This window comes from Thiofaba sp. EF100 (assembly GCF_039822285.1).
Taxonomy (GTDB): Bacteria; Pseudomonadota; Gammaproteobacteria; order Halothiobacillales; family Halothiobacillaceae; genus Thiofaba.
Map to the genome: position 1 here is coordinate 53,760 of NZ_JBAJEY010000004.1, position 170,511 is coordinate 224,270.

Consider the following 170,511-nt stretch of genomic DNA (forward strand, 5'->3'; position numbering starts at 1 on the left):
CCCAAGGTTTGGACTTCGTAGAATCGCTCGTTGAGGCGGGCGAGCCCCTTTTCTTGCTCGTCCAAGAAAAGGGGCGAAAAGAAGGACGCCCCGCGACCGCGCCCCTTCGGGGTGCCCGTGCCGAACCCGGCTCCGGGATGCCGGTCCGACGCCACTTCCTGTGGCGACGGACCTCAAATGGCCATCCATGGCCATTTGACCTCCCTCTGCTCGGGCTCGTCACGGCGCGGCCGAGGGGGAGACCGCCCTCACCCCCACCCCCTCTCCCAGAGGGAGAGGGGCGCACCGCTCCTTTCTGTCCAGAAAACCTTCCTTTTCACGACACTTGAGTTTGTACCCACCACTGAGGGGGCTGGCGGTGCGTCAGTACACCTCCGCCATGCCCTCCGGCCGCTGGCGGAAGCGCTTGTAGCTCCACTGGTACTGCGCCGGGGCGAGTCGGATGCACGCCTCTACGCCACGATTGAGCGCGGCCGCGGAGGTCTCGATGTCTGCGTTGTAGAAGCCTTCCTCGGCCGGGATGAAGTGCAGGCGGAAGCCCGCACCGCGCGGCAGGCGTTCGGCGAAGGTGAAAAAGGCCTTGGCCTGGCCGCGTCCGATCAGGCGTGAGGCGAGCACCATGGTGTAGGCCGACTGGCCGAGGAAGGGCGCGAACACCCCCTGGCCCTCGGTCGGCTCCTGGTCGGGCAGGATGCCGATCACCTCGCCACGCTTGAGCGCCTGCAACAGGGCCTTCACCCCGCTCGCGTCGGTGGGCACCAGGGTGGCCCCGAGGCGCTCGCGCGCCGCGCGCATCGGGGCGTCCATGGCCGCCTGCTTGGGCGGCTTGTAGAGGCTGGTCATCGGCCAGCGGATCGAGGCGTACAGCCCCACCAGTTCCCAGGCCCCGATGTGCGGGCCGAGCAGGATCACCCCCTGGCCTGCGGCCCGCGCCTGCTCCACCGCCTCCAGCCCCGGGGTTTCGCGCACAAGCCGAAGCAGGCGCTCGCGCGGCCAGCGCCACAGCGGGCCGACCTCGGTCAGGGTCTTGCCGGTCTCGATCAGACTTTGCCGCTCGAGTCGTCTGCGCTCCGGCTCGCTCAGGGCGGGGAAGCAGAGGGCCAGGTTGCGGCGGGTGACATGACGCATGCGGCTGGGCACGTAGGCAGCCATGCGGCCGATGAGGCTGCCGAGGGCATGATTGAGCGGCAGGGGGAGGGCCGCGAAAGCATCGAGCAGCAGGTTGGCCAGGCGCGTCTGGCGCGCTTCCGCCTCCCGGCTCATGTAAGACGCCCCTCGCACTCGCCCGACGTCTGGCCGGACGGGGTGCCCATCCGTTCGAGGGCGCGCGCAAGCCCTTCTTCCATCAGTGGCCGCAGGGCCTGCGCGAGGCTCTTGAACAGCATGGGATGCTCGCCCTCCTCCCCGGCCAGCAGCAGCTTCATGCGCTGGCGCTCGGTGGGCTTGCTGAAACAGGCCGGACAGTTCTCATGGATCACCGGCAAACCGGCCTCCGCGGCGAAGTCGCGCAGTTGCCGCTCACGCACCAGGGCCAGGGGGCGGATGATGCGCACATCGCCCGCATCGTTCAGGTAGTGCAGCTTCATGGTGTTGAGCTTGCCGCCATGAAAGGCGGACATCAGGAAGCTCTCGGCGATGTCGTCCAGGTGCTGGCCGAGGGCGAGCACGTTGTAGCCGTGCTCGCGCGCGGTCTTGTACATCAGCCCGCGCTTCATGCGCGCGCAGAAGGCGCAGTAGGAGTCGCCGCGCATGTGCTCCCCGGCAAGCTCCACGATCGGGGCCTCGACGTAGTGATAGGTCACGCCCAGCTGTGCCAGGTAGTCCTTCAGCGCGGCGGGCGAGAACTCCGGGGTCTGTGGGTCGATGGTGACCGCAGCAAGCTCGAAGGAGAACGGCGCATGCCGCTGCACATGGCGCAAGAGGTGCAGCAGGGTGAGCGAATCCTTGCCGCCGGAGAGCCCGAGCAGGACCCGGTCGCCTGCGTTGACCATGCGGTAGCGGGCCATGGTGCGGATGGCGGTCTTGAGCAGCTTCTTCGGCAGGCGGGGGATGGGTGCGGTCATGATGCGGATATGGAGGGTCAAGGCGGTATTCTAAACAATCTCGCCACCAGGAATCCGCCATGCGCACCCTCTACCCGCCGATCCAGCCTTTCCAAAGCTTCGCCCTGCCGGTGTCCAACCTGCACACCCTGTACGTCGAGGAGTGCGGCAATCCGGACGGTCTGCCGGTGGTGTTCCTGCATGGCGGGCCGGGGGCGGGCTGCACGGAAAACCATCGCCGCTATTTCGACCCCGAGCGTTACCGCATCGTGCTCTTCGACCAGCGCGGCTGCGGACGCTCCACCCCGCACGCGGAGCTTGCTGAGAACACCACCTGGGATCTGGTGGCGGACATCGAGCGCATCCGCGCACAGCTTGGCATCGAGCGCTGGTTGGTGTTCGGTGGCTCCTGGGGCAGCACGCTGGGTCTCGCCTATGCCGAGGCCCACCCGGAACGGGTGACGGGGCTGATCCTGCGCGGCATCTTCCTCTGCCGCCCGCGCGACATCCACTGGTTCTACCAGGAGGGGGCGAGCGCGCTCTTCCCGGACCACTGGCGCGATTACCTTGCACCGGTCCCGGAGCCCGATCGCGGCGACCTGCTTTCCGCCTACCACCGCCTGCTGACGGGGCCGGATGAGCTGCGCCGCATGGCTGCGGCCAAGGCCTGGTCGCTGTGGGAGGGGCGGACCGCCACCCTGCTGCCGGATACCGCCACCACCGACTATTTTGGCAACCCGCACGTCGCCCTGAGCCTTGCGCGCATCGAGAACCACTACTTCGTCAACCACGCCTTTCTCGAACCGGACCAGCTCTGCCGCGATGCCGGGCGGCTTGCCCACATCCCCGGCATCATCGTCCACGGCCGCTACGACGTGGTCTGCCCGATCGAGCAGGCCTTCGCCCTGGCGGAGGCCTGGCCCGAGGCACGGCTTCAGATCATCCCCGATGCCGGTCATGCCGCAAGCGAGCCGGGCATCGTCGACGCGCTGGTGCGGGCGACCGACCAGTTCGCGGACTTCCTGGAGGAGCAGGCATGATCGGGCTCTTGCAGCGGGTGACTCAGGCGCGGGTGGAGATCGAAGGCAAGAGCGTCGGCGCCATCGGGCGCGGCCTTTTGGTGCTGGTCGGGGTGGAGCGCGGGGATGGGGTGGCCGAGGCCGACCGGTTGCTCGAGCGCCTGCTGAGCTACCGGGTCTTTCCTGATGAAGCCGGCAGGATGAACCGCTCGCTGCGCGACATCCAGGGCGGGCTGCTGCTAGTGCCGCAGTTCACCCTGGCGGCGGACACCCGCACCGGTACGCGGCCGAGTTTCACCCCCGCCGCGCCGCCGGAGGAGGGGCGGCGGCTGTTCGACTACCTCCTGGCACGGGCCAACCACACCCATCCCGAGGTGGCCGCGGGGGTGTTCGGCGCCGACATGCAGGTGAGCCTGACCAATGACGGGCCCGTCACCTTCTGGCTGAGGGTGGGGGCGGGCCTGGCGGGGTGAGGCGTCAGGAGCGCTCAGCCTCCTCGGCCTCGTCCAGCTTCTTGTGCAGCTTGACCGGCTCCTGCTTCATGCCGCGGCGCATGCGAATATTGAGCATCTCCACCATCACCGAGAAGGCCATGGCGAAGTAGATGTAGCCCTTCGGCACGTGCACGTCGAAGCCTTCCGCGATCAGCACCACGCCAATCACCACCAGGAAGCTCAGGGCCAGCATCTTGATCGACGGGTGGCGGTCGACGAAGTCGCTGATGGGGCCGGCGGCGAACATCATGACGCCCACGGCGGCGACGATGGCGGCGACCATGACCGGGATCTGGTTGACCAGGCCGACGGCGGTGATGACTGAGTCGAACGAGAATACGATGTCGATCAGCGCGATCTGGATCAGGGTGGCGAAGAAGGTCGGTGCCCCCTTGACCTCCCGCTCCTCCTCGCCATCGGCGCCTTCGAGGCTCGCGTGGATCTCCATGGTGCTCTTCCAGAGCAGGAACAGCCCGCCGCCGATGAGGATGATGTCCCGCCCGGAGATGCCTTGCTCGAACACGGTGAAGAACGGCTCGGTCAAGCGCATGATCCAGGCCAGCGACAGCAGCAGCAGGATGCGCGTGACCATGGCCAGGGACAGGCCGAAATAGCGCGCCTTGGCGCGCAGGTGTTCCGGCAGGCGGTTGACCAGGATGGCGATGAAGATGATGTTGTCGATGCCGAGGACGATTTCCAGGGCGGTCAGGGTGAGGAAGGCCATCCACACCGCAGGGTCGAGCAGCAGTTCCACAAGGGACTCCGGAAGTTTGCGAATGCCGGGATTATACGTAGTCCCGCCTTTGAGCGCCGCCCTTCGCCTTGCCGGGCCAGCGCCGGACGGTGTAGGGTTGTAAGACTCACTCCCATGGGAATGCTGCCCCATTGGAATGGGGCATTTTCATCCACGCTTCACTGACAGGAGCACGACATGACCGTCGATCATCACGATCTCGTCCACGAGTTCCCCGAGTACAAGGAACGCATCCATCAATTGAAGATGGACAACGCCCACTTTGCCAAACTGTTCGAGGAGTACAACGATCTGACCAACAAGATCGAGGTGCTGGAGAACAACGAGGTGCCGGTCGCCGACGAGAGCCTCGAGGACCTGAAGAAGCAGCGCCTTACGCTGAAGGACGAACTCTACGCCATGCTGACCGCCTGATCCCCGATCGGGCTGCGCACACCGGAGGCCGCGACGAGCGGCCTTTTTGCTGGTGCGCCCGGCAGGGCGCACTCACTTGGAGGTGGAAGTCCTCTACTCGCCCGGCAAGGGGAAGAGTTAGCCGAACGGCAAGGGTGTCGTGGGTAACTGCGAATCTGGAGGAAGCCGAAGGCAAAGCGCTGGCCCCGAAGACCTTCTTTGATCGTCTAGGTCTGGTGTCGCTGCTCGATACGACGCGACGACTCCAGTGTCTTTCATGAACCGCCGTATGCGGAACCGCACGTACGGTGGTGTGAGAGGGCGACGGGGGTGACCCCGTCCTCTACTCGATTCCCAAGCCTAGCCGGTGCGCAATATCTGGCCGAGGCGGGCGCCATAAGCACGCACTCGCGCCAGGAAGTGCGTGTCCCCAAAAGCGAAAACGGTCGTTTGCTCGGCGAGGGGCAGGGCGGCGAGCAGCGCCTCCGCTCCACCCTCGAAAGCCCCCGGCAGGCCGTCGACACTAGCCAGACGCGAGGGGATGCCCCAGTCCTCCAGCAGGGGGATGGCGGCGATCACCCCGGCTGGCATGCCTTCGATGAGAAACCGCGAGGGGCGGGGACGGAAGGGGACCGGGCCAGGCGGCTCATACAGCGCCAGCAGCCGCCCGGGAAGTACACCGCGCAGCCGCTCGCAGAGATGGATCAGGGGGGCAAGGCCAAGCCCCTGGGCGATGAGGATGGCCTCCCCTTGCGGGCACACCAAGGGCGCCCCGTCGAGGGTCGCGGCATCGTCAGGGCGTGGGGCTGTGGAGCGGTGGGCCAGGACCTCGAGTCGGCCGCCTTGGGGCTCACGCATCGGCCAGAGGGTGTCGCCTCCAGCCAGGCGGAGATGCTGCCCTGGGGCGGGTGGGGGACAGTCCCCCGGCCAAGCGAGGGTGAGGTGGAGGTAGGGGCCGAGCTCGGCTCGCCCCAGGATGGTCAAGGGATCAAGCCTCACAGGGCAGGCGCTCGGAGCGTGCCTCGAGGAAGTCGCGCAGGGCGCGCAGGAACTCGTTGGGTGTCTCGACATGCGGCCAGTGATGGGCCAGTGGCAGGCTGACCACGCAGGCCCGCGGGAAGCTTTGGTGGATCAGGCCGAGGTCGGCGTCGCGCACGTAGTCCGAATGCCCGCCGCGGATGAATAGGGCCGGTCCCTCATACAACCGATCGAGGAAGGGCATGGCGTTGAGCTCCTCGTACGCCTCCTCCAGCCCGGCCAGGTTCAGCCGCCAGTGGAACCGTCCGTTGCCATCCCGCGCGAGATTGGTCAAAAGGAAGTCGCGAACCGCCGGGTTGGGGATGTGCGCGGCCATCGCCTCGCTGGCCTCGCGGCGTGAGGTGATGCGGGCGAGCGGCACGGCGTGCAGGGCGCGGAACAGCTCAAGGTGCAGGGGCGGGTAGGCGCGAGGGGCGATGTCGACCACGGTCAGGCTATCGATGCGCTCGGGCGCGCGGCTGGCGAGCAGCATTGCCGCCTTGCCGCCGAGCGAGTGGCCCAGGAGGTGGGCGCGCGCAAGGCCCAGACGATCCATCAGCGCCAGGGTGTCGCCCGCGATGTCCTGGTAACGGTTGGTGGGCGCATGCGGGGAGTCGCCGTGATTGCGCAGGTCGGGCAGGATGACCTGCCAGGTATCGGCCAGGCGCTGGGCGATGCTTCGCCAGTTCGCGCCCGAGCCGAACAGGCCGTGCAGGATGATCAGCGGCTCGCCCCGGCCCAAGGTTTCGTAATGCAGCTTCACGTGGGTGTCCGAGCGGAAGGTGCGGGCAAGGATACCATCACGGTGATTCATGCCCGTAGAGCTTGTGGTACAGGCCGCGCTGCTCCAGCAGCTCCGCGTGCGCGCCCTGCTCGACGATGCGGCCGTTCTCGAACACCAGCACCCGGTCGGCCTGGCGCACGGCGGACAGGCGGTGGGCAATGATGAGCACGGTGCGATCCGCGAGGGCCTGGCGCAGGTTGGCGTGTACCTTGGCCTCGGTGACGTTGTCGAGCATGGAGGTCGCCTCGTCGAGGATCACCACGCAAGGCTCGGTCAGCACCATGCGGGCAATGGCCAGCCGCTGGCGCTGCCCGCCGGAGAGGCGCACGCCCTGGTTGCCCAGTGGGGTGTCGAGCCCCTGCGGGAGGGCCTCGACGGTCTCGCGCAGCTCGGCCACCCCGAGGGCGTGCCAGAGGGACTCATCGGGCATGTCGCGCCCGAGGGTGAGGTTGGCGCGCACCGTGTCGTTGAACAGCGCGGGCTGCTGCAGCACCACCGCCACGTGCTCGCGCACCTTGGCAAGGCCAATCTGTTCGATGGGGAAGCCGCCGTACAGCACCCGGCCGGACTGCGGGGTGTAGAGGCCGAGCAGCACCTGGGCGAGGGTCGACTTGCCGCCGCCACTGGCACCGACCAGGGCGACCTTTTCCCCTGGGGCGATGTCGAGGCTCACCCCATCCAGCACCGGCTGGTCCTCGCGGTAGGCGAAGCGCACGTCTTCGAGGGTCAGGCTCACCGTCTTCCGCCCGGCGAACGGGTCGTGCAGGGCCGGGTAGCTGGGCTCCTCACGCAGGGCGGCCAGCCCGTTCAGGCGCGCAAGCGCGGCCTTCGCCCCGTACCAGGAGAATTGCACGCTCAGGAGCTCCTGCACCGGTCCCATCATGAACCACAGGTAGCCGAACACGCCGATCATCACGCCAATGGACAGATCGGAGAACACCACGGTGAGCATCGCCACCGCGCGGAAGACGTCGAAGCCGAACAGGAACACCATGAACGACAGGCGGTTCATCGCATCGCTCTGCCAGGCCTGGGCGACGGCGGTGTCCCGCACGCCGCGCGCCCGCTCGACCACCCGCGCAAGGTAATGCCGCTCCCGGTTGGCGGCGCGGATCTGCTGGATCACCTCCAACGTCTCGGTCAGCGACTGCTGGAACAGCTCGAAGGCGGAGTTCTCGCGTCGCTTGAGCTCCTTCACCCGCTTGCCGAGCTTCATCGTCAGCAGGATCACCAAGGGGTTGAACAGCAGGATGATCAGGGCGAGCTGCCAGTGCAGCCACAGCAGGACGGCCGAGGTGCCGATCAGCATCAGCACGTTGACCAGAAAGCGCGCCACCGTCTGGCCGATGAAGGTGTCGATCGTCTCGACGTCGGTCACCAGACGCGAGGTGGTGCTGCCGCTGCCGAGGGTCTCGTACTCGGCCATCGCCACCCGGCCGAGCCTATCGAGCAGGGTGCGGCGCAGGCGATAGCTGACATCCTTGCTGATCCGGGTGAAGGCGCGCGTCTGCCAGACGTTCAGGCCCAGGGCGGCGATGCGCAGCACCAGGGTCAGCAGCATCACTGCCGTCACGTACAGCACCGGGCCGTGCCAGGCCTGCGGGAAGAGGGCCTGGGTGGCGTGCACCAGCGTGCCGGGCTGGTGGAGCAGTACCTCGTCGACCAGCAGTGGAAGCAGCAGGGGCAGTGGGATGCTGACCGCCGCGGCGAGGACGGCGACGATATGCGCCTGCACCAGGGCGCGACGGTGTTCGAGCGCCCAGCTGAGGATCTTGCGCCAGGTGAAGGCGGCGGGAGCGGGCATGGGATGCGGTGACGTATTCAAACCATAGCCTCGAAGTATGCCTATACTCGAACCGTGATCTCACGGGGGCAGGCCCCCTTCACAGCCTGTTCAGGGGCCCTTGGGGTCTCTACAAAAATCCAAGGGATTGGGAGCAGAGTTTTCCCAATGCCTTGGCGGTAAGGAAAACGGAGATGCATGTTCTCATTACGGGCGGCGCAGGCTTCATTGGCAGCCATCTCGCCGAATATCACCTCGCCCTGGGCGACAAGGTGCATGTGGTCGATGACCTCAGCACCGGACAGCTCAGCAATATTGCCCCATTCCTGGATGATCCGCATTTCCGCTTCACCGAGCAGGACATCCTCACCTGGTGCGAGCTGGATCATGCCGTGGGCTGGGCCGATCGCATCTACCACATGGCTGCCGTCGTCGGCGTTTTCAGGGTGCTGGCCGAGCCGATCAAGGTCCTTGCGACTAATATCGCGGCCTGTGAACGGCTGCTGCGTGCGGTTGTGCACGGTGGCTGGCGGCCGCAGGTCGTGATTGCCTCCAGCTCGGAGGTCTATGGCCCGCAAGGCCGTGTGGCCCTGCATGAGGGAATGCCGTTGTTGATCACCCCGGGGGCCCCGCCGCGCTGGAATTACGCCATCAGCAAGCTGGCCGACGAAGCACTGGGGATCTCTTACGCGCGTCAACACGGTATCCCCGTGGTGATCGCGCGGCTGTTCAACACCGTCGGTCCGCGCCAAACCGGTCGTTATGGCATGGTGGTGCCGCGCTTCGTGCGGCAGGCTGTGCGCGGTGAGCCCTTGACCGTGTTCGGTGATGGCCTGCAGAGCCGCGCCTTCATCGATGTGCGGGACACGGTGCGTTATCTCGATCAGTTGGCCCAGCATGCCTCGACGGAGGGCGTCATCTGCAATGTCGGGCGGGATGATGAGATCACCATCGAGAACCTGGCGCGCAAAGTCATCGAACGCGTGGGTTCGACTTCAACTATCCTCACCATGGACTACGAGGCAGCCTATGGTCAGGCCTATGAGGATATCCCCCATCGCCGACCATCCGTCCGGAAATTGCATGAGCTGGTGGAGCACCGTCCGACATGGACGCTGGATGCCACCCTTGATGATTTGATTGCGCGCGTGCGCGCCGAGGAGACATGACTCATGGCTACGGTGCCTTATTTCGTCATCAGCCCCAACACCGTGCTTAGCCTGGTGGGTCTTGTGCACGGTCCGGACAAGACAGAGCCCACCCCCGCCGAAGATTGGCGACAAGCCGTGGTGGACGTGGTCATCCCTGCCCGCAATGAGCAGGCGAACATCGTCCTGGCCCTCGAATGCCTGCTCCAGCAGACCCTGAAGCCGCGCAAGGTGGTGCTGGTGGACGATGGCAGCGAGGATCACACGGTCGAGTACGCGCAGCGCTTCGCTGCAGAGAACGGTTTGGCCCTCGAGGTGATCCGGCGTGCCCACTCGATCGGCAAGACCCCCACCATCAAGCGCCAGTCGCGCGAGTCGGATGCCGACGTCGAACTGGTGCTGGACGCCGACACGGTCTTGGTCGAGGGCAACTACATCGAGCGTCTGGTCCAGGAGCTTTATCAGGGGGTGGGCATTGCCAGTGCGTGCGGGGTGGTGCAGCCCATGCGCGAAAAGGATCGCCGTGCGCGCATCCAGGGGGAGCGGATCGCCTCCTTCCTGCAGCACAACCCCGATGTTTCGCTCTACCAGCCTGCCGGTACCTGGTGGCACCGGTTCAACCGCAACATCACCAACCTCTACCGGGGGGAGCTGTACGCCTTCCTCCAGCGTTTCGTTTACCGCGGGCAGATGATGACCTTCGGCAGCATCACCAACCCGGTGGGCTGTGCCGTGGCCTACCGGCGCAAATACATCAAGGACCTGTTCGATACCTACGAGCCCATCCTCGGGGATGACCTCACCAACTCCGAAGACATCTTCATCGGCTTCGCTCTCATCAATCGCGGTTATCGCAATATCCAGGTACAGGACGTCACCGCCCTCTCCCTGGAGCCGGAGGCGACCAACCTGCCCAAACAGATCTACCTCTGGTCTTCCTCCTTCCTGCAAAGCTGCTACTACTTCGATGACCTGATGCGCAGCCCCTTCAAGAGCTGGCGGCGCTGGCGGCATCGGCAGGCCGAAAAGCACAACCCTGAGCTTCAGGAAAAACGCAAGATCAAGGAGGCCTACCGGCAACCCTTCGGTGAGGAGTTTACGCGCCAATACGGCCGCCCCATGGGGTGGGTCCTGTTCATGTCGGCCTTCGAGAAGGTCTCTTTCCCCACAGTGATCCTGATCATGATCCTCCTGCAATGGTGGATGCCTCTGCTCATCACGCTGGCGGCCGAAACGACGCTCTCGGTGGGCCTGATGGCAGCGCTCACGCCCAAGGAGCGCGTACGCACTGCGATCAAGGGTATCCTCATGACGCCCATCCGCTACATGAGTCTGCTCTATGACATGGTCACCATAGGCCGCTTCGCGACCGATCTGTGGCTCACTGGCAATAGGAAGTGGCGCAAATGAAGACCAAGCACACGACACTCAGACTGGCCATCCTCCTGTGTCTGGCCAGCCCGGCCTGGGCGCAAGCCTCGCTGGATGAGGCGATGCGCGCCGAAGCGGCGCAACAATGGGATGAAGCCGCCCGCCTCTATCGAAACACGCTCAAACAAACGCCGGATGCAGGGACATGGCAACGCCTTTCGGATGTCGAAGCCCGGCGGGGGCAGGCGGTGGCCGCGGCGGAGGCGCTTGAACAAGCGGCAAGACTCAAGCCCCATGATGCCGATTTGGCCTTGAAAGTCGCGCAGGCCTGGGCGCAGGCCGGGCGTGCCAAGGAGGCCTTGGCCGCCTGTGAACGCGCGGACAGCCTGCGGCCAGGCGATGAGGCTATCCTGCGCAGCTGCGCCGTCCATGCCAATTGGGCGGGGGATGCCGCGCTCGCTGCCCGTTATTGGCGTGAGCTCTTGGCCAAATATTCCACCCGGCCCGAGGAGCGGTTGCATTACGCCCAAGCCCTGAGTTGGTCGGGGCAGTTGGATGAGGCTGCCCGGGTCTTTCGTGCTTATCTGGCCGAAAGTCCGCAGAATGAGGCGGCCTGGCTGGACTATGTGCGCACACTCACCTGGATGGGAGACTATGCGGGGGCGGATGCCGCCCTCGAGGACTACCGCCAGCGCTTCGGTGAAACCACCGCATGGCATGCCACCCGTGGGCGCATGCTGGCCTGGGCCGACTGGCCGGATGCAGCCTCAAGGCACATCGATCCGCTGCTCGCCAGCCAGCCGGATGACTACGAAACGCTCTACACCCAGACGGTGATCCTGCGGCAGGGCAACCGGCCCAAGGAGGCCTTGGCCACCCTCGCCAAAGTGCAGGCCCTGCGGCCCGATTCGCGGGATACCTATGACCTCACCCGCGTGACCCGTCTGCCACACCGGCCTGCCGTCACGCTCGGGGGCTTCGCCTACCAGGACTCCGACGACATCGACGTCGTGCGCGCGGATATTCGCGGTGTCCTGCCACTGAACGAGAGGACCGCTCTGCTGTTGGGCGGGGGGACGGAGCGGCTGAGCACACGTGCCGGCAGCGTCTTCCAAACCCTGACGGGGGAGCGCTCCGTCACCCTCCAAGATGCTTGGCTCGGGGTGCGGCACCGCGTCACGCCCTGGCTTGGTATGGAGGCGCAGGTGGGCGGCGTGCGTGTGGATGACTTTGGTGAACACATGACCGGCGCCCTGTTGGCCGAGTTCCGACCGAGCGATCCGCTGCGGCTGTCCCTCAGTGCGAGTCGCACCCCTCACATGCCCTCGCCGCTCGCGGCCTCTTACGAAGTGATGGCGGATCAGCTCATGGCCCGCTTCAACTGGCGTCCAACGCTGGGCACCACGGTCGAAGGGTACGTCGCACAGGCCAACCTGAGTGACGACAACGCGCGCAAGGAGTTGTACCTTGCCCCGCGCGTTGCCGTCCTGCGCAGCCAGTCCTTCAATCTCGACACCGGGGTTTCCGCCCGCTGGCTGGATTACCGCCATCATTTCGATCACGGTTATTACAGCCCGGATGATTATCGGCGCTATGCCTTCGACCTGTATGGTTACTGGAAGATCGATGATGACAACGCCGTGGGTATGACCGCGAGCCTCGGGTGGTACAAGGATGCCGCGATGAGCGGGTATGAGTTCGGTTCCAACCTGATGCTGGAGGGGTTCTTCGGCATTTACAAGGATACCTATCTCCACCTCTGGGGAGGGTATGGCTCGCAAAGCCTGGCGACGGGCCGGTATGATGCCTGGTCTGTCCGGGTCGAAGTCACCCAGCGTTTTTAAGGGATCAAGATGACCTTCGATGAACAAGGTGCCCACATCGCCGTGATCGGCATGGGATATGTGGGCCTGCCGCTTGCCGTTGCCTTCGCCCGGCATTGGCCCACCCTCGGTTTCGACGCCAACAAGACGCGCATCGAGGAGTTGCAACACGGCTATGACCGCACCGGCGAGACCACGGAGGCCACCCTCAAAACCTCCCCGGGATTGCGATTCTCAGCTGATACGAGCGAACTTGCTTCGGCCACGGTTTATGTGATCGCCGTGCCGACCCCCGTGAACCTCGCCCGCCAGCCTGATTTCGAACCCCTGCTCTCGGCCAGTGAAACGGTCGGCCGGGTTTTGAAGCCTGGTGACGTGGTGATTTACGAATCCACCGTCTATCCAGGCGCGACGGAGGAAATCTGCGTCCCGGTGTTGGAGCAGGTTTCGGGTCTTGCCTTCAATGTTGATTTTTACGTGGGCTACAGTCCCGAGCGCATCAATCCGGGGGATGGCAGTCATAGCCTGGAAAACACGGTGAAGGTGACTTCGGGATCGACGCCCGAGACCGCGGATTTCATCGACCGACTTTATCGACGCATCGTCAAGGCTGGCACCTTCCGCGCGGAGAGTTTGCGCGTGGCCGAGGCGGCCAAGGTCATCGAGAATACCCAGCGGGATGTCAACATCGCCCTGATCAACGAACTGGCCATGCTCTTCCACCGTTTGGGCATGGATACGCGCGCGGTGTTGGAGGCGGCGGCGAGCAAGTGGAATTTCCTGCCCTTCCAGCCGGGTTTGGTGGGTGGGCATTGCATCGGCGTCGATCCGTATTACCTCACCTACAAGGCCCAGATGGTCGGCCATCATCCCGATGTCATCCTCGCCGGGCGCCGGATCAATGACGACATGGGGCGCTACGTGGGCGAGCGGGTCATCAAGCTGATGGCGCAGCATCGCGTGCCCTTGGCCGATGCGCGTGTGCTGATCCTGGGGCTGACGTTCAAGGAAAACTGCCCGGATATCCGCAATACCCGGGTGGTCGACATCATCCAAGACCTGCAAGAGTATGGCATCAGCGTGGATGTGCACGATCCGCTCGCCCTGCCTGACGAGGCACGTCAGATGTATGGCCTGGCCTTGACCAACGAGCCCGCGGAAGGGTGCTACGCTGCGGTCGTTCTGGCCGTGGCGCATGAGTATTACCGGGAGTGTGGTGCGGCGTGGGTGCGTGCGCGGCTGCAGGAGGGCGGCGTGGTCTTCGACGTCAAGGGCCTGTTGCCACGCGATGCGGTCGATGGGCGCTTGTGAGGTCAAGATGCACACTCCTCATCGTCTCTGGGCGGGGTTGATCGTGCTGGTCTTGGGGCTGTCCGCCTGCGGTCAGAAGGGCGATCTCTACCGCTCGGACACCCTGGCGGGGCAGGGCGGCGCCAAAGAGGGCATGGTCGAAAAAACGGTGCGGTAGCATAATCGGCTCCCCACGTTGCATTGATCCCATTTCATGTCTTCCACACCCTTTGCTCGCCGTGACGGCCTCCTGTACGCCGAGGGCGTCGCGCTTTCCGAGGTCGCTGCCGTGCATGGCACGCCGACCTACGTCTACTCGCGCGCCGCCATCGAGGCGAATTTCCGGGCCTTTGATACCGCCTTCGGTGCCCATCCGCATCTGGTCTGCTTCGCGGTCAAGGCGAACAGCAATCTTGCGGTGCTCAACCTCTTGGCGCGTCTGGGGGCGGGGTTCGACATTGTCTCGGGCGGGGAGCTCGAGCGCGTGCTGGCGGCAGGCGGTGAGGCGGGCAAGGTGGTGTTCTCCGGCGTCGGCAAGAGCCGCGCGGAGATGGCGCGGGCGCTGGAGGTCGGCATCCGTTGCTTCAATGTCGAATCCCTGCCGGAGCTCGAGCGCCTCAACGAGGTGGCGCTGGCCCAGGGCAAGCGCGCCCCGGTGTCCTTGCGCGTCAACCCGGACGTGGATGCCAAGACCCATCCCTACATCTCCACCGGCCTGAAGGAGAACAAGTTCGGCATTGCCATCGAGGACGCCGAAGCGGCCTACCTGCGCGCCGCCGCGCTGCCGGGGCTGGAGGTGATCGGGGTGGATTGCCACATCGGCTCGCAGCTGACCGAGCTGCGTCCCTTCCTCGATGCGCTCGAGCGCGTGCTGGCGCTGGTCGAACGACTCGCGGCGCAGGGCGTGCAGCTGCATCACTTGGACCTCGGCGGCGGCCTCGGCATCCGCTACCGCGACGAGACCCCGCCAGCCCCGGCCGAGCTGATCGGTGCGCTGATGGAGCGCCTCGGATCGAGCGGCTACGAGATCATCGTCGAGCCGGGCCGCTCCATCGTCGGCAATGCCGGCGTGCTGCTGGCCCGCGTGGAGCTGCTCAAGCACAGCCCGCACAAGGACTTCGCCATCGTCGACGCGGCCATGAACGACCTGATGCGCCCGGCGCTGTACGGTAGCTGGATGGACATCCAGCCGGTCGGGTCCCGTGCGGGTGAGGCACGCGAGTACGACGTGGTCGGCCCGGTGTGCGAGACCGGCGACTTTCTTGGCAAGGGCCGCCGCCTGGTCCTGGCCGAGGGCGACCTGCTGGCGGTCATGGGCGCCGGGGCGTACGGCTTCACCATGAGCTCCAACTACAACACCCGTCCGCGGGCCGCCGAGGTGATGGTCGATGGTTCGGCCATGCACGTGGTGCGCGAGCGCGAGCACCTGCCCGACCTGTGGCGCGGCGAGCACCTGCTGCCGTGACGACATTGGACTGGTCCACGACCTTCGCTGCGCTCTGGCGGGCCCGGCGCCAGGCGCTCAAGCCGGTGGCCGAGGCGGACCTCGACACCCCGCCGCTCGAGAGCCTGCTTGGCATCGAGCGGCAGAAGACCGCCCTGCTCGACAACCTGCGCCGTTTCACCCTCGGCCAGCCGGCCAACCACGCCCTGCTGTGGGGGGCGCGCGGCTGCGGCAAGTCCTCGCTGGTCAAGGCGGTGTTTGGGGTGTTGCGCTTGGAGGGCCTGCGCCTGGTGCAGATCGACAAGGAGGACCTGCTTGATTTGCCGGACCTTGCCGACGCGCTGCGCCATCAGCCGCACCGCTTTCTTGTGTTCTGCGATGACCTGAGCTTCCAGCCGGGGGAGCCGGCTTTCCGCGCGCTGAAGACGGTGCTGGATGGCTCCATCGAGCGCCCGCCCGCGAACATCCTCCTCGTCGCCACCTCCAATCGCCGCCATCTCGTGCCCGAGCGCATGGCGGACAACCTCGCGGCCACCCATGTCGAGGGGGAACTGCATCTGGGCGATGCCACCGAGGAGCAGCTCGCGCTGGCCGACCGCTTCGGCCTGTGGTTGTCGTTCTACCCGCCCGATCAGGACACGTTCCTTGCCATGGTTGCAGGAAACGGCGTGGCGCTGGACGAGGCGGCGCGGCTGGAGGCGATCCGTTTCGCCACCACGCGCGGAGGCCGCAGCGGCCGTGCGGCTAGGCAGTTCGGCCAGTCCCTCCCGCGCAAGGGGTGAGCGTCATGCAGGCGCCTACCCCGGTCAGCGGTGTGGTGAGGGGACTCAAGCGGGTTCTGGCCTCCCGCTGGCTGATGCCGCTGATCACCCTGGTGCTGTTCGTGCTCGCGGTGGTGGCCATCTACCACATGCTGCGCGAGATTCGCCCCGAGCAGCTGTGGGCCGAGCTGGGCCATGTCTCTCCCTTCAAACTGCTGCTTGCCCTGGTGTTCATGGTGGGGAGCTTTGCCTTCATGGTGGGCTATGACGCCTCGGCCTTGCGTTACATCGGCAAGAAGCTCCCCTGGCGGACGGTGACTCTGGCGTCGTTTACCGGCTATGCCTTTTCCAACACCATCGGCATGGCGCTGGTGTCCGGCGCCTCGGTGCGCTACCGCATCTACGTCGAGGCTGGGCTGGACGGCATGGATGTCGCCCGGGTGGCGGCCTTCTGCGCGCTGGCCTTTGGCATCGGTGCGCACGTGGTAGCGGCGATGGGGCTGGCCTGGCAGCCGGAGTTGGTGGCCGAACGGTTCGGCTGGCCGGCGGAGTCCCTGCGGGCCGCCGGCATCGCCGGCCTGCTGCTCGCGGCAGGCGTGCTGCTGTGGCTGATGGTCAGACCGCGCACCCTGACCCTGTGGCGCTGGCGTATCGAACTGCCGGGTTGGCGTCTGAGCATGGCGCAGCTCGGCATTTCGCTGGTCGACATCCTGTTCGCCGGGGCTTGCCTGTACGTGCTGTTGCCGGAGGGCAGCGTGCCGTTCGGGGCCTTCATGCTGGTGTTCGTGGTGGCGATGGTGGCCGGTGTGGCCAGTCATGTGCCGGGGGGGCTCGGGGTGTTCGAGGCGGTCATGCTCTCCGCCCTGCACCAGCATGTCCCTGCCGAGCAGCTGACCGCCGCGCTGGTGCTGTTCCGCGCCATCTACTATCTGTTGCCGCTGGTGTTGGCCTCCGCCCTTTTGGCCTGGCGTGAGCTGTCCGGCCCTGTCCTGCCCGCCTTGGCCGTGGCCCGTCAGCTCGGCAACTGGAGCACGCGCTATGCCCCGCTGGCCATGGCCGCGCTGGTGTTCCTGGCGGGCCTGATCATGCTGGCCTCGGCGGCCACCCCTGCCATGCCCGGGCGGCGCGAGTTCCTGGAGGCCACGGTGCCCTTGATGCTGGTGGAGGTGTCCCACGTCTTGGCCGGGGTGGTGGGGCTGGCCCTGTTGATCCTGGCGCGCGGCCTGCAACGGCGCCTGAACGGGGCCTATGTGATGACGCTGGCGTTTTCGGCGGTCGGCATCGTGCTCAATCTGCTCAAGGGCGTCGACTATGAGGAGTCGATCATCCTCGGCCTGGTGGCCCTGGCCCTCATCGCCAGCCGCAAGGAGTTCTATCGCCGCACGCGCCTGCTCGATTCGCCCTTCTCGGCCGGCTGGCTGGCGGCGGTGATTGCTGCGGCCGTCGGCATGGTGGCGGTCACCTTCTTCTCCTTCAAGCACGTCGAGTACGACCCCCTGCTGTGGTGGCAGTTCGGCTTCGACCAGGACCTCGCCCGCTCGCTGCGCGCGACGCTGGGGGTGGGACTCGGGGTCGTCTTGCTCAGCCTGACCCTGCTGTTGCGCCCGCCAGCCCGTGTGCCGCATGAGCCGAATGCCGCCACGCTCGCGCATGTCGAGGCCATCGTCCGTGCGCAGGATCGGGCCATGCCCAATCTGGCGCTGCTGGGCGACAAGTCGATCATGCTGAGCGAGGAGGGCGATGCCTTCCTCATGTTCGGCAAGCGCGGCAGCAGCTTCATCGCCTTGGGCGACCCGGTCGGTCCGCCCGCGGCGGCGGAGGATCTGGCCTGGCGGTTCCGCGAGCTGGTCAGCCGGGAGGGGGGGCGGATCGCCTTCTACCAGGTGCGGCCGGAGAACCTGCCGCTCTATCTGGACATGGGCCTGATGCCGCTGAAGATCGGCGAGGAGGCCGTGGTCATGCTTCCGCGCTTCAGCCTCGACGGCAAGCAGGGCGAGGACAACCGTCTCATCCTCAACCGCGGCCACCGGAAGGGGTTCGAGTTTGAGTTCATCCCCGCCGAGCGGCAGGTGGAGGTGCTGGAGGATCTGCGCCATGTGTCCGACGACTGGCTGGAGAGCCGCAAGGCGCGCGAGAAGCGTTTCTCGCTCGGGGCCTTCGATCCGGCCTACCTGCGCCACTTCGATGTCGGCGTGCTGCGTCTTGCGGGGCGGGTCATCGCCTTCGTCAGCATCCTGCGCACCGACACCCACGGCGAGGTGGCGCTCGACCTGATGCGCCATGTCCACGATGCGCCGAAGGAGACCATGCGCTTCCTCCTGCTCAAGCTGGTGCTGCACTTCAAGGAGGCCGGTTACCAGCGCTTTTCGCTGGCCATGGCTCCGCTCTCGGGGCTGGAGGATCACCCCTATGCCCCGATCTGGCAGCGCATCGGTGCCATGGTCTACAACCTGCCGCCGAGCCGGGTGGGTCACTACAACTTCCAGGGGTTGCGCCAGTTCAAGGACAAGTTCAACCCGGTGTGGGAGCCGCGCTACCTGGTCACCGAAGGCGGCCTGCAGCCCGCGGTGATCCTGACCGACGTGGCGGCCCTGATCGCCGGGGGGATGCGCGGGGTGCTGGGCAAGTGAGGCGGAGGTTCAGGATTGCCCTGCTGGCGGGAATCCTCGGGGTGGGCGTCGCCCTCGCGGCCGAGCCCCTGCCCACCCGCGAATGGGGCGCCCTGTCGATCAGCCTGCCCGCGGCGGGCGAGGGGCAGGGGGTGGCAATCTTGTTCACCCCCGCCGCGGGCCCGGCAGGGCCGGATATCGAGGCGGCCGAGGCGCTGCGGGCCAAGGGGCTGGCCGTGGCGCTGGTCGATACCGGGGCGCTGCTCGACTGGGCGCGGCAGGGCGAGGGGTGTCTCGACCTCGCCGGGGTGGGGCAGTGGCTCAGCCAGACCTTGCAGCAGCGCCTGGGACTGCCCGAGTACCGCCCGGCATGGTTGGCTGGGCGCGCGGAAGGCGGCTGGGTGGTGCATGCCCTCCTGGCCCAGGCCCCCGAGGGCGTGTTCGCCGCAGGTCTGAGCATGGACTTCACCCCGGGCAACCCGTCGGGACGCCCGCTGTGCGAAGTGGGGGGTGTGGGGCCGGATCGCCGCCTCGCGCCCGATACCCCGCTGCATGGGACGTGGCGGGTCGGCGATATGGAGGCGGTGAGCTTCGATGCTGCACGCTATGCCCGCCAGGCGGCCCTGGCCAGCGACCGTCCCATGCCCGAGCCCTTGCGGGGGGCTTATGCAACGCAAGTGCTCGAGCTGCTGACGCCGCAGGCTTCGAGCCTGGAGGGGGTGCCGGACCTCCCCTTGGTCGAGGTGGCGCGCCACTCGGCCTCCGGGGTGCTGGTGGTCCTCTATTCCGGCGATGGTGGCTGGCGTGACATCGACCGGCGCCTGGGCGAGGCCCTCGGGCGGCAGGGCTATGCGGTGGTCGGCATCGACACCCTGCGCTATTTCTGGGGGAAGCGCGAGCCGATGGGCGTGGCCCGTGACCTGGACCGGCTGGTCCGCTACTACCTCGAGGCCTGGGGGCTGAACGAGGTCGTCCTGATCGGTTATTCCTTCGGCGCCAACATCCTCCCGTTCGCCTACAACCGTCTGCCCGATGCAACCCGGGGGCGGGTGCGGATGGTCACCCTGCTCTCGCCCGAGCTGACCACGGACTTCGAGGTGCACCTGGCCGGCTGGCTGGGGCAGCAGGCCACGGGCGCGGCGGCCATGCCGATTCTGCCCGAGGCGAGCCGTATCGATCCGAGGCGGCTGCTGTGTGTGTACGGCGAGCAGGAGGCGGTCACGACCCTCTGCGCCCAGCCCGGGCTGGGAGGGGCACGGCTGATGCGCCTGCCGGGCGGCCATCACTACGATGGCGATTACGAGGCGCTGGCGCGCAAGCTCATCGAGGCCATCCAGCACGTGCCCGTGCCGGAGTGAGCGGCCGCGGCCCCGATGGGGCCCATCGGGGTGGAACAGATTGTTTCAAAAGGGCTGTCTTGCCCTTTTGAAACTCGCCTCGTCGCGGTGCACGCCCGCGACGGGCTCCGAGAATCAATCACTTGACGTGATTGACTCTCGGGCAAGCCATCCTTGGCTCGGATTCTCAGGCTGTTTCAAAGAGTTTTGAAACAGCCTGAGAATCCGGCGTGTGGCCTGCCCCGCAACTAATGCCCTCATCGGGCCTTTCCATGTGCTCTCCGCCCGCAGCGCGACTATGATCCGCGCCATCCCTTTCCCGATTCCGTACGAGGTCGTCCATGGATGCCCCCCTGTCGTTGCTGCTGGTGGTCCTGCTCATCGCCCTGGTGTTCGGCGCGGGCGCCCAGTTTTCCCGCGTCTGCCTGCCGGGCAGCCTGCGCGATTGGGTGATCGGCCACGACCGTTCGCGCCTTGCGGCCTACCTGGTGGCCGTGGGCGCGGCCGTCATCGCCACGGGGCTCGTGCAGGCCCTCGCCGGCGTCGATCTGAACGACACCAAGCCGCCCTACCGCAGCCCGCAGTTCGCCTGGGGGCGCTACCTGATCGGTGGCTTCATCTTTGGCGTGGGGATGGTGATGACCCGCGGTTGCCCGGCGCGCAACCTGGTCAAGCTGGGGCAGGGCAATCTGCAATCCCTGCCGGTATTGATCGTCATGGCGCTGACCGCCTACGCCATGACCCGCACCTCCCTGTACGCCGACGTCTTTCTGCCTTGGGTCGGCCCGCTGACGATCGATCTGACGGCGTTCGGTATCGCTCATCAGGATCTCGCCAGCCTGCTCGGCGGCGGAGTGGGCCTGGCCTTGGTTTTGGCGCTGGTGATCGGGGCCGCATTCCTGCTTTTCGCTGCGCGTCTGCTCGCGCCGTTGCAGGGTGGGGTGGTGTGGCTCGGGGCCGCCTTGGTGGGGGCGATGGTCGCGGCGGCCTACTGGGTCACCGGTGGCCCGCTCGGCCAGAAGGCTATGGAGGCCGCCGAGCTGATGGACACCCCGCCCGAGGGGCTGGGGACCCAGTCCTTCACCTTCAGCGCCCCGTTGGGCGATGTGGTGCATTACCTGGGGCACCCGGCAGCGACCTCCGCCATCACCTTCGGCGTGGTGGCGGTCGCGGGCGTGCTGCTGGGGGCCTTCCTCAGCGCGCTGGCGCGGCGCGAATTCAGGCTCGCACCCCTAGGCCATGCGCGTGAATGGCTCATCACCCTCTCGGGGGCCGTGCTGGTGGGCATCGGCAGTGTGCTGGCCATGGGCTGCACCGTGGGTCATGGCATGAGCGGGGTGGCCACCTTGGCGCTGGGCTCGTTTGTGGCCCTGGCCGCCATCGTCGCGGGCGGGGTGACGGCGCTCAAGGTCGGGGCCATGCTTCAGCGGCACGATAAGCTATAGTCATTGGCTATTCATTGAATCCTAAAATTCAATTTCTATCTATAGCATCGGGGGTCTAGTCTTGCCTCTGTGCCCGATGGCGGGCACCCATCCCCAACCCGTGCGAGGCAAGACCATGTTCGAAAACCGTGAAGGGCAGCGTGTCCCCAGCGTCATCTTCAAGACCCGTCAGGACCACCAGTGGGTGGATCTGAGCAGCGACGAGCTGTTCAAGGGCAAGACCGTCGTCGTGTTCTCCCTGCCGGGGGCCTTCACCCCCACCTGCTCGTCCAGCCACGTCCCGCGCTTCAACGAACTGGCGCCGGTGTTCTTCGCCCACGGCGTGGATCGCATCGTCTGCCTGTCGGTCAACGATGCCTTTGTGATGAACGAATGGGCGCGCGAGCAGCATGCGCCCAACGTGACCTTCATCCCGGATGGCAACGGCGACTTCACTGCCGGTATGGGCATGCTGGTGGACAAGGACGACTTGGGCTTCGGCAAGCGCTCCTGGCGCTACTCCATGCTGGTGCGCGACGGTGTGGTGGAGAAGATGTTCATCGAGCCGAACAAGCCGGGCGATCCGTACGAGGTGTCCGACGCCGACACCATGCTCGACTACCTCGCCCCCAATGCGGTCAAGCCGCGCTCGGTGGTGGTGTTCAGCCGCGAGGGATGCCCGTTCTGCGCCCGTGCCAAGGGCATGCTGGCGGACGCGGGGATGGCCTATGACGAGATCATCGTCGGCCGCGACGTGACCCTGCGCGGCCTGCGCGCCGCCAGCGGCCGCGAGACCGTGCCGCAGGTGTTCATCGATGGTGTGCACATCGGCGGTTCGGATGACCTGGCCGGATGGTTCAAGCAACAATAAGCTATAAGGGAAATGCTGAAAATTCAGCGTTTCCCGTCCGGGGCAAGGATGCCCCGGCGCGAACAAGGGCGTAAGCCATTGATTCGCGGAGGCCGCCGCGAATTGACTTCGCGGCGATCCGAGCTGAAAAAATCCAGGAATGGATTTTTTTCAGCATCTCCTTAGCAGGCCGTTGAAAAAAAGGGTTTCAACGGCCTGCTAAGGCAAGCCAGGGAAGGCTTGCACGAAGATCAATCACGCTAAGTGATTGATCTTCGGAGCCCGTCGCGGACATGCGCCGCGACGAGGCGAGTTGAAAAAGGGCAGGAAGCCCTTTTTCAACACCCTGTTAGGGTCGAAACCGATCCTCCAGGCTGCCCGGCGTGGCAGCCTCATTATTCCCGACGCATGCAAGAGGATGCAGAGATGAGCAAGCCGATATCCTTCGACGTGATCGCCCTGGGCGGGGGCAGCGGCGGCCTGGCCGCGGCCGAGCGCGCCGCCATGCTTGGCAAGCGCGCCCTGGTGATCGAGCCGAACGGCCTGGGTGGCACCTGCGTCAATCTTGGGTGCGTCCCCAAGAAGGTGATGTGGTATGGCGCCCAGACCGCGCACGCCATCCACAACGCCGCCGGATTCGGCTTCGATGTGGAGCTGAAGGGTTTCCACTGGCGCAGGCTGGTCGAGGGCAGGCGTGGCTATATCAAGGCCATCGGCGATTGGTGGGCGGGCTATGCCAAGGACCTCGGCATCGAGGTGGTGAAGGGCTTTGGCCGCTTCGTGGATAGCCACACCGTCGAGGTGGATGGCACGCGCTACACCGCGCCGCACATCGTGGTCAGCACCGGTGGCCGACCGTTCGTTCCGCCAGTGCCGGGCGCGGAGCTTGGCATCACCTCAGACGGCTTCTTCGCCTTGGACGAGCAGCCCAGGCGCGTCGCCATCCTCGGCGGCGGCTACATTGGCGTCGAGATCGCCGGTCTGATGCGCGCCCTTGGCAGCGAGGTGTTGCTGGCGGACATCGCACCATGCATCCTGATGCCCTTCGACCGCATGTTGAGCGAGACGCTCGCCCGCCACATGCGCGAGGAAGGGATCGATCTGCGCCTGCCGTTCCGCGCCGCCGGCCTGCGCAAGACCGAGGCGGGGATCGTCATCGACGGTGCGGACGGCGAGAGCCACCCTGACGTGCTCGGCCCGTTCGACGCGGTGATCTGGGCTGCCGGGCGCAAGCCGAATACCGACGGCATCGGCCTGGAGAGGGCCGGGGTGGAGGTGCTGCCGAACGGCTTCGTGCCAACCGACGCTTTCCAGAACACCAACGTGCCGGGCATCTATGCCATTGGCGACATCACCGGCCGCGCCGCGCTGACCCCGGTGGCCATCGCCGCGGGCCGCCGCCTGATGATGCGCCTGTTCGCCGGCCAGGAGCAGGCGAAGCTGGACTACGACAACATCCCGAGTGTGGTCTTCTCCCACCCGCCGATCGGCACCGTGGGCCTGACCGAGGCGCAGGCGCGTGAGCAGTTCGGCAAGGCGGTGACCGTGTACCAGACCGACTTCACGCCGATGAAGTACGCGCTGGCGGCGCACAAGGCCCCGACCGCGATGAAGCTGGTCTGTGCCGGGGCGGAGGAGAAGGTGGTGGGGGTGCACATCATCGGTGATGGTGCCGACGAGATGCTGCAGGGCTTTGCCGTGGCGGTGAAGGGTGGCCTCACCAAGGCCGACTTCGACAACACGGTCGCCATCCATCCGACCAGCAGCGAGGAACTGGTGACGCTGAAGGTGCCGAACCCCGAGCCGGAGGCATGAGCTGCGCCTATATCGCCTATAGTTAAGGGGAGCCTGTCAGCGAAGGAAGCCCGCTCATGCCAAGCCACCGTTCCCGTACGCCTCTCGCTGTCCTTGCCTTCGGCGTGGGATGGCTCGCGGCGGGGGCAGCCCTGGCAGCAGAGGCGGAAGACGACCGCCCCTGGTACGACCGCGCCCAGGCGGGCATGTCCAGCTGGCTGGTCGGTACAGCTGCGGGACTGGATAGCTTCTTCGGCGACCCGCGCGCGATCGAGGAGGACTACACCGAAACCTACGCTCGCCTGCAGATGGGCATCACCGAGTCGCGCCTGAACGACACCGAGTGGACCAGCCGGGTCTATGCCAAGGTCGCCCTGCCCCGGCTCAGCCGCCGGCTCAACATCTTCGTGGTCGGCGGTGAGGAGGACCAGAGCGTGGCGGCCAAGCCGGAGGAATCACTGAGGCAGACGGAGAAATCCTCTACCGTCGGGGTGCAGTACGTGCTCGATGAAACGGACCGCGGGCGCTGGAGCCTCTCCGGCAGCCTCTCGCCCAATGTGAAGCTGCGCTACCGCTACCTTCACCCTCTGGGCGCTGGCTGGTATACCCGCTACACCCAGAACCTCTACTGGGACAAGGACAAGGAAACCGGCATCGAATTGCGCGGTGACCTGGAACGGGTGATCGCCGACAACACCTTGTTTCGCCTGACGCTGGACGCGGACTATTGGGGCGCCGCGACCGGAGTGAACTGGGTGGCCGGGGGTGCCCTGTTGCACAGGCTCGACGGCCGCTCCGCACTCGCCCTGGATGCCTCCGCGAGCGGGGTTTCGGAGCCCACCTGGGAGGTCGCCCAGTACCGCACTGGCCTGCGCTATCGGCGCAATTTCTTTCGCAGCTGGCTGTTCTACGAGATCGAACCGGCCCTGCGCTGGACGCAGGAGCCACTCAATCCCGCCGACCGCATGACCTTCGACCCGGCCATCACCTTCCGCCTGGAGATCCAGTTCGGAAAGGTGACTGGGCTGTAGCCAGGCGGTTCGTGAAACGAAGGTTTTCTGGACATTCCAGCGTGGAACGAAGGGGGTGACTCCCCCCTCGGGGCCGCCCTGGACGGGTCTGTGGAAGCCGGGTGAATGGGCCAAGGAAGGCCCATTCAGCCCCGCCGCGACAGGAAGTCGCGTCGGGGCGGCCCGGCTGGAGCAGATCAGGCCAGGGTTTGCCCGAAGGGCCGGCCCCGCGGGGGCGTGTTCTTTGGGTTACTTTTCTTGCACGAGCAAGAAAAGTAACTCGCCCGCTTGCACGGGTGCATGTTCGAAGAAACAAGCTTCAAAGCGGGCGAAAAACCACTTCAACGGTTGTTCAAAGCCGCTTTGAGACAGGCTTGTAGCTTGGTTTCGCCCGCCTCAAGCCGCGCACTTCGAACGGCCTGAATCGCACTCGGGCGAGTGCCTTTCTTTGCTTGCCCAAAGAAAGCCACCAAAGAAAGGGCACCCCCGCGGGGTCGCCCTTCGGGCAAGCCATGGCCGGGACCGCTCCGATCGGGCCGTCCCGACGCGACTTCCTGTCGCGGCAGGGCTGAATGGGCCATCCATGGCCCTTTCACCCGGTCTCCACAGCCCCGTCCATGGCGACCCCAAGGGGGATTCGCCCCTCACCCCCAGCCCCTCTCCCTGAGGGAGAGGGGGAACCTGTCCAGAAAACCTTCCTTTTTCGGACTTCCGATGGCCTCCTTCTCGGTCCCTTCCGACATCCATGCCGGAAGCCCCTGCGGGGTTCAGCCTTCGAGAACGTCGCGGTACACGCCCGCGACGGGCTCCGAGAATCAATCAATTGCTGTGATTGACTCTCGGGCGAGCCATCCTTGGCTCGCATTCCCAGGCTGTTTCAAAGAGTTTTGAAACAGCCTGTCAGGGTGCCTTTTCCACTTTGGTGATGGTCAGCACCCCGTTGATCGACTCGGCGCGGAAGCGGATGCGGTCGCCCGCCTTGAGCTGGTCGAGCAGGGCGGGATCCTGCGGGCGGAACACCATGGTCATGGCGCCCATGCCGAGGTTGGGCAGGGGGCCGTGCTTGAGGGTGATCTTGCCGGCGGATTTGTCCACCTTGCGCACCTCGCCTTCGGCCAGGGCCTCGTTCTGCACCATCTCCATGTGCTGCGCCATGCCTTCCGGCGTGGCGTGGTCGTGGTCTGCATGGCTCGGTGTCGCGGCCTGGGCGTGGATGCCCAGGGCCAGGGGCAGGATGGCGGTCATCAGGATGATCTTGCCTTGCATGATGCGTGTCCTCGTGAGGGGGTCAGGAATGGTCGTTGTGCACGGGCTTTCGTACCGTCACGGTGGGGCCGTTGGCGGGCGCGGCTGCGCGCTCGGGCTCCGGCAGGGGCTCGCCCTGCCACTCCCAGGCGCGGGTGCCCTTGGGCTGGGGGTAGGGGCCAGGATCCCTGTAGTCGTCGCGGGCCAGGCCCTTGCGGATCTTCACCGTCGTGAACATGCCGCCCATACCGATCGGACCGAACGGGCCATGGCCGGTCATCATCGGCAGGGTGTTGTCGGGCAGCGGCATCTCCATCTCCGCCATGTCGTGCATGCCGCGCTCGCCCATCACCATGTAGTCGGGGATCAGCTTGCTGATCTTCTCGGCGATGCCGCGCTGGTCGACACCGATCATGGTTGGCACGCCGTGGCCCATGGCGTTCATGGTGTGGTGCGACTTGTGGCAGTGGAACGCCCAGTCGCCCTCCTCGGTGGCGTCGAATTCGATGGCGCGCATCTGGCCGACGGCGACATCCACCGTGACCTCGGGCCAGCGCGCCTCGGGCCGGGTCCAGCCGCCGTCGGTGCCGGTCACCTCGAACTCATGGCCATGCAGGTGGATGGGGTGGTTGGTCATGGTCAGGTTGCCGACCCGGATGCGCACCCGGTCCCCACGCCGGCAGACGAGGGGGTCGATGCCGGGAAAGACGCGGCTGTTGAAGGTCCACAGATTGAAGTCGAGCATGGTGTTGACCCGTGGCGTGTAGCTTCCGGGGTCGATGTCGTAGGCATTGAGCAGGAAGCAGAAGTCGCGGGCCACGCGCATGAAGTCCGGATTCTTCGGATGGACGATGAACATCCCCATCATGCCCATCGCCATCTGCACCATCTCGTCCGCATGGGGGTGGTACATGAAGGTGCCGCTCCGGCGCAGGGTGAATTCGTACACGTACGTCTTGCCCGGGGGGATGGGGGGCTGGGTCAGGCCGGAAACGCCATCCATCCCGTTCGGCAGGCGCTGGCCGTGCCAGTGGATGCTGGTGACCTCGGGCAGGCGGTTGGTGACGAACAGACGCACCCGGTCGCCTTCCACCGCCTCGATGGTTGGGCCGGGGCTCTGGCCGTTGTAGCCCCACAGGCGGGCATTCATGCCCGGTGCGAGCTCGCGTACCACCGGTTCGGCCACCAGGTGGAACTCCTTTACGCCGCGGTTCATGCGGAACGGCAGGGTCCAGCCGTTGAGGGTGACCACCGGGTTGTAGGGGCGGCCGCTGGCCGGCTGCAAGGGGGGCAGGGTGGCGGCGCTGTCCATGGCGGCGGCCTCGGGCAGGCCGGCCAGCGCGCTCGTATGGACCAGGCCGCTGCCGAGGGCGGCAAGCCCGGTCTTCATCAGGAAATCTCGACGGGAAACCATGGGGTTCTCCTCAGGGATCAGTGGCCGCCCGCCGCCGGGCTTGCGGCTTGACGAGGGGCGGAAAGACTGGCGGTCGCGGGGGAGCCGACGGTCAGGGTCATGCGCAGGTCGGTCTCGGCGCGCCAGTAGTCGCGGCTGGCCTCGATGGCGCCGATCACGGACTGGATCTGTTCGCGCGCATCCAGCAGCAGCTCGAATACGCCGATCAGCATGCCGTTGTAGCGGAGCACGTTTTCCTCCGCGATGCGCTGCCGCAGCGGGACGATCTCGTCGCGATAGTGGCGGGCGAGGTCGAAGGCCGTGCGGTAGCGCAGCCAGGCCTCGCGGGCCTCCGAGCGGGCACGGATGGCCATCGCGCGGACGTTTTCTACGGCCTGCAGGTAGACCGCCTCGGCCCGCGCCACCTTGGCATCCCCCCAGTCGAACACGGGCAGGAGCAGCTCGATCTGGTAGCCGCGCTGGGGCGGGGCATCGCTCGCGGTGTTGTTCATGACCCCGGCCTCCAGCACGTTGACGAAGCGCGTGGCGCGGGTGATGCCAAGCGACCGCGCCAGTCCTTCCGCCTGCTGCTTGGCGAGTTGCACATCCAGCCGCTCGCCGATGGCGCGCGCCTCGATGCCTGTGCCGTCCGCAGGCATGGCGGGCAGGTCCGGCAGGCGCTTGGGCAGGACGAAGTCGGTTTGCTCGCCCCACAGGCCGAGCAGGCGAATCAGCCGCTCGCGCGTCTGCGCCGTCTGCAGGCGGGCGAGGGCGAGGCGTGCCGTGGCATCGGCGTAGAAGCCCTGCTCGCGCGCTTGATCCAGGATGCCCCAGTGGCCGGTTGCGGCCATGCGCCGTCCGAGCAAGCTGCTGGCCTCGGCGGCCTCGCGCACCTGCTGCCAGTACGTCTCCGCCTGTGCGGCGGCGACGGCATCGATCCACGCCTTGCGGGTCTCCAGGGCGATTCGCATGACCTCGCCGGCCACGCGCAGCTTGGTCTCCGCTGCGCGGCGCTCCTCGATCGCCGTCCGTGCTGGCAGGGTGAGGAGGCCGAAGATGTCGAACAGGAAGGTGCGTTCGATCTCGACCTCGCCTCCCCGTTCCAGGCGGCCATAACTGAAACCGGGGTTGCGCAGGCGTCCAGCCTGCACCCGCTCGGCATCCGCAATGCCCAGCTCAAACAGGGTCATGCGCAGCCCCGGATTGTTGAGCAGGGCGATACGCACGGCATGCTCGGCCGTGAGCGGTCCTTCGGCCAACAGGGCGTCCACCTCGGCGGAGGCCTGCTGCTGGCGCTCTGGCGTGTCAGGAAGCAGGAGAGGGGAGCGTTCAGCGGCGGCAAGACGGGCATCCACCGCGGGCTGAAGCTCGCCAAGACCTGCATCCTCCCTCAGCGTGGCGCAGCCTGGCAGGATCAGGAGGGCGACGGTGGTCAGGCCCGCCGCGGCCCATGTGGAAAGATGGCCTCGCGTCATGGCGTACCTCCATGCCCATGATGATGGTCAGGCGATGGAGGCTGGGGGGAGGGGGCGCCCATATGCCCCAGGTGACCGCCCAGTTGACGGGCGGTGTCGTTCACCTCGCGCCAGCCTGTGAGTTCCGAGGGGCGGAAGGGGGTGTAATCGGTGAAGGCCGACCGGTAATCCACCGGCGGGACGGTCGCTTCGGGCTGTTCCGGCCCTGGGGCGGCGGCCATGGCGGAGGTGGAGAGGGTCAGCAGCAGGGTGCAAACATGCACCCGCCGAAGTTGAGCAGACATGACGAAAACTCCATGAAAACCGGTAAGGCCGTGGCGTTTGGGCCACGGGATCATGACGACGGTTACAGGGAGGCGGGCGGTCGCTCGGGCTGGTCGAGGGTCAGGGAGACGAAGCGAGCGTCGATGAAGGGGATGGGCGAGGAGAGCGGCCGCGCGTCTGCGATGTCGTACGCTGCGAGGGCGGTGAAGTGGGAGAGGGCGAAGCAGTGCGGGCAGTCGTCGCCGAGGGCGGTGGAGGTGTCGTCGCCTGCCTCATCCAAGGCCAGAGCGTCGTGATGGTGACAGCTCATGCCCTCGTGTCCCGCACCGGCCGCAGGGCCGGAGGCGTGGTGCATGCCGGACGCGCACACGCTCATGCTGACCCCGGCCATCCCCTGGATGGGCAGGATCAGCACAAGCAGAAGCAGCAGGGTGCGCTTGAGCATGTCCATGAGGCGGGAGGCTCGCCAGTGGGCCAATCGTGAAAACCAAGTTAGTGGATCAACCATGCGGACGCAAGTTCCCGCGCCGCCGATGGGGCGGCGGCCGGGATCACGCCTGTTCGCCGGCTGGGTCGACCTCCCCATGTTCTTCCAGCACCTCGCGCAGACGGGCGCGGGCCTCCTCGACGCCGGTGCCATGGAGCGAGGAGAACAATTGCACAGTCACCCCTTCCGGAAGGGTGCGGCGCAGTTTCTGCAGTACCCCGCTGGCCGCACCGCGCGAGAGCTTGTCGGCCTTGGTCAGCAGCACGTGCACGGGCAGGCCGCGGGCATGGCAGCTCTCGATCAGCATCACATCGAAGGGGCGCAGGGGATGGCGGATGTCCATCATCAGCACGGCAAGCCTGAGACTTTTGCGGGTGCTGAAGTATTCGTCCATGACCAGGCCCCAGTTCTGGCGCATCTCCATGGGCGCTTCGGCGTAGCCGTAGCCGGGCAGGTCGATCAGGCGCTTACTGTCGTCGAGCACGAACACGTTGAGCAGCTGGGTGCGGCCGGGGCGCTTGCTTGCCCGCGCCAGGGTCTTCTGTGCGCACAGGGCATTCAGGGCGCTGGACTTGCCGGCGTTGGAGCGGCCGGCAAAGCAGATCTCCGCACCACGATCGGCGGGCAGGTGGGCGGGATCGGGCGCGCTCTTGAGAAAGCTGGCACGGGCGAAATAGGCGCGCAGTTGAGGGTCTTCTTTGTGCATGTGCACATTCTATGTCAGTTCCATGGTGGACAAGCCTTTGTGGCTGACTAAAATCCGAAGACTTTTGTGTGCCGCAACCCCGGAGAGGGCCATGACCACCCGTCTGATGATTGCCACTGCCATGATGTTCGCCACCACCCTGTCCGCCCAAGCGGCGGGGGATGTCGCCGCGGGGCAGGCCAAGGCCGCAGCCTGTGCCGGTTGCCACGGCGCCAACGGCAACAGCGCCAATGCCGCCTTTCCTTCGCTGGCTGGCCAGCATGCCGACTACATCGCCAAGCAGCTGCGCGAATACAAGGCGGGGGTGCGCGTCAACGCCATGATGGCCGGCATGGTCGCCCCCCTCACCGAGGAGGACATGGTGAACCTTGGTGCCTACTACGCCTCCCAGGCCAAGACCGCCCTGCCGCTTGATGGTCAGGATGCCGAGCTCATCGCCCGTGGCAAGCGGCTGTATCAGGCTGGGGATGCGGCCAAGGGGCTGGCGGCCTGCGCGGCTTGTCATGGCCATCAAGGCTACGGCAATCCGGGCGCGGGCTATCCCGCCCTGCGCTCCCAGCATGCCGCCTACACCGAGCTCACCCTCAAGGCCTTCCGCGACAGCAGCCGGGCCAATGACGCCCAGGCGGTCATGCGCCAGATCGCAGCCAAGCTGAGCGACGAAGAGATCCGGGCCCTGGCCGCCTACACCGCCACTTTGCACTGAGCGCGGAACCTCCGCGCGCGCAGCCGTCTCCAACAAGGGCGCGTCCCGGTCTCCTCCCTCTGGCGGAGGCTCCGCCCCATCCTCGATAGCCCGGCATGACCCAGACACCTACGCACTCCCCCGGCCGCCAGTTGATGGCCTTCCTCGGTTCGATGAACCTGGCCATCATCCTGCTGGTGGCGGTTGCACTGGCCTCCATCATCGGTACGGTGTTGCAGCAGAACCAGGCCTACGGCGACTACCTGATGAAGTTCGGCCCGTTCTGGTTCGAGGTGTTCCGCACCCTCGGGCTGTACGATGTCTATTCCGCCCCCTGGTTCCTTGCCATCCTCGGCTTTTTGGTCCTCTCCACCAGTGCCTGCGTGATCCGCAACGCGCCGGGCATGGTGCGCGAGATGCGCGACCACCGCCTGCACGCGCAGGAGAAGTCGCTGCGCGGCATTCCGGGGGCGGCCGAGTGGCAGGTGCCCGTGAGCGTCGAGGCCGCCGCGATCGAAGGGCGTCGCACCCTGATCGAGTCCGGTTTCAATGTGCGCGAGACCCGCGTTGCCGAGGGTTACCTGATCGCCGGGCGCAAGGGGGCCTTGCAGCGGCTCGGTTACATCTTCACCCACGTGGCCATCGTCATCATCCTGGTGGGCGGCGTGCTGGATTCGCGCATCTGGCTGGCGTTGCGTGAGCTCAAAGGGGACCTGGTGGTGGAAACCCGCCCGGTGCCGGTGTCCCAGGTGCCGCCGGAGAGTCATGTCCCGGCCTCCAACCCCAGCTTCCGCGGCAATGTGAACATCCCGGAAGGGCAGCAGAGCTCGGTGCTGTTCCTCAACGTGCGTGATGGCTATGTGGTGCAGGAGCTGCCGTTCACCATCGAGGTGAAGGACTTCCGCATCGAGCACTACATCAACGGCCAGCCGAAGTCCTACGAGAGCGATATCGTCATCCACGACCCCGCCAGCCCGAACCAGCCCGTGGCACAGACCATCTCGGTCAACCATCCGCTGATCTACAAGGGGCATGCGATCTACCAGGCCAGCTTCGGCGATGGTGGCTCCAAGCTTGCCCTGCGGGCCTGGCAGCTGCTCGGTCAGAGCGGCGCGGCGCAGGATATTCAGGGAGCCATCTTCCAGGACATCCCCTTCTCCCTCGGTGGCCAGCGCTACACGCTGGAGCTGAACGACTTCCGCCTGTTCAACATCAACCCCATCGAGGGCGAGGACGGCAAGGTCGAGCAGAAGAACTTCGGTCCGAGCATGGTGTTCCGGATGCGCGATGCCGCCGGCCAGGCACGCGAGTACGAGAATTACATGAACCCGGTGGTCCTGGATGGGCGGCCGGTGTTCATCTCCGGCATGCGCGAGCAGGTCGGCGCACCGATGCGTTACCTCTACCTGCCGGCGGACCGCGACAACCGACTGGATACCTTCATGGCCTACTATGCCCGCCTGCACGACCCGGAGCGCGTTGCGCGGGCGGTGCAGGCGATGCTGGAGGAGATCAATCCCGAAGCCGCGAAGCTGCCGGCGGCCAGCGAGTCCATCCGCGCCATGGTCGGCCGCTTCGTCGAGGGTGGCTACGACGCCATCGGCACGGACCTTGAGAAGCGCGTGCCCGCCGAGCAGTTGCAGCAGGCCTTCGAGACCAGCGTGCGCGTGCTGCAGACCGTGCTCGGACGGATGTATGTCGAACTGCTCGCCGAGCGGGGCATCCAGGCGCCGGCGGAACAGGATGAACGCTTCCTCGCCGACGCGGTCACAGCCATCAATGCCCTCGCGCTGTACGGTTCGCCCATCTACCTGCAGATGACAGGCTTCGAGCACATCCAGGCCTCCGGCCTGCAGATTACCAAATCCCCCGGCAAGGCGGTGGTCTATTTCGGCAGCTTCTTGTTGACCCTGGGGGTGTTCATGCTCTTTTATCTGCATCCGCGCCGCGCCTGGGTATTGGTGCGCGAGAACGAGGGGGGGGCGCGCCTGCTGTTCGCCACCACCAGCCATCGCAAGACCATCGACATGCAGCAGGCTGGGGTCCAGTTGCGGGAGGGCCTGGAGGCCCGCCTGCGTGGGGCGGGCGGGCACCCGCTTAGGGTTGCCCCTGTCTAGCAGGATCAAGCCATCCATGGCCTGCTAGGGAAACGCTCGAAACCTTGAATGTGGCATGTTCCCTCCCCCCTTGGGGGGGGGAGGGGTAGGGAGAGGGGGCAAAAGGGCGTCACCCTCTCCCCCAGCCCCTCCCCCATCGAGGGGGAGGGGAGAAGTATTTGTTGATACCTTATCGAACCACGGGAGGTTCCCATGTCCGCCAACCTTGACGCCATGCGCCAATCCATCGGGCATTCGCCATCCGCGCGGCACGTCCGCCCGCTGGACGTCCTCTGGCTGGTCGCCGTGCTGGGTGCCGGTTTCGGCGTGCTGGCCGCCTTCAACCAGCGCATGGATGGCTACGAGGTCGGCATCCTGATCGGTACCACCCTGTCGCTTGCCGCGTTCGGCTGGTTCTGGCGCAGCATGCAGGGGCTGACCCTGGCGGTTGCGCTGATGAGCGGCATCGCCCTGTGGCGCTACGGCGCCTACTTCGGCGATCAGCTCTCGGTCGGTCTGGATGCGCTCAATGCGGTACAGGGCAAGGACTTCTTCCTCAAGTTCCTGGTGTCCAGCCAGAGCGCGATCATGTGGATGAGCGCGCTGTACGTCGGCGCCACCTTCACCTATTTCCTCGCCTTGTTCAGCCGCGCCGAGTACATCGGCCGCATCGCCTCGGGCCTTGTGTGGGCGGCCACCGCCTTCGGCCTCACCGGGCTGATGGCACGCTGGCGCGAGTCCTACCTGATCCATGTGGACTATGGCCACATCCCGGTGAGCAACCTGTACGAGGTGTTCATCCTGTTCGCCGTGATCACCGCGCTGATCTACCTGTTCTACGAGGCCCGCTTCCGCACGCGCAATCTCGGCGGCTTCGTCATGCTGGTGATTTCCGCCGCCGTGGGCTTCCTTCTGTGGTACACCTTCGACCGGGGCGCGAATCACATCCAGCCGCTGGTGCCCGCGCTCAACAGCTACTGGATGAAGATCCACGTGCCGGCCAACTTCGTCGGCTACGGCTCTTTTGCCCTCGCCGCGATGGTTGGCCTGGCCTACCTGATCAAGCTCAGGCTCGGCGGGGATGGGGAGAACGACCGCCTGCCCAAGCTCGCGGTGCTGGATGACCTGATGTACAAGGCCATTGCGCTCGGCTTCGGCTTCTTCACCGTGGCCACCATCCTCGGTGCCATGTGGGCGGCCGAGGCCTGGGGTGGCTACTGGTCGTGGGATCCGAAGGAGACCTGGGCGCTGATCGTGTGGCTCAACTACGCCGCCTGGCTGCACCTGCGCCTGACCAAGGGCTGGCGCGGCGCGCCGATGGCCTGGTGGGCGGTGGTCGGCCTGTTCGTCACCACCTTCGCCTTCCTCGGCGTGAACATGTTCCTCTCCGGCCTGCATTCCTACGGTACGCTGTAAGCGGCTCACAACCAGGAGGTTGAATGATGAAACAACTCGGCTGGCTGCTCGCGCTCATCCTCTCTGCGGGACTGGTGCATGCTGCACCGGAAGAAATGGTCCATTACGAGGCCATCGACCCGCCGGTGAAGGTGGATGCCGCACAGGGTGAGGTCGTAGTGCAGGAGTTGTTCTGGTACGGCTGTGGTCATTGCTACCATTTCGACCCCACCCTCAACGCCTGGCTGGCGAAAAAGCCGGCCAACGTGCGCTTCGAGCGCGTGGCCGTGGCGCTCAACCCAGGTTGGGTGCCGCTGAGCAAGGCTTATTACGCGCTCAGGCAGCTCGGCGTGGATGAAAAGCTCCATACCGCCCTGTTCGATGCCGTGCACAAGGAGCGCCGCCCCTTGAGCGCCCCCGAGCAGATCGCCGACTTCGTCGCATCCCACGGGGTGGATCGCGAGGCTTTCCTCAAGGCCTACAACGGCTTTGCGGTGGATGCCGAGGTGCGCAAGGCGCAGCAGCTCGCCCGTCAGTATGGCATCACCGGCGTCCCGGCCATGGTCGTGCAGGGCAAGTACCGCACGTCGGGGAGTCTTGCCGGCACCAACGGCAAGATGATCGAAGTCGTCGATGCCCTTGTCGTCCGGGAGGCCGGCCGGTAAGACTGGCAGCCTGCCGGGGGTTGGGATTCCCCGTTCCAACCCCTATGCTAGCCCGATCTTTTTCCTGTTGGCTGGCCCATGACCACCACCGCACATCTCGTCGTCCGCTGCCTTGAGGCTGAAGGCGTCGATACCATCTTCGGGGTTCCCGGTGAGGAGAACCTCGACCTGCTCGACGCCCTGCTCGAGAGCCGCATTCGCTTCATCCCCACCCGCCATGAGCAGGGGGCGGCCTTCATGGCCGATGTGCATGGCCGCCTGACCGGCAAGGCCGGGGTGTGCCTGGCGACGCTCGGGCCCGGCGCGACCAACCTCATCACCGGCGTGGCGGACGCCAACATGGACCATGCGCCGCTGGTCGCCATCGCCGGCCAGGCCTCGACCGACCGCCTGCACAAGGAATCCCATCAGGTGCTCGACCTGGTGGAGATGTTCCGGCCAGTGACCAAGTTTTCCACCCGCGTGCTCTCACCGGCCACGGTTCCGGAGACCATCCGCAAGGCCTTCAAGCTTGCGCAGTCGTCCAAGCCGGGCGCGGCCTTCATCGAACTGCCGGAGAACATTGCCGAGATGCCCGCCGAAGGGGCGCCGCTGCCGCACTCCGACGGTCACCGTCCGGGGCCGTCCGAGCAGACAGTATCAGCGGCCGCGCGGCTGATCTCAGAGGCCAAGAATCCCATCATCCTGGCCGGCAACGGTGTGATCCGCGCCGGCGCGCACGAGGCGCTGGCGGCCTTCGCCGGACAGTTGAACATCCCCGTGGCCAATACCTTCATGGCCAAGGGGGTGATCCCGTTCAAGCACCCGATGGCGCTGGGGAGCGTGGGGCTGCAGGCCAAGGATTACGTCGGTGTCGGCTTCGACCATGCGGACCTGATCATTGCCATCGGCTACGACGTGGTGGAGTACCACCCGCACCTCTGGCATCCGACCCGCGACCGCGCCATCCTCCACATCGACGATACCCCCGCCGAGATCGACGAGCACTACGGTGTGACCCTCGAGGTGCTGGGCGATATCGGCCTCTCGCTCGAACGCATCGCCCAGCGTGCTCGTCCCCACGAGGGGCAGGCGCTCCGCAGGTTGCGCCAGATGCTGATCACCGACATGGGCGAGCACGCCCGTGACAGCGTGTTCCCGCTCAAGCCGCAAAAGCTGATCTGGGATCTGCGCACGGTGCTCGACCTGCAGGACATCGTCATCTCCGATGTGGGGGCGCACAAGATGTGGCTGGCACGCATGTTCCGCTGCGAGCACCCCAACACCTGCCTCATCTCCAACGGCTTCGCCAGCATGGGCATCGCCCTGCCGGGGGCGATCGCCGCCAAGCTGGCGCGCCCGGAGCGCACGGTGGTGGCGGCCACCGGCGACGGCGGCTTCCTCATGAACGTGCAGGAACTGGAGACCGCCAAGCGCCTTGGCACGCCGATCATCGTGCTGGTCTGGAACGACGGCGGGTATGGCTTGATCGAGTGGAAGCAGATGGCGCAGTTTGGCCGGCCCGCCTTCGTCCGCTTCGGTAATCCGGACTTCGTCAAACTGGCGGAGTCCTTCGGCGCACGCGGCTACCGCGTCGAACCCGGTGTGTCGCTGCAGGACGTGCTACGCGAGGCCATCGCGAGCGAAGAGATCTGCGTGATCGATGTGCCGGTGGACTACAGCGAAAACCTCAAGCTGACCGCGCGGCTTGGCGAGATGGTGTCGCCGATGTGATTGCGCGTCGCGATATCCCCCTCGCCGCCCCACATCCGGCCGTCAACCCGGGGCAGCGCCTGCGTCTTTTGAGCTACAACATCCAGGTCGGCATTGCGAGCAGCGCCTTCCGCGAATACTTCACCGCCGGCTGGAAGCACGTGCTGCCTACCCCGGAGCGGATGAAGAATCTCGACCGCATCGCCGAGGTGCTGTGCGAGTATGACATCGTCGGCTTGCAGGAGCTGGATGCGGGCAGCCTGCGCAGCCACTTCCTCAATCAGGCCGAATACCTGGCGCTGCGCGCCGGGATGCCGTTCTGGAAGCACCAGACCAACCGCGACCTCGGCCACCTGGCCAAGCACAGCCTAGGGCTGGTCGCCCGGCTGATCCCCTACGCGGTCGAGCACCGCGCCCTGCCGGGTTTCCTGCCCGGCCGGGGGGTGATGCTCGCGCGTTTCGGCCAACCCGGGGCGCGGCTCACCGTGGCGGTCATGCACCTCGCCCTTGGTCGCGCCTCGCGCATGCGGCAGATGGACTTCGTCGCGGATCTTCTGGCCGACGAACCGAACGCCATCCTGATGGGGGATTTCAACTGCCTGCCGCAGGCCCCCGAGATGCGCCTCCTGCTCCGCCGCACGGGGCTGCTGTTGCCGGAGAAGGAGCTGCACACCTACCCGAGCTGGCGCCCCAGCCGGATGATCGACTACATCCTGATCAGTCCCTCCCTGCGCATGCGCGAGGCCGAGGTGCTGCACTTGCCGCACTCCGACCACCTGCCCTTGGCCGTGGAGGTGGAGCTGCCGCCGGGCCTAACCCTGTGAGACCGTCATGACCGCACAAGCCAGCGAAGGCGAAGACTGGAAGCGTCGTTACCTCGACACCCTGCAAACCCTCGAGGAGCGCGACGAACGCCTCGGCACGGCGGAAGAGCTGCTCCGTCTTGCCCTCGGGCGCCTCACGCTCGCGGCGGAGAAGGCCTACCCCCCGCTCGAGGCGCGTCTGTCCGCCCTGCGTCAGGAGGTCAAGGCCGCGCCCGAAGGGCGTCTGCCTCTGAGCCGCCTGCTCGCCCAGCTGAACGAGCTGGTCAGTGAACTGCGTACCCTGGAGACACGAAGCGAAGAGGTCGAGCGCGAGTCCCACGTTGCCCCGGCGGAGGCGCCCGAGCTGGACGACCGGGCTGCGCTGGCGCGGCGCTTCCTCGCGGTGCTGCTGGAAAAACTGGTCCTGACCCATGAGTTGGAACAGCGCAAGTCCGACCTGCTGGAGGCCCTGGGGCTGCCGGGCGAGGGGGCGACGACGGTGCTGATCGATCAGGCGGCGGGTCTGGTCAATGACATGCGCAAGCAGCTTGAGCATGAGAAGGATGACCTGGCGGGGTTCCTCAAGCAGCTCACCGACACCCTCAACGAGCTGGACCGGGATGTTCAGTCGGACATCGAACTCCTGCATGACGACACGGGGACGCGCCTGGCCCTGCATGACGCCATGGACAGCCAGATGCGCGGCCTGGAGCAGGACATCACGGCGGTCAATGACGTCAACCAGCTCAAGGCCATCATCAGCACACGCCTCGACCGCCTGCGGGCCCACATGACCAGCTTGCGCGAATCGGAGGATCGCCTGCTCCAGCGCATGGAGCAGACCACCGCCACCATGCGCGGGCGCATCCTGCTCCTGGAGAAGGAGACCGAGGGGCTGCGCGAGAACCTGCGCGCCAGCCGCGAGCGCATGCTGATCGACGCGCTGACCGGCATTCCCAACCGTCTGGCCTTGGATGAGCGCGTCAAGCTGGAACTGGCCCGTTTCAAGCGCCACAAGCAGCCGCTGACCTTGGCCGTGTGGGACATCGACCACTTCAAGGCCATCAACGATACCTTCGGTCACAAGGCGGGCGACAAGGCCCTGCGCATCGTGGCGCAGAAACTGGCACAGGAGGTGCGCGAAACCGACTTCGTCGCGCGCTACGGCGGCGAGGAGTTCATCATGCTGTTCATCAACACCAGCGTGATGGATGCCCTTGCCAAGGCGGACAGCCTGCGCGAGAGCATCGCGGCGGCGCCGTTCCGCTATGGCGACAAGCCGCTTCGGATTACGCTATCCTGCGGACTGAGCCAGCTGCGTGCCAATGACACGGCGGACCAACTGTTCGAGCGCGCCGACCAGGCCCTGTATGCCGCCAAGCAGGGCGGACGCAACCGCTGCGTGGTCGGTTGAGGTCTTGTGACGGCTTGCAATGCACCCAGGCTGGCCGCAGAATTCATCCCAACCCGGCCCCGGGGGCCGGCCCCTGAAAGCCACGAAGGAGACGACCGCGTGAGCGACAACATTGTTTACCTGTCTGACGCCAGCTTCGAGCAGGAAGTCATCAAGAGCGACATGCCGGTCCTGGTGGACTACTGGGCCGAGTGGTGCGGTCCATGCCGCATGATCGCCCCCATCCTCGACGAGATCGCCAGCGAATACGCCGGCCGCGTCAAGGTCGCCAAGCTCAATATCGACGAGAACCCGGGGACCCCGCCGAAGTACGGTATCCGCGGCATCCCGACCCTGATGCTGTTCAAGGACGGCAACGTGGCGGCGACCAAGGTCGGCGCCCTGTCCAAGTCCCAGCTCGCGGCCTTCCTCGACGGCCAGCTCTGAGGCGTTGCCCCCGGGCGTGTCCATCTTTCTCTGGACGCGTCCCGCGGGGCATGTTAGTTTTTCCCCGCGGTCGGCATTCGCCTGCCGTTCAAAGCACATTCTGCACCATCCCGATCCTTCCCTGCCGTGACCTTTGCGGGTCGTGTGCATCCCTGCATTCAATCCTTCCCTCGCATGAATCTGACCGAAATCAAGAAAAAACCGGCGGCCGAACTGCTGGCCCTCGCCGAGTCCATGGGCATCGAGAACGTGGCCCGCGCGCGCAAGCAGGACCTGATCTTCGCCATCCTCAAGGCCCACGCCAAGACGGGCGAGGCGATCTACAGCGAGGGGGTGCTGGAGATCCTCTCCGACGGCTTCGGCTTTTTGCGCTCGCCGGACGGCTCCTACCTCGCAGGGCCCGATGACATCTACGTCTCCCCGAGCCAGATCCGCCGATTCTCCCTGCAGACCGGGGACACGGTGGCCGGCACCATCCGCCCGCCGAAGGATGGTGAGCGCTACTTTGCCCTGCTCAAGGTCGACTCGATCAACTTCGAGCCGCCGGAGAACACCAAGAGCAAGGTCCTGTTCGAGAACCTCACCCCGCTGCACCCCGAGAAGCGCCTGCGCATGGAGCGTGGCAACGGCAGCACCGAGGATCTGACCGCGCGCGTGATCGACATCGTCGCGCCGATGGGCAAGGGCCAGCGCGGCCTGATCATCGCCCCCCCAAAGGCGGGCAAGACGATGATGCTGCAGAACATCGCCCAGAGCATCACCGCCAACTATCCCGAGTGCTACCTGATCGTGCTTCTGATCGACGAGCGCCCGGAAGAGGTGACCGAGATGCAGCGTACGGTGCGCGGCGAGGTGATCGCCTCCACCTTCGATGAGCCGGCGACCCGCCACGTCCAGGTGGCCGAGATGGTGATCGAGAAGGCCAAGCGCCTGGTCGAGCACAAGCGGGATGTGGTGATCCTGCTCGACTCCATCACCCGTCTGGCGCGCGCCTACAACATCGTCCAGCCGTCCTCCGGCAAGGTGCTGACCGGCGGTGTGGACGCCAACGCCCTGCAGAAGCCCAAGCGCTTCTTCGGCGCGGCGCGCAACATCGAGGAGGGCGGAAGCCTGACCATCCTCGCCACCGCCCTGATCGACACCGGCTCGAAGATGGACGAGGTGATCTACGAGGAATTCAAGGGCACCGGCAACAGCGAGGTGCACCTCAACCGTAAGATCGCCGAGAAGCGGGTCTATCCGGCCATCGACATCAACCGCTCCGGCACCCGTCGCGAGGAACTGCTCACCGACGTGGAAGAGCTGCAGAAGATGTGGATCCTGCGCAAGTTCCTGCACAACATGGGCGAGCTGGAGGCGATGGAATTCCTCCTCGACCGCCTGACCAAGACCAAGACCAACAACGAATTCTGGGATTCGATGAAGCGCTGATGGCGCTGCATCCTGGAAACGACAGCGCCGGCTTTTATGCCGGCGTTGTTATTCAGGCGGCACGTCGACCTTTTCTGCGCCTTGAATGCGCTGGCGAAGATCGTCCGGTGCGATGAAGACCAGGGCCCGCCCTCGCTTTCCCACCTCCAGCAAGCCCGCGGCGGCGAGGTCCAAGAGATCGGCCCGCGCCGTGGCGTAGGCGATGTCATGCGAGCGCTGATGGCCTTCGATGAGGTACGTCTCGCCCGGATGTTTCAGCGCATGCGTCAACAGGGCCAGCTGGCGATGGTTGAAGCGTCCGCGCAAGGCGCTTGAGGTGCGTAGCAGGCGTTCGGTTGCCCGCTGCTCCGCGCTCTTGTGCTTGAGATGCTCATGCAGGGCCCAAATGGCCTCGCGCACGACTTCCAGCTGGTGGAGCAGGAAATAGGTCGTGTCGTTGTCGTCGGTCTCGACGTGCAGGAAGGCGCGGGCGTAGCGCGCGGGTGCGCGCTTGATGATCTGGGAAATGGAGAGGTATTCCATGAGCCAGTACCCCTGCCGCGCCATACTCCAGTAGAACAGGGCACGTGCGGTGCGGCCATTGCCGTCCACGAAGGGGTGGTCGTAGCCGATCATGAAATGCAGGAGGATGGCGCGCAGCACGGGGGGGACAAACGGCTCATCGTCCTCGCTGCCATTGGCAAAGGCGCAGAGGCGCTCCAGGCGTTCGGGGAGCGTCGCTGCGGCGGGCGGCTCATGCAAAACGGTGCTGCTGCGCTGGTCCACCACGCGTACATCATCCCGCCGCCTCAGGCACCCCGCCTCATCGGCCTCCTCCAGCGTGTTTTCGGTCACGAGCCGATGCAGCTCGAGGACGAGCTCCGGGCTCAGGGGCTCGGTCTTGTGCGCGCGGATCCATTGCATGGCGCGGAAATTGTTGAAGATCATGCGCTCGCTGCGATCCTGCGGCTTGCGCCCCTCCCGGAGCATCGCTTCAGCGACGAGGCGGGTTGTGGACGCCCCTTCCAGCTGGCTGGAGGTGATGGCCTCCTCGATCAGGGAGTGGACGATGTACTGATCCCGGTCATGTCCGCTCACCACCTGATCCGGCAGGCTGATCTGTCCTGCCGCGTTTTTGTCGATGTAGCTGAGGAGCCTCAGGACGGGCTCGGGCATGGCAAAGCGCATGGGCCGGTCGTGTTTGTCCAGCAGCAGGGGCAGGGGCTTGAGTTGACTCTGCCGTGCCATGCGCACAGCGGCCCACAGCTGTTCGTGGCTTAGGCCCTCCGGGACGGGGCGATGGCGTAGCTCATCCCAGTGCAGGTAGCGTCCGTTGACCAGCGGCCCCGGCTGCAGGTTCATGACCTGCAGAAGCTCGTGCGCAGACATGCTGCTGAGCAGGTCACGGATGTTGGGTGGGGGGAGGGGGATTTTCATATCAATGAATTATCAATTCAATTTAAATTGATAGTTTTTTGATAGATTGGTGCCTGCGTCTTGCCCTGTCAACACGCCAAAAGACAACGCCGGCATGAAAGCCGGCGTTGTCTTGGGAGGCTGCGCCCCTGTTGATCAGCCGCGCTGGATGGCCCGCCAGCCGATGTCGCGGCGGCAGAAGCCGCCCTCGAAGCGGATCGTGTCCACCGCGGCGTAGGCGCGCTGCTGGGCCTCGTGCACGGTCTCGCCGAGGGCGGTGACGCACAGCACGCGGCCGCCGGCGGTGACGACGCGCCCGGCCTCGTCCAGGCGGGTGCCGGCGTGGAACACCTTCACGTATTCAGGCTGCGGGGTGTCGAGGCCGTCGATGGCATCGCCGGTGCGGATCTCGCCGGGGTAGCCGCCGGCGGCCATGACCACGCCGAGGGCGACGCGCGGATCCCAGGCCGCGCCCACCGCATCCAGCCGCCCGCCGATGCCGGCCTCGAGCAGCTCCACCAGGTCGGACTTCAGGCGCATCATGATCGGTTGGGTCTCCGGGTCGCCGAAGCGGCAGTTGAACTCCAGCACCTTGGAGTTGCCCTCGCGGTCGATCATGAGCCCGGCGTACAGAAAGCCGGTGTAGGGCAGACCGTCCAGGGCCATGCCGCGCACGGTCGGCTCCATGATCTCGCGCATGATGCGCGCCTCGATCTCCGGGGTGACCACCGGCGCGGGGGAGTAGGCGCCCATGCCACCGGTGTTGGGGCCGGTATCCCCCTCGCCGACGCGCTTGTGGTCCTGGCTGGTGGCCATGGGCAGGATGTTCTGGCCGTCCACCATGCAGATGAAGCTCGCCTCTTCGCCATCGAGGAACTCTTCGATCACCACCCGCGCGCCCGCCTGCCCGAACTGGCCACCGAGCATGTCGCGCACGGCGGCCTCGGCCTCGGCCTGGGTCATGGCCACCACCACGCCCTTGCCGGCGGCGAGGCCGTCGGCCTTGATCACGATCGGCGCACCGCGGTCGTGGATGTAATCCAGCGCCGGGGCCAGTTCGGTGAACACTCGGTACTCCGCGGTGGGGATGCGATGGCGGGCAAGGAAGTCCTTGGCGAAGGCCTTGGAGCTCTCCAGCTGGGCGGCCTCCCGGGTGGGGCCGAAGATGGCGAGGCCGCCGTCGCGGAAGGTGTCCACCACCCCGGCAGCCAGCGGCGCCTCCGGACCGACCACGGTCAGGTCGATGCCCTGGTCGCGGGCAAAGGCGAACAGGGCCGGGACGTCGGTGGCCCCGATGGCGATGTTCTCGCACTTGGCCTCGCGCGCGGTGCCGGCATTGCCTGGGGCAACAAAGACCTTCGCCACCCGCGGGGATTGGGCCAGTTTCCAGGCCAGGGCGTGCTCGCGGCCGCCGGAGCCGATGACCAGAATCTTCATCATGCGTTCCTCTCTGCTACTTTTGAATGCATTGTAAACGTGAAGCGGTGGGAGGTCTGCCGCATAAAGGGAGAGTCAGCATGAGTTTGCTTACCGAGTTCCGGGAGTTTGCCATCAAGGGCAATGCCTTTGATCTTGCGGTGGGGGTCATCATCGGCGCGGCCTTCGGCAAGATCGTCGATTCGCTGGTCAAGGACGTGATCATGCCGCCGCTTGGGCTGCTGCTTGGCGGAATCAATTTCAGCAACCTTTTCCTCCCCCTGGGCGAGGGGGATTTTCCCACGGTCGCGGCCGCCAGGGAGGCGGGCGTGGCGACGCTCAACTATGGCGCGTTCATCCAGACCATGGTGGACTTCACCATCATCGCCTTTGCCATCTTCATGGTGATCAAGCTGATGAACCGCCTGCGCCGCCACCACGAGGAGGCCAAGGCCGCCGAGCCGGCCCCGGAGCCGACGCCTTCGGAAGAGGTCCTGCTGCTGCGCGAGATCCGCGACAGCCTCAAGAAGTAAGCCCTGCTGCTAGAATGCGCCTTTTCCTCTGGTTTTTGGCAAGGCGCATTCCTTCATGTCCAGTCTGTCCCAGGATTTCCTGCGCTACGCGCTCGAGCGCGAAGTGCTCCGTTTCGGTGAATTCACCCTCAAGTCCGGGCGCGTGAGCCCCTATTTCTTCAATGCCGGCCTGTTCAACACCGGGGAGGCCCTCAGCCGCCTCGGGCGTTACTACGCCGAACTGATCGTGCGCTCGGGGGTGGAGTTCGACATGCTGTTCGGGCCGGCCTACAAGGGCATCCCGCTGGCGGCAGCCACCGCCATGGCCCTCGCCGAGCAGCATGGCCGCGACGTGCCCTGGGCCTTCAACCGCAAGGAGGCCAAGGATCACGGCGAGGGGGGGAGCATCGTCGGCGCGCCGCTCGCGGGCCGGGTGCTGATCATCGATGATGTGATCACCGCCGGTACGGCGATCCGCGAATCGCTCGGCATCATCCGCGCGGCCGGTGCGCAGGCGGTGGGCGTGGCGGTGCTGCTGGACCGTCAGGAGCGTGGCCAGGGGCAGCTTTCGGCCATCCAGGAGGTGGAGCGGGAGCATGGCCTCAAGGCGCTGGCGATCGCGGGCCTGGCGGACCTGGTCGAGCTGATGCGGGGGGATGCGAAGTTCGCGGGCCAGCTTCCGGCCGTGGAGGCCTACCGCGCGGCCTACGGGGTGTAATGCCGCCGGCCTAGGGCCGTGAGGTGCGTTGCAAAGGGTAGGGCAGCACTCAGGGGGCGGAAGGATGCTTCCACGCCGCCCATCCGGCGGCCAGCCAGCCGAGGATGAACAGCGTCCCGCCGATGGGGGTGATGAAGGCGAGCCAGTGCACGCCGCTTGCGACGTACAGGTAGAGGCTGCCGCTGAACAGGGCCACCCCGGCGAGCCAGGAGGCGCCGGCGAGGCGAAGCAGGCCCGCTGCGCCTCCCTGCCGCAGCCACAGACCGGCGATCAGCAGGGCGAAGGCATGCAGGAACTGGTACAGCACCGCGGTCTCGTAGACCTCGAACAGGCGTGCATCCAGTACCTTCTTCAGGCCATGCGCGCCAAAGGCGCCAAGCGCCACGCCGAGCCCGCCCAGCACGGTGCCAGCGAGCAGGAAGAGGCGCGCGCTCCCGCCGGCGGTCCTGCCCATCAGTCGAGGTAATCGTCCTCGATCGCCTTCTTCAGGCGACGTTCTTCCATCAGGTCGTCCAGACGGCGGCGCGCGTCCTTGTTCAGGGCGGCCTTGGCCTTGAGGGCCTCTTCGTTGATGTCGACGGTCTCAGGCACGGACCAGAGATCCTCGGCGATGTCTTCGATGGATTTGCGGTTGGTCATGTCAGCCTCGCAAGTTGATGCAAGCGAACCTTGGATAGGGATGGGGCGGAAAAAATTCAAGATCCGGTTTCGGCTTCCAGTCCATGCTCGCGCAGTTTCTTGCGCAGGGTCCCGCGGTTGATGCCAAGACAGGCGGCCGCCCTCGTCTGGTTGCTCTCGCAATGGCGCATGGCGCATTCCAAGAGCGGCCGCTCGACCTCCCGCAGCACCAGCGCGTAAAGATCGCGCGGCTCATCCCCTTCCAGCGTGCGCCAGTAGTGCTCCAGGGCAGCGCGTACGGCCTCATGCAGCGGGGTGGTGGGCGGGTTCATGCGGCCTCCTTCGGACGGGTCAAGCAGCCGGCGAAATGCTGGATGAGTACGGCGCGTTGCGCTTCGGCGTCATCGATGGTCATGAATCGGGCGCGAAGAGTATCGCCACCCGGCAAGTCTGTGCAATACCAGCCGATGTGCTTGCGTGCAACACGCGCCCCCTGCTGCACACCATATAGCTCATACAGGCCATCCAGGTGGCGCAGGATGATCGCGAGCCTGTCCTCAAGCCCCGGTGACTCGGGGATAGGCCGGCCCTCGAGGGCCGCCCTCAGCTGGGCAAACAGCCAGGGCCGGCCGAGGGCGGCGCGGCCGATCATCACCCCGTCCGCCCCGGTGTGGCCGAGCACCGCGAGGGCCTTGGCGGGTGAGTCGATATCGCCGTTGGCCCACAGCGGCAGGGAAACGGCCTCGCGTACCGCGCGGATGGTGTCATATTCCGCCTCGCCCCTGAACAGGTCGGCACGGGTGCGGCCGTGGATGGCAAGCGCCTGGATGCCTGCGGCCTCGGCGATGCGCGCCACCGCCACCGCGTTGCGCCGTTCGGCATCGAGGCCGGTGCGGATCTTGAGCGTGACCGGCGCGTCGACCGCGCGCACCACGGCATCGAGGATGCGGCCGATGAGCGGAAGATCGCCGAGCAGGGCGGAGCCCGCGGCCTTCTGGCAGACCTTCTTGGCCGGGCAGCCCATGTTGATGTCGACGATCTGTGCCCCCTGGTCCACACCCAGGCGGGCGGCATCAGCCATCAGGGCCGGATCGTTGCCGACGATCTGGATGGCGCGCGGCTCGGGCTCATCGACGTGCGGGCGGCGCAGCAGGCTCTTGCGCGTATGGGCAAGGCGCGGGTTGCTGGCCGACATCTCCCCCACCGTAAGTCCCGCGCCGAAGGCCTTGCACAGCTGGCGGAACGGACGGTCGGTGACGCCGGCCATGGGCGCGAGGGCGAGTGGGGCGTCGAGGGTGTACGGGCCGATGCGCATGGCCGGATCTTGGGGCGTGGAGGGGGCGGGGATCATAGCGGCAAGGGCGGTGGGCTTCAAGGTGCCCTCCCAAGGCGTTTTGCTCAGGCTGGCTGCGGGCGACCGAACAGATACCCTTGCCCCAGCGGGCATCCTAGGGCGAGCAGGTAATCGGCCTGCCCCTCGGTTTCCACGCCCTCGGCTACGACCTCCAGGTCGAGCGCCCGCCCGAGCTGGATAATGGCGCGCACGATCGCCTCGTCATGCTTGTCATGCAGCATGTCGCGCACGAAGCTCTGGTCGATCTTCAGCCGATCCAGCGGTAGACGGCGCAGGTAGGCCAGCGAGGAGTAGCCGGTACCGAAGTCGTCCAGGGCGATGCGTACCCCCATGGCGTGAAGCGTGTCGAGCTTCTTGAGCACCTCATCCGTATGCTTGAGAAAGCTGGCCTCGGTCACTTCAAGTTCCAGGCACTCGGGCGGGATGCCACTCTCCTGCAAGGCAGCGCGCACCGTGGCGGGCAGATCGTCATGCAGGATCTGCCGGGCGGCGACATTGACCGCGACGTAAGCCGGGGCCTGGCCCATCTTGCGCCAGCGGGCCATCTGCTGGCAGGCCTCTTTGATCACCCAGGCGCCGATGGTGATGATGAGATGGCTCTCCTCGGCAACCGGGATGAACTGGCCTGGCGGGATCAGGCCTTTGTCCGGGTGATTGAGCCGCAGCAGGGCCTCGACGCCGGCCCGTTGCCCATCCGCGAGCTTGATCTGCGGCTGATAGTGCAGGCTGAACCAGCCCAGGCGCAGCGCATCGCGGATCATCTGCTCGATGGCGAGCTGTTCTTCGGCGGCCTCGGTAAGCTTGGGCGCAAAGAAGCGGTAACTGTTGCGCTCCTCGGCCTTGCACTGATGCAGGGCTGCATCGGCCTGCTGCATCAGCTTCTCGAAGTCGACGCTGTCGCTCGGGTAGAGCGCAATGCCGATGCTGGTGGTCAGCTCGAAGCGCTCCCCGTCGACCAGGATGGGCTCCCTGAACACCTGCTGGATGCGCTTGAGAGCCTCGATCACCTGCTCATCCCGGGTGATGCGCTCCAGCAGGATCAGGAATTCGTCGCCGCCGATGCGGGCCAGGGTGTCGGTTTCCCGCAGGGTTTGGCTCAAGCGGGTGGCGATGGCGACCAGCAGCTGGTCGCCGAGGGTATGGCCGCGCCCTTCGTTGATGGTCTTGAAATGATCGAGATCCAGGATCAACAGCGCCATGCGCTCGCCGTGGCGTTTGGCCTCGGCACTGGCCTTGGCGAAGCTGTTGGCGATCATCAGCCGGTTGGGCAGGCCGGTGAGCGGGTCATGCTGGGCTTGGTAGACCAGCGTGGCCTGTTGAGAGGCAATGCGCTGGTTTTGAGCCTGGAGGGTCTCGGCCATGTGGTCGATGGCCCGCGTGAGGGTGTCAAGTTCATCACGCCCAACCGGGGCGGCGAGGCGGACGCTGAAATCACCATGCTCGATGCGATGCAAGGCGGTCAGCAAGGGTTCGATGCGTTTGCGGCGGAATCGGCGGGCGATGGCCCAGGCCCCTCCTAGGGCGAGTAGCAGGGCGATGAGGCTGGAGGCGGCAGCCAAGTACAGCGGGGTGTCGATCTGCGCGAGGATGGAGGCGATGGGTTGGGCGAGGACCAGCCGGTCACCCAAAGCGCTGTCACCGACCACCAGCTGGCTGACGAGCCAAGCCTCCCCCGCTGCGGTGTGGTGGCGAAGGACGGTCGGAGGCGGGAGGGGCCACAAGGCTTGGATGAGGCCCTCATCGTTTAGGGGCTTGCCCACGACGGCGCGGTTGGGATCGTTGCTGGCTATCACCGTGGCGTGCTCATCCAGCATCCACCAGCGTATGGAAGAGGGCAGCCTGGCATCCAGCTGGCGGGTGACCTCACTCAGCTCAATGGAGGTGGCGAGCAGGTAGTCCATTTCCCCGTGCGCGTTGCGGTGAGGGGTGGCAAGACCAATCACAGGGGTCCCTGTGGTGCGGCCTGTGATCAAACCGCCGATGCCGGTAGCGTTGCGTTGCAGGGTGCGCTGCACATAATCGCGATCGGCCAGGTTGTGCAACTTGTCTGGCGCCTTGGCATTGCACAGCACTTGCCCGTTGGGGGCGACGACCAGCAGGTTGGCAAACATACCCGGTAGGGTGGCCAGGTTTTTTTGCGCCTCGAGGGTGCAGGCGGCGTGATCCTCGATCGGCCAATCGTGCTGTGCCAGCAGTTCGATGGCTTGCTTGGCCTGCTCCTGCAGCATGCGCAGGTGCTCGGCGGCCCGCGCGTTGTGGGTGATCAGCTGCGCCTTGGCCTGCTCCACCTGCTCTTCGCGCCAGGCTTGGGCAAGCAGCACCTGGGCCAGGAGCATGGGTAGTGCGGTGAGGCTGACCAGTAGAAGCAGCTTGACAGTGAGCGAGCGTGGCATAGCGGGCCTACGCCGGGTTAGTGACCATAGACCCAGGCAGGCAGGGCCGTCGCAAGGCCTGGAAAGATGGCCAGGATGATGAGCATCACGACTTGCAAGGCGATAAACGGGACCACGCCGCGATAGATGTCCAGCGTGGTGATGGCATCGGGCGCCGCGCCGCGCAGGTAGAACAGGGCGAAGCCAAAGGGCGGGGTGAGGAAGGAGGTCTGCAGGTTGATGGCGATCATGATGCCCAGCCAGATCGGATCGAGGCCCATCATCAGCAGGATGGGCGCGACGATGGGCACGACCACGAAGATGATCTCGATGAAATCGAGCATGAAGCCGAGCAGGAACATCACCAGCATCACCACCAGCATGGCACCGATGACGCCACCGGGCAGGCTTCCGAGCCATTCATGCACGACGTCGTCGCCGCCGAACCCGCGGAACACCAGCGAGAAGAGGGATGCGCCGATCAGGATCAGGAACACCATGCTGGTCATGCGCGTGCTGGCGCGCGCCGCATCGGCCAGCATGGCGCGGTTCAACTGCCCGCGCAGGGCCGCCAGCAGCAGGGCGCCGGCCGCGCCGACGGCAGCGGCCTCGGAGGGGGTGGCGATGCCGCCGAGGATGGCGCCGAGCACGGCCAGGATCAGCAGCATGGGGGGCCACAGGGACTGGAGCAGTGGGCCGATCGATGCGCGGGGCTCGCTGGCCGGGGCGGCCGGCATGCGCGCCGGGCTTCTCCAGGCGAGCCAGGCAAGGTAGAGCGCGTAGAGCACGACCAGCAGCAGGCCGGGGATCAGTGCCCCGGCGAACAGGTCGCCCACGGAGACGGTCTTGGGCGCGTAGATGCCCTGCGCGAGCTGGGCCTGGCTGTAGGCCGAGGAGAGCTGGTCACCCAAGAGCACGAGGATGATGGAGGGGGGGATGATCTGGCCGAGCGTGCCCGCGGCGCAGATGGTGCCGCACGCAAGCCGCGCATCGTAGCCACGCTGCAGCATGGCGGGCAGGGCGAGAAGCCCCATGGTCACCACGGTGGCGCCGACGATCCCGGTGCTGGCGGCGAGCAGGGCGCCGACCAGCAGCACGGCGAAGGCGAGCGCGCCCGGGCGCTGGCCGGCGAGGCCCGCGAGGCTGCCGAGCAGGTCTTCGGCGATGCGTGCCTTCTCAAGGATCACGCCCATGAGGATGAACAGGGGCACGGCGACCAGGGTGTCGCTGCTCATGGCCCCGAAGATGCGGTTGGGCAGGGCTTCGAGCAGGCTCAGGTCGAAGGCGCCGAAGGCGCTGCCGAGCAGGGCCAGCGTCAGCGAGACACCCGCCAGGGTGAAGGCGACAGGGTAGCCGACCATCAGCCCGGCAAACACGGCGAGGAACAGGAGCAACGGCCAGAGGGCGTCCATGGGTCAGACTTCCGTGCGCAGGTGGTCGGCGGGAGCCGGTGTGGCACCGCGGAGGATGGCGATCGAGCGCAGTACATCCGCAAGGCCCTGCAGGATCATCAGCGCGGGCATCACCCAGAGCAGGCTCTTGAGCAGGTAGACGAAGGGCAGCCCTCCCGGCTCGCGGGAGCCCTCCAGCAGCGACCAGGAAGCCAGCACGTAATCGGTGGAGAGCCACAGGATCAGCCCCATCACCGGCCACAGGAAGAGCAGCGTGCCGAGGAGGTTGACCCAGGCCTGCCCGCGCGGGCTGAGCTTGCGGTAGAGCACATCCACCCGCACATGGTCGTCGTGCTTGAGGGTGTAGGCGGCACCGAGCATGAACACCATCGCGAACAGGTAGCTCACCCCTTCGCCCAGCGCGGTGAAGCTGAGCCTGAAGCCGTAGCGCAGGGCCACGGTCAGCACAGTGAGCAGCACCATGCCGTAGGTCAGCCAGGCCACCAGGCGGCCGCTGTGTTCGGCGAGGGCATCGAGCAGGGCGATGAGGCGGTTCATGCGAGCAGGGAGGGGGTGCCGCGCACGTGGGCGGCCAGCAGCCGGCCGAAGGCGTCCGGGTCCTTGGTGTGGGTCAGCTCCCCCTCGCGCGGGTAGTAGAGGTCGACCAGGCGCGAGAGCCAGAAGCGCAGCGCGGCGGCGCGCAGCATGGCCGGCCAGGAGGCGTGCTCGGCAGGGGTGAAGGGGCGCACGGCGGCATAGGCCGCAAGCAGGGCGCGGGTGCGCTCCGGATCCAGCTCGCGCTTTTCCGTGACGCACCAGTCGTTGACCGTGACCGCCACATCGAAGAGCAGGGCGTCGGTGCAGGCGTAGTACAGGTCGATGATGCCGGTCAGGCGCTCGCCCTCGAACAGGGCGTTGTCGCGGAACAGGTCGGCGTGGATCACCCCGCGCGGAAGCGGATCATGGCGATGGGCGAACTGGAAGGCGAGCTCCTCGTCCAGCCGCTTGGCCTCGTCCGGACCCAGGCGGTCGTGCACGCGGGCGGACGCCTCGCGCCACCAGTGCGGGCCGCGCGGGTTGGCGCGCTCATGCGGGAAGGACTGGCCGGCGAGGTGCAGGCGGGCCAAAGCCGCGCCGATCGCCGCGCACTGGGCCGCATCGGGGTGCTCGACCGAGCTGCCGGAGAGGCGTTGCACCAGGGCGGCGGGCTTGCCGCATAGCTCGCCCAGGTAGCGACCGTGGCGGTCTGCCAGCGGGTGGGCGGTGGGTACACCGTGCTCGGCGAGATGGGCCATCAGGCCGAGGAAGAAGGGCAGTTCGTCGCGCGAGAGCTGTTCGAACAGGGTCAGCACGAAGCGTCCCTGCGTCGTGGTGACGAAGTAATTGGTGTTTTCGATGCCCGCGCTGATGCCGCTGTATTCGACAAGCAGCCCGGCATCGAAGTCATGGAGGAAGGCTTCGAGCGCGGGGCGATCGACCCGGGTGTAGACCGACATGGGCGAGACTTACCAGCGGAACAGGATCCACTGTGGGATCAGGCGGGAATCCATCGGGCCGTTGTGACGGGTTTCCAGTTCGCCATCACCGTCGTTGTCGATCAGGTAGTAGGGCGGAGCGTCCTTCGGGCTGATCTTGACCATGTAGAGGCGGCCCTTGATGCGGTATTCCTCGATCATCCCGTCCGCGGAGGGGCGGATGGTGATTTCCGGCTCCGGCACGGCCTCGGTCTGAACGCTCGTGGCAGGCGGCGGCGGGGCGTCCTGAGCCGCCGCGGGAAGGGCCGCAGCGAGCAGCAGGGCGGCGGGAAGGAGGATCTTGTTCATGGTCATAGCTCCAGCAACATGCGCTGCTCCTCAGGCGAGGGGGTGACGCTGCGGTTCTGATAAAAGTCGAAGATGGCGTCCAGCACGGCCTGCGGCTCATCAATGATCTGGAACAGGCCCATGTCGGAGGCGTCGATGGTGCCCGCGGGAATGAGGGTGTCGCGCAGCCAGTCGATGAGCCCGGCCCAGAAACGGCTTCCGACCAGGATGATGGGGATGCGCCGGCTCTTGCCGGTCTGCACCAGGGTGAGGATCTCCGCCAGCTCGTCCAGGGTGCCGAAGCCGCCCGGCAGGACGACGTAAGCGGAGGCGTACTTCACGAACATCACCTTGCGCGCGAAGAAGTGCTGGAAGTGCAGCGAGATGTCCTGGTAGGGGTTGCTGCGCTGTTCGTGGGGCAGCTGGATGTTCAGGCCGATGCTCGGCGCGGCTCCGCCCTTCGCCCCCTTGTTGGCCGCCTCCATGATGCCCGGTCCGCCGCCGCTGATCACGGCGAAGCCGGCATCGGCCAGTTTCTTGGCAATCTCGACCGCCTGGGCGTAGTACGGGTTGTCGGGTGAGAAGCGGGCCGAGCCGAAGATACTGACCGAGGGCTCGATGCTGGAGAGCGTCTCGAAGCCGGTGACGAACTCGGACATGATCTGGAACACCTTCCACGACTCGCGGGCGAGGTGGGCGGAGTCCTTCGGCGGACGCGCGGGACGGTGGGGGGGCTGGGCGCTGTCGCTCATGCGCGTATCAAGGGCTCGGAAAAAGTCTGAAAAAGGTACCATGGAGCCCCGCGTTGCCGGAAGTTCGTCAGGATCCATCAAGCATGTCCAAGCCCCCCCTCGTTCTCGTCGACGGCTCCTCCTACCTGTTCCGCGCCTTCCACGCCCTGCCGCCCTTGACCACGCGCGACGGCGTGCCGACCGGCGCCCTGCACGGGGTGCTGGCAATGATCCAGAAGCTGGTGCTGGAGGAGCAGCCGGGGCTCGTGGGGGTGGTGTTCGATGCGCCGGGCAGGACCTTCCGCGACGACCTCTATCCCGAGTACAAGGCCCACCGCCCGCCCATGCCGGACGAGCTCCGGGTGCAGATCGAGCCTTTGCACCAGGCGATCCGTGCCCTGGGGCTGCCGCTGTTGATCGTCGAGGGGGTGGAGGCGGACGATGTGATCGCCACCCTGACCCGCCAGGCGCGCGCGCGGGGCTTGCCGGTGCTGATCTCGACCGGTGACAAGGACATGGCCCAGCTGTCTGCGCCTGGGGTCACCCTGATCGACACGATGAAGAACACCCGCCTCGACCCTGCCGGGGTGGAGGCGAAGTTCGGTGTGCCGCCCTCGATGATCGTCGACTACCTCGCGCTGGTCGGTGATACCAGCGACAACGTGCCCGGCGTGAAGGGGTGCGGGCCGAAGACGGCGGTGAAGTGGCTGCAGGAATACGGCTCGCTCGAGGGGGTGATGGCGGCGGCTGCATCGATGAAGGGCAAGGCAGGAGAAAACCTGCGCGCGGCGTTGAACCATCTGCCCCTGTCGCGCACGCTGGTCACCGTGCGCGATGACGTGCCGCTGCCCGTGACGCTGGATGACTTGCATCCCACCGAGCCCGACCTGCCGACGCTGATCGAGCTTGCGGAACGCTACGAGCTTGCGCGCCACCTCAAGGCTTGGCAGGAGAAGCTCAATGGTGGATCGGGCATGCCCCTCTCCCCTGGCGGGAGAGGGGCAGGGGAGAGGGGGGAGGCGCCCGCGCTTGGCGTTGCGGCGATTCCGGGTGCTGCATCCCCCTCTCCCCAGCCCTCCCCCCCCGGGGGGGAGGGGGTTTACCGCGCCATTCTTGATGAAGCGGCCCTTGACGAATGGCTTCAGCGTCTCGCCGCGGCCGAGCTGATCGCCCTGGATACCGAGACCACCAGCCTCGATCCCATGCAGGCTGAGCTCGTCGGCCTCTCCTTTGCCGTGCAGGCAGGTGAGGCGGTCTACATCCCGCTCGCCCACAGCTATCCCGGTGCGCCGGACCAGCTCGACCGCGGGAAGGTGCTCGAGCGCCTGCGCCCGCTGCTCGAGAGCGACCGGCACGCCAAGGTCGGCCAGAATCTGAAGTACGACGCCCACGTGCTGGCCAACCACGGCCTCCGGCTTGCGGGCATCGCGCACGATACCCTGCTCGAGTCTTACGTGCTGGATGCCGGGCAGCTGCGGCACGATCTCGATGCGTTGGCGCGCCGCCACCTTGACCACGAGACCCTCACCTACGAACAGGTGGCCGGCAAGGGGGCGAAGCAGATTCCCTTCGCGGCGGTCGATATCGAGATGGCCACCCGTTATGCCGCCGAGGATGCCGACATCGCCCTGCGCCTGCACCAGGTGCTGTGGCCGCGCCTGGCGGCTGAACCGGGTTTAAAGCGTGTTTACGAACAGATTGAGATTCCGCTGCTGCCGGTGCTGATGCGCATCGAGCGCAATGGGGTGCGGATCGACGCCGCCCTCTTGCACCGGGTCAGCCACGAGCTGGCCACCCGCATGCATGCCCTGGAACGCCAGGCGCACGAACTCGCAGGGGGCCCCTTCAACCTGGCCTCCCCCAAGCAGCTGCAGGAGGTCCTGTTCGCCCGCCTCGCCCTGCCGGTGGTCAACCGCACGCCCACCGGCCAGCCCTCCACCAACGAGGAGGTGCTGGAGCAGTTGGCCGAGCAGCACGCGTTGCCGCGCGTGATCCTAGAGCACCGCATGCTCGCCAAGCTCAAGAGCACCTATGCCGACAAGCTGCCGCAGGCCATCGACCCGCGCACCGGCCGGGTGCACACCATGTACCAGCAGGCGGTCGCCTCCACGGGCAGGTTGTCCTCCACGGAGCCCAACCTGCAAAACATCCCGGTGCGAAGTGAGGAGGGACAGCGCATCCGCCAGGCCTTCATCGCGCCCGAGGGCATGCTCATCCTCTCCGCGGACTATTCGCAGATCGAGCTGCGCATCATGGCCCACCTCTCGGGCGATGCCGGCCTGCTCAAGGCCTTCGCGGAGGGGCGGGACATCCACCGCGCCACGGCCGCCGAGGTGTTCGGTCTGCCGCTCGACGCGGTGAGTGACCTGCAGCGTCGTGCCGCCAAGGCGATCAACTTCGGCCTGATCTACGGCATGTCCGCCTTCGGGCTTGCGCGCCAGCTTTCCATCCCGCGCGCCGAGGCACAGGCCTATGTCGATCTCTACTTCGCCCGCTATCCCGGGGTGCGTCGCTACATGGAGGAGGCGCGTGAGAAGGCCCGCGACAAGGGCTATGCCGAAACCCTGTTCGGCCGTCGCCTGCAGCTACCCGACATCCGCTCGCGCGATGCCCGCCGCCGCCAGCAGGCGGAGCGGGTGGCCATCAACGCGCCCATGCAGGGCACGGCGGCGGACATCATCAAGCGGGCCATGATCGACATCGATGCCTGGCTGGAGGAGAGCGGCTTCCCAGCGCGCATGATCATGCAGGTGCATGACGAACTGGTATTCGAAGTCGAGGCGGGGCAAGTCGAGGCGCTGGCCCAAGAGGTGAAGATGCGTATGGCCCGGGCCGCCGAACTGGCCGTGCCGCTGGTGGTGGAGGTCGGCTGGGGCAGGAACTGGGGCGAGGCGCATTGAGGGGGATGTCCCATAGGAGCCCCCCAGACTGTTTCAAAAGGGCTGTCCTGCCCTTTTGAAACCCGCCTCGTCGCGGTACACGCCCGCGACGGGCTCCGAGAATCAATCACTTATTGTGATTGATTCTCGCGCGAGCCATCCATGGCTCGCATTTCCAGGCTGTGTCAAAGGCTTTTGACACAGCCTGCCCCGACGCGATCCGACCCATCGGCCCGGGGCAGATTGTTTCAAAAGGGCTGTCCTGCCCTTTTGAAACTCGCCTCGTCGCGGTACACGCCCGCGACGGGCTCCGAGAATCAATCACTTGCTGTGATTGATTCTCGGGCGAGCCATCCCTGGCTCGCATTTCCAGGCTGTTTCAAAAAGTTTTGAAACAGCCTGGGGGGCGGGCCTCCTACCATGCAGGGTGGGTTGCGGAACTTTTTGCCGCCGGGGAGGAACTAATCGTTAAGTCCGTCGCAAGGGCGGGCGAGATGCCACCTCGCAGGAACGCGGGGCCCATCATGCGCAATCTGCCATTTTCGGGGGCCTACGCCCCCTTTTCTTTGCCCCAGTCATAGCTTGGCAGCTTGCCTTCCAGCAGCAGGCCATCCCAGGCATGCAGCGGCTGTGGCGGGCCAAACAGGAAGCCCTGCAGCAGGGCGGTAGGCAGGTGCTGGCGGATGAACTGGGCCTGCTCGGGCGTCTCCACCCCTTCCACCACCACGGCAAGCTGCAGGCCCTTGGCCAGTGCGAGCATGGTCTCGACGATCTTGACCGCTTCGGCATCCTCGGGGATGCGGTCGCGGATGAAGCTCTGGTCGATCTTGAGCTTGTCGATCGGCAGCTCGTTGAGCAGGCTCAAGGTGGAGTGGCCGGTGCCGAAGTCATCCACGGCGATCAAAAAGCCGCGCATGGCGAGCTGGAGGATGCGCTCACGGACGAGGTCGATACTGCCGACCAGCCCCGACTCGGTGATCTCCAGCATCAGGGCGGTGGGGTCGAGGCGGTATTTCTGCAGGGTGCCGATCAGCATCTCGGGCAGTTTGGGATCGAGCAGTTGACGGGGGCTGATGTTCAGGGACAGAAACAGGGGTTTGCCGGAGCGGTTGCGCCAGCTGGTCAGGTGCTGGCATGCCTGATCGAGGAGCCACTGGGTCAGAGGGATGATCAGGCCAGTTTCTTCGGCCACGGGGATGAACTCTTCAGGCGGGACATAGGCCCCGTCCTGATGTCGCCAGCGCATGAGGCATTCGAAGCCTTCCAGCTGACCCGCCTGCGCGGCAATCAGGGGGTGCAGGAAGCACTCGATCTCCCGTCGCTCGAGGGCGTGGCGCAACCCCTGTTCGAGGTGGAAGCGGCGGGTGATCAGCTGGGACATGGCAACGTCGTGCAGCGCGGCCTGGTCCCCGCCGTTCGACTTGGCGTGGAGAAGGGCGAGATGTCCGGCCTGCACCAGCTCGTCGGCCCGTCGGCCATCGTGCGGGAAGACGGCTATCCCTAGGCTGCCGGTGAGCTTCAGGGTGTAGCGCGGCTCCTTGAGTTCGATCGGGCGACGCAGGGACTCCAGGAAGGTACCGGCCCGCTCGAGGGCGCGTGCGTGACTGGACTCCGGCGCGACCAGGGGCATGAGCAGGGCGAATTCGTCGCCGCCGAGGTGGGCGAGCCTCTCGCTGGGCTGGAGGGCGTGGCGCAGGCGGGCCGCGACTTGGACGAGGATGCGGTTGCCCAGATGCGGCCCGAGGGTGTCGTTGACGATCGTGAAACGGTCGATGCCGATGATCGCCAGCAGCCAGTGGCGTTTGGGGTCAGCCTGGAGGATGGCGTCCACCTCGTCGAGGAAGCTGGCCCGGTTCTGTAGTCCCGTGAGGGGATCGTGGTGGGTCAGCTGGTGGAGCTGGGCGCGGGTTTCCTCCACCGGGCTGAGATCCTGAAGCACGCCAAGCAGATACTGGGGGCGCCCCGTATCGTCCAGCAGGCTGAGGAGGCGCAGGAAGGCGGGAAAGGTCGAGCGATCGGCACGCCGCAGGACCAGGCGTCCTTCCCAGTGGCCGAGCTGGAGTATCTTGCCGCAAAGGTTCTGGAAGAACGGCGTGTCTTCGGGCGCCAGCACGTCTCCCAGCCGTCGCTCGCGCATCTGGTGGGCCGGGCGTTGGAGGAGATGCTCCAGCGCGGGGTTCACCTCGAACACCTTTCCGTCATGGCTGGCCATGAAGACCCCTTCGTCGAGGCGGGCGAACAATTGCTGGGCGGCCCACTGTTGCCGTCTGAGGTGTTCCGCACTGCGGGCGGCGTCACGGAGCTGATCGCGGGCCCGGGTGGTTTGGGCGAGCAGGTTGTGCTGGGCGGCGACGATGGCCTGCAGATGGGCCATCGCTTCCTGGATCGATCGCCGTGGGGGCGGGGAGCCGGCGCCACTGGCAAGGTCGAGCAGTTGGCGGCGCAAGGACCACAGTCGCCAGATGAGGCCAGCCAGGGCGAGGCTGGCGATCGCGACCCAGGCCAAGCCGATGACCAGCAGCAGGTCATGCGGGGAAGAGGTGGAAATCATGGTCGAGACTTCCAGTCCGGGGCGCCCAGGCGAGAGGGCGGTCGAGGCGCTGTTCCTTGGTCACCCGCCTCGTGGGCTTTCCTGTGGGCGCGTTCCGCGGGGGCGTCCGGATGGGGTGGTGACACGCTCTTGCCTTATCGATCCGGTGTCACGCCCAGATGCTCGAGGCTCTCGTAAGTGAGGGCACCGTGCGCCAGGCCGTTCTGCCGCTGGTAAGCCAGCAGTGCGTGGTGGGTTTGCCTGCCGAACTTGCCGTCGATGGGGCCTGGGTCGAAGCCGGCCTGCTTCAAGGCTCCCTGGAGCGTTTGCACGAGGGCGGGCGTGAGCTCGTGATCGCACACGGCGCGGCGGAATACGACGCTGGGCTCGCCTTCATAATGGGTGGCGATGAGGCGCTTGATCTCGGGGGGGAGCTGCTGTTCGTCGACGTGCTCGGGGCTGGTGATTTCCTGCACCCGGAGATTCGCGGTCCGCGGGGCAATGTCGATGGGGACTGCGCGGGCCGGGATCTCGATCACCCAGCGCGAGACCTCCTTGTAGACGGCCGGCTCGACCACCTCGCGGGTGGTTTCCGGCTGCACCAGGATCTTGCGCTTGATGGTCTGGGTCTTCGCCGGGATGAGTCGCGAGCAGAGGGTCTGCACGGGCATGTCGGGCGCGCGACGGGCGGTGGAGACCTTGCAGCGCTCAAGGACGGTGCGTTCCGCTTCGATCTCGATAGTCACCTCACGCTCTTCGAACACGGCCGGCACGACGACCGAACGGCGAATCTCCGGACGCACCATGACTTTCTCGCTGATGCGCTTGTATACCGGCGGCTCGATGCGGTAGGTGACGCCTCCTTCGCGCACGATGATCTCCTTCTGGGCCGCCTCCACCATCGCCGGGGTGATCTCGATGTCGTTGACGGCATCGCGTACGACGATCTCCAAGGGCTTCTGCACCGGCTTGGGATTGATCACTGCCTGCACCCAGCACTCGCCCGGGCGGATGGTGGGCTGGCTGGCAGGAAACAGGGGCTGGGGGGGGGCGGTCGACGCTGCGGTCGCGGATGCCGCGGCCTGGGGCACGGGTTGTGCGGATGGCTTGATGGCTTCGGCCTGAGGCGAAGGGGGGAGCGTTGCGGCCGGCGTGTTGCTGGCCGAGGGTGCTCCATCGGGGATGTTCGCGCATCCGGCCAGGCTCATGCCCAGCATCATCGACATCAGAAGAGGGGACGGTCTCATCACTTCAGGCCTAGGCATCAAGGTTTCAAGAGCTGCGCTGATCCGCGCTTCCCGAAGGCGCTGGACAGGGTCGCACCGTGCGTCGATCCGCGTCACGGAGACTTGGCTGGCCAAGGACGGTCAGGCGCTTGTGCATGTTACCCGGTTCGTTCGAGCTAGATAATGCCTGAATCAGGACGATCCAGGTGCTGCCAGACCTTGCCCCAAATGCGAAACGCCGACGTGATCGGCGTTTCGTGTGGACTCGGGCATGGGGCGCGAGACGTCGGGCGTGCCTCGGATTCCCGGTCAGGGAGCCTTCTTCGGTGGGTTGGCAAGGATGGCCTCGGTGATGCCCTGTGCCCAGGCCCGGTAGTACTTGCCGGTGTAATGCTGGCCGTCGACGGTCTTCCATTCGTCCGGCTTGGCGAACTTGGTGGAGTCGATATAGGTGCAGGGTGCCACGTTCTCGGCGAGGAACTCGTTCACCCGCGTGACCAGTTCGGGCGCCTTGTTGAAACGCTTGCCCCCCTGGCCCCAGCCCGGGCCGGCCCAGTAACACTGCGCCCCGGTCTCCTTGATCAGACTGGTGAGCGCGGTGACCTCCTGGTAGGCCCAGCTTTTTGGGAACTCGGCGTTGGCATAGGAGCCGATGGTGTCGCCGATGACGACCAGGATGACATCGGTCTTGTCCTTGGCCATGACATCCTTGACGGCGACACCTTCGGCCTGGCCCAGGATTTCGTTGGCTGCGCCCTGGCCGATGCGCTCCGCACGACCGCAGTCGGTCGTCGTCGGCTTGATCCACTTCATCGGCGACGCCCCGCACACCCCGATGGAGTGCACGTTGGCGCCCTGTTCCGTGAGGCTCTCATGCAGCGGATTCATCAGGTAGTGCGGGGTCGCCATGTGGCTCTCGCCAATGACCAGGAAGGTGAGTCCAGCAAGTGCTGCGGTTGCCGACATGAGAGGTCTCCATTCAGGGGGATTGATACGGTCCTTGCCCACTCCGCTCCCCGCTGGATTGGATCGGCGGCCGCGGGACGGGGCGACATGGCGATGGTGCTTGCCGCCCGGAGGTCGCAAGCCACGTCGCATGGGGGGAAACTACACGGCGCCTTAGCTCGGGGTCAATCATAGAAGCCCTTGGCGTACAGGCCCAGGCGCCAGTCAGAGTAGCTGGCGCTCTCCTGCGCACCGAGCGTGATGCCGATGCGCCATTGAGGCGTCAGCGGCCAGGCGCCGTCGGCAAGGGCGCTGTACACAATACCCTTGCCGCTCGAGGCCGGGTATTTGCCGGGCTCCTCGCCTGTCAGCGGGTTGCCGGGCGCGGCAGCCTGCCAGTTCCAGTTGTGGCCGATACCCGCCTGGAGATTCAGCTCCAGCTTGTCCAGATGAGTTTCATACTTGGCTACGGCACCGAGCTGGACGTAGCGATCCGGGCTGAAATAGCCGCCGTGGCCGAACTCGAAGGCGCTGAGGTTGCGCTGGTAATGGCTCAGGATCAGTTCCGGTCCGAGCGACAGGCCTGGGATGGAGGTGATTGGGCGAAGTGCCCGGCTATAGAGTTCGTATTTCTTGTTGTCGGCCACGTTCTCGCCGGCCAAGGAGGCGGCCGTGAGGGAGGCGATGGCGCTCCAATCCCCGAGGCGCCGGTTGCCGCTGAGGGTCAGGCCCGTTTGCAGTACCCGCCCCCAGCCTGCCGAATAGGCGTCGGTCCGTTTGCCGCTGAATGCCAGGAGGCTTTCATCGCTTGGGCGCCTGAACAGGAGGGCGCTGAGCCCCCAGTCTGAGGTGTAGTAGCTGATGCCGGCCTCGCCGATCCACGCGGGGTCGGCCGCGGCTCCCGTATAGATGGTGCGAGGGGCGAGATAGGGAAGCTCGCTTCTGAGCTCTCCCGTGGCGGAGCGGCCGATGCCGAGTCGATAGATCAGGCCATTCTCGCCCGTGTGTCGCCAGAGGGCGTAGAAGCCCTTGCCCGAGACCTCGTCGACATGATCATCGACGCGCTGCCCTTCCAGCTTGAGGCTGATGTTGTCGCTTTCCCCCTGCCAGCTGGCGGTGAGGGCAGAGGTGGTTTGGGTGAGCCGGCCCTCGCCAGGGGTGCCGGCCTTCTCGCGGATCATGCTCTCGAGTTTGACCGTCACGCCCGGGGGGGGCTCGTTGGAGGTGGCGCTGGCCACGGCGAGTTTTCCATCTGGACCGACAGAAAAGCGCTTCCCGCCCGCCTTGATGGCCTCCTTCACCTCAGGGGAGAGCAGTTCAGCCAACGGGCCTGGCTTGGCGTTGGCCTTCTCCAGCAGTTCTTCGTACCGCTTCAGACGATGCAGGCTGAAGGCCAGGCCCTGGGCATTCGAGTTGGCTGGCTTCTTGGCATAGGCGGCCGAGAACTGCTGCGCGGCATCCTCGAGTTTGCCGAGCCGATACTGCGTCCAGCCCAGGAGTTCCAACCCCCCTTCGTCGAGGGCAGCGTGCTGCTCAAGCAAGGCCTGCTCGGCCTCGGAATAGTTGCCCTGGTCAAAGGCGACCTTGGCCTTGTTGACGGCGAAGTTCGCCATTACCCGCTTCCGCTCGGGAGATTTGGGCCCCATTTTCTTGAGGACGTCCTGCATCTCTCCAAGGCGGTTGAAGTGAATCAGCACGTTGGCCAGGATCTCGTAGAACTCGTCGTCGTCCACCAGTTCGGCCGCCTTGCGCGCGGCCATGACGGCCGTCGCCTCGTCGTTGAGGGCCATGGCGGTGTAGGCCATGGCGCCCAGCGTGCCGAAGTCCTCGAGGCGCACGGCGTCGTCCCAGATCTCCTTCATCATGCGCAGGGCATCCTCCTTGCGCCCGGCGTTGGAGGCCTCCGCGATGGCGATCATGGCTTGATCGTATTTCTTCAGGCTTTCATCCCCGCGAGCCTGCTTCGCGGCAAGGCTTGCGTCATCGGCCAGGCCCGAGGGGGCGGCCCCCTCGGCCGGTGGACGGGCGGCCGGGGCGGGCCGCGCAGGAGGATGCCCGTGAGCTACGGCCTCTTGCTGGGGCTTCGATGGCGCCGGGCTTCCCCCACCTGCGGCGGGCTTGTCCTTGGCAGGGCTGGTTTGGGCGGCTTTCTTCACCGCCTCGGAGGCGGGTTGTTTGGCCGCCCCGCGCGGCTGGATTGACTCCATGGCGCCGGTGGGCAGGGCGCTTCTCGCCGGCGCGGGACGCTGCCGCTCCACGCCGACGGCGGGGGGCTTCTGCATCTCCTGAAGGGGCTGGATCGCCTCGATGCTTCCGGAGCGGCGAATCGGGGTCGTTTCCTCGATGTTGGAGGGCGCCGGAATAAGCTCGACTTCAGCCCCGGCGGGCAGGGCATGAAGGAGGATCAGCGGCGACAGATAGACCGGGTATCTCATGGCAACGCTTCGGAGCGAGTCAGGACGAGTTGGGCGAAGAGGGTCAGGGTGCTGCCATAATAGTCCTTCGCGTCGATCGGGGGCCGAGGTCCGGTTGCCTTGTCCAGGCAGCCGGACACGAGGTAGCGGACGGCGCGCTGGGCCAGGGTCAGGGGATAGGCGGCCCGGTCACCGTTCGCTAGATCCACCCAGGCGGGGGCATCGTCGTTCGGCCATGCCTGGAGGAAACCCTGCATCAGGATGGGGTCCTTCATTCCAGACCAGCAGAGATAGATGGGCAGCCTCACCGCCTCGAAGCCCACGCGGCGCTTGGCGGGATCCGACGGCAGCCCGAGATGGTCGTCGGCGTGCAGGATCACCCAGTCCGGCGGCAGCTGGTGAGGGCCGTAGCGGGTCAGGGCCAGCAGGGACAGGCCGGACTTGGGCAGCGCTTGCCAGACCGGGTCGGGGTCGATCCGTGCAAGTGCCTTGAAGGCCGGGAAGACCCAGTAGGAGGGGTTGAGCGTAAGGTTCTCTCCCTCCTTGAAGCCTTGCTGCGCGGGAAGCAGCACGGGGCCGAACGAGGTGGAGGCAATGAGGGTGGCGCGCACACGCTCGGCGATGACTCGCGCCTCGGTGACCCACTCGGGCCGTTTCCAGCGCTCGCCGGCACGCGCGAGGGCCCAGGCGATCAGCAGGTCCCCGTCCGTGGCATTGTTCCAGTCCTGCACCGGCGGATTGCTGTTCGGATTCCATTGCCAGCCGAAGAGCTTGTCCTCGCGCTGCAGGTTCTTCTGCGTCCAGCCCCAGAGGGACTCGAACGTGGCGCGGTCTTCCGCGGCCAGGGCCAGCAGCATGCCGTAGCCTTGGCCCTCGGAATGGCTGATCTGGCGGTTGCCGGTATCGATCACCCGCCCCTCAGGGCTGATGAAGTGGGTCTTGTAGGCCCGCCAGTCGGCGTCGGGCAGCAGCGATGACGCCTGGGCCCCCCCCAAAACCGCCCAGAGAAATCCGCTCATCAGCATCAGTGTCCAAGGTTTCATGGTTGACCTCGACGATGGGCGGCCGGATCAGGCCGCCTGATCCAGTCGGCGTGCACGCTGGCGCAGCAGCCACCAGCTCAGCGTCGCCGCCAGCAGGATGACGGCCAGCGTGATCAGGATCGCCAGCCAGGGGTGGTTGGAGAAGATCTGGCTGCCAGGGCTCATGGCGGACTTTTCACCGATGAACACCTTGTCCGCAGGGTGGGCCTTGGCTGTGGCCTCGCCATCCATGGTCCACAACATGGCGGAGCCATCCATAGCCCCCCAGGTGGAGTGCTCCACCAGACGTTGCGTGCCCTCTTGGAGGTACTGAGCCTGGGCAGCGGTCAGCACCGTGACCGGGATGCCCGTCGAGAGCGAGACGTACTGGACCAGCGCTGCGCTGGCGCCGAGACCATCGCTCAAGGCGAGTTCCGCGCTCGCGTGCTTCTCGACGGACGTCAATTGGACGAGGGGAGTCTGGGGCTGGTCGACCCAGCGCTTGATGCCTTGGCCAACGTCGGTGGCTTGGTGCGACCCCACGTTGAAGGCCTGCCAGCGCTGATTGGGCATGAATGCGGTCATTTCCTTGCGGATCGCTTCCGGAAGCGCACGCTCGGGGCCGACCACGATCAATCCGTCCAGCTCTCCGAGCTTGTCTTGGCTCGACAGGAAGCGGAGCGAAGTCAGTGGCGCCTTGTTGACCTGGCGCAGCTTGGCGATCAGGCTGAGCGCGCTGCTGAGGGTGGCGGGCTCCATGTCCGCGGCCATCACGCCGACGCCCAGGCCGTCGGCGGCACGGGTGTAGGGCAGGCCGGTCCGTGCGAGCAGCCCGAGGTCGGGCAGGCTCATGTAGTCGGCCACCGGCGGCAGTTCGAGGCGGGAATCCTCGAAGATGGAAACCAGCAGGTTTTCGGTGAAGATCGGCTCACAGGCTCCGCCCAGGTCCTCGCCGATTATGGTGGGTACGAATTTCAGCTCGTTGCTGCCAGGGCGGAGGCTGATGGTGGGAATCTTGACCTTGTACTTGAAGAATTGCTCTCCGTGCGGGTCCTGCATGGGCAGGGCCCTGATGAACTGGCCATTGAGCATGATGTTGAGACCGGACTTCTTGTCGAATCCGGCCCCGTAGGCAAAGTTGAGCTCAAGTTCGATGAATGGCTTGGCGGGATCCTGCATCTCGCGGCTGGCCCAGAACTCGAGCCGTGCCGGGGTGGGGTACATGCCCTTTAGCGTGGTCGTCTTGAAACCGAAGTTGGCGAAGCTCGTCCAGCCCTTTTCATCTTCCAGCGGCTTGATGCGCTGATATCCCTGATCCATTCGCAGCTTGGAGACGGAGACATCCGCACGGTCAGGCAGGGCGATGCCGGGCAGGTTCAGCATGGTGGCGGCCTGGCGCACCTGGGCAGGCGTGATGCCGCTGATCACAAGGATCGAGCGGGTGGGGTCCTGGTCGCTCTGGAACAGCCCGATGTAGCCCTCCTTGATGTTCGCGAGGATGTCGGCGCTGACAAAGGGGGCGAGCTGGTCGCGCGTCCCAAGCAGCACGCCGTCCCAGGCCTGGTCCGGCAACTGCACGCCAGGGAAGCGAAGCCGGGGCTCGCCGGCCTTCGCCGGCGCCGGGTTCATTTCGTTGATGCGGACGGCAACCGGCAGGTAATCGAAGGTCGCGGCGATCGACTGGCTGACTTGCGCGGCGGCCTGGCGCAGGTCCTCGTCCTGCCCGAGGCTGCCGCGCGGAATCATCAGTTCGAGGGTGTAGCGATCCAGCCAAAGCCGGCGGTCGAAGATGTCCGTCAGCCTGGCCAGGGATGGGGTGATCGGGCGGCGCGAGGCCTTCAGGCGCAGGGCGGAGTGGGCCGCATCCACTTGGGAGTAAAGCTCCGGTGCCGATGGATCCTCGCACTCGTCGGTGTAGTGCTGGGCGGCGCGGAAACCGATTTCACGAAACCCAGGCCTGAATCCGTCCAGCGGCAGCGCGATGCGGGCGGCGTTGTCGGGCTGATGGGCCTTGACCGGCAATTGGGCGATGACGCGGTTGTCCAGGGTGACGGCGAGCTGCGAGCGGGGGAGCATGGAGATCGAGTTGGTGTACACCATCTCCAGCTTCACGTCCTCGATCTTGAGGCGCTGGGGCACGGGGAGGCTGAGGGCCTTGCGTGCCTCGGCGCCGCGCAGTTCGAGCGGTGCGCGGTTGCCTCCATTGAGCCAGCCGAGCGGGATGCTGTACTCGCCCTCATTGTGACTGAACTGCAGTGCCTCCGAAGGGCTGGCCAGGGCCGCGGGCAGCCCAAGCATGCAGAGGGCGATGGCCCGCAAGGGCCGATGGATGGGCAGTCTCATGAGGGGCTCCTCAGGTCCTTTTGCTTGGATGTGAACAGGGCTTGCAGGCGCTCAAGCAGGCGACCGAAAAACAGTCGCGTAAGGAAGGCGAAATTCCCGAATCCATGCTCGAAGGCCGTCTTGATCAGGAACAGCAGGCCCTCCATCAGGCCGATACGGTGCTGCCGGCGGCGCTGATTGGCTTGGTGCAGGTCGCTGTCGCCGTAGACGAGGGCGATGATCGCGCGTTTTTCCTCGAGTGTCTGCGGTTCGAACAGGAGGCCGAGCTCCCAGCGCTGGGCGCCTACGTACTGGTGCCTGACCAGGCGGGCAGGGATCTCGACCGTCTTCATGTCCCAGGCCCGGATGTTCACCCTGAGCTTGACCTTCTGCTGCTTTGGAAGGCCCTGCCTCGAGAGGATGCCGGCTCCGGCATGGCTGAGGTCGATCATCCGGATGGGGAGTTCTTCTGTGTGGAGCATGAGTGTGGCCGGAATATCAATCAGCTGGGCCGGGATGCGGTAGGCCGAGCGCTTTTGCGCCTTTTCCAGCATGACGCCAATGGCGGCCAGCGAGTAGACCATGTTGACGATGGTGATGGTCATCGTCAGGGTGATGACGCCGAGGTCCTCGGGGACGACATAGAGCCGGATCACGCCGGCGATGATGCAGACGATGTCGATCACCAGCATCACGTAGAAGGGCAGGGCCAGCTGCGAGATGAAGTTCTCTTCCAGCCGCTCCCCTTTCGGGGTCACGGCAAAGGACGGGGAGCGCGGATTGCGCAGGACGTTGAGGATGGCCGGCAGCGCGTGCACGGACTGGATGGTCTCGTACAGTTCCGAGATCAGCGGCCAGCGGGTGCGCCCATAGAGGATGTTGGCCAGGATCATCGCGGCCAGGACGTGGGGAATCGCGTAGGCCACCAGGTCCAGGGGGATGAAGGCGTCGACGATCTGGAGCGAGAACAGCAGGTAGAGCGAGGGCGCGATGAAAAAGATGAGACGCGCGAAGGGGAAGAACCAGAAGAACACCGACGAGGTGTAGGCCAGGCGCTGGGCGATGCTCATCCTGGGCTGGCGCCAGGGGTTCTTGAGCAGGAAGATCTGCACCATGCCTTGCGCCCAGCGCGTGCGCTGCACGATGAAGCTGGAGAATGTCTCCGGCTGCAGGCCGGCGACCATGGGCTTGCCGAAATACACGCTGTTCAGGCCGTGCTGGCCGTGCAGGGCCATGGCGGTCTCGGCATCCTCGGTGATGGTCTCGCCGGCGATCCCGCCGATGCGGTCAAGGTGGCTGCGGCGCAGCACGGCCGCGGAGCCGCAGAAGAACGAGGCATTCCAGAAGTCCAGGCCGTGCTGGATCACGGTGTAGAACATCTCGTTTTCGCTGGGCATCTGCTCGTAGGTGCGCAGGTTGCGCTCCAGCGGGTCGGGGTTGATGAAATAGTGCGGCGTCTGGACCAGGAACAGGTCGGGGTCCTTGAGGAAGAAGCCGACGGTGTTTTCCAGAATGTCCACGGTGGGGATGTGGTCTGCGTCAAGGATCAGCACCAGTTCGCCGCGGCAGTGATCCCGGAGCGCGGTGTTGAGGTTTCCCGCCTTGGCATGCTCGTTTCGCTCCCGCGTCACGTAGATCGCGCCGACCTTCTCACACAGCGCTTGGAGGGTGTGGTGCCGCGCCCATGATTGCGCGGCGATGTCGGGACGGTTACGGCGCTGGACGGTGCCGCCGTCGTCGCAGAGGTAGACCTTGAAGCGGTGGCGCGGGTAGCGGACCTGGGTCGCGGCCAGCAGGGTCAGCTCCAGCAGCTCCGGATCCTCGTTGTAGGTCGGGATCAGGATGTCGACGGTCGGCAGCTGGTCGGGATCGTCGGGGAGCTTGGGCGGGGTGCGGCTGGTCGGGTAGGCGTTGACGAAGGCCCCGATCAGGTAGATGGCCAAGCCGTAGAGTTCCGCGCCGAGCAGCAGCAGGGCGCCGATCGTGCTCATGGGGTCGTGGTAGCTGATCGTGTAGTTGATGCGCCAGGAGATGTAGCGCAGGCTGATGTAGGCGGCCAGCAGGATGGCGATCAGGCGCAGCCATCTCATCTCACGGGCCTGGTGGGTCTCGAGCCGGTCCACGCTCCACATGATGAGGAAAAGGATGCCGACGAATACCCCCACCAGGAGTGCCTGGGTGTCGCGCGGGAGCGGCTGGTACGCTAGCCAGAGCAGGGCGAAGATGGCGGCCAGCCACAACACCATGCCCTGGCGGGCGAGCAGGGGCTCGAGGATGCCTCGGAAGCGCTCCGTGCCCATTTAGATGGCGGGGCGGTCGAGTTCGCGGCGCAGCTCGAGGGCGAGCTTGTCCAGCTCGGCGCGCAGCTGATCCATGGTGGGCCTCGGCGCAAGCGTGCTGCTGTTCTGGTTGGCCTCGGCTGTGGTCACGTGCGTCTCCTTGTCGCTCGAAGCGGGTTCGCCCTGCTGGGCGAGCATGATGGCCATTTTTTCCAGCAGCTCGCGTATGGCGGCAAGTTCCGCGGCGGGGTCAGCGGAGGGCGCCGTCGGGCTAGGAGCGGCGGCTTGCGGCACCTCGATGGTCCGGGTGGAGGTCGGGTCGTCCTGCGGCTCGCTGGGCGGGGATGTCTCGCCAGCCGTTTCCGGTGATGAGTCCGGCTGCTGCCCGGGAGGAGGCGAGGCCTGGGCTTCCCGTGAGATCAGCAGGTGCAGCAGGGTCTCGAACTTGCCGTCCAGTGCCGACAGACGTTGTTCGAGCTCGGGCAGGGGCTTGGTCTTCTCTTCGGATGCAGGCGTGGCGGGAGGCTCGGCCGCAGGCGGCGGGGCCTGTTCCAGCTCCAGGAGTCGTTGCCGCACCAGTTCGTTCACGAGGTCGGGAAGATCGTTGAAGCTCTTGTGCAACTGAGCCTTGAGCTTGTTCGTTTCCCGGGTGAGCAGCACGTTGTTGCCGGCGATGTAGACCAGGAACCCGAGCGCGATGCCCCATTGCGGCCCGAGGAGCAGCGTTGAAGCCAGCGCCGTGCCGAGGGCACCGAAGGTCAGAATGGTGCGCATAAGCTCTTGCCTTGGATGGATGGGGATATGTCAGTGGCGTGCATGGCTCACCTCCGGACCTTCCTTCTCGACACAAAGAGGCCCCTGCCCGCCCGCCGCCGTCTGGCATGCCTTGGCAGGTGGTGTCTGTGCGAGACTGGCGTGACGCGCGGATAAGGCCACCTGGCTGGCCAGCAGGGCGCGATCGATATCCTGAAGCGGCTCCTGCAACACTCGCTCGGTCATTTCCCAGACAATCCAGGGGGTGGGGGCCTCGTTTTGTGCTTCCTGCTCAAGAAACTCGGACATGGATTGCGCAAAGCCGCCCCCGTCGCGGGCGAGGTTGCCCACTTCGCTTGCCAGCGCCGCGGCGAGGAAATCGGCAAAGTGGGCGTTGCGAGAGAACGATGTGCCGATCAAGGCGACCCTCTGATGGGCGGCATCACCGAACAGGGCATCGGCGCTCACTTCCGTTGCTTTTTGGGCACTGGCGGAAAAATGCATGCCGGCGACCTGATCGGGGGCGGGGCGCCAGGCCTCGGGCAGCCCGTCCAGGCCAGCCAGGCGAACGAGATCGCCCCAGCGTGGCCGGATATCCGTCGGATGATGCTCGATCAGGGTGGGGGAGGCAGGCGCGAAGCCCATGGCCTTGAGCTGGGCGGCCACGGCGCTTGCCGCAGCCTCGGCGCCTGCAAGGCTCCAGTGGGTGTCGGTCCGGTCGAAGGCGGCGCCCTGGCTCTGCTTGACGGGGGCCAGGGCGGTCCTGAGGTCCACCACCGTCACGCCGGCGGACGCAAGGCCGCGGACCCACTGATCATAGCGGGTATCAAGTGCGGCGGGGCGTGGCAGGTCGCAGAGGTGGTCGCGCTCGATCCGGGTCTTGTCGGGTACCAGCGCGACCACAAGCCGGCTGCCCCGCGCCGCCAGTGCCGCGTGTAGTTTGAGCGCGATGTCCAGGCGCTCCTCGGCATTTTGCGCGGCATTCCGGTGCGGTTTCAGCTCGTCCATCAGGAACAGCCAGCCAGGACAGCCTTGCTGGACGCGCGGGCCGGTGTCGTTGAAGGCCAGCCAGCCGATCTCACGCTGGCGTTGGCCCAGCCACTCGGCCAGGGGGGTGCTGCGCAGGTCCTCCGCCAGGGCGCGCATGGGCTTGCCGGCGGTGAAGTCGTCCCAGCCGTTCGCCCTGGTCTTGACCAGGCCGCCGTCACTCAAGGTGACCAGGTTGCTGACCCCGAAGCCGAGCAGCAGCGCGCCGAAGGCGGCGATGAAGGTCCAGGCCTGCCAGCGCGTGCGAATCAGGGCGTTGTGGAGTTCCTGGGACATCGGCTCAGAACTGGAAGTACAGGAAGGGGGAGGCGCCACGGCTGGCCATCAGGGCGGTGGCGCTGAAGAGGGCCAATACCGGCCACAGCGCCAGCGTGTCACGGGCGAGGAGCGGCATCGGCAGGGCCATGTCCAAGCGTTCGCGCCAGAGCGGCCAGGTGGCTGCAATGGCGGCCAGCGCCAGGGTCAGGAGGTGCACGGGGCGCAGCACGGAGGCGACTTCGGCGCTCAGTGCGTAGCCATGCATACCGAGCTGGCCCTGGTACATGGCCCAGGCGGTGGCGAGATCGGGGGCGCGGAACAGGATCCAGGCCGAGAATACGAATGCCATGGTCAGCGACCAGGCCGCGAGTGCGGGGAGTTTCGGGCCGCCGTGCTGCTCCCAGAAACGCTGGATGACCATCGCCAGCCCGTGCAGCAGGCCCCAGAGCAGGAAATTCAGGCTGTCGGCGCCGTGCCACAGGCCGGAGATCGCCATCACCAGCATCAGGTTGAGGTACACGCGCCAGGCGGCCACGCGGCTGCCGCCGAGAGGGATGTAGAGGTAGTCGCGCAGCCAGCTGCCGAGAGTCATGTGCCAGCGACGCCAGAACTCCTGGATCGAGCGCGAGATGTAGGGTGCATTGAAGTTTTCTGGGAAGCGGAAGCCGAGCATCTGGCCGATGCCGATGGCCATGGCGCTGTAGCCGGCGAAGTCGAAGAACAGCTGCATGCCGTAGGTGAGGGCCCCGAGCCAGGCATCGGCCATGGTCGGCTGGGGTACGGCGAAGCAGGCGTCGGCCAGCGGGGCCAGGGTGTCTGCGATGATGACCTTCATCGACAGTCCGATCATGAAGTAGCGCAGGCCGGCCGCAACGTGCTGGACGTCGAAGGGCCGGCCATGCAGCTCCTTCTCGACGTGCGAATAGCGCACGATGGGGCCGGCGATCAGCTGGGAGAACATCGCCTTGTAGGCGGCAAAGGCGATGAAGTCGCGCTCGACGTGGACGGTCCGCCGATAGACATCGACGATGTAGGAGATGCCCTGTAGGACGATGAATGAGATGCCGATCGGCAGGATCAGCCGTTCCCAGACGAAGCCATGCCCCTGCGCCGCAAAGAGTGGCTGGATCAGCGATTCGACGATCAGGTTGGCGTACTTGTAGAACGCCAGCAGCCCGGCGAGGGCGGTGATCGACAGGGCCACCAGGGCTTTGCGCATGCGCGCCTGTTGCGTCCGCCCCAGCGCAAGCCCGGTCCCCCAGGCCACGATCGTCACGCTCACCAGGACCCACAGGAAGGCGGGGCTCCACCACGCATAGAAGATCCAGCTGAAGATCAGCAGGGTGAGGTTGCGCCACGCCCTTGGGCTGAGGGCGTAGGCGAGAAGGAACAGCGGGAAGAAGAGCGTCAGGAACTCAAGCGAGGCGAAGACCATTCATGGCGCCTTCTTGGGGGGCGATGCCGGTGCCATGCTCATGGCATCCGGTCGAGGATGGGCATGATGCGCGGCCCTTCGCTTGTCGGCCGCACGAGCAGCGTCCAGCGCTCTCCCGCGCGCAGGCTGCCCAGGTCGGTCGGGGAGCCGGTGCGCTTGCCCTGGCAGTAGAGGTCGACGTTCAGGGCGACCGGGTTGATCTGGCGGCGCTTGATGGCTCGTGGAGCCACATCCTCGACAATCGCCACGTCCTTGCCAGTGAGCTTGATCGTGGCCGAGGGGCAGTCCGCGGCGAGGTTCAGCAGGCCGAGGGATACCTTGAAAGCACTGAAGTCGGTGGGGCTTTCCCGGCCAAGCTCGACCTTCCAGCCCGAGGCGCCATCCGGAATGGCCGCGACCGTGACGAATTCGCTGGGCTGAACCGAGACCTCCACGGCCTCGCTCTTGCCGCCATGGCTGAGGGTTGCCCCGAGCGGGGCGCGGGCCTTCACCGCCTGCCAACTGGTGCTGTTGTTCTCGGCGCTCAATTCGAGGCGGGCGTCTTTGCCCGCGCGGACCTCCAGCGGGCCTCCGAGCGCATCGACGAAGCGGATGAACGCGGCGTCTTCCGCCGGTCCCGTCGGGTAGAGCTTGGGTTCAGCATGAACGGGAAACTGGGCCAGGAGGCCCAGTGCGAGTGATCCGGTCAGAAACTTTTTCATGGGGCTTTCTTGGGCGGTTGACTGATGATGGCGTCAGCGATGGCCGATGCCCACTTCTTGTAGCCGCCGCCCAGGTAGTGCTGGCCGTCCAGGGTCTTCCACTCGCCGGGCTGGGAGAACTTGGTCGAGTCGATATAGGTGCAGGGGGCGACGTTCTCGCTGAGGAACTGGTTGAGTTCCTCGACCCGCGGATAGGTCTTGCCGAAGCGACCGCCCTCGGTGCCCCAGCCCGGGCCGACCCAGTAGCAGGCCGTGCCGGTGTCGCTGATCGCCTTGGTCAGGGAGGAGACTTGCTGGTAGGCCCAGGATTTCGGGAATTCGGGGTTCTTGTAGGAGCCGATGGTGTCGCCGATCACCACGACGACCGCGTCCGGCTTGTCCTGGGCGATCAGCTCCTTGATGGGGGTGGTGGTCGCGCCGTCGTTGATCCGTACGGCCTCCGCTTCTCCCCTGCGCTCGGCGCGGCCGCAGTCACCCGGCGAGACCTTGAGCCAGTCCGAGGCATGCGCACCGCATACGCCAATCGAGTGAACCTGCGCGCCTTGCTCCATCAGGCGGTCGTGCAGTGGGCCGATCAGGTAGGTGGGGGTGGCGAGATGGCTGTCCCCGATCACTAGTAAGCTCAAACCCATCAGCGCAGCGGCCGGCATCATTCATCTCCTTGTGTTCGTGTCTGTCGGTCTGTACGGAGCGATCCAAGGCGGGCCCAGGAGCGCGTGGCGAAAGACCGTATCGCGGCGCGAAGCCTAGCGCAAAAACTTGATTTTACATTGGGTTTTTTGCATGACAAGCCGCACCGGCTCAGGCCGAGCCGCCTGGGGAGGCTCGGTGGCGAGGGCGCTTTTCATCCTTCTGTCGGCCAGCCGGGCGGAATCTTGAGCAGGGCTGTGGACAGGCGGGTCATGATTTCGGAGGCCAGGTCCGGCGCATAGGCTTGCGCCGGGCGCTGGCCCCATACGGGGGCAGGCCAGGCCGGGTCATGCTGGTAGCGCGCGATGTGATGGATGTGCAGCTGGGGAACCACGTTCCCCAGCGCGGCAATGTTCATCTTGTCGGGTCGGAACAGATCACTCATGACGCGGGCCACGAACGTGGATTCGCGCATGAGCTGTTGCTGGTCGGCATCAATCAGCTCGAAGATCTCGCGGATGCCTGGGCGCTGCGGCACCAGGATCAGCCAAGGGTAGTTCGCGTCGTTCATCAGCAGCACGCGGCAGAGCGGCAGGCGGGTGACTTCGACGGTGTCGGCGGCGAGGCGCGGGTGCAGTTCGAAGGTGCTCGGGCTCATCATGGCGAGGACTGGCTGCTTTCTTGCTGGGGATCGAGGTGCAGCACAAGGGTGACGCGGCGGTTCTGCGCGCGTGACGCAGGACTGTCGTTGGGGGCGACGGGGCGAGTGTCAGCATAGCCGATGGCGCGCATGCGCTCGGCCGGCACGCCGCGTGCGATGAAGTAGCGCAGTACGGCGGCGGCGCGTCCCGCGGACAGCTCCCAGTTGGAGGGATAGCGGATATTGCGGATCGGGGTGTTGTCGGTATGGCCTTCGATCGACACGCCGTAGCGGTTCCCCTTGAGCAGCTCGGCGATACGGTCGAGAACCGGCAGGCCCGCTTCGGCGAGGTTGGCGGTGCCGGCGGCGAACAGGATGCTGTCCGGGATCTGCAGGTTGATCTGCCCCTTTTGCACGCTGACCTGGACGTCATTGCCCAGCGCCTTGAAGGCCGGATCCAGCTCCACGGCCGGTGCCGGTACGGGGGGGGATGGCTCGATCGGCGGGCTTGGCGTTTCGGCGGACGATGGCTCGACCGGCGCAGCGGGCCGTCCCGTGCCCTCGGCGGGCTGCGTTTCACGGCTGACGGCGTAGCGCTCCGGCTCGAAGCTCGCGAAGGCGACGATGAACACGAACATCACCAGCAGCAGCGACATCAGGTCGCCGAAGGTCATCAGCCAGCTGTGCTCGTCCTCGGCTTCGTCGCGCGCGCTCGTGTCCCAGGCCTGCAGCCATGGGCGGTGACGGATCGAATGCGCGGCGTGCCGGGCGCTGGCGCCTTCCTGGTCCGGGGGCGCATGGGCTAGGCTTACGGCCTGGGTCCGCTCGGCGGCCGAGAGGGGCCCGGTTGAGGTGGGATCAGCCACGGCGAGTCCGGGTGGGAAGGCCTGTCGGGCGGCCCTCGTCGCGCAGCTCGTCCTCGTACTGGGCGAGGAAGGAGTGCACGGCCTCGCGCAGGAAGGCCGGGCTGCGCTTTTCGTGCATCATCATCACGCCCTCGACCACCATGTTCATCAGCATCACGCGCTGCTCGGTGCGGCGCTCGAGCTTGAGGGCCACGGGCTTGAACACGAGGTTGGCGAGGATGATGCCATACAGGGTGGTGATCATGGCGAGCGCCATGTTCTTGCCGATGTGCTCGAAGCCGGCGGCATCCATGCCGGAGAGCATGTTGATCAGGCCGAGCAGGGTGCCGAGCATGCCGAAGGCTGGGGCGAAGGTCGCCATGGTGCGGAAGATCTGCGCCTCCGCCCGTTCGCGCGCCCGCATGCGCGCGATGCGCCATTGCAAGAGGCTGGTGATGTCGTCGGTGCTGGAGCCATCCAGCACCAGCTGAATGCCGGTCCGCAGGAAGGGGTTCTTGATCATGTTCAGGCGCTCATCCGCCTTCTGCAGCTGGCCCTGGAACATCAGCTTGCTGACGTCGACCAGCTCGTCCAGGTCCTGGCGCGCGTAGAGCTTCTCGTTGCGCAGGACGATGCCGAACACCTTGAACACATTGCGCAGCTCGCTGATCGGATAGCTGATCAGCGTGGCGGCGATGGTCCCGCCCAGCACCATGATCAGGCTGGGCAGGTTGAGGAACATCCAGAAGTCCTCGGTGGTCAGGGCGATGGAGCCGCCGATCAGGGCGAGGCCGATGAGGATGCCGAGGATGGTGGAAACGTTCATGGGGGACCTGATGCCAATCCGTGCCACCATACTATAAAGCCTGTGGCGGAGAATCCTTCGCATGCCCCTGTTCGACAGCCACTGCCACCTTGCCGATGGACGGCTCGCGCCTATCCGGACGGTCGTGCTGCAACGGGCCCGGCGGGTTGGGGTGGGGGCGTTGATCGGGGTGGCTGCCGAGGCGCGCGACTGGCCGGTGTTGCTGCGCCTTGGCCGGCGCCATCCGGACATCGGGGTGGCCCTGGGCCTCCATCCCTGGTTTGCCCACCCTTCCTGTGCGTTGGCGCGCCTGCCCGTGTGGGTGGAGCACGCTCAGGCCGTAGCGGTGGGCGAGTGCGGGCTGGACTTCGGCCGCGGTCGGCCCAGTCGCGAGGAGCAGGAGCAGTGGCTGCTGCCACAGCTGCGCCTTGCGCGCGAGCGCGACCTGCCCGTCATCCTGCATGCGCACAAGAGCGAGGATGTGCTGGCCATGCATCTCGGTCGCCTGTCCGGCCTGCGCGGGGTGGTGCACGGTTTCCATGGCAGTCTGCAGCAGGCGGAACGCTTCCTGAAGCTCGGCTTCCATCTCGGTATCGGTGGGGCCATCACCCATCCCCGTGCGACCAGGCTTCGGGCCGTCGTGGCCGCCCTGCCGCCCGAGCGTCTGCTGCTCGAGAGCGATGCCCCTGACCAGCCACCGTATGGCCGGGAGGTTCCCAACGAGCCGGCCTATGTCACCGATACCCTGGCTGTGCTGGCTGGGCTGCATGACCAGCCCCCCGCGGCGATGGCGGCCATCACATGGCAGAATGCCGCCTCCCTGTTCCGCCTCCCGAGACCTTCCCAATGACACCCGACATGCACCAGCGCACCCGCATTCTGCTTGGCGACGAGGGACTGGCGCGGCTCACCGCCAAGCACGTACTCATCGCCGGGGTCGGCGGCGTGGGCGGCTCGGTGGCCGAGGCGGTGGCGCGGGCGGGCATCGGCCGCATCACCCTCCTCGACCACGACGAGGTCAACCTCACCAACCTCAACCGCCAGCTGGTCGCGCTGCACTCCACCCTCGGGCGCAGGAAGGCGGAGGCGATGGCCGAGCGGCTGCGCGACATCTGTCCCGATCTGGCCGTGGATGTGCGCCTCGAGTTCCTGCGCCAGGAACAGGCCGAGGGCTTGATCCGCACCGGGGGCTTTGATCTCGTGCTCGACTGCATCGACAGCATTGCCTGCAAGGCGGCGCTGATCCATGCCTGCCAGCGCCACCACGTCCCCGTATTTTCCAGTCTCGGCGCGGGCGGGCGGCTGGATGTGAGCAAGGTGGGCGTGAGCAGCCTCAACCAGACCCACACCTGCCCGCTCGCCCGCGAGCTGCGCAAGGCCCTGCGCGAGCGTGGCGCGGCCCTGAACACCCCGGTGGTCTATTCCTGGGAAACACCGATCAAGGCCCTGCCCCACGAGCCGGTCGGCGGCGACGTGCCCGGCCGCGCCCGGGCGGTGAACGGCACCATCAGCTACATGCCCAACCTGTTCGGCATGATGCTGGCAGGGGCGGCGATCCAGCGGCTGCTGGAGGAGTGAGCAAATCGTCACCCCACCCGGCAAATTCTTGAGGGCCTGCTACGCTTGAACTGTAAACCTTAGTAAAGGGAGGTTGATCATGCGTCGCATATTCAAGGGCATCCTCTCCTGGATGCTGATCCTCATCGGAGGGGCGGCCCTCTTCGCCTGTGGAGGCGGCGGTTCGACATACGATCCTTACATGGGGGCAACGCCGCCTGGAAGCCTGGGGGCACAAACAGGTGTCGCAGGCGAGGTAAACCGAATTGAGTGGGTGAAGTCAGAGCCCGCTCTCATAACCCTGAGAGGGGTGGGCGGGCTGCCGGATGTGACGGCCCCTGACCCCGAAGACAATACCGATACCGGATATCTCCAGCAGACGTCCAAAGTGACTTTCAGGGTAGTGGACAAGAATGGCCTCGGTGTGTCCAACCAGATGGTCAGTTTTGGTCTGGATACTTATGTCGGTGGCTTGGCGCTCAGTGATGCCGCCAAAAAGACTGATGGGAATGGTTTTGTCTACGTCGTGGTTTCCTCGGGGAGCGTATCCACGCCGATCTGGCTGACCGCGACCATCGCCGGGCGCAATGACATTCCTGCCCAATCTGTCAAGCTGGTGGTGACAACCGGTGTGCCGACCCAGGAATCCTTCACGGTTGGGCCCGATGTTCTCAATCCCGAGGCGTATGACATCGTCAATAATGCATCGCCCGTGAAGATCACGGTCAATCTGTCCGACCGCAATCGCAACCAGGTTGCCGACGGTACGGCGGTGGTGTTTATGGCTGAAGGTGGGCAAATAGGTGACAGCTGCCTGACGCATGATGGCAAGTGCACCGTACAGTGGGTGGGAGCTCGTCCTCTACCCACGGATGGGCGCGTGAACATCTTGGCCTTTGCAATCGGCGAAGAATCATTCCGGGACATTGACTCAGATGGTTACAAAGATCCGAATGAGTCTTGGACGGATATCGGCGAGGCGTTCCTGGATGAGAACGAGAATGGCCGTTGGGATGGTGAGCCGTATCGCGATTTCAATAGTAATGGCCAGTACGATGGGGAAGATGGCGTTTACACCGGCTGGCTGTGCGACCCGAATGGTTCGCAAGGACTCGATGGAGATGAGGGGCTTTGCCCTGGGCGGCATTCGTTGCATGTATTCGGTAACATGACATTGGTGGCTGCAGAATCCAATGCTGCGATCAGTCACAGCGTAACTGGCAGTGTGGTGACCTTGTCAGTATCGGGATATCGCACCCATCAGGTGATGCCATATGGCACCACCATTACGGTCACTCCGCCTCCGGGAGCCACGGCGACTCCCGCTTCGTTCACCGTGCCTAACACGCTATCCACAGGGCCTGGAAAAACAGTGTTCACCTTCACAGCCAGCGGCGCCGGGCTTTATCAGGTTGAAGTGAAGACGCCCTCGGGCGCAGTGACTGCGTACAGCTTCACGTTATAAACCACAGATATCTCCCTTAGCGGGGAGATGCCTTGCTCTGTTCTAGGCCTCGAAGAGTGGTGACGCACCCCATCGAAAATCGATGGGGTGTTGTTTTTGGGCGAGTTAAAAGCTTGCGCCAGCCAGAAGCTGCGGCTCTTCGCGAATAACGAGGGAGGATGTTTGCGTCATTCATGGGATGCCTGGCTGTGTGAGCACGCCCAGGCGCGTTTGATACGGGCTCAACCGCGGAGCAGCGGTGGGGGCAGGCTTGCTGACAATACGCACCACGCGCTGCGGAGATGTCCACCCCGGCTGTGTCAAAGGCGCGCTTCACAGGTGGCGGTGGATTCGCTCCTGACCTCGAGTTGGCGGTCTGGGCGGGGCTTCACGCGCAGCCTGAGCATCAGCTCGGAGTTGGCGAAGTTGTCCAGCCCCAAGATGTCCATCACCTGGTCCGCCAAGGTCATGAAGACGCCGATGATGACGTCCTGCGCGGGGTTCTGTGCGGATGAAGCCGACCGCGAGACCGACGATTCCGGCGGGGGCGAGGATGGGGGCGTCTCCAAAACCGACGGCATGCGTAGCTGGCGCATGCCTGCTCCCCCGGGCGGCTACTTTCACCCTATCTCTTTGAGCAGTTCCTGGAATTCGTCGCGAGGCCGGTTTCGCTTGCTCGTGACGGTTTTTCGCTGCGCCCCAAAGTCGGTTTTTTCCCTCAAGGTTGGCTGGCGCGTTGGAAAACCAACCGCCCCGCCACCCAGGTATGGGTGATCTGGCCATTGAAGTCCCATCCATGGAACGGGGTATTGCGGCCGCGGCTGAGCATGGTGTCGGCGTCCAAGGTCCAGGAGGCTTCGCGGTCGAACAGGCACAGGTCGGCGCGTAGCCCTGCGGCGATGCCGCCCGCCTTGAGGCTGAGCAGCCTGGCCGGGGCCGAGGTGACGCGCTGAAGGGCGTCGTGCAGGGGCAGGATGCCTTCTTCGGTCAGGCGCAGGGTCAGGGGCAGCAGGGTTTCCAGGCTGGAGATGCCGGGCTCGACCTCGGGGAAGGGGGCGGCCTTGGCATCGCCCTCGTGCGGCTGGTGGTCGGAATGGATGACCGAGATCACTCCGCGTGCCACGCCTTCGCGCAGCGCATCGCGGTCGCGCAGGGTGCGCAGCGGCGGGATGACGTGGGTGTTGGGGTCGAAGGCGTCGGTGTCCATCTCGGACAGGAACAGCTGGTGGGCGCTCACTCCGCCGGAGACCGGCAGACCGTCGTCGATGGCGCGCTCCAGAAGGCGCACGGCCAGGGCCGAGGAGAGGTTGGTGAAGTGCACGCGCGCGCCCGTCTCTTCGACCAGGGCCAGCACCTGGGTCATGGCGGCGGTCTCGGCTGCGACCGGGATGCCCGGCAGGCCGAGGCGGCTCGCCACGGCGCCCTCATGGGCGCAGCCTTTGGCGGCGAGCGACGGATCCTGCGGCTGGACGATGACCAGGATGCCGAAGGTGGCGGCATATTCGAGCGCCCGGCGCAGGATGGCGAGGCTTTCGACGGGCTGCAACGCGTTGGTCACGGCCACGCAGCCCGCCTCCTTCAGGTCCACCATCTCCGCCAGCCGCTTGCCCTGCAAGCCTTGGGTGAGGGCGCCGATGGACATGATGCGTGCCCCGCCGGCCAGCTGGGCACGGCGCTTGATCAGGCGCACCACGGCCGGGGTGTCGATGACCGGGTCGGTGTCCGGCGGCACGCACACGGTGGTGATGCCGGAGGCGGTGGCGGCGCGCGCCTCGCTCTCCACCGTGGCCTTGTGTTCCTGACCGGGTTCGCGCAGGCGCGCCCAGCTGTCGATCACGCCGGGGATCAGCCAGCGGCCGGTGGCATCCAGCACCTTGTCGGTGGTGAAGCCTGTCGGGGCTTGACCCACGCCAACGATGCCCGCCTTGTCGATGAATACGTCGGTGACGGTATCCAGGCCGCTTGCCGGGTCGATGACCCGCGCGCCGCGGATGATCCAGCGTTCGCAGTCCACGCCGGGCCGGCAGCCTTCAGGGGGGCGCAGATGGTCCATGTCCTGACCTTGGGCGAAGTAGGCGTTATTCATGCTCATTCTTCCCGTGCCCCCATGCAGAGGCTCATCACCGCCATGCGCACGGCGATGCCGTTCGAGACTTGTTGCAGGATGACCGATTGCGGTCCGTCAGCGACCTCGGAGTCGATCTCCACCCCGCGGTTGGCCGGGCCCGGGTGCATGACGATGGCGTCCGGCTTGGCCCAGGCGAGCTTTTCCGGGGTGAGGCCGTAGAGGCGGAAGAATTCGTCCTCAGAGGGCAGGAGGGCGCCTTCCATGCGCTCGCGCTGCAGGCGCAGCATGATGATCACGTCCACGTCCTTGAGACCCTCGCGCATGTCGTGGAACACGCGCACGCCGAGCTTCTCCACTTGCGCGGGCAGCAGCGTGCGCGGGGCGATCACGCGTACCTCGCCGGTGTTGAGGGTATTGAGCGCGTGGATCTGCGAACGCGCCACGCGCGAGTGCAGGATGTCGCCGACGATGGCCACCCGAAGCTTGGTGAAGTCACCCTTGAGCTTGCGGATGGTGAACACGTCCAAGAGGGCCTGGGTGGGGTGGGCGTGGCGGCCGTCGCCTGCATTGAGCACCGACACGTGCGGGGCGACGTGGCGGGCGATGAAGTGCGCCGCGCCGGATTTGTCATGCCGCACCACGAACATGTCGGCCTGCATGGCCTCGATGTTGCGCAGGGTGTCGAGCAGGGACTCACCCTTGGTCGCGGCGGAGGTGCTGATGTTCAGGTTCAGCACGTCGGCGGAGAGGCGCTTGGCCGCGAGCTCGAAGGTGGTGCGGGTGCGGGTGGAGGATTCGAAGAACAGGTTGACCACCGTGCGGCCGCGCAGCAGCGGTACCTTCTTCACCTCGCGCCCGGTGACCGAGAGGAAGGACTCGGCGGTGTCGAGGATGCGGGTGATCCAATCCGGGCCAAGGCCCTCGATGGTCAAAAGATGCTTGAGCCGGCCCTCACCATCGAACTGGATGGCCCAAGGGTCGGGAGCGAGCTTCGGGATCTTGGGGCGGACGAAGACGACGGCCACGACGTGTTACTCCTCGCTGGCTTTCTGTTCGATGGTGAGGCGCAGGGGCTCGGGGCCGTGCAGGACGATCTGCTCATGCGCCTCCAGCGCAAAGTGCTCGCCGATCACGTCGGCCTGGATCGGCAGTTCGCGCCCGGGGCGATCGCACAGTACGGCCAGCAGGACCCGCGCTGGGCGGCCGAAGTCGAACAACTCGTTCATCGCCGCGCGGATGGTGCGGCCGGTTTGGAGGACATCGTCGACCAGGATCACGTCGCGCCCCTCCACGTCGAACGGCAGGTTGGAGGGCGAAACCTGCGGGTGCAGGCCGATGTGGGTGAAGTCGTCGCGGTAGAAGGCGATATTGAGTTTGCCGAGCGGCTCGGAAAGTCCCAGCGCCGCATGCAGGCGCTCGGCCACCCACACCCCGCCGGTGTGGATGCCCACCATCAGCGGGTCGCGCAGCGCGCCCGCGTCGATGCGTTGGCGCAGGGCGTCCGCCATGCGCTGGATCAGGGCCTCGACGTCATGATTCTGCATGATCGCTACCTTTTGCGGAGATGTGTTCGCCAAACCAGGTTTCCAGGATGACCGCGGCGGCGCCGGCGTCGACTGCGGCGGCACGCTTGTCGAAGCCAAGCCTTTGACTGGCCTCGAAGCTGGACAGGCGCTCGTCACAGGTCTCGACCCGCAGTTTGAATCGGCCGTGCAACTGGCGCGCGAAACGCTCGGCCTGCGGGGTGATGGGGTAGTCGCTGCCGTCGTCGCGTCGCGGCATGCCGACCACCACGCCCTCGGGGCGCCATTCGCGCAGCACGCGCTCGATGGCCGGCCAGTCGGGCTGGCCGCGGCTCGTGGTCGGCAGTACGACCAGCGGCCGGGCCGTGCCGGTCACCGCCTGGCCGACCGCCACGCCGATGCGCCGCTCGCCGAAGTCGAAGCCCAGCCACAGGTCGGGCGTGGTCAGGTTCACGCGTGACCGGCCTGCGAGGTCAGCAGATTGAGATCCACGCCGAGCTGGCTGGCAGCAGCCTGCCAGCGCTGTTCCGGCGGGACATCGAACAGGATGTGAGGGGAGGCCGGCGTGCTCAGCCAGGCGTTATCGCGCATTTCCTGTTCGAGCTGGCCCGCGCCCCATCCGGCGAAACCGAGCGCGACCAGGCGCTTGGCGGGGCCTGCGCCATGGCCGATGGCCTGCAGGATGTCGCGCGAGGTGGTCAGGCCGATGTCGTCTGGCAGGTTGAGCGTGCTGTCCCACGGCCCTTGGGGGCTGTGCAGGACGAAGCCGCGCTCGAGCGAAACCGGGCCGCCGAAGTGCACCGGCTGGTCCTTGATCGCATCCGTCTCGGGCACGATGCCAAGGTGGTTCAGGATGTCGCCGAGGGTGATCTCGATCAGCCGGTTGATGACAATGCCCATCGCCCCATCCTCGTTGTGCTCGCAGATGTAGGTGACCGTCTGGGCAAAGTTCGGGTCACCCATCTGCGGCATGGCGATGAGGAAGTGGTGCTTGAGGGAGGTGGTTTCGTCCATGTACATAGTATCGGGCGACGGATGGGGCAGGGGCAAGTGAGTCCTGAGCTCAGCGGGTGTCCAGCCCGCGCCCCGCGTCAAACACCCAGGTGCGGATGATGGTCAGCTGGTCGTACTTCATGCGCAGCTCGGCAGGGAAGGGGGCGAAGGGCGCGGCGAGGCGGACGATGTCCTGTGCGGCCGCATCCAGCACCGGTTCGCCCGAGGATTGGCGTACGCGCATGGCCTGCACCTGGCCCTGGTCATCCAGGTTCACTTCAAGGATCAGCCGCCCGCTCAGGCGCTTGCGACGAGCTTCGTCCGGGAAGTTAAGGTTGCCGATGCGTTCGACCTTCTCCACCCAGGCGCGCAGGTAGGCGGCCTCCGGGCCGTAGGTGGTGTTGGCGGTGAGCACCGTGCTGCGCGCGGCGATCTCGTCGCGCAGGCTCTGTTCGAGGATGTCGGTGCGCAGGCGGTTCATCTGCAGGCTGCGCTCGGCGAGGGTCTGGGTGGGGGCGGTCTGCGCAGGCTGCGACTGCGCGGGCTTGGGCCTCACGTCCTCGGCTTTGTTCGGGATGGGCTTGGGTTTGGGGTGCATGGCCTTGGGCGCCGAAGGAGGGGCGCTGGGGGCCTCCTCCGGGGTGCTCGTGGGCGGAGTGGGGGGCGGCGCGGCGAGAGGCTCAGCCTCGGGCGCGCGGGTCTCTTCGGCTCGCTGGTTGGTCTCGGCCACCCTGTCGGGCCGCTCTGGCGGGCGTTCGTCGGGGCGCGGGGTGAGGTCGATCTGCAGGATTGGCAGGGGCGCGGGCAGGGGAGCTTGCCGTGGCATGTGCGCGTGCAGGAACAGGGCGATCACCAACAGGTGGAGCAGCGCGGCCACCGCCATGGCCAAGCCGAGGGACAGGCGGTGGGAGGGCGGGGGAGACCAGGCAGGCGTGAAGCTCATGCATGCCATTAAACCCGAAGTGCTCCCTCCCCTTCCACTGCGGATCGCCGGCCGGCTCGCGCCCGTCCGGTGGGGCGCCTGACGGACCTCAGGCCCGATGCTGCAGGATGCGCAGCGGACGGTCGTTGCGCGCGAGCCGGAGTGCGTCGGCCATGCTGGGCGTGGCGTGCAGGGTGCCGTGCTCGTCCACCAGCAGGACCCGATCCAGCCCCATGCGCTGAATCAGCGCGGGGGCATCGGCCAGGCCGGTGGCGAGCAGTCCGGTGGCAGCGGCGTTGGCGAGCAGGGCGTCCTGCGCGATCACGGTCGCCCCGACCACGCCGCGCGAGGGCCAGCCGCTGCGCGGGTCGATGATATGGTTGTAGCTGACGCCCTTGTGGGTGAAGCGCTTGCGATAGCTGCCGGAGGTGAAGACGGCCAGGTCGCCGCGGATGTCCAGCCAGCCCAGCGGCCCTTCGGTGAACGGGTCCTGAATGGCGACCCGCCAAGGGCGGTGGCCGGCCTGCCCTCTCACCAGCAGGTCGCCGCTGGCGTCGATCAGGGCATCACGCACGCCGAGCTCGGCGAGGCGCTGGGCGGCAAGCTCGGCGGCCCACCCCTCGGCCATCGCGTTGAAGTCGAGCAGGACGTGCGTGTTGCGGCAGCGTATCCGGTCGCCGTCGATCTCAAGATCGCTCATGCGCGGCGGCGGGGTCATCAGGCGGTCGATCTCGGCCTGGGGCGGGGGCTCGCGTTCCTGGTTGGGCTGGCTGGAGTGAAACCCCCACAGTTTGACGAGGGCCCCCACGGCAGGGGAGAAGGCGCCTCCGCTTGCGGCTTCCAGTTCCCGGCCGCGCTCGATGATGCCGCGCAGGCGGGCGTCGAGCGGTGTCCAGTCGCCCGAGGCCAGGGCGGCATTCAGCCGGGTCAGGGGGGAATCCTGCCAGGGGTGCAGCACGGCGTATTCGCGTTTGAAGATCGCCTCAAGCTCGCCCAACGCCGCCGTCATGGCGATGGGCGCCGTGTCGGGCAGGCTGAGTTGGGTGAGCATGCCGTAGAGCAAAAAGCCCTCGGTCTGGATGCGGGGTTCACGGGAGCACCCGGCAAGCGGGGCCAGGGCTGAGAGGGTGAGCAGGCCGAGGAAGGTTCGACGGGGCTGATGCATGACCCTAGCCCTGGCGATGACGGGCCAGGGCATCCAGCAGATCACCGGCGATGTCGAGGCCAAAGCAGGCATCCAGCTCGCGGATGCAGGTGGGGCTGGTCACGTTGATCTCGGTAATGTAGTCGCCGATCACGTCGAGACCGACGAAGTACAGGCCCATCGCGCGCAGGGTGGGGCCGATCCTCTCGCACAGCCAGCGGTCACGGGCGGTGAGTTCCACCCCCACGCCGCGCCCTCCTGCGGCAAGGTTGGCGCGAAACTCACCGCTCGGCGGGATGCGTGCCAGGGCGTAGGGCACGGGCGTTCCATCGATCATGAGGATGCGCTTGTCGCCTTCCGTCACGGCGGGCAGGAATTTCTGCGCCATGATCCACTGCCGGCCCCCCTGGGTCAGCAGCTCGACGGCGGTGCGCAGGTTCATGTCGCCGCGCGCGAGGCGGAACACCCCCTGGCCGCCCATCACGTCGAGCGGCTTGAGGACGATCTCGCCGTGGGTATCGAGGAAGGCGCGGATGTCCTCCTCGCGACTGCTGACCAGGGTGGGCGGGATGCACTCGGGAAAATGGGTGGCGAACAACTTCTCGTTGACCGCCTGCAGGGCTGCCGGGCGGTTGGCGACCAGGCTGCCTGCGCGCTCCGCGAGGGCGAGGATCTGGGTGGCGTGCAGGTAGCGCGCATCGAACGGCGGATCCTGGCGCATCAAGAGGATGTCCAGCTCGCCGAGGGGCGTCGCGCGCGGCTCGCCGAGGGTGAACCAGTCGGACCGATCGTCCCGCACCTCGATGGGGCGGGCATGGCCGAAGGCGTGGCCGTCTTGCACGGACAGGTCACCCAGCTCCAGATACCAGCACTCCCAGCCGCGCCTCTGCGCGGCCAGCAGCATGGCGAAGCTGGAATCCTTGTAGGGCTTGATGGCGCCGATCGGGTCCATCACCACGCCGAGTTTCATGCGGCCTTCTCCTGGCGGACCTCGGCCTGTTCGCGCGCCGCCGCCAGCAGGGCCAGGCGGGCGATCACGCCATAGGCATAGAAGCGGTTGGGCGGGGCGTCCGGCGCCTGCTGGCAGTCGGGGGTGGTGCAGGACTCATCGAAGGCGAGCGGCATGAAGTGGGCGCCGGGGGCGTTCAGGTTCTCGTCGTCGCCGCGCTGGGTGTGCACGCGGTAAAAGCCTCCCACGACGAAGCGGTCGATCATGTATACCACCGGTTCGGCGACCGCGCCGGCGATGCTCTCGAAGGTGTAAACCCCCTCCTGCACGATCACGCGCGAGATGCCGAGCCCCTCCTTGCTCGCCGCCATGCGGGTGCGTTCCTTGCGGTTGAGGTTGCGCACCTCTTCCACCGAACGGGCCATCATCACCCCCATGCCGTAGGTGCCGGAGTCGGCCTTGATCACCACGAACGGCTCGCGGTCGATGCCGTATTCGGCATATTTCGCCTGAATGCGCGTCAGCAGCCGCCCGACCCGATCGGCCAGGCAGTCCTCGCCCTCTCGCTTCATGAAGTCGATCTCGCCGCAATCGTCGAACAACGGGTTGATCAGCCAGGGGTCGATGTTGGCCATGGAGGCGAACTCGCGCGCCACAGCGTCGTAATGGCGGAAATGGGTGGATTTTTTGCGCCTCCACCAGCCGAGCTCGAGCGGCGGGATGACCGTCTGCTCCAGGTCCTCCAGGATGGCCGGTACGCCGGCGGAGAGGTCGTTGTTGAGCACCACCGCGCAAGGCGAAAAACCGCCCGCCTCGACGCGGCGGCCCTTGCGCGTAAGCGGCAGCAGGGTCAGCTTGCGACCGGATGGCAGGTCCACGGTCATCGGCTCGGTCTGCTCCTCGATCAACGAGCCGACGCGCACCTCGAAGCCGGCTTGCTCGGCCAGGTCACGCAGGGTAGCCACGTTCTCCAGGTAGTAGAGGTTGCGGGTGTGGCGCTCGGGCAGCAGCAAGAGGCCGCGCGCCTTGGGGCAGAGGTGCTCCATCGCCGTCTGCAGGGCATGGATGCAGAGCGGGGCAAAGGCCGGGTTGAGGTTGTTGAAGCCGGCCGGGAACAGGTTGGTGTCCACCGGGGCAAGCTTGAAGCCCGCGTTGCGCAGGTCGACCGAGCAGTAGAACGGCGCGGGGGTGTCGAGGAAGGCCTGCCGCAGCCAGGTCTCGATCGCGGTCTGGCGGTCCAGCAGGTGGGACTCGATCTCCTGCAGCGGGCCCTGGTGGGCGGTGGTCAGGAACGGGACGGCATCAAGCAGCGGCATGGTGGTCTCTCTTTTCGGCTAGGCATAGTTTAGCAGCAGGATCCAGCCGCCCCCTGGCCCGAGGAGGGCGAGGGCGGCACAGAAGGGCTTGGATTTGGAAAGGTATTTCGGATAAATTCGGTAGACACGAGTAAAACCGCTCGACCGTACCGATGAGGGCCTGCTTTGATGGATACGCCTGAAGCCCCGCAAGTCACTGAGTTCAGTGGACTGAAGATCATGGTCGTGGATGACAGCAAGACCATCCGCCGCACGGCCGAGACCCTGCTGGCCAAGGCGGGGTGCATCATCGACACCGCCGTCGATGGTTTTGATGCCCTCGGCCGGATCCCGGTCTTTGAGCCGGATCTCATCTTCATCGACATCCTCATGCCGCGTCTTGACGGCTATCAGACCTGCGCGCTGATCAAGAACAACCGGCGCTTCCGGCGCACCCCCGTCATCCTCCTGTCAAGCAAGGACAGTATCTTCGACAAGGCGCGCGGCCGCATCGTCGGGGCGGACGACTACCTGACCAAGCCCTTCACCAGCGAGGAGTTGCTCGCCGCTCTGCGCCAGCACGCGCGCCGGGCGAAGGATGTCGAAAGCCTGACACTGGTCGGATAAGCGCCAAGCCCTTCCTTATTCACGCCCTATTGATGCCCATTGCGGAGCCCTGTTCATGGCCCATGTCCTGATCGTCGACGATTCCCCCACCGAACGGCATGTCCTGCAGGGTATGCTCGAGCGCAACGGCTTCAAGGTCAGCCTGGCCACCAACGGCGAAGAGGGTGTGGCCCAGGCCAAGGCCATCAAGCCCGATCTCATCCTGATGGATGTGGTCATGCCCGGTCTCAATGGCTTCCAGGCCACCCGGGAGCTCTCCCGCACGCCGGACACGGCCTCGATCCCGGTGATCATCGTGACCACCAAGGATCAGGAAACCGACCGGATCTGGGGCATGCGTCAAGGGGCCCGGGATTACCTCACTAAGCCGGTGCAGGAGTCTCAGCTCATGACGACGATCCGCTCCCTGATTGGGGCCTGACTTTGAGCTCCCCAGCCTTCGCCCGCCTGCGCGCGCTGGAAGGGCTCGCTCTGGCCCGTGCCGCGGGTCTGCCACGGCGGGAGGCCCTGACCCGTCACTGGACTGCGCTGGCTTTCCGGCTCGGGGATGAGACCTTTGTCAGCCCGCTCGATCAGGTGGCCGAGATCCTGCCCATGCCCGCCGTCACCCGCTTGCCGTTGGCCCAGCCCTGGGTGCTGGGGGTGGCTAACCTGCGGGGTGAGCTGACGCCGATCATCGACATGATGGGACTTTTGGGGCGGGGGCGCGTATCCCCCGACCCGCGCGCCCGCGTGCTGGTGTCCAGGCGCGAGGCCTGGCCCCTCGGTCTGCTGGTCAGTGAGTCATTGGGGCTGCGGCATTTCCAGGTCGAGGCGCGGCGCCCGTTGGAACAACCGCCGCCGGGGCTTGCGGCTTACGTCCTCGAGGAGGTGGTCGAGCCTTGGCGCTCGTGGAAGATTCTCGACCTCCAGCGTCTGCTGCATGGCGAGGACGTCTTGCGTACCGCGCTCCAGTAAATCCAGGCGCGGAGCGAAGCTTTTTCGGCGTCCTGCCCGGAGGTTCGGGTGGGTTCGGCACATTCTGAAACGACAACTAATGCGTTGAATCATCAAAGAGGAAACACGCATGGCCCAGACGAAACGTGATGACGCGCGAGCTCGTGGCATCGGACGCAACATTGTGCCGCTCATCGCCTTGGCGGTGGTGCTGCTTGTGGCCACGGTAGGCATCTTCAGCTACGTGGCGTATGTCGATCACAACCGTCTGCAGTGGCGTCTGACGGCCAGCCAGATCGAACGTTTCAGCCCGGAGCTGGTGAGCGACGCCCTGCGTGCCGTGACGGGCCAGGAAGATGCGGCGGCCCAGCTGCAGGTCAAGATCAACGTGTTCGAGTCCCTGCTGAGCAAGCTGGAGAAGGGCGATCCGGAAACCCGCATGCCCCCGGTGAAGGATGACCTGCGTGCATCGCTTGAGGCCGTCCGCTTCAACTGGGGGCAGGTGCGTCCGACCCTTGAGAGCATCATCGCCGCGGGACCGGCCTATGCGCGGGTCAAGGCGGCCGGCGAGGTGATCGTGCGTGAGGTGCCGGAGATCATCGCCCTGTCCGATGAGGTGGTGCAGCAGATGGTGCGCGCAGGCGTCGGGCCGGGACAGACCTATCTGGCGCAGCGTCAGCAGTTCCTGATCCTGCGCATGAAGACCGCGGCCAGCGAACTGCTGCGTGGCGAGGAGAATGCCTCGGTGGCGCTGGAGAAATTTGGCCGCGACGCTGCGCTGTTCGAGCGCGTGCTCGAGGCCATGCTTTCCGGCCGCGGTGACCCCGAGGTCCAGCGCGTCGAGGAGCCCAGCGCCCGTGAAAAACTGCGTCAGGTGGCGGTCAAATACGGTGCCATGCGCGAGTCCGTGGACGCGGTGATGCAGAGCGGCCCCACGATCCTCGAGGCCAGCAAGGCCTTCCAGGCCAGCGACGAACTCTCCACCGGGCTGATCGCCGCGGCCGGCGACCTGCAGCGCAAGGCCACCAGCGAGCACGATGCCCTGTTCATGGTGAACATCGCCGGCTATGTCACCGCGGCCGCCACGCTGATTGCGGTGATTCTGCTCGGCGTGGTCCTGGTGCGTGATGCCCGCCGCCGTGAGGAAATCTCCCGCGAACAGAACGACCGCAACCAGCAGGCCATCCTGCGCTTGCTCGATGAGATGATGAACCTCGCGGAGGGCGACCTCACCCGTCATGCCACCGTGACCGAGGACATCACCGGGGCCATTGCGGACTCCGTGAACTACACCATCGACGCGCTGCGCGACCTGGTGGCCACCATCCAGCGGACCGCGGAGCAGGTGGGCAGTTCGGCGGGGGTGTCCCAGGCCACCTCCATGCGCCTGTCCGAGGCCAGCCAGGAACAGGCCCTGCGCATCGAGCAGGCGAGCGAGGCGGTGAACATCATCGCCGGCAAGGTGAGCGAGGTGGCCGAAGGTGCGGTGGACTCCGTCTCCGTTGCGCAGTCCTCGATGGAAGTGGCGCACAAGGGGGGCGAGGCCGTGCGTCAGACCATCCACGGCATGGAGCGCATCCGCGAGCAGATCCAGGATACCTCCAAGCGCCTCAAGCGTCTGGGTGAATCCTCGCAGGAGATCGGTGACATCGTAGGCCTGATTACCGACATTGCCGACCAGACCAACATCCTCGCCCTGAATGCGGCGATCCAGGCCGCCATGGCGGGCGAGGCCGGCCGCGGCTTCGCCGTGGTCGCGGACGAAGTCCAGCGCCTCGCGGAGCGCGTCGGTAACGCAACCAAGCAGATCGAGACCCTGGTGAAGACCATTCAGTCCGACACCCAGGAGGCGATGCTGTCCATGGAGCAAACCACCACCAACGTGGTGGGCGGCGCCCAGGTGGCGGAAAACGCCGGCCGCTCGCTGGAGGAGATCGAGACCGTATCCGCGACCCTGGCCCAGCGCATCCAGGCCATCGCCCAGGCCGCGCGCGAGCAGTTGGAGGAGGCCGCCCGCATCCGTGAAACGATGCACCTGATCTCCGAGCAGACCTCGAGCACCGCGCAAGATGCGCAAGAGGCGGCCCAGGAGATCGGCAAGCTCAACGAACTGGCAAGCGAGCTGCGCACCTCGGTTGCGGGCTTCAAGCTGCCTGAGTCGGCCTGAGTGGGGCTGCCTGTCCGCCCCTTCTGCCTGCGCGACTCGCGTTTCCTGAATGGAGCCTTCCGGCATGCAAACTGACCTGCCGGCCCCCCTCCTCACCCGGGGCGGCCCAACAGCGGGACTGACGGAGTCCATCCCCGCCCCCTCCCTTTCAGGGGGCGCGAAGCCAGACAACACGACTCCCAGCGGTGTCGTCATTGATCGGCTGGGCCTGACCTGGGTCCAGCCCGCGATGGACGAGGCCTGGGGACAGGTGCGCTCAAGCCTGGAGGCCTTCGTTCAGGATCCGGCGAACTCCGCGATTCTGCGTCCTGCGCTCGAGCAGGTGCACCACTTGGCCGGACTGTTCGGCCTCATGGAATTGCCTGCCGCGCGCCTGACCCTGCTCGAGGCCGGGCGACTGCTGGGGGCGCTGCAGCATCAGCAGGGGGAGCCGGACCCCGCAGCGGTGGAAGCCATCCATGGACTCCGCCCTTCGGGTGACGCTTCGCGACCCAACGCCGTTGCCGACGGTGTTGTTGTCGAGCCGCTGCTGGTGGCGGTGTCCCGCGTGGCTCTCTATGTCGAGCTTTTGCGGCGTGGGGAGGACGTGCCGGAGCTTGCCCTCCTTCCGGCCTGCAATGGCCTGCGCCTGGCGCAGGGGCTGCCCGCCCTCGGGGCGCGATCCTTCCTCGAACGTATCGCGCTCATGCAGGCCGGGCCATTCCGGGAGCACACCTGCGCCCTCGAGGCTGCGCGCGGGGTGGCCGCCGAGGCCCGTACCCTGCTTGAGCGCGCCCTCCTGGCCTGGCTCAAGGCGCAGCCGCAGGCCCATCTGGCCGTCGCCAAGGCCTTCGCCATGGCCGCAGACGGAGCCTCCACGCGGGAGGAAGGGGTGCTCTGGTGGAGTGCCGAGCTTCTGGCCCGAACCTTGGGGGATCCCCGCTTGGCCCAGGCCGGTGGGCTGAAACCCCTGCTCGGACGCCTCAACCGGGAGCTGAAGCAGCGCGCGGAGGTGGGGTTCGAGCCCTCGCCCCAGACCGCGCTCGGCGACAATGAGCTGGCGCATGAGGTCCTGTCCCTGTTGGTCCAGCATGTCAGCCAGCATCCGGCCGTCGTCCAGGCCCTCGCGGCCCTGGGCTGGCCGGCCCAGATCCCTGGGGCACTCGAATCCGAGGCCTCCGAGCATGCCCTGCTGGTGGCCGAGCCGGAGGTCCTGTCCCAGGCCGCGGAACAGCTCAAGGCGGCGCTTGATCCGGTGCAGGACCGCTTCGATCTGGCCATGCGTTCGGGCGATGCCCAGGCGATCCTCGGCCTGGCCCCCGATCTCGACCAGCTTGCGGCAACCATGCGCATGCTGGAGCTTGATGCGGCAGCGGAGGCCCTCGAGGCCGCGGCATCCCGCCTGCATGAGGCCCAGGCGCAGGGCGTGACCCTGGATGAGGGCGGGCTGGAGCACATCGCCGGCACGCTCATGCGCGCTGACGTGGAAATCGGGCGTCTGCGTCTCGGCCTGCCCGAGGGCGAGGGCATCGGTGCACCCATGCTGGTCGAGGCGATGGACGCCGCGGCCGTGCAGGGGCTGGAGGACGTGCTGCTGGCCAAGGAGCTTCTGCTCACCATGTGGAAGGAGGGGGGCGGCGAGGAGCGGCGCGGCGAAGTTCGGCAATTGCTGGAGCGCGTGCGCGGAAGCTTCGAGATGTTGTCCCTGCGCCCCTGGTCCGGACTGGTGGGCGGCATCCTCGACTACGCCGTCGCGCTGCCGCCAGGCGCGGTTCCTCCCGAGCGCGAGCAGGAGTCCGTGGCGGATGTCTTCGCCAGCCTCGAATACGGGCTGGAGAACCTGCGCGACTATCGTCAGGTTCCCGAGCGTGTCCTTGCCTTCGGCGAGGATGCCTTGGCCCGTCTGCGGGGCGGGGCTCAGGCCATCCAGGTGGGCCGTGCATTCGAGGACATGGCCGAGCCGCCCATGCATGCCGACGCCGGGCATCCGCGCGACGAGCAGGCGACCGCCCAGACCGTCGCCGCAGAGGAGGCGCTCCAGCCACCTCCGGTTGAAGTGACCGAGCCCATCCTCGAGGGCGCGCCTCCCGTGGTCGAACAGGCCTCGGAAGCACGTGAGGCGGCTGCTGAATCGCAACCGGCCGTCGAGGTCCCGCGCCTGGTGCCCGAGGATACCGACAGCGAGATCCTCGAGATCTTCATCGAGGAGGCCCGCGAGGTTCTTGAGACCATCCGCACGCAATTCCAGCAATGGAGAAGCGACCCTGGCAACACCTCGGCCCTGGCGGAGCTGCGGCGAGCGTTCCACACCCTGAAGGGCAGTGGTCGCATCATCGGCGCACAGTTGGTGGGCGAGTTCGGCTGGGCCTTCGAAAATCTGCTCAACCGCGTCCTCGAGGGTGTGCTGCCAGCCAGCGACCCCCTGTTCCGGCTGCTGGAGCAGGCGCCAAGCCGATTGGAGCAGCTGCTCGATGCCCTGGAGGGTAAGCCCGGCCTCGTCGTCTCGGAGGTCGAGCGCCTCTGCGAGGCCAGCGCGGCCTTCCTCAGCGAAGGCGCGGCGGCCCTGGATCGCCTGGCCGGCGCGCCCAAGCCGGCCGTCGAGGCCGAGCCACCGGTGGAGGAGGTTGGCCCCTCATCTTCGCATGTGGCCGTGGAAGCGGCAGCGTCCACTCAGGGGCTTCCTCCTTCGGACGAAGCTGCGCAACCGAGCGCCGCTGTTCCCTCCCCGGCGGCGCCGGTTCCGCGCATCGATCCCCAGTTGTACGAGATTTTCCGCAGCGAGGTCGAGGGCTATCTGCAGATCCTGCGCCAGGCGGCCGAGCGTGGCCGGCGCGAAGGCGGACTCCATCCCGATGCGGAGTTGATCCGGGTGACGCACTCCCTGCTGGGCAGTGCGCGTACCGCGGGGGCTCCGCGCATCGTGGCCTTGGCGGGTCATCTTGAACATGCCATGCGCCTTGCCTTCGAAACCCAGCAAGTCTTCGATGCAGCGCTTCTCAATCTGACCGATTCGGCGGTGGACAGCATCGTGCTTCTGCTCGATGACATCGGCGGATTGGAGGTTGAACTCCCTGACCTGGAGCGCCTCGTCCAGGAACTGGGGGATGCGGTGGTCAGGTTGCAGTCTCCCCAGGAGCCTCGCGAAGCCGCCGAAGCCGCCGAAGCCGCCGAAGCCGCCGAAGCCGCCGAAGCCGCCGAAGCCGCCGAAGCCGCCGAAGCCGCCGAAGCGGCCGAAGCGGCCGAAGCGGCCGAAGCGGTGCCCCAGGCCGGCGTCGCCGTCGAACGCGCCCAGGCCGCGGCGGAGGACTATGACATCCCCGCGGATCAGGATCAGATGCTGCTCGCCATCTTCCGCGAGGAGGCCGAGGAGATCCTTGAGCAACTCGACGAGGCCCTTGCCTCCTGGCAGCGCGATCCCGTCAGCAAAGCCCATCAGCAGGCGTTGCAGCGCCATCTGCACACCTTCAAGGGTGGCGCGCGCATGGCCGGCATGCTCCACATGGGCGATCTGGCCCACCATCTCGAAAACGTGTTCATGGACCTGGAGGCCAACCGCTATCCGGTCAATCCTGCCCTGCTGACCTTCATGCAGCGCGTCTTCGACCACTTGCATGGCATGGTCGACCGCCTGCGTGGCGCTCAGCCGATCGCTCCAGCCACCGATCTGGTCACGGCGCTGGAGGGCTTACGAGAGCGTGGCGGCGTCCCGGAGAGTGTGGCGGTTTCGGCGCCTGCGGGGATGGAGGTGCCGGAGGCTGTGCTCGAAGCCGCGCCCGCGCCGCTGCCTGCCGCGGAGATCCCCACCACGGTCGAGCCGGCGGCGCCGGCGTCGCGCGAGGCGGCGACGCCTCCCCCGGTCATGGGGGAGGTGTTGCGTGTCCGTGCCGATCTCCTCGATCGGATGGTGACCTCGGCAGGCGAGTCCGCGATCTACCAAGCCCGCCTGGCCCAGCTTTTCACCGGCTTTGCCCGCCAGTTGCACGAGCTCGAGCAGACCGTGACTCGTCTGCGGGCCCAGCTGCGCCGCATGGAGATCGAGAACGAGGCGCAGATGGTTTGGCGCTTCCAGCAGGAGACCGGCCGGAGCGCGGAGGAGTTCGATCCGCTCGAGTTCGATCGCTTCACCCTGCAGCAAGAGCTGAGCCGCGGCGTGATGGAGTCGCTCGGGGACATCGAGAGCGTGCAGGATACGCTGGAGGATGCCCTGCGTGACGCCGAGATGCTGCTGACCCAGCAGGGCCGCCTTGGCCAGACCTTGCAGGATGGCCTGATGGGTGCGCGCCTGGTGCGCTTCGAGGATGTGGTCCCGCGCCTCAAACGCTTGGTGCGTCAGGTGGCGCGCGACCTTGGCAAGCAGGCCGAACTGACGGTCCACGGCGGGGAGGTCGAGCTCGACCGCGGCCTGCTCAATGCCTTGGTGCCCGCGTTCGAGCACATGTTGCGAAATTCCCTCGCCCACGGCATCGAGCTGCCCGACGAGCGTGTCGCACGCGGCAAGAGCCGGGAGGGCCGCATTCATCTGCGCATCGCCAGTCAGGGGGGACTGATCCAGATCGCCCTGGAGGATGATGGTGCGGGCATCGATGTCGAGGCCGTGCGCCGCAAGGCGCGCGAGAACGGCATCCTCGATGCCCGTTCGGCCGAAGATGATCAGGCGGCGATCCAGTTGATCTTCCATTCCGGGCTCAGCACCGCGCGCGAGGTGTCCATGCTGGCGGGGCGCGGCGTGGGCATGGATGTCGTGGCCGAGGCGTTGCGCCAAGTGGGGGGGGACATCCAGGTCGACAGTCGGCGTGGCGCGGGCGTGAGCTTCAGGCTGCACGTGCCGCTGACCCAGTCGATCACCCAGGGGATCGCCGTCACGGTCGGCGAGCAGGTCTTTGCTCTGCCGTACAGTGGCATCGAGGCCATCCTGAGGGCCCCGGGGGCGCGTTTGAACACCTTGCTTGGCGAGGACGAACCGACCTGGGAACATGCCGGACAGTCGCTGCCACTGGTCGATCTCGGGGCGTTGCTTGGCCTCCCGGGGGCGCGCGTGGGGTCAGGCGAGGGCATGTCTCCCCTGGTGGTACTGCGTTTGGGTGAGCGCCGCATGGTCCTGCGTATCGATGCTCTGCAGGGCAGCCAACAGTTGTTCATCAAGGCGCTCGGCCCCTTCCTCTCCAAGGTGCCCGCCCTGGCAGGGGCCACCCTGCTGGGTGACGGCCGTGTGGTGCTGGTGCTCGACGTGGCGGAGCTCTTCCGCCTTGCCAGCCAAGCGCGGACCAAGCCGGTCGAGGCCCAGGCAGCCCGGGTAAGACGCGCGCAGGTGCTGGTGGTGGACGACTCGATCACCATCCGCAAGGTCACCACGCGCATCCTCGAACGCTACGGCATCGAGGTGGCGACCGCGAAGGACGGCGTCGACGCGCTGGCCTGGCTGCATGACCATCTGCCCACCGTGGTGCTCAGTGATATCGAGATGCCGCGCATGGACGGTTTCGAGCTGCTCGCCTCCATTCGCAACGAGGCGCGCCTCAAGGATCTTCCGGTGGTCATGATCACCTCGCGCACGGGCCAGAAGCATCGCGAGAAGGCCGAGGCCCTCGGGGTCAGTGCCTATCTTGGCAAGCCCTACACGGAGGCGGACCTGATGCAGACCCTGCGGGCCTGGCTGCCGGAGGACGTGGGCCTTGCAACGAGTAGCGTGGCGGGAGGTGCGGCATGACGCATGACGTGCAAAACGACAGCCTGTCAGCCGTGGCGGGTGAGGCCCAGCGGGTCGAGCCTGGGGTTGAGCTCCACCGGGGGGAGCGCATCCTTTGCGCGCGCCTGCCCCTGCAGGGTGTGAGCTTGCTGGTGCCTTATGCCTGCGTGGCGGAGATCGTCAATCTTTCGTTGCGCAGCAATGTCGGTGCCTTCCTCGGCGAGGTCGATTGGCGCGGCGTCCGCATCCCTGTCCTCAGCCTCGAGCGGGCCTGTGGGCGGGAGGTCGAGGTGCCGCGTGGCCGCGTGCGCCTGGTGGTCCTCTACGGTCTGCGGGACAAGGAGAGCCTGCCCTACTATGCCATCGTGCTGGACGGTGCGCCGCGGACCGAGAGCGTTCAGGCCGAGCGGCTCGAGGAGGGGCAGGCCGGTGACTGCGGGCTGCTGGGCAGCGGGGTGAGGATGGGGGGACAGACCTACCATATCCCCGACCTAGAAGCGATCGAGCTCTGGCTGGAAGGGGTTCGTTTCGGTCGCGGATAAGCCCTCCCCGGCGGGGCGGCCCGTCAGACGAAGTCTCCCCAAAGCGTCTGGGCTGCGGCCAGGAGGGCAAGGCCCGCGGTCTCGGTGCGCAGGATGCGCGGCCCCAGACGCACGGGGGTGAAGCCGGATTGGATCGCCTGCGCGATCTCCGCCTCGCTCAGTCCTCCTTCCGGTCCGATCAGCACCTCGAGCGCGGCGGGGCGGTCAAGCTCTGCAAGGCTTGCGGCGCCCTCCGGGGCCAGCACGATTCGGGCGGTGCCTTCGGAGGGGGCGGCCAGCACCGCCCCCAGTCGTGAGGGTTCATCCAGCTGCGGTAGGCGGTTGCGTCCGCACTGCTCGCAGGCCGATTGCAGGATGCCCATCCAGCGCTGCATGCGCCGATCCTGGCGCTCCTCGTCCAGTCTCACCACGCTGCGTTCGGTGGTCACCGGGCTGATGCGGGTGGCCCCGAGTTCGGTGGCTTTCTGCAGGGTGAGGTCCATGCGTTCGCCCTTGCTGAGGCCCTGGATTACCCGTACCGGGAGGGGCGATTCGTGCTCGATGGCCTCGAACGCCAGCACGCTCAGCCCACCATCACCGAGCAGTTCGGCGGCGAACTGGCCGCCCTGGCCGTTGAAGGCGATGACGGGGTGGCCTGGCTTCAGGCGCAGCACGCGCTCCAGGTGCTGGCGGGCCTCTTTGGGCAGAGGAAGCCGCTGTCCGACGGCGAGTGGCAGGTCGAGGAAGACGCGCGGGATCCTCATGCGGTGCTCATCCTCGGGTAGCGACGTCGATGCCCGCGCGGGTGACCGCGGCGAGCATGGCGATCTCGTCCTCGGTGATCACATAGGGCGGCATCCAGTAGACGACGTTGCCGAGCGGGCGCAGCAGGGCTTCGTGCGCGAGGCCGTGTTCGAACACGCGCAGGCCGCGCCGTTCCTGCCAGGGGTAGGGTGTACGCGTGGCCTTGTCCTGCACCATCTCGATGGCGAGGATCATGCCGCGCTGGCGTACTTCGGCGACACGAGGGTGGTCGGCAAGACCGGCCGTGGCCTCGCCCATCACCTGGCTCAAACGCCGGTTGGCCCCCAGCACGTCCGTCTGCTCGAAGAGGTCCAGGGTGGCCAGCGCGGCGGCACAGGCCAGGGGGTTGCCGGTGTAGCTGTGTGAGTGCAGGAAGGCCGAGAGCTTCTCGTAGTCGTCGTAGAACACCCGGTAGACCGCGTCCGTGGTCAGCACCGCGGCAAGCGGCAGGAAGCCGCCGGTCAGGCCCTTGGAGAGGACCATGAAATCCGGGGTGATGCCGGCCTGTTCACAGGCGAACAGGGTGCCGGTGCGGCCGAAACCCACCGCGATCTCGTCCGCGATCAGGTGGACCTGGTAGCGGTCGCACAGCTCGCGCAGCAGCCGCAGGTAGAGCGGGTCGTGCATGCGCATGCCGCTCGCGCATTGCACCAGCGGCTCGATGATCACCGCGCTGATTTCCTCGTGCTGCTCGGCGAGCAGGGCCTCCAGCCCGGCCGCCGCGCGTCGGGCGACGTCGGCACAGCTTTCATGGGGGGCACGGGCGGAGCAGTCGGGGGAGGGGGCCTTGAGCACCTCCATCAGCAGCGGCTGGTAGGTGGCCTTGAACAGGCTCACATCGCCGACCGAGAGGGCGCCGAGGGTCTCGCCGTGGTAGCTGTGCTCGAGGCAGACGAACTTGGTCTTGCGTTTCGCGCCTTGGTTGCGCCAGGCGTGGTAGCTCATCTTCAGCGCCACTTCGATGGCGGAGGAGCCGTTGTCGGCGTAGAACACGCGGGAGAGGCCGTCCGGGGTGAGCTTCACCAGCCGCTCGGAGAGTTCGATCACGGGGGCGTGGGTGAAACCCGCCAGCAGCACGTGTTCGAGGGTGTCGAGCTGCTGTTTGATGCGTGCGGCGATGAAGGGGTTGGCGTGGCCGAACAGGTTGACCCACCAGGAGCTGACCGCGTCCAGGTAGCGGCGGCCGTCGAAGTCATACAGCCACACCCCTTCCCCGCGGGCGATGGGGATCACGGGCAGGCGCTCGTGGTCCTTCATCTGCGTGCAGGGGTGCCAGAGGACATCGAGGTCGCGCCGGCTCCAGGCGGCATTGATGGAATCAGTCACCGCCGCCGTCTCCGCCGCCATCGTCGTGGTCATGGTGGGGGGAGGTCTCCCCGCCGCCGGAGCTGCCATCACGTCCCAGGGGGCGCACCCGCAGGGCCGTGCCCTCCACGCCGATGACCTCCACCCGAGTCCCGGCAGGCAGGTCGGGGCCCAGCACCCGCCAGAGGGTGTCGTCCATGTGCACCCGCCCGACACCGTTCACGATGGGGCTGTCGAGGGTCAGGGTGCGGCCGATGGCCTGCGCGCCGCGCACATTGAGGGTTGGACGGTCCGTCTCGATCGGATGCCGTTTGAGGTAGCGCCGGCCTAGGACGATGGCAAGGATGGAGAGGAGGGCAAACAGGATGAGCTGGACATCCGGCGAGAGCGTGGGGATGAGCCAGAGCAAGACGCCCACCCCCATCGCCGCCACCCCCATCCAGAGGAAATAGGTGGAGGGGGCCAGGATTTCGAGGATCATCAGCGCCAGCCCCAGGGCCAGCCAGTGCCAGTAGTCCAGATCAGGCATGCGGCTTGTCCTTGAGGAAGGCCTCTTTGGCGAGCTCACCGATGCCCTCCAGCGAGCCGAGGATCCCGGAGGCCTCGATCGGCAGCATGATGACCTTCTGGTTGGGGGCGGTGGCCACCGACTGGAAGGCCTCGATGTACTTGCTGGCGACGAAGTAGTTGATGGCCTGTACGCTGCCGCCGGCAATCGCCTCGCTCACCGTGCGGGTGGCGACGGCCTCGGCCTGGGCCAGACGCTCGCGCGCCTCCGCCTCACGGAAGGCCGCCTCCTTCTCACCCTCGGCCTTGAGGATCTGCGCCTGCTTCTCGCCATCCGCCTTGAGGATGGCCGCCTGGCGCAGACCCTCCGCCTCCAGGATGGCCGCACGCTTGTCACGTTCGGCCTTCATCTGCCGGGCCATGGAATCCACCAGGTCCTTGGGCGGGGTGATGTCCTTGATCTCGATGCGGGTGATCTTGGTGCCCCAGGGAGAGGTGGCCTCGTCCACCACGGTCAACAGGCGGGCGTTGATCTCATCGCGCTTGGAGAGCAGCTCGTCCAGGGCCATGGAGCCCATGACGGTGCGGATGTTGGTCATGGTGAGGTTGAGGATGGCGTACTCGAGGTTGTGCACCTCGTAGGCCGCCTTGGCGGCATCCAGCACCTGGAAGAACACCACGCCATCGACCTGGACCATGGCGTTGTCCTGGGTGATGACCTCCTGCGAGGGCACATCCAGCACCTGTTCCATCATGTTCATCTTGCGCCCGATGCGGTCGACGAACGGGACGATGAGGTTGAGGCCGGGCTCCAGGGTACGCATGTAGCGACCGAAACGCTCGACCGTGTACTCCCGCCCCTGGGGGACGGTCTTGACCCCGGCGAGGATGAAGACAATGGCCAGGGCCAGGAGCATGAGGGCGAAGCTGGACATGACGCGGTTCCTTGTATGTGGCTTGCACCCGAGTGTAGTGCGTGCAGGCTTACAGCTCCATGTCAGGGCGGGTGTGCGCCACCCGTTGCCACAGGCTTAAGGAAGGCTCGACCTGGTTCATGGTGTAGAAGTGCAGGCCGGGGGCGCCGCCGGCGAGCAGGTCTTCGCACATCTCGCCCACCACGTCGAGGCCGTAGGCGCGGATGCTCTCGGCATCGTCGCCAAAGCCTTCCAGTCGTTTGCGCAGCCAGCGCGGGATCTCGGCGCCGCAGGCATCCGAGAAACGCGCAAGCTGGGTGTAGTTGGTGATCGGCATGATCCCGGGGATGACCGGGATGTCGAGTCCCATCCGTTCGCAGTCGTCCATGAAGCGAAAGTAGGCATCGACGTTGTAGAAGTACTGGGTGATGGCGGCATCCGCCCCGGCGCGCACCTTGCGGGCGAAGTTTTCCAGGTCCGCCTTGGCCGAGGGGGCCTGGGGGTGGATCTCGGGGTAGGCCGCCACCTCGATGTGGAACCAGTCGCCGGTCACCTCGCGGATGAACTCGACCAGCTCGTTGGCGTAGCGCAGCTCGCCCGGGTCGCGCATGCCGGAGGGCAGATCGCCGCGCAGGGCGACGATGCGGCGGATGCCCTGCGCCTTGTAGTCCTCCAGGATGGCGCGGATTTGCGCGCGGGTGGAACCGATGCAGGAGAGGTGGGGGGCGGCCTCGATGCCTGAGTCGCGCTGGATCTCGGCCACGGTGGTGAAGGTGCGTTCCTGGGTGGAGCCGCCCGCGCCGAAGGTGACCGAGAAATAGCTTGGCTGCATGGCCTTGAGGGCCTGCCAGGTGGCGCGCAGCCTGGCCGCGCCTTCCTCGCTCTTGGGGGGGAAGAATTCGCAGCTGAACGAGGGCTGGGTATTGCGCATGGCCGCCTCCTCAGTAGCGGTAACTGTCCGGCTTGAACGGGCCCTCGACGGGCACGCCAAGGTAGTCGGCCTGGGCCGGGGTCAGGCGGGTGATCACCCCGCCGAAGCCCTCCACCATGTAGCGGGCCACTTCCTCGTCCAGCGCCTTCGGCAGCACCTCGACCCGGATGCGGGCCGGCTTTTCACCGGCGGGCAGGTCGGCGAAGCGGTCGCCGTAGAGGTGGATCTGCGCCAGCACCTGGTTGGCGAAGGAGCCGTCCATGATCCGGCTCGGATGACCGGTGGCGTTGCCGAGGTTCACCAGGCGGCCCTCGGAGAGCAGGATGAGGTAGTCATCGCTGGCAAGGTTCGGGGTCTGGCCGGCCGGGGTGTCACGGTAGACCTTGTGCACCTGCGGCTTGACCTCCTCCCAGGCCCAGTGCTTGCGCATGTAGGCGGTGTCGATCTCGTTGTCGAAGTGGCCGATGTTGCACACCACCGCGCCCTTTTTGAGGGCGCGGAGCATGGGTGCGTCGCACACGTTGACATTGCCGGTGGTGGTGACCAGAAGGTCGATCTTGCCGAGCAGGGCGCGGTCGATGCAGGCGTCGGTGCCATCGTTGATCCCGCTAAGATAGGGCGAGACGACTTCGTAGCCGTCCATGCAGGCCTGCATGGCGCAGATCGGGTCGATCTCGGTGACCTTGACGATCATCCCTTCCTGGCGCAGCGAGGCCGCCGAGCCCTTGCCCACGTCGCCATAGCCGATCACCAGGGCCTGCTTGCCGGAGAGCAGATGGTCAGTGGCGCGCTTGATCGCGTCGTTGAGCGAGTGGCGGCAGCCGTATTTGTTGTCGTTCTTGCTCTTGGTGACCGAGTCGTTGACGTTGATCGCCGGGACCTTCAGTGTGCCGTTCTTGGCCATCTCCCACAGGCGGTGCACGCCGGTGGTAGTCTCCTCGGACACCCCATGGATGCCGTCCAAAAGCTCGGGGTATTTCTGGTGCATCAGCCCGGTGAGGTCGCCGCCGTCATCCAGCAGCATGTTCGGCACCCAGCCGTTGGGGCCGTGGATGGTCTGCTCGATGCACCACCAGTACTCCTCCTCGGTCTCGCCCTTCCAGGCAAACACCGGGATGCCTGCGGCGGCGATGGCGGCCGCGGCATGGTCCTGGGTGGAGAAGATGTTGCACGAGGACCAGCGCACCTCGGCGCCGAGCGCGACCAGGGTCTCGATCAGGACCGCGGTCTGGATGGTCATGTGCAGGGAGCCGGTGATGCGCGCCCCGGCGAGCGGCTTGGCGTCCTGGTATTTGCGGCGGATGGCCATGAGCGCGGGCATCTCGGTCTCCGCAATGCGGATCTCCTTGCGGCCCCACTCGGCTAAGGAAAGGTCGGCGACTTTGAAATCGGTGAAGGACATGCAACGTTCTCCTAAAGGGTTAGGACATGGGCGCCGTTGCATGGGTTGTGCCCCAACCGCCGAGCCTGACAGGGTGACCCCTGCTGCAGCGCCCCTCGGCGGGTGGGGGATGTGCCTTACAGTCCGGCGGCGGCGCGCAAGGCCTCGGCCTTGTCGGTTTTTTCCCAGGTGAACTCCGGTTCCTCGCGGCCGAAGTGGCCGTAGGCGGCGGTCTTCTGGTAGATCGGCTGGATCAGGTCGAGCATCTTGATGATGCCGTAGGGGCGCAGGTCGAAGACCTCGCCGACGATGGCGGCGATGCGGTCGTCGTCGATCCGGCCGGTGCCGAAGGTGTCTACCGTGATCGAGGTCGGCTCGGCCACGCCGATGGCGTAGGAGACCTGGATCTCGCAGCGATCGGCGAGTCCTGCGGCGACGATGTTCTTCGCCACGTAGCGGCCGGCATAGGCGGCCGAGCGGTCCACCTTGGAGGGGTCCTTGCCGGAGAAGGCGCCACCGCCGTGGCGGCCCATGCCACCGTAGGTGTCGACGATGATCTTGCGCCCGGTCAGGCCGCAGTCACCCACCGGGCCGCCGATGACGAACTGGCCGGTCGGGTTGATGTGGAACTTGGTGTCCTTGTGCAGCCATTCGGCGGGGATGACCGGCTTGATGATGGTCTCCATCACCGCCTCCTGCAGGTCCTTGTAGGCGATGTCCGGGTGGTGCTGGGTGGACAGGACCACGGCATCCACGGCCACCGGCTTGCCGTCCACGTAGCGGAAGCTGACCTGGCTCTTGGCGTCCGGGCGCAGCCAGGGCAGGGTGCCGTTCTTGCGCACCTTGGCCTGGCGCTTGACCAGGCGGTGGGCATAGGTGATCGGTGCCGGCATCAGCACGTCGGTCTCGTTACAGGCAAAGCCGAACATCAGGCCCTGGTCGCCCGCGCCCTGCTCCTCGTTGACGATGCGATCCACGCCCTGGGCGATGTCCGAGGACTGCTTGCCGATGGCGGAGAGCACGCCGCAGGTGCGGCCGTCGAAGCCGATCTCGGAGCTGTCGTAACCGATGTCGACGATGACCTGGCGCACCAGTTCGTCCAGGTCGACCCAGGCGGAGGTGGTCACCTCGCCGGCGAGCAGGACGAAGCCAGTCTTGACCAGGGTCTCGCAGGCCACGCGGGCGTTCTTGTCCTGCGCCAGGATGGCGTCGAGGATGGCGTCGGAAATCTGGTCGGCGATCTTGTCCGGATGGCCCTCGGACACGGATTCCGAGGTGAACACATAATCACGTTTCATCAGGCGCTCCTGGCGGCACGAGAGTCAAACCGCAGGATGATACCGTAAGCGCGTTTGCCCTGCCTATGCGGCAGGGATAGGCTCAGGGCAATCGCATGAAACTGATTCATCGTTCTGAACACCCGTGTAGGAGCGGCGCCCTCGCCGCGACAGGCATGTCGAGCTCGGGCGATCGGCCCGAGGGCGGGCCTCCTACACCCCAACAGCCCCTTTGCAGGCTGGATTTTCGCCTGGTGCGAGCGCTCCAGAACCTTCATGCGATGGCCCTGGGATAGGCCCCAGGAGGGTTCAGTAGCCGTAGGTGCCCTTCAGAAGTTCGGCCTGGCCTGCGTAAGTGGCGTTGGAGGCAGCTTCGAAGCCATTGGTGTTGAGCATCTCCAGCATGGCGCGGCCCTCGGGGGTCTTGCCAGCCTGTAGCAGGGCCTGGCGGATCTTCGCCTGCACCTCCGCCGGTACCGTGGGGGCGGCCGCGACGGCCAGGTGGGGCAGTTGCTTGGAGGTGGTGACGACGTTCAGGTTGTCATACTGAATGGCGATCGGGGTGGGCACCAGGGCGGCTGCGACCTTGCCCTTGAGCACCATGTCGATGGCCTCCCGGGCGTTGTTGGCATACTTGAAGTCGGGCAGGCGCATCGGGTTGGGGAACATCTGGAACAGCGTCAGCGCGGACAGGTTGGGGGAGGCGATGGTGGCCACCGGCTTGCCGAGCAGTTCCTGGGGGTCAAGGATCGCGACATCGCTGCGGGTGACCAGCGACTGGCTGACGACTCCGGCAATCTTGGCGAGCACCGTGTAGTTCTGGCGCTGGACGAGGAAGTCGATCATCGGCGCGTTGTCGAAAACGAGCTCGTACCCCGCGCCCTTGCGCGTGGCCTCCCAGTAGCCGAGGTAGGTGCTGTTGGTGACCAGCTCGATCGGGGCGCCGATGCTTTTGCCAAGGTAGTCCGTCATCTTGGTGTATTCGGCCTTCATCTCCGCCTGCGGCAGGAAGGGCGGGACGGCGAGGTGGAAGCCGGCGGCCTGCAGGCTGGAGGACAGGCCGAGAAACAAGGCGGCCACGAGGGCGAGTGTGCGGGTATCGGGCAGGAGGCGCATGTTGTCGGTATCCTTTGCGTCGGCATGGTGCAACAAGGCTGTAAATGTCAGGGATTTTCCCTGCACGGTCCATGTGATTTCACTGATGCGTCCATCAGGTGAGCAAATGCGCGAGGAATGTCGATCATGGTGCGAATGACCACTCCCCAGGCCGAGCTTGGCTGGCCTGCCCCCGATTTCGAGCTGCCCGGTGTGGATGGGCGGCGCTGGCGGCTTGCAGACTGCCGCGGCGAGCGTGGCACTCTCGTCATGTTTATCTGCAATCACTGCCCCTACGTGCAGGCCATCCTTGATCGCATTATCCGTGACGCGCGCGAGCTGGTGGGGCACGGGGTGCGGTGCGTGGCGATCAGTGCCAACGATCCCGTCACCTATCCGGAGGACTCCTTTGACAACATGGTCCGCCTAGCGCAGGAGAAGGCTTTCCCCTTCCCCTACCTGTTCGATGAGTCCCAGGACGTGGCCCGTGCCTATGGAGCCGTTTGCACCCCGGACTTCTTTGGCTTCGACGCGGATCTGCGCCTGCGTTACCGCGGTCGTCTGGATGAAAGCCGCAAGGAGCCGCAGCCCGGTGCCCGTCGGGAGCTGTTCGAGGCGATGGTTCAGGTTGCTCGCACCGGCGAGGGGCCGGCCGAGCAATGGCCGAGCATGGGGTGCTCGATCAAATGGCGCGGCGAGGGCGGATGAGCTTGTGTCGGCCGCAAGGTCAGCCAGGTTGCCCGATTGGATGAACTGATGGAAAATGCGGGCAACTTTGTCCCTTGAGGATTGCGCCTGCCCGCGATCCCGGGACCGCCTCGCCGGGGCAAGATTTCCTTTCTCAACATTCGTTTAGGAGACCCCGCATGCCGACTCGTCGCGAGCTTGCGAATGCCATCCGTGCCCTCAGCATGGATGCGGTGCAGAAGGCCAAGTCCGGTCACCCGGGCGCCCCGATGGGCATGGCCGATATCGCCGAAGTCCTGTGGAACAGCCACATGAAGTACAACCCGGGCAATGCCAAATGGGTTGATCGTGACCGTTTCGTGCTGTCCAACGGCCACGGCTCGATGTTGATCTATTCCCTGCTGCACCTGACCGGTTTCGACCTCAGCATGGAAGACATCAAGAACTTCCGTCAGCTGCATTCCAAGACCGCGGGGCACCCCGAGTACGGCTATGCCGACGGCATCGAAACCACCACCGGTCCGCTGGGGCAGGGCATCACCAACGCGGTGGGCATGGCCATTGCCGAGCGCACCCTGGCCGCCCATTTCAACCGTCCGGGGCACACCATCGTCGACCATCACACCTACGTGTTCATGGGCGACGGCTGCCTGATGGAGGGCCTGTCCCACGAAGCCTGCGCCATGGCCGGCACCCTGGGGCTCGGCAAGCTGATCGCCTTCTGGGACGACAACGACATCTCCATCGACGGTCACATCAACGACTGGATGGAGCGTGACGTGGCCGGCCGCTTCGAGTCCTACAACTGGCATGTCATCCGCAACGTCGACGGCCATGACCCCGAGGCGGTGGATGCCGCCATCCGTGCCGCCAAGGCCGTCACCGACAAGCCGTCCCTGATCTGCACCCGCACCATCATCGGTTACGGCTCGCCCAATCTGTGCGGCAGCCACGACTGCCACGGCGCCCCGCTGGGCGAGGCCGAGATCGCCGCCGCGCGCGAATTCCTCAAGTGGCCGCATGAGCCGTTCGTGATCCCGCAGGAGATCTACGACGGCTGGGATCATCGCGCGAAGGGTGCCAAGGACGAGGCCGAGTGGCAGGCGCGCTTCGACGCCTACGCTGCTGAGTACCCGGAATTGGCCGCCGAGTTCACCCGCCGCATGGCGGGCGAGCTGCCGGCCAACTTCGTCGCCGAGATGGACAAGTTCATCGCCAAGGTCCAGGCGGAGATGCCGAACATCGCCTCCCGCAAGGCCTCGCAGAACGCCATCGAGGCTATGGGCCCGGTCGTGCCCGAGCTGTTCGGCGGTTCCGCCGACCTGACCGGCTCCAACCTGACCAACTGGTCCGGTACCGTCAAGGTCAACCATGACAACGCCAACGGCAACTATATCTCCTGGGGCGTGCGCGAGTTCGGCATGGCCCACATGATGAATGGCATGGTCCTGCACGGCGGCTTCAAGGTCTACGGCGGCACTTTCCTGATGTTCATGGAGTTCATGCGCAACGCCCTGCGCATGTCCGCCCTGATGAAGATCCCGACCATCTACGTCTACACCCACGACTCCATCGGTCTGGGCGAGGACGGCCCGACCCACCAACCGGTCGAGCAGCTCGCCACCATGCGCATGATCCCGCGCTTCCACACCTGGCGCGCCTGCGACGCGATCGAGTCCGCCGTGTCCTGGAAGATGGCCATGCTGCGCAAGGACGGCCCCACCGCGCTGGTGTTCTCGCGCCAGAACCTCAAGCCGATGGCGCGTACCCCCGAGCAGGTCAAGCTGATCGAGAAGGGCGGCTACGTGCTCAAGGATGCCGCCGGCAAGCCCGACCTGATCATCATCGCCACCGGCTCCGAGGTGGAGCTCGCCATGAACGCCGCCGAGGTGCTGGAAGGCAAGGGCAAGAAGATCCGCGTGGTCTCCATGCCGTCCACCTGCGTGTTCGATACCCAGGACAAGGCCTACCGTGACTCCGTGCTCATCCCGGGCGTCAAGCGCGTGGCCGTCGAGGCCGGCGTGACCGCCTTCTGGGCCAAGTACGTCGGTCTGGATGGCGCCGTGGTTGGTATCGACACCTTCGGCGAATCCGCGCCGGCGGGCGAACTGTTCAAGCAGTTCGGTTTCACCGTCGAGAACGTGGTCAAGACCTGCGAGTCCGTGCTGGCCTGATCCAGTCGCTCGAGCGGGCGGCCGGCCCTGCGCTGACCGCCCGCGCAACAATTCCAATGATCCGTCACAGGAGCAAGTAAAAATGGCAATCCGCGTTGGTATCAACGGCTTCGGCCGCATCGGTCGCATGGTGTTCCGTGCCGCTGCCCAGGACTTCCCGGAAATCGAGATCGTCGCGATCAACGACCTGCTCGAGCCGGACTACCTGGCCTACATGCTCAAGCACGACTCCGTGCACGGCCGCTTCAAGGGTGACGTCTCCGTCGAAGGCAACTACATGGTCGTCAACGGCAAGAAGATCCGTCTGACTGCCGAGCGTGATCCGGCCAACCTGAAGTGGGACGAAGTCGGCGTGGACGTGGTTGTCGAGTCCACCGGCTTCTTCCTGACCGAAGAGTCCTGCCAGGCCCACATCAAGGCCGGTGCCAAGAAAGTGGTCCAGTCCGCCCCGTCCAAGGACGCCACCCCGATGTTCGTCTACGGCGTGAACCACACCACCTACGCCGGTCAGGCCATCATCTCCGCCGCGTCCTGCACCACCAACGGCCTGGCGCCGATGGCCAAGGTGCTGAACGACAAGTTCGGCATCAAGCGTGGCCTGATGACCACCGTGCACGCCGCCACCGCCACCCAGAAGACCGTTGACGGCCCGTCCTCCAAGGACTGGCGCGGTGGTCGCGGCATCCTGGAGAACATCATCCCGTCCTCCACCGGTGCCGCCAAGGCCGTGGGCGTGGTGCTGCCGGAGCTCAAGGGCAAGCTGACCGGTATGGCCTTCCGCGTTCCGACCTCTGACGTGTCTGTCGTTGACCTGACCGTCGAGCTGAACAAGGAAGCCACCTACGCTGACATCTGTGCCGCCATGAAGGCCGCCTCCGAAGGTGAACTGAAGGGCGTGCTGGGTTACACCGAGGATGCGGTGGTTTCCACCGACTTCCGCGGCGTGAGCGCCCCGTCCGTGTTCGATGCCACCGCCGGCATCATGCTCGACCCGACCTTCGTCAAGCTGGTCGCCTGGTACGACAACGAGTACGGCTACACCTGCAACCTGATGCGCATGGTTCGCCACATCGCTCAGTAACCCGCAGGGTCGAAGAGGGGGAGTATGCTCCCCCTTTTTTCCGTCCCGGGAGCCATCGGTTAAGCCCGCCACCGGCTTAACCGATTGTTTCCACGTCTTTGCCCGTATTGAAGGAGAACGACATGTCCGTCATCAAGATGACCGATCTCGATCTGGCCGGTAAGCGCGTCCTGATCCGCGCCGACCTCAACGTCCCCGTCAAGGACGGCAAGGTCACCTCGGATGTCCGCATCCGCGCCACCCTGCCGACCATCGAGCACGCGCTGAAGGCCGGCGCCAAGGTCATGGTCATGTCGCACCTGGGCCGTCCGACCGAGGGCGAGTACAGCGAGGAGAACTCCACCCAGCCGGTCGCCGAGCACATGAGCAAGCTGCTGGGCAAGCCGGTGCGTCTGGTCAAGGATTACCTCAACGGCGTCGAAGTCGGCGCGGGCGAGGTCGTGCTGTTCGAGAACGTCCGCTTCAACGTGGGCGAGAAGAAGAATGCCGATGACCTGGCCAAGAAGTATGCCGCGCTGTGCGATGTGTTCGTGATGGACGCCTTCGGCACCGCTCACCGCGCCGAAGCCTCCACCCACGGCGTGGCCAAGTATGCCCCCATCGCCTGTGCCGGCCCGCTGCTCGCCGCCGAGCTCGAGGCCCTGGGCAAGGCCCTGCAGGCCCCTGCCCGTCCGCTGGCCGCCATCGTGGCCGGCTCCAAGGTCTCCACCAAGCTGACCATCCTCGACTCCATGTCCGAGAAGGTCGACAACCTGATCGTCGGCGGTGGCATCGCCAACACCTTCATGCTGGCCGCCGGCCTGCCGATCGGCAAGTCGCTGGCCGAGCCGGACCTGGTTGCCGAGGCCAAGAAGATCATGGACAAGATGGCAGCCCGTGGCGCCACCGTGCCGGTCCCGGTGGACGTGGTCTGCGCCAAGGAGTTCTCCCCGACGGCTGAGGCGACCGTCAAGGACGTCAAGGATGTGGCCGCCGACGACATGATCCTCGACATCGGCCCCAAGACCGCCCAGATGCTGGCCGACAGCCTCAAGGCCGCCGGCACCATCGTCTGGAACGGCCCGGTCGGCGTGTTCGAGTTCGACCAGTTCGGCAACGGTACCAAGACCCTGGCCATGGCGATCGCCGAATCCAAGGCCTTCTCCATCGCCGGTGGCGGCGACACCCTGGCGGCGGTCGACAAGTACGGCATCGCCGACAAGGTCAGCTACATCTCCACCGGCGGCGGCGCCTTCCTCGAGTTCCTCGAGGGCAAGGTCCTGCCGGCCGTCGCGATCCTGGAAGAACGCGCCAAGGGTTGATCCCTGCTCCCTGGCCAAGGATGGCCTTCACTCCCTCTCTGAGAGTTGAATACGCGTGAAGCGACGCACCAAGATTGTTGCCACCCTGGGGCCGTCCACCGACAACCCCAAGGTCATTGAGGACCTCATCCGCAATGGCGTGGATGTGGTCCGCCTGAACTTCTCCCACGGCCAGCCTGAAGATCACATGAACCGCGCCCGCATGGTGCGCGAGGCCGCCACCCGCCTGGGCCGTTACGTCGCCATCCTTGGCGACCTGCAGGGGCCGAAGATCCGCATCGACCGCTTCAAGGAAGGGAAGATCTTTCTCGAGGACGGCGCCCCCTTCATCTTCGATGCCGCCCTGGGCAAAGATGATGGCGATCAGGAGCGCGTGGGTCTGACCTACAAGCAGCTCGTGGACGACGTGCGCGAGGGCGACACCCTGCTGTTGGATGACGGCCGCCTGGTGTTTACCGTCGACCGTGTCACCGGCAGCGAGATCCACTGCACCACGGTGGTCGGCGGCGTGCTGTCCAACAACAAGGGCATCAACCGCCAGGGCGGTGGCCTGTCCGCCCCCGCCATCACCGCCAAGGATCGCGCCGACATCAAGACCGCCGCCGAGATCGGCGTCGACTACATCGCCGTCTCCTTCCCGCGCAGCGCGGCCGACCTGCACGAGGCGCGCAGCCTGCTGAAGGCGGCGGGTTCCGAGGCCAGCATCGTGGCCAAGGTCGAGCGCGCCGAGGCCGTGCAGTGCATCGACGAGATCATCGAGGCGTCGGATGCCATCATGATTGCCCGCGGCGATCTCGGCGTGGAGATCGGCGACGCCGAACTTCCTGCCGTACAGAAGGAGTTCATCCGCAAGGCGCGGGACGCCAAGCGTGCGGTCATCACCGCCACGCAGATGATGGAGACCATGATCACCAACCCGATCCCGACCCGGGCGGAGGTGTTCGACGTCGCCAACGCGGTACTGGATGGCACCGATGCGGTGATGCTCTCCGGCGAAACCGCCTCCGGCAAATACCCGGCGAAGGTGGTGGCCACCATGGCGCACATCTGCGCCCGCGCCGAGAGCCAGATCCAGGCGAAGATGAGCGTTCCGCCGCTCGATACCCGCTTCGAGCGCGTGGACGAGACCATCGCCATGTCGGCCATGTACGCCGCCAACCATATGGCTGTGCGCGCCCTGGTGTCCCTGACCGAATCGGGCTCCACCGCCCTGTGGATGTCGCGCGTGAACTCCGCGATCCCGATCTACGCCTTCACCCGGCATGAGGCCACCGCCCGCCGCGCCGCACTCTACCGCGGGGTGGTTCCGATCCATTTCCCCTATGAGACCACCGATCATGCCGAGGTCAACCGCATGGTGGTGGCCGAGTTGCGCCGTCGCGAGATCCTCGAGGATGGCGATCTGGTCATCATCACCAAGGGTGACCTGATGGGCGAGATGGGCGGCACGAATGCGATGAAGATCGTGCGCGTCGGCGAGGTCATCCGTCCCGGCACCGAATGAGCCCAAGGGGGAGGCGCCCAGTGTGCTTCCCCGCAGGCTTGCGATACACTCGAGCGACTATGCCGCTTGCAACGATTCCACTTCACTTGAACCCCTAACAGGAGAACGCACATGGCACTGATCTCCCTGCGTCAGCTGCTGGACCATGCCGCCGAGAACGGCTACGGCATGCCGGCCTTCAACGTCAACAACATGGAGCAGATCCACGCGATCATGCAGGCCGCCGACAAGGTCGACAGCCCGGTGATCCTGCAAGGTTCCGCCGGTGCGCGCTCCTACGCGGGCGAGCCGTTCCTGCGCCACCTGGTGGCTGCTGCGGTCGAGATGTACCCGCACATCCCCATCGTCATGCACCAGGATCACGGTTCCGACCTCGGCGTGTGCCTGCGCGCCATCCAGTCCGGCTTCAGCTCCGTGATGATGGACGGTTCCCTGATGGCCGACATGAAGACCCCGGCTTCCTACGAGTACAACGCCGGCATCACCCGCAAGGTCGTCGAGATGGCTCACACCGGTGGTGTGTCCGTCGAGGGCGAGCTGGGCTGCCTGGGCTCCCTCGAGACCGGCAAGATGGGCGAGGAAGATGGCCACGGTGCGGAAGGCGAGCTGGACCACTCCATGCTGCTGACCGATCCGGAAGAGGCCGCCCAGTTCGTGCGTGACACTGACGTCGATGCCCTGGCGATCGCCATCGGTACCTCCCACGGCGCCTACAAGTTCACGCAGAAGCCCACCGGCAAGGTCCTGCGCATCGACCGCGTCAAGGAAATCCATGCCCGCATCCCGGGCGTGCACCTGGTCATGCACGGCTCGTCCTCCGTGCCGGAAGACTGGCTGGCCATCATCAACAACTACGGCGGCGACATGGGTCAGACCTATGGCGTGCCGGTGGATGAAATCGTCGAGGGCATCAAGCACGGCGTGCGCAAGGTGAACATCGACACCGACCTGCGCATGGCCTCCACCGGTGCCATCCGCAAGCACCTGCACGACAACCCGTCCAACTTCGACCCGCGCAAGTTCCTGAAGGAGTCCACCAAGGCGATGGCCGGTATCTGCCAGGCCCGCTTCGAGGCCTTCGGTTCCGCGGGCATGGCCTCCAAGATCAAGCCGATCTCCCTGGACGACATGCGCAAGCGTTACGAGTCCGGCTCGCTCAAGCAGCAGGTCAAGTAATCGCCTGGCGATTGCACCCTTCAGAAAGCGGCCTCCGGGCCGCTTTTTTTGTGCCCGGGTTGCGGGAGTCCGCTGCACGGAGATGGGGCGTCCATCCCCGCAAGGGGCGGCAGCCGCCCCATCTCTGTGCAGGGGGCGGTGCATCCAGTCGAGGGGAATGGTTGTCGCCCCTCGCACAGCAGCCTTGGCAGGGGCAGCCGGAGAATGGTCCGAGAGTTGCAAGTAGATTTGTAACGGGAGGACCGCCGATGGACAGCAACACGATGCAAAAACTGGCGCGCTTCAAGATCATGGCGCGCCGCCTGGGGGGCTTTAACGTGGACATCTTCCGCATGGCCCAGGAACCGTCCCATGCGCGCGAGATGCTGCAACGTGCGCAGGAGGTCGAGAGCGAAAACCTGATCCTGCTGGCGATGGAGCTCTACGAGGCCCTGGGCCTGTTGGAGGAGAAGCAGCCCAGGCTTTCGTCGAAGCAGGCTGAAGTAAACCCAAAGGATGGGCCAAAGGATGGTGGAGACAAGGAGCGCAGTCGATACGTCTTTGGAGCGCGGGGGTAGCCGATACGGTGGCCTGGGAAGGCCCAGCCTAACCACCCACAGCGCAAAATCGGTTTCTGGCTGGGGGAGGGGCGGTCAGGACGACGTCCATTTCGCTGAACTTCATTGAACTGTTGCGTCGTTCGGGCAAACTCGCAAGAAACCGGAGGCGAGTGCATGACCCCGAACCCCCTGACACGATCGTTCGAGCGCTTGTTGAAGGCTCGCGCCTTGCAGGCGCACTTCCGAAGTTCGTCGCTCTCCCATGCCCTAGGGCGGAAGGCGCGTGGAGACGATGCGCAGGCATACGCCGCCGCGTTGAGCGAATGGGCGCGGGCGGAGGAGGCCGCCCTGTTCTCCCGCCTCGAGAGCCATCCCGAGGGGCTGACGGAGGAGGAGGCGCGCGCACGATGGGCGCGTGAGGGTGCGAATGCCTTGGATCTGGAGCGTCCGCCCTCCATCCCTCGCCGTCTTTGGCTGGCCTACCGTACCCCGTTTAGCGTGCTGCTCAGTGTGCTGGCTCTCATCTCCGGTCTGACCGGGGATGCGCTTGGCAGCGGGGTGATCCTGCTCATGGTGTTCCTGGCCACCGTCATCCGCTTTGTCCAGGAGCTCAAATCCAGCCGGGCGGCCGAGCAGCTGAAGGCTATGGTGCGCAACACGGCTGCGGTGCAACGCCGCCCCGCGGACGATGCGCCCCCTGTGATCGCTGAGCGTCCGGTCAGCGTGCTGGTTCGCGGGGACGTGATCCATCTGGCCGCCGGCGACATGATCCCGGCCGACTGCCGCCTCCTCGCCAGCAAGGATCTGTTCATCAACCAGGCGGCGCTGACCGGTGAGTCGATGCCGGTGGAAAAGTTTCCGCACCTTGATGAAAAAGGTGCGGCTAATCCGCTCGAGGCCGCCAATCTGGTCTTTACCGGCAGCAACGTGGTTTCGGGGACGGCCTCGGCCATCGTTCTGACCACCGGGGTGCGCACCTATTTCGGCCATCTCGCCCAGCATGCCCAGGTAGCCGAGACCACGGCCAGCCATTTCCAGGCGGGCATGAACAGCGTCAGCTGGCTGCTCATCCGCTTCATGCTGGTGATGGTGCCGCTGGTGTTGCTGATCAACGGCTTCGGCAAGGGCGACTGGTTGCAGGCCACCTTGTTCGCGCTGTCGATCGCGGTGGGGCTGACGCCCGAAATGCTGCCGATGATCGTCACCACCGCGCTGGCGCGCGGGGCGGTGAGCATGGCCAGCCGCAAGGTGGTGGTCAAGAGGCTGGACGCCATCCAGAACTTCGGTGCCATCGATGTGCTATGCACGGACAAGACGGGCACCCTGACCCAGGATAAGGTGGCGCTCATCCTGCATGTGGATGCAGAGGGTCGACCCTCGCGGGCCGTGCTGGAGTTTGCCTTCCTCAACAGCTACTACCAGACCGGGCTGCGCAATCTTCTGGATGTTGCGGTGCTGGAGCGGGTGGAGATGCGAGATCAGCTCCAGATTGCCACACGCTACCGCAAGATCGACGAAGTTCCCTTTGATTTCCAGCGTCGGCGCATGTCGGTGGTCGTCGAGGAGGCGGCTCATCACCACGAGCTGATCTGCAAGGGCGCGGTGGACGAAGTCATGGCCGTCTGCGCGCACATCATGCAGGACGGCCAGCCGGTGCCGCTGGATGAGGCGCGGCGGCAGGCCGTGCGCCGTCGGGTGGAGGGGTATAACGCGGAGGGGGTGCGCGTCATCGCCGTGGCCATGCGCGAGTTGCCCATGGAGCAGACGGTCTACAGCGTGGTGGATGAGCGTGAGCTGACCCTGATCGGCTTTGTCGCTTTCCTCGACCCGCCCAAGGAGAGCGCGCGTCCGGCGCTGGAGGCGCTGCGCAAGCATGGGGTGCGCGCCAAGGTACTCACCGGAGACAACACGCCGGTGACGCGCAAGGTCTGCCTTGAGGTGGGACTGGATGTCGAGCGCGTGATCGAGGGGCCCGAGATCGAGGCGATGGATGATGCCGCCCTCGCGCGGGCGGTTGAGCAGTGCGATGTATTTACCCGCTTAACGCCCCTGCAAAAGGAGCGCATCGTGCGCGCCCTGCGTGCCAAGGGGCATGTGGTCGGCTTTCTGGGCGATGGCATCAACGATGCGGCGGCGCTGCATGCCGCGGACATCGGCATTTCGGTGGACAGCGCGGTGGACATCGCCAAGGAATCCGCCGATATCATCCTGCTGGAGAAAAGCCTCTTGGTGCTGCACGAGGGCGTGGTGGAGGGGCGGCGCACCTTCGCCAACATGCTCAAGTACCTGAAGATGACGGTCAGTTCCAACTTCGGGAACGTGCTCTCGGTGCTGGTGGCGAGCCTCTTCTTGCCCTTTTTGCCGATGCTGCCCATCCAGCTGCTTTTGCAAAACCTGTTGTATGACTTCTCCCAGATGGCGGTGCCGTTCGATCGGGTGGACGAGGACATGCTGCAAAAGCCGCTGGTGTGGACGCCGGAGGACATCGCCCGCTTCATGCTCTACTTCGGCCCCATCAGCTCGCTGTTCGACCTCATCACCTTTGCCATCCTCTGGTTCGGCTTTGGGATCGACCATCTCGCCGTGCAGGGGGTATTCCAGACCGGTTGGTTCCTGGTGGGGCTGTTTACCCAGACCATCATCGTGCACATGATCCGTACCCCCCACATCCCCTTCCTGGAGAGCCGTTCTGCGCCGCTGCTGATGATTGCCAGTCTCTTGATCATGTCCACCGGCTTGATTCTGACGCTGGGTCCCTGGGCGCCGGCCTTTCATTTCGCCCATCTGCCGGCAGCCTTCTTCCCGGTGCTGGCGGGCATCGTTCTTGGGTATATGGTCTTTACTCAGGCGATGAAGGGCTTTTACGTGCGTCGATATGGCTGGCGCTGACCAGGGGGCCCCGGGCTGATGCGTCTCCTTGGGGCTGCGGAGAGGCGGGTCAGTTCCGGACGGAGGAGGGCAGGGTCAGGCGCTGGTATTCCCGGTGCAGCAGGATCAGCACCCAGGTCCACAGAATGCAGCCACCGATCACCAGCCAGCCGAGGTCCACGACCCCGATGCCATGCGCGGCCAGGGCCGTGGCGCCGATGATGATCAGCGACCCCAGCGCCTTGAACAGCCGGTAGCCGAACATGTCGATCCAGGCCTTCGCCTGCGCCATCAGGCTGGGTTCGACCGGGATGTAGAGCAACTCCTTGGCCGCGCGGTTGATCGAGTAGGACAGCCCGCGGTCGCTGATCTTCATGATTGCAGCGGGGATGAGGCTGGGGTAGGCCATGAAACCCGCCGTGGCGACGGTCATGGCGAGGGGCTGGACCAGCAGCCCGGCAAGGACGCCAACGCCGTGCAGGATCAGCGGGGTGAGGATGAGGTTCACCCCGATCGACACGCCGCTGAGGATGCTGAAGAACAGGGACAGGGCGGCGGTACGGGCCTCGCGCTCGGGATAGGTGGCCTCGATGATCTGCAGGAACTGGTATTCGATCAGCGGTGAGAGGATCTGCGCGAGCAGCAGGGCCGTGGCGATGAGGAGGAGGTAGCGACGGTTGGTGATCAGGCGCCAGCCCCCGAGTTTCGCCGCTGCAGGCACGGGGCGTTCCTCTTTGCGCTCGAGCAGGCCGCGACGGCCGATGGAACGCGTAAGTAAAAGGATGAGCAGGACGAGGCCAGCGGCGACCAGCATCAGGTCCGGGGTCTGCAGGGGGGTGTGGCGGATGAGCAGGGCGGCCAGTCCGCCGCCGGCGACGCCGCCGAGCAGGCCGCCGGTGCCCACGAAGCCGAACCAGCGGCGCCCCTCGTCGGTGCGGTAGCTGCCGTCAGCCAGGCTCCAGAACTGCTCCACCAGCACCACGCCGAAGATGTCGACAAAGATGTAGAACGCCACCGCCAGCGTGGCTGAGGGGGCCGTGGCGAGCAGGCGGAATCCCACCAGGATGGCGACGAAGACCAGGCAGCTCGCCAGCACCACGTTCACCCGCCCAAAGCGCGCGAGCAGCTTGCGGTAGAGGACGACCGTCACCAGCAGGGCGGCCGCCGAACCCAGCCAGACGTAGGGCAGGGCCTCCGTGCCCAGTCCCTCGATCAGCAGGGATCGGCTGGCCGGCTTGAGCTGGTAGAGGGCGGTGATGATGAGGAAGAAATCCAGCGCCAGGATCAGCGAGCGCAGCAACTCCCCCTTGAACGGGCGCAGGGAGGATGCGGCATCAAAGGCTTGGTCTGGGCACTTCGAAAAACCTGCTGCGCGAGCGGATTGCTGCGTCGCCTCCTCGCTCACCCCTCGCCTATCTATTTGATATGTCTCGGGGGTTCGCTGTGGGGCTCCTTGCACTCCGCCCGCTCGTGACGGTTTTTCGGTGTGCCCGTCTGTCGTCATTTTGGTGTATCCTCGCGCCACCGTGTGTTCCCAAGGATGATCGATCTCCGCCGCCCGCGCAGGCCCGCGGAGTGACAGGAGTCCCGCCCCGCCGCGGCAGACATGCCGTGCGGATCCGCGTCAACCTGTATCGAAGCATCCCGACACATGCCCATCAAAGCCTTGTTCCTCGGTCTATGCCTGGGGCTGTCCCTGGCCGTTCATGCCGCCCAGGCGGCCTACCCCGAACTCGAGCAATCCTACGATCCCCGTCTGCATGAGCGCCTGGAGTCCAAGCTGCAACAGCTCGGGCTGCTGCAGGCCGCGCTCGAGAAGCGGCTCTCGGTCGCGGTGGCCGACATCACCGACCTTGCCCACCCCCGCTTTGCCGCCTTCAATCCCAACCACATGGCCTACGCGGCCAGCCTGCCCAAGATCGCGATCCTGCTCGGTGCCTTCGCCCGCGTCGAGGCCGGGGAGATGCAGCTCGATCCACCGACCCGGGAGAGCCTCACGCGCATGATCCGCATCTCCTCCAACCGCGATGCCTCCGAGATGCTGGAGCGCGTCGGCACCCGTTACCTCGCGGACCTGCTGCAGGCGCCGAACTACCGCCTGTACGACCCCAGCCGCAATGGCGGGCTGTGGGTGGGCAAGCCCTACGGCAAGGAGGGCACGACCCTGCGCGATCCGCTGCACAACCTCTCCCACGGTGCGACCGCGTTGCAGGTGGCGCGCTTCTACTACCTGCTGGAGACCGGCCAGCTCGTCTCGGCGGGGCTGACCCGCGAGATGAAGGCCATCCTCGGCGATCCCGCCCTGCACCACAAATTCGTCGGCGGCCTGCAGTCCGTCCATCCGGAGGCCCGGCTGTACCGCAAGTCCGGCACCTGGAAGGACTGGCATGCCGACAGCGCCATCGTCGAGCGCGACGGCCGGCGCTATATCGCCGTGGCCTTGGCCGAGGACGCGCAGGGCGAGTCATGGCTGCGCCGCCTGATCGTCGGGCTGGACGAGGCCGTGGCCGAGAGCGCCCCCCTCCGCATGGCGCAGCTCCAGTAACCGCTGCAGGCGGGTGCCCAGGGTCTGGTGGGCCACCGCCGAGTTCTTGCGCAGCACGTTCGAGGTCACCACCACCATGTAGTGCAGCCGGCGCGCCTCGGCTGGGTGCTCGACGATGGCGACCGAGTTCAAAAGGTTCTCCACGTTGCCCTGGTACTTGCGGCAGACGAAGCCCGGCTCCGGCTGGCAGCGGAAGAACGAGCCCGATTTGAAATACACCGCCGCATCCTGCAGCGCGGGGGAGGAGGCGTAACGGATGCGCCGCTGGGTCATGTACATCAGGCGCTTGATCTCGCGGCTGGACCAGGCGTCCACGATCCGTCCCTCCTCCAGCCGCAAAAGCCAGCGCACCAGCTCGCGCGGGGTGGCCGTGCTGCTGGTGCCGGGGATCCGCGCCTTGCCGGCCTCGGTGAAGAATCCCCCCTGGCGCAGCCGCTCGGGGTCCAGCCCGTTGCGCCGGATGCCTTCACCCAGGGCCTGGAGCATCAGGGCCGAGAGTTCCGTCCTGGGTGTTTCACGCAGGAAGGCGGCCGCGCGTTCGGGGGTGACGGGATAGTCGCGGCCAAAGTGCTGGAGCAGGATCAGTTCCCGCACCACCATCGAACCTGCGGCATTGGAGCTTGCCGAGAGCATCCAGTCCAGATAGGTCCACAGGTTGGCCGCATCCCCCTGCTGGAGCGGGCGGTGGCTGAGCTGATGCCCGTCCCAGAAGGGCACGGTGTGGCTATCGTGCACGATGAGCCCGTCGGCCACTACGCGGGACTCGCGCAGCACCCGCTCGCGTGCGGCGATGTCGTCCGGGTAGAGGTCGGCAAGGCGCTGGAACAGGGCGGTGGTCACCACAAGCTTGCCGACGCTGCCCGGGTTGAAGGGCTGATCGGCACGGTGCTCGGCCAAGACCGGCCGGGTGGGGTCGGTCAGATCCAGCACGGCGATGCCGTAGCGCTCGGCATCCTCCCCGAGCAGCTCCACCACCTGGCGGGTGAACTCGGGGTCCGGTTCCGGCAGGGGCGGCGCCCCCTGGGGCAGGCGCAGGTCCACTGCGGCCATGGGCAGGCGCGCCCCCTTCGGCTGCACCGGTCCGTGAATCTTGCCCTCCAGCACCAGGCGGTAGCCTTCCAGCCGCGCGATGCCGGTGTAACCCTCGCCATCCAGCGGATAGGCGGAGACGAGCGCCGGGGCAAGCAGCAGGGTAAGGGCGAGCGGGCGGATCATGGCGGCCCTCCGAGGTGCACCTTCTGCCCCTCGCGCTCACGCAGCGGGCGGTCAAGGTCGAGCAGGAAACGGTTACGGCGCGCCTCACGGCTCTGCTGGTAGGGGCGGATCTGGAACAGGGCGAGCCGCCCCTCGATGAATCCGAACTCGACATCCGCCGGCAGGGGGTGGCCCTCCGCATCGCGCAGGGGGAAGCGCTCCGGCAACTGGTTGCCCAGTCGGCGCAGGGCTTCCAGTTCGGCAGGTTGCAGCACCCCGCCGCCTGCGACCGGCCGGAGTTCGATCCCGCCGCTGGGGGGCAGCACGCGGCGGGTCGTGGCGCTCGCCTCGGCCAGCAGGCGGGCCTTCCCGGTCACGGCGTCCAGCAGCCATTCCTCCGCCCCCTCACCGGCCACGGCCCCGCCGACCCCCTCGCTCGCCGCCACGCGGTACTGGCCCAGGTCGCCGGTCTCCGGGTCCATGGTCAGCATCACCCCCGATTTCTCCACTGGCACGGCCCGTTGCAGCAGGACCGAGACGTACACGTGTTCAGGGTGCTCCATGCGCATCTGACGCCAGGCGAAGGCGCGCTCGGTGAAGGGCGAGGCCCACACTCGCCGGATGGCCTGCAGGATGGCCTCGAAGCCGACCACGTTGGGGAGGGTGAGGTTGAGGCCCGCGCCGGTGAAGCCCGGCAGGTCTTCGACGTTGGTGTCGCTGCGCACGAACACCGCGACCCGGTCGGCGTCGCCGAACACGCGGGTCATGGCGTCACGCAGGGCAGTACGCAGCGCCGGGCCGGGATCGGCGGACTCGATCCAGCCGCGCAGGCGCTCGCGCAGGGCGGAAGCCTCCGCCTCGCGTTGGGGCGAGGGCAGGTCGGCCAGGCGGCGGTATTCGTCGCGCATCCAGTCGAAGACGCTGCGGCCGGTGTCGGGCATGGGCTGGTCAAGCAGGGCGCGGAAGGCGCCGAAGGGCAGGACCACCCCCTCGGCCACGGCCTCGGGATAGAGGGCCTTGAGTTCGCCCAGCTTGGCGGCCTTCGGCCCGGCCACCCGGCCTGCATCTTCGGCGCGCAGGCGCTCCAACGGGATGGGGTCGCGCTGCGCGAGGTCCAGCCGGGTAAGGTCGGCCTGCAGCCGCTCCGGGGCGCGGACCTCGCCCGCAAGCCTGGCCTCCCACTCGGGGCCGTCCTCCGCCAACAACACGCGCCCGCCCGGGCTGACTGCCAGCAGTACACGCTGGCCCTCATGGGCTTGCAGCAGGGGGAGGAGGGTAGCGTCGACGACCACGTTGGGGATGCCGAGGTTGCCGGCCAGGATCTGCACGTGCGAGAGGGCATTGCCCTCCTCGCGGGTCAGGATGCCGGCCACCGGTGGCAGCTCCTCGGTCGTCGCCGGCAGCAGGGCGATGTCCTCCGGGCGGGGGGCAGCGGGCGCAAGGCGCAGCACCCCGCGCGCAAGCCCGGGGTTGAGGCTGCGCAGACCGGAGCCGATGGCCTGGCCGAAGATGGAATGTTCGATGCCCGCCTGGGCGTTGGCCTCGCGCAACAGGCCGTCGAGCAGGGCGGAATAGACCAGGAGGGGGCTTGAACGCAGGCGGTCCGGAATGAATTGACGCGCCTTGGGCTCGAGGACGGCGAGGCGCTCGATGGCCTCGCCGAAATGGACGGTCAACTCGCGTCCGGCCCAGTGGGGCACGCGGTCGAGGGTGCGTAGCTCGCGCCGGTAGGTCCCGAGTGTGACGCTGGAGTCCCCGAGCCGGGCGAGGCTGTGGCGGATCTCCTGTCGCTCGCGGGCGGTGAGCAGTCCCGTGCCGTACAGCACATCGCCCAGCTGACCAAGCCACGTCAGGCGTCGAGCGGGTGCGGCCTGCGGCTGGCCACGCAGAAGTTCGAGGCTTGCGGTGAAGGCCTCGTTCTCGACATCGATGCCAAGGTCCAGCACGGCCAGCCGCTGGCGTGGCCCGAGTGTGGCGAGCCCCTCGCGCAGTTCCACCAGCAGGACGGCGGAGGCGGCGAGACGCCCTTCGGCCGTCGTTATCGTGGGCCATGACTTCGCCCATTGGCGCAGTCGGGCGGCGAGGGGATGGCGTCCCAGGGCGGCAGCCGTCTGGTGCAGGGCGCCGCCGAGGTCGCGTGGACCGAACACGCTGTCGATGGCCTGGGCCAGGGCCTCGAACTCGGGCTCGGTGGCCTGCCTCGCGCGGGCGTGGGCGCGCACCCGTTCCGCATCGCCCGCATCTGGCATGGCGTGAATCTTGTTGCGCAGTGGCGCAAAAGTGGGGTCCAGTTCGGCGAGGCTGGTGGAAAGGTCATGGATGCGGGGAAGGGTGTCCCGCTCGGTGGGTCTTGGCAGCAGCAGGGCGGCCTGGCGCAGGAGCAGCAGATCTCGACCTTGCACGCCCTGGCGGGCCAGTTCGAGCAGGATGGCCTGTGCGGCGGCCTGCTCGTCCTCGACCTGGAAGGCCCCCCGGTAGTGGCGCGCCTGGCGCAGGACCCAGCCATCGTCTGCGGCCACCAGCCAGCGTTCGAGCAGGATGCCCTTGAGCCCCGGGCGGGACGCGGCGGATGCGATCGCCACCGGGTCGAGCGCGGCGAGCACGGTGCCGACCGCGTAGCCGGCTGCCTGCAGGCTACGTGCCCGCTCGTTCAGCTCGCCGTGCTGGATGCCCCCGCCATGTTGCGCGCAGGCATAGGGGCCGGGGGGGAGGATGGCGCCGTCCTTGCAGAACCAGCGAATGCGCTCGAACGGCCCCCGTGGCGATGCCTTCATCTCCTGGATCCAGCGCGCCAGCTCGGCCGGATCGGCAGCGTCTTGCGCCCGAAGTGGCTGCGGGATAAGCAGCAGGGCCAACAGCAGCGGGGCGAACAGATGGCGGACGAGGGAGGGCATCTTCATGAAAGCGCCTCGTGCGCAGGGTGTGAGGATGGACTCAGGGAAAGTATGGACGATGCTGCGGCATCCTGCCGCGACAAAGGGTCAGGGGGGCAGGGCAATCGCATGAAAGCCTGGAGCGGTCACACAAGGCGGGGGCAATCCTTGTTCTCTTGGGTTGTAGGAGGTCCGCCCTCGGGCCGATGACCCATTCAGGGCTGCCCTATCGCGACGAGGGCGTCGCTCCTACGCGAGCGTCCAGACCAATGAAACAGGCTCATGCAATTGCCCTGGCTCAGGAGGTGAGGGGCAGGCGCAGGAGCGCTTGAACGGCCTCAAGGTCGGCCCCATGCGGCAGGGTGAAGAGGGGGGCGCCGGTCCACTGGCGCAGGTCGCCCAGGTTGTCCATGCCGCGTGGCCGTTCCGCCTCGACCTGGTTGAGGATGACCCCGGCGAGCTTGAGGCCGTAGTGGGTGATGGCGTGGATGCCGAGCAGGGCCTGGTTGATGGCGCCCAGGCGGTCGGGCACCACCAGCAGCACCGGAAGGTTCAGGGCGCGGGCGAGGTCGGCATTGAGGGCATCCTCGGCCAGCGGGGCGAACAGCCCGCCGGCGCCCTCGACGACCAGCAGATTCGCATCCTCCGGCATGGCGCAGGCCGCAGCCAGTTCGTCGAGGAACAGCTTCCGCTTCATGCGCCGCGCGGCGCGCGGGGGGCTCAAGGGTTCGCGCAGGGGGTATGGACAGACGGCCTCGAGCGGCTCCCAGCCACCGGCGGCCCGGCGCAGGGCCTCGGCATCCTGCGGGACGAGCCGGCCGTCGATCTCGGGGCAGCCGGACTCGGCCGGCTTGCGTACCGCTACCTTGCAGCCTTGCGCTGTCAGGGCCTCGACGAGACGGCTGGTGACGAAGGTCTTGCCCGCGCCGGTGTCGGTGGCGGTGATGAACAGGCCCGTCGCCATCAGCCGCTGAGGGCCTCGAAACGTCCGCTCTGCGGGTTCCAGGCCTGCAGCACGCCGCGCGCCATGTCGAAGTGCCAGCCATGCAGCTTGAGCTTCCCCGCCTCGACCCGCGCTTTCACCATGGGGAAGGTCATGAGGTTGTCGAGTGAGGCGAGGATGGAGTCCTTCTCGCATTCCAAGGCCAGGCGATCCATGTCGGCCTCCGGGTAATCCGCGCGCGCGCGCTCATAGGCCGGGCGGGCCAGGGCAAGCCAGCGGCCGACCAGGCTCGGGCTGTCGATGCGGGCATCGGCGGGGCGTTCGCAGAGGGCGCGGATGCCGCCGCACTGGGAGTGGCCGTTGATGATGATGTGCTCGACCTCGAGCACGTTCACTGCGTATTCGATGGCCGCGCTCACGCCGTGCTGTCCGGTGTTGGTTTCGTACGGCGGGACGATGTTGGCGACGTTGCGGATGATGAACAGGTCGCCCGGCTCGGTGCCGAACACGATGGCCGGGTCGACCCGTGAATCGGAACAGGCGAGGAACAGCACGCGTGGGTGCTGGCCTTCGCGCACCAGGGCTTGGTAGTACGGGTCTTTGCGCTCGAAGTGCTCGCGGTGGAAGTGCTTGAAGCCCTCCACCAGCTTGTCGATCGGGGCGTGGTTGTCACACATGGTGGGTTCCTTACGCGGTCAGGCGCTGCAGGGCCTCGCGGTACTTGCTTGCGGTGCGCTCGACGATCTCGGCGGGGAGCTCCGGTCCGGGCGGGGTCTTGTCCCAGTCCAGGGTTTCCAGCCAGTCGCGCACGAACTGCTTGTCGAAGCTCTCCGGGCTTTTGCCGGGGGCGTAGGTATCAAGGGGCCAGAAGCGCGAGGAGTCAGGCGTGAGCACCTCGTCGATCAGGTGCAGGGTGCCGTGCTCGTCCACGCCGAACTCGAACTTGGTGTCGGCGATGATGATGCCACGTTGCAGGGCGTAATCGGCCGCTTCCTTGTAGATGCGCAGGGTCATGTCGCGCACCTGTTCGGCGAGCTTGGGGCCGACCAGCCTGACGGTGGCCTCGAAGTCGATGTTCTCATCGTGCTCGCCCACGGCGGCCTTGCTGGAGGGGGTGTAGATCGGCTCCGGCAGTTTGTCGGCCAGCCTCAGCCCCGCAGGCAGGGGGATGCCGCACACCTTGCCTGTGGCCTGGTAGTCCTTCCAGCCGGAGCCGATCAGGTAGCCGCGCGCGATGGCCTCGATCGGCAGCGCCTTGAGCTTCTTCACCAGCATGGTCCGTGGGGCCAGCTCGGCGCGCAGCAGAGCATCGGGGATCACGTCCTCGAGGGTGAGATCGGTCGCCAGGTGGTTGGGGATCAGCTTCTCGAAGCGCTTGAACCAGAACAGGGCGGTCTGGGTGAGGACCTCGCCCTTGCCCGGGATGGGGGTGGGCAGGATCACGTCGAAGGCGGAGAGGCGGTCGGTGGTGACGATCAACAGATGCTTGTCATCCACCCCGTAGATGTCGCGCACCTTGCCGCGATGGATCAGGGGGAGGTTCGGGATGTGGGAGTCGAAGAGGGCGGAGGTCATGGCGGCTTCCCAGGCACAGGATGGCCGACATTCTACCCGGATCGGGGGGCGGTGTGTGCCTCGAGCCAGCTCAGCCAGTGCAGGGCGTGCTCGCGGCTGCCCCCGCACATCTCCTCACCGGGCTTGAGCGAGCTGCAGACGGCCGGTCGCTCCGGCCGCCCAAAGATCATGCAGCGGTCCGCCTCGTCGAGCTGGACGCACCGGACCCCGGCGGGCTTGCCGTCAGGCATGCCGGGGATCGGGCTGCTGATGGAGGGGGCGATGCAGCAGGCGGCGCAGCGGGGGCGGCAGTTCATGTCACGCGTAGGCCAAAGCCTTGCATGAGGCGCCGGGTGGCGAAATCCGGCTGGCCGGAGGTGAAGATGGCGATGTCCTCGCCCGCCGGTTCGACGGCATCCATAAGCGGCGGCACCACGCGCCGAGCCTGGCGGGCGATGGCCTCCGCCGGGTCCAGCCAGTCCACCGGCCAGGGGGCCAGGCGGCGGAAGACATTGGCGAGGAAGGGGTAGTGGGTGCAGGCCAGCACCACGATGTCGGTGCGGCAGCCGTCCTGTTCGACGAAACAGGGGGCGATCTCCGCCCGCACGGCCTCATCATCGATGGGCTCGCCGCGGATGTAGGCTTCGGCCATGCGGGCGAGGTGGGGGGAGCCGACGAGGTGGACATGATGGCTCCCGGCGTAGGTCTCGATCAGCTCCCGTGTGTAGGCCCGCCGGATGGTTCCCGGGGTGGCCAGCACGGACACCACGCCGGAGCGCGTGCGCTCCGCGGCAGGCTTGATGGCAGGGACGGTGCCGATGAAACGCGTCCCGGGGAAGGCCGCCCGCAGATCGGCCCCGGCCAGGGTGAAGGCGGTGTTGCAGGCAACGATCACGGCCTCCGGATCATGCGTTTCGAGCAGGCGCGTGAACAGTGCGAGGATGCGGGCCTTGAGCGGCTCCTCCTCCCAGCCCCCGTAGGGGAAGCCGGCGTCATCTGCCACGTAGACGAAGTTGCGCTCGGGCATCAGCACCCGCGCCTCGCGCAGCACGGTGAGCCCGCCGATGCCGGAGTCGAAGACCAGAACAGGGGAGTGGGACATCCGTGAGCGGATGGAGCCGTGGGGGGTCAGCGCAGCAGGGCGTCGAGATGGTCCACCGCCTCCGCCCAGTCGGCGTCCTCCGCCAGGGCCTCGCGCAGAAACTGTCTCTGGCCTTCGTTCCAGAACGGGGCGTCCGCCAGGGCGAGGTCATGGGCCAGCGGGCGGTGCCGGGCGACGAAGGCCTCGATGGCCGCCGCATCATTCGGCAGGCCCAGCTGGGCAAAGAGTTCGTTCAGGGGGTGGAAGCCGTGCTCCATGAATCACCTCAGTTCTGCTTGATCGCCAAGCTTACAGTGTAGTCCTTGCCCTGTTTCACTTTCTCGTAGTTGCCGAACATCTCCACCAGGGTGCGTTTGAAGAACTCGCGCAGGCCGGAGATGGTGACGAGCACGATGCGGCCGCCGGGCTTTAAGTGGGCGCGGGCATCGTCGAGCATGATGTAGAGCATTTCCTTGCCGACCTTGGCGGGCACGTTGGAGACGATGACGTCGAATCTGCGATCCTTGGGGATGTGCGCAAGGCCGTTGCTGAGCATGGCCTCGGCGTTCTGGATGCGGTTGAGCTCGATGTTCTTCCTGGTGTACTCCACCGCCACGAAGTCCTTGTCCACCAGGAGCGTTTTGCCTTGTGGAGCAAGGCGGGCGAGGGTAAGTCCCAAAGGACCGTAGCCGCAGCCCAGGTCGAGGATGTCGTCGCTCGGCTTCAGCGCGATCTCGCCGTCCTCGAACTGCTTGAGCAAAAGCCAGCTGCCGCTGTCGATCTCGCGCGGGGAGAACAGGCCCCAGGTGGTGAGAAAGCGCATCGGCTGGCCGGCGAGGGTGGCCTCGATCCGGTTGTCCTGGCGCCACTGCGTGATCTGCTGGGTAAGCTGCTTGGGGTCGGTACTCATGAGGCCTTCTTTGCGCAGTCCGCGCACAGGCCGTGAATCTCCAAGCGTGCGCGGGTGGGTTGGAATCCGGTGGGGGCGAGGGCGCGGGCGATGGCGTCGTCCAGCTCGGGGGTCGCCAGTTCATCGACCCGGCCGCAGCGGGTGCAGATCAACAGGCGGGCCTCGTGGGGCTCGTTGGGGTGGGTGCAGCCGACAAAGGCATTGAGACTGTCCACACGGTGGATGAGCCCTTGTTCGAGCAAAAAATCGAGCGCGCGGTAGACGGTGGGCGGCTTGACTGTGTGATCCTCAGTGGAGAGTCGGTTGAGCAGGTCATAAGCCTTGACCGCCTCGTGGCTGGCCCAGATCAGCTCCAGCACGCGGCGGCGCAAGGGCGTCAGGCGGGCGCCGTGGCTTTGGCACAGGGTTTCCGCCTGGTCCAGGGCGTGGGCCAGGCAGTGGTCATGATGGGTGCAGTGCGACATGCGTCTAGCTTGGCGGATCGGCCGCCAGCGGTAAAGCCTTGGTCCTCAGTGCCCATGATCGTGGTGCGCGGGAGCGCTTCCCAGCATGAGCTGGTATTGCAGGAAGACTTGGTTGAACGACTTGCGCACGGCATCAAACCGGCCATCGCCATCCACGTCCTCGGCCACCGGGACGTGCGCGCGGGAGAGTTGCAGGCGCAGTTTCTGCCGCGCATCGATGCGCCAGGTGGCCACGGCGGAAAGGCGGTTCATCTCCTCGAATTCGCTGGTCTGGCGCGGGCAGGGCTTGTCCTGGTAGGGCGGCAGGCAGTAGAGCGGCGAGCCGCTGCGCACCGCCTCGTGGGTGTGGCCCGCGAGATCGTAGCGCAGGCCCACCTCCCAGCGCGGGGCGATGCCGTAGAGTGCCTGGACGACGAAGGCGTCCACGTGCAGTTCGCGCGGCATGCCGATGTTCCATGGCTTGGTGTCGTGGTAGGTCAGGGTCAAATCCTTGCTCTGGTAGTAATACTCGGCCGAGAGCTTGAAGTCCCCTTCGCCCTGCGTGCCACCGGCATGCCGGTGGTAGCCGAGATCCAGACCGGCGGTCCAGGTCTCCCCCTCCAGGGCGTGGTCAGCGTCGTTGATGCCGGGGTGGTAGGTGTGCAACTCCTGGTGTTGGCGTCCCTTGATGTAGGACAGGCCGCCAAAGACGTGATGCCCCTCGGCCGGCTCGAAACCGGACTTGAGGAACGTCGTCCACACCCGCGGCCAGTCCTTGTCTCCCTCGAAGGGCACGTCGATGCGTTTGCCGGTGGTGGTGAGGTAGCCCTGCGTGGGGCCGACATAGGCGGCGACTCCTTCGTTGCCGCCCGAGAGCGCCTCCACCCCCAGACGAAGGTCGAAGGGCAGCCTGGGCGACCAGTCGAACTGGAGGCCGTTGCCGCGCAGGCCACCGGCAAACAGCATCTGGTAGGGCAGGGCCTGATCGACGAAGTCCCACTCATGCGGGTGCAGGTTGTTCTGCTGGCCCACGTCGCTGTAGAAGCGTCCGCCCTTGAGCCTAAGCCCGGCAGGCAGGAAGTCCGTGCGCAGCCAGAACTCCTCCAGCTCACCGGCCTTGCCGTCGGTGGCGAAGCGGAAGGCGCCATCGAGTACCCCCTCCCATTCGGCGCGCAGCCCCAACTCCACCCCGCGCAGGTTCAACCCACGATCCAGGCCGCCGCCATGGCTGTGACCATCGCCATTGTCGCTGTGGACATTGAAGATGCCATTGGCGTTTTGGAGGTATTCCGTGCCGCGCCCACTCGCATCATCGCCATAGGCCACGGCGTCGATGACGGCCATTGGCGTGACCTTCAGCTCATCGGCGAGGGATGGGGCGGTCATGAGGCAGCTCAGTGCTGCAAATCCGAGGCGTTGGATCGTGAGCATGGTGGGGCTTCATTTTGGTATGTTATAAAATAACGTCATGATAACTACTCCGTTCGGCAAGACAAGCTCGGACGGCGGGCGCCAGCACTCCACCCTGCGTTGTGACCCATTCATAAGCAAAATCGTATATTCGATAAGAAACTTGTCCTGTTCACGCTCCTCCCACGCCCTAGAATGACACGACGAAAACGAACGACGATTTGGGAGGAGAGGGACATGTCAGAACACCATTCCGCCGACCAGCAGCGCCGCGCCTTCCTGCGCGCGGTGGCCAGCGCCGCCGCCCTGGGGACCCTCAGCCTCCCCACCCTGGCCCCCCTGCAGGCCTTTGCCAAGGAGATGGAGATGGTGGTCAAGGGGCCGCCGGTGCCGGATATCCCGGCCAAGAAGCTCGGCAAGTACACCTATGTGGTGATCGCGCCGGACGGTTTCCCCAACCCGAAGAACCAGGGGATGATGAGTAACGTCACCTTCGTGGTGACCCAAAAGGGGGTGGTGATCCTCGACTCGGGGGCCTCGGTGCAGATTGGGGAGATGGCCCTCCGCCAGATCAGGAAGGTGACCGACAAGCCGGTCATCGCGGTGTTCAACACCCACTACCACGGCGATCACTGGTTGGGTAATCATGCCTTCGTCGAGGCCTACAAGGACATCCCCATCTACGCCCATCCGCTGACCACCTCGGCGATCAAGACCGGCCAGGGCGAGTTCTGGCAGCACCTGATGGAGCGCTCCACCGACAATGCCACCCTTGGCACCATCGTCACCCCGCCGAACAAGGAGGTGAAGCATGGCGATGAGCTCAAGTTCGGCGAGGTGACCATCCGCTGCCATCACTATGGCAAGGCCCATACCCCGGCGGATGTCTGCTTCGAGATCGTCGAGGACAAGATCGTTCACGTCGGCGACGTGGCCATGGACCGCCGCATCGCCTTCATGGAGGACGGCTCCTACCTTGGCACCTTCAAGACCATGGATGAGCTGCAGAAGATCAAGCCCAAGCTCTGGCTGCCGGGCCATGGCCAGCCGGGGCCGGATGTGCTCAAGAACAACCGTGAGCTGTTCGAGGGCATCTACGGTGCCTGTGTCGAGGCCGTCAAGCAGGGCAAGCCGCTCGAAGAGGCCAAGAGCATGGTGCTGGCCGACCCGCGGGTGAAGAAGTGGGCCCCCCAGACCAAGGGCTTCAACGAGAACATCGGCAATTACACCAGCCTCGCCTACACCGAGGCTGAGCAGGCGAACTTCTGATCCTTCCCTCGCCCTGAATGACGAAACCTCGCCTCGTACAAGGCTGAATCGCCTCGACTCTCCCAGAAACAACAACGCCCCGAAAACTCGGGGCGTTTTCTTTTTCAGGTCCGGCGTTTTGACATGGCCCATCGCAACGGGGGCGTTGGTGGCCGCAGGGATTCAGGCGGCGACCTTCATCGGCCGCACCACGGGCGGGCGCAGCGGGTTGTAGTCCGCCGGAAGCTCGCCGAGGGTGATGAGCTTGGAGCGGCAGACCAAGAAGTCGACCAGGTGGTTGCGCAGGGCGTAGAAGTGTGGATCGTGGTGCATCTCCTGACGCACGCGCGGCCTGGGCAGCGGGTTTTCCACGATCTCGGCGATCTTGGCGTATGGCCCGTTCGACATCAGCACGATCTTGTCGGCCAGCAGGATGGCCTCGTCCACGTCGTGGGTGATCATGAACACCGTCTGATGGGTGGCCGCGCAGATCTTCACCAGCTCGTCCTGGATCACGCCGCGGGTCAGGGCGTCCAGCGCGCCGAAAGGCTCGTCCATCAGCAGCATCTTCGGCTCGATGGCAAAGGCGCGGGCGATGCCGACGCGCTGCTTCATACCCCCGGAGAGCTGGTGGGGCTTCTTGTCCACCGCGTGGCCGAGGCCCACAAGCTCGATGTACTTCAGGCCATGCTCGCGCACCTTGTCTTTTGGCCACTCGGGCCAGCGCGCCTTGATCGCGAAGGCGACGTTTTCGATCACGCTCAGCCAAGGCATCAGGGCGTGGCTCTGGAACACCACGCCGCGGTCTAGGCTCGGGCCCTTCACCTCGCGGCCGTCCATGAACACGTGGCCTTCGGTGGCATCGTCGAGTCCCGCGAGGACGTTGAGGATGGTCGACTTGCCGCAGCCGGAGTGGCCGATGATGCAGACGAACTCGCCCTTTTCGAAACCGAAGTGGATATTTTCGAACACGGTGACGGGTTCGCCGCCCGCCAGGGCGGGGAATACCTTCTTCAGGCCTTCGACCTTGAGGAATGGTTGGGTCATGGGAGTCACTCCTGGTAGGTCACAAGCTTGGTCAGCACGCCGAACACCATGTCGAGCAGCATGCCCACCACGCCGATCATGACGATGGCAAAGATCACGTTGGACAGGTTGAGGTTGTTCCACTCGTTCCACACGAAGTATCCGATGCCGGTGCCGCCGACGAGCATCTCGGCGGCCACGATCACAAGCCACGCAATGCCCATCGAGATGCGCATGCCGGTCAGGATAGTGGGCGCGGCGGCGGGCAGGATCACGCTGATGGCGGTCCTTAAGGGGCTCACCTCCAGGGTGCGGGCCACGTTCAGCCAGTCCTTCTTGACCGAGGAGACGCCGTGCGCGGTGTTGATCATCATCGGCCAGATCGAGCAGATGAAGATCACGAAGATCGAGGACAGGGAGGCGTCCTTGATCGTGTACAGCGCAAGCGGCATCCAGGCGAGCGGCGAGATCGGCTTCATGATCTGGATGTACGGGTTGAGCGCCTTGTACATCAGCGGCGACATGCCGATGACGAAGCCGAGTGGGATAGCGACGGCGGCGGCGAGCAGGAACCCCGCCAGCACCCGGGCTAGTGACCAGGCGAGCTGGATGCCAATGCCCTTGTCGTTCGGGCCGTTGTCGTAGAACGGGTTGGCGAGCTGGCTGGCGATAGTCTCGCCCACGGTGCCCGGGGAGGGCAGGCCGGAGGCCTGTGCCGCCGCCCCGCCCATCAGTGCTGCGTACTCCGGATCGGCGTAGGTGGCGGCGGCTCCTCCTCCGGCCGCCGGGAGTGTCCCTAGTTGCCAAGCGCCGAGAAAGGCGATCAGCAGAACGAAAGAGACAATCGTCGCGCGGAAGCTGAGCGAGCGTGTCATGTCAGGTCCTCCGGATGGCGAAAGAATCGACGTATTCCTGCGGCCTGGCGGGGTCGAACACCTTGCCCATGATGGTGTGCTGCCTGGAGTTCGTCTCCGGTGCCTCGATCCCCATCTCCTTCAGACGCTTGCGCGCGTCGGTGGCGAGGAAGATCTGCTGGGCGATCTGCTGGTAGTCCACGTCCTGCTTGATGTAACCCCAGCGCTTGAGCTGGGTGAGGATCCACACGCCCATTGACTCCCACGGGAACGGGTCGAAGTCTGCACGGCCCGGCACGTTTTGCACGTGACCGAGGCCGTCAGCGAACTTGCCGGTCATCACTTGCTGCAGCACGGGGATCGGCTGGTTCAGGTAGTTGGCCGGGGCGATGGCCTCGATGATGGCCGGCCGGTTCTCCGGCTTGTGTGCGTAGACCGTGGCGTTGGCGATGGCGCGGAACAGCGCGGAGAAGGTGTTGGGTGCCTCCTTGACGAACTTCTCGGTCACGCCGAAGGCGCAGCAGGGGTGGCCATCCCACAGGTCCTTCGACAGCACCTGGATGAAGCCCACGCCCTCGAACACTGCGCGCTGGTTGAACGGTTCGGGGCCGAGGAAGCCGTCGATGTTGCCGGCACGCAGGTTGGCGACCATCTCCGGCGGCGCGATCACGGACAGCTGCACGTCCTTGTCCGGGTCGATACCGTGCTCCGCGAGGTAGTAGCGCAGCAGCAGGTTGTGCATGGAGTACTCGAACGGGATACCGAACTTCATGCCTTTCCAGTTCTTGGGGTCACGATTGTCCTTGTGCTTGACGTGCATCGTGATCGCCTGGCCATTGATGTTCTGGATGGTGGCGACGAATGTTGGGTTGGGCTGCGCGCCCAGGCCCATGCTGGCTGCGATCGGCATCGGTGAGAGCATGTGCGAGGCGTCGTATTCGCCGTTCATCACCTTGTCGCGCACCAGCGCCCAGCCGGCGGTCTTGATCACGTCGACGTTCAGGCCCTCGCGCTCATAGAAGCCCATCGGCTTGGCCATGATGATCGGGGTGGCGCAGGTGATGGGAATAAAGCCGACCTTCAGATCCTTCTTCTCCAGCGGACCGGGCTCGGCCGCCAACGCCTGCGCCGCACCCAGCGGGAACAGGCTGGAGAGCGCGGCCAGCGCGGTGCCGGCGCCAACCGCCTTGAGGAAGGCGCGACGGGTCTCGTCATGGGGGAACAGGGCACGCACCACAGCGGATTCGATCACCCGGTTGAGGGCAGCTTCTTCCTCCTTTGGCTCGTTCAGGCTCGCCTGCTCGGCGTCGTGCTCGGACTGGCTTCTGTGTTTTCCGCAGGAGCAACCGCCCTGGAGGCGGAGGTTGAAGTCGAACGGATTCTTGAAAGCGGACATGGCGGGTCTCCCTGTGTGGATAAGTGTTCGTAGGAGAGATCAATGCAGCCGCCATGCCAGCTTGGCGCGGGCAGGGCATTTGCTTCGTCACGGGGCGTGGAAGGTGGGGCATGCCACTTATGGGGGCGGCGCAGGCACCGTGCAGGTGCAACCCACCGTCCCTGCACGATGCATCGCACTAGCCGGTGTGCCATGGGGCGTCCGCCAATGACGGACATTGGCGGACAGTCACTGGGCCCATCTCTTGCTTGGTCAAGGAAAGAGCCCCGGAGAGAACCTATGAACAACGACCTTGAACACGAAGCCCAGAGGGACCTGGCCGATGACATCGAATTGCTGGTCATCCACGAGGCCGCGCGCAAGCTGGGGCACGCCACAGCCCCCGAGGAGGCCATCCATGCCATCCTGCGGCTGATGTCGCAGATGGTGGGTCTGAACCGAGGACGGGTCGTGCTGCCGGACGGCGAGGGAAGGATGAGCATCCAGTATGCCTACGGTCTCACTGCGCTGGAGCGGCAGCGCGGCCAGTACGCGCTGGGGGAGGGCGTGACCGGGCGGGTCATGCGCACTGGCCAGGTGGCGGTGATCCAGGACATCGACGACGAGCCGGTCTACCTCACCCGCGCGGTGGATCGCGCAACCCTGCCGCAGGAGACCGTTGCCTTCCTCGCTGTGCCCATCCTGCACGACAACGTACCGATGGGCGTGCTGGCGGCGCACCGTTTGCGCCGGCGCAGGCGCGCCTTCAGCCGCGACGTGACCCTGCTGCGCGTGCTGGCCTCCTTCATCGCCCAGATCCTGCGCTTGAACACGCTGATCGAGGAGAAAACCGCACTGCTGGCAGACGAGAACCGCGCCCTCAAACAGGCGCTCGACCAGCAGGCCGAGGGAACTCACGGTATCCTTGGCGAGAGCCCGGCGCTCAAGCAGGCCCTGCGCCAGGCACTGCACGTCTCGCCCACCCAGGCCACCGTGCTGCTTACCGGCGAGTCCGGCACCGGCAAGGAGCGCTTCGCGCGCATGGTGCACCTCACCAGCCAGCGCCGCGACGGGCCGTTCATGGCCATCAACTGCGCCGCCATTCCGGAGAACCTGCTCGAATCTGAGCTGTTCGGTCACGAGAAGGGCGCCTTCACCGGCGCGGTGGCGACCAAGAAGGGTGTGGTGGAACTCGCCAGCGGCGGCACCCTCTTCCTCGACGAAATCGGCGACCTCGCGCTCGACCTGCAATCCAAACTGCTGCATGTGCTGGAGAAACAGCTCATCAAACGCGTCGGCGGGGTCAAGGACATCCCGGTGGACGTGCGCATCATCGCCGCTACCCACAAGAATCTGCAGCGCGCGGTCAACGAGGGCCGCTTTCGCATCGACCTGTTCTACCGCCTGAACGTCTTCCCCATCCACCTGCCCCCGCTGCGCGAGCGCGCGGGCGACGTGCGCCGCCTGGCCCGCCACTTCCTCCAGGAGGCTAGCCAGGAGTTCGACCGCAACACCATGTTCGGCCCCGGCGTGTTGGAGCGGCTGGAGGGCTACAACTGGCCGGGCAACATCCGTCAGCTCGAAAACGTGATCAAACGTGCGGTGCTGGTAGCGCAGGGAGGACAGATAACGGTGGAGGACATCGTCCTCATCCTTAGCCACGAGGCACACATCGGCGAACACCTGGAAGCGGGCACCGCGCAGCGGATTGAACCCGCAGTCGTCCTCGCATCGCAGGCCGGAACGCCTCAGCCTATGGCGCTTCCTTCTTCCGCCGCCATGCCCATGCGCAGCTACAGCTGGGTGCGCGAGGACGAAGCCCAGGACCTGCTCGAAGCCCTGCGCCGCGCAGGTGGCAACAAGACACGTGCCGCCATGTTATTAGGCATGACCCCGAGGCAGTTCAGGTATCGGATGGTGAAGTTGGGGTTGGGGGAGGGGGGATAAGAGGATGGCGATCGGGCGGTTAGGAAGACGGGTTAACAGGCCGCGGCGGTCTGTGGATTGCTTCGCCTACGGCGAACAGCATTGCAGGAGCAATGTTGCAGCGCGCCAGCGCCGGCCGCAGGCCAGAGGCCATGGAGGGCTTCTGCCGCAATGACGATGACGAGCCCTTCGCGAAAACCTTATGACAGTGGCTTGTACGGGGTAAGCTCTGTCGCCTTTTTGCCGCAGATCTCTTCATACAGATCCATCGCGTGGGCGGCTTCCACACCGCTCAGTGCGTAGCCCGCCAGCTTGCCGTGCACGAGGAAGTCCATGCGGCAGCTGCCGCCTTGTTTCGTGCTGAGGTGCCAGCCGCCCAAGTCCGCCACGCTCAGGTCGGGCGGGCAGAGGCTGAGGGCGAGGCTGGTGGTCTTGACGCGGATGGCGGTTGGGCGGTGTTCGAATGGGGCGCTCTGGCCGCAGAGGGCGGCCGCGATTGCCTCGGCTTGGCGCTTGATGGGCTCGATGTAGAAATAGCTTCGTCCATCCACTTCAGCGCAGTCGCCGACGGCGAAGACGTGCGGGTCGCTGCTGCGCATGTCCGCCGGGTCGGCGAGGATGCCGCGGTTCACAGCGAGACCTGCCTTCTTCGCCAGTTCGATGTTGGGCACGAGGCCCATGGCGGAGATCACGAGGTCGGTTTCGAGTGTTCCGCCATGGGTGAGGGTAGCGCGGTAACGGTCGCCCTCCCGATCCAGGCTGGCGAGGCTGACGCCGGGGCGGAAGTCGACGCCTTGCGGCTGGAGCGCGGCCAGCAGGCGGCTGGCGATGGGCTGGGGCGCGAGGCGGCCGAGCAGTTGGTCGCCGAGGTCGAGCAGGGTGACTTGATGCCCGCCTGCGTGCAGGTCCTCGGCGAACTCCACGCCGATCAGGCCCGCGCCGATGAGGGTGACGTGCATGGGGCGCAGGTTGAGCTTCTCCCGCATGCGGCGGTAGCTCACGAGGTCGTTGACCCGCAGGATGTCGTCGGCGGCGTCGCCCTCGAACGCGCGGCGGCGCTGGTTGGCGCCTAGGGCGAGCACAAGCTGGCCGTACTTCACGTTGCCCTTGGCGGTCAGCAGGCGCCTGTCAGCGGGCTTGATGCCCATGACGCGGGTGTTGGCCTGCAGGGTGATGCCGAGTGCTTCGGCCTTGTTGGGGCCGGATTGCTCGACCAGGTCGTCCGCGCTGCGGCCTTGACGGATGGCCATGGACAGGGCGGGCTTGGGGTAGATGCAGCCGTCGTCGGCGGTGATGAGGGTGATAGGGCGGTCGGGATCGCGTTCGCGCAGCCGCTCGGCGACCGTCCAGCCGGCGATGCCGCTGCCGATGATGACCACGGCATCCTCCCCGCCCACCTGGCCGCGTGCCCGGCGCGGGCGGGGCTTCGGTCCGCTTGCGGCGCGCTGGGCGGCGTATTCCTCCAAGGTGATGAAGTCCGCCTTGGTGACGCCGCACAGGGGACAGGACCAGTCCTCAGGGATGTCCTCGAAGCGGGTGCCGGGGGCGAGCCCGCTGTCCGGGTCGCCCGTGGTCTCGTCGTAGATCCAGCCGCAGGTCTTGCAGATCCAGCGTGGGGTGGTCATGGCGGTGATTCCAGGCTAGTTGGGAGAAAACCGTCATTGCGATCGGAACAAGGCAATCCAGGCGGCGTATGGATCGCCACGTTGCTTCGCTCCTAACGTGAGGCTGGTGCAAGCCCGCGATGACGAAGTTGTAGGTCGGGTTCAGGCCGTTGCCATGGCATCCAGCTCCTTGCGCAGGTGCTTGATGGCCGGGGTGACGATGGCGACGAAGTAGGCCTCGCGCAGCTTGCGCTGGGCCGGGGCGTCGATCAGGTAGCCGTTGGCGCCGGTGTGCTGCATGGCGGAGTTGGCCGCGCGCAGGGACAGTTCGGAGCCGAGGAGGCGGGCTTCCAGCACGCTGCGCATGAACTCGGGCTCGGGGTTGAACACGTCGTCGCACAGTCCGGCAATGGCCTCCCGGGCGTCCTCGAGTTCCTCGCGCAGTTCGTCTGGGCGGTCGTCTAGGTAGCAGTTGACATGGCCGAGCTTGGGTTCAACGTCCTCGCACAGCTTGATGCAACCTTCGATCAGCCCGGTCGCCATGCCAGTCTGCAGCAGCACGAAGCCGGCCTTCATCTTCTTCAGGTAGGGCAGGATCGGGTCGCCGAGGACGTGGATCTTGGGGACGAACACGTCCTTGAGGTGCAGTGAGTAGGTGCCGGTGCCTTCCATGCCGGTGAATTTCACCAGCTGCTTCATGGTCAGGCCTTCCCAGTCGGTGTTGACCAGCGCCATCACGTCGCGGGCGTTCTTGCCCTTCACCTTGAAGATGGAGCCGAACCAGTGGCCCGGGCCGAGGTTGGACACCCACGGCAGGGTGCCGTTGACGATGAAGCCGTCGTCGATCTCCTCAGCCGAGAGCAACAGCTCCTCGATGCCGGCCATGTACTTCATCGGGTTGGAGAGCGCTGTGCCGCCGAGCGCCTCGCCGCTGGCCAGGAGCGGCAGGACATGCTTCTTGAGGAAGGCATTGTCGGACATCTCGATGTACCAGCTCACCACGTCCTGAGCCCACATCATGAAGCCGGTGGACATGCACTCTTGCGAGACGATATCCATGACCTTGAGGGCAGTCTGCAGGTCGTGGGTGTCGCGACCGTTCTGCGAGGCAAGGTGTTGGCGGAAGGCCCCGGCCTCGCCAAGGGCGCGCAGCACGTCGGCCGGATAGTGGCCTTGGTCGATCTTCACGGTCAGGGGGGCGAGCTTGTCCCGCACGATGTCCCGGATGTGGTTGAACAGCAGTTCACCTTCAAGGGGCGCGGACGGGGCTTCGTTCAGGGTTGGTGTCACGGCGGTCATGGCGATCTCCTGATGATTTGTGTGCCCTCCCTGCGCGTGCACGGGAGGGCGGGGGAGGTCAGAGCAGGGCGCAGTCGAGGGCGACCGGGCGCATCATGGTGTTGGCGACTGGGGACCACTTCTTGGCGTGCTGTAGCAGGGCGTCCAGTTCGTCCTTGCTGATCGGGTCGAGGGTGGCGACGTCGAACTTGACGCGGATGGCGGTGAAGCCGAGTGGCTTGTTCTCGTCCAGGTCGCCTGTGCCCCAGACGGCGGTAACGTTGATGTCGCCCTCGATCAGCAGTTCCAGTTTGGTCAGCTTGATGCCACGTGCGGTGGCGTTGGCATGCACGCCCACGGCCAGGCAGGCGCCGAGGGCAGCGAGCAAGGCCTCGGACGGGCTCGGCGCGGTGTCCTCGCCGAGCAGGTGCGGCGGCTCGTCCACCACCACCGGGGCCAGGTCGCGGATGTAGGTCAGGTTGCGGAACTGGCCCTCGCACACGGTCTTGGCCTTCAGGGTGATGACAGCGTTCGGATTGGCCTTGCCCTTCTCCCCGAGCGCGGCGAGGCCGCTCTTGTCGATCTCGCGCAGGGCTTGGCGGATGCAGGAGGGGGCGATGGGTTCTTCGAATACGGTGCTCATGGTGTTCTCCGGGATGGACGGTTGCGTTTTGCGTTCGCAGTCCTGGAGGTGCACGGCCCGTGCCATGTTCTGGAAATCGCTGTTCTGGCGCGGTTTTGGCGGGATTTGTTGTCGTTGTCGAAGGGATGGCCGGGCGGATTGTCAGGCCATGGGCCGACATTGTCCGAATGTCGATGGACAATGTCCGCGCGGGTGCGGGGTGGAGAGGCACAAAGGCCGTCGTGATGCCCTTTTCGTGGTTGGCAGGGTTCTTGTTTAAGGACCTTCAGGCGCCGATTCGCCTGATCCAACAATCCGGAGACCCACGCTATGATGAGCAAACAAGACCTGACCGCCCTGATCCTGGACAAGAAGGAGGCCCTGGGCCTGAGCTGGGAGGCCATCGCACAGGGCATCGGCCTGTCGCCGGTGTTCACCACCTCGGCCTGCCTGGGCATGAACAGCCTCAAGGAGGCGTACGCGCAGAAGCTGGTGACCGTGCTGGAGCTGCCGGCCGAGGCTAAGGCCGCGATCATGGCTTGCCCGACCAAGACCTGGGAGAAGGCGGTGCCCACCGACCCGCTGATCTACCGCCTGTACGAGATCGTTGGTGTGTACGGCCCGACCATGAAGGCGCTGATCCATGAGAAGTTCGGCGACGGCATCATGAGCGCGATCGACTTCTCTATGCACATTGACAAGGAGGAGCATCCCGCAGGCGACCGCGTGGTGGTGACCATGAACGGCAAGTTCCTGCCGTATAAGGCTTGGTAAGTCCTCTGCACCTCTTCCTCGAACGAAGAGGGTACGAGCCGGCTCAGGCCGTCAGGCCATGCAGCCCACGCAGCTTCTCGATCAGCCCGCCGATGTCCGCGGTGGGCTTGCCTTCTGTGCTCGGTCCGATCGGGTCGACGGCCTTCTCATCCCCCAGTAGGGCGCGCAGGCTGTTGGCCACGGCGTGACCGAGAACCTCACCGTCGTAGCCGCCCTCCAGGGTGAACACCACCCGTCCACCGCAGTGTCTGTCGGCGAACGCGACCAGCCGGCGGCTCAGGGCGTCGAAGCCCTTCAGGGTCATGTTCTGGCGGGAGAGTGGGTCGCGCCAGTGGCCATCAAAGCCGGCGGAGACCAGCAGCATGTCCGGCTTGAAGCGTGCCATGACCGGTTCGAAGACCTGGTCGTAGAGCGCCAGCAGCCCCGCATCGTCGACATAGGGTGGTACCGGGGCGTTGACGATGGTGCCGCGCGCCGGACCCTCGCCCATCTCGTCGATGCGACCGCTGTGGGCGGGGAACAGGTTGCTCTGGTGCAGATCCAGGAACAGGACGTCCGGATCGTGGCCGACGACCGCCTGCGTACCGTTGCCATGGTGGATGTCGAAATCGAGGATGGCGATGCGCTTGAGGCCCTGCGCCTGCAGGGCCCGGGTCGCGAGCGCGATGTTGCTGACGAAGCAGAAGCCCATGGCCCGGCTCGGCTCCGCATGGTGGCCGGGCGGGCGCACCAGGGCGAAGCCGCTGTCCAACTCGCGCCGGGCGACCGCGCCGCACAGGTCGATCAGCCCGCCGACCGCGTGGCGGGCTGCCTCCCAGGTCGCGTGGTTGACGTAGTTGTCCTGCGCGCCGAAGTTGAAATAGCCCGGCTCGCCTTCGCTCGCGACGCGCACTTCCATCAGGTAGCCCTCCGTATGGCCGCGCTGCAGTTCCTCCTCGCTGGCAGGGCGGACCGGCTGGGCGACCAGGCGGTCGAGCAGGCCATCTTTCTCGATACGCTCGAGGATGGCTCGCAGCCGGTAGGCCCCTTCCCTGTGCCCCGGCCAGTCGTGCTCCAGGAACAGCTTGTGCGTCACCACGCCCACGCGCCGGTCGCGGCCTGCCCGCACGGCGGGCAGCCCCGAAAGGCCGAGGCCCAGGGCGAGGGAATGATGGAAAAAGCGGCGACGCTCGGCAGGCGTGTTCATGGAAGATGTCTCTGCGTCTTTCTGAGGAGCAACATAGCGTAAGGTCGTTTGGCAATAACCTGCCGTGCAGTCAGTTTTCCGTGTCCAACGCCGGCAGGTTCCGCTAGAATCCAAGGCAAATCAATTCCATGCGAGAGAGCGCCATGCGCCAGCAAAACTATTGTGGCTACGACGAGGACATGTGGGGTGGCTTCACCGAGATTGGCCGCATCATCCGCGACGCCAAAGTATTCGGTCTGATCCCTGAGGACGAGCAGTGCAAGAACTGGCCACGCCACAAGTTTGAACAGCTGTGGGAGCAGGTCACCAACGAATGGGACAAGTACGGCGCCATGGTGAGCAATCTGCCCGCGGATCTTCGGGGCAAGCATGAGGCCATCCATGCCGCCGCCCTGGAAAAGGCCAAGGCCATGGGCTGGACCCCGGAGCAGTGGTTGACGGCCAGCGACTTCGACGGCTGGGTCAAGGAGGAAGACCTGGAGGAGCTGATGCCGCCGGAATGGCTGCAGCGGCTGGATCGGCATCGCTGATCGCTTGCACATCCCTGACCGCAAGCAGGCCGGCTCCAACGCCGGCTTTCTTGTGGGCGCAGCCTTGAGCGAAAAAATAAAGCCGGCCATGGCCGGCTTTGTCGTCTGGGGCGCCTGGCGCCTTACTTGGTCAGCGAGGCAAACAGCTGTGGCAGCTTCTCCGGCAGGCGCTGGACGTTGTCGATCACGGTGAAGTGCTTGTCGCCGAAGATGCGCGACACATAAGCATCCGCGTGGGGGTCGAGGGTGATGCAGTAGGTCATCACGCCATCGCGCTTGAGCTCCTCCACCGCGTTCTTGGTATCGAAACGCAGGTGCTGCGGATCGTCCACGTCCACGTCGGCCGGCTCGCCGTCGGTGATGACGAGCATCAGCTTCTTTTGTGCCTGCTGCTTGGCCAGGTGGCGCCCCGCGTGGCGCAGGGCAGCACCCATACGGGTGGAGAGTTGGCCGGTCATGCCTGCAAGCCGCGACTGGGCATTGTCGTCCCAGGGTTCAAAGAAGTCTTTGAAGCGGTAGTACTGCACGTCGTGGCGGCTGTCGGAGGCGAAGCCGTGCACCGCGAAGCGGTCGCCGATGCCGTCGATTGCCCAGGCGAGCAGGGTGGTCGCCTCCTTGGTCAGCTGCAGCACCGTCTTCTCGGTGCCGCGCACGTAGTCGTTGGTCGACTGCGACAGGTCCATCAGCACCATGACCGCCACGTCGCGTACCTTCTGGATGCGACGCAGGTGGACGCGCTCGTCCGGGGTGATGCCCATACGATAATCCACCATCGAGCGCACGGCCGCGTCGAGGTCCAGATCGTCCCCTTCCGCCTGCTTGCGCTCGATCACAAGGCCCCTGGGCTGGAGCATGTCGATGATGTGGCGCAGGCGGGCGGCGACACCCTTGTGCTCGCGCAGGATGCGGTCGATTTCGTCGCGGTCGCCACGCGGCAGGCGGCGCTCGTACACGGTGGTCCAGTCGGGGCGGTGGACCTGCACCTGGTAGTCCCACTCGTGGTAGTGGAACGGGCCGAGCACGGGCTCCTTGCCCTCCATCTGGTTGTAGCTGATGCCCTGATCCTCGTAGGGGTACAGCTCGGTGGAGAGGACGAGGATCTCGCCGTCCTCATCCATGTCGCCGGTCATCTCCGAGTCGATGGCATCGACGAACTCCATCACGTTGACGTGGCGGCGTTTGGCACGCTGGCTGGCCGGGGTGTAGTCCTTGCCTTCGCCTTCCCAGTCGAGCTCGGCGAATTCCCAGATGAAGCGGTTGTCGTCGCGGTAGAGCACCGGCAGGCCCGCCATGGTGGCCGACGAGATGCGCGCCGGGATCCGCTGACTGACCTGGCCGCAGTAGGTGACGCCGAGATCCCAGGCGAGCTGGTTATCCTGCGGGCGCTTGGCCATCTCCTCATGGAAGCGGGTGATCCACTGCCGCCGCAGGTCGTTGCCTGGATCGTAGTCCGGGTCGAGCAGGCCGCGCGAGAGGCAGAGCAGGTCATGGATGAGTTCATCCATGTGCGGCGGGCAGCCGTTCGGGTCCAGCTTCGGGTGGAGGGACAGCCAGAGCTGGCGCAGGCCGGGGAACTGCCGGATGGCGAGTTCCTCGACGCGTGCATCCTCGAACACCGATACCACTAGGCGCTGGATTTGGTTGAGGCCGTCGGCCTGGATGGCGGCGGTGGTGTAATAGACGTGCGCGGCGGCGTGCGCGGCGGCGGCGCGGTAGACCTCCATGCCGGCGATGCCGTCATGATCGTCGTAGGCATCGGGCACGAAGATGGCGCCCTTCTCGATGTAGGGCTTGTAGCCTTCCTTCGATTCATAGTCGCCGGAGGTCGGGCGCAGGTAGAACTCGCGGTTCCAGAAGGCGCGCAGGTACATCTGCAGTTTGCGCTGCGCGTCGATGAACAGGATGCCGCGCCGCTCCCGCTGCAGCACGCTCATGGCGTCCGAGGATTCGAGCGAGAAGTAGGCGATCTGGCCTTTGAAGTCGCGCTTGTAGGTCTCCGCACCGTACATCACCCAGCGGCGCAGGCCACCCAGGGTGAGCTTGGTGAGCAGCTCATCGATGTGGTCGAGCATGGGGCGCAGGCCACGGGGGGCCAGCGCCACCATGCGCTCGATCAGGCTCAGATAGCCCTTGTAGACGGCGATGTCGCCAAGACGGCGGGCCGCGGTCGGCAGGCTGGCGAACAGCAGGGCGAGCACGGCACCGGAGGTCTGCGAGGACAGCTTGAGTACGGTGTAGACCGACTCGCCGACGGCATCCTCGCCGATCTCGCGCACCACCTCGGGCATCTCCTCGAGGAAGGAGATGATCACGTCGTCGCCCTTGCCCATGTTGCACAGGGCGGTCACGCCATCCAGGTAGGTCTTCAGGCCCTGGGGCGACATCACGCGCTGCGCTTCCGCGTAGCTTCCTTCCAGCGCATCGCGCAGGACGTGCGATTTTTGCGCGCAGGGCAAGCCTGCGATGAATTCGTTGAGGTCGATGGACATGGTCGCATCCTCCGGCAGTGGCTCCCTCCCCCTCGCAGGGGGAGGGCTGGGGAGAGGGTGATGCGGGGTTTGACCGCGACAGATGTGTCACGGCTTGCCCCCTCACCCCAGCCCTCTCCCGCGAGGGGAGAGGGAGTGATGAACCTCAGTTGAAGAAGGTGTGGATGGTCGCGTCCAGCGTGTCGCGGATGTCGGCGTCGTCGGTGATCGGGCTGACCATCGCCATGCGGCAGGCGGTGCGCGGCTCGACGCCTTTGGCGATCATCTTGCCGGCGTACACGCACAGGCGGGTGGAGATGCCTTCGTCCAGGCCGTGGCCCTTCAGGTTGCGCGCGCGCTGGGCGATCTGCACCAACTTCTCGGCCGTGGCGGCATCCACGCCGGCCTCTTTGGCGATGACCTTGGCCTCCACCTCGGCCCCCGGGTAGTCGAAGTCCAGGCCGGCAAAACGCTGCTTGGTCGACTGCTTCAGATCCTTCATCAGGTTCTGGTAGCCGGGGTTGTAGGAGATCACCAGCTGGAAGTCCGGGTGGGCCTCGATCAGCTCGCCCTTCTTGTCCAGCGGCAGGGTGCGGCGGTGGTCGGTCAGCGGGTGGATGACCACGGTGGTGTCCTGGCGGGCCTCGACGATCTCATCCAGGTAGCAGATGGCGCCCAGGCGCGCGGCGATGGTCAGGGGGCCGTCCTGCCAGCGGGTGCCGTCCTTGTCGAGCAGCCAGCGGCCGACCAGGTCGGCGGCGGTCATGTCTTCGTTACAGGCCACGGTGATCAGCGGCTTGCCCAGGCGGAAGGCCATGTGCTCGACGAAACGAGACTTGCCGCAGCCGGTCGGGCCCTTGAGCATGACCGGCAGACGGTTCTCGTAGGCGGCCTCGTAGAGCGCGATCTCGTCGGCCTGCGGCTCGTAGTACGGCTCTTTGGTCACGCGGTATTGGGCGAGCGGATCAAGCATGGTCGTCTCCTCCTGCAAGGGATGCTTAAGTGTCATTCACATCATCGACGTCGACGGTGGTCGGCGTTGGGATGCGATGTCGATTGCGGTCGTCCGCAGTCGGCATCACACCTGAAAAAAAGCCCCGGCCAGAGGACTGTCCGGGGCATCGGGCTGCCCTCCTGGAGGAGGGCGCATCACCAAGGGACAGTTACTTGGTGTTGCCGCGGTAGATCACCATGGACGCGCCCTGGGACTGCTTGAAGTTGTCATAGCCGATCAGGCGGACATGGTTGCCCGGGTTGGCTTCATGGCAGGCCTTGGCCTCGGCCAGGATGCGGTCGACGTCGGTCTCGCCGAACATCGGCAGCTTCCACATGTACCAGTAGTTGGCCATGGCGTGCTCGGGCTCGGTGTGCTCGATCGCCGGGTTCCAACCCTTGGAGACGATGTACTCGACCTGCTTGCGGATGTCCGCATCGCTCATGGCCGGCAGGTAGGAGAAGGTCTCGAACTTGCGGCTGGCCGGATCAGACAGACGGCTCTTGTAATCTTGAACTTGGCTCATTTTGTCACCTCAGTGTTCAGGTTCATGAGGGCGGGCCACGGGCCCGCCCGGGCCATTACTTGTGGGCTACGTCCAGCTTGTCGACGGTATCGAACTCGAAGCGGATCTCTTTCCAGGTTTCGAGTGCGATGGCCAGCTCCGGAGAGTGCTTGGCCGCTTCGCGCAGGACGTTGCCGCCGTCTTTCTCCAGCTGCACGCCTTCGTTGCGTGCCTTGACGCAGGCCTCGAGGGCGACGCGGTTGGCACAGGCGCCGGCCGCGTTGCCCCACGGGTGGCCCAGGGTGCCGCCGCCGAACTGCAGTACGGAGTCGTCACCGAAGATGGAGACCAGCGCCGGCATGTGCCAGACGTGGATACCGCCGGAGGCGACCGGGATCATGCCCGCCATGTAGGCGAAGTCCTGATCGAAGAAGATGCCGCGCGAGCGGTCTTCTTTCACGTACTCCTCGCGCATGATGTCGATCCAGCCGAGGGTCGCGGTGCGGTCGCCTTCCAGCTTGCCTACGACGGTACCGGAGTGCAGGTGGTCACCACCCATCAGGCGCATGATCTTGGACAGCACACGGAAGTGGATGCCGTGGTGCGGGTTGCGGTCGATCACGCCGTGCATTGCGCGGTGAACGTGCAGCAGCAGGCCGTTCTGCTTACACCACTTGGACAGGGCGGTGGTGGCACCGAAGCCCATGGTGATGTAGTCGATCATGATGATCGGGGTGCCGAGGGACTTGGCGTACTCGGCACGACGGAACATCTCGTCGGAGGTCGGCGCGGTGACGTTCAGGTAGTGACCCTTGCGCTCGCCGGTCTCGGCCTCGGCCTTCTCGATGGCTTCCTGGCAGAAGTCGAAACGCTGCTTCCAGTGCATGAACGGCTGGCTGTTGACGTTCTCGTCGTCCTTGGTGAAGTCCAGACCGCCACGCAGGGCTTCATAGACGGCACGGCCGTAGTTCTTGCCCGACAGGCCCAGCTTCGGCTTGATGGTGCAGCCGAGCAGCGGACGACCGTACTTGTTCATGATGTCGCGCTCGACCTGAATGCCGTGCGGGGGGCCGTCACAGGTGGTCAGGTAGGCGACCGGGAAGCGTACGTCTTCCAGGCGGATGGCGCGCAGGGCCTTGAAGCCGAACACGTTGCCCACCAGCGAGGTGAACACGTTCACGACGGAACCCGGCTCGAACAGGTCGATCGGATAGGCGATGAAGGCGTAGAACTCGGTGTCGGAACCCGGTACGTCCTCGATCTTGTAGGCGCGGCCCTTGTAGTAGTCGAGGTCGGTCAGAAGGTCGGTCCACACCGTGGTCCAGGTGCCGGTCGAGGACTCGGCGGCAACGGCTGCGGCCACCTCTTCGCGGTCGATACCCGGCTGCGGGGTGACCTTGAAGCACGCGAGCAGGTCGGTGTCTTTCGGGGTGTAGTTCGGTTCCCAGTAGGTGGCGCGGTATTCTTTTACGCCAGCCTGATACGTCTTCGCCATGAACAGTCCTCCTGTCGGATGGAAGGCATACGGATACTTGGTGGTGCCCGCCGCGGACTTCGATGCAACATCAAAGGCGCGGAGTACTTTGTTCTAGCACATGACCTTGAAGGTTGCGTGCTGGAACTGGGGTGCATCTTCCGTCATGATGATCAATCAGAGAACTCAATAATTCTGATTGGATCTATAAGACTGGGTTTATGGTGAACGCATGAAGAATCTCACCTTCCGCCAGCTCAAGGTTTTCGAGACCGTGGCCCGGCACCTCAACTACACCAAGGCCGCGCAGGAGCTGCACCTCACCCAGCCCGCCGTGTCCATGCAGGTCAAGCAGCTGGAGGACGTGGTGGGGCTGCCCCTGTTCGAGCAGATGGGGCGCAAGACTTTCCTGACCGACGCTGGGCACGAGCTGTACCGCTACAGCCGGGCCATCTCGGCCATGTTCGCCGAGATGGACGACGTGTTCGGGGCCCTGAAGGGAATGGAGCGCGGGGCGCTGTCGGTTTCGGTGGCGACCACGGCGGGCTACTTCGCCGCCCGCCTGCTGGCGGAGTTCGCGCGCACCTATCCCCAGATCCAGGTCAGCCTGGACGTGACCAACCGCGAGGCCTTGCTCGGCCAGCTGGAGCGCAACGAGTGTGACCTGGTGATCATGGGGCGTCCGCCAGCGGAGATGGAGCTGGAGGCTGAGCCGTTCATGGACAACCCGCTGGTGGTGCTGGCGCCGGCCAACCACCCGCTGGCGGGACGGACGGCCATCCCCCTGGCGGAGGTGGCGAAGGAGAATTTCGTGGTGCGCGAGGAGGGCTCGGGAACGCGCAGCGCGATCGAGCGCTTCTTTGCCGCCCACAAGGTGCAGCCGACCACGGTGATGGAGCTGGGAAGCAACGAGGCGATCAAGCAGGCGGTGATCGCCGGGCTGGGGCTTGGGATCGCGTCGATGCATACCCTGGAGCTGGAGCTCGAGACCGGCCGGCTGGTGGTGCTGGATGTGGAGGGCTTCCCCATCGTGCGCCACTGGTACGTGGTGCACCGCAAGGGCAAGCGCCTCTCGCCCGCGGCCCAGGCGTTCCGCGCCTATGTGCTGCAGGAGGGGGCCAAGCTTGCCCCCGGCCTCACTTCGTCAGGGCGATGAACAGCGCCGGGAGTTTTTCGGGCAGCCGTTCGACGTGGTCGATGACCGTGTAGTGGCGGCCGAAGATGTCGGAAACGTACTCATCCGCCTTCGGATCGAGGCTGATGCAATAGGTGAAGATGCCCTCGCGGTCGAGTTCGTTGACCGCCTGGTGGGCGTCCTCGATCAGGGCGCGTTCATCCAGCACGTCGATGTCGGCAGGCTGGCCGTCGGTCAGTACCAGCAGCAGCTTCTTGTCGGCGCGGCGCTTGCCGAGGTAGTGCCCGGCGTGGCGCAGGGCGGCGCCCATGCGGGTGGAAAAGCCCGCCTCCATCGCGGCCAGGCGGCCCTTCACCTCGTCGTTCCACGGCTCCGAGAAGCCCTTGATGTGCTGGTAGCGCACGTCGTGGCGGGTATTGGAGTGGAAGCCGGCGATGGCGAGCGGGTCGCCCAGGCGGTCGATTGCCCAGGCCAGCAGGGACACGGCCTCCTGTGACAGCTCCAGGATGGTCTGTTCCGAGCCTTTGACCTTCTCGTTCAACGACTCCGACAGGTCCAGCAGCAGGGTCACGGCGATGTCGCGCCCGGCGGTGCGATGGCTCATGTTGATCCGTGGGTCGGGCTGGGCGCCGCCCTTGAAGTCGATCAGCGAGCGGATGGCGACGTCCAGGTCGAGCTCGCTGCCTTCCTCCTGGAAGCGGATGCGTACCTTATCCTGCGGCTTGAGCAGGTCGAGGATGCGCGCAAGGCGCTTGGCGGTGCCGGCATGCTTGTCGAGCAGGGTGTCGATGGCGGACGCCTGGCCTTGCGGGTGCAGGGCCTCGTACAGGCTGACCCAGTCGGGGCGGAAGCTCTGGCTGTGATAGTCCCACTCCGGGTAGTGGCGAGGCGGCAGGCCCTTGAGTTCCTCGTCGGGCTCCAGTGTACGCCTCTCGTCGAACGCCTCTTCCTCGTCGCCTTCCTCGATGAAGCGCCACAGATGGCGGTTGTCGTCGCGGTAGTCGACCTCGGTGTCGTCAAAATGGACGTTGGCGAACTGGTCGCTCTGGCGGCGGGTGCGGGCGACGTACTCGATGGCCAGGCGCGCCACTTCGTTCGTGCTGGCCTCGCCGTCTTGCATCAGGGCGTGGAAGCGCTGGACGAAGTCGTTCAGGACCGGATTCCGGTAGCCGTGCTGCGGGTCGAGGATGGCGCGCGAGAGCAGGGCCAGACGGTGGCGCAGGCAGGCCGTGGTTGCTTCGTCGCAGGCCCCCTCGTCAGGCTTGGGGTGCAGGGCGAGAATGAGGCAGCGCAGGCCGGGGTATTCGCGCATGACGAGGGTGTCGATGCGGCAGTCTTCGAGGAATTCGACCGCCATGCGCTGGAACGGACTCCAGTTGTCGGCGATCTGCGGTGAACTCCAGCGGCGGTGCCCGACCATGTGGGCGAGGATGGCGCGGTAGCGGTCCAGCCCGGAGATCACCCGCCCATCGGCAAGCACCCGATCGTCCAGGACGTCCGGCAGGCGGATGCCGAGCTTGTCGAAGTACGGTACGGGTTTCCGCAGTTCATGGAAGGCGGTGGAGTAGGGCACCAGAGGGTCGCCATCCCGCCACAGGCCGCGCAGGTAGAGGTCGAGCTTGCGCTCCACGTCCGCGAGCAGGGTGCCGTGCCGCTCGCGCTGCATGACCGCGCGGCTGTCGGCGGATTGCAGGCTGAAATAGTCCTTCTGGCGCTCGGGATGGTCGTGGTAGTTGCGGATGCCGTAGTCCACCCAGTTGCGCAGGCCGCCGATGGAGAGCAGTTGCAGCAGGACGGGGGCCTTGTCCAGGAAGTCTGGCAGACCGGGGCTCGGATGGGTGGTGTGGTGGCCGTGGATGGAGCCGGTGGTGCGCTCGGCAAGGTCGCGCACGATGTCGAGGTAGTGTTCGAACTGTTCCGGGGCATGCAGGCGGCGGGCCACCGCGGCGAGGGTTTGCAGGAAGGGGGCGATGGCGCGGCCGTTGGGTGAGCGTTGCAGCCTGTGCACCAGAGCCATCACCGCGGGCAGCTCATCCTCGCCGACGGAGCGGGCGGTAGCGGGCCATTCCTCCAGCAGGGCGAGCATCGGCTCCGCGCCGCGGCCGAGCTTGCCGAGCAGGCGGGCGGCGTCGATCCACGCCATGAGGCCGTCGGGGGTCAGCGTCGCCCGGGCCTCGGCCAGGCAGTCCTCGAACACGGCCTGAACCTGCTCAAAGCGGGTGTCGAGACGGTCCCACAGGGCTTGGGCTTGTTCAGCGGTGATGGTGGTCATGCGGCGGTTTCCCCCTCCCCCGCGAGGGGGGCGGAGCGTCAAGTCTTCAGGCAAACGTCGCGTCGATGGCGTGCTCGAGCGTGTCGCGGATGTCCGCATCGTCGGTGATCGGCTGCACCAGGGCCATGCGGCAGGCATCATGCGGTGGCACGCCGTCCTTGATCAGGGTGGCCGCGTACACCAGGAGGCGGGTGGAGATCCCCTCGTCCAGACCGTGGCCCTTGAGGTTGCGCGCGGTCACGCCGAGCTTCACCAGTTTCGCCGCGGTGGTTTCGTCCAGGCCGGTTTCCTTGGCGAGGATGGTCGTTTCCAGTTCGGGTTGCGGGTAGTCGAACTCGAACCCGGCGAAGCGCTGCTTGGTGGACTGCTTGAGGTCCTTCATCAGGCTCTGGTAGCCGGGGTTGTAGGAAATGACCAGCTGGAAGTCCGGGTGGGCCTCGACCAGCTCGCCCTTCTTGTCCAGCGGCAGGGTGCGGCGGTGGTCGGTCAGCGGGTGGATGACCACGGTGGTGTCCTGGCGGGCCTCGACGATCTCGTCCAGATAGCAGATGGCGCCGATGCGCGCGGCGAGGGTCAGCGGGCCGTCCTGCCAGCGGGTGCCGTTGGACTCGAGCAGGTAGCGGCCGACCAGGTCCGAGGCGGTCATGTCCTCGTTGCAGGCCACGGTGATCAAGGGCTTGCCGAGCCTCCAGGCCATGTATTCGACGAAGCGTGACTTCCCGCAGCCGGTCGGACCTTTGACCATCACCGGCAGGCGGTTGCGGTAGGCGGCTTCAAACAGCTCCACCTCGTTGCGCTGGGGCTGGTAGAACGGCTCTTTTTTCACCAGGTACTGTGCTTTGTCGATCATGGTCGTGCTCTTGAGGGGCAGGCTTGGCGATGAGCACGGGCGGGTGCGCATCGCCAAGCAGGCCGAAAAAATACCCCCGCGGGGCGGGGGTAGGTGCTTAGGGGCTTAGCCGGCCATCACTTGTGGACGCCGAGCTTCTCGCGCCAGCCCGGATAGAGCTTGTCGGCGTCGTGCGGGAAGGATTCGAACGCACGGGCGAACTCGCGGTGCTCCTTGGCCCATTCGATCGGATCCGCGCCGGCCTTCCAGCACTCGTAGGCCTGGCGCAGGGACTTGGCGCCTGCGGCCGGGGAGTCGATGTGGCCGTAGGAGCCGCCACCGGCGGTGTTGATCACGTTGCCGTGGCCGAGGTTCTCGAAGAACGCCGGCAGACGCAGGGCGTTCATGCCGCCGGAGATGATCGGGGTGGTCGGCTTCATGCCGTACCACTCCTGGTGGAAGTACGGACCGGTGTAGCTGTCACGCTCGATGATGTAGGCGATGTCGCGGTCGCTCTTGTCGCCTTCCATCTTGCCGAAGCCCATGGTGCCGACGTGGATGCCGGAGGCGCCCTGCAGGCGGGCCATCTTGGCCAGCACATAGGCGGTGTAGCCACGCTTGGAGGACGGGGAGGTCACGGCGCCGTGACCGGCACGGTGGTAGTGCAGGTACTGCTTCGGATACTGGCGACGGGCGGTGGTGATCATGCCCGGGCCGCCGACGTAACCGTCAACCAGGAAGGCGACCTTGTCCGCGTCCGGACCGAAGGTTTCGAGGATGAAGTCCGCGCGGGCGCACATCTCGTAGTGGTCGTCGGCGGTGATGTTGGCGGAGAACAGCTTGGCCTCGCCGGTTTCGTCCATGGCGCGCTTCATCGCGTCGTAGACCAGCGGGATGGTCTTCTTCATCGGGGAGAAGACCTGGTTGCCCTGCGGCTCGTCGTTCTTGATGAAGTCACCGCCCAGCCAGAACTCGTAGGCGGCCTTGGCGAACGGCTCCGGACGCAGGCCCAGCTTCGGCTTGATGATGGTGCCGGAGATGTAGCCGCCGTCCTTGACCGGACGGCCGAGGATGCGCCACAGGTCGGAGATGTCGGTGGCCGGACCGTCCATCAGTTCGATCACGCGGCGGGGAACGTAGAAGTCCACCATCTTCAGGGCTTCGACGTCGCCCATGCCCTGGTTGTTGCCGATGGCAAGAGTCAGGAAGGAGACGATCATCATGCGGCCGTCGATCACGTTGCGATCGAACAGGTCCAGCGGGTAGGCGATCTTGACCAGGCCGGTGGATTCGTTGATCTCGTACACCAGGGCATCAACGCCGCGGGTGAAGTCGTCGGTGGTGGAGACTTCGACGTTGGTGCCGGTGGAGGACTCGGCGGCGACGTGCGCGGCGCACTCCAGGAAGCCGTGACCGGCGCCCGGGATCATGTGGTAGGCGACGAGGATATGCTTGCCGCCGGCGATCAGGTCTTCTTCGCGAAGGCTCAGATCGGCGTAGCGGTTGGACTGGTCAAGGGCCATGCTGCTCTCCAGATCGGATGTGTTGATGCGGGAATAAAAAACCGAAACCCCTAGAGGTTTTGCGGACTATACCGGGCTCAACACATAAGAGATATTCGGATATCCTGATAAAAACCATCAGGTGTCCTTATGCTTCACATCACCCTGCGCCAGCTCCAGGTCTTCGATGCGGTGGCGCGGCATCTCAGTTTCTCGCGTGCCTCGGGCGAACTGCACCTGTCGCAGCCGGCGGTCTCCATGCAGGTCAAGCAACTGGAGGAGGCGCTCGGCCTGCCCGTGTTCGAGCAGATCGGCAAGAAAATCTTTCTCACTGACGCGGGGCGCGAGGTGCAGCGCGTGAGCCAGGCAATCGAGCAGCAGCTGCTCGACCTCGAGAACACCCTGGCGGACTTGCGGGGGGTGAGGGGGGGCTCGCTCACGGTGGGGGTGGTCAGCACGGCGCACTATTTCGCGACCCGGCTGATGGCCCAGTTCCGCCAGCAGCGCCCGGATGTGCGCCTGACCCTCAACGTGGTCAACCGTGAGACCCTGCTCAACCAGCTGGCGGCGAACGAGACGGATCTCGCCATCATGGGGCAACCGCCCTTGGGGCGCGACCTGGAGGCCCAGGCCTTCATGCTCAACCCCCTCGTGGTCATTGCCCCGCCGCATCATCCGCTGGCCGGGGAGAGGGGCATCCCTTTCCGCCGCCTGGCGGAGGAGCCGATGCTGGCGCGCGAGGTCGGTTCGGGGACGCGCAATGCGATGGAGGGGCTGTTCCACGAGCATGGATTGACGCTCCAGCCGGCCATGGAGATGAACAAGAACGAGGCGATCAAACAGGCGGTGGAGGTGGGGCTGGGGCTTGGGGTGGTTTCCTTGCACACGGTGGAGCGCGAGCTTGCAGCCGGGCGCATCATCACCCTGGATGTGGAGGGCTTCCCCATCCTGCGTCATTGGTTCCTGGTCCATCGCCAGGGCAAGCGCCTGTCGCCGGCGGCGCAGGCGTTCCGGGACTATGTGCTGGAGGAGGGAGCGCGCAAGGGCGCGGTCGACCTGTAGGAGCGACGCCCTCGTCGCGAATTGGGGGCCGAATGTCGCGACGATGTGCCGCGGCTTATGTCAGCGCCAGCAGTTCGGCCAGACGGGCGTCGCGCTCCGCTTCGTTGCGTGCCACCAGGGTGGCGTGGCCGACCTTGCGGCCGGGGCGCGGCGCCTTGCCATAGCCGTGGAAGTGCACATCGGGCAGGGCCAGGGCACGTTCGATCGGCGGCAATTCACCGATGAAGTTGAGCATGGCCGCGGCGCCGCGCAGGGCGGTGCTGCCGAGCGGCAGGCCGAGGATGGCGCGCAGGTGGTTCTCGAACTGACTTACGGCCGCACCCTCGATGGTCCAGTGGCCGGTGTTGTGCACGCGCGGGGCGATCTCGTTGGCGATCAGACCTTGGTCGGTGACGAAGAACTCGAAACCCATCGTGCCGACGTAGTCCAGCGTCTCCAGCACCTTCCGTGCATGCGCCTCGGCTTCGGCCTGCAGGGGATCATGGGCGCGGCTGAGAGAGAGCTTGAGGATGCCGCGCTCGTGGGTGTTCTCGGACAGCGGGTAGAAGGCCAGTTCGCCGGTGCGCGAGCGCACCGCAATGATCGACACCTCGCGGCGGAAGGCGATGAAGCCTTCCAGGATCAGAGGCGCGGAGCCGAGCGCAGACCAGGCCCTCTCGATGTCCTCGGGGGTGCGCAGCACCGCCTGGCCCTTGCCGTCGTAGCCCAGGCGGCGGGTCTTGAGCACGGCGGGTAGTCCAATCTCGGCCACCGCCGCGCGCAGGCCCTCGAGGCTGTCCACCGCGCGCCAGGGCGGGGTGGGGATGCCGAGGGTGCCGAACAGAGTCTTCTCGTTGACCCGGTCCTGCGCCACCTCCAGTGCCCGCGGGCCGGGGAAGAGCAGGCCGCGCTCCTGCACGAAGCGGGCGGCGGCGACCGGGATGTTCTCGAATTCCAGGGTGATGACGTCGGTCTCGCTGACCAGGCGCTCCAGCGCCATCAGCTCATCGTAATCGGCCACGATCTGCTCGCCGACCAGTCGGGCGCAGGCCTCGGGGGAGGGGTCGAGAAACACGAATTCCAGGCCAAGTGGGATGCCGGCCAGGGCGAGCATGCGCCCGAGCTGGCCGCCGCCAATGATGCCGATGCGGGTGGCGCTGGGATGGGACATGTCAGTCTCGCGGATCGGGGTGGTCCAGCACGCTCGTGGTCTGCTCGGCGCGGAAGGCCGTAAGGCGCTCGCGCAGCTCAGGGCGGGTGTTGGCAAGGATGGCGGTGGCCAGCAGGGCGGCGTTCTTCGCCCCGGCCTGGCCGATGGCCAGGGTGCCGACCGGAATGCCGCCCGGCATCTGCACGATGGAGAGCAGGGAATCCATGCCGTTCAGCGCCTTGGATTGCACCGGCACACCGAGCACCGGCACCACCGTCTTGGCCGCGACCATGCCCGGCAGGTGGGCCGCCCCGCCGGCGCCGGCGATGATGACCTCCAGCCCGCGCCCGGCGGCGCTGGCGGCGTACTCCATCAACAGGTCAGGGGTGCGGTGCGCGGACACGACGCGCGTCTCATGCGGTATCCCGAAGGCCTCGAGGGTCTCAACGGCGTGGCGCATGGTCTCCCAGTCGGACTTGGAGCCCATGATCACCCCAACCAGTGGCTGGACAGCAGACATGTCAGCTTCCCGAAAAAGAAAAACGCGCAGATTATCACCTGCGCGTTTCAGCTCAAGGTTTTATTGCTCAGCCTCAGCCCACGAACGGGATGACCTGCATCGTCTTGCCCACCGCCATCAGGTAGACGAACACCGCGATGGCGGCGACGAAGGCCCCGGCGCGGATGGCCTTCGTTCTGCCGCGCTTGAGGGCGAGGGTGCCGAGCACGATATAGGCGATGAGGCCGATGATCTTCACCGTCAGAAAGGCCGGGTGTGCGCCATGGGACCAGAACATGACCCAGGCGGCCCACAGGGCGGTGACCAGCAGCAGGGTGTCGATGACATGCGGGGCGATCTTCACCCAGCGCGCGTGCAACATGGGGCAGCCGCGCAGCATCCAGTAGCCGCGGGTGATAAACCCGACCAGCGAGAGGATGACGAACAGGCCATGCAGGTGAATGATCGCCGTGACGCTCATGCCATTATTCCGGGACGCAGATCTCGCCGCGCATCATCGCACGGATGGTGTTGACGATCAGCACCACGATCAGCAGGGTCAGCAAGGTCAGCAGCAGCGGGGCGAGTGAGGCAAAGAAGGCGCCGCCGACCTTTTCCAGCATGATCATGGTGGCGATGGTGATGGCGGCCATCGGGAAGGAGTAGGCCCACCAGGGCAGGGCGAACTTCACCTTGGCAAATTCCCTGATCTGGAAGAACAGCAGCAAGGTGGTGAACAGGGCGATGTAGTAGAGCACCCGTCCGGCATCATCCAGCATCCCGCCGTGCAGCTTGATCCAGGAGATAAAGCCGACCGCCGGCGGGGCGATCAGGATGAACAGGGTCGGCAGCAGCTTGGCCGGCATGGGGTTGTGGAAGAAGAACCGGTTCATCAGGATGGTCAACAGCACGATCCAGAACACCAGGCCGATGCTGAAGAAGAACCAGGATACTTCCGGGAACCCCAGCTGGACGCCGGCCACCGGCACCAGGATGTTACCGACGATGGGGATGAACCAGGCCGGGTTGCTATGCTGGATCTGGAACTTTTCGTGGTGGATCCAGGCGGACAGGATGATCAAGGTGAACAGAAGCTGCACCGCGCTGCCGATGCCCCACAACCAGAGCGCAACCCCGGAGGCATACTCGAGGCTGGCGATGGAGAGCAGGATCAGGCCGATCGACATGGCCGGGAAGAAGCTCAGGCGGATCGGGTGGTTGAACTCCTCGGCTACGTGGCCGCGATGGCGCAGGAACTTGGTCAGGTAGGTCAGGCCGATGCCGGCATAGGCGAGCGCGGTGAGCGCCAGCAGGGCGAAACTTGGCTTGAAGGACCAGGCCCAGAGGTGCTCGGCCTTCTCGACGGCGATGGTCAGGCCAGCCAGGCCCATCACGATGGCGAAGAAGGAGACCGGGAAGTGTTCGAGGCGGCCGTGCGCGGTGGCGGGGGTATCCATGGAACATGCTCCAGTGTTGAACTCGGGTATTGATAATGTAGCAGGCCCTGGCTCTGCAATAAAACTCATCTATGCGTGTATATGAATCTTCCTGATGGTCTGCTGCCCGCGAGTCTGCTCTGGCTCTTCAATCTCGCCCTGCTGCTCCTGCTCGGCGTGGCGGCCTGGCGCGCCCCATGGCGCCTGTTCCTGGCCGTGGGCAGCCGCCAGCACCTGTTCCTCGCGGCCTGCCTCCTGCTCGTCCTGCTGTGGGGCATGCGGGCCGAGGTGGGGCCGGGGCTGTCCATCCACTTCCTCGGCATGGCGGCCTTCAGCCTGATGTTCGGCTGGCCGCTGGCCCTGCTTGGTGGGGCGATCGTCATGGCGGGCTACACCTTCCTCGGTCAGGCCGGCTGGACGGCGTTTGGGGTCAACACCCTGATCACTGCGGCCATCCCGGCACTGGTTGCGCATGCCGCGCTAGTCTTCTCGCGCCGCCACATGGCGCCGAACTTCTTCGTCTACATCTTCATCCCGGGCTTCTTCGGCGCGGCGCTGGGGGTGCTCGTCAGTGTGCTGCTCGGGGCCGCGTTGCTGGTGCTGGCTGGCGTCTATGACGCGGTGCACCTCTGGCATGACTATCTGCCCTATCTGCCGCTGGTGATGTTGCCGGAGGCCGTGCTCAACGGGATGATCCTCACCGCGCTGGTGGTCATCAAGCCGGACTGGGTGGCCACGTTTGATGATGAAATTTATATACGCAACAGATAAATTGATGGTTATGTTGCGCCATTCCTACTATGGAGCGCGAGGGGTGTGCGGTAACATTCGCGTCAACTTGGCGCTGACCCGTCACTGAACTGTCGGGGGGTGCACGTGTCCAAGTCCATGCATTCACCCACAGGAGAATCTCGATGAAGACTGTTGTAGCCCTGACCGCTGCTGTAGCCCTGATGAGCGGCGCTGCTTTCGCCGCTGGCGATGCCGCCGCTGGCAAGGCCAAGTTCGCCTCCAGCTGTGCCAGCTGCCACGGCATGAACGGCGAAGGCGCCGGCATTTTCCCGAAGCTGGCCGGCAAGACCGCTGACGACGCCGCTGCCAAGCTGACCGCCTACAAGGCCGGCAAGCAGGTGGGTCCGAACACCGCCATGATGGCCCCGATGGCTGCCGGTCTGTCCGACGCCGACATCGCCAACCTGGCGGCTCACATCGCCACCCTGAAGTAAGCCCTCAGCGTCGCAAGACGCGATCCGGTTTACCGTACCAAGCCGCGCCCTGTGCGCGGCTTTTGTTTACGCGTTTTTCGCAGCGGCGCAAAAAAACCTCCCCGGAGGGGAGGTCATCCTGACTCAGGTGCGCTTAGCCGATCTTGCGCACGCCATCGCGGGTGGCGAGGATCAGCACATCGGCGGGGCGGAGGGCGAAGAGCCCGACGGTGACGATGCCGGGGATGTTGTTCAGCTCATCCTCGAGCTTGGCCGGCTGCATGATCTCGAGGTTGTGCACGTCGAGGATCTGGTTGCCGTTGTCGGTGACGAAACCGTCGCGGTAGACCGGGTTGCCGCCGCGCTTGACCAGTTCGCGGGCGATCATGCTGCGCGCCATCGGGATCACCTCGATCGGCAGCGGGAACTTGCCCAGCACCGGCACCAGTTTGCTCTCATCGGCGATGCAGACGAAGGTCTTGGCCATGTGGGCGATGATCTTCTCGCGGGTCAGCGCGCCGCCGCCGCCCTTGATCAGCTGCAGGTGCTCGTTGGCCTCATCGGCGCCGTCGACGTAGACGGGGATGTCGTCCACTTCGTTCAGGTCGAACACCTGGATGCCGTGCTTGCGCAGGCGCTCGGTGGAGGCGTTGGAGCTGGAGACCGCGCCTTCGATCTTGTGCTTGATGGTGGCCAGGCCGTCGATGAAGTGGTTGACGGTGGAACCGGTGCCGACACCGACGATGGTGCCGGGCTTGATGTATTCGAGAGCGGCCAGCGCGGCCTGGCGCTTCAGTTCGTCTTGGTTCATGGGGGTCTCCTCGGATGCAAACCTTCCAAGAGTACCCGAAAACGGGTTGATGGAGGAGCGGCCCCGCCAGGGTTCGCAGGGCAATTGCATGAACCTATTTCATCGGTCTGGACGCTCGCGTAGGAGCGGCGCCCTCGCCGCGATAGGGCAACCCTGAACGGGCTATCGGCCCGAGGGCGGGCCTCCTACAGCCAACGAGAGCAAGGATGGCTCCCTTAGCACGCTGGATTTTCACCTTGTGCGATCGCTCCACGCCCTCATGCGATTGCCCTGCCAGGGTTCGCAGAGGGGCCTCTCATTCCTCACATTAAGCCAGGAATAGGTTGTAGGCTGGATTGTCGCTCTCGTCCCAGTAGGGGTAGCCCAAGGCCTCAAGGAACTGCTCGAACGGGTGGCGCTCCTCTGCGGGAACCTGGATGCCCACCAGCACCCGGCCGTAGTCGGCGCCGTGGTTGCGGTAGTGGAACAGGCTGATGTTCCACCGGGCGCCCATGCGGGTGAGGAAGTGGAGCAGGGCGCCGGGGCGCTCGGGGAATTCGAAACGGTAGAGAATCTCGTGTTCCACGCGCGGGCCGTGGCCGCCGACCATGTGGCGCACGTGCAGCTTGGCCATCTCGTTGCCGGTCATGTCGAGCACCGGGTAGCCGCGCTCGCGCAGCAGGGTGATGAGGGCCTCCTTCTCCGCCGCACCACCGTCGAGTTGGATGCCGACGAAGATGTGGGCGTCGCGCGCATCATTGAAACGATAGTTGAACTCGGTGATGGCACGCCGGCCGAGGGTCTCGCAGAAGGCGCGGAAGCTGCCGGGGCGCTCGGGGATGGTGACCGCGAACAGGGCCTCGCGCTGCTCGCCGAGTTCCGCCCGCTCGGCAATGTGGCGCAGGCGGTCGAAGTTCATGTTGGCGCCGGAGTTGATGGCGATGAGAGGGGCCCGTTCCATGCGATTGGCCCGGGGGGTACGGCTCACATAGCGCTTGAGGCCCGCGATGGCGAGCGCCCCGGCCGGCTCGGCGATGGCCCGGGTGTCGTCGAAGATGTCCTTGATCGCGGCGCTGATCTCGTCCGTGCTGACCAGGATCACCTCGTCCACGCACTCGCGCGCGATGCGGAAGGTCTCCTCGCCGGCCTGCCGCACGGCCACGCCGTCGGCGAACAGGCCGACCTGCGGCAGCACCACGCGCGCGTCCGCGGCCAGGGCCGCGTGCATGCAGGCCGCGTCCTCCGGCTCGACACCGATGATGCGGGTGGCCGGGCGCAGGTGCTTGAGGTAGGCGGCGACCCCGGCGATCAGACCGCCACCGCCGACCGGCACGAACACCGCCTCGATCGGGTCCGGGTGCTGGCGCAGGATCTCCATGCCGATAGTGCCCTGCCCGGCGATCACCTCGGGGTCGTCGTAGGGGTGGATGAAGGTCAGCCCCTCCTGCTTGGCGAGGCTGCGGGCGTGGGCATAGGCCTCGTCATAGGCATCGCCGTGCAACACCACCTCGCCACCGCGCCGGCGCACGGCATTGACCTTGATCGCCGGGGTGGTGGCGGGCATGACGATCACCGCCCTCAGGCCCAGGCGCTCGGCGGCGAGGGCCACGCCCTGGGCGTGGTTGCCCGCGCTGGCGGCGATCACCCCTGCCCCGAGTTCGCCGCGGGTGTGCAGGTGGTGGATCTTGTTGTAGGCCCCGCGCAGCTTGAACGAGAACACCGGCTGCAGGTCCTCGCGCTTGAGCAGCACCGGCTTACCCAGGCGCGTGGAGAGCAGCGGCATGGCATCGAGCGGGCTCTCGATCGCCACGTCGTAGACGCGGGCGGTGAGGATGCGCTCGAGGTAGTCGCGGGTGAGGCTCATGCGCGCGGGGTGTCTTCCAGCGCCAGGATGAGCCGCCAGTGCGCCTCGCTCACCGGCATGACCGACAGGCGGTTGCCCTTGCGCACCAGCGGCATGTCGGCCAGAGCCTCGATGCCCTTCAGCTCGGTCAGGGGGATGATGCGTTTGAGGTGGCGTACATAGCGCACATCCACCATGTCCCAGCGCGGCTTGTCGGGCGTGCTGGCCGGGTCGTAATACTTGCCGTCCGGGTTCCAGGCGGTGTGGTCCGGATAGGCCTCGCGCGCCACCTCGGCGATGCCGACGATGCCGGGGGTGGCGGTGTTGGAGTGGTAGAAGAAGACCTGATCGCCGATCTTCATCTGGCGCATGAAGTTGCGCGCCTGGTAGTTGCGCACGCCATCCCAGGGCTCGGTCTGGTTGGGGCGGGCGGCGAGATCGTCGATACCGAACACGTCAGGCTCGGATTTCATCAGCCAATAGGCCATGGGTCGGTTCCGTCAAAAGCGATCGAACAAGCGTACCCCGTCCTCGGTGACGATGCCATCCAGCGGTACATCCCAGCGCTCGACCGGCAGGGGCGGGCAGCGCTGCAGGCCGAAGGCCACCCCGATCAGCAGGGGCTTGCGCCAGCGGCGGCGGGCGTGGCGGAAGGCGAGGGTGCGGTCGTAGAAGCCGCCACCCATCCCTAAGCGGTTGCCGGCATCGTCGAAGCCGACCAGGGGCATGAGGATGAGATCGAGCTCGCGCGCGCTCAGCAGGTCGCTGGGTCGGTGGCGGGGCTCGGGGATGCGGAAGCGGTTCGGGCGCAGCGGATGGCCGATCTGCCAAGGCGCGAAGCGCAGGCGCGAGCCTTGGGCAAGAATGGGCAGGTAGAGGCACTGGCGGGGGTGGGTGAGCGACGCCAGCGGGCGCAGATCGACCTCGCCGTCGGCCGGCCAAAACAGGGCGATGCGGCGGGCGTGCCGGAAAACGGGGTGCAGGCGCAGGGCCTCGAGCATGGCGGCTTCGAGCCAGGCGCGGTCCAGTCCTTGCAGCGCACGGCGGCTGTGGCGCAGGGTCTGGCGAAGTTCTTTGCGGGAGAGGGGATGCATGGGGAGAGGGTCTTCCAGGGCGCCGCTGTTGGCCGGGTACCTTGAACCGAGCGGTTCAAGTCGGGGAGGGCGGTGAGAGCGTCAGGCTTTCCGCGTGGGGCGGACATGCACACGGCTCTAGGGGCCATCCCCAGGGAGGTGCATTAAGGCTCAAGGGGATTGGGCTACTGGCGCACGCTCCAGAAGACTTAGTTTCAGGTTAGATCAGTCCCGGCCGGTTTGCAACGTTCGAGGGTCTCGCGGATGCGCTGGCCCAGCGCCTGCACTTCCAGCGAGGCCGGCAGGGTGTCGTCCGTCGCCGCCGGGGCGTGGCCGGCGCGCAGTTGCAACAGCTCGTGGGTGATGTTGAGAGCGGCCATGACGGCCACCCGGTCGTTGCCGATGACCTTGCCGGTGTGGCGGATCTCACGCATCTTGCCATCGAGGAAGCGGGCCGAGCGCTCCAGGGCCTCGCGCTCGCTCTCGGGGCAGGCGACGCGGTATTCCTTGTCGAGGATCGTGATGTCGACGGGGATGGAGGGTTCGGTGCTCATGCCTGGCTCTCCAGGGTACGCAGCTGTTCGAGGACGGGGGCAAGACGGGCCTCGGCCTCGCCAAGCAGGGCCTGCAGTCGCATTTTCTCGTCGCGCAGGTGCCGGTTGTCATCCTCCAGCCGCTGGTTGGCGCGCTTGAGGGTTTCACACAGCTCGGCAAGCTGCAGGACACCCTCCTCGAGTCCCTGCCACTCTTCTTGTGTGATGATGCGCTGCATCGTGTTCTCCAACGGCCATGGCGCCGCCCAGATAAAGCAAAAATCTTAGGTTGCGGGTCGAGCTTGTGCAACCGGAGGGGCGCGCGCTGGGCGGCAGTCCCGCGGCAGGTGTGCATGGTAGGATGGGCATACGAGACTCAAGGCGCGCGAGGTGCGGCTCATGGTGGAATTCGATCGGGTGGACGAGGCCCTGGACGATGCGGCGGTGCAGGCCGCCGAGGCGCATGGCGTGCTCGCCGGGATGCTGTGTGCGGCGGGGGCGGCCGAACTTGGGGACTGGTGGTCGGCCATCCGCGAAGACGAGTCGCAGGTCAAGGTGCCTGAACCCGTACGCGAGCTGCATGCCGAGACGGTGGCGAGCCTGGCCGACGTGACCGGCACCTTCGATCTGATGCTCCCGACGGACGAGGCGTCGCTGGAGGAGCGCGCCGAAGCGCTGCACGACTGGTGCCAGGGGTTCCTCTACGGCTATGGTCTGGCCGGGGGGCGCGACCCGGTGAAGTTATTGCCCGATGCCGCCGAGGTCCTGCGCGACATCCACCAGTTCGCCCAGGCGAGCTTCGATCTTGGCGAGGACGCCGAGGAGGATGAGCAGGCCTACAGCGACCTGGTCGAGTACCTGCGCGTGGGGGTGCTGCTGCTGCACGAAACCCTCCATCCCCGTCCCGAGCCTGCGACCGGGGTGAAGGCCGGAGCGGCGGGCGCCTGGCCGCAGGCCGGTTCCCGAACCCTGCACTGACGTTCCGCGAGGGTCTGTCATGTCGATCCATCCCCTCCTCGACAAGAAACACTTCGCCCGCCGTCGCAAGCGCCTGCTGGCGCAGCTGGGGCCGGAGGGCATCGCCATCCTGCCGGCCGCCGTCGAGCGGGTACGCAACCGTGATACCCACTACCCCTTCCGCCAGGACAGCGATTTCCGCTATCTGACCGGCTTCGACGAACCCGATGCCGTGCTGGTGCTGGCGCCGGGACACGAGGAGGGACCGTTCATCCTGTTCGTGCGCCCGCGCGATGCCGAGCGTGAACAATGGGACGGTCGCCGTGCCGGCGTGGCGGGGGCCCGCAAGCTGTACGGGGCCGACCAGGCTTATGCCATCGATGAGCTGGACGAACGCTTGCCGGCCCTGCTCGCCGGGCGGGAGCAGTTCTATGCCCCACTGGATGACGGTCATTTCGCCCAGCGCCTGTTTGGCTGGCTGGCCAAGGTGCGGCGTCAGCAGCGCGCGGGGGTGAAGGCCCCGGCCGGCTGGTTCGACCTGGCCCCGCTGGTGCACGAGATGCGCCTGTTCAAGGACGAGGACGAGGCCCATGTGCTGCGTGAGGCCTGCCGGGTCACCGCGCTCGCCCACCGGCGGGTCATGCAGGCGGTGCGTCCCGGCCTGCCCGAATACGCGCTGGAGGCCGAGCTGTTGCACACCTTCCGCGGGCATGGCGGCGAACCGGCCTTCCCCTCCATCGTCGCCGGCGGGGCCAACGCCTGCATCCTGCACTACACCGAGAACCGTGACCGGTTGCAGCAGGGCGAGCTGGTGCTGGTGGATGCGGGCTGCGAGTGGGGCGGCTATTGCGGTGACATCACCCGCACCCTGCCCGTCGGCGGGCGCTTCTCCCCGGCCGCGCGCGAGCTGTATGCCGTGGTGCTGGCGGCGCAGCAGGCGGCCATTGAGTCGGTCCGTCCCGGCGCCAGCTGGGACGCCCCGCACCAGGCCGCGGTGCGCGTGCTGACCGAGGGGCTGGTCACGCTCGGCCTGCTCAAGGGCAAGGTCGAGCGGCTGATCGAGAAGGAGGCCTACAAACGCTTCTACATGCACCGCGCCGGGCACTGGCTCGGCATGGACGTGCACGACGTGGGCGCCTACAAGGTGGATGGTGCCTGGCGGCCGCTGGAGCCTGGCATGGCCCTGACCGTGGAGCCCGGGTTGTACATCGACGATGGCAAGGATGTGCCCAAGGCCTTCCGCAACATCGGCATCCGTATCGAGGACGATGTGCTGGTCACCCGCGAGGGCTGCGAGGTGTTGACCGCGGAGGCCCCCAAGTCGATCGAGGCGCTGGAGGAGATCGTGCCGCATGTTTGATGTCGCCATCGTCGGCGGCGGGCCGGTCGGGGCCATTCTCGCCCACGTGCTGGCGCGCGAGGGCTTCGCGGTGGCCGTGCTGGAACGGGAGGCGGCCCCGGCCGAGGCCCAGGTGGGCAGCACGGGCTTCGACGGGCGGGCCATCGCCCTGGCCGAGGGCGGGCGGCGGCTGCTGGCCGGCTGGGGGCTGTGGGGGGCGCTGGCGGGCGAGGCCGAGCCGATCGAGCACATCCACGTCTCCCTGCGCGGGGCCTGGGGCAGCGCGCGTTTTGCCGCGCGCGAGGAGGGCGTCGCCGCGCTCGGCCAGGTGTTGGACTCCGCCCGGATGGCCCCGGTGCTGCTGGCCGCGGCCAAGGCCAGCGGTGTGCACTGGCAGTCCCCCGCACGCTACATCGCGCACGAGGTGCAGGGCGATGGCGTGGTGCTTCGCTTCTCCACCCCAGAAGGCGAACAGTCCCTGCACGCCCGCCTGCTGGTGGCCGCCGATGGCGCAGGCTCCGCAGTGCGCAGTGCGCTGGGCCTGCCGGTCGAGGCGCGGGATTATGGCCAGACCGCCATCCTCGCCCGGGTGGAGGTGGAGCGCGTGGAACCCCGCACGGCCTTCGAGCGCTTCACCGACGAGGGGCCGATTGCCCTGCTGCCCATGGGGGACAACCGTTATTCGCTGGTGTGGGTGAGCGGGGCGGGCGGCGTGGAGCGGCGTTTGGGGCTTTCGGATGCCGCCTTGCTCGACGAACTGGGCCAACGCTTCGGCCCGCGCCTGGGGCGCTTCACCCGCCTTGGGTCGCGCCAGGCCTACCCGCTGCGTGCGGTGACCGCCAAGGCCATCACCGCCCCCCGTGCGGTGGTGCTGGGCAATGCCGCCCATGCCCTGCACCCGGTGGCCGGGCAGGGCCTGAACCTGTGCCTGCGCGACATCCGCGCGCTGATCGGCGAGCTTGCGCGGGCGCGGCAGGAGGGGCGGGACATCGGCTCGACCGCCGTGCTGGACGCCTATGCCGCCGCGCGGCGGTCGGACTATGCCGTAAGCTATCCGCTGATGGATGTGCTCGCCCGCGGCTTCACCCGCGCCGTGCCGGTGCCGGGGGCGCTCAAGGGCCTGGCCCTGGCGGCGTTGGATGCCATACCGCCGCTGCGCGCCGGTTTCCTCCAGCAGATGATGGGCTTGAAGGGGTGAGACGATGGAACAGCACGCGGACGTCCTGATCATCGGCGGCGGCATGGTGGGCGCCGCCTTGGCCTGTGCGCTCGGGCGATCCGGGTTCGAGGTGCATGTGGTCGAGGCGCAGGCGCCCGAGCCCTTCGCGCCGGAGCAGCCGCTCGATCTGCGCGTGTCGGCCGTCAGTCTCGCCTCGCAGGCCCTGCTCGAGGCGGTCGATGCGTGGCCGCAGGTGCTCGCCATGCGGGCGGTGCCGTTCCGCCGCATGCGCGTGTGGGACCAGCGCAGCTTTGGGGAGACCGTGTTCGATTCGCGCGACATCGGCGAGCCGGCCCTGGGACACATCGTCGAGAACCGCATCCTCCAGCTCGCCCTCTGGCGTGCCGCCGAGGGGCTTGCGAGCGTGCGCTGGCACTGTCCGGCGCGGCTGGAGGCCCTGGCGATTGAGGAACACGGGGTCCGTGCCCGCCTGAACAACGGCATCACCGTGCAGGCACGGCTGGTGGTGGGGGCGGACGGGGCGCATTCGCGCCTGCGCGAGCTGGCCCACATCGGCCTGACCAGCTGGGACTACGATGTCGAGGCGCTGGTCGCCACGGTCAGGACGCGTGCCCCGCAGCAGGACATCACCTGGCAGCGCTTCACCCCGAGCGGGCCGCAGGCCCTGCTGCCGTTACCCGGTCCGCATGCCTCGCTGGTGTGGTACCTCCCGCCCGATGAAGTGGCGCGCCTCAAGGCGCTGGATGATGACACCTTCCTTGAAATGTTGCGGCGCGCCTTCCCGCGCGAGCTGGGCGGGGTCGAGAGGTTGCTGGAGCGCGGCAGCTTCCGTCTCACCCGCCGTCATGCGCAAACCTACTGCAAGCCACGCCTGGCGCTGGCCGGGGATGCTGCGCACACCATCCATCCGCTGGCCGGGCAGGGCGTCAACCTGGGATTCATGGACGTCGCCGCGCTGGCCGAGGTGTTGATCAAGGCGCGTGATGCCAACGAGGACATCGGCGCCCTCCATGTGCTGCAGCGCTACGAGCGCTGGCGGCGGGGCGAGAACCTGCTGATGCAGACGGCCATGGACGTGTTCCACCACGCCTTCAAGCCCGCGCGCGGTCCCCTGCCGTGGCTGCGCGGCCTGGCCTTGCACGCGGCGAATGACCTGCCGCCGCTGCGCCGCCTGCTGACCCGCCGGGCTACCGGGCGCGCGGGGGATCTGCCCTGGCCGGCGCGCAGCGGCCGACTTCCATGAAGCACATTTTCGCCGACCTGCCTGCGCGCCTGGGCGTGGCTGGGGTGTCGGCTCACGAAAATGAACGCGCGCGCCGCTGGGGGGCGTGGCTCGAAATCGTCGTCTCGCTCGCCACCCTCTGGCTCCCTTTTGCCTGGTACGCCGAGCACAAAGGGGTGATGGCGCCCGATGTCCTGCGCATGATCGACCTCTGCGTCTGGGGGTTGTTCGTGGCCGAGGCGTTCGTGTTGAGCCTGCTGGTCAGCAACCGCCTTCGTTATTGGCAGCAGAACTGGCTCAACCTCTTGATCGTGTTCGGGGGGCTGCCCCTCCTGTTCATGCAGCAGGGGGTCGCCCTGGCCTTTCTGCGTGTACTGCGCCTGGTGCTGCTGGTGGTCATGGTCATGCGCTTTGCACGGCGCTCGTTACGCCTTCTGGCCCAGCATGCCCTGGCGGCCACCTTGACCCTCGCCTTCTTTCTGGTCGTCACGGTGGGAACCCTGGTGGCCAGCATCGACCCGGCCATTCCCACCTTCTGGGATGGCATGTGGTGGGCGCTGGTCACGGTCAGCACCGTGGGCTATGGCGACGTGGTGCCTGTCAGTGCCGAGGGGCGTCTGCTCGGGGTCATCCTGATCCTGTTCGGGGTAGCGACCTTCTCACTGGTGACGGCCAACCTGGCCGCCTTCGTCCTCGGTCTGCGGCTCGAGGAGACAGCCACTGACATCGAGCGCGAGGAGATCAAGCACGAGCTCCTGATCCTCAGCCGAATGGAGGAGATGGAGCGTCGCTTCGACCGCCTCGAGGCCTGGCTGGCCGCGCAGGTGCATCCGCCTGTGCAGCAGGCGGTCAGCGACGACGCGCAGTCAGACGCGCCCAACCGTCCTTGAGCGCGGGCGGATCGAAGTCGAACGCCGCGGCATAGGCCGCCATCACGCCCTCAGCCTGCTCCGCCAGAAGCCCCGACAGCACCAGCGCACCGCCGGGCTTCACATGCTCGGTCAGGGTGGGGGCGAGCTCAATCAGCGGACCCATCAGGATATTGGCCAGCAGCACGTCGAAGCGAGCATCTTTGGGCAGGGTGCCGGGCAGGCCGGTGTGCAGGCGATGGGCCTCGATGCCGTTGCGCGCGGCGTTGTCGCGCGTCGCGGTCAGGGCCTGGGGGTCGATGTCGATGCCCCAGGCCTCGAGTGCGCCAAGCTTGAGCGCGGCGATGGCGAGGATGCCCGAGCCGCAGCCGTAGTCCAGCACGGTCTTGCCTTGAAGCTCGGCACCATCCAGCCACTCCAGGCAGAGGGCGGTGGTGGGATGCGTGCCGGTGCCGAAGGCCAGGCCCGGGTCGAGCAGGATGTTCACCGCCTGCGCATCCGGGGCCTCGATCCAACTCGGTACGATCCACAGCCGCTGGCCGAAGCGCAGGGGCTGGAATTGGTCCATCCACGCCCGTTCCCAGTCCTGGTCCTCGATCCAGTCCCACGCGCCGCCCTGGATGCCGCGCGTGCTCAGGGCCTGGTCCACCTGAGCGGTGTCGACCGTCTCCTCGAACAGGCCGACGACCTCGACCTCCGGCCACAGTGGGGTCTCGCCTGGCAGGGGTTCGAGCACGGGCACGTCGGCCGCGTCCTTGAGGGTCACGGACACCGCGCCGAGTTCGAGGAGGGTGTCTTCGAGGGCTTCGGCGTGATCGCGGGGGGTGGTGAGGGTGATCTGGTGCCAGGGCATGGTGTGTCTGGATAAGTAAGGTTGCCGGGATACCCCTCTCCCGCAAGCGGGAGAGGGGCTGGGGGTGAGGGCAATCCCCCTTGGGGCCGCCCTGGACGAGGTCGTGGAGACCGGGTGAAAAGGCCATGGAGGGCCTTTTCAGTCCCGCCGCGACAGGAGGTCGCGTCGGGACGGCCCGGTCGGAGCGACCTCGGCCAGGGTTTGCCCGAAGGGCCGGCCCCGCGGGGGCGTGTTCTTTGGGTTACTT

Annotated in this window: 153 protein-coding genes, 1 other RNA gene and 1 riboswitch; of the genes, 59 read left to right on the plus strand and 95 right to left on the minus strand. The window is 66.2% G+C overall.

Annotated features, from left to right (window positions below):
• Positions 1-363: 363 nt before the first annotated feature.
• Both V6D91_RS08205 and V6D91_RS08210 read right to left on the minus strand, forming a co-directional pair.
• Positions 364-1,263 (minus strand): lysophospholipid acyltransferase family protein, encoded by a 900-nt coding sequence (locus V6D91_RS08205; protein ID WP_347319431.1) that lies wholly within the window; start codon positions 1,261-1,263, stop codon positions 364-366.
• Positions 1,260-2,063, minus strand: a complete 804-nt coding sequence (locus V6D91_RS08210) for an ATP-binding protein (RefSeq protein ID WP_347319727.1) — start codon at positions 2,061-2,063, stop codon at positions 1,260-1,262. Before V6D91_RS08210 ends, V6D91_RS08205 begins: the two co-directional genes overlap by 4 nt.
• Positions 2,064-2,122: 59 nt before the next feature.
• Here V6D91_RS08210 and pip point away from each other — a divergent pair, with 59 nt between their 5' ends.
• Positions 2,123-3,082, plus strand: a complete 960-nt coding sequence (pip, locus tag V6D91_RS08215) for a prolyl aminopeptidase (RefSeq protein WP_347319433.1) — start codon at positions 2,123-2,125, stop codon at positions 3,080-3,082.
• Positions 3,079-3,534 carry a D-aminoacyl-tRNA deacylase gene (dtd, locus tag V6D91_RS08220; RefSeq protein WP_347319435.1) on the plus strand — a complete coding sequence of 152 codons (456 nt, stop codon included), beginning with the start codon at positions 3,079-3,081 and terminating at the stop codon, positions 3,532-3,534. Before pip ends, dtd begins: the two co-directional genes overlap by 4 nt.
• 4 nt (positions 3,535-3,538) lie before the next feature.
• Here dtd and V6D91_RS08225 read toward each other — a convergent pair whose 3' ends face one another.
• Positions 3,539-4,309, minus strand: coding sequence for a TerC family protein (locus V6D91_RS08225; RefSeq protein WP_347319437.1), 771 nt, complete (start codon positions 4,307-4,309; stop codon positions 3,539-3,541).
• 177 nt (positions 4,310-4,486) lie between these two features.
• Between V6D91_RS08225 and V6D91_RS08230 the strand changes: the two genes are divergently transcribed.
• Positions 4,487-4,723, plus strand: coding sequence for a YdcH family protein (locus V6D91_RS08230; RefSeq protein WP_347319439.1), 237 nt, complete (start codon positions 4,487-4,489; stop codon positions 4,721-4,723).
• A 339-nt stretch (positions 4,724-5,062) separates the two neighbouring features.
• Here V6D91_RS08230 and V6D91_RS08235 read toward each other — a convergent pair whose 3' ends face one another.
• From V6D91_RS08235 to V6D91_RS08245, 3 genes are read right to left on the minus strand one after another with little or no spacing between them, the layout of a single operon-like run.
• On the minus strand, positions 5,063-5,701 hold the full coding sequence (locus V6D91_RS08235; RefSeq protein WP_347319441.1) for a hypothetical protein: 639 nt from the start codon (positions 5,699-5,701) through the stop codon (positions 5,063-5,065).
• On the minus strand, positions 5,691-6,533 hold the full coding sequence (locus tag V6D91_RS08240) for an alpha/beta fold hydrolase (RefSeq protein ID WP_347319443.1): 843 nt from the start codon (positions 6,531-6,533) through the stop codon (positions 5,691-5,693). The genes V6D91_RS08235 and V6D91_RS08240 overlap by 11 nt, the downstream gene beginning before the upstream one ends.
• On the minus strand, positions 6,520-8,307 hold the full coding sequence (locus V6D91_RS08245) for an ABC transporter ATP-binding protein (RefSeq protein WP_347319445.1): 1,788 nt from the start codon (positions 8,305-8,307) through the stop codon (positions 6,520-6,522). Before V6D91_RS08245 ends, V6D91_RS08240 begins: the two co-directional genes overlap by 14 nt.
• Before the next feature lie 173 nt (positions 8,308-8,480).
• Between V6D91_RS08245 and V6D91_RS08250 the strand changes: the two genes are divergently transcribed.
• The 13 genes from V6D91_RS08250 to V6D91_RS08310 all read left to right on the plus strand — a co-directional run bounded on the left by V6D91_RS08250 (position 8,481) and on the right by V6D91_RS08310 (position 25,168).
• Positions 8,481-9,455 carry an NAD-dependent epimerase/dehydratase family protein gene (locus tag V6D91_RS08250; RefSeq protein WP_347319447.1) on the plus strand — a complete coding sequence of 325 codons (975 nt, stop codon included), beginning with the start codon at positions 8,481-8,483 and terminating at the stop codon, positions 9,453-9,455.
• Between the two features lie 3 nt (positions 9,456-9,458).
• On the plus strand, positions 9,459-10,844 hold the full coding sequence (locus V6D91_RS08255; RefSeq protein WP_347319449.1) for a glycosyltransferase: 1,386 nt from the start codon (positions 9,459-9,461) through the stop codon (positions 10,842-10,844).
• Entirely contained in the window at positions 10,841-12,649 is a 1,809-nt protein-coding gene (locus V6D91_RS08260; RefSeq protein WP_347319451.1) for a tetratricopeptide repeat protein, read from the plus strand. The genes V6D91_RS08255 and V6D91_RS08260 overlap by 4 nt, the downstream gene beginning before the upstream one ends.
• 9 nt (positions 12,650-12,658) lie before the next feature.
• On the plus strand, positions 12,659-13,939 hold the full coding sequence (locus V6D91_RS08265) for a nucleotide sugar dehydrogenase (protein WP_347319453.1): 1,281 nt from the start codon (positions 12,659-12,661) through the stop codon (positions 13,937-13,939).
• Positions 13,940-13,946: 7 nt separating this feature from the next.
• Entirely contained in the window at positions 13,947-14,096 is a 150-nt protein-coding gene (locus tag V6D91_RS08270; protein ID WP_347319455.1) for a lipoprotein, read from the plus strand.
• A gap of 36 nt (positions 14,097-14,132) precedes the next feature.
• The gene (lysA, locus tag V6D91_RS08275) at positions 14,133-15,383 is read left to right on the plus strand and encodes a diaminopimelate decarboxylase (RefSeq protein ID WP_347319457.1); all 1,251 of its coding nucleotides are present in this window, start codon (positions 14,133-14,135) and stop codon (positions 15,381-15,383) included.
• A complete protein-coding gene (locus V6D91_RS08280; RefSeq protein ID WP_347319459.1) occupies positions 15,380-16,144 on the plus strand; it encodes an ATP-binding protein in 765 nt (254 codons plus the stop codon). The genes lysA and V6D91_RS08280 overlap by 4 nt, the downstream gene beginning before the upstream one ends.
• Before the next feature lie 5 nt (positions 16,145-16,149).
• A complete protein-coding gene (mprF, locus tag V6D91_RS08285; protein WP_347319461.1) occupies positions 16,150-18,753 on the plus strand; it encodes a bifunctional lysylphosphatidylglycerol flippase/synthetase MprF in 2,604 nt (867 codons plus the stop codon).
• Positions 18,750-20,090 carry an alpha/beta fold hydrolase gene (locus V6D91_RS08290; RefSeq protein WP_347319463.1) on the plus strand — a complete coding sequence of 447 codons (1,341 nt, stop codon included), beginning with the start codon at positions 18,750-18,752 and terminating at the stop codon, positions 20,088-20,090. Before mprF ends, V6D91_RS08290 begins: the two co-directional genes overlap by 4 nt.
• 320 nt (positions 20,091-20,410) lie before the next feature.
• The gene (locus V6D91_RS08295; protein ID WP_347319465.1) at positions 20,411-21,514 is read left to right on the plus strand and encodes a YeeE/YedE family protein; all 1,104 of its coding nucleotides are present in this window, start codon (positions 20,411-20,413) and stop codon (positions 21,512-21,514) included.
• A 115-nt stretch (positions 21,515-21,629) separates the two neighbouring features.
• On the plus strand, positions 21,630-22,364 hold the full coding sequence (locus V6D91_RS08300) for a glutathione peroxidase (RefSeq protein WP_347319467.1): 735 nt from the start codon (positions 21,630-21,632) through the stop codon (positions 22,362-22,364).
• A 405-nt stretch (positions 22,365-22,769) separates the two neighbouring features.
• On the plus strand, positions 22,770-24,158 hold the full coding sequence (gene gorA, locus V6D91_RS08305; protein WP_347319469.1) for a glutathione-disulfide reductase: 1,389 nt from the start codon (positions 22,770-22,772) through the stop codon (positions 24,156-24,158).
• A 56-nt stretch (positions 24,159-24,214) separates the two neighbouring features.
• The gene (locus V6D91_RS08310) at positions 24,215-25,168 is read left to right on the plus strand and encodes a hypothetical protein (RefSeq protein WP_347319471.1); all 954 of its coding nucleotides are present in this window, start codon (positions 24,215-24,217) and stop codon (positions 25,166-25,168) included.
• Positions 25,169-26,047: 879 nt separating this feature from the next.
• Here the strand turns inward: V6D91_RS08310 and V6D91_RS08315 are convergent.
• From V6D91_RS08315 to yihA, 6 genes are all read right to left on the minus strand, one after another.
• Positions 26,048-26,413: a copper-binding protein gene (locus tag V6D91_RS08315; protein ID WP_347319473.1), complete on the minus strand. Its 366-nt coding sequence runs from the start codon at positions 26,411-26,413 to the stop codon at positions 26,048-26,050.
• Between the two features lie 22 nt (positions 26,414-26,435).
• Positions 26,436-27,806 carry a copper oxidase gene (locus V6D91_RS08320; RefSeq protein WP_347319475.1) on the minus strand — a complete coding sequence of 457 codons (1,371 nt, stop codon included), beginning with the start codon at positions 27,804-27,806 and terminating at the stop codon, positions 26,436-26,438.
• 17 nt (positions 27,807-27,823) lie between these two features.
• Positions 27,824-29,260, minus strand: coding sequence for a TolC family protein (locus V6D91_RS08325; RefSeq protein ID WP_347319477.1), 1,437 nt, complete (start codon positions 29,258-29,260; stop codon positions 27,824-27,826).
• Complete coding sequence (locus V6D91_RS08330) at positions 29,257-29,544, minus strand: hypothetical protein (protein ID WP_347319479.1); 288 nt, start codon at positions 29,542-29,544, stop codon at positions 29,257-29,259. The genes V6D91_RS08325 and V6D91_RS08330 overlap by 4 nt, the downstream gene beginning before the upstream one ends.
• A gap of 62 nt (positions 29,545-29,606) precedes the next feature.
• Positions 29,607-29,975, minus strand: a complete 369-nt coding sequence (locus V6D91_RS08335; protein ID WP_347319480.1) for a hypothetical protein — start codon at positions 29,973-29,975, stop codon at positions 29,607-29,609.
• Between the two features lie 100 nt (positions 29,976-30,075).
• Positions 30,076-30,717 carry a ribosome biogenesis GTP-binding protein YihA/YsxC gene (yihA, locus tag V6D91_RS08340; protein ID WP_347319482.1) on the minus strand — a complete coding sequence of 214 codons (642 nt, stop codon included), beginning with the start codon at positions 30,715-30,717 and terminating at the stop codon, positions 30,076-30,078.
• Positions 30,718-30,808: 91 nt separating this feature from the next.
• Here yihA and V6D91_RS08345 point away from each other — a divergent pair, with 91 nt between their 5' ends.
• From V6D91_RS08345 to rho, 9 genes are all read left to right on the plus strand, one after another.
• Positions 30,809-31,423, plus strand: a complete 615-nt coding sequence (locus tag V6D91_RS08345) for a c-type cytochrome (protein WP_347319484.1) — start codon at positions 30,809-30,811, stop codon at positions 31,421-31,423.
• Positions 31,424-31,518: 95 nt separating this feature from the next.
• Positions 31,519-33,519, plus strand: coding sequence for a cytochrome c biogenesis protein ResB (locus tag V6D91_RS08350; protein WP_347319486.1), 2,001 nt, complete (start codon positions 31,519-31,521; stop codon positions 33,517-33,519).
• A gap of 192 nt (positions 33,520-33,711) precedes the next feature.
• Positions 33,712-34,914, plus strand: coding sequence for a c-type cytochrome biogenesis protein CcsB (gene ccsB / locus V6D91_RS08355; RefSeq protein ID WP_347319489.1), 1,203 nt, complete (start codon positions 33,712-33,714; stop codon positions 34,912-34,914).
• Positions 34,915-34,937: 23 nt separating this feature from the next.
• Positions 34,938-35,558, plus strand: coding sequence for a thiol:disulfide interchange protein DsbA/DsbL (locus tag V6D91_RS08360; RefSeq protein WP_347319491.1), 621 nt, complete (start codon positions 34,938-34,940; stop codon positions 35,556-35,558).
• Between the two features lie 78 nt (positions 35,559-35,636).
• Positions 35,637-37,271: an acetolactate synthase large subunit gene (locus V6D91_RS08365; RefSeq protein WP_347319493.1), complete on the plus strand. Its 1,635-nt coding sequence runs from the start codon at positions 35,637-35,639 to the stop codon at positions 37,269-37,271.
• Positions 37,268-38,074 carry an endonuclease/exonuclease/phosphatase family protein gene (locus V6D91_RS08370; RefSeq protein ID WP_347319495.1) on the plus strand — a complete coding sequence of 269 codons (807 nt, stop codon included), beginning with the start codon at positions 37,268-37,270 and terminating at the stop codon, positions 38,072-38,074. The genes V6D91_RS08365 and V6D91_RS08370 overlap by 4 nt, the downstream gene beginning before the upstream one ends.
• Before the next feature lie 7 nt (positions 38,075-38,081).
• On the plus strand, positions 38,082-39,467 hold the full coding sequence (locus tag V6D91_RS08375; RefSeq protein ID WP_347319497.1) for a diguanylate cyclase: 1,386 nt from the start codon (positions 38,082-38,084) through the stop codon (positions 39,465-39,467).
• A gap of 99 nt (positions 39,468-39,566) precedes the next feature.
• A complete protein-coding gene (gene trxA / locus V6D91_RS08380) occupies positions 39,567-39,893 on the plus strand; it encodes a thioredoxin TrxA (RefSeq protein WP_347319499.1) in 327 nt (108 codons plus the stop codon).
• A gap of 174 nt (positions 39,894-40,067) precedes the next feature.
• Positions 40,068-41,324: a transcription termination factor Rho gene (rho, locus tag V6D91_RS08385; protein ID WP_347319501.1), complete on the plus strand. Its 1,257-nt coding sequence runs from the start codon at positions 40,068-40,070 to the stop codon at positions 41,322-41,324.
• A gap of 48 nt (positions 41,325-41,372) precedes the next feature.
• Here the strand turns inward: rho and V6D91_RS08390 are convergent, their stop codons facing one another.
• Together V6D91_RS08390 and purD are read right to left on the minus strand one after the other, a co-directional pair.
• The gene (locus V6D91_RS08390) at positions 41,373-42,740 is read right to left on the minus strand and encodes a Fic family protein (RefSeq protein ID WP_347319503.1); all 1,368 of its coding nucleotides are present in this window, start codon (positions 42,738-42,740) and stop codon (positions 41,373-41,375) included.
• A gap of 135 nt (positions 42,741-42,875) precedes the next feature.
• A complete protein-coding gene (gene purD / locus V6D91_RS08395) occupies positions 42,876-44,156 on the minus strand; it encodes a phosphoribosylamine--glycine ligase (protein WP_347319729.1) in 1,281 nt (426 codons plus the stop codon).
• A gap of 80 nt (positions 44,157-44,236) precedes the next feature.
• On the opposite strand from purD, the gene mscL reads away from it, so the two are divergent.
• Positions 44,237-44,668 (plus strand): large conductance mechanosensitive channel protein MscL, encoded by a 432-nt coding sequence (gene mscL, locus V6D91_RS08400; RefSeq protein ID WP_347319505.1) that lies wholly within the window; start codon positions 44,237-44,239, stop codon positions 44,666-44,668.
• A 55-nt stretch (positions 44,669-44,723) separates the two neighbouring features.
• The gene (gene pyrE / locus V6D91_RS08405; RefSeq protein ID WP_347319507.1) at positions 44,724-45,365 is read left to right on the plus strand and encodes an orotate phosphoribosyltransferase; all 642 of its coding nucleotides are present in this window, start codon (positions 44,724-44,726) and stop codon (positions 45,363-45,365) included.
• A gap of 49 nt (positions 45,366-45,414) precedes the next feature.
• Here the strand turns inward: pyrE and V6D91_RS08410 are convergent, their stop codons facing one another.
• The 10 genes from V6D91_RS08410 to V6D91_RS08455 all read right to left on the minus strand — a co-directional run bounded on the left by V6D91_RS08410 (position 45,415) and on the right by V6D91_RS08455 (position 53,654).
• Positions 45,415-45,819 carry a DUF423 domain-containing protein gene (locus tag V6D91_RS08410; protein ID WP_347319509.1) on the minus strand — a complete coding sequence of 135 codons (405 nt, stop codon included), beginning with the start codon at positions 45,817-45,819 and terminating at the stop codon, positions 45,415-45,417.
• A complete protein-coding gene (locus tag V6D91_RS08415; protein ID WP_347319511.1) occupies positions 45,819-46,004 on the minus strand; it encodes a hypothetical protein in 186 nt (61 codons plus the stop codon). Before V6D91_RS08415 ends, V6D91_RS08410 begins: the two co-directional genes overlap by 1 nt.
• Before the next feature lie 56 nt (positions 46,005-46,060).
• A complete protein-coding gene (fis, locus tag V6D91_RS08420) occupies positions 46,061-46,315 on the minus strand; it encodes a DNA-binding transcriptional regulator Fis (RefSeq protein ID WP_347319513.1) in 255 nt (84 codons plus the stop codon).
• On the minus strand, positions 46,312-47,298 hold the full coding sequence (gene dusB / locus V6D91_RS08425) for a tRNA dihydrouridine synthase DusB (protein ID WP_347319515.1): 987 nt from the start codon (positions 47,296-47,298) through the stop codon (positions 46,312-46,314). Before dusB ends, fis begins: the two co-directional genes overlap by 4 nt.
• An 83-nt stretch (positions 47,299-47,381) precedes the next feature.
• Complete coding sequence (locus V6D91_RS08430; RefSeq protein WP_347319517.1) at positions 47,382-49,730, minus strand: EAL domain-containing protein; 2,349 nt, start codon at positions 49,728-49,730, stop codon at positions 47,382-47,384.
• A gap of 17 nt (positions 49,731-49,747) precedes the next feature.
• Positions 49,748-51,121: a TRAP transporter large permease subunit gene (locus V6D91_RS08435; RefSeq protein ID WP_347319518.1), complete on the minus strand. Its 1,374-nt coding sequence runs from the start codon at positions 51,119-51,121 to the stop codon at positions 49,748-49,750.
• Between the two features lie 3 nt (positions 51,122-51,124).
• Positions 51,125-51,658 (minus strand): TRAP transporter small permease subunit, encoded by a 534-nt coding sequence (locus tag V6D91_RS08440; protein ID WP_347319520.1) that lies wholly within the window; start codon positions 51,656-51,658, stop codon positions 51,125-51,127.
• On the minus strand, positions 51,655-52,596 hold the full coding sequence (locus tag V6D91_RS08445) for a homoserine kinase (protein ID WP_347319522.1): 942 nt from the start codon (positions 52,594-52,596) through the stop codon (positions 51,655-51,657). Before V6D91_RS08445 ends, V6D91_RS08440 begins: the two co-directional genes overlap by 4 nt.
• A gap of 9 nt (positions 52,597-52,605) precedes the next feature.
• The gene (locus V6D91_RS08450) at positions 52,606-52,923 is read right to left on the minus strand and encodes a DUF2782 domain-containing protein (RefSeq protein ID WP_347319524.1); all 318 of its coding nucleotides are present in this window, start codon (positions 52,921-52,923) and stop codon (positions 52,606-52,608) included.
• 2 nt (positions 52,924-52,925) lie between these two features.
• Positions 52,926-53,654, minus strand: a complete 729-nt coding sequence (locus V6D91_RS08455) for a TIGR00730 family Rossman fold protein (RefSeq protein ID WP_347319526.1) — start codon at positions 53,652-53,654, stop codon at positions 52,926-52,928.
• An 83-nt stretch (positions 53,655-53,737) separates the two neighbouring features.
• Here V6D91_RS08455 and polA point away from each other — a divergent pair, with 83 nt between their 5' ends.
• The gene (gene polA, locus V6D91_RS08460) at positions 53,738-56,533 is read left to right on the plus strand and encodes a DNA polymerase I (RefSeq protein WP_347319528.1); all 2,796 of its coding nucleotides are present in this window, start codon (positions 53,738-53,740) and stop codon (positions 56,531-56,533) included.
• 529 nt (positions 56,534-57,062) lie between these two features.
• Here the strand turns inward: polA and V6D91_RS08465 are convergent.
• The 15 genes from V6D91_RS08465 to V6D91_RS08535 all read right to left on the minus strand — a co-directional run bounded on the left by V6D91_RS08465 (position 57,063) and on the right by V6D91_RS08535 (position 76,385).
• Positions 57,063-59,063: a GGDEF domain-containing protein gene (locus V6D91_RS08465; protein ID WP_347319530.1), complete on the minus strand. Its 2,001-nt coding sequence runs from the start codon at positions 59,061-59,063 to the stop codon at positions 57,063-57,065.
• A 134-nt stretch (positions 59,064-59,197) separates the two neighbouring features.
• The gene (locus V6D91_RS08470) at positions 59,198-60,250 is read right to left on the minus strand and encodes a peptidoglycan-binding domain-containing protein (protein WP_347319532.1); all 1,053 of its coding nucleotides are present in this window, start codon (positions 60,248-60,250) and stop codon (positions 59,198-59,200) included.
• 327 nt (positions 60,251-60,577) lie between these two features.
• Complete coding sequence (locus V6D91_RS08475) at positions 60,578-61,234, minus strand: hypothetical protein (RefSeq protein WP_347319534.1); 657 nt, start codon at positions 61,232-61,234, stop codon at positions 60,578-60,580.
• A 164-nt stretch (positions 61,235-61,398) separates the two neighbouring features.
• Positions 61,399-63,648: a cellulose synthase subunit BcsC-related outer membrane protein gene (locus V6D91_RS08480; protein WP_347319536.1), complete on the minus strand. Its 2,250-nt coding sequence runs from the start codon at positions 63,646-63,648 to the stop codon at positions 61,399-61,401.
• Complete coding sequence (locus V6D91_RS08485; RefSeq protein WP_347319538.1) at positions 63,645-64,670, minus strand: glycosyl hydrolase family 8; 1,026 nt, start codon at positions 64,668-64,670, stop codon at positions 63,645-63,647. The genes V6D91_RS08480 and V6D91_RS08485 overlap by 4 nt, the downstream gene beginning before the upstream one ends.
• A 27-nt stretch (positions 64,671-64,697) precedes the next feature.
• On the minus strand, positions 64,698-66,992 hold the full coding sequence (locus tag V6D91_RS08490; protein ID WP_347319540.1) for a cellulose biosynthesis cyclic di-GMP-binding regulatory protein BcsB: 2,295 nt from the start codon (positions 66,990-66,992) through the stop codon (positions 64,698-64,700).
• Positions 66,989-69,271 (minus strand): UDP-forming cellulose synthase catalytic subunit, encoded by a 2,283-nt coding sequence (bcsA, locus tag V6D91_RS08495; RefSeq protein ID WP_347319542.1) that lies wholly within the window; start codon positions 69,269-69,271, stop codon positions 66,989-66,991. Before bcsA ends, V6D91_RS08490 begins: the two co-directional genes overlap by 4 nt.
• Positions 69,272-70,024 (minus strand): hypothetical protein, encoded by a 753-nt coding sequence (locus V6D91_RS08500; RefSeq protein WP_347319544.1) that lies wholly within the window; start codon positions 70,022-70,024, stop codon positions 69,272-69,274.
• 30 nt (positions 70,025-70,054) lie between these two features.
• Positions 70,055-71,326 carry a hypothetical protein gene (locus V6D91_RS08505; RefSeq protein ID WP_347319546.1) on the minus strand — a complete coding sequence of 424 codons (1,272 nt, stop codon included), beginning with the start codon at positions 71,324-71,326 and terminating at the stop codon, positions 70,055-70,057.
• Between the two features lie 4 nt (positions 71,327-71,330).
• Entirely contained in the window at positions 71,331-72,743 is a 1,413-nt protein-coding gene (locus V6D91_RS08510) for an MBOAT family protein (RefSeq protein WP_347319548.1), read from the minus strand.
• Between the two features lie 38 nt (positions 72,744-72,781).
• On the minus strand, positions 72,782-73,444 hold the full coding sequence (locus tag V6D91_RS08515; protein ID WP_347319550.1) for an alginate O-acetyltransferase AlgF: 663 nt from the start codon (positions 73,442-73,444) through the stop codon (positions 72,782-72,784).
• Entirely contained in the window at positions 73,441-74,094 is a 654-nt protein-coding gene (locus V6D91_RS08520) for an SGNH/GDSL hydrolase family protein (RefSeq protein ID WP_347319552.1), read from the minus strand. Before V6D91_RS08520 ends, V6D91_RS08515 begins: the two co-directional genes overlap by 4 nt.
• Positions 74,095-74,288: 194 nt before the next feature.
• Positions 74,289-74,735, minus strand: coding sequence for an HIT domain-containing protein (locus tag V6D91_RS08525; RefSeq protein ID WP_347319554.1), 447 nt, complete (start codon positions 74,733-74,735; stop codon positions 74,289-74,291).
• Positions 74,732-75,580, minus strand: a complete 849-nt coding sequence (locus V6D91_RS08530) for an OmpA family protein (RefSeq protein ID WP_347319555.1) — start codon at positions 75,578-75,580, stop codon at positions 74,732-74,734. Before V6D91_RS08530 ends, V6D91_RS08525 begins: the two co-directional genes overlap by 4 nt.
• Positions 75,573-76,385, minus strand: coding sequence for a MotA/TolQ/ExbB proton channel family protein (locus V6D91_RS08535; RefSeq protein WP_347319557.1), 813 nt, complete (start codon positions 76,383-76,385; stop codon positions 75,573-75,575). The genes V6D91_RS08530 and V6D91_RS08535 overlap by 8 nt, the downstream gene beginning before the upstream one ends.
• Positions 76,386-76,446: 61 nt before the next feature.
• Here V6D91_RS08535 and V6D91_RS08540 point away from each other — a divergent pair, with 61 nt between their 5' ends.
• The 3 genes from V6D91_RS08540 (at position 76,447) to V6D91_RS08550 (ending at position 79,386) form a co-directional block, all read left to right on the plus strand.
• The gene (locus V6D91_RS08540) at positions 76,447-77,214 is read left to right on the plus strand and encodes a TatD family hydrolase (RefSeq protein WP_347319559.1); all 768 of its coding nucleotides are present in this window, start codon (positions 76,447-76,449) and stop codon (positions 77,212-77,214) included.
• A gap of 8 nt (positions 77,215-77,222) precedes the next feature.
• Entirely contained in the window at positions 77,223-77,942 is a 720-nt protein-coding gene (locus tag V6D91_RS08545) for a tRNA threonylcarbamoyladenosine dehydratase (protein ID WP_347319561.1), read from the plus strand.
• A 79-nt stretch (positions 77,943-78,021) separates the two neighbouring features.
• A complete protein-coding gene (locus tag V6D91_RS08550; RefSeq protein WP_347319563.1) occupies positions 78,022-79,386 on the plus strand; it encodes a hypothetical protein in 1,365 nt (454 codons plus the stop codon).
• Positions 79,387-79,685: 299 nt separating this feature from the next.
• On the opposite strand, the gene V6D91_RS08555 is transcribed toward V6D91_RS08550, so the two are convergent.
• The 10 genes from V6D91_RS08555 to gshA all read right to left on the minus strand — a co-directional run bounded on the left by V6D91_RS08555 (position 79,686) and on the right by gshA (position 88,280).
• Positions 79,686-79,961 carry a hypothetical protein gene (locus tag V6D91_RS08555; RefSeq protein WP_347319565.1) on the minus strand — a complete coding sequence of 92 codons (276 nt, stop codon included), beginning with the start codon at positions 79,959-79,961 and terminating at the stop codon, positions 79,686-79,688.
• Positions 79,962-80,083: 122 nt separating this feature from the next.
• Positions 80,084-81,418, minus strand: a complete 1,335-nt coding sequence (locus tag V6D91_RS08560) for a dihydroorotase (protein WP_347319731.1) — start codon at positions 81,416-81,418, stop codon at positions 80,084-80,086.
• A 35-nt stretch (positions 81,419-81,453) separates the two neighbouring features.
• On the minus strand, positions 81,454-82,431 hold the full coding sequence (locus V6D91_RS08565; RefSeq protein WP_347319733.1) for an aspartate carbamoyltransferase catalytic subunit: 978 nt from the start codon (positions 82,429-82,431) through the stop codon (positions 81,454-81,456).
• 33 nt (positions 82,432-82,464) lie between these two features.
• The gene (gene pyrR, locus V6D91_RS08570; protein ID WP_347319566.1) at positions 82,465-82,977 is read right to left on the minus strand and encodes a bifunctional pyr operon transcriptional regulator/uracil phosphoribosyltransferase PyrR; all 513 of its coding nucleotides are present in this window, start codon (positions 82,975-82,977) and stop codon (positions 82,465-82,467) included.
• On the minus strand, positions 82,964-83,410 hold the full coding sequence (ruvX, locus tag V6D91_RS08575; protein ID WP_347319568.1) for a Holliday junction resolvase RuvX: 447 nt from the start codon (positions 83,408-83,410) through the stop codon (positions 82,964-82,966). Before ruvX ends, pyrR begins: the two co-directional genes overlap by 14 nt.
• On the minus strand, positions 83,407-83,970 hold the full coding sequence (locus V6D91_RS08580; RefSeq protein ID WP_347319570.1) for a YqgE/AlgH family protein: 564 nt from the start codon (positions 83,968-83,970) through the stop codon (positions 83,407-83,409). The genes ruvX and V6D91_RS08580 overlap by 4 nt, the downstream gene beginning before the upstream one ends.
• Before the next feature lie 49 nt (positions 83,971-84,019).
• Positions 84,020-84,892, minus strand: coding sequence for an energy transducer TonB (locus V6D91_RS08585; protein ID WP_347319572.1), 873 nt, complete (start codon positions 84,890-84,892; stop codon positions 84,020-84,022).
• 88 nt (positions 84,893-84,980) lie between these two features.
• On the minus strand, positions 84,981-86,036 hold the full coding sequence (locus V6D91_RS08590) for an FAD:protein FMN transferase (protein ID WP_347319574.1): 1,056 nt from the start codon (positions 86,034-86,036) through the stop codon (positions 84,981-84,983).
• A 4-nt stretch (positions 86,037-86,040) separates the two neighbouring features.
• Positions 86,041-86,985, minus strand: coding sequence for a glutathione synthase (gshB, locus tag V6D91_RS08595; protein WP_347319576.1), 945 nt, complete (start codon positions 86,983-86,985; stop codon positions 86,041-86,043).
• Positions 86,982-88,280 (minus strand): glutamate--cysteine ligase, encoded by a 1,299-nt coding sequence (gene gshA / locus V6D91_RS08600; protein ID WP_347319578.1) that lies wholly within the window; start codon positions 88,278-88,280, stop codon positions 86,982-86,984. Before gshA ends, gshB begins: the two co-directional genes overlap by 4 nt.
• Positions 88,281-88,448: 168 nt before the next feature.
• On the opposite strand from gshA, the gene V6D91_RS08605 reads away from it, so the two are divergent.
• The 6 genes from V6D91_RS08605 to V6D91_RS08630 all read left to right on the plus strand — a co-directional run bounded on the left by V6D91_RS08605 (position 88,449) and on the right by V6D91_RS08630 (position 98,196).
• A complete protein-coding gene (locus V6D91_RS08605; protein ID WP_347319580.1) occupies positions 88,449-88,886 on the plus strand; it encodes a response regulator in 438 nt (145 codons plus the stop codon).
• 55 nt (positions 88,887-88,941) lie between these two features.
• Positions 88,942-89,307: a response regulator gene (locus V6D91_RS08610; RefSeq protein WP_347319582.1), complete on the plus strand. Its 366-nt coding sequence runs from the start codon at positions 88,942-88,944 to the stop codon at positions 89,305-89,307.
• Between the two features lie 2 nt (positions 89,308-89,309).
• Positions 89,310-89,843: a chemotaxis protein CheW gene (locus V6D91_RS08615; protein ID WP_347319584.1), complete on the plus strand. Its 534-nt coding sequence runs from the start codon at positions 89,310-89,312 to the stop codon at positions 89,841-89,843.
• 109 nt (positions 89,844-89,952) lie between these two features.
• Positions 89,953-91,989 carry a methyl-accepting chemotaxis protein gene (locus V6D91_RS08620; protein ID WP_347319586.1) on the plus strand — a complete coding sequence of 679 codons (2,037 nt, stop codon included), beginning with the start codon at positions 89,953-89,955 and terminating at the stop codon, positions 91,987-91,989.
• 64 nt (positions 91,990-92,053) lie between these two features.
• Positions 92,054-97,675, plus strand: coding sequence for an Hpt domain-containing protein (locus V6D91_RS08625; protein ID WP_347319588.1), 5,622 nt, complete (start codon positions 92,054-92,056; stop codon positions 97,673-97,675).
• Positions 97,672-98,196 (plus strand): chemotaxis protein CheW, encoded by a 525-nt coding sequence (locus V6D91_RS08630; RefSeq protein ID WP_347319590.1) that lies wholly within the window; start codon positions 97,672-97,674, stop codon positions 98,194-98,196. The genes V6D91_RS08625 and V6D91_RS08630 overlap by 4 nt, the downstream gene beginning before the upstream one ends.
• 23 nt (positions 98,197-98,219) lie before the next feature.
• Here V6D91_RS08630 and V6D91_RS08635 read toward each other — a convergent pair whose 3' ends face one another.
• The 8 genes from V6D91_RS08635 to V6D91_RS08670 form a co-directional block, all read right to left on the minus strand.
• Positions 98,220-98,939, minus strand: a complete 720-nt coding sequence (locus V6D91_RS08635; protein WP_347319592.1) for a 16S rRNA (uracil(1498)-N(3))-methyltransferase — start codon at positions 98,937-98,939, stop codon at positions 98,220-98,222.
• A 7-nt stretch (positions 98,940-98,946) separates the two neighbouring features.
• Positions 98,947-100,326, minus strand: coding sequence for an adenosylmethionine--8-amino-7-oxononanoate transaminase (locus V6D91_RS08640; RefSeq protein WP_347319735.1), 1,380 nt, complete (start codon positions 100,324-100,326; stop codon positions 98,947-98,949).
• The gene (locus V6D91_RS08645; RefSeq protein ID WP_347319594.1) at positions 100,298-100,813 is read right to left on the minus strand and encodes an NfeD family protein; all 516 of its coding nucleotides are present in this window, start codon (positions 100,811-100,813) and stop codon (positions 100,298-100,300) included. The genes V6D91_RS08640 and V6D91_RS08645 overlap by 29 nt, the downstream gene beginning before the upstream one ends.
• Complete coding sequence (locus tag V6D91_RS08650) at positions 100,806-101,726, minus strand: SPFH domain-containing protein (protein WP_347319596.1); 921 nt, start codon at positions 101,724-101,726, stop codon at positions 100,806-100,808. Before V6D91_RS08650 ends, V6D91_RS08645 begins: the two co-directional genes overlap by 8 nt.
• A 49-nt stretch (positions 101,727-101,775) precedes the next feature.
• Positions 101,776-102,636: a methylenetetrahydrofolate reductase [NAD(P)H] gene (gene metF, locus V6D91_RS08655; protein ID WP_347319598.1), complete on the minus strand. Its 861-nt coding sequence runs from the start codon at positions 102,634-102,636 to the stop codon at positions 101,776-101,778.
• Positions 102,637-102,646: 10 nt separating this feature from the next.
• The gene (gene ahcY / locus V6D91_RS08660; protein ID WP_347319600.1) at positions 102,647-104,038 is read right to left on the minus strand and encodes an adenosylhomocysteinase; all 1,392 of its coding nucleotides are present in this window, start codon (positions 104,036-104,038) and stop codon (positions 102,647-102,649) included.
• A 21-nt stretch (positions 104,039-104,059) separates the two neighbouring features.
• Positions 104,060-104,141, minus strand: a riboswitch (S-adenosyl-L-homocysteine riboswitch).
• 13 nt (positions 104,142-104,154) lie between these two features.
• On the minus strand, positions 104,155-105,315 hold the full coding sequence (gene metK, locus V6D91_RS08665; RefSeq protein ID WP_347319602.1) for a methionine adenosyltransferase: 1,161 nt from the start codon (positions 105,313-105,315) through the stop codon (positions 104,155-104,157).
• Positions 105,316-105,603: 288 nt separating this feature from the next.
• Positions 105,604-106,410: a PhnD/SsuA/transferrin family substrate-binding protein gene (locus V6D91_RS08670; RefSeq protein ID WP_347319604.1), complete on the minus strand. Its 807-nt coding sequence runs from the start codon at positions 106,408-106,410 to the stop codon at positions 105,604-105,606.
• 126 nt (positions 106,411-106,536) lie between these two features.
• On the opposite strand from V6D91_RS08670, the gene V6D91_RS08675 reads away from it, so the two are divergent.
• From V6D91_RS08675 to mgtA, 8 genes are all read left to right on the plus strand, one after another.
• The gene (locus tag V6D91_RS08675; RefSeq protein ID WP_347319606.1) at positions 106,537-107,097 is read left to right on the plus strand and encodes a thioredoxin family protein; all 561 of its coding nucleotides are present in this window, start codon (positions 106,537-106,539) and stop codon (positions 107,095-107,097) included.
• Between the two features lie 158 nt (positions 107,098-107,255).
• Positions 107,256-109,250 carry a transketolase gene (gene tkt, locus V6D91_RS08680; RefSeq protein WP_347319608.1) on the plus strand — a complete coding sequence of 665 codons (1,995 nt, stop codon included), beginning with the start codon at positions 107,256-107,258 and terminating at the stop codon, positions 109,248-109,250.
• A gap of 82 nt (positions 109,251-109,332) precedes the next feature.
• Positions 109,333-110,331 (plus strand): type I glyceraldehyde-3-phosphate dehydrogenase, encoded by a 999-nt coding sequence (gap, locus tag V6D91_RS08685; protein ID WP_347319610.1) that lies wholly within the window; start codon positions 109,333-109,335, stop codon positions 110,329-110,331.
• 122 nt (positions 110,332-110,453) lie between these two features.
• A complete protein-coding gene (locus V6D91_RS08690) occupies positions 110,454-111,632 on the plus strand; it encodes a phosphoglycerate kinase (RefSeq protein WP_347319612.1) in 1,179 nt (392 codons plus the stop codon).
• 55 nt (positions 111,633-111,687) lie between these two features.
• Positions 111,688-113,136: a pyruvate kinase gene (pyk, locus tag V6D91_RS08695; RefSeq protein ID WP_347319614.1), complete on the plus strand. Its 1,449-nt coding sequence runs from the start codon at positions 111,688-111,690 to the stop codon at positions 113,134-113,136.
• A 111-nt stretch (positions 113,137-113,247) separates the two neighbouring features.
• On the plus strand, positions 113,248-114,312 hold the full coding sequence (fba, locus tag V6D91_RS08700) for a class II fructose-bisphosphate aldolase (RefSeq protein ID WP_347319616.1): 1,065 nt from the start codon (positions 113,248-113,250) through the stop codon (positions 114,310-114,312).
• A 248-nt stretch (positions 114,313-114,560) separates the two neighbouring features.
• Complete coding sequence (locus V6D91_RS08705) at positions 114,561-114,869, plus strand: hypothetical protein (RefSeq protein ID WP_347319618.1); 309 nt, start codon at positions 114,561-114,563, stop codon at positions 114,867-114,869.
• 156 nt (positions 114,870-115,025) lie between these two features.
• Positions 115,026-117,740, plus strand: a complete 2,715-nt coding sequence (gene mgtA, locus V6D91_RS08710; protein WP_347319620.1) for a magnesium-translocating P-type ATPase — start codon at positions 115,026-115,028, stop codon at positions 117,738-117,740.
• A gap of 49 nt (positions 117,741-117,789) precedes the next feature.
• Here mgtA and V6D91_RS08715 read toward each other — a convergent pair whose 3' ends face one another.
• On the minus strand, positions 117,790-119,019 hold the full coding sequence (locus tag V6D91_RS08715) for an Npt1/Npt2 family nucleotide transporter (protein ID WP_347319622.1): 1,230 nt from the start codon (positions 119,017-119,019) through the stop codon (positions 117,790-117,792).
• 351 nt (positions 119,020-119,370) lie between these two features.
• Between V6D91_RS08715 and V6D91_RS08720 the strand changes: the two genes are divergently transcribed.
• A complete protein-coding gene (locus V6D91_RS08720; RefSeq protein ID WP_347319624.1) occupies positions 119,371-120,264 on the plus strand; it encodes a serine hydrolase in 894 nt (297 codons plus the stop codon).
• Here the strand turns inward: V6D91_RS08720 and V6D91_RS08725 are convergent.
• From V6D91_RS08725 to V6D91_RS08775, 11 genes are all read right to left on the minus strand, one after another.
• Positions 120,184-121,479 (minus strand): serine hydrolase, encoded by a 1,296-nt coding sequence (locus V6D91_RS08725; protein ID WP_347319626.1) that lies wholly within the window; start codon positions 121,477-121,479, stop codon positions 120,184-120,186. The two genes, V6D91_RS08720 and V6D91_RS08725, sit on opposite strands and share 81 nt — an antisense overlap.
• Positions 121,476-124,358, minus strand: coding sequence for a PEP/pyruvate-binding domain-containing protein (locus V6D91_RS08730; protein WP_347319628.1), 2,883 nt, complete (start codon positions 124,356-124,358; stop codon positions 121,476-121,478). Before V6D91_RS08730 ends, V6D91_RS08725 begins: the two co-directional genes overlap by 4 nt.
• 271 nt (positions 124,359-124,629) lie before the next feature.
• On the minus strand, positions 124,630-125,295 hold the full coding sequence (gene bioD / locus V6D91_RS08735; RefSeq protein ID WP_347319630.1) for a dethiobiotin synthase: 666 nt from the start codon (positions 125,293-125,295) through the stop codon (positions 124,630-124,632).
• Positions 125,295-125,951: a carbonic anhydrase gene (locus V6D91_RS08740; RefSeq protein ID WP_347319632.1), complete on the minus strand. Its 657-nt coding sequence runs from the start codon at positions 125,949-125,951 to the stop codon at positions 125,295-125,297. Before V6D91_RS08740 ends, bioD begins: the two co-directional genes overlap by 1 nt.
• A 10-nt stretch (positions 125,952-125,961) precedes the next feature.
• Complete coding sequence (locus V6D91_RS08745) at positions 125,962-126,849, minus strand: phosphoribosylaminoimidazolesuccinocarboxamide synthase (protein ID WP_347319634.1); 888 nt, start codon at positions 126,847-126,849, stop codon at positions 125,962-125,964.
• Between the two features lie 32 nt (positions 126,850-126,881).
• Positions 126,882-127,145 (minus strand): YkgJ family cysteine cluster protein, encoded by a 264-nt coding sequence (locus tag V6D91_RS08750; RefSeq protein WP_347319636.1) that lies wholly within the window; start codon positions 127,143-127,145, stop codon positions 126,882-126,884.
• Positions 127,142-127,930, minus strand: coding sequence for a glutamate racemase (murI, locus tag V6D91_RS08755; RefSeq protein ID WP_347319638.1), 789 nt, complete (start codon positions 127,928-127,930; stop codon positions 127,142-127,144). The genes V6D91_RS08750 and murI overlap by 4 nt, the downstream gene beginning before the upstream one ends.
• A 26-nt stretch (positions 127,931-127,956) precedes the next feature.
• Positions 127,957-128,187: a DUF2789 domain-containing protein gene (locus tag V6D91_RS08760; protein ID WP_347319640.1), complete on the minus strand. Its 231-nt coding sequence runs from the start codon at positions 128,185-128,187 to the stop codon at positions 127,957-127,959.
• An 8-nt stretch (positions 128,188-128,195) separates the two neighbouring features.
• Positions 128,196-128,819, minus strand: coding sequence for a methyltransferase (locus V6D91_RS08765; protein WP_347319642.1), 624 nt, complete (start codon positions 128,817-128,819; stop codon positions 128,196-128,198).
• On the minus strand, positions 128,816-129,283 hold the full coding sequence (locus V6D91_RS08770) for a Fur family transcriptional regulator (RefSeq protein WP_347319644.1): 468 nt from the start codon (positions 129,281-129,283) through the stop codon (positions 128,816-128,818). Before V6D91_RS08770 ends, V6D91_RS08765 begins: the two co-directional genes overlap by 4 nt.
• A gap of 45 nt (positions 129,284-129,328) precedes the next feature.
• Entirely contained in the window at positions 129,329-130,648 is a 1,320-nt protein-coding gene (locus V6D91_RS08775; RefSeq protein ID WP_347319646.1) for a hypothetical protein, read from the minus strand.
• Positions 130,649-130,909: 261 nt separating this feature from the next.
• On the opposite strand from V6D91_RS08775, the gene V6D91_RS08780 reads away from it, so the two are divergent.
• Entirely contained in the window at positions 130,910-131,941 is a 1,032-nt protein-coding gene (locus V6D91_RS08780) for an MBL fold metallo-hydrolase (RefSeq protein WP_347319648.1), read from the plus strand.
• Positions 131,942-132,103: 162 nt separating this feature from the next.
• Here the strand turns inward: V6D91_RS08780 and V6D91_RS08785 are convergent, their stop codons facing one another.
• Genes V6D91_RS08785 through V6D91_RS08795 form a run of 3 tightly spaced genes read right to left on the minus strand, consistent with a single transcriptional unit; the run spans position 132,104 to position 135,196 of the window.
• Positions 132,104-132,967 carry an ABC transporter ATP-binding protein gene (locus V6D91_RS08785; protein WP_347319650.1) on the minus strand — a complete coding sequence of 288 codons (864 nt, stop codon included), beginning with the start codon at positions 132,965-132,967 and terminating at the stop codon, positions 132,104-132,106.
• A gap of 5 nt (positions 132,968-132,972) precedes the next feature.
• Entirely contained in the window at positions 132,973-133,821 is an 849-nt protein-coding gene (ntrB, locus tag V6D91_RS08790) for a nitrate ABC transporter permease (RefSeq protein WP_347319652.1), read from the minus strand.
• Position 133,822: 1 nt separating this feature from the next.
• Positions 133,823-135,196 carry an ABC transporter substrate-binding protein gene (locus V6D91_RS08795; RefSeq protein ID WP_347319654.1) on the minus strand — a complete coding sequence of 458 codons (1,374 nt, stop codon included), beginning with the start codon at positions 135,194-135,196 and terminating at the stop codon, positions 133,823-133,825.
• A 279-nt stretch (positions 135,197-135,475) separates the two neighbouring features.
• On the opposite strand from V6D91_RS08795, the gene V6D91_RS08800 reads away from it, so the two are divergent.
• Positions 135,476-137,122, plus strand: a complete 1,647-nt coding sequence (locus tag V6D91_RS08800) for a sigma 54-interacting transcriptional regulator (protein WP_347319657.1) — start codon at positions 135,476-135,478, stop codon at positions 137,120-137,122.
• Positions 137,123-137,301: 179 nt separating this feature from the next.
• Here V6D91_RS08800 and V6D91_RS08805 read toward each other — a convergent pair whose 3' ends face one another.
• The 3 genes from V6D91_RS08805 to V6D91_RS08815 form a co-directional block, all read right to left on the minus strand.
• Complete coding sequence (locus V6D91_RS08805) at positions 137,302-138,726, minus strand: FAD-dependent oxidoreductase (RefSeq protein WP_347319659.1); 1,425 nt, start codon at positions 138,724-138,726, stop codon at positions 137,302-137,304.
• Positions 138,727-138,867: 141 nt separating this feature from the next.
• Entirely contained in the window at positions 138,868-140,004 is a 1,137-nt protein-coding gene (locus V6D91_RS08810) for an acyl-CoA dehydrogenase family protein (RefSeq protein WP_347319661.1), read from the minus strand.
• A 58-nt stretch (positions 140,005-140,062) separates the two neighbouring features.
• Positions 140,063-140,626, minus strand: coding sequence for an OsmC family protein (locus V6D91_RS08815; protein ID WP_347319663.1), 564 nt, complete (start codon positions 140,624-140,626; stop codon positions 140,063-140,065).
• A 309-nt stretch (positions 140,627-140,935) separates the two neighbouring features.
• On the opposite strand from V6D91_RS08815, the gene cynS reads away from it, so the two are divergent.
• On the plus strand, positions 140,936-141,379 hold the full coding sequence (gene cynS, locus V6D91_RS08820) for a cyanase (RefSeq protein WP_347319665.1): 444 nt from the start codon (positions 140,936-140,938) through the stop codon (positions 141,377-141,379).
• Positions 141,380-141,422: 43 nt separating this feature from the next.
• Here cynS and V6D91_RS08825 read toward each other — a convergent pair whose 3' ends face one another.
• On the minus strand, positions 141,423-142,565 hold the full coding sequence (locus V6D91_RS08825; protein WP_347319667.1) for a histone deacetylase: 1,143 nt from the start codon (positions 142,563-142,565) through the stop codon (positions 141,423-141,425).
• A gap of 143 nt (positions 142,566-142,708) precedes the next feature.
• Here V6D91_RS08825 and V6D91_RS08830 point away from each other — a divergent pair, with 143 nt between their 5' ends.
• Positions 142,709-143,095 carry a hypothetical protein gene (locus V6D91_RS08830; protein WP_347319669.1) on the plus strand — a complete coding sequence of 129 codons (387 nt, stop codon included), beginning with the start codon at positions 142,709-142,711 and terminating at the stop codon, positions 143,093-143,095.
• A 122-nt stretch (positions 143,096-143,217) separates the two neighbouring features.
• Here the strand turns inward: V6D91_RS08830 and V6D91_RS08835 are convergent, their stop codons facing one another.
• From V6D91_RS08835 to V6D91_RS08850, 4 genes are all read right to left on the minus strand, one after another.
• Positions 143,218-145,584, minus strand: coding sequence for a VWA domain-containing protein (locus V6D91_RS08835; protein WP_347319671.1), 2,367 nt, complete (start codon positions 145,582-145,584; stop codon positions 143,218-143,220).
• A gap of 145 nt (positions 145,585-145,729) precedes the next feature.
• Positions 145,730-146,536, minus strand: a complete 807-nt coding sequence (locus V6D91_RS08840) for a CbbQ/NirQ/NorQ/GpvN family protein (RefSeq protein ID WP_347319673.1) — start codon at positions 146,534-146,536, stop codon at positions 145,730-145,732.
• A gap of 190 nt (positions 146,537-146,726) precedes the next feature.
• Positions 146,727-147,083, minus strand: coding sequence for a ribulose bisphosphate carboxylase small subunit (locus V6D91_RS08845; protein ID WP_347319675.1), 357 nt, complete (start codon positions 147,081-147,083; stop codon positions 146,727-146,729).
• Positions 147,084-147,138: 55 nt separating this feature from the next.
• Positions 147,139-148,557, minus strand: coding sequence for a form I ribulose bisphosphate carboxylase large subunit (locus tag V6D91_RS08850; protein WP_347319677.1), 1,419 nt, complete (start codon positions 148,555-148,557; stop codon positions 147,139-147,141).
• Between the two features lie 211 nt (positions 148,558-148,768).
• Between V6D91_RS08850 and V6D91_RS08855 the strand changes: the two genes are divergently transcribed.
• Positions 148,769-149,692, plus strand: a complete 924-nt coding sequence (locus V6D91_RS08855; protein ID WP_347319679.1) for a LysR family transcriptional regulator — start codon at positions 148,769-148,771, stop codon at positions 149,690-149,692.
• Here V6D91_RS08855 and V6D91_RS08860 read toward each other — a convergent pair.
• The 3 genes from V6D91_RS08860 to V6D91_RS08870 form a co-directional block, all read right to left on the minus strand.
• On the minus strand, positions 149,673-151,943 hold the full coding sequence (locus V6D91_RS08860) for a VWA domain-containing protein (RefSeq protein ID WP_347319681.1): 2,271 nt from the start codon (positions 151,941-151,943) through the stop codon (positions 149,673-149,675). The genes V6D91_RS08855 and V6D91_RS08860 overlap by 20 nt on opposite strands.
• Positions 151,944-151,989: 46 nt before the next feature.
• Positions 151,990-152,793, minus strand: coding sequence for a CbbQ/NirQ/NorQ/GpvN family protein (locus V6D91_RS08865; protein ID WP_347319683.1), 804 nt, complete (start codon positions 152,791-152,793; stop codon positions 151,990-151,992).
• Positions 152,794-152,909: 116 nt separating this feature from the next.
• Positions 152,910-154,295, minus strand: a complete 1,386-nt coding sequence (locus V6D91_RS08870; RefSeq protein ID WP_347319685.1) for a ribulose-bisphosphate carboxylase — start codon at positions 154,293-154,295, stop codon at positions 152,910-152,912.
• Positions 154,296-154,424: 129 nt separating this feature from the next.
• Here V6D91_RS08870 and V6D91_RS08875 point away from each other — a divergent pair, with 129 nt between their 5' ends.
• Positions 154,425-155,336: a LysR family transcriptional regulator gene (locus V6D91_RS08875; RefSeq protein WP_347319687.1), complete on the plus strand. Its 912-nt coding sequence runs from the start codon at positions 154,425-154,427 to the stop codon at positions 155,334-155,336.
• Between the two features lie 55 nt (positions 155,337-155,391).
• On the opposite strand, the gene V6D91_RS08880 is transcribed toward V6D91_RS08875, so the two are convergent.
• The 4 genes from V6D91_RS08880 to V6D91_RS08895 form a co-directional block, all read right to left on the minus strand.
• Entirely contained in the window at positions 155,392-156,486 is a 1,095-nt protein-coding gene (locus tag V6D91_RS08880; protein WP_347319689.1) for a 5-(carboxyamino)imidazole ribonucleotide synthase, read from the minus strand.
• A 1-nt stretch (position 156,487) separates the two neighbouring features.
• A complete protein-coding gene (gene purE / locus V6D91_RS08885; protein ID WP_347319690.1) occupies positions 156,488-156,985 on the minus strand; it encodes a 5-(carboxyamino)imidazole ribonucleotide mutase in 498 nt (165 codons plus the stop codon).
• Between the two features lie 73 nt (positions 156,986-157,058).
• Positions 157,059-157,445: a SirB2 family protein gene (locus tag V6D91_RS08890; protein WP_347319691.1), complete on the minus strand. Its 387-nt coding sequence runs from the start codon at positions 157,443-157,445 to the stop codon at positions 157,059-157,061.
• 4 nt (positions 157,446-157,449) lie between these two features.
• Positions 157,450-158,421 carry an SLAC1 anion channel family protein gene (locus V6D91_RS08895; protein WP_347319693.1) on the minus strand — a complete coding sequence of 324 codons (972 nt, stop codon included), beginning with the start codon at positions 158,419-158,421 and terminating at the stop codon, positions 157,450-157,452.
• An 81-nt stretch (positions 158,422-158,502) separates the two neighbouring features.
• Between V6D91_RS08895 and V6D91_RS08900 the strand changes: the two genes are divergently transcribed.
• A complete protein-coding gene (locus tag V6D91_RS08900) occupies positions 158,503-159,171 on the plus strand; it encodes an energy-coupling factor ABC transporter permease (protein WP_347319695.1) in 669 nt (222 codons plus the stop codon).
• Between the two features lie 143 nt (positions 159,172-159,314).
• Positions 159,315-159,626 (plus strand): c-type cytochrome, encoded by a 312-nt coding sequence (locus V6D91_RS08905; protein WP_347319697.1) that lies wholly within the window; start codon positions 159,315-159,317, stop codon positions 159,624-159,626.
• A gap of 133 nt (positions 159,627-159,759) precedes the next feature.
• On the opposite strand, the gene rpiA is transcribed toward V6D91_RS08905, so the two are convergent.
• The 7 genes from rpiA to V6D91_RS08940 all read right to left on the minus strand — a co-directional run bounded on the left by rpiA (position 159,760) and on the right by V6D91_RS08940 (position 164,083).
• A complete protein-coding gene (rpiA, locus tag V6D91_RS08910; protein WP_347319699.1) occupies positions 159,760-160,416 on the minus strand; it encodes a ribose-5-phosphate isomerase RpiA in 657 nt (218 codons plus the stop codon).
• A 307-nt stretch (positions 160,417-160,723) separates the two neighbouring features.
• A complete protein-coding gene (gene ilvA, locus V6D91_RS08915) occupies positions 160,724-162,259 on the minus strand; it encodes a threonine ammonia-lyase, biosynthetic (RefSeq protein ID WP_347319700.1) in 1,536 nt (511 codons plus the stop codon).
• On the minus strand, positions 162,256-162,726 hold the full coding sequence (locus V6D91_RS08920) for an EVE domain-containing protein (protein WP_347319702.1): 471 nt from the start codon (positions 162,724-162,726) through the stop codon (positions 162,256-162,258). The genes ilvA and V6D91_RS08920 overlap by 4 nt, the downstream gene beginning before the upstream one ends.
• 12 nt (positions 162,727-162,738) lie before the next feature.
• A complete protein-coding gene (locus V6D91_RS08925) occupies positions 162,739-163,332 on the minus strand; it encodes a 5-formyltetrahydrofolate cyclo-ligase (RefSeq protein ID WP_347319703.1) in 594 nt (197 codons plus the stop codon).
• Positions 163,333-163,339: 7 nt separating this feature from the next.
• Positions 163,340-163,521, minus strand: a non-coding RNA gene (gene ssrS / locus V6D91_RS08930) — 6S RNA.
• A gap of 5 nt (positions 163,522-163,526) precedes the next feature.
• Entirely contained in the window at positions 163,527-163,865 is a 339-nt protein-coding gene (locus V6D91_RS08935; RefSeq protein WP_347319705.1) for a cell division protein ZapA, read from the minus strand.
• Positions 163,862-164,083 carry a hypothetical protein gene (locus V6D91_RS08940; protein ID WP_347319707.1) on the minus strand — a complete coding sequence of 74 codons (222 nt, stop codon included), beginning with the start codon at positions 164,081-164,083 and terminating at the stop codon, positions 163,862-163,864. The genes V6D91_RS08935 and V6D91_RS08940 overlap by 4 nt, the downstream gene beginning before the upstream one ends.
• Positions 164,084-164,243: 160 nt before the next feature.
• Between V6D91_RS08940 and V6D91_RS08945 the strand changes: the two genes are divergently transcribed.
• The 5 genes from V6D91_RS08945 to V6D91_RS08965 are packed head-to-tail and all read left to right on the plus strand — an operon-like array spanning position 164,244 to position 169,432.
• Positions 164,244-164,822 (plus strand): UPF0149 family protein, encoded by a 579-nt coding sequence (locus V6D91_RS08945; RefSeq protein ID WP_347319709.1) that lies wholly within the window; start codon positions 164,244-164,246, stop codon positions 164,820-164,822.
• A 19-nt stretch (positions 164,823-164,841) separates the two neighbouring features.
• On the plus strand, positions 164,842-166,161 hold the full coding sequence (pepP, locus tag V6D91_RS08950) for a Xaa-Pro aminopeptidase (RefSeq protein WP_347319711.1): 1,320 nt from the start codon (positions 164,842-164,844) through the stop codon (positions 166,159-166,161).
• Positions 166,154-167,338, plus strand: coding sequence for an FAD-dependent monooxygenase (locus tag V6D91_RS08955; RefSeq protein ID WP_347319713.1), 1,185 nt, complete (start codon positions 166,154-166,156; stop codon positions 167,336-167,338). The genes pepP and V6D91_RS08955 overlap by 8 nt, the downstream gene beginning before the upstream one ends.
• A gap of 4 nt (positions 167,339-167,342) precedes the next feature.
• Positions 167,343-168,563 (plus strand): UbiH/UbiF/VisC/COQ6 family ubiquinone biosynthesis hydroxylase, encoded by a 1,221-nt coding sequence (locus V6D91_RS08960; protein ID WP_347319715.1) that lies wholly within the window; start codon positions 167,343-167,345, stop codon positions 168,561-168,563.
• The gene (locus V6D91_RS08965) at positions 168,560-169,432 is read left to right on the plus strand and encodes a potassium channel family protein (RefSeq protein ID WP_347319717.1); all 873 of its coding nucleotides are present in this window, start codon (positions 168,560-168,562) and stop codon (positions 169,430-169,432) included. Before V6D91_RS08960 ends, V6D91_RS08965 begins: the two co-directional genes overlap by 4 nt.
• Here the strand turns inward: V6D91_RS08965 and prmA are convergent.
• Positions 169,392-170,264, minus strand: coding sequence for a 50S ribosomal protein L11 methyltransferase (gene prmA / locus V6D91_RS08970; protein ID WP_347319719.1), 873 nt, complete (start codon positions 170,262-170,264; stop codon positions 169,392-169,394). The genes V6D91_RS08965 and prmA overlap by 41 nt on opposite strands.
• Between the last annotated feature and the right edge of the window lie 247 nt (positions 170,265-170,511).

Excerpts from the sequence above, each read along its gene's own strand:
- V6D91_RS08945 (WP_347319709.1), top strand. The coding sequence starts at position 164,244 with ATGGTGGAATTCGATCGGGTGGACGAGGCCCTGGACGATGCGGCGGTG.
- V6D91_RS08670 (WP_347319604.1), bottom strand. The coding sequence starts at position 106,410 with ATGCGCCTCCTGCCCGATACCCGCACACTCGCCCTCGTGGCCGCCTTG.
- V6D91_RS08840 (WP_347319673.1), bottom strand. The coding sequence starts at position 146,536 with ATGCTTGATCCGCTCGCCCAATACCGCGTGACCAAAGAGCCGTACTAC.
- V6D91_RS08810 (WP_347319661.1), bottom strand. The coding sequence starts at position 140,004 with ATGACCGCCGTGACACCAACCCTGAACGAAGCCCCGTCCGCGCCCCTT.
- mprF (WP_347319461.1), top strand. The coding sequence starts at position 16,150 with ATGCAGGCGCCTACCCCGGTCAGCGGTGTGGTGAGGGGACTCAAGCGG.
- V6D91_RS08830 (WP_347319669.1), top strand. The coding sequence starts at position 142,709 with ATGCGCCAGCAAAACTATTGTGGCTACGACGAGGACATGTGGGGTGGC.
- V6D91_RS08725 (WP_347319626.1), bottom strand. The coding sequence starts at position 121,479 with ATGATCCGCCCGCTCGCCCTTACCCTGCTGCTTGCCCCGGCGCTCGTC.
- cynS (WP_347319665.1), top strand. The coding sequence starts at position 140,936 with ATGATGAGCAAACAAGACCTGACCGCCCTGATCCTGGACAAGAAGGAG.
- V6D91_RS08815 (WP_347319663.1), bottom strand. The coding sequence starts at position 140,626 with ATGAGCACCGTATTCGAAGAACCCATCGCCCCCTCCTGCATCCGCCAA.
- V6D91_RS08500 (WP_347319544.1), bottom strand. The coding sequence starts at position 70,024 with ATGCGCACCATTCTGACCTTCGGTGCCCTCGGCACGGCGCTGGCTTCA.
- V6D91_RS08240 (WP_347319443.1), bottom strand. The coding sequence starts at position 6,533 with ATGAATCACCGTGATGGTATCCTTGCCCGCACCTTCCGCTCGGACACC.
- ccsB (WP_347319489.1), top strand. The coding sequence starts at position 33,712 with ATGTCCGCCAACCTTGACGCCATGCGCCAATCCATCGGGCATTCGCCA.
- bioD (WP_347319630.1), bottom strand. The coding sequence starts at position 125,295 with ATGGCGACGGGCCTGTTCATCACCGCCACCGACACCGGCGCGGGCAAG.
- V6D91_RS08560 (WP_347319731.1), bottom strand. The coding sequence starts at position 81,418 with ATGGACCATCTGCGCCCCCCTGAAGGCTGCCGGCCCGGCGTGGACTGC.
- V6D91_RS08740 (WP_347319632.1), bottom strand. The coding sequence starts at position 125,951 with ATGTGTGACAACCACGCCCCGATCGACAAGCTGGTGGAGGGCTTCAAG.
- V6D91_RS08625 (WP_347319588.1), top strand. The coding sequence starts at position 92,054 with ATGCAAACTGACCTGCCGGCCCCCCTCCTCACCCGGGGCGGCCCAACA.
- V6D91_RS08310 (WP_347319471.1), top strand. The coding sequence starts at position 24,215 with ATGCCAAGCCACCGTTCCCGTACGCCTCTCGCTGTCCTTGCCTTCGGC.
- purD (WP_347319729.1), bottom strand. The coding sequence starts at position 44,156 with ATGAAGATTCTGGTCATCGGCTCCGGCGGCCGCGAGCACGCCCTGGCC.
- V6D91_RS08335 (WP_347319480.1), bottom strand. The coding sequence starts at position 29,975 with ATGGACATGCTCAAGCGCACCCTGCTGCTTCTGCTTGTGCTGATCCTG.
- V6D91_RS08245 (WP_347319445.1), bottom strand. The coding sequence starts at position 8,307 with ATGCCCGCTCCCGCCGCCTTCACCTGGCGCAAGATCCTCAGCTGGGCG.
- V6D91_RS08550 (WP_347319563.1), top strand. The coding sequence starts at position 78,022 with ATGCGTCGCATATTCAAGGGCATCCTCTCCTGGATGCTGATCCTCATC.
- V6D91_RS08845 (WP_347319675.1), bottom strand. The coding sequence starts at position 147,083 with ATGAGCCAAGTTCAAGATTACAAGAGCCGTCTGTCTGATCCGGCCAGC.
- V6D91_RS08965 (WP_347319717.1), top strand. The coding sequence starts at position 168,560 with ATGAAGCACATTTTCGCCGACCTGCCTGCGCGCCTGGGCGTGGCTGGG.
- V6D91_RS08265 (WP_347319453.1), top strand. The coding sequence starts at position 12,659 with ATGACCTTCGATGAACAAGGTGCCCACATCGCCGTGATCGGCATGGGA.
- V6D91_RS08825 (WP_347319667.1), bottom strand. The coding sequence starts at position 142,565 with ATGAACACGCCTGCCGAGCGTCGCCGCTTTTTCCATCATTCCCTCGCC.
- V6D91_RS08210 (WP_347319727.1), bottom strand. The coding sequence starts at position 2,063 with ATGACCGCACCCATCCCCCGCCTGCCGAAGAAGCTGCTCAAGACCGCC.
- V6D91_RS08325 (WP_347319477.1), bottom strand. The coding sequence starts at position 29,260 with ATGACGCGAGGCCATCTTTCCACATGGGCCGCGGCGGGCCTGACCACC.
- prmA (WP_347319719.1), bottom strand. The coding sequence starts at position 170,264 with ATGCCCTGGCACCAGATCACCCTCACCACCCCCCGCGATCACGCCGAA.
- metF (WP_347319598.1), bottom strand. The coding sequence starts at position 102,636 with ATGCGCAATACCCAGCCCTCGTTCAGCTGCGAATTCTTCCCCCCCAAG.
- V6D91_RS08435 (WP_347319518.1), bottom strand. The coding sequence starts at position 51,121 with ATGGACGCCCTCTGGCCGTTGCTCCTGTTCCTCGCCGTGTTTGCCGGG.
- V6D91_RS08270 (WP_347319455.1), top strand. The coding sequence starts at position 13,947 with ATGCACACTCCTCATCGTCTCTGGGCGGGGTTGATCGTGCTGGTCTTG.
- V6D91_RS08775 (WP_347319646.1), bottom strand. The coding sequence starts at position 130,648 with ATGACCGCCCCATCCCTCGCCGATGAGCTGAAGGTCACGCCAATGGCC.
- V6D91_RS08855 (WP_347319679.1), top strand. The coding sequence starts at position 148,769 with ATGAAGAATCTCACCTTCCGCCAGCTCAAGGTTTTCGAGACCGTGGCC.
- V6D91_RS08955 (WP_347319713.1), top strand. The coding sequence starts at position 166,154 with ATGTTTGATGTCGCCATCGTCGGCGGCGGGCCGGTCGGGGCCATTCTC.
- V6D91_RS08590 (WP_347319574.1), bottom strand. The coding sequence starts at position 86,036 with ATGCATCAGCCCCGTCGAACCTTCCTCGGCCTGCTCACCCTCTCAGCC.
- V6D91_RS08535 (WP_347319557.1), bottom strand. The coding sequence starts at position 76,385 with ATGAACGTTTCCACCATCCTCGGCATCCTCATCGGCCTCGCCCTGATC.
- V6D91_RS08860 (WP_347319681.1), bottom strand. The coding sequence starts at position 151,943 with ATGACCACCATCACCGCTGAACAAGCCCAAGCCCTGTGGGACCGTCTC.
- V6D91_RS08515 (WP_347319550.1), bottom strand. The coding sequence starts at position 73,444 with ATGAAAAAGTTTCTGACCGGATCACTCGCACTGGGCCTCCTGGCCCAG.
- pepP (WP_347319711.1), top strand. The coding sequence starts at position 164,842 with ATGTCGATCCATCCCCTCCTCGACAAGAAACACTTCGCCCGCCGTCGC.
- yihA (WP_347319482.1), bottom strand. The coding sequence starts at position 30,717 with ATGCACAAAGAAGACCCTCAACTGCGCGCCTATTTCGCCCGTGCCAGC.
- V6D91_RS08525 (WP_347319554.1), bottom strand. The coding sequence starts at position 74,735 with ATGATGAGCCCGAGCACCTTCGAACTGCACCCGCGCCTCGCCGCCGAC.
- V6D91_RS08690 (WP_347319612.1), top strand. The coding sequence starts at position 110,454 with ATGTCCGTCATCAAGATGACCGATCTCGATCTGGCCGGTAAGCGCGTC.
- V6D91_RS08585 (WP_347319572.1), bottom strand. The coding sequence starts at position 84,892 with ATGAGCTTCACGCCTGCCTGGTCTCCCCCGCCCTCCCACCGCCTGTCC.
- V6D91_RS08675 (WP_347319606.1), top strand. The coding sequence starts at position 106,537 with ATGGTGCGAATGACCACTCCCCAGGCCGAGCTTGGCTGGCCTGCCCCC.
- mscL (WP_347319505.1), top strand. The coding sequence starts at position 44,237 with ATGAGTTTGCTTACCGAGTTCCGGGAGTTTGCCATCAAGGGCAATGCC.
- V6D91_RS08780 (WP_347319648.1), top strand. The coding sequence starts at position 130,910 with ATGTCAGAACACCATTCCGCCGACCAGCAGCGCCGCGCCTTCCTGCGC.
- ahcY (WP_347319600.1), bottom strand. The coding sequence starts at position 104,038 with ATGTCCTTCACCGATTTCAAAGTCGCCGACCTTTCCTTAGCCGAGTGG.
- V6D91_RS08870 (WP_347319685.1), bottom strand. The coding sequence starts at position 154,295 with ATGGCCCTTGACCAGTCCAACCGCTACGCCGATCTGAGCCTTCGCGAA.
- V6D91_RS08890 (WP_347319691.1), bottom strand. The coding sequence starts at position 157,445 with ATGAGCGTCACGGCGATCATTCACCTGCATGGCCTGTTCGTCATCCTC.
- V6D91_RS08520 (WP_347319552.1), bottom strand. The coding sequence starts at position 74,094 with ATGCCGGCCGCTGCGCTGATGGGTTTGAGCTTACTAGTGATCGGGGAC.
- V6D91_RS08475 (WP_347319534.1), bottom strand. The coding sequence starts at position 61,234 with ATGTCGGCAACCGCAGCACTTGCTGGACTCACCTTCCTGGTCATTGGC.
- V6D91_RS08800 (WP_347319657.1), top strand. The coding sequence starts at position 135,476 with ATGAACAACGACCTTGAACACGAAGCCCAGAGGGACCTGGCCGATGAC.
- V6D91_RS08650 (WP_347319596.1), bottom strand. The coding sequence starts at position 101,726 with ATGTCCAGCTTCGCCCTCATGCTCCTGGCCCTGGCCATTGTCTTCATC.
- V6D91_RS08935 (WP_347319705.1), bottom strand. The coding sequence starts at position 163,865 with ATGAGCACCGAACCCTCCATCCCCGTCGACATCACGATCCTCGACAAG.
- V6D91_RS08620 (WP_347319586.1), top strand. The coding sequence starts at position 89,953 with ATGGCCCAGACGAAACGTGATGACGCGCGAGCTCGTGGCATCGGACGC.
- V6D91_RS08875 (WP_347319687.1), top strand. The coding sequence starts at position 154,425 with ATGCTTCACATCACCCTGCGCCAGCTCCAGGTCTTCGATGCGGTGGCG.
- V6D91_RS08390 (WP_347319503.1), bottom strand. The coding sequence starts at position 42,740 with ATGAAAATCCCCCTCCCCCCACCCAACATCCGTGACCTGCTCAGCAGC.
- V6D91_RS08450 (WP_347319524.1), bottom strand. The coding sequence starts at position 52,923 with ATGAACAAGATCCTCCTTCCCGCCGCCCTGCTGCTCGCTGCGGCCCTT.
- V6D91_RS08555 (WP_347319565.1), bottom strand. The coding sequence starts at position 79,961 with ATGCGCCAGCTACGCATGCCGTCGGTTTTGGAGACGCCCCCATCCTCG.
- gorA (WP_347319469.1), top strand. The coding sequence starts at position 22,770 with ATGAGCAAGCCGATATCCTTCGACGTGATCGCCCTGGGCGGGGGCAGC.
- V6D91_RS08850 (WP_347319677.1), bottom strand. The coding sequence starts at position 148,557 with ATGGCGAAGACGTATCAGGCTGGCGTAAAAGAATACCGCGCCACCTAC.
- V6D91_RS08940 (WP_347319707.1), bottom strand. The coding sequence starts at position 164,083 with ATGCAGCGCATCATCACACAAGAAGAGTGGCAGGGACTCGAGGAGGGT.
- V6D91_RS08960 (WP_347319715.1), top strand. The coding sequence starts at position 167,343 with ATGGAACAGCACGCGGACGTCCTGATCATCGGCGGCGGCATGGTGGGC.
- V6D91_RS08365 (WP_347319493.1), top strand. The coding sequence starts at position 35,637 with ATGACCACCACCGCACATCTCGTCGTCCGCTGCCTTGAGGCTGAAGGC.
- V6D91_RS08490 (WP_347319540.1), bottom strand. The coding sequence starts at position 66,992 with ATGAGACTGCCCATCCATCGGCCCTTGCGGGCCATCGCCCTCTGCATG.
- fba (WP_347319616.1), top strand. The coding sequence starts at position 113,248 with ATGGCACTGATCTCCCTGCGTCAGCTGCTGGACCATGCCGCCGAGAAC.
- dtd (WP_347319435.1), top strand. The coding sequence starts at position 3,079 with ATGATCGGGCTCTTGCAGCGGGTGACTCAGGCGCGGGTGGAGATCGAA.
- V6D91_RS08545 (WP_347319561.1), top strand. The coding sequence starts at position 77,223 with ATGCACCAGCGCACCCGCATTCTGCTTGGCGACGAGGGACTGGCGCGG.
- murI (WP_347319638.1), bottom strand. The coding sequence starts at position 127,930 with ATGTCCCACTCCCCTGTTCTGGTCTTCGACTCCGGCATCGGCGGGCTC.
- V6D91_RS08905 (WP_347319697.1), top strand. The coding sequence starts at position 159,315 with ATGAAGACTGTTGTAGCCCTGACCGCTGCTGTAGCCCTGATGAGCGGC.
- gshB (WP_347319576.1), bottom strand. The coding sequence starts at position 86,985 with ATGAAACTCGGCGTGGTGATGGACCCGATCGGCGCCATCAAGCCCTAC.
- V6D91_RS08345 (WP_347319484.1), top strand. The coding sequence starts at position 30,809 with ATGACCACCCGTCTGATGATTGCCACTGCCATGATGTTCGCCACCACC.
- V6D91_RS08375 (WP_347319497.1), top strand. The coding sequence starts at position 38,082 with ATGACCGCACAAGCCAGCGAAGGCGAAGACTGGAAGCGTCGTTACCTC.
- V6D91_RS08465 (WP_347319530.1), bottom strand. The coding sequence starts at position 59,063 with ATGATTTCCACCTCTTCCCCGCATGACCTGCTGCTGGTCATCGGCTTG.
- V6D91_RS08320 (WP_347319475.1), bottom strand. The coding sequence starts at position 27,806 with ATGGTTTCCCGTCGAGATTTCCTGATGAAGACCGGGCTTGCCGCCCTC.
- V6D91_RS08230 (WP_347319439.1), top strand. The coding sequence starts at position 4,487 with ATGACCGTCGATCATCACGATCTCGTCCACGAGTTCCCCGAGTACAAG.
- tkt (WP_347319608.1), top strand. The coding sequence starts at position 107,256 with ATGCCGACTCGTCGCGAGCTTGCGAATGCCATCCGTGCCCTCAGCATG.
- V6D91_RS08330 (WP_347319479.1), bottom strand. The coding sequence starts at position 29,544 with ATGTCTGCTCAACTTCGGCGGGTGCATGTTTGCACCCTGCTGCTGACC.
- V6D91_RS08350 (WP_347319486.1), top strand. The coding sequence starts at position 31,519 with ATGACCCAGACACCTACGCACTCCCCCGGCCGCCAGTTGATGGCCTTC.
- rho (WP_347319501.1), top strand. The coding sequence starts at position 40,068 with ATGAATCTGACCGAAATCAAGAAAAAACCGGCGGCCGAACTGCTGGCC.
- V6D91_RS08770 (WP_347319644.1), bottom strand. The coding sequence starts at position 129,283 with ATGTCGCACTGCACCCATCATGACCACTGCCTGGCCCACGCCCTGGAC.
- V6D91_RS08900 (WP_347319695.1), top strand. The coding sequence starts at position 158,503 with ATGAATCTTCCTGATGGTCTGCTGCCCGCGAGTCTGCTCTGGCTCTTC.
- V6D91_RS08580 (WP_347319570.1), bottom strand. The coding sequence starts at position 83,970 with ATGGACGAAACCACCTCCCTCAAGCACCACTTCCTCATCGCCATGCCG.
- V6D91_RS08430 (WP_347319517.1), bottom strand. The coding sequence starts at position 49,730 with ATGCCACGCTCGCTCACTGTCAAGCTGCTTCTACTGGTCAGCCTCACC.
- V6D91_RS08805 (WP_347319659.1), bottom strand. The coding sequence starts at position 138,726 with ATGACCACCCCACGCTGGATCTGCAAGACCTGCGGCTGGATCTACGAC.
- V6D91_RS08480 (WP_347319536.1), bottom strand. The coding sequence starts at position 63,648 with ATGAGATACCCGGTCTATCTGTCGCCGCTGATCCTCCTTCATGCCCTG.
- gap (WP_347319610.1), top strand. The coding sequence starts at position 109,333 with ATGGCAATCCGCGTTGGTATCAACGGCTTCGGCCGCATCGGTCGCATG.
- V6D91_RS08250 (WP_347319447.1), top strand. The coding sequence starts at position 8,481 with ATGCATGTTCTCATTACGGGCGGCGCAGGCTTCATTGGCAGCCATCTC.
- V6D91_RS08630 (WP_347319590.1), top strand. The coding sequence starts at position 97,672 with ATGACGCATGACGTGCAAAACGACAGCCTGTCAGCCGTGGCGGGTGAG.
- V6D91_RS08315 (WP_347319473.1), bottom strand. The coding sequence starts at position 26,413 with ATGCAAGGCAAGATCATCCTGATGACCGCCATCCTGCCCCTGGCCCTG.
- V6D91_RS08415 (WP_347319511.1), bottom strand. The coding sequence starts at position 46,004 with ATGACCAACCGCAAATCCATCGAAGACATCGCCGAGGATCTCTGGTCC.
- V6D91_RS08255 (WP_347319449.1), top strand. The coding sequence starts at position 9,459 with ATGGCTACGGTGCCTTATTTCGTCATCAGCCCCAACACCGTGCTTAGC.
- V6D91_RS08880 (WP_347319689.1), bottom strand. The coding sequence starts at position 156,486 with ATGTCCCATCCCAGCGCCACCCGCATCGGCATCATTGGCGGCGGCCAG.
- V6D91_RS08470 (WP_347319532.1), bottom strand. The coding sequence starts at position 60,250 with ATGAGCCTGGCCGGATGCGCGAACATCCCCGATGGAGCACCCTCGGCC.
- V6D91_RS08785 (WP_347319650.1), bottom strand. The coding sequence starts at position 132,967 with ATGACCCAACCATTCCTCAAGGTCGAAGGCCTGAAGAAGGTATTCCCC.
- mgtA (WP_347319620.1), top strand. The coding sequence starts at position 115,026 with ATGACCCCGAACCCCCTGACACGATCGTTCGAGCGCTTGTTGAAGGCT.
- V6D91_RS08510 (WP_347319548.1), bottom strand. The coding sequence starts at position 72,743 with ATGGTCTTCGCCTCGCTTGAGTTCCTGACGCTCTTCTTCCCGCTGTTC.
- dusB (WP_347319515.1), bottom strand. The coding sequence starts at position 47,298 with ATGCGCATCGGCCCGTACACCCTCGACGCCCCACTCGCCCTCGCGCCC.
- V6D91_RS08540 (WP_347319559.1), top strand. The coding sequence starts at position 76,447 with ATGCCCCTGTTCGACAGCCACTGCCACCTTGCCGATGGACGGCTCGCG.
- purE (WP_347319690.1), bottom strand. The coding sequence starts at position 156,985 with ATGTCTGCTGTCCAGCCACTGGTTGGGGTGATCATGGGCTCCAAGTCC.
- V6D91_RS08505 (WP_347319546.1), bottom strand. The coding sequence starts at position 71,326 with ATGTCCCAGGAACTCCACAACGCCCTGATTCGCACGCGCTGGCAGGCC.
- V6D91_RS08795 (WP_347319654.1), bottom strand. The coding sequence starts at position 135,196 with ATGTCCGCTTTCAAGAATCCGTTCGACTTCAACCTCCGCCTCCAGGGC.
- V6D91_RS08835 (WP_347319671.1), bottom strand. The coding sequence starts at position 145,584 with ATGTCCATCGACCTCAACGAATTCATCGCAGGCTTGCCCTGCGCGCAA.
- fis (WP_347319513.1), bottom strand. The coding sequence starts at position 46,315 with ATGAACCCGCCCACCACCCCGCTGCATGAGGCCGTACGCGCTGCCCTG.
- V6D91_RS08295 (WP_347319465.1), top strand. The coding sequence starts at position 20,411 with ATGGATGCCCCCCTGTCGTTGCTGCTGGTGGTCCTGCTCATCGCCCTG.
- V6D91_RS08610 (WP_347319582.1), top strand. The coding sequence starts at position 88,942 with ATGGCCCATGTCCTGATCGTCGACGATTCCCCCACCGAACGGCATGTC.
- pyrE (WP_347319507.1), top strand. The coding sequence starts at position 44,724 with ATGTCCAGTCTGTCCCAGGATTTCCTGCGCTACGCGCTCGAGCGCGAA.
- V6D91_RS08605 (WP_347319580.1), top strand. The coding sequence starts at position 88,449 with ATGGATACGCCTGAAGCCCCGCAAGTCACTGAGTTCAGTGGACTGAAG.
- lysA (WP_347319457.1), top strand. The coding sequence starts at position 14,133 with ATGTCTTCCACACCCTTTGCTCGCCGTGACGGCCTCCTGTACGCCGAG.
- pip (WP_347319433.1), top strand. The coding sequence starts at position 2,123 with ATGCGCACCCTCTACCCGCCGATCCAGCCTTTCCAAAGCTTCGCCCTG.
- V6D91_RS08260 (WP_347319451.1), top strand. The coding sequence starts at position 10,841 with ATGAAGACCAAGCACACGACACTCAGACTGGCCATCCTCCTGTGTCTG.
- V6D91_RS08645 (WP_347319594.1), bottom strand. The coding sequence starts at position 100,813 with ATGCCTGATCTGGACTACTGGCACTGGCTGGCCCTGGGGCTGGCGCTG.
- metK (WP_347319602.1), bottom strand. The coding sequence starts at position 105,315 with ATGAAACGTGATTATGTGTTCACCTCGGAATCCGTGTCCGAGGGCCAT.
- V6D91_RS08865 (WP_347319683.1), bottom strand. The coding sequence starts at position 152,793 with ATGATCGACAAAGCACAGTACCTGGTGAAAAAAGAGCCGTTCTACCAG.
- V6D91_RS08445 (WP_347319522.1), bottom strand. The coding sequence starts at position 52,596 with ATGTCGGTCTACACCCGGGTCGATCGCCCCGCGCTCGAAGCCTTCCTC.
- V6D91_RS08300 (WP_347319467.1), top strand. The coding sequence starts at position 21,630 with ATGTTCGAAAACCGTGAAGGGCAGCGTGTCCCCAGCGTCATCTTCAAG.
- V6D91_RS08765 (WP_347319642.1), bottom strand. The coding sequence starts at position 128,819 with ATGAGTACCGACCCCAAGCAGCTTACCCAGCAGATCACGCAGTGGCGC.
- gshA (WP_347319578.1), bottom strand. The coding sequence starts at position 88,280 with ATGCCGCTGCTTGATGCCGTCCCGTTCCTGACCACCGCCCACCAGGGC.
- V6D91_RS08720 (WP_347319624.1), top strand. The coding sequence starts at position 119,371 with ATGCCCATCAAAGCCTTGTTCCTCGGTCTATGCCTGGGGCTGTCCCTG.
- V6D91_RS08730 (WP_347319628.1), bottom strand. The coding sequence starts at position 124,358 with ATGAAGATGCCCTCCCTCGTCCGCCATCTGTTCGCCCCGCTGCTGTTG.
- V6D91_RS08895 (WP_347319693.1), bottom strand. The coding sequence starts at position 158,421 with ATGGATACCCCCGCCACCGCGCACGGCCGCCTCGAACACTTCCCGGTC.
- V6D91_RS08410 (WP_347319509.1), bottom strand. The coding sequence starts at position 45,819 with ATGGGCAGGACCGCCGGCGGGAGCGCGCGCCTCTTCCTGCTCGCTGGC.
- V6D91_RS08920 (WP_347319702.1), bottom strand. The coding sequence starts at position 162,726 with ATGGCCTATTGGCTGATGAAATCCGAGCCTGACGTGTTCGGTATCGAC.
- V6D91_RS08640 (WP_347319735.1), bottom strand. The coding sequence starts at position 100,326 with ATGGCGGCGGAGACGGCGGCGGTGACTGATTCCATCAATGCCGCCTGG.
- V6D91_RS08750 (WP_347319636.1), bottom strand. The coding sequence starts at position 127,145 with ATGAACTGCCGCCCCCGCTGCGCCGCCTGCTGCATCGCCCCCTCCATC.
- ntrB (WP_347319652.1), bottom strand. The coding sequence starts at position 133,821 with ATGACACGCTCGCTCAGCTTCCGCGCGACGATTGTCTCTTTCGTTCTG.
- V6D91_RS08455 (WP_347319526.1), bottom strand. The coding sequence starts at position 53,654 with ATGAGCGACAGCGCCCAGCCCCCCCACCGTCCCGCGCGTCCGCCGAAG.
- V6D91_RS08205 (WP_347319431.1), bottom strand. The coding sequence starts at position 1,263 with ATGAGCCGGGAGGCGGAAGCGCGCCAGACGCGCCTGGCCAACCTGCTG.
- V6D91_RS08925 (WP_347319703.1), bottom strand. The coding sequence starts at position 163,332 with ATGCATCCCCTCTCCCGCAAAGAACTTCGCCAGACCCTGCGCCACAGC.
- polA (WP_347319528.1), top strand. The coding sequence starts at position 53,738 with ATGTCCAAGCCCCCCCTCGTTCTCGTCGACGGCTCCTCCTACCTGTTC.
- V6D91_RS08440 (WP_347319520.1), bottom strand. The coding sequence starts at position 51,658 with ATGAACCGCCTCATCGCCCTGCTCGATGCCCTCGCCGAACACAGCGGC.
- V6D91_RS08760 (WP_347319640.1), bottom strand. The coding sequence starts at position 128,187 with ATGGAGCACGGCTTCCACCCCCTGAACGAACTCTTTGCCCAGCTGGGC.
- bcsA (WP_347319542.1), bottom strand. The coding sequence starts at position 69,271 with ATGGGCACGGAGCGCTTCCGAGGCATCCTCGAGCCCCTGCTCGCCCGC.
- ilvA (WP_347319700.1), bottom strand. The coding sequence starts at position 162,259 with ATGAGCCTCACCCGCGACTACCTCGAGCGCATCCTCACCGCCCGCGTC.
- V6D91_RS08635 (WP_347319592.1), bottom strand. The coding sequence starts at position 98,939 with ATGAGGATCCCGCGCGTCTTCCTCGACCTGCCACTCGCCGTCGGACAG.
- rpiA (WP_347319699.1), bottom strand. The coding sequence starts at position 160,416 with ATGAACCAAGACGAACTGAAGCGCCAGGCCGCGCTGGCCGCTCTCGAA.
- V6D91_RS08705 (WP_347319618.1), top strand. The coding sequence starts at position 114,561 with ATGGACAGCAACACGATGCAAAAACTGGCGCGCTTCAAGATCATGGCG.
- V6D91_RS08745 (WP_347319634.1), bottom strand. The coding sequence starts at position 126,849 with ATGACCTCCGCCCTCTTCGACTCCCACATCCCGAACCTCCCCCTGATC.
- V6D91_RS08485 (WP_347319538.1), bottom strand. The coding sequence starts at position 64,670 with ATGAAACCTTGGACACTGATGCTGATGAGCGGATTTCTCTGGGCGGTT.
- pyrR (WP_347319566.1), bottom strand. The coding sequence starts at position 82,977 with ATGCAGAATCATGACGTCGAGGCCCTGATCCAGCGCATGGCGGACGCC.
- V6D91_RS08360 (WP_347319491.1), top strand. The coding sequence starts at position 34,938 with ATGATGAAACAACTCGGCTGGCTGCTCGCGCTCATCCTCTCTGCGGGA.